The organism is Streptomonospora alba, assembly GCF_000826685.1.
Taxonomy (GTDB): Bacteria; Actinomycetota; Actinomycetes; order Streptosporangiales; family Streptosporangiaceae; genus Streptomonospora; species Streptomonospora alba.
This window is the reverse complement of record NZ_JROO01000018.1, coordinates 1-180,447: the sequence shown is the minus strand read 5'-3', so window position 1 is coordinate 180,447 and position 180,447 is coordinate 1. Positions and strand designations below refer to the sequence as shown.

Below are 180,447 nucleotides of genomic sequence, written 5' to 3'. Positions count from 1 at the left end.
GCCGTTGCCGCCGATGCCGGGATACCCCTGCTGCGCGTTGCCGCCGGCAACATCCGCGACGACGCCCTCGACCCCCGGCACCGGTTCGCCAGCATGCCGCTGTTCATCCACGGCACCCACGGCGAGCGCCGGATGGGGCGGCGCCAGTGCACCAGCGAGTACAAGATCCGCCCGCTCAAGCGCGAGACCCGGCGCCTACTCGGCTATCCGCATCCGGCCCGGGGCTCCGAAGGGCGTCTATGCCGAGCAGGCCATCGGTATCAGCGTCGACGAGGTCCACCGCGCCAAGGACGCCGACGTCGGCTATCTGCGCAACGTCTTCCCGCTGCTGGACATCGGCTGGAGTCGCCGCGACTGCGCCGCGTTCCTCACCCTCCACGGCCTCGGCGACACCCCCAAATCCGCCTGTGTGGGTTGCCCGTTCCGCTCCAACGAGTCCTGGGCCGAACTCAAGGCCACCGACCCGGCCTCCTTCGAGGACGCCGTCGCCTTCGATGCCGCCATCCGCCACGGCCCTCCGGGCGCCACCGCGCGCGGCATGCCGCTTCAGGGCACGGCCTACCTGCATCGCGACCGCATCCCCTTGGATCAGGTCGACTTCGGCATCGACACCGGTCCCGAGCCCGACGGGTGCTCGCCCTGGGCCTGCCGAAGCGAGGCCGACCACACGTGACCACAGCAGGAGGTCAGCAATCGCAGGGGCCGCCTGGGAGCCAGGCTCCTCGAGTCGCCGGCTCTCCATCGGCCGCTCTGATCCCGCGATACCTCGATTACGAGCGAGAACGGTCGCGGAGCTCCCGCGTGGCCGACCGCAGGGAGCACCGGCGATGCGTCCGGGACGACCGTGACTTGAAGCCGAGTAACCGCTACAGACACCACGAGGAGGCGCTATGCAGATAACGCTGGAGCAGGCACGCCGCCTGCCGCCGACGGTCGGTCTTATGACGGCCGCGCGCATGTTGGGGATCGGTCGTACGAAGGCCTACCAACTGGCCCGAGCGGGAGAGTTCCCGTGCAAGGTGATCCGGATCGGCGAGGGCTACCGGGTCGCGACCGCCGACCTGCTGCGCGTCCTGGGGGTGGATCCCGACGACGGCTGAGTGTCGCTGAGTAACTCGTTTGAACATTTTGAGGCGCCGGATGACGCTCGATCCCACGGTCAAATGACGGTCAAACGTGCAGGAGCCCGACCGCTATCTCTAGCGATCGGGCTCCTGACCTGCACTAACGTGTCGGGAAGGCGGGATTTGAACCCACGACCCCTTGACCCCCAGTCAAGTGCGCTACCAAACTGCGCCACTTCCCGATGTCCGGTGGGCTGCTGCCCTGTGGACGTGTAAAACTCTATCGCATCCGCAGGCCTGCTTGTGACGGGTTCTGGGCGGGAAAGGGCCTGGTGGGTGTGGCGCGGGCTACGCCGGGTCGCCGGGCGGGGTGCGCAGGTGGGCGTCGGCGGCCTCCAGGGCGGTTTCCGCGAAGACGGCGATCCCGTGGTCTTGCAGGAGGAGGGCGGTGACGCCCGGCCCCGTGGTGGTGGCTCCGGTGAACGTGCCGTCGTAGACCCGGTGCAGCCCGCAGGACGGGCTGGACTCCTTGAGCAGGGCGGCGCGCACGCCGTGCTCGGTGGCGGTGGCCAGCGCCGCGCGGGCGCCGGCGAGGAAGTGGCGGGTGACGTCCTCCCCGGCGGGGGTGCGGATGCCGGCGCGCCCCTCCAGGACGGCGCGGGCGTCGGCGCCCGGCTCGATCTCGGCGGGCGGGCGCGGGACGGGCAGACCGCCGGCCACCTCGGGGCAGTGGGCCACGATGCGCCCCTCGGCGCGCCAGCGGTCGACGATCGCATCGGCGACGGTCTTGGCGCGCCCGTCGTAGCGGACACGGCTGCCCAGCAGGCAGGCGCTGACCAGCACGCGGCCCGACGCCGCCTCCGCCGCGCCGTGGGTGCAGGCCGTCGTCTGCGTGATCGGCGCGGTGCGGGCACCCGCAGCGTCCCCGGACTGCTGTGCGTGTGCGCCGGCTGAGCTGCCTTCGCCGCCCGGTGCGGGCGGTGTGGGCGGTGTGGATTCCATGTGTCGCCGTCCGGCTCGTCGGTCCGGTCGCGCGGACGGCCGGAGACCCTCCAGCCGCGCCCGCGCCCCTTCTCCACCGAGGTTAGGGCCCCGGCACCGCCCCCGACGCCCGGTGCGGCTTTGTTTCGCGCGCCCGCGTGGAGGTTACTGGGAGGGCAGGTGGTCAGGCGCCGACCCTGGTCCGCGGTAAGGAGTTGGTAGGCCATGAGCGGAAACACCCGTGAGAAGCGGCTGGATGCGGGGATGGAGGAGATCGGCGGGCTCGCCGGACTCGTTCCCGCCCAGTCGCGCCCCGTCGACCTGGTTTATCGGCCCCTGGGCTCCGCCGGGACCGAGAGCGACGGGCAGCGCGACGTGGCCTCGGCCGCGGCCCGGACCGCTGTGGCCGCCGAGATCGAGAAGCTGCGCCCGGGCGAGCCCTACGTCCTTCACCAGGGCCGGGTGGCCGACTACCCGGGTATGGCACCCGAGCTTGAGGGCGACGAGCTGCTGGTCTTCGGCGTGGTCTACCGCTTCGGCGAGTGAGCACCCGCGGAACGCCCGCTCGGCGGCGCCGGGCTGTGCCCGTACCCCGCCGCGGCGCGGCGCCGCCCTCGCGGCGGCCACCGCCCCACCACCCCCTGAGGTGCGGCGATCCCGGCCACCGGGGACCCGGCCCCGCGGCGGACACGGCGACGTGGCACTGTGCACATCGCCCGCGGTGCCGGAATGCGCCCCAGGCGGGGGAGGTTACCGCTGAGGGTAGGAAGATCGTGCACTTGAGCAATGGGGGAGGATTCATGACCACGGTTCCCGACGTGACGCTGAACAACGGCGTGCGGATTCCGCAATTGGGCTTCGGTGTCTGGCAGGTGGACAACAGCGAAGTCAGCAACGCCGTGAGCACCGCGCTGGAGACCGGGTACCGCAGCATCGACACCGCCGCCGCCTACGGCAACGAGGAGGGAGTGGGCGAGGCGCTGCGCGGCTCGGGTCTGGCGCGCGGCGAGCTGTTCGTCACCTCCAAGCTGTGGAACAGCGACCAGGGCTACGACGCCACCCTGCGGGCCTTCGACGCCTCGATGGAGCGGCTGGGCCTGGAGTACCTCGACCTGTACCTGATCCACTGGCCGGTGCCCGCCAACGACGAGTTCGTGAGCAGCTGGAAGGCCATGGAGCGGCTCTACGCCGAGGGCAGGGTGCGCGCCATCGGCGTCTCCAACTTCCACCCCGAGCACCTGCGCCGCATCCTCGACGAAGGCGGCATCGTGCCCACGGTCAACCAGATCGAGCTGCACCCGCGGCTGATCCAGCAGGAGCTGCGGAGCTTCAACAAGGAGCACGACATCGCCACCGAGGCCTGGAGCCCGCTGGGCCAGGGCCAGCTGCTGCAGGACCCCACTGTGGCCAAGCTCGCCGAGGCCTACGGAAAGACCCCCGCTCAGGTGATCCTGCGCTGGCACCTGCAGCTCGGCAACATCGCCATTCCGAAGTCGGTGACCCCCGAGCGGATCCGCTCCAATTTCGACGTCTTCGACTTCGAGCTGTCCAGCGGCGACGTGGAGGCGGTCTCCGGACTGAACGAGAACCAGCGCTTCGGTCCGGACCCGGGCACGATGAACGTGGCCTGAGCCGGCCCTTCCGGCTTTCCGGTCCGGCCCTGCGGGGCCGACCGGGGGAGCGACCGGTCGACGCGCAGCGGCCGGCCCCGCAGCTCGGGGCCGGCCGCTGCGCGTCGTATGTCGTCGATGCGGACCGCCTCGGCCCGACCGCCCACGCGGCGGTCGGCGCGCGGTCGCGCGTCAGGCCAGTTCGCGGCGCTTGGCGGCGTCGGCGAGCGTGGCCTGGGTGCCGCGCCGCGCCAGCCGCACCACGTAGACGATCCCGCCCACGAGCATGGCGACGGGCACGCCCACGACGGCGATGAGTGCGATCAGCGCGACGATTCCGATTTCTCCCATGGCCCCATGCTAAGCCAGGCGGCCCCGCCTCTCGACAGGGTCCCGCCGCAGCGGATGCCGCGGCCGTGCAGACGACGGCGGTGGTCCTGCGGTGGACGCCGCGACGGTCGACCCCGCGGGCCGCCGACGAAACCCCGCCGGTCGCGCCCTGCGTGCCCTCCCGGGTTCGGCGAAGCGTGACCACCCTGTCGCTCGCGGCCACCGGGTGGTGGGAGACTCTCTCCAGGCGCGGCACGATCACACGGCACGTCGGACCGACCGCCGGAAGACCTGCTGGAGCAGGGGCCCAGACCCCGGCTGTGCGCGGGCCGCCGTGCGGCGAGTGGGGAGGCACGATGGCGAACAGGCACGTTTTCGCATACGGGGAGCACCCCAGCCAGATGGTCGGGATCCACCAACCCGACGCCGACGACAGCGCCCCGTTCCCCGTCGCGGTGCTGCTGCACGGCGGCTGGTGGCGCGACGCACACGATCTGCGCCTGATGGATCCGCTGGCCGCCGAGCTGGCCGACGCCGGCTGGCTCGTGTGGAACGTGGAGTACCGCCGCACCGGCCACGACGACGGCGGCTGGCCGCAGACCTTCGACGACGTGCACGCGGCTCTGAACGTGCTCGGCGCCCGCCTCCACGAGGGCGCCGAACCGGGCGACCCCGCCCGCGTGGTGGCAGTGGGCCACTCCGCGGGCGGCCACCTGGCCCTGCTGGCCGCCCGCGACTCGCCGCTGACGGCCGTCGTCGGGCTGGCCCCGGTCACCGACGTGCGCGCCGCCCACCGGCAGGGCTTGGGCGAGGGCGCCGTCGCCGACTTCCTCGGCCCCGATCCCGGCGAACACGCCTATGCCGACGCCGCGCCGCTGCACCAGGTGCCGGCAGGCGTCGCGCAACTGATCGTGCACGGCGACGCCGACCAGCGGGTTCCCGTCGAGCACAGCCGCGCCTACGCCGAGGCGGCGCGCGCCGCAGGCGACCCCGTCGAGTACGCGGAGATCGCCGGGGCCGACCACTTCGCCGTCGTCGATCCCCGGCACGCTGCCTGGCACGCGGCGGTGGAGTGGATGGGGCGCGCGCACGTGTAGCGCCGGGGCCGGTGCGGGGGACCGGCACACCGCACCGGGGCGGGCCGGGGCCGTCCACGCCCGGCCGGGCCTGCGGCGTCCGCGCCCTCAGCGTGTTTTGGCGTTGGCGTAGCCCAGGCGCTTGAGCTCCGCACCCGCGACCGTGCGGACGTCCTCGCGCTGCTCGGCGGTGAGCCGGCTGCGCCAGGAGCCGATTCCGGGGGAGTCGCTGCGCACCAGCTCCACCGCCGACACCCGCGCGCCGGTGAACTCGCGCAACTGCTCGGCGGTGGCCACCTCGCCGCCGAACAGGTCCTCGTACCGCAGCGTCATCAGCCGGTCGGACCCCAGCGAGCCGCGCAGCCGCGCCGACAGCCGCACCGCGCCCCGCCACCGCAGCGCGCACTTGGCCGCGGTGGACAGCCGCGGGTACTTGGCGCGGTCCTTCTCGTCCTCGATCCCGAAGAAGGGGTTGGGCATCTCGTCGTCGAGGTTGGACAGCGCGGGCCTGAACCACGACAGGGCCTGCTCGTCGCCGAGCATCGCCGCCGAGACGTCGCGCCCGTCCCGGATGATCTGCACGAACAAGGCGTCCTCGAACGCCCGCTGCAGTGCGGGGGCGCTGTAGATCAGATCGGGGCTGGCGTCGCCGAAGCGGTCGACGTCGCCGGCGTGCCGGCAGGGCGCCGACGCGTCGCGCGCGGGGACCGGTCCCTTGGGGCAGTAGGGGCAGGTGCGCGGGGTGAGCTGCCAGGACTCGGCGAAGGCCGCCCGCAGCAGATCCGAGGTGCCCGAGGCCCGCTCCTCGGCGATCGACGGGCGGCGCGCCAGCGCGTGGGCGGCGTCCTGCACCGCCCGGTGGCCGGCGCCGATGTGGAAACCGGGTGCCTTGCTCAGCGCGCGGGCGACGAGATGCACTCCCGAATGCGGCGCGCCCAAGACGAAGACGGGGCGGCGGACCTTCGTCCCGTTCACGATGAGGATGTAGGGCGGCTGTTTCATGAGTAAGCAGATTTTTGCACTCTTGGGCGGGTTCTGAGCCTTCCGCGGCACTCCGGAGCCGGTGCGCCCGGCGGCCGTCTGCTCCCAGAAAACCCCATCGGTGGCGAGTGACCTCCGCTTTCCCGGGGCTCGGCGCGTCGCCGGTCCTCCTCGGCCGAGCGCCCGCGGACCTGTCGTGGTGCCCCGTGATCCCCGCTGTGAGCCGAGATTACCGCGAAGTGCCCCATGCGGCGGTATGTCCGAAGGGTTTGTGGACGAGAAGTGGCGCATACGTGATCTTCCCGTATCTCACGAGTTCCCGGTGAAGCGCCTCGCGTCGTGAAACGCGCGCCCGCGGCGCTGCCACAATGGGGACCGACCCGTCAGGCCGCAGCGCCGCCCCGGAGCCGCTCTCGCGCCGGGCCGCCCGGCAACGACGGCCGCACCCGCCCGACACGGCCCCGCGGCCCACAGCGGCCGCCGCCCCGATGCCGAGGACCGCCCATGACCGCAGCCTCCCGCCCCGCAGACGTCGCGTCCCTGCTCTCCGGCGCCGACAGCATCACCGTGCTCACCGGGGCCGGGATCTCCACCGACTCCGGAATCCCCGACTTCCGCGGCCCGCAGGGCATGTGGACCAAGGATCCGGGCGCGGCCGCGCTGTTCGACTTCGACACCTACATGTCGGATGTGAACGTCCGCCGCAAGGTGTGGCAGATGCGCCGCGAGAACCCCGCCTGGCAGGCTCGGCCCAATGCCGCCCACCGCGCGCTGGCTGATCTGGACGCGGCGGGGCGGCTGCGCGCACTGGTCACCCAGAACATCGACGGCCTGCACCAGGCGGCCGGCGTCGCCGAGGGCCGCGTCCTGGAGGTGCACGGCACCATCCACCAGGTGGCCTGCATGGACTGCGGTGCCCGCACGCCCACGCCGCAGGTGCTGGAGCGGCTGGAGGAGGAGTCCGACCCGCGCTGCCCGGACTGCGGCGGCATCCAGAAGACCGACACCGTCTCCTTCGGGCAGCGCCTGGACCCGCAGGTCCTCGACGCCGCGGTCGAGGCGGCCGCCGAAGGCGGCGTGTTCGTGACGGTGGGCACGTCGCTGGGCGTGCACCCGGTGGCCGGGCTGTGCGACATCGCGCTGGACCACGGCGTGCCGCTTGTCGTCGTCAACGCCGAGCCCACGCCCTACGACGACCGCGCCCAGGCGGTCCTGCGCGACCCCATCAGCGAGGTCGTGCCGGAGCTGGCGAAGTACGCACTGGGTGCGCAGGCGTAGGCGCAAGAGGAGACAGGAACGTCTTCAGCGAGCGTTACCCCGAGCCCCAGTTCCCCCTGTCGCCGCTATCGACTGCATAGGGAAAAGGCTCTTCGACGGCCGGATCCCGGCGGCTCGGCCGTGGGGATCGGGGACGATCCGCGCTGCCTTCTGCAGCGCGTGCGAATTCGCCACCGTCCATTGCGGCGATGACGTCGCTACAGGACGCCGCGAAGGTGCCGTCGACGTCAGCGTCCTTCGCCTGCCCGCTCAACTGTTCGAGCGCCGGGTGCACCGCATCCGCCGGCACCTGCGTTGCGAAGTCCCGGTAGTGCATGATGCCGGCCAGGAAATCCTCCAGGATCGACAGCAGCGAGGTTCGATAGGTGTCGCCCGTCTCAGAGCCGACACGCTCGATGTAGGCCAGGTCCTCCGCCGCCTGGCGCAGCGCCAGTGCCTCGACGGTGCCGAGGGCCTCCGTGGACAGCAGCCGCACGTAACTCCGCAGCCGCCGCTGCTGCTCGTCGGGGTCGGCGGAGGGCAGAGCGAGCCGCAGCGACAGCACCTCGTGCGATCGGCTCCACACCGTTCGTTCCTCGGTGTCCTCCCGCCAGGACAGCAGGTCGGTGCCGACATGGGCCAGGTAGGGCAGTAGCATCAGCGTCATGCGGGCCGGCGTGCCGTTGATGCGCATCGCCGTCGAGCGCAGCAGCCCTCTGGTGATGCCCGAAGGCACGGTGATCGAATAGGGGTCGATCACCGATAGCCGGTCCCGCGTGTCGGAGGTGATCTCGAAGCCGACGCACTCGCCGACGTTGGCCTCCTCGTCGGCTTCGAGGGGGAGCAGGACCGTGCGCGGCGTGTGGCCGTCGTAGCCGACGTGGCGGAGCTGGACCGCGTCAAGCAGACCGTGCCACTGGGCGTTGGCCAGACCGCGCCACTGCCCCGCCAGCGCTCGCCAATCGCTCAGGTTCTCCCAGCCGTGCTCATTGTCGAACAGCTCCGCGATGTCGACGCCCTCCGGCGCCACGCGGGTGAGCAGCAGGACCAGGTTGGCGGTGTAGGCGGCCTGGCGCTCGGTGATCGGCAGTCGGCGGGGACGATATGCGGTATAGGAGCGGTTCTCGGGCGGGTAGTGGGCCTCGCGGAACAGTTCGAGCAGCAGCTCACGGTAGTCGGCGCGTTCGGCGGGGTCGCCGGTGAAGCGGCGGCGGAGCAGATCCTCGGTGAACTCCACCATCGCCGCGCTGCCTGCGAGCAGGGCGAACGAGGTCAGGGCATACAGCAGCCCGTCGTCCACGGGCGGCGCGGCGCGCGGCCGCCGCGCGGCGAAGCGGCGGGCCTCCAGCAGGTCGTCCAGCGCGTCGGTGACGGCGCGCGCCACCAGGTATTCGCCGAAGGTCGCGTGCAGGAACTCGAAGACACTGGCGGTTCCCGAAGCCGTCTCGGCCCGGGACTCGTGCACGAAGAAGAACCGCCCCAGGACCTGGTGGGCGTCGCTCACCGCCCCGTGCAGGTCGGCGTCCGCAGAGCGCTGTCCGGCATCGGGCATCAGCGCGGTGAGGTCGCCGTCCAGCTCAGCCGCAGTGACATGCTGGCGCCGCCGGACGAACATGGCGATCGCTACGACCTCCAGCCGGTGCAGCTCCTCCTCGACGGCGTCGGCCAGGCCCTGGTCGGTCAGGTTGGGCCGGTGCTTGCGCACCTCGCGTTCGGAGAACATCCGCAGCAGCTCCTCGTACAGCTCGCCGCGGGAGAGCGCCTCGCCGGAGCGCTGGAGGGAGTTGGCGCCGGAATCGTAGATCAGCAGCATGAGCAGCAGCAGCGGCTGCTCGGCGAGTTCCCGGTAGGCCAGCAGTGCTTCGGTGGTGGGAGGTTGCAATCCACGAGAGAGGTAAGCGGACTCGTTGGAGTGGCCCCAGATCCCCACCATCCGGGCGATCTGCCGCTCGTTGAAGGGCTCCAGGCGCAGCACCGGTGTCCGGACGGGAAAGCGGGTGCGCTCGGCCACGACGGTCCGGCTGGTCACGATGACGGCTACCGGTTGTCCCAGCGCATCCTGATGCCGCTGGAACTCCTGCACCTGTTCGAGGTAGTCCGAGCGGTCGATTCCGCTGGCCTGCACGAGCTCGTCCAAACCGTCGAGGATGACGACCGGAAGGGCGCCGCCGGCCGACGCGGCCAGCTCGCGCCAGTCCACCCGGGTCTTGAGCGCGGCCGCCAGTCCCTCCTCTATCTGCACGTGCAGGGGCGCGTTGGGTGGGACCGCGCGCAGCTCCACCCGCATCGCGAAGAAGTCGGAGACCGACAGCCGGGCGGCGAGCATCTCCGTCAGCACCGACTTGCCCGCTCCCGGATGGCCGAGGACGACGATCGGCGCCTCGGTGGCCTCCGAGACGGTCAGCAGCCCGGCCAGAAGCGACTCGACGTCCTCGTGTAGCGGCACATCCCGCCACCAGTTCTCGGTGGAGGGCCGATCGGCGGGAAACGCCAGGGTGAAGCGGCCGCGCGGTGTCAGGTAACCCGATTCCAGAGTCGGCAGCGTCAGCCCGGGCGGCGCGTCGGCGGAACGCAGCACGCGGCGGTCCAGAGCAGCCCGGTAAAGGGCGCACAGCTCGCTGCGGCGCCGGTCGAGGGTGCGCTTCGGCGAGTCCATCGCCTCGACCGTGCTGCGCAGGCCTTCCATACCGGTGTCGAGGTCGGCGACGCGCTGCTGCGTCGCCTCGTGCTCGGCCATGGCGGCCCATACGCCGAACTCGGGGATATCCGCGGCAAGCTGGCGGTAGGACTCGACGAAGCGCCTCCGGGCGAGCGCCGGAAGGCGCGCACCGATGGCACGCTCCGCTGCGTGCCGAGTCGTCGCGTCCATCCCCTCCCAGACCGCAAGGCCCCGCACGAACTTGGCGAGGGGGATCGCGATCATCTCGGCAGTGTCGGCTCCCGACGACAGGACGAAGCGCCCCCCGTCGACCCCGGCGGGGTCGGCGACGAGGTGTTCACCGAGCACGCGCTCGCACAGGAACAGTTGCTCCTCGCGCTGTGGATCGAGGTCCGACAGCCGCAACGGGGCGCGGGACTCCTCCAGCACCTCGTCGAGCGCCTCGAACACGGCGACCGCGACCAGGATGTTGTGCGCCGCCATGACGCGCTCGGTGCGATCCATCCGGCTGATGCCGGTGATCTTCTCGCGGATGCCCGTGAGCGCACGGCGCCCCGTCTGCGCGATCGCCCCGCCCGCGCTCGACAGTCCCGGCAGCCCCAACGCACCCAACCCGCCTCCGGCCAGCTTCTCCGCGAAGTCCAGCACCGCCGAGTCGTCCTGTCCCAGAACCTTCAGCGCGTCGGCGTAGCCGAGCCTCTTGGCCATTTGCGCGTGCGCCCTTTCCTGTTGTCGTTTCCGCTGCCGTGCTGCGCGTCGCGCACGCGCGCCAACACACCGACGACCCGATTCAAGTACGCCCGGGTATCGACCCGAAACCCCTCCGCAGCCCCGCATGCGGCCGCATCCGGCCGCGCGCCGGCCCAACGGCGGAGCGGCAGAAGAGCCGGGCGGCCCGCGCCGTGGCTCGCCCGCCGGGGCCCGCGGCACCGAAGCCCGCGGCCCTGCCGCACACCGCTCCCAGAGCCGCGGGACCGGACCGGCCCTACGGCAGCCGCCAGTCCAGCGGCTCGGCGCCCTGCTCCTCCAGGAGCTTGTTGGCGCGGCTGAACGGCCGGGAGCCGAAGAAGCCGTTCTTGGCCGACATCGGGCTGGGGTGGGTGGACTCCACGCACGGCACGCCCGGCATCAGCGGGCGCAGGTTGCGGGCGTCGCGGCCCCACAGGATGGCCACCAGCGGGGCGTCGCGCTCGGCCAGGGCGCGGATGGCCTGGTCGGTGACCTCCTCCCAGCCCTTGCCGCGGTGCGAGGCGGGCTTGCCGGGCGCCACGGTCAGCGCCCTGTTGAGCAGCAGGACGCCCTGCTTGGTCCACGGCGTCAGGTCGCCGGTGGAGGGCATCGGCAGACCGAGGTCGTCGCTGTACTCCTGGAAGATGTTGCGCAGGCTGCCCGGGAGTTTGCAGTCGGGCGCCACCGAGAAGCTCAGCCCCACAGCATGGCCGGGGGTGGGATAGGGGTCCTGCCCGACGATGAGCACCCGTACGTCCGAAAAGGGCTGCTGGAAGGCGCGCAGCACGTTGTCGCCGGAGGGCAGGTAGGTGCGGCCCTCGGCGATCTCCTGGCGCAGGAAGCCGCCCATCCGGCCGATCTGGTCGGAGACGGGGGCGAGCGCCTCGGCCCAGCCGTCGTCCATCATCTCGTTCAAGGATCGTCCTGACATGGCAGCACCCTAGCGGCCCCCGGCGACACGGCGTGCAGCCTCGGCCAAGCCCGCACACCCGGCGACGCGGGCGGTTCGCGCCGCCCGCGGACCACCGCGCCGTACTCCCGGCTACTCCTCGTTGTTCGGCTCGCCGATGCGCACCGACACCACTCCGGCCGTCTCCGCAAGCGCCGCCGCCAGCTCCTGCATGGGCGTGCCCCGGGTACCGCCGTGCACGTGCAGGGTCAGGTCGATGAATCCGCCTTCGGTGTCGCCCGCGTCGCGGCGCTGGGTGTCGACCTCCTGCACGGCGTAGCCGCGGCCGGTGACCTCGGTGAGGATGGCCCGCAGCGCGCCGCGGCCGTCCTGGTAGGCCACCCGGATGGGGGCGGTGAGCGGGCGGCGGCGGGTGATCAGCCGCAGCAGCGGGGGATAGCCCAGCGAGACCAGGTAGTGGGCGGCGGTCACCGCGGCGGCGACCAGCCACAGGCCGGCTCCGGCGGCGGTGCCCACCGCGGCCGCCACCCAGATCGTCGCCGCCGTGGTCAGGCCGCGCACGATGTCCTGGCGCACGAAGATGACGCCGGCGCCGACGAAGCCGATGCCCGAGGCGATCTGCGCGGCCACGCGCGAGGGGTCGAGCGTGATCTCGTCGTGCTCGATGACGTCGAAGAACGCGTACTTGCTGACCACCATGAACAGGGCCGCGCCCATCCCCACGAGGGTGTGGGTGCGCAGCCCCGCGTTCTTCTGCCGCAGCTCGCGCTCCAGGCCGATGAGCGTGCACAGCACCAGTGCGACGGCCAGCGCCGTCAGCTGCGGCCAGCCTTGGCCCTGCAGGAGGACCTGCGCGAAGTCGTTCATGACCGCCAGCTACCCCGTAGCAGGAGCGCTGTCCCGCCCGAATCGGCACGGGCCGCGGGCGGATCCGCCCGCGGCCGGGTGGTTCAGCCGCCCCGCCGGTGGCCGTTCTGATGGGACAGGTTCAGGGCGGTGGTGACCAGGGGCACGTGGCTGAAGGCCTGCGGGAAGTTGCCCACTTGGCGCCCCTCGGTGGCGTCCCACTCCTCCGACAGCAGTCCCACGTCGTTGCGCAGCGCCAGCAGCCGGTCGAACAGGTCGCGGGCCTCCTTCTCGCGGCCGATGGACAGCAGTGCGTTGGCCATCCAGAAGCTGCACGCCAGGAACGCGCCCTCGTCGCCGGGCAGGCAGTCGGCGACGTCCTCCCGGTCGGTGCGGTAGCGCATCACGAAGCCGTCGACCATCAGGTCGTCGCGGATGGCCTCGATCGTGCCGACGATGCGGGGGTCGTCGTAGGGCAGGAACCCGACCTCGGGCATCAGCAGCAGCGCGGCGTCGAGTTCCCTGCTGCCGTAGTACTGGGTGAAGGTGTTGCGCGTGGCGTCGTAGCCGTACTCGCAGACCTCGGTGTGGATGGTGTCGCGCAGAGCCCGCCAGCGCTCGATGGGCCCCTCCTTGCCGAAGTCCTCGATCGCGCGCACCGCGCGGTCGGCGGCCACCCAGGCCATCACCTTGGAGTGCACGAAGTGCTGGCGCGGCCCGCGGACCTCCCACAGGCCCTCGTCGGGCTCGTCCCAGCACCATTCGAGGTAGTTGACCAGGGAGCGCTGCAGCCCCCACACGTGCTCGCCGCCCTGCAGGCCGCTGCGCCGCGCCAGGTGCAGCACGTCCATGACCTCGCCGTAGACGTCGAGCTGGTACTGGCCCACGGCGGCGTTGCCGATGCGCACGGGGCGGGACTCCTCGTAGCCCGGCAGCCAGTCGGCCTCCCACTCGGCCAGCCGCCGCTCGCCCCGCACTCCGTACATGATCTGCATGTGCTGGGGTTCGCCGGCCACTGCGCGCACCAGCCACTCGCGCCAGGCCTGGGCTTCGTCGGTGTAGCCGCTGCGGATGAGCGCTTCGAGGGTGATGGTGGCGTCGCGCAGCCAGCAGTAGCGGTAGTCCCAGTTGCGCACGCCGCCGATGTCCTCAGGAAGGGAGGTGGTGGGCGATGCCACGATGCCGCCGCTGGGGCGGTAGGTCAGCGCCTTGAGGGTGATCAGCGAGCGCACGACGGCGTCGCGGTACTCGCCCTCGTAGGTGCACTGGTCCACCCAGCGGCGCCAGAACCGCTCGGTGCGCGACAGGGCCTTCTCGGCGTCGAGGTGGTCGGACTCCTCCACCTGGGAGGGGTGCCAGGTCATGACGAAGGGGACCCGCTGCCCGGCGCTGACGGTGAAGGTGGCGTCGTGCAGGAAGTTGTGGCCTTCCAGCGGCACGGGGGAGCTCATCCACACCGCGTCGGGCCCGGCGATGGCCACCAGTTCGGTGCCGCTGCGGTGGATCCAGGGGACGACGTTGCCGTAGTCGAAGCGCAGCCGCAGCGCGGTCTGCATGCGCACGGTGCCGGCCAGGCCCTCGACGATGCGGACGATGTGGGGGGCGCCGCCGCGCGGCGGCATGAAGTCGATGACCCGTACCGACCCTTCGGGGGTGTCCCACTCGGATTCGAGGATCATCGTCTCGGGGCGGTAGCGCCGCCGTGTGGCGCGCGGCTCGCCGTTGGCGGGACGCATCCACCAGTTGCCGTTCTGCTCGTCGCCCAGCAGTGCGGCGAAGCAGGCGGGGGAGTCGAAGTGGGGAAGGCAGAGCCAGTCCACGGAGCCGTCGCGCCCCACGAGAGCTGCGGTCTGCATGTCGCCGATCAGCGCGTAATCCTCAATCCAGCCGGACACGCGGCTCACCCCCTTCTCTACCAAGATCACGTCCGCGGACGTACCGTATCCAACTCCGGGCCGCCCCGCGGACCGTCGAGAGCGGTGCATGCGTGCCCCTCGGCGACGGTATCCGCGCCGGGCCGGTGTCGCGGTGGGCCGGTCGGCTGGCGGGCGGCATGTACCGCCCACTGTGGTCACGGTACCGGCTGAAGCGCTTTCCCTGGTGGAGGGCGGAGCAAATGTGCCTTAGCAGATACCCGCGGTGCGGTCCGGGGAAGAACCCGCGGTGCCGGGGGGCGCGCGGGGCTCCGAACAGGTCCGTCGGGACAACGGAACCAGGCCCCTACCAGGGGGTTCGTGCCTGGGAATCCGTTATTTCGACGTGATACGACCCCGGGGTGCGGCCCTGTGGCAGCCGGACCCGATCCCGGGTTTCGGGCCCATCCGTTTCCGTGGCGGCAGTGGCCGTGCGCCCCTGCGGGCGTCTCAGCGGCTCGTGCCCGCCTGGGCCGCCGCCGGGTCCGCCGGCCCCACGCGCAGCAGCGGCAGCGCGAGCTGGGCCAGGGGGCCGATGGCCACCGCGAACAGCAGAGTGCCGATTCCCACCGTGCCGCCGAGAAGGGCGCCGGCGACCACCACGGCGACCTCGATTCCGGTGCGGGCCGTGCGCACCGACAGGCGGGTGCGTTCGGCCAGCCCGACCATCAGCCCGTCGCGCGGGCCCGGGCCCAGCCGGGCGCCGATGTAGCAGCCCGTGGCCAGTCCGGTCAGCACGGTCCCCGCCGCCAGGGCGATCCAGCGTGCCGCCAGGCTCTCCACCTCGGGCAGCAGCCACAGCGAGGCGTCCACCGCCAGCCCCACCACCACGGCGTTGCTGACGGTCCCCAGCCCCACCCGCTGGCGCAGCGGCGCCCACAGCAGCATGACCGCGCCGGCCGTCAGGATGCTGCACGCGCCCACCGACAGGCCGGTGCGCTGGGCCAGGCCCTGGTGCAGCACGTCCCAGGGCATCGCCCCCAGCCGCGATGCGATCAGCAGTGCGCAGCCGAGCCCGAAGGCGCACAGGCCCGCATACAGCTGCACGAGCCGGCGCGCCCGAGGCGGGGGCAGCAGCGGGTGCAGGAACAGTCGCCGGACGAGCACGGCCGTGCGGGCGGGAGTGGACACGTCGACGCCTTTCCGAGTCGCAGCGCGCAGCCGGTGGGCCACTCGGGTAATGTTGGCCCCGCTCAGTCCGGGAAATAAAGCGCCAATTCAGGAAAGTGGCACCCCACGTGGTTGGTGAGCGCCGGATCAACGGACATCTCCTCGCCCGGCTCGTCGGCTCCGCGATCGAGGGCCGGCCCTACTACCTCGCGCTGGGCCGGGCGGTCAGCGGCCTCGTCCTGGACGGCCGGGTGCCCACCTTCACCCGCCTGCCGGCCGAGCGGGACCTCGCCGCCGCCTTGGGTGTCAGCCGCAACACCGTCACCGCCGCCTATTCGTGGCTGCGTGAGAACGGCTTCCTGGACAGCCGCCAGGGCGCCGGCAGCTGGACGGTGCTGCCCGACGGCGGCGCGGGATCGGGCGTGCTGATGCCCCGCACCGACAGCATCGACCTGGGCGTGGCCGCACCGGCCGCCGTCGACGGCATCCAGTCCGCCGCCCGCCTGGCGGTGGACCAGCTGGCCGCCCACGTCGGCGGGATCGGCTACAGCCCCCGCGGCCTGCCCGAACTGCGCCACGCCATCGCCCGGCGCTACGTCGAGCGGGGCCTGCCCACGGCCCCCGAGCAGATCTTCGTCACCGGCGGCGCCATGCACGCCGTCGCGCTGCTGATGGACCTGCTCACCGAGCCCGGCGACAGCCTGCTGGTGGAGTCGCCCACCTACCCCAACGCCCTGGACGCCGCGCGGCGGCTGGAGGCACGCGTACGCACCGTGGGGGTCACGCCCTCGGGGTGGGACATGGACCACGTGCTCGACGCCTTCCTGCGCATCAAACCCGCCCTCGCCTACCTCATCCCCGACTTCCAGAACCCCACCGGCGTGCTGATGGACGACGACGAGCGCGCGGCCGTGGTCGCCGGGGCCCGCCGCGCCGGCACCGCGCTCATCGTGGACGAGGGCGTGGCCGAGCTTGCGATCGACTCCGGCGACCTGCCCGCACCGCTGGCCGCGCACGACTCCGACGGCCGCGTGTTCACCGTCGGCTCGGCCGCCAAGACCTTCTGGGGCGGGTTGCGCATCGGCTGGGTGCGCACCACCCCGCCCATGGTCGAGCGGCTCAGCGCCGCCCGCCACCGCCTGGACCTGTCCAGCTCGCTGCTGGACCAGCTCACCGTCACCCACCTGCTCGCCGACACCTTGCGCATCCGCGCCGAACGCAGCCGCCAGCTGCGCCGCAACCGCGACGCCCTGGTCACCGCGCTGCGCGAGCAGCTGCCCGACTGGGAGTTCACCCGGCCCTCGGGCGGGCTGGTGCTGTGGGCGGGGCTGCCCCGCGCCGCCGCCAGCGCGCTGGGTGAGGCCGCGGCCCGGCACGGCGTCCACCTGGCGCCCGGGCCGCTGTTCGGTACCGACGGCACGCTGGAGAGGCGCGTGCGCCTGTCCTACGCCCAGCCGCCCGAGGTGCTGGCCGAAGGCGTCGACCGGCTGGCCCGCGCCTGGGCCGAGGCCCGCAGCCGCCCCGACCGCCCCCGCGCCGGCCTCTACGGCTGAGCCGGGCGCGAGGTTTCGGCGGTTGCAGCCTTGCGGCTCCCGCGCCGCCGTGGTCCGATAAGTCCCACGACGGGTGACCCAGGACACGATCGGGGGTCTCAATGCAGCAGAGCGCCAGCGGCACCGACAGCGACATCCTGCACAAGCGGCGGGAGGTCGACGCGGAGATCGACGGCCTCACCCTCGTGGACTGGCTGGGCCGAACGGCCGAGGAGCACGGCGAGAAGCCCGCCCTCTCCCAGCGCGCCCCCGGGGGATCGGACCCCGAGTGGATCACGCTGACGTGGGCGGAGTACCGCCGTGCCGCGCTGGAGACCGCGGCGGCCCTGGTCGAGTGCGGCCTGCTGCCCGGCGAGATCGTGGCCCTGATGCTGCCCAACCGCTCCGAGCACCTCGTCGCCGACATGGGCGCCGTGCACGCCGGCGGTGTACCCCTGACCGTCTACGCCACCTTCGCGCCCGAGCAGGTCGCCTTCGTCGCCGACGACTGCGGCGCCTCCGTGGCCGTACTGCAGGGCGCCGCCGAGCTGGAGCGCTGGCGCCCGGCCCTGGAGAACCTGCCGCACCTGCACACCGTGGTCCTGCTCGACGACGACGCGGTGCCGGCCGAACCCGTCGCCGGCGGCGCCGCGTTCGTCGGCTGGAGCGAGTTCCGCCGCCGCGGGCGCGACGCCTACGCCGCCGACCCCTCGCCCGTGCACGAGCGCATGACCGCCCTGCGCCCCGAGGACACCGCCACCCTGCTCTACACCTCCGGCACCACCGGCAGGCCCAAGGGCGTGCCCGAGACCCACCGCCAGGTGCTGTTCCAGGCCACCGCCACGCTGCGCGCAAACGATGTTCCCGTGGGCGGATCGTCGATCTCCTACCTGCCGCTGGCCCACATCGCCGAACGCGTCCTCAGCGTCTACCTGCCGCTGCGCGTCGCCGGGCACCTGCACTTCTGCCCCGACCCCACCCAACTGGGCGCCTACCTGGGCATGGTGCGCCCCCACACGCTGTTCGGCGTACCCCGCGTGTGGGAGAAGCTGCAATCGGGACTGTCGGCCGCACTGGCGGCCGCGCCCGAGGAGCAGCGCAAGGCCGTGGACGACGCGGCCGCGACGGCCCGCGCCTACCTGGAGGCGGGCCAGTACGGCGGCAGCCGCAGCGCCGAACTGGAGCAGCGCTTCGCCGAGGCCGACGAGAAGCTGCTCGCGCCGATCCGCGCCCTGGTCGGCCTGGACCGCTGCACCAGCTTCACCACCGCCGCCGCGCCCATGCCCGCGGAGACCCTGCGCTTCTTCAGCGGGCTCGGCGTGCTGGTGCGCGACGTCTACGGGATGACCGAGAACTGCGGCGCGGTCACACTCAACCGCGACGACGCCTACAAATTCGGCAGCGTCGGCCGGCCCTCCGACGGCATGGAGGTGGCGATCGCCGGCGACGGCGAGATCCTGGTGCGCGGCCCCGTCAACACCGCCGGCTACCTCAACCGGCCCGAGGACACCGAGGCGCTCTTCGACGCCCAGGGCTGGCTGCACACCGGCGACCTCGGCTCCATCGACGACGACGGGTTCCTGTACGTCGTCGACCGCAAGAAGGAGCTGATCATCACCGCCGGCGGCGAGAACATCGCCCCCGCCTCGGTCGAGAACCTCCTCAAGGAGAACGCGCTGATCGGACAGGCCATGCTCTGCGGCGACGGGCGCCCCTACCCGGTGGCGCTGCTGACGCTGGACGCCGAGACCGTACCGGGCTGGGCGTCGGCGCGCGGCATCGCCGAGACCGACACGGCCGCCCTGGCCGAGCACCCGCAGGTGCTGGCGGAGGTGCAGCGGGCCGTCGACGCCGCCAACGCCCGGCTGGCCCGCGTCCAGCAGGTCAAGCGCTGGCGGCTGCTTCCGGTGGAGTGGACCGTGGAGGGCGAGGAGCTGACCCCCTCGCTCAAGCTCAAGCGCCGGATCGTCCAGCACAAGTACGCCGACGCGATCGACGGCCTCTACGCCGACTGAACGCCGGCGCAGCGCTTGGCGAAGCGCACGACCTCCTCCAGCACCTCGTCGCGGTTGGTCTCGTTGAAGACCTCGTGCCGGGCGCCCGGAAAGATGCGCACCGCCACGTCCTCGCCGGCGAGCTCCTCGACGCCGACGCGGGTGTCGGAGATCGGTACCAGGCGGTCCTGGGACCCGTGCACCCACAGCAGCGGGGTCGTCTCCAGCGGGCCGTGCTCGCGGATGCGCCCCAGCGCCGCCTCGATCGCCTCCAGCATCCCCCTCTTGAACGGGCCGTGCCAGACGAGGTCGTCGGCGGTGTAGTCGGCCGCCACCTGCGGGTCGCGCGACAGCGTCGAGGGGTCGAGCGGCTCGTCGGGGATCTCGGAGGCGGCCAGCAGCCGCTCGGCCGCACTCCACCGGCCCAGCACCGGGCCCGACAGCGCCAGTCCCGCGAGCTCGCCGGGGTGCAGCTGGGCGTAGCGCGCGGCGATCATGCCGCCCAGGGAATGGCCGATGAGCACCAGCGGAAGCCGGCGGTAGGCGCTGCGGGCCTGGGTGACCAGCCGGTGCACGTCCTCGGCTACACCGTCGAAGTCGTCGACGAGCACCCGCTCGCCCGAGGACCGGCCGTGCCCGCGGTGGTCGAGCCCGTAGACCGCGGCCCCGCCGGTGGCCAGCGCGCCGGCGACGTGTTCGTAGCGGCCGATGTGCTCGCCGTAGCCGTGCGCCAGCACCGCCAGCCACGTCGGCTCGGCGCTCTGCGGCGCCCACGCCCGCGCGTGCAGGCGCTCGGAACCGTTGCTGCCGCCGGGAAGCTCCCATGCGCGCGATACGACCACTGCCACTCCTGAGCTGTTCGAGACGATCGTGTCGCGGGCAGCCTACGACCCCGCCCCGCACCTGTGCAGGCCCGCACCCCGGCACGGTCCGGCGCCCGTCGGGAGGGCTTCTACCGGCCGTCGGTCCCGGGCCCGCGGCGGCGCCCCGGCTGCGGGCCGCCCGCGCGGCGCGGGGCGGCGCCGGGCGCGGACTGCGGCGGCGCGACGCCGTCGTTCTGCAAATGCTCGTAGACGACCGACGTGCGCACGTCGGCGACCTCGCCGCGTTCGGTGAGCCTGTCGATGACGAAACTGTAGAGGGCCTCGTTGTCGGCGACCGCGACGTGGACGAGGAAGTCGTCGGTGCCGCTGGTGACGAAGACACCGAGGGTCTCGGGCAGCCGGCTGACCCAGTTGCGGAACGCCTCGATGTTGCGCCGGGCCGGCGGGCGGATCCGGATCGCGATCAGCGCCTGGACCGGGCGGCCGATCGAGGCCAGGTCGACGTCGAGCCGCGCGCCCCGGACGACGCCGCGCCGGTACAGCGAGCGGGTGCGGTCCAGCGCCGTGGTCGGGGAGACGCCGACGGCGGCGGCCACGTCGCGGTTGGTGCGCCGTGCATCGTGCTGCAGTTCCCGCAGGATCGCCGTATCAAGTGCGTCGAGAGGCTCCATCCTGCCACCGTAGCCGTATTGAATACGGGAGTGCTGGATCGCCCATGGGTATGCGTCTAGCTTGTTCCTTGTTGTCCGTATGTTCGACACCAAGGAGCTGTTCATGGCTGACACCTCGACAAGTACGGTCGGATTCGCCCCCGACGAGGTGGCCACCGGCGAGCCCACCCGCGCCGCGCGGCTGAAGTGGGTCGTGGTGGTGGAGGAGGGGACGCCGCCCGGCCGCGCGGTCAACGCCGCCGTGTGCGTGGCGGCCGCGACCTCGCAGGCCGTGGTCGGCCTCGTGGGCCCCGATGCCGAGGACGCCGACGGGTCGGTGCACCCCGGGCTGCCGTGGGCGGGCTGCACGATCCTGTCCGCCACCGCAGAGCAGCTGGCCGCGCTGCGCTCCCGGGCCGCGGCCTCCGACGGCGTCCACATCGCCGACATGCCCGCCGCGGCTCAGCAGACCCGCGTCTACGACGCGTACCTCGAACGTGTGGCGACCACGCCCGGCGCCGAGCTCGGCTACTCCGCGCTCAGCCTGGTCGGGCCCCGCAACCGGGTCTCCAAGATGGTGCGCGGCCTGAGCCTGCTGTCCTGATCCGGCTGCAGCCCCCCGTGGGGCCTCCGCCGGTGCGCCGGCGGATCACGCCTCGGCGCCGTTGCGTGTGCCGCCCGCCCAGACGGGGGTGCGCATCCCGCCCGCCAGGAAGGTGATGACCGGACCGGCCACGGCCAGGATGATCACGTAGGCCGCGGCGAAGGGCACCAGCTCCGGCGCGACGCCGGCGGCCAGGCCAGCGATGACCACGGAGAATTCGCCGCGCGGGATGAGCACGGTGCCCGCGCGCAGCCGCCCGCGGCGGCCGACGCCGTCGCGGCCGGCGGCGTAGTAGCCCACAGCCGTCTTGGTCACCGCCGTCACGGCGGCCAGCGCGGCCGCGGCAGGCAGCATCGGCAGCAGGTTGCGCGGGTCGATCGTCAACCCGATGGCCAGGAAGAACACCAGTGAGAACAGGTCGCGCAGCGGCTCGACGGCCACCCGCGTGCGCTGGGCGAGCTGCCCGCTCAACGCCAGCCCCACCAGGAAGGCGCCCACCGCCGCCGAGGCGTGTGCGGCCTCGGCGGCGCCCGCCACCAACAGGGTCAGGCCCAGGATGCGCAGCAGGAACTGCTCGGAGTCGCCGGTGTCGAGGACGCGGTTGATGGGCCCGTGCAGCCGCCGCGAGGCGAACAGCGCCACCGCCACCGCCAGCAGGGCAGTGGCCAGAGTGAACGTGGTGCGCCCCAGCGTGCTGCCGATCACCGCCGCGCCCAGCAGCGGGAGGTAAACCGCCATGGCGATGTCCTCCAGCACCAGCAGCGACAGCACCGAAGGCGTCTCGCGGTTGCCCAGCCGCCCCAGATCGTTGATCAGCCGCGCCACGATGCCCGAGGAGGAGATCCAGGTGATGCCCGCCAGCGCCACGGCGCCACGCCAGTCCAGCCCCAGAAGCAGGCCTGCCGCCGCCCCCGGAAGCGCGTTGAGCAGGGCGTCCAGCACCGAGGAGGGCAGGTGCAGCCGCAGGCTCTGCGAGAACTCCTCCGGGGAGAACTCCAGGCCCAGCAGCAACAGCAGCAGCACCATCCCGATGGCCGCCCCCGTGCCGATGAACTCGCCCGCCGCCGGCACCGGCGCCACACCGCCCTCGCCCAGCATCAGCCCCGCCAGCAGGTACAGCGGGACCGGGGACAGCCCCCAGCGCCGTGCGACGCTTGAGGCCAGGCTCAGGGCCACCAGTACGGCGCCGAGCTCCAGGAAGAGGGGGACGGAGATCTCCACGGCGGGGCCTAGGCGCCGCCGACGATGCGCTCGACCCCGGCGATGCCCTCGTCGGTGCCCACCACCACCAGCACGTCGCCGGCGTGCAGCGACTGCGCCGGGGTGGGGGAGGCGATGACGGACTCGCCGCGCACGATCGCCACGATCGACGCGCCGGTGCGGGTGCGGGCCCGGGTGTCGCCCAGCGTGTGGTCGCGGTAGGGCGAGTCGTCGCCGATCTCGATCTGGCCGGAGACCAGGCCGGGGACCTCGCGGGTGAGGTCGGCGAAGCGCTCGGCGACCCGCGGCGCGCCCAGCATCTCGGCCACGGCCTCGGACTCCTCGCGCCCCAGGTGCAGCAGGTGGCGCGGGGTGTCGGGGTCGCCTATGCCGTAGATGAGCAGCTCGGTGTCGCCGCTGCGGCGGGCGACCACTCCCACGCGTGCGCCGCGCGAGGTGGTGAACTCATAGCGGATGCCCACCCCGGGCAGCAGGATCTCGGTGACCTCCATGCAGCCCATGTTCCCGCGCCGCGGCCCGCCACGCCCAGGGGCGCGCGGTCGGCCGCCGCGGAGACGGCCGGAATCGGCCGGGCCCCTGCGGCGACACGATTCGTGGGATTGTATACAGGGCGGTGGCTGCGGCAGTACGATCTCAATACGGACGATGGTTCGCTGAACGGAACAATCGCCGATATCAGTCCAGTGGTCTACATATGCGACGAAGCAGGCATCTTTAGGTTGGAGCTGATCCGGGAACCCACCTAAGTGACGTCACCGCTGACGCATCGCATCGCTGAGGCTGGACGGCCGCCTGAAACTGAGAGGTGACGCCCCATGCTGGCCGATTCCTACGGAAGGGTCGCCACAGACCTGAGGGTATCGCTCACCGACCGCTGCAACCTGCGCTGTTCCTACTGCATGCCGCCCGAGGGCCTGGAGTGGCTGCCCAAGGACGAGGTCCTCACCGACGACGAGGTGAACCGCCTCATCCGCATCGGCGTCACCGCGCTCGGCATCGAGGAGATCCGCTTCACCGGCGGCGAGCCGCTGCTGCGCCGCGGACTGAGCGGCATCGTCGGCGCCGCCACCGCCCTGCGCCCCCGTCCGCAGACCGCCCTGACCACCAACGGGATCGGGCTGAACCGCACGGCCCCCGCCCTGGCCGAAGCCGGCCTGGACCGCGTCAACGTCTCCCTGGACACCGTGCGCCCCGACACCTTCGAGCAGCTCGCCCGCCGCCGCCGGCTGAACGACGTGCTGGAGGGCATGGCCGGAGCCGCCGCCGCCGGGCTCACGCCCGTCAAGGTCAACGCCGTTCTCATGCGCGACGTCAACGACGCCGAGGCACCCGAGCTGCTGCGCTACTGCCTCGAACACGGCTACCAGCTCCGCTTCATCGAGCAGATGCCGCTGGACGCCCAGCACGGCTGGCGCCGCGACACCATGATCACCGCCGACGAGATCCTCGACCGCCTCAGCGCCGTCTACGACCTCCGGCCCGCCGACGACCAGACCCGGGGCAGTGCGCCGGCCGAGCTGTTCTACGTCGACGGCGGTCCCGAGACCGTCGGCGTGATCGGGTCGGTCACGCGCCCCTTCTGCGGCGCCTGCGACCGGGTGCGGCTGACCGCCGAGGGCGAGATCCGCAACTGCCTGTTCGCCCGAGAGGAGTCCGACCTGCGCCCGCTGCTGCGCGGCGGCGGCACCGACGAGGAGATCGCCGAGCGCTGGCGGGCCGCGGTGGCCACCAAGCTGCCCGGCCACGGCATCAACGACCCCAGCTTCCTGCAGCCCTCCCGTCCCATGTCGGCCATCGGCGGCTGAGCGGGGTCCCTTCGCGGCGGTCGGCCGCGCTGGCCGCGGACCCGGCGTGACCGCCCGCGAGGGCCTCCGGCCACCCACCGGTCGCGCCCTCGTGCCTCGGCCGCTGCCGCTGGGCGATCACCCCGTCCGGGCGGTCAGACGCAGGGCGTGCCCGATCCTGCGGTCCGCGCTCGTCCCGATCCCGTCGGTCCCGAAGCCACGCTCGCCCCGGCCGTCGCCCCTCGTACGGGACCCGATTCGGCCGCCCGGAGCATGCGCGCGAACCCGGATCGCGGTACCGCGTGCGATTCCGGCTCGATCAACGGGCACGGGCGGGTAGTGGTGTCGGCGCGGGAAGGCGAGGAGGTGGACGCATGTCCTACACCGAAGTAGCGGGGACGCGCGTGCCCATCCGGATGTGGGCCGATCCCGACACGGTCGAGCCCCAGGCGATGGAGCAGCTGCTCAACGCCACACGGCTGCCGTGGATCCACGGCCTGGCCGTCATGCCCGACGTCCACTACGGCAAGGGCGCCACCGTGGGATCGGTCATCGCCACGCGCGACGCGGTCTCGCCCGCGGCCGTCGGGGTCGACATCGGCTGCGGCATGACCGCGGTGCGCTCGAACCTGGCGGCGGGCGATCTCCCCGACGACCTGGGGAAACTGCGCTCGGCACTGGAGAAGGCGGTGCCGGTGGGATTCGCCGCCCACAAGCGCCCCGTCGACCCCCGGCAGGTCCACGGGCTGCCCACAGCGGGCTGGGACCGGTTCTGGGCGGGGTTCGACCGCCTCGCCGGACCCGTGCAGAAGCGCCGCGAGCGCGCCGCGCACCAGATGGGCACCCTGGGCGGCGGCAACCACTTCCTCGAGGTCTGCGTGGACGGTGACGAAGCCGTGTGGCTGGTCCTGCACTCGGGCTCGCGCAACATCGGCAAGGAACTCGCCGAGTACCACATCGAGCGCGCCCGCGGCCTGCCGCACAACCGCGACCTGCCCGATCGCGACCTCGCGGCGTTCGTCACCGGGACCCGGGAGATGGAGGACTACCGGCGCGATCTGTACTGGGCCCAGGAGTACGCCCGCCGCAACCGCGACATCATGATGGGCCTGGCCTGCGACGTGCTGCGCCGGCGGATCCCCGGCGTCCGGTACGGCGACGCCGTCTCCTGCCACCACAACTACGTCGCGGAGGAGACCCATGACGGAGTGCCCCTGCTGGTCACCCGCAAGGGCGCCATCCGCGCGGGCGAGGGGGAGTACGGCATCATCCCCGGCTCCATGGCCACCGGCACCTACATCGTGCGCGGGCTGGGCAACCCCGACTCGTTCGAGTCCGCGGCGTACGGGGCCGGTCGGCGGATGAGCCGCAACCGGGCCAAGCGGCGGTTCACCCGCGAGGACCTCGTCGCCCAGACGGCGGGTGTGGAGGTCCGCACGGACACGGGCGTCCTCGATGAGATCCCCGCCGCCTACAAGGACCTGTCCGCGGTGATCGAGGCCCAGACCGACCTGGTCGAGGTCGTGGCGCACCTGCGCCAGGTCGTCTGCGTGAAGGGCTGAAGCCGGCAGGACCGGGGGCCCGCGGGCCGTCCGGATCCGTGTGCGGCGGCCCGCGCGCCTCGGATCGCGAGCGGGGGAGCGGGGCGGGGGGCCGCGCCGGGCGCGGTGGCATGCTGAAGGCGGGCGCCGCCTCCGCGGCGGACCTCCGGGTGCGAAGGGGACGCGATGACCGAGCCCGAACCGTTCGACGCGGTGATCCTGGCCGGAGGAGCGGCCCGGCGCATGGGCGGCGGCGACAAGCCCGGCCTGGAGGTGGGCGGGGTGAGCCTGATCGAGCGGGTGGCCGCCGCCGCGGCCGCGGCCGGCCGCATCGTCGTCGTCGGCCCGCCCCGCGAGCGCCCCGCCGCCCACTACGTCCGCGAGGATCCGCCGGGCGCCGGCCCGGTGCCCGCGCTGCGCGCCGGGCTCGACGGCGTGCAGCAGCCGAGCTTCGCGCTACTCGCCGGCGACCTGCCCTTTCTTGAGGCCGCGCATCTCGACGTCCTGCGCCGGGCGGCCCGGGGCCGCAGCGGGGCCGTGCTCGTCGATCCCCAGGAGCGCGTGCAGTGGCTGCTGGGCGTGTGGAGCGCCGCGGCGGTGCGCGGCGCCCTGGCCGACTACACCGGCCGCTCGCTGCGCGGCCTCCTGGGCCCGCTGGAGCCGCGGGAGGTCGCGGCCCGGGGCGCACTCGCGCGTGCGGCGCTCGACTGCGACACCCCGGAGGAGCTGGCGCGCGCGGCCGGCGAGGACCCGGCACGCGAGGAAGGCGGCGGGCACGGGGTGTCCGGGTTTCCCGATTGATCCGTCTGCGTGATCGGTGCCCGTCCGTCCGTGCCGCCCTCGCGCCCAGGCAGGGCACTGCCGGACGCGACAGCGGGTCAGCGGTCCTCGGCACGAACCTCGCCGTCCCGGCCCGGCTCGGCGGCGGCGCCCTCGTCGCCGTCCTCGGCCTGCTCGGCCCGGGGCTGCAGGAACAGCGAGGTGAGCACCGCGATCCCCAGGGCCGTGGCCGCGCTGGCCCAGCCGACCGCCGACAGGCCGGTCATGAACGCGTTCTGCGCCGCAGCGAGCAGGTCCCCGGCCAGGTCCGGGGGCAGGTCCTCGGCCGCCGCGGCGGCGCCGGGCAGACCCTCGCGAGCCTCCTCGGCGGCCTCGTCCGGGACGCCCCCCGGCAGCTCGATCACGGAGCGGTAGACGGCTGTGCCGACTGCGCCCAGCGTCGCCACGCCCATCGCCATGCCCAGCTCCGAGCACGTTTCCGACATCGCCGAGGCCGATCCGCTGCGCTCCCTGGGCGCCGCTGCGATCACCAGCACCATGAGCGGGCTGAGCCCGAATGTGATCAGCGCACTGGCCACGATGCCCAGTACCAGGCCCTCTTCGCCGCCTACCTGGGTGAACACCGCGAACCCGATCGCGGCCACCAACAGGCCCAGCGCGATCGTGCGGTCGGCGGACAGCTTGGCGGCCACCGCCGGCGCGATCATGGCGCCGACGATGTCGGCGACCGCGTAGGGTGCCATCCACAGCCCGGCCCAGATCGGCGGCAGCCCCTGCACGATCTGCAGGTACTGCGCGAACAGCAGTACGAACGCCCACGAGGGAGCTCATGCACTCGGACCGGCAGGGCGGAAGGGGAACCTAGCCCTCGAAGTCGGCGACGGGCACGGTCTCCAGCAGGAACCCGCGCTTGTCGAGGAACTCGGCCAGGTAGGCGCGGTGCTCGTCGCAGGCAACCCAGGTCTTGCGGCGCTCCGGGGTGTGGACCTTGGGGTTGTTCCACACCAGCACCCACGCGGCGTCGGCGCGGCAGTCCTTGCGCGAGCAGTGCGGCGCCTCGTCCTCGGGCGCTGCTCCGCTTTCAGTCACCTGGGTGCTCCCCTCCTGCTCGTCCTCCGGCGCGCCCGGCAACGGCTACGCAAAGTACCGGGCGGTGCACATGAAAAAGCGACGTCGGGTGGCTACGGGGGCAAACCACCCGACGTCGCAACCGGTGTTCCGACGGGGGCTCGAAACACCGCGGCAGCGCTCCGACGGGGGACCGAAGCGCTGAACCCCAATGTACACGGCACATCCCCTGTGTACGTCAAGACTTAGTTACGACGTGATCTCGGGAGAGTGCAGTAGCCCGTGAGTCCAAAGTCCCGAAACGTGAATAAGTGCCCATGCTTCACATGTGTCACGCACCGCAGCGGCCGCGGACCACGGGCGTGCAACATCGTGCTTAACGGAACGCCAAGCGGTCAGTGGCCTCGGCGCGCCCCCGTGCCGCGGCGCCGGGGCGGCGGCAAGTGTGGGGGCAACACGTCCGAGGAGGAGCAGAACCCATGTCGCACAACACCTACAGCGTCACCGAGATCGTCGGCAGCTCGCCCGACGGCCTGGAGCAGGCCATCCGCAACGGCATCGAACGCACGGCCTCGACCGTGCGCCACCTCGACTGGTTCGAGGTCACCGAGATCCGCGGCCACCTGGAGGACGGCGCGATCGGCCATTTCCAGGTGGGTATGAAGGTCGGCTTCCGCCTCGACGAGTAGCGCGGGCCCGACTGCCCGTACCGCCGCTCCCGTCCGTTCGGAGCGTCGGTGAAACACGTGCGGACGCGGGGGCGGCGGCCTGGGCCGGGGCCACGAGCCGTCCCCTGCCTGCGTCGCCGTGCTTCGTCCACGGCACCCTCCTGGCCCCGGTCCTGGGAGCACGCCGCCGGCCACCCGCCCCGAGCGGAGCGTGCCCGGGGACGCCGCGGCCCTCCTGCCTGCCCAGGGGCCCAGGGCCGGCAGGAGCGGCACCGCCTTTCGAAGGAACCCGCCGGGGACCGCCGCAGCCCGTCGCCGTGGAGGCTGCGGTGCCCCGCCCCCGGCGTTCTCGGAGGGTTCCTCGCGTTCCGGGGCGCACCGGGACGCAGCACGCGCCTTCGCGAACGGTGTCAGGACGCCTGGCTGACCGTGGACATGTTGAAGTCGGGGATCCGCAGCGGGGGCATGGCCGTGCGGGGGAAGCTGTCGCCGATCTCGCGGCCCAGGGTCGGCACGGTGGCCCCGGACTGGGTGGCGCGGTCGAGCAGGGACACCGGCGACTCGTTGAACCGGAAGTTGTTCACCGCGCCGGTGACCTCGCCGTCTTCGACCAGGTAGACGCCGTCGCGGGTCAGTCCGGTCAGCAGCAGGGTCTGCGGGTCGACCTCGCGGACGTACCACAGGCACGTCAGCAGCAGCCCCCGCTCGGTCTGGGCGACCATCTCGTCCAGCGTCGCGGTGGCGGCCCCGCCCTCCAGCACCAGGTTGTCGATGTGCGGGGTCAGCGGCAGCCCGGTCAGCTCCGCCGAGCGGCGGGTCTGGGTCAGCGACGTCAGCTTGCCGTCGGAGATCCACTCGGTGCGCCCCAGCGGCTGCCCGTTGTCGAACGCCGTCACCCGCCGCCCCGGCGCCGGTGCCGCGACGAAGGGCGCGCACTCCAGCCCCGCGTGGGCCGGATCGCTGAACAGGGTCAGCGGCATGCCCGCGAGCCGCTCGCCCACGCGGGTGGCACCGGCGCCCTCGGCGCCCGAGAACACGGTGCGCCCCTCGGCGGCGTCGCGCGCCGTGGCCGAGAAGTACAGCTCGGCCATCATGTCGGCGACCGCACTGGGCGGCATCAGGGTCTCGTAGCGCCCGGCCGGCAGGTCGACGCGGCGCCGGGCCCAGCGGACCCGCCGCGCCAGCTCGTCCTCCAGCGCCTCGACGTCGACATCGGCGAAGTCGCGTGTGCCCCGGCCGACCCACGCCGAGTGGCCGCCGTCGGCGGCGGAGAAGGACTCTCCGGTCTTGGCGTTGAGCTCGACGGTGCCCGAGGGCTGGTCGTGGCGCAGCCGCACCCCGGCGGAGCTGCCGAAGAAGAGCGAGGAGACGGTGTGCTCGGCGTAGCCGTAGAACCGCCGCCCGGCCGCCGAGCCGCGTTCGAAGGCACGGCCCAGTCCCGGCGCCAGGCCGGAGAACACCGAGATGTCGGTGGAGGGCACCGGCGCGTCCCATTCGGCGGCCTCGGGCACCCGCGCGTGATCGGGTTCCAGCAGGGGAGCGGCGTCCTCGGTCGGCAGGGCTTGATCGGCGGCGTTCTCGGCCGCGCGCACCAGGTCCTCCAGATCCTCGCCCGCCACGCCGGTGCGGGTGCGCGTCCCCACCGAAACGCCCCGGCCCGAGTTGCGCAGCGCGATCACCGTGACCGTGCGGGACCGCGTGGCGCCGTTGGTGGTCAGCGAGTTTCCGGCCCAGCGCAGGTTGGCGGTCGCGTCCTCCTCGACCAGGACCATGCAGCCGTCCGCGCGCGCCAGCTCCAGCGCCCGCTCCACCACCGCCTGCGGAGTCATGCCGCTCAATTGCCTGCCTCCTGCACTGTGTTGAGGATGCGGATGCCGGAGAAGGCCGCGCTGGGGCAGCCGTGGCTGACCGCGGCCACCTGCCCGGGCTGGCCCTTGCCGCACATGAACGAGCCGCCCAGCTCGTAGGTCTGCGGGCCGCCCAGCGCGTCCATCGAACCCCAGAAGTCGGTCGTGGTGGCCTGGTAGGCGACGTCGCGCAGCATCCCGGTGATGCGGCCGTTCTCGATGCGGTAGAACCTCTGGCCGGTGAACTGGAAGTTGTAGCGCTGCATGTCGATGGACCAGCTCTTGTCGCCGACGACGTAGATGCCGTTCTCGACGCCCTCGATCAGCCCGTCGGTGGAGGGGCCGTCCGGGTCGGCGGCCAGCGAGACGTTGGCCATGCGCTGGATGGGCATCGTGGCCGGAGAGTCGGCGTGGGCGCAGCCGTTGGAGGACGCATAGCCCTGCAGGTGCGAGATGCGGCGGTCGCGCTGGTAGCCCACCAGGACGCCGTCGCGGATGAGGTCGAAGGACGAGGTGGCCACGCCCTCGTCGTCGTAGCCGATGGTGGCCAGGCCGTGCTGCACGGTGCGGTCGCCGGTGACGTTCATGATCTTCGAGCCGTAGCGTAGGCTGCCCAGCTGGTCGGGGGTGGCGAAGGAGGTGCCGGCGTAGGCGGCCTCGTAGCCCAGCGCGCGGTCCAGCTCGGTGGCGTGGCCGATGGACTCGTGGATGGTCAGCCACAGGTTGGAGGGGTGCACCACCAGGTCGTAGGTGCCGGGCTCGACGCTGGGCGCGGCCAGCTTCTCGGCGAGCAGCTCCGGCAGCGCATCGATCTGGGGTTCGACCTGGGAGAGGTACTCCCAACCGCGCCCGGCGGGCGGCGCGATGGTGCGCATGCTGTCGAGCACGCCGTCGCGGGTGGCGAACACCTCGACCCCGGGGGCGATGCGCACCCGCTGCTGGGTGGTGGTCGTGCCGGCGGTGTCGGCGTAGAACTTCTGCTCCTTGACCGCCAGCACCGAGGCGTCGACGTGGTCGACCCGGCTGTCCTTGAGCAGGCGGCGGCTCCAGCCGGCCAGCAGCGCCGTCTGCTCGCGCGGGGCCACCTCGAAGGGGTCGACCTCGTAGGTGGAGACCCACCTGACGTCGGAGTGGGTCGGCTCGGCGGCGAGCTCGATGCGCTCGGTGGCGGCGGCGGCCGAGACCGTGGCCACCTGCACGGCGCGCTCGGCCACGGCCGCGGCGGTGTCGCTGCTCAGCTCGGTGGCGGCGGCGAAGCCCCACACGCCGCCGTGGACCACCCGCACGGCGAACCCGAGGGTGTCGCTGTCGGACTCGCTGTCCAGCTCGGCGTCGGTGAGAGCGAGATAGCGGCCCCGGATCCGTTCCAGGCGGAAGTCGGCGTGGTCGGCGCCCAGGTCGCGGGCCCGCTGCAGTGCGACGTCGGCGAGCCGCCGCATCGGCAGGGCGAGGAAGTCAGCATCGATATCAGGCACGGGTGCCAACCTAGCGACAGCACGCCCCCCGGTGCCAGGACGTAGCGCACGGCTGTGGACGTGGGGGCCTCGCGGCGGGCGGCTCGGCCCCTTCAGCTGGGGGCTCGGCCCGGCCTCCCGCGGCCCGGGGTCATCCGCCCTGCTGGACGTCGACGTGGACGTGGTCGAGGTGGCGCATGATCTCGTTGTCGGGGTCCTCGGCCACGTACGGCCACCAGCCGCCGCGCGAACCGCGCGCATTCCAGATCCGGTCGTCGAAGATCACGTTGGCCACGTGCAGCTCTTCGGCGTGGGCGACCAGCCAGTGCGCCAGCAGCCACCCCTCGCGCCGGTTCTCCTCGCTGATGGGCCGGTAGAAGAAGTCGACGGCGCGCCCGTCGTAGTGCGCGGAGTCCTCGCCGTGGCCGGTGGAGATGCCGCCGGGCTCGTACCCGCCGACGCTCATCGGGCCGAAGACCTCGCCCACGGAGTCCAGCAGCCCCTGGGCACGCGGGGTGAGCCCGCTGTCGGTGAGCTCCTGCTTTTCGAGTCCGTCGCCCGCGGCGGCCGCCCGGCAGGTCAGGACCGGGCCGGGCTCGTCGGGCGGACCCTGGCGCAGGCGCTTGAGCGCCCCTTCGTCGATGTCGGAGGTGTCGGGCGCCTCGGCGCCGCGGGCCTCCAGCGCCACCGCCGTGGTGGCCAGCCGGGCCTCTTCCAACGACAGCATGACCGTGCCCTCGGCGGTGCGCACGGAGCAGGGGTCGGCCCAGGGGAGGGCGGTCCCGTCGATTCCGGCCCGGGCCAGCAGCCACGGGCCGGCGGCGGCGAGCCCGCCCGCGAGCAGGACCAGGACGGCAAGGATCACCAGGGCACGACGTCCCCGGGACGAGGGTGTGCGCATATGCCGGACTTTAGTCGGCCCGGGGTGTGAAGTCGTGCTTGCGCCGGTTGCGGCGAGTCACCGCAGTACCGGGGAGCGGGCGCCACCCCCGCCGCTTGCGCGGATTCGGCGGCGATCGACGCCTGTTCGCTCTCAGCGAACCGGCTACCCGCCGTGGCCGGTGACGGGCAGCGGGGCCGCCGAGCGGCCCGCGAGCGGCGGGGCGGCGTGTGAGAACCTGCGCACAGGGGGCGGCGGGCGGGAATAGCGCGCCGGTGCGAAAGGCTGACCCGACCGAGGACACCGGTGTCGACGGGCGGATGCCCCACACACAGGACGGAGGCGCGCGTGCGCAGATCGGCGGAGGCAGCAGTCGGCTCGGACAGCGGGCATGCGGAGCGGCTCCCGCGGGAGGGCGATGTCGCCGCCGAGGGGTTCCGCCGCGTCATGGGCGAGCATGCGGCCGGAGTCGTCGTGGTGACGGCCGAGGCGCCCCACGGGCCCGTCGGCGTCACCGCCACCTCGTTCACCAGTGTGAGCCTGGACCCTCCGCTGGTGTCCTTCTACATCGACGACCGCTCCTCGACCTGGCAGGGCCTGCGCCAGGCCCCCTCCTTCGCGGTCAACATCCTCGGCGAGGACCAGCAGGAGACCGCCTCGCGCTTCGCCGCCCGCGGCATCGACCGCTTCGCGCCGCCGACGCGTTGGCAGCGCGGCCCCGACGACCTGCCGCTGCTCCACGGCGCTGCGGGCCACCTGCTCTGCCGCAAGTACGACGTCCTGGCCGTCGGCGACCACTGGTTGGTGGTCGGCCGCGTCGCCCACTCCCGGGTCTCCGCCGAAGCCGACCGCCCGCTCGTCTACCACCGCGGCCGCTACGGCGGGTTCTCCGCCTAGCGGGGCGCGCCGGAGCCCGCCTCCCGACTCAGGGGCACAGTGTTTCCAGCGAGGTGGCGTCGTCGCCGACCTGGCGGCCCGGTGAGTCGGGAGAAGGCTGGTCCAGGCCCGTGTACTCCTGCCACTCGGTTTCGCCCTCGCTGTCGGAGCCGCCCGAGCCGTCCCCGGCCTCCTCGGATGCGCTGGGCGAGGCGGAGGGGGGCACCTCGTCGTCGCCGTCGGCCTGGCCCTCTTCCTCGGCCGCCTGGGCGTCCTCCTGCTCGCTGATCGCGTCGGCGATCAGCGAGCGGATGTTCTTCCAGTCCGGGTGGGCGGTGTTGACCTGGGGCGGCGAGAGCTGCAGCGTCGACATCCGACCCTGGTCGGTGACCATGTCGGCGAGGTCGATGAAGGCAGGCACCTTGGACTGGGGGATGTCGGTGCGCAGCGTCTTCTTGGTGGCCCCCGCCAGCTCCCGGAAACTGGTCAGCACCGTGGTGGGCTCGGTCTGCTCGGCGACGTACATCAGCAGGCACCCCTGGCGGCCCATGCGCTCGTAGTCGTCGCTGTTGACACGGCTGCGGCCGTACCACAGCGCCTCGTAGCCGTCGAGGTGCTGGTCGCCCTCCTCCAGGACGTCGCCCTCCTGGCCGTAGGGGATGGGCTCGTCGATGTGCACGTCGATGCCGCCGACGGCGTCGATCAGCGAGGAGAAGCCCTTCATGTCCACCAGCGCGTAGTAGTCCAGGTCCAGGTCGACGAGGTGGGAGATGACGCTCTTGAGGGTGGCGGCGGCCGGGTCGTCGGCCGAGGGGTCCACGGCCAGCTTCTCCGGCTCCTCGGCGACCGTCTGGTAGACCTCGTTGAGCAGTTCGTCGAACCCGTAGGGAGGCGGGTAGCGCTCGGCCAGCGCGGTGCCCTCGGGGAACTGCGTGTTCTCCAGGTTGCGCGGCAGTCCGATCAGCACGACGTCGCCGTGCTCCACGTCGATGCTGGCCACCATCATGGAGTCGGTGCGCATCCCGTAGCGGTTGCTGCCGGCGTCGCCGCCCAGCAGCAGCACGTTGACCCGTTCGCGCCCGGCCCACGGGTCGGAGGCGTCGTGCGGCGGCTCGCCCTCGGGGTCGGCGCCGAAGACCGAGCTGAGGGTGTCGTAGGCGGTGTAGGCCGTGTGCAGCGCCGCCGCCGCCGGAGCGGCCACGGCCAGGCACAGCACGACCACTGCGGCACCGCTCGTGGCGCGAACGAGCAGGCGCGAGCCCGGCGGCCGCACGATGGTCCAGGAGTGCACGATCACGGTCATCCACAGCACCGCGATCGCGAAGACGACGATCGAGGCGGTGAGCAGCCAGCGTCCTTGCACGGCCAGTTGCGCGCTGCGCATGACGTCGCCGTTGAGGACCACGGCGCCCACGGTTCCGGCGACGATGAGCACGAGGTAGCAGCCCAGGATCGTCAATCCGGCCGAGCGGCGGCCCATGCGCAGGTGGGCGATCCCCGGCACAGGCAGCGATCCGGCGGTCCACAGCAGCGCTCGCGCGGTGCTTGCGGGGCGGGAGGCGGACGCAGGCTCCTCCGGAGGTTCCTCCGGCTCCTGGCGATCCCGTCCTTGTGCCATGGACTCCCCTTCTAGCCGCCCGTCCCCATGCCCACGCCGGTCGACGACAGCGGTCGTCGGACGGTGGGACGTCGTTGGTCTCTCCTACCGCACACGGCGGCGAACATGCCGCACAACAGTGTCTCGCTTTGCCGGAGTTGTTCGCACACGCGGGGGCGACTACGGCATGTTCGTTACGTGTCCGGGATGTCGGTATACCCACCTCGTTGTCCGTATCTCCGGCGATGGAGGGGCAAAGTCGTCCTTGTTTCTTTCGTGATCAGTAGTTAACCGTCGCAACAACTGCCATGATCTGGCCGCAGGAGGGGGCGGCGCCCGGGGGGAATGGGTGCCGTCGTGTAAGGGAAAGGCATGCAATCGTGCTCGATGCGGTCGATGCCGCGCTCATCAGGGCGCTGCAGGGGGACGGAAGAGCGACATATCAGGCACTCGCCGACGGCGTGGGACTCTCCCGGACAGCGGTCCGGGCGCGGGTCAAGCAGCTCGTCGGCGCAGGTGCCATCCGGATCGTGGGGGTGCTGCACGCCGGTGTACTGGGAATGGAGGTGTTCGCCCACATATCCTTCCGCGTCACCGGCCCCGTGGGCCCGGTGCTGGAAGAGCTGGCCGAGCGCGAAGCCGTGGTCTTCGCCGCCCAGACCGCCGGGCGCTTCCCGGTCGTGGCCCACGTCCGGGTACGCGACGACGAGGCGCTGGCCAAGGAGCTGGGTGTGCTGCGCTCGCTGAGCGGCGTCAACGGAGCCGAGGCGTTCCGCGGCGGAGCGATCGCCAAGGACGCCTACAGCAGCGTGCGCGAGTTGCGCGACGTCACCATCGATCCGCTGGACTGGCGGCTGGTCCGCCACCTCCAGCGCGACGGACGGGCGTCCTACGCCGAGCTCGCCCGCCAGGTCGGCCTGTCCCAGGCCGCCGCGCGCTCGCGCGTGGTGCGCCTGATCGAGGCCGGCGTCGTCCACGTCACCGCGATCGCCGAACCGGCAGCGGTGGGCGCCAGCGAGAAGGTCGGGTTCGGGCTGCGCTGCCGCGGCGATTCGGGCGCGGTCGCCTCGCGGCTCGGTAGCCTGGCGGGGGTCACTTTCCTCGCCACCGGCTTCGGGCGCTACGACGTCATCGGCTCGGCCAGTGCCGCCGACCGCCCGTCGCTGGTAGAGGCGCTGGAGGCCGTGCGCTCCTGCTCCGACGTCACCTACGTCGAGACCTGGGAGCACTTGGCGGTGACCAAGGAGCGCTACGGAGGCGACGCCGCACCGGCCGCCTGAGCGCCCCGCGCCGAGATTCCAGGCGCCCCGCCGCGAGCGGCTTCGCGGCGGGGCGGCCCTGGAGCGGGGAAGGGGCGGTGCGGCACGGGCACCGGCTGCACAGGCGGGAATCGGGGGGCGATGAGCGACGAGGCGGCGCCGGGAGGGGTGCTGCGCCTGCGCGGACGCGAGTTCGGCCCCGGGACCCACGCGGTGATGGCGGTGGTCAACCGCACGCCCGACTCCTTCTACGACCGCGGCGCGACCTTCGGGTTCGGCGCCGCACTGCGGGCGGCCGACGCCGCCGTCGAACACGGAGCCGACATCGTCGACGTCGGCGGGGTCAAGGCCGGCCACGGTCCCCCCGTCACCGTCGCCGAGGAGATCGAGCGCACCGCGCCGTTCGTCGCCGCGCTGCGCGCCCGCCATCCCGAGGTGATCGTCTCCGTCGACACCTGGCGCTCGGAGGTGGGGCGCGCCTGCGCCGAGGCCGGCGCCGATCTGATCAACGACACCTGGGCCGGCGCCGATCCCGCCCTGGCCGCGGTGGCCGCCGAGGCCGGCGCCGGACTGGTGTGCAGCCACACCGGCGGGCTGGCGCCGCGCACCGACCCGCACCGGGTGCACTACGCCGACGTGCTCGCCGACGTGGTCGCCACGGTCGCGGGCCTGGCACGCCGAGCGGTGGCGCTGGGCGTGCGTCCCGACCGGGTGCTGGTCGACCCCACCCACGACTTCGGCAAGAACACCTACCACTCGCTGGAGCTCACCCGCCGCCTGGACGAGCTGGCCGCCACCGGATGGCCGGTGCTGGTGGCGGTGTCCAACAAGGACTTCATCGGCGAGACGCTGGACGCGCCCGTCGACGAGCGCGGCCCGGGCACGCTGGCGGCGCTGGCGGTCTCGGCCTGGCAGGGGGCGCGGGTCTTCCGCGTGCACGACGTGGGCGCCTCTCGGGCCGCGCTGGACGCCGTCGCGGGTCTCGGAGCGGGCACCACCGGAGGTGGGGGCGTGTAACCGCCGGTAGCGCCTTTTTGTATTTTCCGCTTCACACGTCTTGCGTCCCGGTTAAGTTACCCGTGAGTATAAGAGCAGTCGGGTCGCAGGGGAGAAGCCCCGGCTCTCCCGCGGCGCCGCCCGCGGCAGGGGACGCCGCACGCGCCCCGCGGGAGCCGAGAAGGCGCACGCGGCCCGCACGGCACGCTTGCAATGGGAGGCTGACGTGGCGCTTGCGGACACCATGACTGCGATGGGCACGGCCGCGCTGACACGGTGCGGAGCCCGACCGCTGGGTTCCCACCTGTTCGCGGTGTGGCCCGGCTCGTCCTTCGCCGCCACGGCCCTTCCGGTACGCTGCGCGCCCGGCGACAACCTCGCCCTGCACGTCGCCGTCGCCCAGGCTCCGCCCGAGACCGCCCTGGTCGTCGACGTCTCCGGCGAACCCGAGTACGGCTACGTCGACGAGATCCTGGCGGTGGCCGCCCGCATGCGCGGCCTCAGCGGGATCGTCGTCGACGGCTGCGTCAGCGACGTCGCCGCCATCGCCCGCACCGGGCTGCCCGTGCTCAGCGCCGGGGTCTCGGTGCGCGCACCCGGCCGCGACGCCGGGGGCGAGGTCGGCCGCGAGGTGCCCTTCGGCGACGACCGCATGCCCATTCCCGTCCGCCGCGGCGACTGGATCGTGGCCGACGACGACGGCGTCGTCTGCCTGCCGCGCGGCAAGGCCACCGCCATCGTCGCCGACACCGTCGAGGCGGTCGCCGCCGACCAGCGGGTCATCGACGCGCTGGTCGCGGGCGGCAACACCCTGGAATTGCTCAACCTGGACCCCTCGCGCGTCGCCGGCTGGGAGGGCGCGGGCGCCGCCCCCGCCCGCTCCGCCGAGCGGGCGGGCTGAGCCGCCACCCACCCACCCGCCACGGCCCGACCCCCGTTGATCTTGTATCTACCGTCACGGCAAGCGTTTTCCCGCTACGGTAAGTACAAGATCAACGGGGGTCGGGAGGACGGTGAGAGCGCCGGGGCCTCAGGGCCGCTGCACCACCCCCGGGGTGCCGTCGGCGACCGTGAAGCTCGCCCGCGTCGACACCGGCGCGCCCTGCTGGGTCACGTACGGCACCACGCGGAAGTCGGTGCGCCACTCCTCGGGTGAGACCGTGCAGCGCACGTAGCCGCGCTGCTCGTTGACGAACGCGAAGTGCGGATTGGCCTCCAGGAAGCGCCGCCCCTGCTCGCCGAGGTCCTCGCCGTCGCCGTTGGTCGAGATCGACGTGCCCACGAACTCCGTGGCCACCGTCGGCGCCTTCTCGTCGCGGTAGTCGGCCTTCAGATCGACCGCGTAGTTCTGGTGGCGGTCCCCGGTGACCACCACCAGGTTGCGCACGTCCCGCTGCACCGCTGCGTCCAGCACCCGCTCGCGGTCGGCGGCGTAGCCGTCCCAGGGGTCCATCCACACGCTGGCGCCCTCGCCGGGCGTGTTGTCGGTCTGGGTCATGGGCGACTGGTTGCCCAGGATCTGCCAGCGCGCCGGCGAGCCGCTGAAGCCGTCGAGCAGCCACTTTCGCTGCCGCTCGCCCAGGATGGAGCGGTTTCGGTCGAACCTGGCGTCGCAGTCGTCCTCCAACCGCCCGCTGCAGGCCTGGTCGTCGCGGTACTGGCGGGTGTCGAGCATGGTGAAGTCGGCCAGGCGCCCGTAGGAGATCCGGCGGTGCAGGCCCATGTCGGGCCCGACCGGCATGGAGGAGCGGCGCAGCGGCATGTTCTCGTAGTAGGCCTGGAAGGCGTCGGCGCGCCGCTGCAGGAACTCCGCGGACGGGTCGTCGTCCTGGGAGATCTCGTCGGCCCAGTTGTTGTCGACCTCGTGGTCGTCGGGCACGACCAGCCACGGGAAGCGCGCGTGGGCGTTCTGCAGGTGGACGTCGGACTTGTAGAGGGCGTAGCGCACCCGGTAGTGCTTCAGCTGCGTCGTCTCCACGAGGAGGTGGTCGGGGACGCTGCCGCGAAGGTCGCCCTCGATGGGGTACTCGTAGATGTAGTCGCCCAGGTGCAGCACCAGGTCGAGGTCCTCCTGGGCCATATGCTCATAGGCGGTGTAGTGGCCCTGGTCCCACTTCTGGCAGGAGGCGAAGGCGAAGGACAGCGACCCGGCCATCGACGACGCCGGGGGAGCGGTGCGGGTGGTTCCGATCGGGCTGACGTCGCCCATCGCGCGGAAGCGGTAGTAGTACTCCCGCCCCGAGGCCAGTCCGGTGATCTCGGGGTGCACGGAGTGGCCGAGTTCGGGGGAGGCCTCCGCGCTGCCCCGGTGGACGATCCGGCGGAACCTGGAGTCCAGCGCCACCTGGTACTCCACGGTGATGGGGCGGTCCGGCATGCCGCCCTTGCCGTCGGCGGCCAGCGGGTCGGGTGCGAGGCGGGTCCACAGCACGAACCCGTCCTCGGTCGGATCTCCGGAGGCGACGCCCAGGGTGAACGGGTAGTCGCGCTTCTTGTCGGCCGGTTCGGCGGAGGCGGTGGCGGAGAACAGGCCGGTCCCCAGCGCGACGGCGGCGGCCGAAGCCGTGCCGATGCCGAGGAAGCGGCGCCGCTCGACGCGGGTGCGGACGGATGCGGCGGAACGGATGCGTCTGGCGGTGAGGGACAAGGAAGACCTCCAGCAGGGTCGTGCCGCGGACGGCGATGCGTCCGCGATCGATCGTCCGGTCCCGTCATGGCCGCAGAACGAGGCTATGGTCACCCTGAGGTGAAGTCTCGATGACACACCGTTGCGGTCACGTTCCGGCGTAGATCCGGAGAACCAACTCCTGGATGTGGGGTTTGCGCAGCGTGATGGCGGCGACCGGGTCTCGGGCGGCGACCTCGGCGACGACGGTCGCCGGATTCCCACTCAGCTCGAGCCGCTTGCGGCCTTCGACAGCGGCCGTTACCGCGCCGTCCACCTCGATGGGCGCGCCCCCGTTCAGGGCCACCACCAGGGTGCGCGGCAGTGGGGGCGGCCGCGTGCGGTCCGGCCAGGTCGTCGTCGAAGGCCGGTCGGCCCTCGTCGATCACCGTCGCCCGGCGGAACAGCCGCCCTGCGCGGGCAGGTTCGGAACGCCGGAGCCGGGGGGCGTCAGCGGAAACGGGCGGAGGCAGCGCGGCGGAATGAGAACGCCCCCGGCAGGGAGGTGTCGGGGGCCGGTGGCGGGCGGGGCGGGGTCAGAGGGAGCCGAGCTCGGCGACGAAGGCGGCCCATTCGTGGTGGGGGAAGGTGAGGTGGCCGTGGTCGGGGTGCTGGGTGTCTCTTACTTGAGCGGTGAGGTCGTCGGCGCGGCACTCGACGCAGTCGCCGGAGGCGTGGCTGTAGGTCGACTTAGCCCATTCGGTATTCATGTTCCATCTCCTTGATCAAAATCCGGCTACGGGACGGATCATAGGCAAAAGCGCTGAGGGTGCCCCATAGCGCCCCCAGGCGATGAACCTCGGCCGCGTCATCGATGAGCACACCGCCGCTGACATGTTCCGCATAGGCCATCGGCAACCTGTCGTGGAACGAGAACAACCGGAAGTGTCCGGCAAGCCCGGCGTGAGTCCCTGCCCCTGCTGGGAGGATTTGGACGCGGATGCGGCCGGACTCCGTCAATTGCAGTACGTGGGCGAGCTGCTCCGCCATCGTCTCCGCGCCGCCGACCGCAGTCCTGAGCACATGGTCCGGAACGACGTACTCCAGTGACGCCGACAGAGCACCGAGGCGGCTGCAGCGCGCGGCGACGACGCCTCTCGTGTCTTCGCCGGGGCGCCCGTCGTGGAAGAGCGCGCCGGCGTAAGCCGGGATCTGGAGTATGCCGGGCAGCACCATGGCGTTGAACTGCTTGATGTTCGCGGCTCTGGCCTCGCACTCGGTCGCCTGACGAGACCACGTCGGGTCGCTGCTGCGAGCCTGCGTCCTGGTCCATCGGTCGATCAAGGTGCCGTTCGCGTTGTAAAGATCGTCCAATGCTTGGGCCGTCGGCCTCTGGCAGACGCGTTCGCCCCGTTCGAGCTTTCCGAGGAGAGAAGCGCTCTGACCAATGGCGGGAGCAGCTTGGTCAAGAGTAAGTCCGGACCGGTTTCGCTGGTCCCGGAGATGCCTTCCGAATTCCTCCCACATGCTTCGATGATGCCACCCCTCCAGTACTTCTGCGCACTCTTCCGCACAACACTTCCCAAGATTGTGCGGACGTTCATGCAGGTATTAGGGGTTCGGAGACACTGGCGGTACAGAAACGAAGCCGTGCGCACCACCGGGAGTCTCCATGGCATCCGACGACTACTCCGACTTCCCCATAGAAATACAAATCCGACTCATCGACCTCAACCGGGTCAATTCCGTGTACCGGGTCTGGGCATCCAGGAATGACGACGGCAGTTTCGGCGCCTACTACGCGAGTCTTCGGCCCCGTCTCAACCGCTGTGGCAGCGGATTCGCCCCCACGCTCGGTGCCGGCTCCCACATCCGGATGGAGCGCCTGCTGAACCGCCCGCCCGGCCGCGTCCCGCCGCCGCGTATGCCCCACTCGGAGTGAGCCGCCATGGAACCCGATCCGCAGACGGGCCACTCCGGCGGACTCCGGTCGCGCACCTGGGACTGCCGCCTGTGCACCCTGACCAACGAGCAGCGGAACGACATCTGCGGCTACTGCGGCAACCCGCGGGCCGCCAACCACACGCTGCCCCCGCTCCCGTGGCGCCCGCGGCTACCGCAGCGGACGCAGGTCCCGCAGCCGCCGCCTCTCCCGCCGCACCGACGCCGCCGCCCGCGCCCGCCCCGCGTGCGTCCCTACGTCCTCGCGCTCACCCGCCTCGGTGCCACAGAGGAGAAGTGACGAGCGGACCGAAATCCCGGCCGCGCGGCCCGCTCCGTCGGCGACCGCGGTGCCGCGTGGCCGGATTCGGATACGCGGCGCCGCGGAGTGCTGACACCCGGCACACTGGGGCGAGGGGATCCGAGAAACGCGGGTACAGGCTTGGAACCGGTGACCACGATGAGCGACGAAGCGAATGCGCCCGGCGACACCGCCGTCGAATCCAATGGGGCGGGCGGCGCCGTATCGGCGCGCGGCCGGGCCACTCGGGCGCGATTACTGGCCGGGGCCCGCGCCGCGATCCTGGAGGGCGACGGAACGTTGGAGGTGGCCGCCGTCGCCCGGCGAGCCGGGGTCTCGGCGGGGCTGCTCTACCGCTACTTCGCCGGCAAGGACGGCCTCGTGGCCGCCGTGGTCGACGACTTCTACGACGGCTACGACTTCGAGGTCTTCACCACCCGCCTCGACGGCGCGCTGAGCTGGCCCGAGCGCGAGCACGCGCGCCTGCGCCGCGAGATCGACTTCCTGTGCGACGCCCCGCTGGGCCGGATGGTCATCGGCCGGCGGCTGTGCGAGCCCGCCGCCGCCCAGACCGACGCCCAGCGTCTGGCGCGCCAGATCGACCTCGCCGCGCGCAGCATCGCCAAGGCCCAGCGCGAGGGCGAGCTGGACGGCTCGTTCTCACCCCGCTTCGCCGCGGCCGCCACCTTGGGCGCCTTCCGCGAGCTGATGGCCGAGGCGCTCAGCGGCGACGCCGATCCGCCGCGCGCCGAGCTGCTGGAAGCCATGTGGCGGGTGGGCTCCAGTCTTCTGCTTCACTCACCCGCCAGCGAGAGCAGCTCGTCGAGGTAGCAGGCGGCCTCGTGCAGCGACCGGTCGGGGTCGCCCGCCCGGACGGCCTCGGCCAGCCCTTTGTGGTCGATGCCGCGGTGGTCGATCTGGCCGTTGTCGTCGGGGATGCCGTAGGCCGTGTGGGCGATGCTGTCGTAGACGGCCTGGGAGATGTCGTCGTAGAGGTCGGTCAGCAGCGGGTTGTGCGTGGCGTTGACGATCGTGCGGTGGAAGGAGAAGTCGGCCTCGACGAACGCGGCCATGTCGCCCTCCCGCCACGCGGCGTCGCGCAGCGCGATGGCGTGGTCGATGTCGGCCAGGTCCTTGTCGGTGTGGCGCAGCGCGGCCAGGCGCGCCGCCTCCATCTCCAGGGCCCGCCGCACCTCCAGGTTCTCCCTGAGCCGGGAGCGCTCCAGCCGGCGGCGCAGCGCTCCGCCCAGTTCGCTGGAGGCGCGTACGAACGTCCCGGCGCCCTGGCGGATCTCCAGCAGCCCTGCGTGGGCCAGCGCGCGGACCGCCTCTCTGACGGTGTTGCGCCCCACCTCCAGCTGATCGGAGAGCTCGGACTCGGTGGGGATGCGGTCGCCGATGCCCCACTCGCCGGAGTCGATCTGGGCGCGCAGTTGACTGATGACCTGATCGACAAGGCCAGTGCGGCGCGTCGAAGCGAGAGGCACGCGTTACCTCCTACAGGTGGCGGCCATGAGCGGAATGGCCGGTCGGGTGTGCGGGCGGTTAGGGCGGAGCTTAGATCAGATCGGGCTCAGAGGCGGTACCGGCGCCGAATGCGTTACGGTCATGATGTAGATCCTGTGATCCCATCTCTTCCTTCAGGGGGACAGCGTGAGGGGCGCCTCCACCGACACCGCAGTGCCGTCCGCGGGCGGCGGCGGGCCCGGGAACGCCGGACGGCGGCCCCGGCATGTCGTGTGGCTGCTGGTCCTGGGCGTCGCGCTGGCCGCGCTGAACCTGCGCACCGCCATCACCAGCGTCGGGCCGCTGCTCACCGAGGTGAGCGACGGGCTGCAGATGTCGGCGGTGCTGGCGGGAGTGCTGACCACGCTGCCGGTGCTGTGCTTCGCGCTGTTCGGGTCGCTGACACCCATGCTCATCCGCACGGTGGGCGAGCACCGGCTGCTGGCGGCCGCACTGCTGGCGCTGACGCTGGGGCTGAGCACGCGTCCGCTGGTCGAGCACCCGCTGCCCTTCCTCGCGCTGAGCGCCGTGGCGCTGTCGGGCGGCGCGGTCGGCAACGTGCTGCTGCCCACTCTGGTCAAGCAGCACTTCCCTGACCGCGTGGGCGCGATGACCACGGTCTACACCACCTTCCTGGCGCTGGGTACGACCATGGCGGCCGCCGCCACCGTACCCGTCGAGCAGGCCGGCGGGAGCTGGCGACTGGCGCTGGGCTTCTACGGGGCCTTCGGCCTGATGGCGCTGATTCCGTGGCTGGTGCTGCTGCGCCACGAGCCGCCGCGGGGTTCGGGCTCGGCGCCGGTGGCGCTGGGCCGGGTGCTGCGCACGTCCATGGGATGGCAGAGCGTGCTGTTCTTCGGCACCCAGTCGGCGGTCGCCTACATCATGTTCGGCTGGTACGCCGAAATGCTGCGCGACCAGGGCATGGGCGCCGCCGAGGCCGGCCTGATGCTGTCCTACCTGACGGCGCTGGCGGTGCCCATGTCGCTGGTGCTGCCGGGGCTGATGGCGCGCGTGCGCGACCACCGCGGCTTCGTCTCGGTCTTCTTCGCCTGCTACGCCGCCGGGGTGGCGGGGCTGTGGATCTCGCCGCTGCAGGGCACCTGGGTGTGGACCACGCTGATCGGTATCGGCATGGCCGCCTTCACGCTGGCGCTGACGTTCTTCGCGGTGCGTACCCGCACCTCCGGCGCCACGGCCGCGATGTCGGCCTCCACCCAGAGCATCGGCTATCTGATGGCCGGAGCCGGCCCCTTCCTGTTCGGCATGCTGCACGAACTCTCCGGCGGCTGGCACGCCCCGCTCGCCCTGGTGGTCGTCATGATCACCGCCAACTTCGCCTCCGGCCTCTTCCTCGGCCGCCCCCGGTACCTGGAGGACTCCCTGGAGCGGCACGGCTGAGCGCACTCGGCGCGAAGGCCTGCGCGGCGCCGCGTCCGGCGCGTGCAGGCGCCCCCGGGCGCCCGCACCGGGTCACCCGCCCGAGTCCGCGCCCGGCAGCCAGTCGACGTGGCCGACCAGGTACACCGAGCCGATGAAGGCGACGATGTCGATGAGGGAGTGGGCGGCGACCAGGGGCATCACGCGGCCGTAGCGGCGGTAGAACCAGCAGAACACCAGGCCCATGACGAGGTTGCCGAAGAACATGCCCACCCCTTGGTAGAGGTGGTAGACGGCGCGCAGCAGCGAGCCGACCAGGATCGCGCGCAGCGGCGACCACCCCAGCTGCTCCAGGCGCAGCAGCAGGTAGCCCACGACGATGACCTCTTCCAGCACGCCGTTCTTGACGGCCTGCAGGAGCAGCACCGGTATCGCCCACCAGTGGTCGTTGAGGGAGCTGGGCGCGACGGTCACCGACAGGCCCAACTGGTAGGAGACCAGGTAGACCACCAGCCCTCCGGCGCCGATGAGCGCGGCCAGCGCGGCGCCGCCGAGCAGGTCGCGGCCGGGGCGGGTGAGGTCGAAGCCGATCGTGCGCGCCGACTCCCGGCTGCGGTGCAGCAGGTAGACGACCAGGGCCACCGGAGCCATCGCGAACACCAGTGAGGCGATCTGGCGCGAGAGGTCCAGCCACGGCCGCTCGGCGGCCGCCTGCGACCCGATCAGGCTGGCGGTCTGCTCCGACAGCGACTCCGGCGCCGTCAGCGAGCCGACGAAGGAGATCACCGCCGCCGCGGCGGAGGCGAACAGCGACAGCGCCAGTACGACCAGGATCTCCCCGGCCAGCATCCGCGGTGTCAGCGGGGCGGCCGCGGGGAGCGAACCGGCGGCCCCGGTCCGCGGGGGCGGCGCCGCGCCATCGTCGTCGCCGGGCCGCCGGTCGTGCTCGTCGGAGGTGGGCTCGGGCATGGCCCCGATGATCGCACGGCGGGGTGCACACGCCCGCACCCAGGCCGCGGCGCAGGCCCGCGCATCCGAACGGAAGCACGCACACACGAGAACGGCCGGTCCCGGAGCGTGCGCGAGGCGCCGGGACCGGCCGGAGAGAAGCCGCCGGCCCCGCGGGTGACACGGTTCCGCGGGGCCGGCGGAGGCGACGGCGGCCCGCCGCGCCCCAGCCACGAAAGCGGGGCGGGCCGTCCGTCGGGGGACGAGGAGCCAGTATCAGTGAGCCGCTGAGAACTGGTCCTCTTCAGTGGAGCCGGAGAGAGCGGTCGTGGAGCCGTCGGGCGTGATCGCCGTGCTGACCAGGTCGAAGTAGCCGGTGCCGACCTCCCGCTGGTGGCGGGTGGCGGTGTAACCGCGCTCCTCGGCGGCGAACTCCGCCTCCTGCAGCTTGACGTAGGCGCTCATGCCGCTCTCGGCGTAGCCCTTGGCCAGGTCGAACATCGAGTTGTTCAGCGAGTGGAACCCGGCCAGGGTGATGAACTGGAACTTGTAGCCCATGTGAGCCAGTTCGCGCTGGAACTTGGCGATGGTGGCGTCGTCCAGGTGGCGGCGCCAGTTGAACGACGGCGAGCAGTTGTAGGCCAGCATCTGGTTGGGGTACTCGGCCCGGATGCGCTCGGCGAACTCGCGCGCCACCTCCAGGTCGGGCGTGGAGGTCTCCATCCACAGCAGGTCGGAGTAGGGCGCGTAGGCCAGCCCTCGGGCGACGCAGGCCTCCAGGCCGTTGCGGACCCGGTAGAAGCCCTCGGCGGTGCGCTCGCCGGTGATGAACGGAGCGTCCTGCTCGTCGACGTCGCTGGTGATCAGCGTCGCGGCCTGGGCGTCGGTGCGGGCGATGACCAGGGACGGGACGCCGGAGACGTCGGCGGCCAGGCGCGCGGCGTTGAGCGTGCGCACGTGCTGGCTGGTGGGGATGAGGACCTTGCCGCCCAGGTGGCCGCACTTCTTCTCGGAGGCGAGCTGGTCCTCCCAGTGCACGCCGGCCGCGCCCGCGGAGATCATGCCCTTCATCAGCTCGAAGGCGTTGAGGACGCCGCCGAAGCCGGCCTCGGCGTCGGCGACGATCGGCGCCATCCAGTGGGGCGCGTCCTCGTCGCCCTCGGACCAGGTGATCTCGTCGGCGCGCATGAGGGCGTTGTTGATGCGCCGCACGACCTGCGGCACCGAGTTGGCCGGGTAGAGGCTCTGGTCGGGGTAGGTCTCCCCGGCCTGGTTCGCGTCGGCGGCGACCTGCCAGCCGGAGAGGTAGATGGCCTTCAGGCCGGCGCGGACCTGCTGAACGGCCTGGTTGCCGGTGAGGGCGCCCAGCGTGTGGACGTACTCCTCGTTCTTCAGCAGCTCCCACAGCCGCTCCGCGCCGAGTCGGGCCAGCGTCTGCTCCTCGGTGACCGATCCGCGAAGCCGCACCACGTCCTCAGCGGAGTAGGTGCGCTGGACGTCGGCCCACCGCGGATTGGTCTCCCACTCGTGCCGGAGTGCCGCTGCAGCTTCCTGCTGACGACCGCTGATGCTCATGGTCTGTCACCGCCTTACGTGTTTCCCCTGGAAGTCGTGCCGGTCGGAGCGGGGCCTGACAGGCTCGGAAGCCTGTCGCGGCTATGTTCCCCGCCGGTAACTACGATTCTTCTGCAAAGTTCCAGGGTTTTTCGACCCCAATCGGGGTGAAGATCTGGAGATCTTTCCCTACCATGAACGCATGGCGTACTTCGGGACTGAAGAAATACCGTCTTTGCCAGGTGACCTGGATCTCGTCACCTTTGGTCAGAGACTGCGGCACCTGCGCCGCACACGCGGCTTTACCCTCTCCGACCTGGGCGAACGCGTCGGCCGCGCGCCCTCGCAGCTGTCGCTGCTGGAGAACGGCAAGCGCGAGCCCAAGCTCTCCCTGCTGACCGCGCTCTCCCAGACACTGGGCGTCTCGGTCGAGGAACTGCTCTCGCGCCAGCCCCCGAGCCGGCGCGCGCAGCTGGAGATCGCGGTGGAGGAGGCCCAGCGCGACCCCGTCTACCAGTCGCTGAACCTGCCCCACCTCAAGGTCGGCAAGCGCGTGCCCAACGACGTGCTCGAGCACATCGTCGGCCTCTACGACGAGCTCAAGCGGCGCAGCGTCAAGCCCACCGCCACCCCCGAGGAGGCGCGGCGGGCCAACGCCGACCTGCGCCGGCAGATGCGCGAGCGCGGCAACTACTTCGAGCACATCGAGAAGGTCGCCCAGGAGACCCTGGACGCGGTGGGCTACAGCAGCGGCGCGCTCTCCCAGGGCCAGATCCTGTCGATGGTGACCCACCACGGCTTCACCCTGCGCTACGTGCAGGACCTGCCGCGCTCGGTGCGCTCGATCACCGACACCCGCAACCGGCGCCTCTACCTCAAGCGGGAGTCGCTGGGCATGCACAGCCCGCGCACGATCCTGCTGCAGACCCTGGGCAACTTCGTTCTCGGCCACGGCCAGCCGCGCGACTTCGCCGACTTCCTGCGCCAGCGGGTGGAGGCCAACTACTTCGCGGCCGCCGTGCTCATCCCCGAGTCCAGCGCGGTGCCCTACCTCCAGGAGGCCAAGAAGGCGCACGACCTGTCGGTGGAGGACCTGCGCGACGTGTTCTCGGTCTCCTACGAGATGGCGGCGCACCGGTTCACCAACCTGGCCAACCGCCACCTGGGCCTCGTCTGCCACTTCATCCGCAACGACGAGACCGGGATCATCTACAAGGCCTACGAGAACGACGGGCTGATCTTCCCCACCGACGACACCGGCGCGATCGAGGGCCAGCGGATGTGCCGCTACTGGTCGGGCCGCCAGGTCTTCGCCTCGCCCGACCGGTACTCGATCTACTACCAGTACACCGACAAGCCCAACGGCACCCACTTCTGCGTGGCCCACGTCGACCCCAGCCGCGAGAAGAACTTCGCCATCACGCTGGGCGTGCCCTACAAGGAGTCGCGCTGGTTCCGCGGGCGCGAGACCACCAACCGCACCCAGTCCGACTGCCCCACCGGCGAATGCTGTGTGCGCCCGCCGGCGGACCTGGCGGCGCGCTGGGAGGGCCAGGTCTGGCCGTCGGCGCGCGCCCACTCCCACGTGCTCTCGGCGCTGCCGTCGGGCACCTTCCCCGGAGTGGACGAGACCGACGTCTACACCTTCCTGGAGCACCACGCCGAGGAGTAGCCCCCGGCCGCGCCGATGTACGCCGCCGCGCCCCGGACCCGCCCTGCGGGTCCGGGGCCGCGTCGTGTCCGGGCGCGGTCGTGCCGCGGTGACCGCCGCGGCCCGGCACCCCGGGGCGCGCAGCCGGTGAAGGGCGGTGCGGGGGAGCGTGCTTTCCCGCCTTCGAACCCTCGTGTTACCGTTGGTAACACCTGCGGGGACGACCGCCGGTGCCGGGCCCCGATCCGACCAGCCGCTTCCCTCCCGCTGCGGCCCCGCGCGGCCCAGGCCGCCCGCCGAAGGACGAGTTAGGACGAGTGCAGATGAGCGAGACCGCCGACACCCCCGCCTCCGGGTTCAGCCTCGAACTCGACGAGGACATCCGCGACGTTCGCGACTGGGCGCACGGGTTCGCCCGCGACTTCATCCGCCCGGCCGCGGCCGAGTGGGACGAGCGCGAGGAGACGCCCTGGCCGATCCTGCAGGAGGCCTCCAAGATCGGGCTGTACTCGCTGGACTTCTTCGCCAACCAGTGGCTTGAGCCCAGCGGCGTGGGCATCCCCGTCGCCTTCGAGGAGCTCTACTGGGGCGACCCCGGGATCGCGCTGTCCATCACGGGCACCGCCCTGGCCGCGGTGGCCGTGGCCGGCAACGGCACCCAGGAGCAGCTCTTCGAGTGGACGCCGCAGATGTTCGGCAGTCCCGACGACATCAAGCTCGGCGCCTTCTGCTCCTCCGAGCCCGACGCCGGCAGCGACGTCAGCGCCATCCGCACCCGCGCGGTCTACGACGAGGCCAAGGACGAGTGGGTGCTCAACGGCACCAAGACCTGGGCCACCAACGGCGGCATCGCCGACGTCCACGTGGTCGTGGCCTCCGTCGAGCCCGAACTGGGCTCGCGCGGCCAGGCCACCTTCGTCGTCCCGCCCGGCACCCCCGGGCTCTCCCAGGGCCAGAAGTTCTCCAAGCACGGCATCCGCGCCTCCCACACCGCCGAGGTCGTCCTCGACGACGTGCGCGTGCCCGGCAGGTGCCTGCTGGGCGGCAAGGAGCGCCTCGACGAGCGGCTGGCCCGCGCCCGCGAGGGCCGCAAGTCCAAGGGCCAGGCCGCGATGAAGACCTTCGAGGCCTCGCGCCCCAGCGTCGGCGCCATGGCCGTCGGCTGCGCCCGCGCCGCCTACGAGTACGCCCGCGACTACGCCGTCCAGCGCGAGCAGTTCGGCAAGCCCCTGGCCGAGAACCAGTCCGTGGCCTTCACGCTGGCCGACATGGCCACCCGCATCGACGCCGCCCGGCTGCTGGTGTGGCGCGCCGCCTGGATGGCGCGCAACGACAAGGAGTTCGCCCAGGCCGAGGGTTCGATGAGCAAGCTCTACGCCAGCGAGACCGCCACCTGGGTCACCCAGAACGCCATCCGCATCCTCGGCGGCAACGGCTACACCCGCGAGTACCCCGTCGAGCGCTGGCACCGCGACGCCACCATCTTCACCATCTTCGAGGGCGCCAGCGAGATCCAGCGCCTGATCATCGGCCGCGCGGTCACCGGCCTGCCGGTGCGGTGACGTTTCGGCGGTCCCGACTGTGCGAAGCGAGCACGCAGCACCCGGACTACGGCGCCGCGCCCGTCCCGTCCCGTCCCGCGCCGGGACGGGCGCGGCGCCGCTTCGCGTTTCGGGGCGGCCGAGCACGGCCGCCGACCGGTCCCGCTCCGGGAGGGCCCCGTCCGGGGCCGTCAGCGCGAGCCGTGTGCGGGCCGGGTGCTCCGGCCTGGGCTGCGGAACAGCGCCGGGCGCTTCGGTCCCGTGCTCGCGGGACGGGGCGGGGTTACGGGCGATCGTGATCGCGGTCGCTGAAGGCGCACCGACCGGGGACGGCCGGTGCCGGCATCGGCGCGGAATGGCGCACCCGGGCGGTACCGCCGACGGGTGCCGTTCCGGGGCCCCGGTTGCGGTCATCCGCTTTCCGGACCTCTTACAGTGTGAGCGTGATCCCGGATTTTCCGCTGGTCGCGAGGGGGTATATCCGCAGGGTGGTTTTCTCCTCACGTTAGGTGACACGGAAATGGATGGCGCGACCCCCGAACTGTCCAGCGAGACGATCCGCCCCGACGACCCCCGGTATCCGGCCCTGAGCCGCGGCTTCAACCAGCGGTGGATCGCCAGGCCCGACTACGTGCGGATGGTGTATTCCTCCGACGACGCGGTGAAGGCGCTCCAGCGGGCGCTGGACGAGCGCAAGGACGAGTCCGGCCGCATCACGGTCCGCTCCGGCGGGCACTGCTACGAGGACTTCGTGTGCGGCGACGACGTCCGGGTGATCTTCGATACCAGCCCGATGCACGAGGTGTACTGGGACGGCGACGTCGAGGCCTACTGCGTGGAGGCCGGGGCCACCAACTGGCACGTCTACAGCCACCTCTATCCCACCGCGGGGGTGACCCTGCCCGGCGGTTCCTGCTACTCGGTCGGGATCGGCGGGCACGTGCCCGGCGGCGGGTTCGGCCTGCTGTCTCGGCAGCACGGGCTCACCGTGGACTACCTCTACGGCGTCGAGGTCGTGGTGGCCGACCGCGACCGGATGGCCCGGCGCATCCGGGCGACCGCCGACGACAAGGACGAGGACCACCGCAAGCTGCTGTGGGCCCACACCGGGGGAGGCGGCGGAAACTTCGGGATCCTCACCAAGCTGTGGTTCCGCGATCTGCCCCACCCTCCCACGTTCGTGCGGCTGTGCGGCCGCGCCTGGAAGTGGGCGGACTTCAACCAGACCGAGTTCCGCAAGCTGCTCAAGGCCTACGGCGAGTACTTTCGGGACAACCAGGACCCCGCGACGCACAGCGGTCGGCTCTTCGCTCTGCTCAAGCTCAACCACCGCAGCAACGGCGAGATCCTGCTCACCGCCCAGGTCGACTGCGAGAGCCCCGACCACAACGACCCCGGAAAGCTCGCCATGGACGAGTTCCTGAGGGCGGTCGACGGTGCGATCACGCCCGAGTCGAAGGAGCAGAAGAGCGGCACCGGCGACCACCCGGCCGTCAAGGGGGCGAAAGCGCCGCGGGTCATGCCCTGGCTCACCGCGACTCAGGCGCTGAACTCGTCGGGTGAGAACAGCCGCGGAAAGTACAAGTCGGCCTGCATCCGCAAGCCCTTCAACGACGAGCAGATCGACGCGATGTGGGCCTGCCTGGGCAACGGCGGCGACTACGACGAGTACCACAACCCCCGTGCGGTGATCCAGATCGACAGCTACGGCGGCCGGATCAACCAGGTCGCGCCCGCGGCCACCGCCGTCGCGCAGCGCGACTCGATCCTGAAGATGCAGTACCAGGTGTACTGGACCACGGGTGATCCCGAAGAGTCCACCCACATCAGGTGGATCCGCGACACCTACGCCGCGACCTTCGCCGAGACGAACGGGGTGCCCGAGATCGGCGGCGACGACGCCGTAACCGACGGCTGTTACATCAACTATCCTGATGCCGATCTCGCCGACGACGACTGGAACTACTCCGAACAGACGTGGGCGCAGCTGTACTACAAGGACGCCTATCCCGGGTTGCGCAAGGTCAAGACGCGCTGGGACCCGCACAACGTGTTCCGGCACCGCCAGTCGATCGAGCCCCTGCCCGACGACGCGACCTGATCCCGCAGCAGCCGAACGCGCGCCGGGCCGGCCGCACCACCGCGGTCGGCCCGCTCGGGCGGTCCATCCGGTACGAAGCGCATACCCGGGTGCCCATGTCCTGCCGACGCGTGCAGGGCCGGTGGGCGGGGCGGTGTTCCCGTGTTTCACCGGTCGCTCCCGGATGGGCGCCGGAGGGCGTGCCGACGCTCGACGGGTGTGTATGCCGAGCGATGCGGGGTGAGCGAGGCGGGGCCGGGCTCCGGCCCTACGTGCCGCCGCTCAGCCCGAGCGCGTCGAGGTCGAGGCGTTCCGCTCGGCGGGCGAGCAGGTACAGGGGGACCCCCTCGCGCTGCCGCTTGCGTACCAGCGTGAATCCCTGCCGTTCGTAGTAGCGCGCGAGATCGGGGGAGAAGCAGCCGAGCCTGACCCAGGCTCGGCCGTGCCGTGCCGTATGGTCGACCGCCCACGCTGTGATGAGCGTTCCGGGCCTGTGCCGGCGGTAGGCGGGGTCGGTCACCGTCGTGAACAGGTACAGGGAGGGGGCGGCCGTCTCCTCCGGTGTCCAGTCCCCAGGCGGCGCCTGGGGCAGGACCGTGGTGCACCCGGCGATGCGCCCGCCGGCTTGGAGAACCCACATGGCGCCGCTCGCGGCCTGCCCGGCCAGATCCCCGACGTTCTCCCGCCACGACGGGAGGCCGCGTTCCTCCATCCAGTCGCAGCGCGCGTGGATCATCGCCGCGACGGCGTCGGGGTCGCCGCCGGTGGCGGGGCGCATGGTGAACACAGGGCCGTCCTCTCGGTGGCCGAGAGCCGCTGGGGCCCTCGTGTGCAGTGCCGGCGCGTTCGCGGAGTTCCGCTCCGCCCCGCCCGGCGCTACGGATCCTCGGCGGGGGCGGAGCGGCGGGGCAGGCGCATGGTCAGCAGCCGCGCCCGCGGGGCCAGCCGGCCGGCGAGCCCGAAGACCGCCTCGGTGCGGCTGCTGTCCTCATCCAGCACGGAGAAGAGGTTGACGCCGAGGTAGTAGGTGATGGCGCCGTGGGCGACCTCACGCGCGGGCAGCAGCCGCCCGAGTGGGGAGCCGCCGACGACGCGCTCCCAGTGCTCCTCGACGAACGCGATCCAGGGGTCGGCGCGTGTGTTGATCTCCGCGCGCAGTTCCGGCTTGGTGACCGCGGCGGCCGCCAGCTCGGAGAACTCGGCCATGTAGCCGTGCCGCAAGTCGGTGCGGTAGATCTCGATCGCCGCCTCGACCAGCTCCTCCAGGGTCGTGGCGCGGGCCGCCAGGGGCCTGTACATCGCCATCCGGTCCGCGGAGGAGCGGTCCAGGGCGGCGAAGAGGAGCTGGTCGACCCCGCCGAAGTGGTAGAAGACGAGCGCCGAGTTCACCCCGGCGGCCCCCGCGATGGTGCGCGCCGATGCGCCCGCGTAGCCCTCGTCCCTCAGCACCCGGCCGGCCGCGGCGACCAGCCGTTCGCGGGTCTCTTCGCTGGATCGGCGTGTGTGCGCCCCGCCTCGTGCCACGGTCCTCCTCGTTCGCGTCCGTCCGACGTCCGGTTCCGGTCGGCCCTTCCCCCACCGGGCTCCTTCAGCATACGGTTTAATCACTCGATTAAAACGAGCGATGAATAGACGAGCCGAAGGAGGCGGGATGACCGGAGACGCCGACCCCGACGGACCACCCCCGGAGCCGCCTGAGGAGCAGCGGCCCGGCCCGTGGACGACCGAGCGTGCCCGGTTGCTGCTCGGGGGCCCGCTGCTCGCGCAACCCCATGCAGCTCTCCGTCGTGGTCGGCTACCTCGGCTGCGCCGCGCTGTTCGCCGACGCGCGGCTGCTGCTGGGCTCGGTCGCCGCGGCCGCCTACGCGGCGGGGCTGGCCGCGTGGCACGAAGGCGAGCAGCTCCGCCGCGCGCACGGCACGCGCTGGCTCGCCTACCGCTCGGCCGTGCGCGCATGGCTTCCCCGGTCCCACCCCTGGCCGGGCCGCACGCCGGCCACGCTGTACCTCGCCCAGAGCTGCTCCATGTGCGCGGGACTGGGCGGGTGGCTCGCCGCCCGCGAGCCGGTGGCGCTGCGCCTGCTGCCCGCCGAGACGCACCCCGGTCGGCCGCGCCGGCCCACCTACGAGAGCGCCGCGGGGGTGCGCGCGAGCGGCGTGGCCGCTCTGGCCCGGGCCATGGAGCACATCCACCTGGGCTGGGCGCTGTGCGGCTGGGTGATCGGCCTTCCGGGGGTGGCCGGCTTCGCCCAGCTCGCGGCGGACGCCTTCGGCGCGGGTCCGAGGAGCCTGCCGGAGCCCGCCGGGCCTGTGATCCGCGATCGTGAGAATCGGTAGTGGAGCGCCCGGCCACGTCATACGATGTGGGCGTTTCACCCCCCGCGAACGCTAAGAAGGCGGCGTCGATGAGCGCGACAGACGGAACGACCGACCCCGGATCCGACGGCACATTCCCGCCCGACCTCGATATGAGCCAGCCCACCATCGCCCGGGTATACGACGCCATCCTCGGCGGCAAGGACAACTTCCAGGTCGACCGCGACGCCGCCGTCGTGTGGGCCGAGCAGGTGCCCAACGTGCGCGGCGCCGCACTGGACAACCGCGCCGGGCTGATCCGCGGCGTGCAGTACCTCGCCCGCCGGGGCATCGACCAGTTCCTCGACATCGGCAGCGGCCTGCCCACCGAGAAGAACACCCACGAGGTCGCCCAGGAGATCAACCCCGAGGCGCGGGTGGTCTACGTCGACAACGACCCCATCGTGCTCGCGCACGGCCGCGCGCTGCTGGCCGAGAACGACTCGACCACCGTGGTCACCGCGGACTTCTTCCGGCCCCAGGAGATCCTGAACCACCCCGACGTGGCGGAGATGCTCGACTTCGACCGCCCGATCGCCCTGATGATCGTCGGGCTGTTCATGCACTTCAGCGACGCCGACGACCCCCGAGGCAAGGTCGCCGAGCTGATGGATGCCATGCCGGGGGGCAGCTACCTGTTCATCACCGACTTCGCCGACACCGGCGAGGAAGTCCAGAGGGCCATCGAGCGCGCGGGGCTGGAGACACTGGGCAACGGCTGGGTCCGGACCCCCGCGGAGATCCGCCGGCACTTCGTCGGCTACCCGCTCGTCGAGCCGGGCCTGCGTTTCCACTCGCGCTGGTACCCCGAGGACCCCGACCGCCCGGTGCCCGAGGTCGAGGAGCTGGAACCCCACCAGCGCATCATGATGGGCGGCATCGCCCGCAAGGACTGACGGCGCGAGCACGCGGGGCGCGCCGTGGACCGTTGGGGAGGCGCGCCGCCCGACCCGGCGGGCCGCGGGGAGCCGCCGGTCGCCGCTCGTGCGGGCGGGCGGGGCCCCGCCCTGGGCCTGCGCAGCGGGCGGCCGGACGCTAACGTCTGACGGGTGGCTTCCCAACCCGCACCGCAGACCGCCGCTTCAGGCCGCGGCCGCAGCCCCGCGCGCCGCCGCGCCATCCTCGACGCCGCCGACAGCGTCATCCAGCGCGACGGACCCGACGCCTCGATGTCGGCCATCGCCGCCGAGGCGGGTATCAGCAAGCCGATCCTCTACCGCCATTTCGGCGACAAGAGCGGCCTGTACCGCGCTCTGGCCCAGCGCCACGTCGACCCCCTGATGGAACGCGTCCGCGGGGAGTTGCACGCCGGGTCCTCGCTGCGCGTGCGCACCCGCGCGACCGTGGGCGCCTACCTGGGCATGATCCGCGGCAACCTGAACCTGTACCGGTTCCTCATGGACCGCGCCACCTCCGAGGACCCGCGTACCCGCGGCGACCTGGGCATGATGGTGCGCCGCCTCGGCGAGGAGCTGGCCGGGGTGCTGCGCGACGACCTGCGCGTCGCCGACCCCGTGCGGGCCCAGATCACCGCCCACGCGGTGGTGGGCATGGTCCAGGCGGCGGGGGAGTGGTGGCTGGAGCATCCCGAGGTCGCTGCGGAGACGGTCATCGACGACCTGACCTCGGCCGTCGTCGGCGCGATCACCGGTCCCCGGCCGGCGCAGGAACCCGGGGCGGAGAAAAGCGTTTGACCCGAAGGACGTGCCGGGCGCCAGAATCGGGGCCGACCGGCCGCACCCGCGCCGGTCGGCCCCGGGCGCGCCGCGGACCCCCCGGGGCATCGACGACCCGTACCGCCCCACTCGGGCGTGGAACGAGGACCCCCATGCGCACACGCATCATCGGAACCGGAGCGGCCCGGCGCGAGGTCAGCTCGATCTGCCTGGGCGCCCTGCCGTTCGGAACCAGTGTCGGCGAGGACGACGCCTACGCCATCCTGGACCGCTTCGTCGAGGCCGGCGGCACCTTCATCGACACCGCCGACGCCTACTCCTTCTGGGTGGACGGCGGACGCGGCGGCGAGAGCGAGGAGGTGCTGGGCCGCTGGCTGGCTGCCCGGGACGCCGACGTGGTGGTCGCCAGCAAGCTCGGCGCCCGGCCCACCGAGGCCGGAGCGGGGCTGGAGGCCGCCGAAGGGCTGTCGGTGCGAGCCGTGCGCGAAGCCGCTTCCGGCATTCTGGAACGGCTGGGCCGCAGCCGCGTCGACCTGCTCTACACCCACCTGGAGGACCGGTCGGTGCCGCTGGAGGAGACGATGTCGGCCCTGGCCGACCTGGTCGAGGAGGGCGCGGTCGGCCTCCTGGGCGCCAGCAACCACGCCGCCTGGCGGCTGGAGCGCGCCCGCGCGGCGGCCGCCGCCGGCGGCCGCGCCGGATACGAGGTCCTGCAGTACCGCTACAGCTACCTGCAGCCCCGCTTCGACGTTCCCCTGCCGGAGAGCGGGCACGTGCACGCCGGCCCCGAGCTGCTGGACTTCGCCAAGTCCAACGGGCACACGATGCTGGCCTACTCGCCGCTGCTCTCGGGCGCCTACACCCGGCCCGACAAGGCGCTGCCGGCGGCCTACGACCATCCCGGCACCGCGCGCCGGCTGGCGGCGCTCGACGAGGTCGCAGAGGAGACCGGGGCCACCCGCAACCAGGTGGTGGTGGCCTGGCTGCAAGGGCTGGACCAGCCCGTCATCCCGCTGGTCGGGGCCAGCTCGGTGGCCCAGCTGGACGAGGTGCTGGAGGCCGACGACCTGAAGCTGACCGAGGACCAGCGCGCCCGCCTGGACGCGGCCCGCTGAGGTCGCGCGCCGGCGCAGTGCGCGGTCGGAAGAACGACGCCTTCTATGCCTTGACAGAAATATTCCTATAGGTGCATATTTGGTGCCATGGAAAGAGTGTTCGAGGTCCTGGCCGAGCCCAACCGGCGTCGGATCCTCGACGTGCTGCGCCGGGGCGAGCAGCCGGTCGGCGAGCTCGTCGACCGGCTGGGCGTCAGCCAGCCCGCGGTCTCCAAGCATCTGCGTACCCTGCGCGAGGCCGGCCTGGTCGAGTCGCGGTCCCAGGCCCAGCGCCGCCTCTACCGGCTGCGCACCGAGCCGCTGCGCGATTTGGACGCGTGGCTGGAGCCGTACCGGATGCTGTGGGAGTCCCGCCTCGACGACCTCGAACGCCATCTCTCCGCCATGGACGACGATCACCGGAACGAGGAGTCCGCTCGATCGCCCGACGGCGACTGAGGCGGGCGCACAGGGGGGTGCCGACGTGCACGCAAGCGACGACGCGCGAGACCCGCAAGCGGCGGGCGGAGCGAGCGGACAGCAGGAAGCGGACGAGGCCTACGGCAGGCTCGCGCCGACCGGGGACCGCTGGACGGTCCGCCTGGTGCGCCGCCTGCCGCATCCGCCGGAGAAGGTGTGGCGAGCCGTCACCGAGCCCGAGCACCTGGCCGCCTGGTTCCCCAGCAGCATCGAGGGTCCGCGCGAGGCGGGCGCCGAGCTGCGGTTCTACTTCGAGGGCGTGGACGAGCCGATGCACGGGCGGATGATCGCCTACGACCCGCCCCGGCTGCTGGAGTTCGACTGGGAGGGCGACGTCCTGCGCATCGAGCTGCGCCCCGACGGCGAAGGCACCGAACTCGTCTTCACCGACACCTTCGACGAGCTGGGCAAGGCCGCCCGCGACACCACCGGCTGGCACGTCTGCCTGGACGCCCTGGTCGCCCACCTGGAGGGCGAACCGCCGCAGATCGCCGGCCGGTTCCGGGAGCTGATGGACGCCTACATCGCCAGGTTCGGGCCCGAAGCCGGCACCATCGGCCCACCGGAGGGCGCCCTGCCGGAGTAGGGCCGGTGGGCGCGGGTGCGGCGCCGGGACGAGCTGCCGGGCGTCGGCGGCGGAGGCGGTGCCGAGGGTGGGCGCGCGGTGCCGCGTCGCCGCGCACCTGCACGGCACCGGTGACCGGCGCCGGGATCCCGTCCGCCGGCTCACCCGTCTAGGGTGTTGTGCGTGAGCAACGGCAAAGCGCCCACCAGCCACGACGTCGCCCGACTGGCCGGGGTTTCGCAGTCCACCGTCTCGCTGGTGTTCCGCGGGGCCGCCAGCGGGCGGGTCGGCGAGCGCACACAGCGGGCCGTGCTCGACGCCGCGCGCCGGCTCGGGTTCAGGCCCAACGCCGACGCCCGGCGACTGCGCGTGGGCGGACCGCGCATGGTGCTCATCGCCGTCCCCGACATCGTGAACCCCTTTTTCGCGCGGGTGTTCACCGGCGCGCGCGCCGCGGCCCGCGAGGCCGGGTACCAGGTGGTGCTCTCCGTCCAGCGCGACCTCGACTCGGTCGCCGCCGACGTGGCGGGCCAGCAGATCGACGCCGTGCTCGCGTGCTCCCTGCAGGACGGCGGCCGACCGCTGGAGGAGCCCGTCCCCGCCGTCGTGCTCGACGCCGAACCGCCGCAGGGGCAGGGCTCGGTCCGGTTCGACATCGCACCGGCCCTGACCGAGCTGGTCGACCTGCTGTACCGGCTCGGCCACCGCTCCATCGCCCATCTGAGATCCGAGGTGCGCACCGCCACCTTCCGCGAGCGGACCGAAGCGGTCGACGCGGCGTGCGCACAGCGCGGCATGCGCCGTGTGCACGCGGCCTCGGCCCTGGACCTCGACGGCGCGCGCGAGGCGGCGGGCGCGCTGCTGTCCTCGGCCGACTCCGGCGGCCGGCCCTCGTTCACCGCGGTGGTCTGCGACGACGACGTCCTGTCGGTCGGCGTCTACAAGGCCGCCCAGGCGCGCGGGCTGTCGGTTCCCCACGACCTGTCGGTCACCGGAATCGACAACGTCGACCTGGCCACCGCCGTCACGCCGGAGCTGACCACCGTCGACCTTCCCGGCGAGGAACTGGGCGCGACGGGCATGCGCCGGCTCATCGCCCGGCTGGAGCCGCGCGGCGGGGCGCCGGCGGAGGCGGCACCGGACCCGGGCCGACAGGACGGCGAATCCGCGGACGGCGCCGGCGGTGCCGACAGCGGGGTGGGCGTGCGGCTTCCCGCACGGCTGGTCATCCGCGGCTCTACGGCTCCGCCGGCCGATCCGGCGCCGCGCCGCTGACCTCGGCGGCCTCCGCCGCACCCCCGGTCGCCGCATCGCTGCTGACGCGCAGCGACAGCAGCGCCGCGGCCACCGTCACCGCGCCCGTCACGGCGAAGACGCCCAGCGCCCCCGCTGCGTCGGCGGCCACACCGGCGATCGCGGTACCCAGCGCGCTGCCGCACATGAACACCGAGATCAGCCAGGAGAACGCCTCGGTCGTCGTGCCCTGCGGCGCCAGTCGGCCCAGCAGCAGGAACGTGCAGGCCAGAGCGGGTGCCAGGAACAGGCCGGACAGTGCCGCCAGCGCAGTCATCAGCGCGAGACCGGGCAAGAGCAGCAGCGGCAGGTAGCACAGCGCCATCCCCGCCAGCAGCACGCGGAAGCGCCGCGCCGGGGGCAGCGGGACCCGGACGGTACCGTAGGTCAGGCCGCCGACGAGCGCGCCGAAGCCGTTGGCGCTGAGCAGGATCCCGGAGACGTCGCGCCCGGCGGTCTCCTCGGAATAGGCGACGGCGCCCACGGCGAGTGCGCCCAGCGCCGCCCCGACGAACACGAAGCACACCAGCACGCGGCGCACCTGCGGTTCCATCAGCGGCCCCAGCCAGTTCGCCTTGCGCGGGACCGGCTGCCACCGGCGCACCGGCCGCAGGGCGGCGAAGACCGCGGCGCCGACCACGGTGATCAGCGCGGTGGCGACCACGGCGTGCATCGGCAGGAACAGCGCCACCACCGCGCTCACCAGCAGGGGAGCGGCGACGAAGATGAGTTCCTGCAGTGCGGCGTCCAGCGAATAGGCGGTCTCGCGCTCCTTGTCTCCGGTCACGAGCGTGGGCCACACCGACCGCAGGCACGACTCCAGCGGCGGGGTCAGGGCCCCCGCGACCGCCGTCAGCGGCAGCGTCGCCGCCAGCGGCGCCCCCGGAGCGAGCGCCAGCGCCATGAAGGCGCCGGCCGAGGCCGCGCCGCTTGTGACGAGCACAAGCGGCTGGCCGTAGAAGTCGACGATCCTGCCCAGCACGGGCCCGCCCACCGCGGTACCGACGCCGTAGACCGCGATCAGCATGCCGACGACGCCGAAGTCCACGCCCTCGTGCCGGAACAGCAGCGTGAGCGCGAGGACCGCCATGCCGTTGGGCAGCCGGCCCGCGATGTTGGTCGCCAGAGCCGCGAAGACATGCGGCTTGCGGAGCAGGGCGAGATACGGCTGCAGCACGTGCGGTCCTTCGGTTGCAGGCGGGCGGCGGAGGGGCGCGGAAGTACTACGTAGTACTACCGTAGGCAGGTTGGCACACCCGTCGTGCGACCGGCAAGCGCGGGGGCGGGGTTCGATACCTCAGGAGCGGCGGGGATGCAGCGGGACCGGCCGGAGCGCCCCGTCACCACGGAAGCGGCCCCGCTCGGGCGGGGAGCGGCGGGGCGGCCGCGCGGGCGGCAGCTGCGGAGATGCGGCCGAGCCGGGTATTCCGAGGGGGCACCGGCTCCGGAGCGCCATGGTCGGGACGGGGGACGTGCGGTCGTGCGGCCGGTGAACGGACGGCCGGCCGGGGCAGGGGCGGGCAGACGGCGCGGGAGCGACCACGGTCGGCATGGGAGCGGCGGTACCGCCCCGACCGCTGCACGGTCACCGGCCCGCCGCCGTCCGCACCTGCTCAGGCGCTTCCAGCACCGCGGATCCGGGAGGCGATCCAGGCCCCGGTGCGCTCCAGCACCTTCCCGCCCGTCGGATCGTCTTCGTCGATGGTCAGGAGGTGGAAGACGTGCGGCATCGCGTCGTAGACGTCCACCTCCACGGTGCTTCCCGCAGCGTCGGCCGACTCGGCGAAGCGGAGGGTGTCGTCGCGCAGCGCCTCGGCACCTCCCACCGCCATGAGCAGGGGCGGCAGGCCTTCGAGCGACCCGTGGAGGGGCGACTGCGGCGCCTCGTCCGCCCGCGCGCCGCCCAGGTACCGGCCGATGAGGTCGGTGAGCATGGCGCGCTCGACGGCGTCGTGGGGCGGGTCCGCGTCGACGGAAGGGCTGGAGACGGTCATGTCGGTCATCGCGGAGAACGTCACCGCGCCCGCGGGCAGGGGCGTGTCCGAGTCCCGGATCGCGAGCAGGGCCGACAGTACGAGCGCGGCGCCGGACGACTCTCCGAGCAGGACGATTCGCTCGGCGGGCACGCCCTGGTCGAGTGCGGTGCGGTAGACGGTCAGCACGTCCTCCAGCGGCGCCGGGTACGGATGGTCGGGCGCCAGCCGGTAGTGCACGGACAGCACCGGACGTCCGACGGCCCGGCTGAAGCGGTGGGCGACGAGGTTGATCACCTTCGGCGTGCGATGCTCGAACCCGCCGCCGTGGACATAGATCACCACCCCTTCCGCAGCGGGTGCCGCCCCGGCTGCTGAGACCCGGACAGCGGGCAGGTCGGCCGCCTCGGGCAGCGCCGGCCCCAATTCGGCGTCGCCGGGCAGTGCGGGAGGAGCATCCAGCCTCGCCAACTGCGACGTGTACGCGGCGACGGCCGTGTCGGGGTCCGGTTCTGCGGTGATGTGGTTGACGTCCATGCTCCGGGTCTATCGGCCGCCGAAGGGTTCCGCAACGCGCTTCGCGGCCGTCCCGATTCCACCGCCTGATCGGCCTTCGCAGCCAACACGGCCGACCGGCTGCGGCTCGCGCAGCCCGGCACCGCGCTCACCGCAGCGGGACGGCGGCGGGGGCCGGGCTTCGCGAAGGTCGGCCCTGTCGGCGCGGGGTTGGACCAGACGAGGGCGGCGGAAGTCGAGGGTCGGGTGCCCGGCCCTCGTCGGCAGGGCGGGTATCCGTCGAGCCCGGCCCTCCGATGCGCCCGAACCGTCCGCGGCACCCGCCCCCGACCCCCGCCGCCCCGGGCCTCCGGCCCTACGCGTGTTCGCGCTCCTTTTCGGCTTCCGGTCTTGCGTCCTCTGCGCGCAGGCGCGCGAGCATGTCCGGCAGCGGGCCCTCGTGGACCACTGTCAGGCGGCGGGTGGCGCGGGTGATCGCTACGTAGAGGTCGCGGCCTCCCGAGGCCGAGGCGGCGAGGATGCAGGCGGGGTCGACGATGACGACCGCGTCGAACTCCAGGCCCTTGCTCTGGGTGGGGGTGAGCACGGCGACGGGGGAGTCCAGCGCCGACGGGTCCGCCCCCGCGGCGGCGTCCGGGAGGGTGGCGGCCACCTCGGCGTGGCGGGTCGCGGGGGTGATGACGGCCAGGCGGCCCTCGCCGATCGCCGCCAGATCGGCGGACACCAGCTCCGGCAGGCGCTCCGCCAGACCGCCGCCCGCCTTCTCCGGCTCCGGGGCGGCTTCGCCGACCGCGCCGCCACCGCCGACCCGCACCGCCCGCGGGGCGTCGCCGCCCTCGCGTACCGATTCGGGGACCTCCAGCTCGGGGGCGATCCGGGCGAGCACGTCGGCCGCCACGGCCATGATCTCGGCCGGGGTCCGGTAGTTCACCAGCAGGCGCTCCTCGTGCAGCCGACCGCCGACGTAGCGCCCCAGCGCCTCCTCCCAGGAGCGTGCTCCCGCCGCGCTGCCGGTCTGGGCGAGGTCGCCCACCACCGTCAGCGACTTCGCCGGCACCCGCCGCATGACGGTGCGCCAGGCCATCTCCGAGAGCTCTTGGGCCTCGTCCACGATGACGTGGCCGTAGGCCCAGGTGCGGTCGGCGGCGGCGCGATCGGCCGTGGTCAGCGCCGAGGTCTCCTCCTGCCGGTCGGTGAGCTCGGCGGCCGAGTCGACCATCATCCCGGTTTCGTAGGTCCCGATGTATTCGAGCACGTCCTGGGCCTTGCGCTCGGCCTCCTGCCGCTGCTGCCGGGCCTCGCGCTCGCGCGCCCGCTCCTCGCTGTCGGCTCCGAGCAGTTCGGCGGCCTCGTCCAGCAGGGGGACGTCTCCCATCGTCCAGGGCGCGTCGGCCGGGCGCAGCAGCAGCCGCCGTTCGTCTTCGGTCAGCCCCTGGCCCGCCGACAGCTGCTCGGCGCCCGCGGCCGCCGAGGCGAGCCGGTCCGGATCGCTCAGCAGATCGCCGACGACCTGTCGCGGCGTGAGCGGGGGCCACAGCCCGTCCACGGCCGCGCGCACAGCGGGGTCGGCCCACAGCTGCTCGCGCGCATACTCGGTGTCCTCCTCGCTACGCAGCCGCGTGTCGGGGTCCTCCAGTTCGGAGAGCCCGGCCTGGTCCGCCTGGCCGGCCTCCTCCAGCAGGGCCTCGGCGTCGCGAAGCGACTTCTCCAGCCATTCGTCCTGCGCGCGGGCCAGCTCCCACAGCATCTCGTTGACGAACAGCTTGCGGGCCTGGTTGTGCGCCAAGCCGAGTTCGCGGGCGCGGTCGCGCAGGTGCCGGCACATGTCGTGGGACACGCGCAGTTCGCTCCCCTCGACCTCGACCACCAGGTCCTCCTCGGGTACGCGCTGGCGGTCGGCCACCGCCGCCTCCAGGACTGCGGCCATGCGCAGCGATCCCTTGACCGCCGTCGTTGCGGGGGCGTCCTCGTCGGCGGTCGCGACCCCCGGGTAGAGCTGCCCGACGGTCTGGACGACGACGTCGGTCTCGCCGAGGGAGGGCAGCACCCGCCCGATGTAGCGCAGGAACGTCGGGTTGGGGCCCACCACGAGCACGCCGCGGCGCTCCAGGGTCCGCCTGTGGGTGTAGAGCAGGTAGGCGGCGCGGTGCAGCGCCGCGACGGTCTTGCCGGTGCCCGGGCCGCCCTGGACCACCAGAGCGCCGGGAAGGCCGGCGCGGATTACGCGGTCCTGCTCCGCCTGGATGGTGGCGACGATGTCGCCCATCCGCCCGGTGCGGCCCTGGTTCAGCGCGGCCAGCAGCGCCGCCTCGCCGACCAGGCCGCGGCGGTCGTCCTCGGTGAGTCCGTCGAGGTCGAACACCTCGTCGTCGATGTCGACGACGGTGCGGTCGCGCAGGTGCAGGTGGCGGCGGCGCACCAGGCCGTCGGGGAAGGTGGGGGAGGCCGTGTAGAAGGGGCGCGCGGCCGGCGCGCGCCAGTCGATCAGGATCGGCTCGTGGTCTTCGTCGCGCAGGCCGATGCGGCCGATGTAGAGGGTCTCGGACGCCGAGCCGTCGCCGTCGAGGTCGATGCGGCCGAAGCACAGGCCGTTCTCCACCGCGTTGAGCCGGGTCATGTGCCGGGCGGTCTCCTCAGCCTGGGCCTCCCGCTCCGTCCGGGCGGCGTAGCCTCCTCCCCCGCCGCGCCCCAACGCCGCCGACAGCGTCTCGGAGGTGCGTCCGCGCAGCACGTCGAGGCGCGCGTAGAGCCGGTCGACGTAGCCCTGCTCGGCGCGGATGGCCGCCGCGCGTCCGTCCTCCCGCTCGCCGCCCCGACCGCTGTGTTGAACTTCGTCCATGCTGGTGGTATCCTTGAGTAGCGATATGTGCGCTTTGGCAGACCTGGATAGCTCTCCAGCGTACCACGGCGGCGTTCACACGCGCCGGTTTCCGCGCGCCGACGACTCCGGCCGCCCCGCCTGTTCCCCTCCCGCGCCGCGGACGCCATGCGTTATGCTCGGCACCATGCGAATCGCGTCCGCTCGGCAACTGTGGTGGCGCCGCTCCTAGGCGGCGCCTGCAGGTACGCGATTCCCCAGCTCAGCCCAGCGGCCGCCCGTACCGGCGGCCGCTTTCGCCGTTTCCGGCCCCGGTTCGGCGCGGATCCCCGTGCAACCGCCCAGCCCAGCGCAAAGGACCGGCCGTGACCACACCGACAGGCACACCCGAATCCCCGGGCAGCGAGCCCTCGGACTCCCGCAGCTTCACCTACCGCACCGGCGGCGGCGTCACCGTCGAACGCACCGCCGCGCCCTGCGACCCGGAAACCCTCACCGCCCTGGTGGCCTCCGTCGAGCACCGCCGCGGCGGCGTGCTGTCGTCGGGCATGGAGTACCCCGGCCGCTACAGCCGCTGGCACATGGGCTACGTCGACCCCTGCCTGGAGATCGCCGCGCGCGGCCGCCGGGTGACCGCCACCGCGCTCAACGACCGCGGCCGGGTGCTGCTGCCGCTGCTGGCCGGAGCCTTCGCCGAACACGGCGACGCCGACCACCGCGCCGGGGAGTCCGTGGAGGTCGCCGTTGCCGAACCCGCGCCCGGGGAGTTCTTCACCGAGGAGCAGCGCAGCCGCCGCCCCAGCGTCTTCTCGGTCCTGCGGTCGGCGGTGGCGCTGTTCTCCGCCCCCGACGACCGGCACCTGGGGCTCTACGGCGCCTTCGGCTACGACCTCGCCTTCCAGTTCGAGCCCGTCGAACCCGTCCTGGAGCGCAACCCCGAGGACCGCGACCTGGTACTGCACCTGCCCGACGCCGTCATCGTCCACGACCGCAAGCGCGAGACCTGCCTGCGCTACACCTATGAGTTCACCGCGCCCGAGGTCCCCGGCGACCACGGCGCCGCCGGAGGCACGGCCGCCCGCACGACCCGCGGCCTTCAGCGCACCACCGAGCCCACCCCGGCCGTGCGCACCGCCGAGGTCCCGCCGCCGCCCGAGCCCGGCAGCTACGCCCGCATCGTCGCCGAGGCCAAGAAGCGCTTCGTGCGCGGCGACCTGTTCGAGGTCGTGCCCGGCCACCGCACCTACGGCGCCTGCGACTCCCCGGCCCGCTTCTACGAGCACCTGCGCACCCGCAACCCCGCGCCCTACGAGTTCTTCTTCAACCTCGGCGACGGCGAGTACCTCGTCGGCGCCTCCCCGGAGATGTTCGTTCGCGTCAGCGGCAGCCCGGGAGAGGGCCAGCGGATCGAGACCTGCCCCATCTCCGGCACCATCCGCCGCGGCGACGACGCCCTCGGCGACGCCGAGAACATCCGCTCCCTGCTCACCTCCGCCAAGGAGGAGTCGGAGCTGACCATGTGCACCGACGTGGACCGCAACGACAAGTCGCGGGTGTGCGAACCCGGCAGCGTCCGCGTCATCGGCCGCCGCCAGATCGAGATGTACAGCAGGCTGATCCACACCGTGGACCACATCGAAGGACGGCTGCGTCCCGAGTTCGACGCCTTGGACGCCTTCCTCACCCACATGTGGGCGGTCACCGTCACCGGCGCGCCCAAGACCTGGGCCATGCGCTTCATCGAGCAGCACGAGTCCACGCCGCGCCGCTGGTACGGCGGAGCCGTCGGCGCCATCGGCTTCGACGGGTCCATGAACACCGGCTTGACGCTGCGCACCGCCCACATCCGCGACGGCGTCGCCACCGTGCGGGTGGGCGCCACCCTGCTGCACGACTCCGACCCCGACGCCGAGGAGCGCGAGACCTTCCTCAAGGCCCGCGCCCTGCTGGAGACCCTCGCCCTCGACGAGGCCGCCGACGCCCGGCCCGCCGAACCGGCTGCGCGGCCGCGACCGGCCACCGAGCCCGCCGGCGCCGGGATGCGGGTGCTGCTGGTCGACTACGAGGACTCCTTCGTCCACACCCTCGCCGACTACGTGCGCCGCCACGGAGCCGACGTCACCACGCTCCGCCACGGCTTCGACCCCGCGCTGCTGGACACCCTCGCCCCCGACCTGGTCGTGCTCTCGCCCGGGCCCGGCCTGCCCGCCGACTTCGGCGCCTCGGCGCTGCTGGACGAACTCGACGCCCGGCGCCTGCCCGTCTTCGGCGTCTGCCTGGGGCTGCAGGCGATGGTCGAGCACGCCGGCGGCGAACTGCTCACCCTCGACGAGCCCGTACACGGCAAGCCCGGGCGGGTGCGCATCAGCGGCGGCGACCTGCTGGCGGACATCGGCCAGGACGGCGGGTTCACCGCCGCGCGCTACCACTCCACCTACACCACGCCCGAGCGGGTCAAGGGCTTCACCGTCACCGCCGCCGTGCAGGACGAGGGCGCCGCGCCCGTGGTCATGGCCGTCGAGGATCCCGCCGCCCGCAAGTGGGCGGTGCAGTTCCACCCGGAGTCGATCCTCACCGCCGGTGTGGGCGAGCGCATCGTCGAACGGGTCCTGCGCATGGCGCGGTGATCCGCGCGCACGAGCGGCGGGCGACGTCGGCGGTGCCGCGCCCGCCGTGGGCGCCGGGTCCGGGCGGACCCGGCGCCCACCGAGGCCCGGGCCGGTGAACCCGAGGCCCGGGCCGGTGCTCCTGTGCTCGGCTCGCCGCATCGGCGGGCGTGTGCCCGGCACGGCTGCTCGCGCATAGGCTCGGCAGCATGGACGTGAAACTTGGCAGGGTCGTGATCACCGGAGCGGCGGGCAAGATCGGCCCCACCGTGCGCGAGGGGCTGCGTGAGGACGCCGACCACCTGGTACTGGTCGACACGGCCGACATCGAACCCGACGGCGACGCCGAGACCGCCGTCAACGCCGACATCGCCGATCGCGCCGCGCTGCGGGAGGCCTTCAGCGGCGCCGACGCGGTCGTCCACCTCGCCGGGCTCGCCGACGAGGCGCCCCTCGACGAACTGCTCGACGCCAACGTGCGCGGCAGCCTCAACGTCCTGGAAGCGGCGCGCCAGGCCGGGGTGGACCGCGTCGTGCTGTTCTCCAGCAACCGCGTCACCGGCAACTACCCCATCCACCACCACGTCTTCCCCGACGAGCCGCCGCGCCCCGACGGCTTCTACGGCGTCAGCAAGGTGGCCGAAGAGGCTCTGGGCCAGCTGTACGCCGACACCTTCGGCCTGCAGGTGGTCGCCCTGCGCGTCGGCTCCTTCGAGCAGCGGCCCGCCGAGACCCGCCACCTGGCCACCTGGCTGAGCCCGCGCGACTGCGTCGGCTTCGTGCGCGCCGCGCTCACCGCGCCCAACGTGAACTTCGTCGCCGCCTACGCGGTCTCTGGCAACGCCCGCCGGTTCTGGGACCTCAGCGTCGCCGAGAGCGAACTGGGCTACCGGCCCGTCGACGACGCCTCGGCCTACGCGGCCGAATTCCCCGACGACGACCCCTTCTGGCACGGCGGGCCCCAGGGCGGCGACTTCGCCGGGCCCCAGGCGCTGCTGCCCCACCTGGGAGAGTAAGCCGCCCGCGGCGCCGCGCGGATCTGCGGTGTTATGCGACCACCGCCGGGGATAGTAGCGGGGGCATGGGTATTCTCATGCTGATACTAGGGATCGTTCTCATCGTCGCCGGCGTCTTCGCGCTGGTGCGCCGCCAGATGCTGTGGGGCATCGTGCTGATCGTCGTCGGCCTGGTCGTGGCTCCGGGTATCTCCTACTTGGGCTAGCCGGCGCAGCGGCCGCAAATGCCGCCGACGCGTGAGCGCAAACGCCGAACCGAACACCGACCGGGGCACCGGGGTTACCTCCGACCGGCTCCTCAGCGGCGCCGCCGGGTTGAATCCGGTATGCCCCCGCTACCCCTTCACCCTCTTCTTCGCAGGTCCCGTCGCCGCCCGGTGCGGCACGGGGCCTGCGTTTTGCTAGGTTCGGACGGACACCGCCGTCCGGACGACCGCCGGCGCCGCCCTGCAGCGGCCGCCGTGCTCCTCCGGCGCGGCGGCAGGTGCAGCAGAGTGTCGGGCCGCCGGCCCGCCGATGGGGGAGTAGAGCACGGTGAAGAGCGTCGAGCCCGAGGTCCATCTGATCGCCCGCCCGCAGTTGGACTACGACGAGATCGCCGGCTATCTCGCCGACGTCGGCGGGGACAGCTGGCTGGAGCGGCTGGACCGCGGCGACCTCGACTCCGCCCTCAACGACCCGCAGAACCTCGCGGAGTTCGCCGGCCGCCTGTGCTACCGCTCCTGGGAGCCCGGCCTCAACCCCAACGTCACCCGCGTGCGCACCGACCAGGACCAGTACCTGAGCAACCTCCTGGCCAGCATGCACGGCTCCGTCCTTGAGCACGTCAGCTTCAGCTTCGTGCTGCACAACGTGAGCCGCGTGATGACCCATGAACTGGTGCGGCACCGGCCCGGCACCGCGATCTCCCAGGAGTCGATGCGGTTCGTCCGGCTGGACGACCTGCCGTTCTGGTTCCCCGAGTGGGCGCGCGAGGACCCCGAGCTGATGAAGCGCGCCACCGAGATGCTCGACCAGATGGAGCGGTTCCAGCTGTGGATGGCCGAGCACTTCGGCCTCGACGAGGAAGGCGTCAAGTTCGCCGAGAAGAAGCACCGCACGTCCTTCATGCGCCGCTTCGCCCCCGAGGGCGTGGCCACGGGCCTGGTGTGGACCGCCAACGTCCGCACCCTGCGCCACACCCTGGAGGCCCGCACGGCCCCCGGGGCCGAGGAGGAGATCCGCCTGCTCTTCGGCAAGATCGGCGAAACCATGCGCGAGGAGGCCCCGGCGCTGTTCAGCGACTACGAGATCGAAGACGGCGCCTGGGTCCCCAAGTGGCGCAAGGTGTGAGGCATCGAGTCGGGCGTCCTGGCCAAGGGATCAGCCGTGAGCCCCGTTGATCTTGTACCTACCGCCATGGTAATCGCTTTCCCGCGACAGTAGGTACAAGATCAACGGCGGTGGCGGGCCGCGGCGTGAACGCTGGGCCTCGGCCGGTGCGCCGGTTCAGCCGGAGCCGGGGTGGCCGGCGCGGGCCTCCGCCTTGGCGACGCCTTCCTTGCAGGCGCGGACCACGTCGCGGTGGTTGCGGAAGCGCTCCAACAGGTTGTAAGGGCGCGGGGGCTCCTGGTCGGGGGAACCGGTCGCCTCGACGACGGTCAGGGCCTCGCCCTCGGCACGGCCCGAGCGGTACCAGCGCTCCCAGCGTTCGAAGTCGGGGCTGTTGCGGTGGGCGAAGGCGAAGGCCGGCTCGCCCGCACCCTGCAGGGCCGCGCCGTCGCGGCGCCACAGTTCGGCCTCGGCGCCGGGCTCCTCGGGCCAGGCGCGGGCGGTGACCGTGTCCACCCGCGGCGCCGCGCCCGTGCCGACCGCGCGCACCAGCAGCGCGTCCTCGCCGCGCCGGCGCGCCGGGATCTCACGCACCTCCTCCTCGGCGGTCAGCGTGATCAGTACCCGCGGCACCCACCACCAGTTCTCCCGCCGGGCCATCAGCCCGTCGGCGCGCAGCCGCGTGGGCGGATGCTTGACGATCTCCTGCTCCAGCAGGTGCTCCACGAAGCGCGCGCCTTCGAGGTCGAAGCGGATGTCGACCGGCCCCGAGGCCACGAGCCCGCCGGAGGCCTCCTCGGAGCCCGGATCGGTCACGGCGAAGGCGGCGCGCCCCGAGGTCATCGTGTCGACCGCGTCGAGGTGGGCCATGGGCAGCGCCACGCACGGCAGGTCGTCCCACACCAGCGGGACCACCGGGATCCCCGCGGGCCCGGCGGTTCCGGTCCAGCACATTTCCGCGGCCGTCGATCGCCGCCAAACCGTGACCATGTCCAGCAAGGTGGGGCCCTTTGTCTGCGAAGAAGTGCGTGTTAATTTCTGATGACTTTAAACGATCTTCGATGGTTTGTGTCCCGAACCGCGGCGCCTTCGGCGATCGGCCGCTCCAGTCGACGCCGGGCCGATGTGCGGATCGGGCGGGGTGCAGGCCGCGTGTGCACACGTGCGACGTAAGGACAGCCAATGCCAGCAGCCGTAGTCATGGTCGCGGTCCTCGCGATATTCGCCTTGGGCTACCGGTACTACTCGGCGTACCTGGCCAAGCGCGTCTACGCGCTCGACCCGGCGTACGTGACACCGGCCCACACATACCGCGACGGAATCGACTTCGTCCCCACGAACAAGCACATCGTCTTCAGTCACCATTTCATTTCGATCGCCGGAGCCGCACCGATCGTGGGTCCGGCCGTCGCCGTCTTCTGGGGCTGGGGCCCGGCCCTGCTGTGGGTGGTGCTGGGCACCGTCTTCGCCGCCGGCGTGCACGACTTCGGCGCCCTGGCGGTATCGGTGCGCCACAAGGCGAAGAGTATCGGCACACTGGCGGGCGAGGTGATCAGCGCGCGCTCGCGGGTGCTGTTCCTGCTGATCCTGTTCTTCCTGCTGACCATGGTCAACGCGGTCTTCGCGGTGGTCATCGGCATCCTGCTGGACGGCAATCCCGAAGCCGTGCTGCCGGTGCTGGTCACCATCCCGCTGGCCATCGGCCTGGGCCAGCTCGTCTACCGCCGCCGCACCGCCGCGCTGGTCCCCTCGATCATCTGCCTGATCGTCGTCTACGCGTTCATCCCGCTGGGCATCGCGGTGCCGGTATCGCTGGCCCCGGTGGCCGGGGCGCTGGGCATGTCGGCCCAGACGCTGTGGGTGGTCCTGATCTTCGTCTACGCGTTCTTCGCCTCGCGCCTGCCGGTGTGGCTGCTCCTGCAGCCGCGCGACTACGTCAACCAGCTGCAGATGGTGCTGGCGCTGGGGATCATCTTCCTCGGCGTGGTCGTCGGCTGGGACGCCATCGTCGCCCCGGTGGTCAACGACGTGCCCGCCGGCTCGCCGCCGTGGTTCCCGCTGCTGTTCGTGACCATCGCCTGCGGCGCGGTCTCCGGATTCCACAGCCTGGTCTCCTCGGGCACCACCTCCAAGCAGCTGGACAAGGAGACCGACGCCCGCTACGTGGGCTACCTGGCCTCCTCCGGCGAGGGCGCGCTGGCGCTGTGCTCGATCCTCGCCTGCACGGCGGGCGTGGTCGCCACCGCCGGCGAGTGGGACAACCTCTACACCGACTTCGCCACCGCCTCCGACGGCGCGGTGGGCAACTTCGTCAACGGTGTGGCCGGATTCGCCAACAACCTCGGCGTGCCCGTGGCGGTGGGCGCCGTCTTCGCCGCGATCGTCGTGATCAGCTTCGCCGCCACCTCCATGGACACCGGCGTGCGGCTGCAGCGCTACATCATCCAGGAGATCGCCGAGATCACCGGTTTCCGGCCGCTGGCCCGCAACCTGACGGCGGCCACCGCCGTGGCGGTGCTGATCCCGCTGGGCCTGGCGCTGATCCCGGGCAACTTCGCCTTCGGCACGCTGTGGCAGCTGTTCGGCACCACCAACCAGCTCACCGCCGGCCTGGCGCTGTCGGTGATCGCGGTATGGGTCACCAAGAACCGCCGCAACCCGATCGCGGTGCTGGTGCCGCTGGTGTTCCTGGTGGTCATGACCACCTGGGCGCTGATCGTGAACCTGCAGGGGTTCATCGCCTCCGGCGAGCCCATGCAGATGTACCTGCTCGCCCCGCTGGACGTGGCGATCTTCGTGCTGGCGATCTGGCTGATCATCGAGGCCGCGATCGCACTGCGCCGGGCCTTCGCCCAGCGCGGCACGGTGACCGGCGCCGAGGCTTCGGCCGAGGAGACCGCGGGAACCGACGAGGCCCAGTGACGTGACCGGGAGGTGGGAGCAGCTGCGCAGCGCGTGGCGCCGGATCGAGGAGTTCCACGAGGAGTGGTTCGCCTCCCGTTGGCGCCACGTGCTGCGCCGCGAGGCCCGCACTCAGCAGGACACGCTGCGGGCCATGGTCCTGCTGCAGACGCTGGGCGTGGAGGATCCCGCCGCTTATGAGACCCTGGATCTGATTCCGTATATGGTCGCCGACCTGCACGAATGGCATCAGCGCATGGGTCGGGAGACCTTCGGCGACGAGGGAGTGTGCTGCTGAGCGCCGAGCCGGGCCGACGAGACGGGGGGTGCGGGCGTGGCCGCTGACACGGGCCCGCCGCCCGGCGGCACCGCACGGCGCGGTGACCCCGGCCCCGGTGAGGAGATCGGCGCGGGCGGGCGCCCCCTCGTCTTCTTCGGCGGCAAGGGCGGCGTGGGCAAGACGACCCTGGCCGCGGCCACCGCGCTCGCCTTGGCCGACCGGGGCCTGCGCACCCTGGTGATCTCCACCGACCCCGCCCATTCGCTGGGCGATGCGCTGGAGACACGGCTGGGCGACGCCCCGCGCCGCGTCGCCGAGAACCTGTGGGCGGCCGAGCCCGACGCCGACGCCGCCGTGCGCCGACGTGTCAAGCAGGTCACCGACGACGCCTACGCCGCGCTGCCGCGCGAGATCATGCCCGCCGTTCAGCGCCACCTCGACCACGCCGCGGCCGGTCCGGGCATGGCCGAGTCCGCGCTGAACGATCTGCTCGTCGACACCATGGAGCGGGTGCCCGGCGAGTGGGACCGCCTGGTGGTCGACAGCGCCCCCACCGGCCACCTGCTGAAGATGCTGCACATGCCCGCGCTGCTGACCCCCTGGCTGCAGGGCCTGGCGCGCCAGCGCGAGAAGGCCGTGGACGCCGACCGCTTCGCCGCGGGCATGGTCGGCGGTTCCGCCGAACCCGAGCCCGACCCGCTGCTGGAGAAGCTGCGCGCCCGCCGGCAGCGGCTGGAGCGCGCCGCCCGCCGACTGCGCGAGGACGCCGCGGTGCACCTGGTGCTGCTGCCGCGGCGGATGGTGCTGGCCGAGACCGATCGGGCCGCCGAGGAGCTGGCCGAGGCCGGCTTCCACCTGGGCCCGGTGGTCCTCAATCAGGTGCCCGAGAGCCCCGACGCCGCGGTCGTGGAGGCGGTGCGCAGCCGTTTCGGCGACCGCGGGATCCGCTGCTGCCGACTGCGCGACGAGGAGCCCACCGGCGCCGAGCGGCTGCGCCGGATCGCGCCGGAGCCACTGTGACCTCACCGCTATAACGCGAGCCCCGGCCGGGTAAGCTCGCTACTCGTACACCTGGGAGGTGGGGTGGCGAGCCGAGTGAGTCCGAGCGCCGGGGGCCGCGTCGCGGACGACCGCGTCTGGACCGTGCCGAACCTGCTGAGCATGCTGCGCCTGGCGGGCGTTCCCGTGTTCCTGTGGTTGGTGCTGGTGCCCCAGGCCGACTGGTGGGCGCTGGGCGTGCTGGCCTTCGCCGGGGTCTCCGACTGGCTCGACGGCAAGATCGCCCGTGCCTGGAATCAAGCGAGCCGGCTGGGCGCGCTTTTGGATCCCACCGCCGACCGCCTCTACATCTTCGCCGCGCTGCTGGGCCTGGTCGTGCGCGACATCGTGCCGTGGTGGCTGATGGCGGTGCTGGTGCTGCGCGACGTGCTGATGCTGCTCGCGCTGCCGGTGCTGCGCTACTACGGCTACGGCACGCTTCCGGTGAATTTCGCCGGGAAGGCGGCCACGCTCTGCCTGCTCTATTCCTTCCCTTTGTTGTTCATCGCCGGATACGCCGGAATGGTCGGCGATGTGGCACGGATTATGGGTTGGGCGTTCGCCATCTGGGGAACTGCTATCTATTGGTGGGCCGGACTGCTGTACGCGGAGCAAGGGCGGCGATTGATCGCGCAGGCCCGGCGGGCCGACCGTCCATCCGGCACGGGTGAAAAGCCCCTGCCAGGGGTAGCGGCCACAACCGGCGGCGACAGCCGGGAAGAAGCGGAACCGGCGCAGTCGGACCAGACGGCTCCCGGCCGCGGTTCCCGCGGTTCCGGACCACCGTCCAGCGGCACGAGCGATAGGAAGGGAGCGACGTCCCCACCATGAGAATGCGCCCGAGGGCGTCCGGCCGTCCACGTCATGGGGTCGGGGGGTGGCCCCGATGAAGGCCGTAGTCATGGCCGGAGGCGAAGGCACCCGCCTCCGCCCGATGACCGCCAACCAGCCCAAGCCACTCCTGCCCGTCGTCAACCGGCCGATCATGGAGCACGTCCTGCGGCTGCTCAATCGGCACGGCTTCGACGACACCGTCGTGACCGTGCAATTCCTGGCCACGCTGATCCGAAACTACTTCGGCGACGGCGAGGAACTCGGCATGAACCTCGACTACGTCGCCGAAGAGGTACCCCTGGGTACGGCCGGAAGCGTGAAGAACGCCGAGGAGTACCTGCGCGGCGAACCGTTCATCGTCATCTCCGGTGACGCGCTGACCGACATCGACCTGACCGACATGGTGCGGTTCCACCGCGAGAACGGCGCCAAGGTCACCATCGGGCTCAAGCGGGTCGAGAATCCGCTGGAGTTCGGCATCATCATCGTCGACGAACAGGGGCGGGTGCAGCGGTTCCTGGAGAAGCCCACCTGGGGGCAGGTGTTCTCCGACACCGTCAACACCGGCATCTACATCATGGAGCCCGAGGTCCTCGACGAGGTCGCCGAGGGCGAGGTGGTCGACTGGTCGGGCGACGTGTTCCCCAAGCTGGTCAAGGACGGCGAGCCCGTCTACGGCTACATCGCCGACGGCTACTGGGAGGATGTCGGCACCCACGAGAGCTATCTGCGCGCCCAGGCCGACGTGCTCTCCGGCAAGGTCGACGTGGAGATCGACGGCTTCGAGGTCTCGCCCGGGGTCTGGATGGCCGAGGGCGCCGAGGTCGACTCCGAGGCCGTGCTCAAGGGCCCCCTCTACATCGGCGACTACGCCAAGGTCGAGGCCGGTGCGGAGCTGCGCGAGTTCACCGTGCTGGGCAGCAACGTCGTGGTGCGCTCGGAGGCGTTCCTGCACCGCGCCGTGGTGCACGACAACGTCTACATCGGCGCCAGCACCAACCTGCGCGGCTGTGTCATCGGCAAGAATACCGACGTGATGTCCAGCGCCCGCGTGGAGGAAGGGGCGATCGTCGGCGAAGAGTGCGTCATCGAGTCCGAGGCGTACCTCTCCAACGAGGTCAAGGTCTACCCCTTCAAGACCATCGAGGCCGGCGCCGTCGTCAACAGCAACGTCATCTGGGAGTCGCGCGGCCAGCGCTCGCTGTTCGGCCAGCGCGGGGTCTCCGGGCTGATCAACGTCGAGATCACGCCCGAACTGGCGGTGCGGCTGGCCAGCGCGTTCGCCACCACGCTGAAGAAGGGCTCGGTGGTGACCACCTCGCGCGACGTCTCCCGGGCGGCGCGCGCGCTCAAGCGGGCGGTCATCAGCGCACTCACCGCCAGCGCCATCGACGTGCGCGATCTGGAGGTGGTGCCGCTGCCGGTGGCGCGCTTCCACACCTCGCAGAGCGGGGTGGCCGGCGGCATCAGCCTGCGCACCTCGCCGGGCGACCCGCAGTCGGTGGACATCATGTTCTTCGACGAGCGCGGCGCCGACCTGTCGCCGGCGGCTCAGCGCAAGCTGGAGCGGGTGTTCTCCCGGGCCGAGTACCGCCGCGCGTTCCCCGGCGAGATCGCCGAGCTGTCCTTCCCCTCGCGCGGCGTGGAGAACTACGCCCACGACCTGCTGCGCACCGTGGACACCTCGGGCGTCAGCGAGGCCGGGCTGAAGGTGGTCGTCGACTGCGCCGGCGGCACCGGATCGCTCATCCTGCCCTCGCTGCTGGGCCGGCTCGGGGTCGAGGTCCTCACCGTCAACAACAAGCTCGACGAGGACTCGCCCACCGACACGCTCGCCAAGCAGATGCGCGACCTGCAGCACCTGGGGGAGCTGGTCTCCTCCTCGCGGGCCGACTTCGGCGTGCGCTTCGACCCGGTGGCCGAGCGCCTGTCGGTCGTCGACGAGAACGGCCAGGTGGTCGACAACGAGCGCGCCCTGCTGGTGATACTGGACCTGATCGCCGCCGAGCGCGGGGGCGGGCGCATCGCCCTTCCGGTGACCACCACACGCGTGGCGGGCCAGGTCGCCGGCTACCACGGGGTCGAGGTGCAGTGGACCCCCACGGCCGTCGACGAGCTCACCAAGGCCGCTCAGGCAGAGGACATCGTCTTCGCCTCCGACGGCCGCGGCGGCTACGTGGTGCCGGAGTTCTCCCGCACCAGCGACGGCATCGCCGCGTTCGTGCGGCTGCTGGGCCTGGTCGCACGCACCCGCATGTCCTTCAGCGAGATCGACCGGCGCATTCCGCAGTCCCATCTGCTGCGCCGCTCGGTGCCCACACCGTGGGCGGTCAAGGGCAGCGTGATGCGCGCGGTGGTCGAGGCCTCCGAGGGCCGCGAGGTCGACACCACCGACGGTGTGCGCGTGGTCGAGCCCAACGGAGCCTGGGCGCTGATCCTGCCCGACACCTCCGAGGCGGTCACCCACCTGTGGTCGGAGGGCCCCGACTCCGACACCGCCCAGCGGCTGCTGGAGGAATGGGCCCAGGTGGTCGAGCAGGCCGAAGGCTGAGCCTCCCGAGGCCGATGCGGCGCCCGGGCGCGGGCGCGCGGGCTGCGACCGAATTCGGCCGCAGCCCGCGCGCCCCGCCCGGCGGGCACCGCCGCCTGTGCGGCGCCGATATGGTTTAGAGTCGGGTGTTCCCCACCGGCAGGTCGCCGCACGCATGGGCGGATCCGGGCGGGGCGCAGCTGTATACGACCAGAGCACGGCAGGGGATGACACCATGTGAGAATCCGAGGCGAGCCGGGGAACACAGCACCGGCCCGCCCCGTTTTCCCCGTGGGTGCGGGGGACGCCCCCACCCGCGCTGAAGGACCACCAGCCGATCAAGCACCGCCCCCGTGCGGTAGGAGGCCGAGCCGACCCATGTCGAGCGTTTACTGCACGCAGTGCGGTCACGCCGTTGCGGATGATGCCCGTTTCTGCTCCAACTGCGGTTCCCCCATCCGTGCGGCCGGGCAGGAGGCCGCCCCGGGTTCGGGCGGCAGCCGCGACTCCGTCGGCGAGACCACCTCCACCATCTCCATCGCGGGCATCCAGGCGCTGGAGGCCGAGGCCGAGGGCGAGGACCTTCCCGGCGAGCCCACCAACGTCGACGCCCTGCCTCCGGGCACGGCGCTGCTGGTGGTCAAGCGCGGCCCCAACGCCGGCAGCCGCTTCCTCCTCGACAGCGACGTCACGACCGTGGGCCGCCACCCCAACAGCGACATCTTCCTCGACGACGTCACCGTCTCCCGGCGCCACGTGGAGTTCTTCCGGCGCGGAAACGGATTCGGCGTCCGCGACGTCGGCAGCCTCAACGGCACCTACGTCAACCGCGAGCGCATAGACGAGGCCGAACTCGGCGGCGGCGACGAAGTGCAGATCGGCAAGTTCCGGCTGGTTCTGCTCACCAAGCCGCGCCGCTGAGGCGCGCGGCCCTTTCGGCCGCGCCGACCAGGTTTGCCCGCCCCCCGCACCGGAGAGCCTTTAGGGAAGACCGCCACCGATGGCGCGATCGGGGCATCGCGGTCATGTCGCCGAGATGCGGTGTCGGGGAGGGTCGCAGGAGTCCGGTCCGGGCGTCGACGGCCCCGGACCTGCCTCGGACGTCTGTCGGCGTGGCGGTGTACCGTGAAGAAGACGGAGCAGAGCACACCCTGGCGGGTGCCCCCTCCGGCACGACGAGTCGTGGGACGGAGCCGCAGTGAAGCACATGGAGGTTGTCGGCGTCCGAGTCGAGATGCCCTCGAATCAGCCGATCGTCCTGCTCAAGGAAACCGACGGTGAGCGCTACCTGCCGATCTGGATCGGTGCGGTCGAGGCCACCGCGATCGCCCTCGCCCAGCAGGGTGTGATGCCCGCCCGTCCGCTGACCCATGATCTCTTCCGCGACGTGCTCGACGCGCTGGACGCCGACCTGACCACGGTCAACATCACCTCGCTCAGCGACGGCATCTTCTACGCCGAACTGGTCTTCTCCAACGGGGTCGAAGTCAGCGCGCGCCCCTCCGACTCCATCGCGCTGGCGCTGCGCACCGGTGCGCCCATCTACGCCCACGAGGACGTGGTGGAGGAAGCCGGCGTGCCCATCCCCGACGAGCAGGAGGACGAGGTCGAGAAGTTCCGCGAGTTCCTCGACCAGATCTCGCCCGAGGACTTCGGCCGCACCACCTGACCCCCGCCGCCGCTCGGCTCGGGCGCCGCCGCGGCGCCCGAGCGGGCCAACGCCGCGTCAACATCGGCCCAACATCGTCCCAGCGCACCACTGACGCGGCCGCTCAGTGGGCATTCCCGCTGCGTGGAACCGATGCTCGCGCGCACTGCGGAGGGCCTGCCCGAGGGCCCGCACTGGCGCTACGAACCCAAGTGGGACGGCTACCGCGCCCTAGGTGAGCGCGACGGCGGCGTGTACCTGACCTCGCGGTCGGGCCGGCGGCTCGACTCCGCGTTCCCCGACGTCGCCGCGGCCCTGGAGGCGGTACTGCCCCAAGGGGCCGCGGTCGACGGCGAGATCGTGCGCTGGTCGCCCGAAGGCCGGCTCGACTTCTCCGGGCTGCAGCGCCGCGGCCACGCGGGAGCCGCGGCCGCCCAGCGGCTGGCGCGCACCGATCCCTGCCACTACATCGTCTTCGACCTGCTGCGCCTCGGCGGAGCCGAGCTGGCCGCGAGCCCTTTGGACGAGCGGCGCCGGCGCCTGGAGGAGCTGATGCGCAGCGCGAGCGAACCTGCGGTCATGCTCGGCTGGCAGACCAGCGCCCCCGACGTCGCCCGGCAGTGGTTCGAGCAGATGTGGCGCGTCGGCGTGGAGGGCCTGGTCGCCAAGGACGGACGCGGCCGCTACCGGCCGGGTCGGCGCGACTGGCTGAAGTACAAGCACCGGATCACGACCGAGGCGATCGTGGGCGGTGTGCTCGGCGCGCCCGGCGATCCGCGTGAGCTCATCGTGGGCCGGCGCGACTCCCAGACCGGGGCGCTGCGGGTCGTCGGGCGCAGCGGCGAACTCGCCCCCGCGCAGCGCCGAGAGCTGGGCGGGCTCCTGCGCCCCTCCGGCGGCGACCACCCATGGCCCGAGCGGCTGCCCTCACGATGGGGCACGGCCCGAGGCGAGTACGTGCGGGTCGTTCCCGAGGTGGTCGTGGAGATCTCGCCGGACGCGGCCACCTCGGCGGGGCGCTGGCGCCACGCCGTGGGCTACCTGCGTGCCCGCACCGACCTCGCGCCGGCCGATGTGCCCACCGACCTGTCCATCGAGGAGTGAGATGGAGCCGGCACCCGAGGCGCGCAGGCGCCCAGGCGCGGCCGCACCGGCGGCGGCACCGCACCGCGGGTCAGGAGGCCGGGCGCGCCGCCCCCTCGGAGCGGGCCCGTTCGACGGCCTCCTCCAGCTCCCGGCGGTCCATCTTCGAGCGGCCCGGGACGTCCAGCTCCGAGGCCAGGCGGGACAGATCGCGCTTGGACAGCTCCGACACCGGTGCCTCGCGCGGCTCGGGAGGCGCGCCGCCCCGCCCCGGCGAGCGGCCGCCGCCCCCGCCCCCGGCGGCCGAGCCCTTGGCCTTGCCGCCCCCGGAGGCCGAGCCCGTGGCCTTCCCGCCACCGGAGGCCGAAGCCTTGGCCTTCCCGCCGCCGGCCGGGGCCGAGCGGCGGCCCCCGGCCCCGGCGCCCGAGCCCCGGTCGGCGCTCTCCTCGCCGCTGCGCAGGCTGGCGCGCAGCGCCTCGGTCAGCTCCACGACGTTGGTCTCGGGAGGCGGCCCCTCCTCGGCGTAGCGCACCCGCTCGCCCGCGCTCTTGGCGCGGATCAGCTCGTCGATGCGCTCCTGGTAGTCGTCGGTGTAGTCCTCGGGCCGCCACTCGTCGGCCATCGCGCCGATCAGCTGCTCGGCCAGCTCCAGGTCGCGCTCGCCCAGGTCGGCGCTGGGGATGTTGGGCAGCGTCTCCTCCGGATCGCGGACCTCGTCGGCCCACCACAGCGTGCTCAGCGTCAGCACGCCGTTTTGAGGCCCCACCACCGCCAGGTGCTGGCGCTCGCGCATCACCAGCGTGGTCAGGCCCAGGCGCCCCGATCGCTCCAGAGCCTGGCACAGCAGCCGGTAGGGCTTGGCCGAGCCCTTGGAGTCGGGCGCGACGTAGTAGGCGGAGTCGTACCACAGCGCCTCGACGTCGCCGGCCGGTACGAACGCGCTGATCTCCAGCGAGCTCGACCGCCCCGGCGCGATCTCCTCCAGCTCGGAGGGCTCCACGATGATGTACTCATCGGAGCTCGACGCCTCGGCCTGGGTGCCGCGCACGATCTCCGACGAGCCGACCTCGTCGCCCGTGCGCTCGTTGACCCGCCGGTAGCGGATCCGGTCGGAGGTTCCGCGCTGAAACTGATGGAAGCGCGTTCCGTGGCGCTGGCGGGCGCTGAACAGCCCGACGGGCAGGCTCACCAGCCCGAAACTCAAGGTTCCCTTCCACACCGGAGAGGCCATCGGTGTGCCTCCTTCCGCTCGGACCTACCTCCCATAGTGCCCGTTAGCAGGTAAAACGCCGCAGACAGCGAGTAAAGACACACACGAACGGGGGGAGCGCGGTGAACGGGGAAGCGCTGATATGGCGGGTGGGCCGGCGCCGGGTCCGCATCGGCAAACCCGACAAGGAGCTGTTCGAGCCCGGCGGGGTCACCAAGCGCGAACTCGCCGAGCACTACCGCGCGGTCGCCGAGCCGATGGTGCGCCATCTGCGCGGGCGTCCGCTGGCCATGCAGCGCTATCCGCACGGCATCGGCGACCCCGAGGGCGGGTTCTACGTCAAGAACCGCCCCTCCCACGCACCCTCCTGGGCGGGCTCGGTGCGCGTACCCAAGGACGGCGGCGGCGCCGAGACCGAGATGCTCGTCTGCGACGACGCCGCGACCCTGGTGTGGCTGGCGGACCAGGCCGCCATCACGCTGCACCCGTGGCTGAGCCGGGCGCCCGACGTCGACACCCCCGACCGGCTGATCATCGACCTGGACCCGCCCGGCGACGACTTCGCGGCGGTGCGCCGCGCGGCCCACGACGTCCGCGAGGTGCTGGAGGGCCTGGGGCTGGCCGCCTACCCGATGACGACGGGATCGCGCGGGCTGCACGTGGTGGTCCCCATCCGCCCCGAGATCGACGCCGCACAGGCCCGCGACTTCGCCCACGTGATCGCCGAGCTGGTCGCCCGCCGGCGTCCGGACGAGCTGACGACCCTGCTGCGCAAGCAGCGGCGCGGCGGGCGGCTGTTCCTGGACTACCTGCGCAACGGCTACGCCCAGCTGGCGGTGGCGCCGTACTCGGTGCGCGCGCTGCCCGGCGCGCCCGTGGCGACCCCGCTGTCGTGGGAGGAACTGGAGGGGGTGGACTCGGCACAGCGGTGGACCGTGCGCACCTTCGCCGAGCGCGCCGACAGCGACCCCTGGCGCGACATCGGCCGCCACGCCCGCTCGCCCCGCCGCGCCATCGAGCGGTTGTAGCGGGGGCCGGGGACGCCCGCCCTCGGCGGTGGAGAAGGAACCGCCGGGAGCCGTCCCCGACCGCCCTCATGCGGGCCCTGCGGTTCCCGACCTCAATCGCCGAAGACGTACTCGCGCAGGAAGGCGTTGGCGAACTTGCCGCCGGGGTCGAAGCGGCGGGCCAGCGCAGCGAAGTCCGGCAGGCGGCTGTAGCGCTCGCGCAGTGCTTCGGGCGGTAGCGTGAACAGCTTGCCCCAGTGCGGGACGGCGCCGAAGGGGGCCAGGCGCTCCTCCATCAGCCTCAGCACCGGAAGCACCGCGGCGGTGTCGGGCACCAGGGTGAAGTGGAAGGCCGCGGTGTCCTGGCGGTAGCTCGGGCTCAGCCACAGCTCGTCGGCGGCGATGGTGCGGATCTCGTTGATCTGCAGGACCGGGGCGATGCGCTCGCGCAGCGGTTCCAGCGCCCGCAGCGCCGCCACCGCCTGGGCGCGCGGAAGCAGGTACTCCGCCTGCAGCTCCTCGCCGGCGCTGCTGGGCGGCGAACCCGGGCGGAAGTGCGGCAGGCGCTCCGACCACGGGCCCGCCACCCCCATCTGCTCGGTGCAGTTCTCGGCGGCCATCTCCGGAACGGGGTGGCGCGGGCCGGCCGCCGGCCGCGCGCCGAAGAAGCCCGACTCCTCGCCCCCGCGCGGGGCGTCGCCGACGCGGTGCTTGACCCACACCTGGTCGATGACCGGGTCGCGCCAACGGGTGAACAGGCTGACGCTGTAGGCGGCGCCGGTGATCGCGTCGAAGTGGTCGTCCAGCGCCTCCAGCGGCAAGTCCTCATAGACCCGCTGGGTGACGTCGAACTCGGGCGCGGTGCGAAGCGTCATCGAGGTCACCACGCCCAGCGCGCCCAGGGAGGCCACCATGCCGTCGAAGTCGGCGCCGTGCTCCTCGCGGCTCAGAGCCACCAGGTCGCCCTCGGCCGTCACCAGCTCCAGCCCGTCCACGGCTGTGGCGAGGTTGCCGTTGGCGTCACCGGAGCCGTGGGTGGCGGTTGCGCAGGAGCCCGCCACCGAGATGTGGGGGAGCGATCCCAGGTTGTGCAGGGAGCGGCCGCGCTCCTGGAGCCACTGGGCCAGCTCGGCGTAGCGTACGCCCGCACCCACCTGCACCCTGCCGGTCGCGGTGTCCAGTTCCCTGGTGCGCGGCAGGTGCGCGAGTGAAACCAGCGCGCCGGCGGTGTCGGCGACCGCGTTGAAGGAGTGCCCGCTGCCGAGGGCGCGGGCCCGCTCGGTGCCGGCGACGATCGCCTGCAGTTCGGCGACGGTGGAGGGGTGGTGGAGGCGTTCGGCGGTGAAGCCGATGTTGCCCGCCCAGTTCGTGGTCCGCCGATTCACCTTCGGCCCCTTCCCGGGGTGGATGGATCGGGCGGGTCGAGGCCGCCCGGTGTAGGCAGCCACCACAGTTACCAGACGCGGCTGCGGGCTCCGTCGCGCGGGTCGGGGGCGGCGGCACCCAGGGCTGCCGTGCTCCGCACGGGCGGGGCCGAGGCGTCGCGCTCAGGCGGGCGGCGGCGTGTCGTCCGAGGCGGCTGTGCGGAAGGCCGGGCGGGCGGAGGGCAGGATCAGTTGGACGGCGTTGGCCACGGCGATCAGGTTGCCCGCCATCGCGGCCAGCAGGGCGGCGTCCATCAGGGGCAGGAAGAACCGCAGCAGCGCGGCGGGTGCGGAGGTGTAGGCGAACCAGCCGAATCCGCGCTCGGAGAGTCCGTCCGGGACGAATCCGGCCAGGGAGTCGCCCACGTCGAAGGCGGCCGGCAGGAGCAGCACCGCCACCAGCACCCCGCGCCGCGGCCGTCGGGCCAACGGCAGGTACAGCAGCAGCGCCACGGCCGCGGCGACGATGACCAGCGGGCCCGCGGCACTCCACCACGCGGTGACCCGGGTCGCCTGCCCGCCGATCCACAGCAGGCCGGCGCTTGCGGCGAAGGCCGCGATCCCCGCCGCCAGCTGGATCCACAGCAGCACGCGGGCGCGGCGCAGCACGGCCGGACCGCGCTGCTCGTCGTGTGCTCGCATTCGCGGGAGCCTACCGGCATGCGGGCGGGGGGCGGCAACGCGCGTGCGCGACCGGGGGGCGGCTCGCCGCGCAGGCGCGAACGCGCCGAGCGCCCGCCGCCGACCGGGTGGCCCGGTCGGTGCCGCGGCGCGCCGGGCGGGGTGGCGTGTCGCCGGCTCGGGCGCGTGACCGGAGCGTGATCAAAGCGCCGCGCGGGCGGCGTTCCGGTTCCGGTGCAGGTCACGGTCGCGTGACCGTCGCCCGCCGGCTCTGGGGGCCTTAGGCTTGCGGATGGACGGCATGAAGGCTCGGCGGCGATGAAAGAGGTTCCGCGACGCGCCGGAGGGTGTCGTTGACGCTGTCCGTGCGACCGGCTTACCTTCATTGTCGAAGGAACCCGCGGCGCACCCTTCATGCCCCCTGTCAAACCGCCGTGGGCCGAGGAGCCGGAGGTTCGGCGTGGCGGTTACTAGCGGTGAGCAGCAAACCTCCGCTCTCAGGCATACAGCGATACGGCGAGCTGGGGAGCAGGGCCTGCTGTGCGAAGAGGACGTGGTGGCGCTGCCTATGGACGTCGGTTATCGCGGCCCCACGGCGTGTGCGGCCGCCGGAATCACCTATCGGCAACTCGACTACTGGGCCCGCACCGGCCTGGTGGGCCCCAGCGTGCAGTCTGAGGAGGGTCGGCCCGCGCTGTACGACTCCCGCGACGTCCTGCTGCTCAAGGTCGTCAAGCGCCTGCTGGACACCGGCATCTCCCTGCAGCAGATCCGTCCCGCCGTGGACCACCTGCGCTACCGCGGGACCGCCGATCTCGCCCAGATCACCCTGATGAGCGACGGAGTCAGCGTCTACGAGTGCACCTCGCCCGACGAGGTGGTCGACCTGATGCAGGGCGGACAGGGGGTCTTCGGCATCGCGCTGGGACGCGTCTGGCGCGAGCTCGAAGGCGCTCTCGGCGAAGTCCCCGGCGAGGAGCTGAGCGGGCCGCTGAGCCCCCAGGCCCGGCCGGCCGACGAGCTGGCGCGGCGTCGGCGCGAACGCAAGACCGGCTGAGCCGCCCCGCCTCCGGCGCCTGCCGTCCGCGTCGGCGCCGAGGTCCGCCCGCCTGCGAACGCGATGCGCCCGCGGATCCGCGCCGCGTGTCGCGGGTGTGACGCGTGTCCGGTCGCGGCCACTCCACGGAGACGTCGGGATCCAGTAACGTCGATACGTGTGGTGGAGGCGATGCGGCAGGCCGCGTCCGGGTAGAGCCCGCAGGAGCGCCCCCGCCGCCTACGGCGCGCCGGCGCCGTAGATAATGGACCACCCACAACTGAACACAGCAGTCGACACCACATCCGGCCGTCGATACCACGCGGGAGAGACCCCCATCAGCGGGGCGCCGACGGGGCAACACTCCCCAGTAACCTCTCAGGCACCAAGGACCGCGTGGAGGAGGCCACTCTGGAGCGGTAGGCGAGACATGCCGCCTCGGCCCCCGGGCCGTGAGCGACAGAGGGGGAGACCAGACAGGAGCAGCCGCACTGCGGCACAGCGACCAGGAGGTCTCCATGACGGAGCAGCCAACCCGTGAACGAGGGCCGGACGCCGGCACCGCGGCCGCCCGCGGCTTCGCCGATCGGCACATCGGCCCGGATCCGGCCGAGCTCACCCAGATGCTCAAGACGGTCGGCTACGCCGGCACCGGCGAGCTGATGACCGCGGCGCTGCCCGAGGGGATCCTCGCCGGCCCCGGCCGTCCGATGCCGCTGGAGCTGCCCGAGGCGGCCGGCGAGACGGAGGCGCTTGCCGAACTGCGGGAGCTGGCCGACCGCAACCGGGTGCTGACCTCGATGATCGGCCAAGGCTACTACGACACCATCACCCCGCCGGTCATCCGGCGCAACATCCTGGAGAATCCGGCCTGGTACACGGCCTACACCCCCTACCAGCCGGAGATCTCGCAGGGGCGCCTGGAGGCGCTGCTGAACTTCCAGACGATGGTCTCGGACCTGACGGGACTGGCCGTCACGGGTGCCTCCCTGCTGGACGAGGCCACGGCCGCCGCGGAGTCCATGACGCTGGCGCGCCGCGCCACGCGCGGCAAGGGCGACGTGTTCATCGTCGACTCCGACGTCTTCCCGCAGACCCTGTCGGTGCTGCGCACCCGAGCCGAGCCGCTGGGCATCGACGTGGTGGTGGCCGACCTCTCCGAAGGGCTGCCCGACGCCGACGCCTTCGGCGTGCTCGTGCAGTATCCGGCGGGCAGCGGCGCGGTGCGCGACCCGCGCCCGATCATCGCCGAGGCGCACGAACGCGGCGCGCAGGCGGTGGTCGCCGCCGACATACTCGCCCTGACCCTGCTGCGCAGCCCCGGTGAGATGGGGGCCGACATCGCGGTGGGCTCCACCCAGCGCTTCGGCGTCCCCATGGGCTTCGGCGGCCCGCACGCCGGCTACATGGCGCTGCGCGAAGGGCTTCAGCGCCAGCTGCCCGGGCGCCTGGTCGGCGTCTCGGTCGACAACGCGGGCAAGCCCGCCTACCGGCTCGCGCTGCAGACCCGCGAGCAGCACATCCGCCGGGAGAAGGCCACCAGCAACATCTGCACCGCCCAGGTACTGCTGGCGGTGATGGCCTCGATGTATGCCGTCTACCACGGTCCCCAGGGGCTGCGGGCCATCGCCGAGCGGGTGCACGGCCACACCGCCGACCTCGCCGATCGGCTGCGCGCCGCCGGCTTCGGCGTCGCCGACGAACGGTTCTTCGACACGCTGCGGGTGCGGGTGCCCGGCGCCGCGGCCGCGGTCGTCGAGGCGGCGGCCGAGCGCGGCATCAACCTGCTGGCCGCCGACGCCGACACGGTGGGTATCAGCTGCGACGAGGCCACCACCACCGCCCACCTGGAGCACATCGTGGCGGCCTTCACCGGCGGCCCGGTCTCGGGCGCCGCGACGGGAGCCGCCGCGGGCGGCGAGCGGGCGCACAGCTCGGCGGCGCTGCCGGAGGACCTGCGCCGCGGCGTGGACTACCTGACCCACCCCGTCTTCTCCTCCCACCGCAGCGAGACCTCCCTGCTGCGTTACATGCGGCGGCTCTCCGACAAGGACCTGGCGCTGGACCGCAGCATGATCCCGCTGGGCTCGTGCACCATGAAGCTCAACGCCACCGCCGAGATGGAGTCGGTGACCTGGCCGGAGTTCGCTGCGCTGCACCCCTTCGCGCCGCTGGACCAGGCCGCCGGAAGCGTGCGCATCGTGCGCGACCTGGAGCGCTGGCTGGCCGAGATCACCGGGTACGACGCGGTGTCGCTGCAGCCCAACGCCGGGTCCCAGGGTGAGCTGGCCGGGCTGCTGGCCATCCGCGGCTACCACCGCGGGCGCGGCGAGACCGGCCGCGACGTGTGCCTGATCCCCAGCTCCGCCCACGGCACCAACGCCGCCAGCGCGACGATGGCCGGTATGCGGGTCAAGGTTGTGGCCTGCGACGACGGCGGCAACATCGACATGCAGGACCTGCGTGCCAAGACGGCCCAGCACGCCGACGACCTCGCGGCGATCATGGTGACCTACCCGTCCACGCACGGGGTCTACGAGGACACCATCACCGAGGTCTGCCGCCTGGTGCACGAGGCCGGCGGGCAGGTCTACGTCGACGGCGCCAATCTGAACGCGCTGCTGGGCTGGGCCAAGCTCGGCGCGTTCGGCGCCGACGTCAGCCACCTCAACCTGCACAAGACCTTCTGCATCCCCCACGGCGGCGGCGGTCCGGGCGTGGGGCCGGTGGCGGCGCGCTCCCACCTGGCCGGCTACCTGCCCAACCACCCCAGCCAGCCCGAGGCCGGTCCCTACACCGGCGTGGGCCCCGTCTCGGCGGCGCCCTTCGGCTCGGCCGGGATCCTGCAGATCTCCTGGGCCTACATCCGGATGATGGGGGAGGAGGGGCTGCGCTCGGCCACCGAGGCGGCCGTGCTCACCGCCAACTACGTCGCCAAGCGGCTGGAGCCCTACTACCCGGTGCTCTACACCGGGCAGGGCGGCCTGGTGGCACATGAGTGCATCATCGACATCCGCGGTCTGCAGAAGCGGACCGGCGTCAGCAACGAGGACGTGTCCAAGCGGCTGATCGACTACGGGTTCCATGCGCCCACGATGTCCTTCCCCGTCGCCGGGACGCTGATGGTCGAGCCGACCGAGAGCGAGGACCTGGCCGAACTGGACCGCTTCATCGACGCGATGATCGCCATCCGCGGCGAGATCGACCGGGTGGCCGACGGCTCGCTCCCGTCCGACGACAACCCGCTGAAGAACGCGCCGCACACCGCCGAGGCGCTCACCGCGCAGGTGTGGGAGCATCCCTACTCGCGCCACGAGGGCGCCTTCCCGGTGTCGGAACTGCGGTTCGACAAGTACTGGTCGCCGGTGGGGCGGATCGACCAGGCCTACGGCGACCGCAACCTGGTCTGCGCCTGCCCGCCGCCGGAGGCGTTCGAGGTGTAGCCCGTCCGGATCCGCGTCCGCGCCGCACCAGGGGCGGGCGCGGACCCGGCACGACGGCGAGGCGGCCGCCGGCCCCGCAGCATGCTGCTGCGGGGCCGGCGGCCGCCGCTTGTGTGTCGGGGCGTCGGTGCCACCCCAGCAGCACAGAAAATCTACATCGTAAAGGTGGCGGTGGGAGTCGGTCCCCTCGACCGTCGGCAGCGGCCTCCGCCGCCCGGGGAAGCGCGCACCGAACCTCCGGTAGCCGATTCCGGCCGCTCCGGCCACGCCTTGCTGCCGGGTGACCGCCGAAGGGCTACGCTCCGAAGTGAATCGCCGGGGCGGCGGCGCCGTCCCGCACCGTCCCCCGTGTGGAAAGTACGCCGAGATGACAGCGTCCGCCGGATCCTCCACCCACGACGCCGCCGGAGACGAGCCGGAGTTCGCGAACCTGTTGGATCAGGCGCGCGACCTCGCCGAGAACGGACACCTCAACCGCGCCGCCCAGGTCTACGAGCGCGTGGTCGAGGGCGGGTCGCGGCGCTACCTGCCCCAGGCCGCCCTCGGGCTGGCCGTCGTCCGCCACGACATGGGCGAGGTCGCGGCGGCGCAGTCGGCCGCACGCACCGCGATCCACACCGGCCACCCCGAGTTCGCTCCCCGCGCCGCCTACCACCTGGCCCTGTCCCTGGAAGCCGAAGGCGACGACGGCCAAGCCCGCGCGGCGTGGGACGAGGTGCTCGAATCGGGCAACAACCGCTACCGGCCCGCCGCCCACTACGGGCTCGCCCGCCTGGCCGAGGAGCGCGGCGACACCGAAGCCGCCGAAGGGCACTGGGAGCAGGTGCTGCAGAGCGGATCGGCCGAGGTCGTGCCCGAGGCCGCGCACGACTACGCCGCCCGGCTCCTGGCCCAGGGCCGCGCCGACGACGCCGCCGAGGTCATCCACCGCGGCCTGGAGCCCGGTGAGCACGCAGGACTGCGGCTGCTGCTGGGCGCTGTGCACGTCGAGCACGCGATCGGCGCGTTCGGGGCCGTCGTGGGCGAGGCCCAGGCGGAGGCCGATGCGGACACCGCCGAGTCCACGCGTGCGGTGGCGCCCGAGGTCGCCGGCGGCGCGGTCGAGCTGCTGGCGCGCCTGCTGGCTGTGCGCGGCGATAGCGAGACCGCCGAGCGCGTGTGGGCGGACGGGCTCGCCCACCGCGACCCCGCCACCGCCGACGAGGTCCGCGCCCGGCTGCGCCGCGGCTTCCTGGCGCCCGACCCCGAACTCGCCGAGCAGGGGGAAGAGCAGCCTGATGGGGAGGAGGGCTGGTGGGAGCCCTATGTCGAGGCGGCCGCCGCCCAGAACAGCGCCCCCATGCTGACGGGCGAGCTGTTCGTCGCACTCAACCAGATGTACACCCACCTCGCCTTGCCCTTGGCCCAGGGCGAGGGCGACCCGGCCGAGCTGCGCCGCGCGCTGGAGGAGGCGGTGCGCACACCCGGACAGTACGTGTGGGGCAGAGCGCTGCACGACGACTTCCGCGAACGGCTGCGCCTGGCGGCGGGCTCGCAGGCCCCGGTCCTTCCCGAGGGATGGCCGGACTCCGCCGACTGACAGCAGAGGGCCGCGGCGGCGGCGGGTGGAGCTGCAGGGGCCGGGCCGTGTTTGCGCCCCGCCGCGCCGCATCGCCCCTTCCGCTGCCGCGGGGCGCGGAGCGCGCACGGCTGCGGTGGTCGTAGCTTGGTGGCATGGAGCTCGACACGCCTCGCGGGCCTGCGCTCGCCGACATCGACCTGCTGGCCGGCGAACCGCGCTATCTGCTGGCCGTCACCCACGGCGCGGGCGGCGGCGTCGACGCGCCCGATATCACCGCCGTGTGCGACGCGGTACTCAAGGCGGGCGGCGCCGCCGCGCGCATCACCCAGACCTACAGGGTGGCCGGGCGGAAGATGCCCGGGTCGGCGACCCGCCCCCAGGACGAGGCGTGGACGGCCGCGGTCCGGGGTGTGTGCGCGGACCCGCGGCTGGCGAAGCTGCCGCTCGTGCTCGCCGGGCGCAGCAACGGCGCCCGCGTCGCCTGCCGCACCGCTGCGGAGCTGGGCGCGGCGGCGGTGGTCGCGCTCGCGTTCCCGCTGCACCCGCCGGGCAAGCCGGAACGCTCGCGGGCGGAGGAACTGCGCGGGGCCGGAGTGCCGACCCTGGTGATCAACGGGGACCGCGACCCCTTCGGTGTTCCCGACGCGGCCGACGCCACGTCGCTCGTGGTGCGTCAGGGTGAGCGCCACGACTTGGCCAAGGACGTCGAGTCCGTGGGTGGGTCGGTGGCGGACTGGCTCGCCGAGCGGCTGAGCTGAGCCGCCGAGCGTCGCGGCGGGCGTGCTCGGCTCCGTGGCCGGCCAGGCGGCGCTGTGCTGTCCGACGGTGCGGAGCTATCCGGGTGGGGCGAGCTGCTCAGGCGGCGTGGTCGGCCGGGCCGGAAGTGCCGGCCTCCGCGGTCGGAGTGCCGGTCGGCCTCGGCCCGGTTCGGATCTCGGCCTCGCTGCGCGCGGCTCAGGCGACGGCGCGGATGTCGGTAGGACGGTGCGGGGCGACGACGTGGCCGTTGGGCAGCAGCTCGCCGGTGTCCTCGAAGATCACTACGCCGTTGCAGAGCAGGCTCCAGCCCTGCTCGGGATGGCTGGCGACGACGCGGGCCGCTTCGCGGTCGACGTCGTCACAGGACGGGCATGCGGGTCGGTGCGGGCACATCTTGCGCCTCCGGTCGTTTCGATCACTGCTCCCTCGAGCTTAGTGGCGCGAGTCACAGTGCACCTGTGTTTCGTTCGTATTCGACGCCGAAAGTCGGCAGGTCGGCCCGGTGGGACGGCGAATTGACCGGATCCGGCCACGCATGGCGAGTGGTATGTCCGGACATCGCAGAGGAAACCGGGCGGAATGTGGTCGGCGTTCTTCGAGGTCGCGGCCGGCGTCGGCGTGTCGCGCGTGCCGGCCGCACGGCGCCCGGGACCGGCGCGGTGGGCGGCAGGGCGCGGGCGGAGGGCGGAGGTCGAGAGCGGCGAGCGGAGAGCGGGGGCGGCGGGTCAGGCCGCGGCCAAGCGCTCCCGGCACAGCCGGTCCGCGTGCCGTACGGGTTCGGGTATCCGGTACTGCGGCGCGACGCGCAGCGTCAGCTCGGTGGCCGAAACCAGGTCGACGCGGTGGCCCACCGAGACGTAGACGGGTTTGACCCCGGCACGGGTGCGCAGGCACCGGCCGACCACCTCGCCGTCATCCACCAGCGGAGTCCAGGCCCCGCGCTCGGGGGCCGGCTCTGCGGAGCGGCCGACGAACGGGGTCTTGCCGACGCCCAGCACGGGCCGGTCCAGTTCGAGACCGACGTGGCAGGCAAGTCCGAAACGGCGCGGATGGGCCAACCCGAAACCGTCGCAGATAAGGACGTCGGGCTCGGTGCGCAGGCGCGCGACGGCCTCCAGCAGCGCGGGCGCCTCCCGGAAGGCGAACAGCCCGGGAACGTAGGGAAACCGGGGACGCGACACGACGGTCGCGGAGTCCACCGCCCCCCACTCCGGCGCGGCCAGTACGACGGCCGCGGCGGCGAGGCGGTCGTCGTCGGCCGAGTAGGCCACATCCAAGCCGGCGACCAGCGAAACGGCGCCGGCGTCGACGGCCTCCTGCCGCACGAGCGGCGCCAAGCGCTCCTGCAGCGACCGCGCCTCCCCGGCGTCGGTCGGCCACTCCCGCTGTGCGACGGGCCCCGGCGCCCGGTGGGGCCGGGTGCCGGGGGGCCCGTCCATACCGTCGATCCCGTCCATACCGAAACTCTAGACGCGGCCGGGCTCAGGAGAGTCGCCGAGGGGCAGCGGCGCACGGCCGGTGCGGGCGTCGGCCGGTTCGGCGGATGGATGGCTGGGCGTCCGATGAGGGCGGCGGCGGTCGGTGCGCGGTGCGGGCTTCACGCCGGTGATCCGGCGGCGGTCAGGAACCCGCGAATGTACCCGGCCACGGTGTCCAGGTGGCTTTCGAGCAGGAAGTGTCCACCGCCGGGGATCAGGTGGATCTCCGCATCCGGTAGGTCTCGCGCGAAGGCACGTGCCCCGTCCGGGCCGAAAATCTCGTCGCCCGCGCCCCAGACCGCGAGGAGGGGGACCTGGCGGTCCCGAAAGTAGGCGTGCACCTGAGGGTAGAGGGGCGGATTGCCGGCGTAGTCGCGAAACAGGGCGAGCTGCACGAGGTCGTTGCCCGGCCGGTTGACCTCGCGGTGGTCGGCGGTCCAGGTGTCGGGATCGACCAGCTCGGGCCGCTCCACTCCGTGCAGGTACTGCCAGCGGATGGCGTCGAGGGAGAGGGCGCCGCGGACGGCGGGTTCGGTCTGCGGGCCCGGATTCTCCCAGTACGCCCATACGGGCTTCCAGAAATCCGGTACGAAACCGTCCTCGTAGGCGTTGCCGCTCTGCGTGATCACCGCCGTGATCGCGTCCGGGGTGCGTAGAGCGAGCCGCCAGCCGATGGGTGCGCCGTAGTCCTGGACGTACAGGGCGTAGCGGGTGACGTCGAGCTGGGCCAGGAGGTCTTCGGTGATGTCGGTCAGGGCGTCGAAGGTGTAGGTGAACGCGTCCACGGTCGGGGCGTCGGAGCGGCCGAAGCCGAGGTGGTCGGGGGCGACGACGTGGAACCGGTCGGCCAGCGCCGGAATGAGGTGGCGGAACATGCGTGAGCTGGAGGGGTATCCGTGCAGGAGCACGAGCGCGGGCGCCTCGCGGGCTCCTGCCTCGCGGTAGAAGACGCGGTGTCCCCGCACTGTCGCGTATCGGTGGCGGACCTCGACCATTGCTAACCCCTAAGATGCATTTTGGTGGTTAATCCTCGACGCTCAGTAGACATTCTTGGGTGTAACCTGTCAAGGCAGTTGATGGAGTTAGACGGGGAGTTGAGGTCCGTGCTGGACGACCAGGCCCTGCTGCAGGCGCTGAACAGCACCCCTGTTGCGCACGGCCGACGCCAGGACCTGTGGTGGGACGACCACGAGGTGGAGAGGTGGGCGCGGGAGCACGGGGGGCTCGGCGGCGACGAGGAGCGCCGGTGGCTGCGCGCCGCCCGGGACGCGCTTCAGGCGGTGGAGGCGGGGACGTCGGGGCAGCCCGGTCTGCGCCGAGTCCTCGAAGGTGTCCGCAGAGTTCCGCGGCCCAGCGCGTCGGGCATCGAGTGGCACCTGGAGGTGCCGGAGGAACGCAGACTCGCCGTGGAACTCGTGCTCGCCTGGGCCGACGTCAAGGAACGCATGCCCGGCCGTCTGCGGCCGTGCGAGAACCCGGAATGCCGCCTCTTCCTTCTGGACCGCAGCCGTGCCAACACCGCACGATGGTGCTCGATGAAAACCTGCGGGAACCGGCTCAAAGCCCGCCGGCACCAGGCTCGAACCCGGGAGACCCCGCAATCCGAGTAGAGCGCCGGCGAGGCGCGCCGCCGTCCGCCCGCAGTACGTCTGGCTCCTCAGGCCGCTCCGCGGCTGCGGCGGGCTGCGGGGCGGCTGCGGCGGCCGGCGCCGGCGAGGCCGCCGCGCTGGAACGCGCGCACCAGTTCGCCGCCGAAACTGACCCCCGCACCCAGGCCCAGGCCGATCGCCACCGCCTCCGACAGGCTCAGCAGCCCTTGCACCGGCTGGTTCAGGGTGATCTCCAGCAGTCCCCGGTACAGGATGCTGCCGGGCAGCAGCGGCGCGATCGCCGGAATGACATAGGGCAGCACAGGCCTTCGCGTGCGGCGCGCGAGCGCGTGGCCCACCACGCCGATGACCACGGCGCCGGCCGCGGTGCCCAGGATCGGGGGCGCGTCCAGCAGGCTGCGCACCGTCGCGTAGATCACCCAGATCATCACGCCCATGATGCCGATCCACGGCAGCATGCGCGGCGGGACGGTCAGCGAAACGGCGAAGGTCATGGCGATTCCCGCCGCGCCGAGCAGTACCGGGAACTCCACGCCGGTTCCGACGGTGGGCAGGTTGTCCAGGGTGACCTCCACGCCCAGACGCACCGCGGTGTAGGCGACGGCGCCCACCCCCGCGATGATCGCACCCAGGGTCAGGAAGACCTCCAGCAGCCGCGCCGTGCCCGAGACGTAGCTGCCGCTGATGCCCTCCTGCAGGCTGGCCACCAGCGGCCGCCCCGGCAGCAGGGCCATGATGTTGCCGGTGATGATCGCGCCGGCCTGCAGACCCAGGTTCAACTGGTCGCTGCCCCAGAGCAGCCCCACCCCGATGGTGGAGGCCACCATCGTCGCCGCGGTCACCTGGTAGAACTCCGCCACCCCGCGTCTCGCCAGGAAGGCTGAGGTGCGGTCGCCCAGCACCGTGGCCAAAAACGCGGCGGCGGCGACGATCCACTGGCCGCCGACCATGAGACTGGCGCTGGAGGCGATCAGCCCGAACCCCGTCACGATGAGCCAGTTGGGGTAGGGCGGGCTCGCGCGCTTGATCGCCCGCAAACGCGCGATGGCGCCCTCCAGCTCCACCGCCCCCAGCGCCGCGTCCTGCACCAGGGCGTGCAGCTCGTTGACGCGGAAGTAGTCCAGAGTACGGCGGCGCACCACCCGCTCGCCCGTGATCGGCGGGTGATCGCCCCCGGGGTGGGCCGACAGCGTGATCGCGGTGAAGGTGACCGAGGCCTCCGAACGCGGCAGCTCGAAGGCCACCGAGAGGCTCAGCATCGACTCGCTGACCACCTCGGTGCTCTCGCCGCTGGCAAGGAGCAGCTCGCCGACGCGCAGCACGAGGTCCAGCGCCCGCGGGTCGGGCGTCTCCACGGCTTCATCGAAGAGGTCGGAGTGCATCTCCGACTCCCGAGACGCACGCCAATCCCGCAGTCGGCTCAGCAGAAAGTCCTCGTTCGACGACGCGGGATACTGGGAGTCCTCGGCCATGAGCGGTTCTCGATACCTCCTCGATGCGCGGAAACGGCGGCCGCCTGCACCGGCGGCCACGGGATGAGACGCCAGATTCGGGGCACCGGTTGGCGCTACGCGGCCCGGTGGCGCGGTGAGGTCGATCACCGCCCATGGTCGCAGGTGGCGGCCGCGATCGCCGAGCACGGCCGCTGTGTGTGGCGCAGGACCGGGTGGCGGCGCCGGCGGGCGGCGAGCCCGTGCGCGCCGCGGTCGGCCCCGTGCGTCCGGCCTACTCCTCTCCCGGCCGCACGATGCCGGTCTCGTAGGCGTGGACCACGGCCTGGACCCTGTCGCGCAGCCCCAGTTTGGTCAGCACGTTGCCCACGTGGGTCTTGACCGTGGTGTCGCTTACCACCAGGCGGCGCGCGATCTCGGCGTTGGACAGGCCGCGCGCCAGCAGCCGCAGGACCTCCCGCTCGCGCTCGGTCAGATGGTCGAGCCGGGGCGGCTGCCGATCCCGTGTCGAGGGCAGCTTGTCGGCGAAGCGGTCGAGCAGCCGGCGCGTGATCGTGGGCGCCACGATCGCCGCCCCGTCGGCCACCACGCGGATCGCCCCGGCCAACTCGTCCGGCGGCACGTCCTTCAGGAGGAACCCGCTGGCACCCGCCCGCAGCGCTTCGACCACGTACTCGTCCAGATCGAAGGTCGTCAGTACCAGCACCCGCACCTGCTGCCCGCTGGTGTGCGCCCACTCCAGGATCTCCCGCGTGGCGTCGATTCCGTCCTTGCCCGGCATCCGGATGTCCATCAGCACCACGTCCGGCAGCAGCCGACGGGTGTCGGCGAGCGCGGCGTGGCCGTCGGCGGCCTCGCCCACCACCGCGATCTCCGGTTCCGACTCGAGGATCAGGCGGAACCCGGTACGCAACAGGGGCTGGTCGTCGACGAGGAGGACGCGGATGGCCATGTGCCGATTCTCGGTGATCGGCGGCGCCGCTTCGTCCGCAGCGACCGGAAGCGGCCGCCGCGGCGGCCCGGCGTCCACCCCGAAGCCGCGGCTCGGCGCCGCTTCCCGGCTCATCCGCGGCGCGCCAGCGGGATCCGGGTACGTACCTCGAACCCGCCGCCGCTGCGCGGGCCCGCGTCGATCTCGCCGCCGTAGAGGGCCACGCGCTCGCGCATGCCCACAAGACCGTGCCCGGGCTCGTCCGAGTGCGGCGGCGCGCCCTCGCCGCCGGCGCCGCCCTCGTCGGTGACGGCGACCTCCACCGCCCGCGGGCCGTAGCGCACCGACACCGTGGTGGGGGCGTCGCGGCCGGCGTGCTTGAGGACGTTGGTCAGCGACTCCTGCACCACGCGGTACAGGGTCAGCTCCAGGCCCGGCGGCAGTTTCACCGGCACGCCCTCGGCGACCAGCTCCACCGGCGTCCCGGTCTCGCGGATCTGGCGTATCAGCTCGTCCAATCCGGACAGGCTCGGCTGCGGGTCGCGGCCTGCGACTTCGCCGTTGTCGTTCTCGCCCCCGGCCTCGGGTTCGCGCAGCACGTCCACGATCCGGCGCATCTCCGCCATCGCCTGGCGCCCGGTCTCCTCGATCTCCACCAGGGTCTGGCGGGCCCGGTCGGGTGAGCGCTCGATCACCCGGCGCCCGGCGGTGGCCTGCACCGTCATCACACTGACGTGGTGGGCCACGACGTCGTGCAGCTCGCGGGCGATGCGGGTGCGCTCCTCGGCCAGGACCGCGCGCGTGTGGGCGTCGCGGGCGCGCTCCAGGCGTTCGGCGCGGGCGGCCAGCTCCATCATGTGGAAGGCGCGCATGCGCACCAGGCGCCCCACCCACCAGGAGCCGAGGATCCAGCCGAGGTAGAACGCCTGGTTGATCCACCACGGCTCGCCGCCGGCCTCCCCGCCGCCGGGCGCGGCCGTGGCGGGGCTCAGCGCGGTGGTGGCGATGTTGACCGCCACCGCGGCGCTCAGCCCCGCCAGCGAGCGCACCAGCGGCAGGTACCGGCCCACCGAATAGGCCGCCGCTGCGATCCCCAGGCTCGCGGCGCCCCACACCATGATCCCGGCGAAGTCGCCGGCGAGCCCGCCGAGCGTGAGCACCATGAGCACGGTGAAGGGCAGGAAGCGCCGCGCGAACAGCACCAGGGACAGCATGACCCCGGCGGCGTAGCCCGCCGTGTGGTCGTGCCACACCGCCGCCATGGCAGGGTCCTCGCGGGTGACGGTGACCAGCGCGGTGTTGGCCGCCGCCAGAGCGACCACGATGATCGCGTCGCTCATCCACGGCCACCGGCCGCCGCGCAGCGCCGAATGCGCGGCGCCCCGGCTCTCGGGGGCGGGCTCGGTCTCGGGCGCGGCTCGTGCGGCGGTCACCTGTTCCACGCTAGAAGCGCCTCCCGCATCCGCCGACCTTCGCCCGGCCGATCTCGTCTCCTCCGCCGGTAGGAAGAGCGGCGGCGGGGGAGTTCGTCACAGCGCCGGGGCGGGCTGGGGCAGCGGGGGAGGGGTGCCGCCGAACTCCGGACACAGCGCCTGGTGGTCGCACCAGCCGCAGAGCTTGCTGGGGCGCGGGTGCCAGCTGCCCGAGCGGGCGGTGTCCTCGATGTCGCGCCAGATGCCCAGGATCTCCGACTCGGCGGCCCGCAGCTCCTGCTCGGTGGGGTCGTACCAGCGCACGCCGCCGTCGCCGAGGTACATCAGCTGCAGCCGGGCCGGCACCTCGCCCAGCTCGCGCCAGAGCATCACGGCGTAGAAGAAGATCTGGAAGCGCGCCTTGTCCTCGAAGCGCGGGCGGGGCGACTTGCCGGTCTTGTAGTCGACGATGCGGATCTGGCCGGTGGCGGCGACGTCGATCCGGTCGAGGTAGCCGCGCAGCCGCAGCCCGGACTGCAGCGTGACGTCCAGGCGCAGCTCGCGCTCGCGCGGTTCCAGCCGCTGCGGCTGCTCCATCTCGAAGTAGCGCTCCAGCAGGGTGCGGGCCTGCGCCAGCCAGTCGGCGACCTCCTGCTCGGTCGAGAACAACGCGGCGGCCGCCTCGGCGTGCGAGGAGCGCAGCTGCTCCCACTGCGGCTCGACCAGCGAAAGCGCCGTGCGGGGGGTGCGGGTCTCGGCAGGCAGCTCGAACAGCCGCTCCAGCACCGAGTGCACCAGGGTGCCGCGCAGCGCGGCGGCGCTGGGGCGCTCGGGGAGCCGGTCGATGGCCCGGAAGCGGAACAGCAGCGGGCACTGCAGGAAGTCGGCGGCCCGCGACGGCGACAGGGCACGGATCACGGGAGCGTCGTCGGGGGAGTCCATGCCCCAACAGTACGGCTCCGCGCCGGGGCGGGCACGCTGTCGTGCACAGCCCGCCGAGGACCGGCGCGCAGGTCGGCCCGTCCCGGTGCGCGGCGGGCGATTGCATAGGCTGGGCGGGTGACCGATCCCGCCGGCAGCACCCCTCCCGAGAGCCCGAGTACCGCCCGCCCCGCCCGTCGCGGATCCGGGTGGCTGATGGCACGCCCCTTCGGCATTCCCGTCTACGTGACGCCTTCGTGGCTGATCATCGCGGCCGTCATCACGCTGATCTACGAGCCCGTGGTCGAGCGCACCCTCCAGCTGGGGCCGCTCTCCTACCTCGTGGCCTTCGTCTTCGCGGTGCTGCTGTACGTGTCGGTGCTCATCCACGAACTCGCCCACTCGGTCACCGCGCGCATGTTCGGACTGCCCGTCGCCCGCATCACGCTGTACATGCTCGGCGGCGTCTCCGAGATCGAGCGCGAGGCGCCCACACCGGGGCGCGAGTTCCTGGTGGCGGTCTCGGGGCCCGTCCTCTCGCTGGTGCTGGCCGCTGTGGGGTTCGCGGGCTACTGGTTCGTCGAGCCGCAGACCGTCGTCGGCGTGCTGGTGTGGCAGCTGTGGGTGGCCAATCTCCTGGTGGGCGTGTTCAACCTGCTGCCCGGCCTGCCGCTGGACGGCGGCCGCCTGGTCCGGGCCGCGGTGTGGGCGATCACCCGGCGGCCCCGCGCCGGCACCGTGGTCGCCGCTTGGGGCGGACGGCTGCTGGCGGTGTCCATCGTCGCCGTGCCGGTGCTCTACGGTCTGCGCACCGGCAGCGCGCCCAACCTGTTCGGCCTGGTGTGGGCGCTGCTGCTCGCCTCGTTCATCTGGATGGGCGCGGCCTCGGCGCTGCGGACCGCGCGCATGCGCGAGCGGGTGCCCACGCTGCGCGCCCGCGGGCTGGGTCGGAACGTGACCACCGTCAGCGCCGACACCTCGGTGGCCGAGGCACAGCGGCGCATGCGCGAGGCGGGCACGCGGGCGGTGGTGGTCGCCGACGCCGCCGGCACCCCCACCTCGATCGTCAGCGAGACCGCCGCGGCGGCCGTGCCCGACGCCCGACTGCCCTGGGTCCCGGCCTCAAGCGTCGCCCGCGCGATCACCCGCGGCGCGGTCATCAGCGCCGACCTGGAGGGCGAGGAACTGCTGGAGGCGCTGCGGGCCCATCCCGTCCAGGAGTACCTGCTGGTGGAGTCCGACGGCGGCGTCTACGGCGTGCTGTACACCGCCGACGTCCAACAGGCCTTCACCGGGCGCTGAGACCGCACCGGCGGCGGCGTCGGGGGTCGCCGCATCAGCGGGTGGCGCCCTCGGGCCATACGACGGTCACGTGGCGCTCGCGGCCGCGGGCGTAGTCGACGATGTCGGCCGTGCCGCCCGGACCGCGCGGCGGGCAGCCGTCCCACACCGCCAGGAGTTCGTCGCAGTGCTCCACCAGGTGGCGGCCCGCCTCCAGGTGCGCGTGGGAGGTCGATTCCACATACGGCAGCCGGTGCACCAGCGCGGCCGCCGCCAGCAGCGCGTCGTAGGTCTCGCGGTGCCATTCGGGCAGTCCGTCGCGGTAGCGCTCGGCCGGCACCACCGCCTCCAGGGTGCCGCCCGTGTCCAGCACGGCGCGCGCGAACAGCGCGTCGGCGCCGTCGGCGAGGCAGGACAGCCCGGTCACGTGCGGCCCCAGGTCCCGCAGGCGGGCGCGCAGGGCGGAGTCGACCGCGCGCGCGACCTCGGGGGGCAGTGCGCGGTGACCGGTGATCGCAAGACGCCGCATGGCCCTTCCTCTCTCACCATGTGTTCCCCGCGGGCCGCAGGCGTCCACACGGCGGCCGCGGGTCGCGCGCGTCGGCGGCGTTAGGCGGTCAAGGCCGCCGACGCGAGCTGCTCGTCGAGTTCGGTGACGCAGCGGGCGCCGGGTCCCCGGTAGGCGCGGCGGAAGCGTCGCACCCGCGATATCAGCCGGTCGGAGCGGAAGCGCACGCCGATCCGCAGCGACTGGGCGGCCAGGGAGAACGCCTCGTCGACGTCGCCGGCGTCGGCGTGGGCGCCCGCGAGCTCCACCATCAGGGCCGCGCCGTTCTTGGCCGTGGGGCGGGCGCGGCCGAAGGCCTCGGCGAAGGCGGCGCGCGCCTCGTGGGGCCGGTGCAGCCGCACGCCCGTGAGCGCACGATATCCGGCGACCTTCGCCTCGGTGAAGGGGAAGACCCAGGGCCAGGGCGGCTCGGTGTTGTCGCTGCGGGCGACCGCGCGCTCGGCGGCGGCGATCTCGGCATCGGCAGCGGGGGCGTCGCCGAGCGTGGCGTAGGCCATGGCGCGGGTGCAGGCGAGCCACGCGGCGGCGGTGGGGTGGGTGTCGCTGCCCAGCAGCCGCGCCGCCTCGCCGACCAGGGCCAGGCCTGCGGCCGCGTCCTCGGTCTCGGTCTCGAAGGCGGCCAGGCTGCCCACCATGTAGGCGCCCAGCAGCGGATTCCGGGCCAAGCGCGCATTGCGCACCGCGGTGCGGTAGTAGCCGCGCGCCGACCCGGCGTCGTCCATGTCGGCGTGCAGCCATCCGGCGAAGCCGGCGGCCTCGCTGGCCGCCGCGGCGACGTCGGAGGCGAACGGTGTGGGCCGCGCCCGCGCCAGCGTGCGCCCGGTGAGCTCCACGTGGGCGACCGCGCCCCCGGCGAGGTCGCGCGAAGGCGAGGCGCCGTCCAGCCGCCGCTGGCCGCCGGTGATCGCGCGCAGGGTCGGTGCCGTGCCCTCGTCGACCCCGGTGCGTTGCGGCGCCGCGCCGGGCGTCAGCGTCGCCGCGGCGACGGCCTTGCCGAATTCCCGTCGTCTCGTCGGATCGGCCCCCCTCTCCGGCTCGGCGGAGTCCGCGAACCGGAGGAGGTGGATCGGGATCCCCAGCCGCCCGGCGATCTCGCGGACCTGGTCGACGGTGAGCGACTGCTGCCGGTTGACCACCCGCGACACCCAGCTTTGCGAGTAGCCGACGGCGCGGGCGAGCTCGCCCTGGGACCAGGCCCGGGCCAGGCGAACGTGCTCCAGGACACGGGCGAGATCGCAGGTGGCCAGCGCCTCGGTGATGCCGTCGCGTTCCCAGAAGTCCGGCGGCAGCGCACTGTCTCGTCGGGGCATGAGCCTAGATTAAAGGTTCCACCAGGGATGGGTGGCTATGAGTGAAAAAGGTACTGCTATGCGTAACGTGCATGCGAGGTTACGCGGAGTCGATGCCGAAGGCGGAGTCAAGGGTCTAAAGTCCCTGCACTGTAAGGGATACGCGGCAGTAATCCGGAGTGCCGACGACCGTGCAGACCCCGCCCTGTGAACGTCCGGCCTGGCCGCACATGGCCACGCCCTTGACGGCGGTGCCGACGATCCGCCCGGGGGCCGCGCCTTCAGTGGCCTCAGCGCCGGGCTGCGGTCGATGGGCGTTCGGGCCCGCACGGACCGCGAGGCCGGTGCGCTCAGGCCCGCTCGCCGTCGGCGGGCAGGGCCGGGCCGAAGCGCTCCACCGCCAGGCAGGCCGCGCCCACGATCCCCGCCGTGTTGCGCAGCTCGGCCGGCACGATGGGGGCGTTGAGCCGCAGATAGGGCAGGAACTGGTCGGCGATGCGGCTCACCCCGCCGCCCACGACGATCAGGTCGGGCCACAGCAGCCGCTCCACCTCGTCGTAGTAGCGCTGCAGCCGCTCGCGGGCCCACTGCTCATACGACAGCCCTTCGCGGTCCTGCACGCTGGAGGCGGCGCGGGTCTCGGCGTCGTGGCCGTCGATCTCCAGGTGCCCGAACTCGGTGTTGGGTACCAGGTGGCCGTCCACCAGCAGCGCAGTGCCGATCCCGGTGCCCAGCGTGGTCAGCAGCGTCACGCCGCGCACATCGCGCGCGGCGCCGTAGCGGTGCTCGGCCACCGCGGCGGCGTCGGCGTCGTTGACGACGTAGACCTCGCGCCCTGTCGCCTCCGACAGCAGCTTCTCGGTGTCGGTGCCCACCCACGAGGAGTCGACGTTGGCGGCGCTGCGGGCGATCCCGTGCTGGATGACCGCCGGGAAGGTCACGCCCAGCGGCGCCGATCCCGCCACGTGCTCGGGGAAGGAGGAGGCGAGGTCGGCGACCACCTCGGCCACCGCATCGGGCGTCGCGGGCCGGGGCGTGGCCGTCTTCAGCCGGTCCACCAGGAAGACCCCCCGCTCCAGGTCGACCGGCGCGGCCTTGATCCCGCTTCCGCCGATGTCGATGCCGATACCCACCTTGGGTGTGCTGGGCGCCATGGTGATCCCGTCCTTCCCGACGTGTCGGCGGGCACCGGCCGGCCGCGTGTGCCCGTAGTCCAATTGTGTCTCCTCCCGGCACCCGCCGGGCGCAGCGAGCGGGAGGCGGAGCGGGCGGGCGCGCGATTACGACGTGCGGCGCCCGGGCCGCTAACGTGGGCGACTGCCCGCCCCCCTGTACACCCAGTACACCGACCGATTACCGCGAAGAGACGAGTACCTGTTGACCGGCATCCACGGCCGCCGCGGCCCCTTCCGCGAGGGCGACATCGTGCAGCTGACCGACCCCAAGGGCAAGATGCACACCATCACCCTCAAGGCCGGCGCCGCCTTCCACACCCACCGGGGGCGCCTGGACCACGACGAGCTGATCGGCAGCCCCGAGGGCTGCGTGGTGCGCGCGACCTCCAACACCGCCTACGTGGCACTGCGTCCGCTGCTGGCCGACTTCACCCTGTCCATGAAGCGCGGCGCCACGATCGTCTATCCCAAGGACGCCGCCCAGATCGTCGCCCAGGCCGACATCTTCCCCGGCGCGCGGGTGGCCGAGGCCGGCGGCGGGTCCGGCGCGCTCACCAGCTGGCTGCTGCGCGCCGTGGGCGAGCAGGGGCTGGTCTCCTCCTACGAGCGCCGCGCCGACTTCGCCGAGATCGCCCGCACCAACGTGGAGCGCTTCTTCGGCGGCGAGCACCCGGCCTGGCGGCTTACCGTGGGCGATCTGGCCGAGGAGCTCACCGAGACCGGACTCGACAGGGTCGTGCTGGACATGCTCGCGCCGTGGGAGTGCCTGGACGCCGTGTCCAAGGCGCTGGCGCCGGGCGGGCTGGTGTGCGTCTACGTCGCCACCACCACCCAGATCTCGCGCGTCGTCGAGGAGCTGCGCGACAACGGCTCCTTCTACGAGCCGCGGGCCTTCGAGACGCTGGTGCGCGAGTGGCACGTGGAAGGCCTGGCCGTTCGCCCCGATCATCGGATGATCGGTCATACGGGGTTCCTGGTGACGGCTCGGCGCCTGGCCGAGGGGGCCGTCCCGCCCGAGCGCCGCCGGCGCCCCTCCAAGGGCGCCTACGGCCAGGACTGGCAGCGCGAGCAGGAGTCCCGCGGCGGGGCGGGCGCCCGGCGCTCCTCCGAGGCGGGGGCGAGCCAAGCCGAGGGCGGCGCCGGCGAGGAGTCGGCCGACCGGGCCGCGGAGGGCGGCGAGGGCGGTGCGCAGGCCCGGGGGAACGGCGCAGAGTGACATTACGTTCGCATTACGCCGCACCCGCCTTTATCAGGGTGACCTAGGCCTTCACAACATCGAAAAGTGAGCGCTTCGACACTCGCGGCTGGCCGGAGGTTAGGAATAGTCCATGGGTAGGTAGGGTTTCGAGTAGTCGTCCTTCTTACAGGGAGGTGGCGGACGTGGCCGATCGCGACGACGAGCGTCAGACCGAACGCGACCGTGAAGTCGCGGAACTCACCGCTCAGGTCTCCTATCTGGAAAAGGAGCTCAGCGTAGTCCGGCGCAAGCTCGCCGATTCCCCCCGCCATGTGCGGCTGCTCGAAGACCGGTTGCGTGAGGCGCAGGCCAACCTGGCCGCCGCGAACGGCAAAAACGAGCGCCTGGTGGCGACACTCAAGGAGGCCCGCGATCAGATAACGGCCTTGAAGGAAGAGGTCGACAGGCTGTCGCAGCCTCCGTCGGGATTCGGCGTGTTCCTGGAGGCACGCGAGGACGAGACCGTCGAGATCTTCACCAACGGCCGCAAGATGCGGGTCAACGTGAGTCCTTCGGTGGAGGTCGACGAGCTCCGTCCCGGCCAGGAGGTGATGCTCAACGAGGCGTTCAACGTCGTCGAGGTCCAGTCCTACGAGACCATCGGCGAGGTCGTGCTTCTCAAGGAGTTCCTGGAGGGCAACGACCGGGCGCTGGTGATCAGCAACCACGACGAGGAGAAGATCGTCCGGCTCGCCGAGCCGCTGCGCGACCAGCCGGTGCGCCCGGGCGACTCGCTGCTGCTGGAGCCGCGCTCGGGCTACATCTACGAGCGCATCCCCAAGTCGGAGGTCGAGGAGCTCATCCTCGAAGAGGTCCCCGACATCGCCTACACCGACATCGGCGGCCTCGGCGGGCAGATCGAGATGATCCGCGACGCCGTCGAACTGCCCTACCTGCACAAGAACCTCTTCTACGAGCACCAGCTGCGCCCGCCCAAGGGTGTGCTGCTCTACGGTCCGCCCGGGTGCGGAAAGACGCTCATCGCCAAGGCGGTGGCCAACTCCCTTGCCAAGCAGGTCTCGGAGAAGACCGGCCGCGACGTCGGCAAGAGCTTCTTCCTCAACATCAAGGGCCCCGAGCTGCTGAACAAGTACGTGGGCGAGACCGAGCGCCACATCCGCCTGGTCTTCCAGCGCGCCCGCGAGAAGGCCAGCGAGGGTTCGCCCGTCATCGTGTTCTTCGACGAGATGGACTCCATCTTCCGCACACGCGGGTCCGGGGTCTCCAGCGACGTCGAGAACACCATCGTGCCCCAGCTCCTCAGCGAGATCGACGGCGTGGAGGGTCTGGAGAACGTCATCGTCATCGGCGCCTCCAACCGCGAGGACATGATCGACCCGGCGATCCTGCGGCCCGGACGCCTCGACGTGAAGATCAAGATCGAGCGCCCCGACGCCGAGGCCGCCCGCGACATCTTCTCCAAGTACATCACCGACGACCTGCCCCTTCACGACGAGGACCTCGCCGAGCACGGCGGCTCCAGCCGCGCCACGGTCGACGCCATGATCCAGCGCGTGGTCGAGCGGATGTACGCCGAGAGCGAGGAGAACCGCTTCCTGGAGGTCACCTACGCCAACGGCGACAAGGACGTCCTGTACTTCAAGGACTTCAACTCCGGCGCGATGATCCAGAACATCGTCGACAGGGCCAAGAAGATGGCCATCAAGGACTTCATCGACAACGAGGCGCGCGGCATCCGCGTCTCGCACCTGATGCAGGCCTGCGTCGACGAGTTCAGCGAGAACGAGGACCTGCCCAACACCACCAACCCCGACGACTGGGCCCGGATCTCCGGCAAGAAGGGCGAGCGGATCGTCTACATCCGCACCCTGGTCTCGGGCAAGAAGGGCGCCGATTCCGGGCGCTCCATCGACACCGTGGCCAACACCGGCCAGTACCTGTAGGACACGCCGCAGCAGGCCGGGCCGCCCCGCGCGGCCCGGCCTGCCGTGCTGTGCGGGGCTCCGAAACGGCGCGCCGGGGCCCGCCCGCCCCGACGAATCGAATCCGAAGATCGGTTCCGGCCCCCTATCCCGGTCACACCAGGGCTTCTCGGGCGTGGCGAAGCGGGCGGAAAGGGCGGAAATCGGTGGCTGTCGGGCCACAATTCGCTGAGGAGCGTTCAAGACCCCGCGACGATGGATAACCTTCCAGCATGAGTGTGCAGCGGATTATGGGCATCGAGACCGAGTACGGCATCTCCGTGCCCGGAAACCCCGGTGCCAATGCGATGGTGACCTCCACACAGGTGGTCAACGCCTACCTGGCGGCCTCCGCCGCGCGAGCGCGAAAGGCCCGCTGGGACTTCGAGGAGGAGAACCCGCTCCGCGACGCGCGCGGATTCGACCTCGCACGCGAGGTCGCCGACCCCACCCAGCTCACCGACGAGGACCTCGGGCTGGCCAACGTCATCCTGACCAACGGAGCCCGCCTCTACGTCGACCACGCCCACCCCGAGTACTCCGCGCCGGAGGTCACCAACCCCCGCGACGCGGTGCTGTGGGACAAGGCCGGAGAACGCGTCATGGCCGACGCCTGCGGGCGCGCGAGCACCATCCCCGGCGTCGAGCCCATCCAGCTCTACAAGAACAACACGGACAACAAGGGCGCCTCCTACGGCTGCCACGAGAACTACCTGATGCGCCGGTCCACGCCGTTCGGCGACATCGTCCGCCACCTCATCCCCTTCTTCGTCTCGCGCCAGGTGATCTGCGGGGCGGGCCGCGTGGGGATCGGCGCCGACGGTCGCGACAGCGGGTTCCAGATCAGCCAGCGCGCCGACTTCTTCGAGGTCGAGGTGGGCCTGGAGACCACCTTGAAGCGGCCCATCATCAACACCCGCGACGAGCCGCACGCCGATCCCGACAAGTACCGGCGGCTGCACGTCATCATCGGCGACGCCAACATGAGCGAGGTCTCGACCTACCTCAAGCTCGGCACCACGGCGCTGGTGCTGTCCATGATCGAGGACGGCTTCCTCAACGTGGACCTGTCGCTGGAGACCCCCGTGGCCGATCTGCGGGCGTTCTCCCACGACCCCGGCCTGACCCACGCGGCCCGGCTGCGCGACGGGCGCCGGATGACCGCCGTGGAGCTGCAGCGCCAGTACCTGGAGCTGGCGCGCAAGTACGTCCAGGACCGGTTCGGCACCGACGTCGACGCCGACACCGCCGACATCCTCGACCGCTGGGAGTCGACCCTGGACCGCCTGGCCGCCGACCCCATGCAGCTGTCGGAGGAGCTGGACTGGGTGGCCAAGCTCAAGCTGCTGGAGAGCTACCGCAGCCGCGACGACATCGACTGGGGCCACCACCGCCTCCAGCTCGTCGACCTGCAGTACTCCGACGTGCGCTCCGACAAGGGGCTGTACAACCGCCTCGCGGCCCGCGGCCGCATGCAGCGGCTGCTGTCGGAGGACGAGGTGGAGCGCGCGATCACCGAGCCTCCCGAGGACACCCGCGCCTACTTCCGCGGGCGCTGCCTGGCCAAATACGCCGACTCGGTGGCCGCGGCCTCGTGGGACTCGGTCATCTTCGACCTGCCCGGCCGCGACTCGCTGCAGCGCGTGCCCACGCTGGAGCCGCTGCGCGGCACCCGCGAGCACGTGGGCGAGCTGCTGGAGCAGTCGGCCACCGCCGCCGACCTGGTCTCGGTCCTGACCGGGGACCGCCGCTGACCCCCGCAGCGCGCCCCTCGCAGGGCCGTCCCGCCGGCGGCGGGGGAATCCCCGTACGGCGGGCCGCGTTCGCTCCGGTACGGAGGCAGTGCCCGGGCCGGGCGGTAACGCGCTGACAACGGGCGCCGCAATCGAGGTTGAGGCGCCCGCGCTTGGGCCAAGATAAGGGCGAAAGCTCCATCGAGGAGGTTGCATCCATGGCGACGAAGGACACCGGCGGCCAGAAGCACGGCAGCCGCCGCGACGAGGACGTCGAGGAGACCGAGTCCGGCACCGACGCGCAGGAGCGCAACGAGAAGCTGGACGAGGAAACCGACGACATCCTCGACGAGATCGACGAGGTCCTCGAGACCAACAGCGAGGACTTCGTGCGTCAGTTCGTGCAGAAGGGCGGTCAGTGATCCGGTGCCCGGGCCGCGGGGTCCGGGCGCGGCGGTCCCCGGACCGGGAACGGCCCCGGCCGGGGGCCGGATCAGCCGACCGCCGCGCAGTCCGCGCTCCGGTCGGAGCCTCCGGCCGGTTCGCTCTCAGCGGAGTCCCGGCACGCTGGGGCACCGTTCTCCACGACGGTCACTAGGGTCGTCGGTACCTGCCAACAGAACAACCTCACGCGTCCCGCCCGCCCCCACCGGGCGGGACGCCATCTGAAGGGAGCCGAGTGTCCGAAGCGTTCGACGGCGGCGGACAGCTGCCAGCCGCGTTCATGAATCCGGGAACCTCCTCGTTCACCGAGCTGCTCGGCGCGGTCGCTCCCGACTTGCTGCCGACCGCCCGGGAGCTCCCGCAGGGCACCACCGGATCGCACCTGACCCCTGAGGCCACCACGATCGTCGCCCTGACCTTCCCAAACGGCGTGGTTCTGGCAGGCGACCGCCGGGCGACCGCCGGCAACGTCATCGCCAACCGCGACATGGACAAGCTCTACCGCACCGACGAGTTCTCGGCGATCGCGATCGCCGGGGCCGCCGGCGTCGGCATCGAGCTGGCCAAGCTGTTCCAGGTGGAGCTGGAGCACTACGAGAAGATGGAGGGGCGCTCGCTGTCCCTCGAAGGCAAGGCCAACCGGCTGGCCACGATGATCCGCGGCAACCTCCCCATGGCGCTGCAGGGCTTCGTGGTGCTGCCCCTGCTGGTCGGCTACGACACCGATCGCGGCCAGGGCCGGATCTACAGCTACGACCCCGTCGGCGGGCGCTACGAGGAGCACGACTTCCACTCGATCGGCTCGGGGGCCGTCTACGCCCGCGGCGCCCTCAAGAAGCTCTTCGCCGGCGACCTGTCCGAGGAGGACGCCGCCGTCGCGGCGATCCAGTCGCTCTACGACGCCGCCGACGACGACTCCGCCACCGGCGGCCCGGACCTGCACCGCGGGATCTACCCGCTGGTCGACGTGATCACCGAGGACGGCCACCGCCGCCTGCCGGAGGAGGACGTCGCGCGCTTGGCCACCGCGGTGGTCGAGGAGCGCGCCGAGCGGCCCGACGGCCCTCGGGCACCGCTGCGCTGAGCCCCCGCCCCGACGATCTGTAGCAAAGGAACGATTCGCGGTGTCGATGCCGTTCTACGTTTCGCCCGAACAGAGCATGAAGGACAAGGCGGACTATGCCCGCAAGGGCATCGCCCGCGGCCGAAGCGCCGTCGTGCTGCAATACGACGGCGGCATCCTGTTCGTGGCCGACAACATCTCCCGCACCCTGCACAAGATCAGCGAGCTCTACGACCGCATCGCCTTCGCCGCGGTGGGCCGCTACAACGAGTTCGAGAACCTGCGCCAGATGGGCGTGCGCCTGGCCGACGTGCGCGGCTACGCCTACGATCGCAGCGACGTCAGCGGCCGGGTGCTGGCCAACATCTACGCCCAGACCCTGGGCACCGTCTTCAGCGAGAGCGCCAAGCCCTGGGAGGTGGAGATCGTCGTCGCCGAGGTGGGTGAGGACGCCGCCTCCGACCAGATCTACCGCATCACCTTCGACGGTTCGGTGGTCGACGAGCAGGGCTTCTTGGCGATGGGCGGCTCGGCCGAGCAGGTCACCACCGCCCTCAAGGAGCGGTTCGACAAGGACGCCTCGCTGGGCGCGGCCCTCAGCGCCGCCGTGCACGCACTGCGCCACGAGAACGGCGAGGAGCGCGACCTGGACTCCTCCGGACTGGAGGTGGCCGTGCTGGAGCGCGGGCGCCACGAGCACCGCAAGTTCCGGCGTGTCACCGGCGACCGGCTCACCTCGCTCATGCAGGAGGGCTCGGCCTCGGTCGGTTCGCAGCCGTCGCAGGATTCGGCGCAGGAGGAATCGGGCAGCGGCTCCGACGAACAGCAGAACGGTTCCTGAGACGGCGATCGGCGGGCGCGGTCCGGCTGCCGCGGCGCCCTCACAGCGGGGGCGCCGGGCCGCGGGGCCGCGCCCGCCGGGGTTTCTGTGCACCCCCGGCTGGGCGATAAATACTCTGGGAGTTGTTGCACCGCTCCGGAACCGACCGGGGGCGGTGACAGGACGGGATTGGTGAGACCACATGGAACGTCGGATCTTCGGTCTTGAGAACGAATACGGCGTCACCTGCACGTTCCGGGGCCAGCGGCGGCTCTCCCCCGACGAGGTGGCGCGCTACCTGTTCCGCCGTGTCGTCTCCTGGGGCCGCAGCAGCAACGTCTTCCTGCGCAACGGCGCCCGGCTCTACCTGGACGTGGGCAGCCACCCCGAGTACGCCACCCCCGAGTGCGACAGCCTCGCCGACCTGGTCGCCCACGACAAGGCCGGCGAGCGCATCCTGGAGGGCCTGCAGGTCGACGCCGAGCAGCGGCTGCACGAAGAGGGCATCGCGGGCGAGATCTACCTGTTCAAGAACAACACCGACTCCGCCGGCAACTCCTACGGCTGCCATGAGAACTACCTGGTGGGACGGCACGGCGAGTTCGGCCGACTGGCCGACATCCTCATCCCCTTCCTGGTCACCCGCCAGATCATCTGCGGCGCCGGCAAGGTGCTGCAGACGCCCAGGGGCGCGCTGTACTGCGTGAGCCAGCGCGCCGAGCACATCTGGGAGGGCGTCTCCTCGGCGACCACGCGCTCGCGGCCCATCATCAACACCCGCGACGAGCCGCACGCCGATGCCGAGCGCTTCCGCCGCTTGCACGTCATCGTGGGCGACTCCAACATGAGCGAGGTAACCACGCTGCTCAAGCTGGCCTCGACCGACCTGGTGCTGCGCATGGTCGAGAACGGCGTGGTCATGCGCGACTTCACGCTGGAGAACCCCATCCGCGCCATCCGCGAGGTCAGCCACGACATGACCGGGCGGCGCAAGGTCCGCCTGGCCAACGGGCGCGAGGCCAGCGCCCTGGAGATCCAGCGCGAGTACCTGGAGAAGGTCCAGAACTTCGTCGACCGCAACGGTACCGACGCCACCGGCAAGCGGGTGCTGGAGCTGTGGGCGCGCACCCTGGAGGCCGTGGAGACCCAGAACCTGGAGCTGGTTGCGCGCGAGATCGACTGGGTGGCCAAGTACCTGCTGCTGGAGCGCTACCGCGAAAAGCACGGGCTTTCGCTGTCCTCGCCGCGGGTGGCCCAGCTCGACCTGACATACCACGACATCTACCGCGACCGCGGGCTGTTCTACCTGATGCAGCGCAAGGGCCAGATGGACCGCGTCATCGGCGACCTGCAGACCTTCGAGGCCAAGTCGGTGCCGCCGCAGACCACCCGCGCCCGGCTGCGCGGCGAGTTCATCCGCAAGGCCCAGGAGAAGCGGCGCGACTTCACCGTCGACTGGGTCCACCTCAAGCTCAACGACCAGGCGCAGCGGACCGTGCTGTGCAAGGACCCCTTCAAGGCGGTCGACGAGCGCGTCGACAAGCTGATCGCCGGCATGTAGGGGCGGCTGCGGTACCGGCGCGTCCGCCGGACCCGGGCGCGCCGACCGGTATGCGATCGGTATGTCACTGCGCGCGCCCGGCTCTTACGCTGTTCTCACCGAACCACTGCATTATGGGCACTCCGATAGTGTGTCGGGGACCCGAGCCGGATATCTGAGGTAGTGACCTATGCAACTGCGTGCCGCCGCGATCGCGGTGCCGTGTTTTGCCGTGCTGCTCGCGGTGTCGAGCTGCAGTGCCATCCCCGAGGACTGGCGCACGCCCGCCTTCTTGGAAACGGATCGACAGGAGATCGACGACCGGCTGCCCGAGGTGAGCGGCGAGTTCGGCTCGGAGCCGAAGGTCGACTTCAGCGGCAAGGCCCCGCCCCAGGAGCAGGTCTCCGGCGTGGTCGAGAAGGGCGACGGCGAGAACGACCTGATCCGCGACAGCGACATCGTCAAGGCCGACGTCGTGGAATACCAGTGGACCGCCGAGGGCAAAGCGAAGCAGACCCAGTCGACCTACGAGGCCGACGCCCCCATTCTGCTCAACCTCGGCCAGCTTCAGGAAGACCTCTCCTCGAGCCTGGTCAACCAGCCCGTCGGCACGCGGGTCGTCTACGCTTTCCCGCCCCAGGACCCCCAGCAGGCCCAGCAGATGGGCCAGCCCTCGCCCGAGCCGGGCAGTTCGGTCTCGGTGCTCGACATCCGCAAGCGCTACGGCGAGTCCGAGGTCGTGCCCGGTGAGCAGACCAGCAACGGCGGCGGGGACCTGCCCACCGTCAAGCAGCCCGGCCACGACCAGCCGGACATCACCATTCCCGAGGACACCGACCCGCCCGGGAAGATGCGGACCGAGGCGCTGATCGAGGGCGAGGGCCCCGAGGTCGAGGCGGGCCAGCAGCTGGTCGTCCAGTACACCGGCGTGCAGTGGAAGAACGGCGAGGTCTTCGACGCGACCTGGACCCGCCAGGGCTCCGAAGGCGTGCCCGCCACCTTCCTCATCGGCGACGGCCAGGTCATCGAGGGCTGGGACGAGGGCCTGGTCGGCCAGAACGTCGGCAGCCGCATGCTGCTGGTCGTTCCGCCGGAGAAGGCCTACGGCGACAGCGCCGCGCAGCAGGGAGCGCCCGAGGGCACGCTCGTGTTCGTCGTGGACATCCTCGACGCCGTCAACAGCGCACCCCCTGAGGAACAGGAGGGCGGCGGTTCCGGCGGCGGCTCGGGTGACGGCGGCGGTTCCGGCGGCGGCTCGGGTGACGGCGGCGGCTCCGGCGGCGGCTCCTAGGACGACCACCCGCACGCGATCGCACCGCGCTCGGGGCGCCCGGCCCGCACCGGCCGGGCGCCCCGAGCTTTTACGCCGGCCCCGCACCGTGTCCGGGCGCCGGTTGTGCAGGGCGTCACCCCGGCTCCCGGGGCGCGGTACCGTCAGGGCTGGAAAGCCCGCGGCCGCGGCCACGGAAGGGTAGGGGAGGCCCATGTCGCGCAAGAAGACCGAACGGCAGCTCAACCTGGTGATCTGTCTGTTGGCCACCCGCCGCTTCCTCACCGCGCGGGAGATCCGCTCGACGGTCGCCGGCTACGAGGACGCCGAGACCGATGCCGCCTTCAAGCGGATGTTCGAACGGGACAAGCGCGAGCTGCGCGACTCCGGCATCCCCATCGAGACCGGCGGCGGCGACGTGTGGAGCGGCGAGGAGGGCTACCGCATCCTGCGGGCCCACTACCGGCTGCCCGAGATCGAACTGCTGGCCGACGAGGCCGCCGTGCTCGGCCTGGCCGCGCGCGCCTGGCGGCACGCCGCACTGGGCGAGGCCGCGGCCAACGCCATACTCAAGCTGCGCGCCGCCGGGGTTCCCGTCGACACCGACGCCGCGCCCGCCCTCACGCCCGTGCTGGGCACCGAGGAGCCGGCGTTCCTGCCGATCTGGCAGGCGGTGCGCGACCGCCGCCCGATCTCCTTCGACTACCGCAAGCCCGGCGACGAGGCCGCTCGGCGGCGCCGACTGGAGCCCTGGGGCGTGGTCAACGTCCACGGCCACTGGTACGTCGCCGGCTACGACCGCGACCGCCGGGACCGGCGGGTCTTTCGGATGGGCCGCATCGCCGGCGAGGTCGAGGTCTCCTCCTCCGGCCCGCCGGTGCAGGTCCCCGAGGGTGTCGACGTGCGCACGGTGGTGCGGCTCGGCCGCGGCAGCGAGCCGCAGGGCCTGGCCCGGGTGCGGGTGCGCGCCGACGCCGGGCACGAGCTGCGCCGTGCCGCCCAGCGCATCGTGCCCGGCGAGCACACCGCCCAAAGCCGGCGCTGGGACCTGCTCGACCTGCCCTACACCGACGTCGCCGACCTCGTGGGGGCGGTGGCCCGCTTCGGTGACCGCGCGGTGATCGAGGCGCCCGCCGAGGCCCGCGAGGCCATCGCCGCCCACCTGACCGAGCTGGCCGCCCGCGATCCCGATCCGCGCGATGCGGCCGAGTCCGACGACGTCCCCGGGCCCTGGACCGCCACCCGCCGCCAGTCGGCGTCCTCCGAGCAGCTGCGCCGGCTGCTGATGCTGGTGCCCTATGCCCTCAGCCACGACGTGCGCGTGCCGGAGGTCGCCGCCCACTTCGGGCTCAACCAGAGCCAAGTGCTCAAGGACCTGAGCCTGCTGTGGATGTGCGGGCTGCCCGGCTATACCCCCGGCGACCTGATCGACGTCGATCTGGAGGCCGCCGAGGCCACCGGCGAGATCATCATCGGCAACGCCGACACCCTCGCTCAGCCTCTGCGGCTGACCGCCGACGAGGCCGCCAGCCTGGTCATCGGCGTCGAACTGCTGAGCGAGCTGCCCGGCGTGGCCGACAGCGAGGCGCTCAAGCGGGTCGGCGAGAAGCTGCGGTCCGCGGCGGCCGCCCCCTCCGGGACCGGCGACACCGGGGGAACCCGGGAGCCCGGGGGCGCCGCCGCCGAGGGCGCCCCCGAGACGCTGGAGCGCCTGGCGGGTTCGGTCGGGGTGCGCATCGAGCTCAGTGAGGAGGTCCGCGAGGTCCAGCGGCGCTGCGACGAAGCGCTGCGTGCCGGGCAGCTGGTGCACCTGCGCTACCTGGCCGGCTACGCCGACGAGGTCACCGAGCGCGACGTCGACCCCATGGGCCTGGTCGTGCACGACGGCCACGCGTTCCTGGAGGGCTGGTGCCGGCTGCGCGGCGACGTCCGGCTGTTCCGCCTGGACCGCGTCCTGGACCTGACGGTGCTGCCCGAAACCGCGCAGGTCCCCGCCCGCGCACGGCGCCGCGACCTCAGCGAGGGCGTTTTGCAGCTGTCGGCCGACGACGCCCGCGTGACGCTGGATCTCGACGCCTCCGCGCGCTGGGTCACCGAGGAGTACCTGTGCTCGTCGGTGCGCGAGCTCGACGGCGGCCGGGTGCGCGCGGTGCTGCGGACTCCGGCGCCGGAGTGGGTGTGCCGGCTGGCGCTGCGGCTGGGACCCCGGGCGCGCGTGGTGGCCCCGCTCGAATTGGCCGAGCGGGTGCGCGAGGAGGCGCGGGGAGCCCTTTCCGCCTACGGTGAAGGCGGCTTAGGATGACGGTCCGGGACCGATCGAGCGGTTCGCACGCCCGATCGGTCGGATTCATTCCGAATCAATCCCCACTGCGCGGGACTGGAAGTAAGCTGGAGGGGTGTCCGTGTTCGCTGCGCTGGCCGCGCTGACCGTCGCCGGGCTCGTCTGCGTGGGCGTGTGCGCCCTGCGGGTGCTGGCCGCGCTGCGGGGGCTCCAGGAGCAGCTGGTGCGGACCCGTGACCAGGTCGAACCGGCATACGACAGACTGCGCGCCCTCAGCGGGCGCGACAAGGTGGACGCCCCGTGAACTCGACACCGGTGGGGCGTACCATCAATGGCGCAGGTGGCGCCGGGAAAAGAGGTTGAGACATGGGTTTCGATGCCCGTACTTTGCTCATTCTGCTGCTCATCGCGCTGGTGCTGTTCGGCGCGCGGCGGCTTCCCGACCTGGCACGGTCGCTGGGCCGCAGTGCCCGGATCCTCAAGACCGAGACCAAGGGCCTCACTGACGAGGACGCCGAGGACAAGCCCGACCAGCAGGCGCAGGCCCAGGGCGACGGCTCCGGTACCCAGGCGGGCACGCAGGGCGGTGCCGACTCCGCTCGGCAGCAGCACCAGCACCAGCAGGACGCCCGCAGCGGCTACCCTGAGCTTCCGTCCGGTCAGCAGGTCGTCGACGAGAACGGTGAGCCCGTCCGCCGCACCTACGGCGGCTAGGAACAGGGCGGCGCACGGCGCCCCGCTGAGGGGCGCACGGGCCGCTGCGGTCGGCGGCGGCCGGTGCGCACAGGCGTGCCGGTAATTCAAAGCGGTCAGGTACGAGGAGCGTAGCGGGCGATGCAGGCGGGGCGAGCACGGCAGCGGCGGTCGAGGGACCCCGAGGGCCGCATGCCGCTGATGGACCACCTGCGCGAGCTGCGCAACCGCCTGGTCAAGGCGCTGCTGTTCCTCGCGGCGGGCGTCGTGGTGGGCTACCTCGTCGAAGAGCCCGTGTGGGCCTGGCTCAGCGAGCCCTACTGCTCCCTGCCGGCGGACGTGCGCGGCGGCGGCGAGGACTGCGACCTCATTTTCACCGGCGTCTTCGATCCCTTCTTCGTCGCCTTCCGCGTGTGGCTGCTGGTGGGCCTGGGGGTCTCCAGTCCGTTCTGGCTCTACCAGCTGTGGGCCTTCGTCGCCCCGGCGCTCAACGGCCGGGAGAAGCGCTACACCTACGCCTTCGTCCCGCTGGCCGCGATGCTGTTCGTCGGCGGCGCGACGCTGGCCTACTACATCACCGGCCTTGCGATGACGGTGCTGTTCGGCTTCGCGTTCGACGGTGCGACGGCCATGATCACGATCACGAACTACCTCGGCTACATGATGCTGATGATGTTCGTGTTCGGGCTGGGCTTCGTGACCCCGCTGCTGGTGGCGCTGCTCAACCTGATGGGCGTCCTCAGCCACGAGGCGCTGGCGGGCTCGCGCCGCATCATCCTCTTCGGCATCTTCGTGCTGGCGGCGGTGGCCACCCCCGCCGAACCGCTGTCGATGCTGGCGCTGGCGCTTCCGCTCATCGTGCTCTTCGAGGCCGCCGAGCTGTTCTGCTTCGTCAACGACCGGCGCCGCCGCGGGAAGGACGACACGGCCGGGCTCGACGACGACGAGATCTCCCCGCTCGATGAGGCGGAGTCCGTGTCCGACCCCGAACCGAAGCGCTAGTCTCGGACACGCCGACCCCCCGACCAGCGGGGCGATCCGACGTTCGCCGAGGAGCAGCCAGATGGACAACGCCGCCGGTACCCCACGGGACCTGCCGCCCGAGGCCCAGGGCAACTCCAAGTGGCACGACACCACCGACGCGGTGTGGAAGCGCTCCTCGCTCTCCCGCGAGGACTCCTCGGCCGTGGTGGAGGTCGCCGAGTTCGACGACGGATACCGGGCGGTGCGCGACGGCAAGCACCCCGAGAAGGGCACTCTGTTCTTCACTCCCGCCGAGTGGGAGGCGTTCGTCCTGGGCGCCAAGGACGGCGAGTTCGACATCCCCGAGGAGTATCTGACCGCCGAGGAGGCCGCCATCCAGCGCGGCGACGTCCCGGTCACCGCGGTCGTCTCGCCCGCCTCCCGCGCGGGTGGCGGCGCCGGCGGCGAGGTGGACGCGCAGGAGGAGCGCGGCCGGGACTGACCGCCTCCAACTCGGCCGCGACGCGGCGGCGACGGCGCGCTGTGCCACGTGCGCTCCACCCGCCGCAAAGCCATAGGCTTGGTGGATATGAGTACCCACGCCGCCCGGTACGCCGCCTTCCGTCGGCGCCAAGCCGAGTCCAGCGCCGCCATCGAGGAGTTCCAGGGGCTCTACGGCTTCGAGTTCGACCGCTTCCAGATCCGCGCCTGCAAGGCGCTGGAGTCGGGCGAGGGAGTACTGGTGGCAGCCCCCACCGGCTCGGGCAAGACCATCGTGGGTGAGTACGCCGTGCACCTGGCGCTGCGCGACGGCGCCAAGTGCTTCTACACCACGCCGATCAAGGCGTTGTCCAACCAGAAGTACACCGACCTGGTACGCCGCTACGGCGCCGAGCAGGTCGGGCTGCTCACCGGGGACAACACCGTCAACGGCGAGGCGCCGATCGTGGTCATGACCACCGAGGTGCTGCGCAACATGCTGTACGCGGGCTCGCACACCCTGGCCGGGCTGGCCTATGTGGTCATGGACGAGGTCCACTACCTCGCCGACCGCTTCCGCGGCGCGGTGTGGGAGGAGGTCATCATCCACCTGCCCGAGTCGGTGCGGGTGGTGGCGCTGTCGGCCACCGTCAGCAACGCCGAGGAGTTCGGCGAGTGGCTGCAGCAGGTCCGCGGCGAGACCACGGTCATCGTCGACGAGACCCGCCCGGTGCCGCTGTGGCAGCACGTCATGGCGGGAAAGCGCATCCACGACCTGTTCGTGCCCCTCGAAGCGGAGAACGACGGGCAGGCCGAGCAGGAGCAGGGCTCGGGCCGGGGCGGGGGGCGCGGCAAGCGCTCCCGCAAGCGGGACCGCACCTCCGACACCCGTTCCGCCGAGATCGTGGTCAACGGCGAGCGTATGGCGGTCAACCCGCGGCTGATCCGGCTGGCCACCGAGGAGGACCGCCTCACCCAGCTGGCCCACCGCCGGCGCCATCCCCAGAACCGGGCGCGCTCATCGCCGCGGCCCCAGGCCAAGTACGCGCCGCCCAACCGGGTGCAGGTCGTCGACGAGCTGAACCGCGAGGGCCTGCTGCCGGCGATCGTGTTCATCTTCAGCCGCGCCGGCTGCGACGACGCCGTGCGCCAGTGCATGTACTCCGGGATGGCCCTGACCACCGAGGAGGAGGCCGCGGAGATCCGCGCCTTCGCCGAGCGCCATTGCTCCGACATCCCCGCCCGCGACTTGGCGGTCCTGGGCTACGAGGAGTGGCTGCGCGCCCTGCAGCACGGCGTCGCCGCCCACCACGCGGGCCTGCTGCCCACGTTCAAGGAGGTCGTGGAGACGCTGTTCTCCCGCGGCCTCATCCGCGCGGTCTTCGCCACCGAGACCCTGGCGCTGGGCATCAACATGCCGGCGCGCACCGTGGTCATCGAGAAGCTCGACAAGTGGAACGGCGAGACCCACGCCGCGCTGACGGCGGGGGAGTACACCCAGCTGACCGGGCGCGCCGGGCGGCGCGGCATCGACGTCGAGGGCCACGCCGTCGTCGTGTGGCAGCCCGGAACCGACCCCGAGGCCGTCGCGGGGCTGGCCAGCACCCGCACCTACCCGCTGAACTCCAGCTTCCAGCCCTCTTACAACATGGCGGTCAACCTCGTGGGCCAGGTGGGCCGCGAGCGCAGCCGCACCATGCTGGAGGCGTCCTTCGCCCAGTTCCAGGCCGACCGCGCGGTGGTGGGCCTGACCAAGCAGCTGCGCAAGCAGGAGGAGGCGCTGCAGGGCTACGCCGATGCGGCGCAGTGCCACCTGGGCGACTTCATGGAGTACGCCGGGATGCGGCGCGAGCTCAGCGACCGCGAGAACCAGGCGGCCAAGGGCCGCAGTGCCCGCCGCCGCGACGAGGCGGTGCGCAGCCTGGAGCGGCTGCGCTCCGGCGACATCATCCGGGTGCCTTCAGGGCGCCACACCGGGTTCGCGGTGGTGTTGGACCCGGGCCTGAAGGGCGATACCCCCGCGCCTCTGGTGCTGACCTCCAAGCGCCAGGTCAAGCGGGTCAACGCCGCGGACTTCCCGGTTCCGGTGGAGCCGGCCGGGCGGCTGCGCATCCCCAAGAACTTCTCCGCCCGCTCGGCGCAGTCGCGTGCCGAGTTGGCCTCCGCGCTGCGCAACAAGCTGGAGGAGACCGGTGGAGTCGACCCGGCAATGCAGCGCGGGGGCGGTGACGAGGCCGAAGACGCCGAGATCACCCGCCTGCGCCGGGAGCTGCGCCACCACCCCTGCCACGCCTGCGAGGACCGCGAGGACCACGCCCGCTGGGCCGAGCGCTACTTCCGGCTGCGCAAGGACACCGAGTCGCTGCGCGGCCGTGTCGAGGGGCGCTCCCACGTCATCGCCCGCACCTTCGACCGCGTCTGCAGCGTGCTGGAGACCCTCGACTACCTCGACGGCGACACCGTCACCGAGGAGGGCACCCGCCTGGCGAAGGTCTACTCCGAGGTGGACCTGCTGGTCTCGGAGTGCCTGCGCCGCGGCCTGTGGGAGGACCTGGACCCCCAGGACCTGGCCACGTGCGCGTCCTCGCTGGTTTACGAGTCGCGGCGCAACGACGACCCCTTCCCGCGGGTGCCCGACGGGCCTCCGGCGGAGGTGCTGGAGGAGATGGAGCGGCTGTGGGGTGAGCTGCACGAGGTCGAGCGCGACAACGGCGTGGCGTTTCTGCGCCGGCCCGACCTGGGGTTCGTGTGGACCACCCACCGCTGGGCGCGCGGCGACCGGTTGGACCGCATCCTCGGCGAGGCCGACATGCCCGCCGGCGACTTCGTACGCACCACCAAGCAGCTGGTCGACATGCTGGGCCAGATCGCCCAGGCGGCGCCCGAGGACAGCGGCGTCCGCCGCAACGCCCGCCGCGCCGTGGACCTCGTCCGCCGCGGCGTGGTCGCCTACTCGTCGGTGGGCTGATCCGGGAGGGCTGTCCGGCGCTCACCGGGGGCCGGCCTCCGGGGGCGCCGTCACCGATCTCCACGGCCGGTATGGCCGGGAACCCTCGGGAACAACCGGGGGCGGGCCGCCCTCAAGGTTGCGGCAAGGGGCGGGCGCGCGGCGAGCGAGCCGGCGTGCCGCCGGCCGCACGGCGCACTCTCCTGCGGGAGCCGCCACGTCCCGGCGCCGGCCTTTGTGGGGCCGCGCACACCGGTGCGCCGCGCGGGGTGCGTTGGCGGGATTGCCCGCCTTCTGTGCGGATACTGCTATAGCCGAAGACGTTCACGGCCACCGGGTGAGTGCCGTGATGAGGAATGCGGGGGGTCCACCATGGCAGCGCGTACTCTGCTGGTCACCAACGACTTCCCGGGGCGCGGGGGCGGCACCGAGACGTTCGGCAGCCGACTGGCCCGGCGGCTCGCCGGGAGCCAGGGGACCGGCGTCGTCGTCTACACCGTCTCCGCGGGGACCGGAGGATACGACGACCACCAGGAGTATCCGATCGAGCGGGACCGGGGTCCGCGCCTGCTGCCCACCCGGCGCACGGCGCGCCGCGTGACCGAGCTGATGCGCGGATACGCCTGCGACCGGGTCCTGCTGGCCGAGGCCGGCCTGGGCCTGATGGCGGCGCGGGTGCGCGCCGGGGCCGACGGCGAGGTTGTGGTCGCCACACGCGGCATCGGCGCCTACGGAGCGGCCGCGCGTCCGATGCTGCGCGGTATCGCCGCCGGTGCCGACGTACTGGCCTGCCCGAGCGAGGACGCGCGGCTGCAAGCGGTGCGGACCCTGCCGCCCGAAACGCGGGTGCGGCTGGTGCGGCTGGCCGAAGGAGTGGATACCGACGCCTTCCGCCCCGGCCTGGACAGCGCGCCGGCTCTGAGCCGTCACGGACTGAGCGGGGACGGTCCGGTGATCCTGTGCGCCGCCCGCCTGGTGCGCCACTGCGGCGCCGACAGCCTGGTGCGTGCCATGACCTGGCTGCGGGTGCGCTTTCCGGGGGTGCGGCTGCTGATAGCGGGGGAGGGGCCGGACCTGCGGCGGCTGCGAGGGCTGGCGGAGTGGGCCGGCGTCGCCGACAGCGTGGTCTTCACCGGCCCCTTCACCGACGCCGAGCTGCCGGAGCTCTGCGCCGCCGCGGACGTCTTCGCCCTGCCCTGCCGCGCCGATTCGGACCACCGCAACGGGGAGTCGGCCACGCGGCTGCTGGAGGCCGCCTCGTGCGGGCTGCCGGTCGTCGCCGGGAGCTCCGGCACGGCGCTGGACCGCGTCCGCCATGCCGACACCGGATACGTGGTCGACGGCGAGGACGCCCGCGGCGTGGCGCGGCGGCTGTCGCTGCTGCTGGCCGACCCCGACACCGCCCGCGCGATGGGCGAGCGCGGCCGCGAATGGGTGCTGGCCGAGTGGACCTGGCAGGCGATGCTGGCCCGGCTCGATCCGGTGCCGATCCCGGACTGACCCTTCTCGGCGGCCGTGGCCGCCTCCAGCTCCCGCCTCGGGTCCGGCCGCGGCGGGCGGTGCGCCGGGCCCGCCCGCCGCGGCCGCGCGGGACCCCGCCCCCGGGGTGCGGTCGTGCCGATCGGGAAGCAGGCGTATATATTTGGACGTCCTAGTAGTAAGTCGGACGTCCAAGTAGTTTGCCGGGCGGTGATCCCGCCCCTCAACTTCCGGGAGTCGAGCAATGGCCCACGAGCGCATCCTGCCCACGCCCGAGGCCGAGGACCTGCTGGATCTGGTTCGCGGTATCGCCGACAAGGAGCTGGCCCCCCGCGCAGCGCGCGACGAGGAGCAGGGCGCCTTTCCGCGCGACGTCTTCCGGCTGCTGGGCCGCTCCGGGCTGCTGGGTCTGCCCTACCCTGCCGACTACGGCGGCGGCGAGCAGCCCTACGAGGTCTACCTGCAGGTGGTGGAGGACCTGGCCGCCCGGTGGCTGGCCGTGGGACTGGGCCTGAGCGTGCACACCCTGTCCTGCTTCCCCGTCGCCGCCTACGGCACCGAGCAGCAGCGCGCGGCGCTGCTGCCGGACATGCTGGGCGGCGAGCAGCTGGGCGCCTACTGCCTGTCCGAGGCCCAGTCCGGATCCGACGCCGCGGCCATGAACACCCGCGCCCGCCCCGCGGACGCGGGCTACGCCGTCGAGGGCGCCAAAGCCTGGATCACCCACGGCGGCGTCGCCGACTACTACACCCTCTTCGCCCGTACCGGCGAGCCCGGTTCCGGCGGCCGCGGGATCAGCTGCTTGCACGTGCCCGCCGACACGCCCGGCGTTCAGGCCGACGCTCCCGAACGCAAGATGGGCATGGCCGCCTCGCCCACCGCGGCGGTGCGCTTCGAGCAGGCCCGGGTACCCGCCGACCAGCGCATCGGCGAGGAGGGGCAGGGCTTCGCCATCGCGCTGGCGGCACTGGACTCCGGCCGGCTGGGCATCGCCGCCTGCGCCGTGGGCGTGGCCCAGGCCGCGCTGGACGAAGCGGTGGCGTACTCGCGCACCCGCCGCCAGTTCGGCAGCGCCATCGGCGACTTCCAGGGGATCTCCTTCATGCTCGCCGACATGGCCACCGGTGTGGAAGCTGCGCGCCAGCTGTACCTGGCGGCCGCCCGCCGCCGCGATGCCGGGCTCGCGTTCGGCACTCAGGCGGCCATGGCCAAGCTGCTGGCGACCGACACCGCCATGCGTGTGACCACCGACGCCGTCCAGGTGCTGGGCGGTTCGGGCTACACCCGCGACCTGCCCGCCGAGCGGCTCATGCGCGAGGCCAAGGTACTGCAGATCGTCGAGGGTACCAACCAGGTGCAGAGAATGGTCATCGGCCGCGACCTGGCCCGCTCCGCCGACGCGGGCGTGCTCGGCGACTGACGGTCGACTGACGGGCGAGCGCACCGGTGGCCGCGGCCGGGATCCCCCGCGGACGCGGAAGAGCAGCAGTCAAGAATAGGTAACAGGGCTGCTGCAGGGCCTGTGCATGTCGCGACATCGGCTGGTACAAGAGTGCGAGTGCTGTAGTGGCGCGGGACACGAACCCGCGTGACGCAGCCGACCCACCGCGGCCGGAGTCGGTCGCGGTGTGTCCGAACGGCGCACTGCATCGGAGGCGGATATGGCGCGGGTCCACCTGTCCGGGATCGGCAAGACCTACCCTGACGGGACGAGCGCGGTGACGGGGCTCGACCTCGACATCGCCGAGGGCGAGTTCCTGGTTCTCGTCGGCCCCTCGGGGTGCGGCAAGACGACGGCGCTGCGCATGGTCGCCGGGCTGGAGGAGATCAGCTCGGGCACGCTGACCATCGGCGACCGCGTCGTCAACCGCACCCCCGCACGCGACCGCGACGTCGCCATGGTCTTCCAGAGCTACGCGCTCTACCCCCACCTTTCGGTGCGCGACAACATCGCCTTCGGGCTGCAGCTGCGCAAGCTTCCCAAGCGCGAGATCAAGCAGCGGGTGGAGGACGCGGCCGAGACCCTGGGTCTGACCGAGCACCTGGACCGCCGCCCCCGCAACCTCTCCGGCGGCCAGCGCCAGCGCGTGGCGATGGGCCGCGCGATCGTGCGCCAGCCCCAGGCCTTCCTGATGGACGAGCCGCTGAGCAACCTCGACGCCAAACTTCGCGTGCAGATGCGCGCCGAGATCTCCCGGCTCCAGCGCGACCTGGCCGTGACGACCGTCTACGTCACCCACGACCAAGTCGAGGCCATGACGCTGGGCGACCGCGTGGCCGTGCTGAAGAAGGGCGTGCTGCAGCAGGTCGCCCCGCCCCAGGAGCTTTACGACCACCCGGCCAACCTGTTCGTCGCCGGGTTCATCGGGTCACCGGCGATGAACCTGCTCCAGGGCCGCCTGGAGGCCGACGGCTCCGCCGCCCGCGTCGAACTGGGCGGGCAGTCGCTGGCGGTGCCCGCGGCGCTGATGGCCGAGCGCCCCCGGCTGCGCGAGTACCTGGGCCGCGAGGTCGCCCTGGGAATCCGGCCCGAGGACATGGAAGACGCCGAGCTCGGCACCGGAGACCAGGACACGCTGCTGACCTCCACCACCGACCTCGTCGAGGCGCTGGGCCCCGAGCTGCTCGTGCACTTCCAACTGCCGGCGCCGCCGGTGGTCACCGAGGACACCAAGGAGCTGGCACGCGACGCCGGCGCCGAGGGGATCGACGCCGCGGCGCCCTACAGCGACGTCATCGCCCGGTTCAGCCCCCGCTCCCGGACCGGCACCGGGCAACCGCTGCGGGTCCGGGTGGACACCGGGCACCTGTATTTCTTCGACCCCGCCACGGGAGACGGCATCTGGGGCGAGCCGGCTTCCGCCACTCAGCAGAAGGAGGGAACACATGCGTGAGCACGTGTGGACAGGCCGCGGCGCACTCGCGGTAGCCGCGGCCGGGGCGCTGGTCGCGGCCACCGCCTGCAGCCCGGGATCGGCACCGTCCGGCGGATCAGGCGACCTGGCCGGCGTGGAGCTGCTGGTGGCGGCCAAGTGGACCGGTGTCGAGGAGGACAACTTCACCGAGGTACTGGCCGGCTTCGAGGAGGAGACCGGCGCCACCGTCACCTACGAGTCCACCGGCGAGGACACCGGCGCCTACCTCGGCCCCAAGATCGAGGCGGGCGAACCCCCGGACGTGGCCGTGCTGCCCCAGCCCGGTCTGCTCGAGGAGTACGCCTCGCAGGACGCGCTGGTGCCGCTCTCCGGCGACGCGGCCGCGGGGCTGAAGGAGAACTACACCGACTACTGGCAGGACCTGGGCTCGGTCGGGGGCGACTCCTACGGCGTGCTGCTCAAGGCCGCGCACAAGTCCATCATCTGGTACCGCCCCGACGCCTTCGACCAGGCGGGCGTGAACCCGCCCGACACCTGGGACGACCTGACCGGCACCACCGCGAGCACGCTCTCCGACGCGGGCGTCACCCCCTTCGCCATGTGCGGCGCGTCCGGGTGGACTCTGACCGACTGGTTCGAGAACGTCTACCTCTCCCACGCCGGGCCGCAGAAGTACGACCAGCTGGTCAACCACGAGATCCCCTGGACCGACGACAGCGTCGTGCAGACCTTGGAGACCCTCGCCGAAGTGTGGGGCGAGGGCGACTGGATGGCCGGCGGCACCCAGGGCGCGGTGCAGACCGACTTCCCCACCTGCGTTTCGCAGGTCTACGGCCAGGAACAGGCCGCCATGGTCTATGAGGCCGACTTCGTCGCCGCCAGCGCCCAGGAGGCCGGCGCCACGGTCGGCGAGACGGCCCAGGCGTTCCCCTTCCCGGCCGTGGGCGAAAAGGCCCCGGTGGTGGTCGGCGGCGACATCGCCGTGGCCATGAGCGAGGCCGAGGGCGTCCAGCAGCTGATGGCCTACCTCACATCGCCTGAGGCCCAGACCACCTGGGCGGGGTTGGGCGGCTATCTCTCGGCCAACTCCCAGGTCGAGGCCGACGCCTATCCCGACGAATTCACCCAGGAGCTGGCCCAGACCATCCTGGAAGCCGGCGACGATGTCCGCTACGACCTCTCCGACCAGGTACCCAGCCAGTTCGGCGCGACCGAGGGCAAGGGCATGTGGACCGTGCTCCAGGACTTCCTGCGCGACCCCTCCGACCCCGATGCCGCGGCCGAGAAGCTGGAGCAGGCCGCAGCGAAGGCGGAGTAGCGCTGAGATGACGACCGCGACGGCAACTACGGCGGCGCCGCGGCGCCGCGCGGGCGGGGAAGGCGGGCGGATGCGATGACCGCCGCCGACACCGGCACGCCCGCCCCCGAGGCCGAGCAGCCGGACGGCCCCGCCACCGGGCGGGGCCGTCTGGGCCCGCCTCCGTGGCTGGCGCTGTTCTTCCTGCTGCCCGCCCTGCTGTTCCTTGGAATCTACGTCGTCTACCCGATCCTGTTCTCGGTCTACCGCAGCCTGTGGGACGCGGCGGGCACCGAGTTCGTCGGGCTGGACAACTACGTCCGGATGTTCACCCGGGCCGACACCTTCACCGCGCTGCGCAACAACGTCATCTGGATCGCGGTGGCGCCCGCCGTGGTGACCGTGGCCGGCCTGATATTCGCGGTGCTGACCGAGCGCATCCGGTGGGCCACGGCCTTCAAGATCGTCGTATTCATGCCGATGGCGATCTCCTTCCTCGCCTCCGGCGTGATCTTCCGGCTCGTCTACGAGCAGGACCCCGACCGCGGCCTGGCCAACGCGGCCATCACCACGGTCCAGGACACGATCGCGCCCACCGGCGCCTACCCCGGCGCCAACCCCCGCGAGGGCGCCGCCCTGGAGGAGACCGCGGGCGGCGGCTACCGGCTCGCCGAGCCCGCCGCCCCCGGGGACGCGGTGACGATCCCGCTGGTCGGGGTCTCCGACGAGGACCTGCCCGCAGACACCGAGCAGGCGGTCGAGCCCCGCTCGGCCCCGGGCGAGGTCGCCGGGACGGTGTGGGTGGACTTCACCCGCGGAGGCGGCGGCCAGGAAGAGGCCATCGACCCCAGCGAGACCGGGCTTCCCGCTCTGCGCGTCGAGGCGGTACGCGACGGGCAGGTGGTGGCCACCGCCACCACCGGGGCCGACGGCACCTTCGCGCTGACCGGCCTGGAGGGCGGCGAGTACACTCTGCGGCTGCCCGCGTCGAACTTCTCCGAGCCCTACAACGGGCTGACGTGGCTGGGGCCCACCCTGATCACGCCCTCCATCATCGCCGCCTACCTGTGGGTGTGGGCCGGGTTCGCCATGGTGCTGATCGCCGCCGGGCTCTCGGCCATCCCGCGCGAGGCGCTGGAAGCCGCCCGGGTCGACGGCGGGACCGAGTGGCAGGTGTTCCGACGGGTCACCGTCCCCCTGCTGTCCCCGGTGCTCATGGTCGTCTTCGTGACCCTGATGATCTACGTGCTGAAGATCTTCGACCTGGTCTTCGTGATCGCACCGGGATCGGTGCGCGCCGACGCCAACGTCCTTGCCCTGGAGATGTGGCAGGTCTCCTTCGGCGTCAACGACCAGGGGCTGGGCAGCGCACTCGCGGTGTTCCTGCTGCTCCTGGTCGTGCCCGCGATGATCTTCCAGATCCGACGGTTCCGCCGGGAGGAGCGATGAGCGCACAGGTCGAACCGGCCGAATCGGCCGAGCACACCCGGTCGGCAGCGGCGGGCAACGAGGGGGCTCCGCACCGCTCGCTCGCCGCGCGTCTGGTGGCGCGTGTCGGGTCGGGAGCGGTGCAGGTGCTGCTGATCCTCATCGCGCTGTTCTGGATGGTGCCGACGCTGGGGCTGCTGTTCTCCAGCCTGCGGTCGCCGCAGGACAACGCCTCGTCGGGGTGGTGGACCGTGTTCACCGAGCCCGCCCAGCTGACCCTGCGCAACTACGCCGTCCTGCTGGACAACCCCGACTTCGTCTCCTCCTTCGGCAACACGGTGCTGATCACGGTGCCCTCCACGGCGATCATCGTGGTCGTGGCCTCGCTGGCCGCCTACGCCTTCGCCTGGCTGGAGTTCCCCGGCCGCGACTGGCTGTTCCTGGGCGTGGTGGGGCTGCTGGTGGTGCCGATCCAGGTGGCGCTGGTGCCCATCTCCAGCCTGTACGGGGGCACGCCGCTGTACGGGTCGATCCCGGCGGTGGTGCTCTTCCACGTCGGGTTCGGGCTGCCCTTCGGCATCTTCCTGCTGCGCAACTTCTTCGCCGCCATTCCCCGGGACCTGCTGGAGGCGGCGCGCATGGACGGCGGCAGGGAGCTGACCATCTTCCGCAGGGTGATCCTGCCGCTGGGCGGGCCGGCGATCGCCTCGCTGGGCATCTTCCAGTTCCTGTGGGTGTGGAACGACCTGCTGGTCGCCCTGGTCTTCGCCGCAGAAGCCAGCCAGCCCATGACCGTGGCGCTGCAGTCGGAGATGCGCCAGTTCGGGGCCAACATCGACGTGATCTCCGCGGGCGCGTTCCTGTCGATGGTGGTGCCGCTGCTGGTGTTCTTCGCCTTCCAGCGCTACTTCGTGCAGGGAGTGATGGCCGGTGCGGTGAAATAGCCGCCCGACCACAGGGCGCGGCGGCCTGCGGCGCCGACCCGAAGCCGGTCCCGAAACCGAGGAAAAGGCCGACGGGCCCCGGGCGCATCGCCTCGGGGCCCGCCGACTGCCGCGGACCGGTCCTGGCCACCGCGGGCGAGCGCGGCGGCCGGCGAGAGGGGAGGGTCCGCCGCAGCAGGGAAGACGCCGCGGTCAGCCGCTGTGGCCGATGGCCAGGCCGGAGTCCTTGTCGAAGTAGTGGAGCTGGCTGATGTCCACGGCCAGCGAGATCGTGCCGCCGGGGCGCACCGCGCTGCGCGGGCTGACGCGTGCGGTGAACAGCGACTTGTCCTCGCCGCCCAGAGTCAGACCGGAGTCCTCGCCTTCGTCGTCGCCGGTCGCGTCGGCGGCCAGGGCGGCGGCCTCCTCGTGGCGCACCGGAGGGGCGTTGACCGAGAAGATCACGTTGATCTCGGTGCCCAGTTCCTCGGTGACGTCGGCGATCGCGTCCATGGTGACGCCGGAGCCGTTGCCCGAGATGGCGGCGTCCTCATAGTCGGAGGGGCGGATGCCCAGGATGATCTCCTTGCCCATGTAGTCGCGCAGGCCCGGCCGGGCGTCGACCATCGATTGGGGCACCGCCAGGCTGTGCTCGGCGAACTTCAGCACCGCGCCCGAGCCGTCCTTCTGCAGTTCGGCGTTGACGAAGTTCATGGCGGGGGAGCCGATGAAGCCGGCGACGAACAGGTTGGCCGGGTGGTCGAACAGGTTCTTGGGGGTGTCGACCTGCTGCAGGCGGCCGTCGCGCAGCACCGCGACGCGGTCGCCCAGCGTCATGGCCTCGGTCTGGTCGTGGGTGACGTAGACCGTGGTCACGCTCAGGCGCTCGTGCAGCTGGTTCAGCGAGGCGCGCATCTGCACGCGCAGCTTGGCGTCCAGGTTGGACAGCGGCTCGTCCATCAGGAAGGCCTGCGGCTCCCGGACGATGGCCCGGCCCATGGCCACACGCTGGCGCTGGCCGCCGGAGAGGGCGGCGGGGCGGCGCTTGAGGTAGGACTCCAGGCCGAGCATCGAGGCGGCGTCCTGCACGCGCTTCTGGATCTCCTGCTTGGGGATCTTGCGCAGCTTGAGGCCGAAGGCGAGGTTCTGCTCGACGGTCATGTGCGGGTACAGCGCGTAGTTCTGGAAGACCATCGCGATGTCGCGGTCCTTGGGCGGGCGGTCGTTGACCACGTCGTCGCCGATGTAGAGGTCGCCGCCGGTGATCTCCTCCAGGCCGGCGATCATCCGCAGGGCGGTGGACTTGCCGCAGCCCGAGGGGCCCACGAGCACCATGAACTCGCTGTCGTTGATTTCCAGGTTCAGGTTGTCGACGGCCTTGACCCCGCCGGAGTACACCTTGTCGACGCCGTCCAGGACGATCTTCGCCATGGGGTAACAGCTCCCGTGTCCGTGGCCCGTCCCGGCTCGCGGGAGCGGGCTTGTCCGCTGTGGTGATCGTTCTTAATCGATGTGTTGGCCAATATCGAACACCAGTGATGCCGTTCTGTCGATAGTTCGCACGATTTCGATCCGATTGCGTTCACGATGTGAGACATCGGTGGGGAACGTGGCTTGGGACACGATGCGGCGCCGATGTGCGGCCGGCGGTTCCCGCCGCCGTGCCCCGCGTCCCGAGCGCCCGCTCTGCGCCGCGCGCGCACGCTGCGGCGCGCGCAGGGCCCCGCGCGCGCCGCAGCACGCGGCGATTCGCGCATCGTCGCAGCGCACAGCGTCAAACCAGAAGGTTGGGGTGTGTCCGGCGCCGAGTGGGCAGACTGGCGTGCGGCCACCGGGTGCGTTAACCTGGCGGCGGTTATCCGGATCCGGTCGTCTCGCAGGCTCCGCGTGCGTGGGCGGGCGGGATACCTTCTCCCCGACACGTCGGCGAAGCGTTGCGGCGCACGGCCCCGAGTCTGGGTAATCTACGGACCAGTCCAGCACTGGACGGACCGGTCGAGCGGTCCGGTCGTTGTCTTGTCGGCCGTCGCACCACGCACCAGGTGCGGTCGGCGGCTTGATAAGGATCGGGGTTCCGCGGCCGGGCGGGGGGTTGGACCCGGAGAAGGCCCGAACATCCAGTAGACAACGGTCTCCGAGCTCGCCGCCGACGAGACGGATCCGGTCCGAAGGGTGCTTCGGGCCTTTTCCGCGTCCCCCCAAATTTGGTGAAAGCGAGCCTGGCGTGGTTACCGAAGACGCCCGATCCACGGGCGACAACGCGCAGGCCGCCGCTCCGGCGGTCCGGCAACCCCCTCGAAGCTCGCTCCTCGGTCCCGCCCCGCGCGCCCTCGCGGCCGCGGCGGCGGGGCTGTGCCAACTGCTGTCCCTGCCCCCCTTCGGCCTGTGGTGGCTCGGGCCGATCGGCGCGGCACTGCTCACCCTGGCCGTCATGGGCGCCCGCGCGCGCCGCGCCGGGTGGTTGGGGCTGGTCTGCGGCGCGACACTGATGGTGCCCCTGATCCGCTGGCAGGACGTCTTCGGTGCGGACGTGTGGCTGGTCATCGCCGCCGCCGAGGCCGCCTACTTCGCCCCGATGGCAGCGGGCCTCGCCTGGGTCGCGCGGCTGCCGGGATGGCCGGTGTGGACCGCGGCGCTGTGGGTTGCGCAAGAGGCCGTGCGCGCCCGGTTCCCGCTGGGCGGCTTCCCCTGGGGCAAGCTCGCCTTCGCCCAGCCCGACCCCCCCTTCGCCGGTTACGCGGCCCTGGGCTCCTCTCCCCTGGCCACCTTCGCCGTGGCGCTGGTGGGCGGTCTGCTGCTGGCCGCGGCGCTGCGCCTGGTGCGCCGGCCGCGCCCCGCCCCGGCCGCCACCGCCGGCCTGCTCGCGGGCGCGGTGGCGCTTACCGGGGCCGGAGCGTTCCTGCCCGCGGCCACCGCACCCGCCGTCGACCACACCGCCACCGTCGCCCTCGTGCAGGGCAACGTGCCCGGGGTGGGCCGAATGAGCGTCCTGGGCGAGCGCATGGAGGTGCTGGAGAACCACGTCCAGGGCGTGCACCGGCTGGCCGACCGGGTCGAGGCCGGCGAGGTGCCCCGGCCCGACCTGGTGGTGCTGCCGGAGAACGCCAGCGACATCGACGCCTACGCCGACCCGGCCGCCGCCGAGATGATCAGCGAGGCCGCCCGCGACATCGACGCCCCGCTGCTGTTCGGCATCACCCGCTACAGCCGGGACGGCACTGAGCGCGAGGTCCGCAGCGTGGTGTGGGACCCCCGGGAGGGTCCGGGCGAGTACTACACCAAGCGCTACCTGGTGCCCTTCGGCGAATACGTCCCCTACCGCGCCTTCTTCACCCGCTTCGTCGAGCGGTTGGGCCAGATCGGCAGCGACGCGGTGCCGGGCACCGAGCCGGGGGCTCTGGAACTGGGCGGGACCACGCTGGCCACCGCCATCTGCTTCGACGTGGCCTTCGACCGGCCGGTGCGCGAGTCGGTGGCCGCAGGCGGCCAGATCATCGCCGTGCCCACGAACAACGCCAACTACAACTTCACCGGTCAATCCGATCAGCAGCTGGCCATCACCCGGCTGCGCGCGGTCGAGCACGGGCGCCCTGCCGTCGTGGCTTCCACCAGCGGCATCAGCGCCGTGATCAGCGCCGAGGGCGAGGTCGACTACCGCTCGCCCGAGGCCGAACCGGCGGCGCACGTGGCAGAGATCCCCGCCATGACCGGGCAGACCCCGGCCACCCGCCTGGGGGCGCTGCCCGAGGCCGCCCTGTGCGCTCTGGCGGTGGGCGCACTCGCCGCAGCCGCGGTCGGCCGCCGCAGGGCCCGCGTCCGAGGCACCGAGCAGGCGGGCCCCGGCAACGGCGCCGGAGCGGCGGAAGCGCCGGAGTGAGCCTGCGCGGCCGCGAGGGCCCTGCGGGGACGCACCGGCCGGGGTCGGCACCGCCGCGGCCCGCGCGGGAACGCTCAGCGCCGGTCAGGCGTTGACGTCAGAGGGAGACCTGCCGAGTCGAGGATGGTGCCCATGCCCCTGCTGATCGTCATCGCGTTGATGGCGCTGCCGTTCCTGGAAGTCTGGCTGATGATCATGGTCGGCCAGCAGATCGGCGTCGCCTGGACCATCGCGCTGCTGTTCGCGCTGAGCGCCGCGGGCGTGGCCGTGCTGCGCAGCGCCGGAACCAAGACCTTCCGTGAGGCGAACGAGGCCATGCGCACCGGCACGCCTCCGCAGGGAGGGCTGCTGGACACGCTGATGCTGATGGTCGGCGGCGTTCTGCTGCTCACGCCCGGGTTCGTCACCGCCGCCTTCGGCGCCGTGATGGCGCTGCCCTTCACCCGCCCGGCGCTGCGCTGGGCCTTCACCGCCTGGGCCGAGCGCCGCGTCAAGCGCATGCGCGACGCCGCCGAGGCCGAGTTCGTCGCCCGGGGCGGCCGCATCCCGCCCCAGCCCGGCGAGGAGAACGGCCGCGCGCCCAGCGGCGGCCGGGTCGTCCGCGGCCGCATCGTCGAGGACGAATGATCTCCGGCGGCCCGGACCGGTGGCGGCTGTCCGGCCGGGCCGGGAGTGCGGCGGTAGTGTTGCGGACGTGAACGACGACAAGCCGTGGAACTACCTCATGGACATGGACGGGGTCCTGGTGCACGAGGAGCACCTCATCCCCGGGGCCGATGTGTTCGTCTCGGAGCTGCGGGAGAACGGCATCGGCTACATGGTCCTGACGAACAACTCGATCTACACGCCCCGCGACCTGCGCGCCCGCCTTCGGCGCACCGGCCTGGACATTCCGGAGGAATCCATCTGGACCTCCGCCCTGGCCACCGCGCGGTTCCTCCGCGAGCAGCGGCCCGGCGGGTCGGCCTATGTGGTGGGGGAGTCGGGCCTGACCACCGCACTGCACAGCATCGGCTACGTGCTCACCGACCGCGACCCCGACTACGTGGTACTGGGCGAGACCCGCACCTACAGTTTCGAGGCGATCACCCGCGCGATCCGGCTGGTGGAAAGCGGTGCGCGGTTCATCGCGACCAACCCCGACGAGAAGGGGCCCAGCCGCGAGGGGTCGCTGCCGGCCACCGGCGCGGTGGCGGCGCTGATCGAGCGCGCGACAGGGCGCGCCCCGTACTACGTGGGCAAGCCCAACCCGCTGATGATGCGTTCGGCACTGCGGGCACTGGGCGCCCACTCCGAGAGCACGGTCATGATCGGCGACCGCATGGACACCGACGTGCGCTCAGGCCTGGAGGCGGGACTGCAGTCGCTGCTGGTGCTGTCGGGGATCTCCGGCCGCCAGACGGCCGAACTCTTCCCTTACCGCCCGACGAAGGTGCTCAACTCGGTCGCCGACCTCGTGGGCCACACCCGCAATCCCTTCGGCGAGCATACGATCGAGGACCAGGCTCAGCACGCCTGAGTCCTTCGCGGGTAGGAAGGCTCCGCGCATGCGAAGGGGCGGTCAGGCCCTCCCGCCTCCGCCCCTCGCGCGTGCTCGGCTTGTGCCGGTCCTCAGGCGCTGCGCCGTTCCTCGGCGATCGCCTCCATGTGCTCCTGCTCTTCCCTGCGACGCGACCGGAGCAGCTCCAAGCGCTCGTTGAGTACCTCCTCGAGGTCCTCCATGCTGCGGCGCTCCAGGAGCATGTCCCAGTGGGTTCGCGCGGGCTTGGCCTTCTTCTCCTGCGACTCCTTGCCGTCCACCATCAGCGCGGTCTCGCCGCAGAAGCGGCATTCCCAGTTCGTGGGGACCTCGGCCTCGGTCGCGAAGGTGATGGAGAAGCGATGACCCCGAGGGCAGTCGTAGGTGACCTCTTGGCGCGGTGCCAGGTCGGTGTTGCGGTCGTTCTCGTAGCTCGTCGCCCCGAGTCGTGTGCCGCGAAGTGCTCGCTCGGCCATCGGTTGCGTGCCTCCAGGCGCTCTTGCGGGATACATGGGTTTAACACGTCGATCCGTGTCAAGATTCCCCGCACATCGGTGATCCAACCGTGCGACAATGTCCGGTCGCCGGTGACCGGGACGCGCCGAACAGTAGTAGCCACAGGACACAGGCGTACAACGTCCCGCACACGGCGCGGTCGCGCCCTTGGTCCCCCGTGCGGTCTTGACACAATCTTTACCGTGCTCGATCGCGGCACCGGCACTCGCCGATGCCCGACCATGCGCGGATCAGCGGTCGCCGATCCGCCTGCTGCTCGCTTCGCCGACCGGTTTCCCGATCGGCTCTTGGACCAACACGCCGCCCCCGGCGGCGGATTCCATGCCGGGGGCGGCCACCGGTCCCCACGGCCGCCGACAGGGACGCTACCGCTCCCCGGCCGCGGCCGCACGACCGGCGTCGACGGCGGCGCCCTCAGGGCACGGGCTCCAGCAGCACGACCGGGATGTCGCGGTCGGTGCTCTTCTGGTACTCGTCGTACTGCGGCCACACCTCGGCCATGTAGGGCCACAGCCGGCTCTTCTCCCCGGGCGTGGCGGTGCGCGCCCGGGCGCGGAACTCCTCGGCCTTGACCTGCACCCGCACCTGCGGGTCGGCCTGCAGGTTCTTGTACCACTGCGGGTGGTCGGGGGCGCCGCCGTAGGAGGCGACGACCACGTAGGCGTCGCCGTCGGTGCGGTAGATCAGCGGCGTGCTGCGCGGCTCACCCGAGGTGCGCCCGGTCGTGGTGAGGATCAGCGTCGTGGTGCCGTTCCACTCGTGGCCCTCCTCGCCGCCGGTCGCGCGGTAGCGCTCGACGTGCTCCTTGCCGAAAAGCATGTGCTCCCCTTTCGCGCCGGGACCGCCCGGGGCGGACGGCGCCGGCGTCGTCTCGACCGGTCGGCCAGCATAGCCACCTGCGGCGACGGATTCGCCGGGCCGCACCGGCCGCCGCCGACGCGCTGTGGCCGCTTGACTCCGCGTGCGGCACACCCAATGATCGGTCAGTCGGCATCCGACCCGCCCCACGGTCACCCCCGCCGGGGCGGAGAACCCACCGAGGAGGTTGAACGGGTGATCCCCCGAACACCGCGAACGGCACCGTCCTGGCGCAGCGCCGCCGCAGCCCTGCTGACCGCGACCGCACTCCTGCTCACCGCGGCACCGGCGAGCGCGGACCCCGAACCCGCCGGCGGCGACCTCACCGACCGGCTGGAGGCCGTCCCGGGCCTGCGCATCATCGAGGAGATCGACACCGAACCGGGGTTCCGCTACTTCGTCCTGGGCTTCCAGCAGCCCGCCGACCACGACGACCCCGACGGCCAGAGCTTCGAGCAGCGGCTGACCCTGCTGCATCGCGGGTTCGACCGGCCCACCGTGCTGCACACCAGCGGATACAACGTCAGCGTCGGCGCCTTCCGCAGCGAGCCCACCCGCATCCTCGACGGCAACCAGATCTCCACCGAGCAGCGGTTCTTCGAGCCCTCCCGGCCCGACCCCGCCGACTGGGACGACTTGGACATCCGCCAGGCCGCCGCCGACCACCACCGCCTCGTCGAGGCGCTCGACGGCCTCTACGCCCAGGAGTGGATCTCCACCGGCGCCTCGAAGGGCGGCATGACCTCGGTCTACCACCGCCGCTTCTACCCCGGCGACGTCGACGGCACCGTCGCCTACGTCGCCCCCAACGACGTCCTCGACCATGAGGACCACGCCTACCGGAAGTTCTTCCGCACCGTGGGCGACGACCCCCAGTGCCAACAGGACCTGGAGGCCCTCCAGCGCGCCGCCCTCGAACGGCGCGGGGAGCTCGTGGACCACTACACCGATCTGGCCGAGCAGAACGACTGGACGTTCGACCGCACCATCGGCAGCGCCGACAAGGCCTTGGAGATGCTGGTACTCGACACCCCCTGGGCCTTCTGGCAGTACCAGCCCCACGCCGAGGCCTGCGGGGAGGTTCCCTCACCCGAGGCCTCCACCGAGGACCTGGCGGCGTACCTGGACGAGGTCGCGGGATTCGGCTTCTACACCGACCAGGGCACCCTGCCCTACACCCCCTACTACTTCCAGGCGGCCACCCAGCTGGGCACCCCCAGCGTGCCTACGGGCCACCTCGACGGCCTGCTGCGCTATCCCGGCCTTTTCCAGGCCCGCAGCTACCTGCCCGACGACATGGACGTGCCGCGCTTCGACCGGTGGGCCATGCCCGACATCGACCACTGGGTGACCCACCGCTCGGAGCGGATGCTCTTCGTCGACGGCGAGTACGACCCGTGGGGTGCCGAGCACTTCAGGGTCCGCGGTGGCAAGCGCGACACCATGCGCTTCGTCGCCCCGGCCGCCAACCACGGCGCCGACATCACCGCGCTGACCGACGAGGACCGCTCGAAGGCCACCGCGGCGCTGCGCCGCTGGGGCGGCGTCGGCGACGAACTCGCCACCATGGCCGACCGGATCCCCGAACTCGACGACGCCGGTGAGCGCCGGGAGAGGATCGAGCGCGGCTTCCGCTAGAGAAGGAGAGCGACCGCCCCCGGGGCGGGCGGGCTACGCGTCCCCGCCCGCCCCGATTCGGCGGGCGCCCCGTCAGACGGTCTCGGGCACCGTGTTGCCGGCGTCGCGGATGCCGCGGGAGACGCCGAGGAAGGCCAGCACCACGAAGCCCAGGACGAAGAACACCACCAGCGACAGGATCGCCAGCCGGTAGTCGCCGCCCGTGGCGTCCAGCGCCACGCCCAGCGCCAGCGACCCCAGCAGCGCCGATCCCTTGTCGCTGATCTCGTAGAGCCCGAAGTACTCGGCCTCTTTGCCGCGCGGGACCAGGTGGGAGAACATCGACCGCGACAGCGCCTGGGTGCCGCCCAGCACGATGGCGATGAAGAAGGCCAGGATGAAGAACTGCACCGCCGAGCCCTCGCTCAGCAGCGGCGCCACGGCCACTACCGCGATCCACACCACCAGGCTGCCGAGGATGGTGCGCTTGGTGCCCAGCCGGCGCCCGATCGCCCCCACCACCAGCGCGCCGCCGAAGGCCACGAACTGCACCATCAGAATGGCGCCGATCTGCACCTCCTGGCCCAGCCCCAGCGCCTGATCGGCGAAGGTCGCCGAGAACGCGATCACGGTCTGGATGCCGTCGTTGAACAGGATGTAGGCCACCAAGAACACCAGCGTGCGGGGGTAGGCGCCCAGGCTGCGCAGGGTGAACCAGAGCTGCACGAAACTGCCCGCCACCACGCGGGTGCTGCTCGCCCGGCCCGGCTCGGTGGGGCGGGTTCCCGTCAGCACTGTGCCGCGGTAGCGGTTGCGCAGCCGCGTCAGCGGGATCAGGGTGAACACCGCCCACCACACGCCCGCCGAGGCCATGGCGATGCGCACGGCGTGCCCCTGCTCCAGGCCGAAACTGTCGTGGAGCAGGTAGAGGACCAGGTGCAGGCTCAGCAGCAGCGCGCCGCCGAGGTATCCCAGCGCCCAGCCGCGCGAGGAGACGGTGTCGCGCTCATCGGGCGCGGCCAGGTCGGGCAGGAAGGAGTTGTAGACCACCACCGAGGCGCCGAGGACGAGGTTGGCGAGCACGAACAGGCCCGCGCCCAGCAGGTACTCGGTGCCGTCGACGAAGTACAGGCCCATGGTGGCGAAGGCCCCGATGTAGGCCAGCACGCCCATCAGCTCGCGCTTGCGTCCGGTGTAGTCGGCGATCGCCCCCACGGCCGGCAGCGCCACAAGCTGCAGCAGCACCGACAGGGAGGTGGCGTAGGGGTAGAGCGCGGTGGGGTCGATCATCCAGCCCAGCACGCTGATCCGGCCGCCGGGACCCGCCGCGTTCTGGGCCAGCGACGTCAGGTAGGGACCGAAGAAGACCGAGATGACCGAGGTGAAGAAAACCGAGTTCGCCCAGTCGTAGAAGTACCAGGCGCGGCGCTCGCGCCCCAGGTCGGCGGACGGGGCGGCGCCGGGCGGCGGGGAGGCCGGGGGAGTGGTGGTCATGGTCGGGTCCTTGTCCGGGGGCGGCGTGGTCGGGGCGGCTACCGGTCGCCGACCGGCCCGCCGCTGGAATCGTGCCAGGCGCCGCGCCGCCGCAGCACGCCGCGCAGGCCCTCGGTGTTGTCGGTGACGATCCCGTCGACGCCGGCGTCCAGTAGCCGTTCCATCACTGCGGTGTCGTTGATCGTCCACACGTGCACCTGGAGGCCGAGCCGGTGGGCGGTGGCGATCATGTCGCGGCTGACCAGCGGGATGGAGCTGTGGCTGAGCGGGATCTGCGCGCAGACCGGGACCGTCGGGGCCAGCGGGCGCAGCGGCCGAGCGAGTGAGGCCGCCCGCAGCCGGACGACCTCCAGCGGGCCGCACGACGTGGCCACCGGGCGGTCGAACAGTCGGCGGGCGTGGTCGATGCGCTTCTGATCGAAGGAGCCCACGCACACGCGGTCCCAGGCGGCGGTGCGGCGCAGGGCCTGCACCAGCGGGATCACGGCCTCCTCACCCTTGATGTCGATGTTCAGCCGCACCTCGGGCCAGGAACCCAGCAGGTCCTCCAGCAGCGGGATGGGCTCGCGTCCGGCGACGCGCGCCCGTGCCGCCTCGGCGTAGGGCAGGGCGGCGATGCGCCCGGTGCGGTCGGTGGCCCGGTCGAGAGTGGTGTCGTGGAAGGCCAGCAGGACGCCGTCGGCGGTGGAGTGCACGTCGGTCTCCAGATACCGGTACCCCAGGTCCACGGCGTGCTGAAAGGCGACGGCGGTGTTCTCCAGTGATGTGTCGACGGCTCCGGACGCGTCTTTGAGCCAGCCGCCGCGGTGGGCCAGCGCGATGGGTGCGGTCGCGTCGAGGTACCGGTGGGTCACCGAGTCTCCTCCGGGGACACCCCGCCTTCAGGCGGGGGACGAAACGGACTCCTGCGAAGCAGGGTAGTAGTCGGCGATACTCCTCACGGGGATCGTCGACCGGTCGCCGGAAGCATGCGAATGCATGTTCGAATTTCCGGGAGTATATCTTTCGCCGGTTCGGATGATAGCCAAGCCCGTTCCGGCTACCGCCGGGGTGGCGGGAAACGGCCTCTGGGCCCCTAAGCGCGGACAAGCGGAGCGTGCGGAGCTCGCGCAGGAGGGAGGGGGCCGGGTAAGACCGATGGGCGGTACTCCGTCCCTCGCCGTTGATTCGGGTCGGCAGTCGGCGACGAAGCAGAAAGCCCGGCCGTGAGGGGAGAATCTTCCTTCAGCAGGAGGAGGAGCCAACGCCGGCAGTAGGCCCGCCGCGGAGGCCTCGGGCCGTGCCCGGGCCTGCGCGCGGGAAGGCCGGCGCCGGGATCCGCTGCAGAAACCCGGCATTCCAGGTGGCATCGCGCCGGCGCCGCCGGCTCTGAGTCGGCGGCGGAACGGCCCGCGCCGTCCGCCCCCTCCGCGGGCGGCGCCCGCGGAGGAGACCGCACTCGTCGCGGAAGGGACGCAGCCTTGGCAGGTCACCAGATCGACACCGCCTCCTCCCACTCCTCCACCCCCGGCCGCCCCGCCGATCCGCCCGACCACCGCCCCCGCGGCTCCCGCGCTCCGGTGCGCCGGGCCCCGCACGTTCCGTCCCACCGGCCGCGTATCGGGCGCGGCCCCTCCCGCCCGCGCCCGGTGGCCTATCCGCACCGTCGCAGCCCCCAGCAGCTCTCGCGGTTCGCCCAGATCCTGGCCGAGGTGCTGGCGGGGGAGCGCCCGGTCCAGCAGGTGCGGCCGCTGCTGGGACGGCGCGCCTACGAGCTGCTGCTGCGCCGCGCCGGCTGCTACGCGGGCGCGCACCGTCCCCGGCTGCGCCGAACCGTGGTGCGCACGCCGGCGCCCGATGTCGCCGAGCTCAGCGCGGTGGTGGACTGCGGCGTGCGCTGCCGCGCGCTCGCGCTGCGGGTGGCCTACGCCCAGCACGCCTGGCTGTGCACGCACATCGAGACCGACCTGTGCCGGACGCCGGGGAGCTGAACCAGGGGACCGGGGCCCGCGCGGCGCGACCGCCGCGCGGGCCCCGGCGGTAGCTCTGGTAAGCGCCTTCCTTTAGTGTCGGGCAGGTCACGGGCCGGTGTTTCGGGGCGGAAACGGCGCACGCCCGGCCGGCGCGGCGCCGTCGGGGTGTCGGGGTGACCGGCGAAGGGGGCGAATGCGCCTCTGGCGTCGGAAAGCAGGTTAAAGTACCTTGGAAAGCGCTTTCTCAACCGAGTGATAGGACGACGCATGCAAGATCGGGTGCTGGCCGTCGCCATGAACGGCGTCACCGGCCGCATGGGCTATCGACAGCATTTGACGCGGTCGGTGCTGGCGATCAGGAAGGCCGGCGGAGTCGAGCTCCCCGACGGATCACGGGTGGTGCCCGAGCCCGTCCTCGTGGGCAGGTCCGCGGACAAGCTCCGGCGCATCGCCGAAGAGCACGGCATCGAGCGGTGGAGCACCGACCTCGACACCGTGCTCTCCGACCCCGGGATCGAGGCCTACTTCGACGCCCAGATCACCAGCGCACGCGAGGAGGCGCTGCGCTCGGCGATCGCGGCCGGCAAGCACATCTACACCGAGAAGCCCACCGCTTCCACCCTCGGCGCCGCTCTGGAGCTGGCCAAGCTCGCCCGCGACGCCGGGGTGTGCAACGGCGTCGTGCAGGACAAGCTGTTCCTGCCCGGCCTGATCAAACTGCGCAGGCTGCTGGAAAGCGGCTTCTTCGGCCGGGTGCTGTCCATCCGCGGCGAGTTCGGCTACTGGGTCTTCGAGGGCGGCTGGCAGGAGCCCCAGCGGCCCAGCTGGAACTACCGCGCCGAGGACGGCGGCGGCATCGTGCTGGACATGTTCCCGCACTGGCACTACATCATGGAGCAGCTCTTCGCCCCGGTGCGCGCGGTCACCGCCACCACCGCCACCCACATCGCCCGGCGCTGGGACGAGGACGGCAGCCCCTACGCCGCCACCGCCGAGGACGCCGCCTACGCCGTCTTCGAGCTCGAGGGCGGCATCACCGCCCAGATCAACTCCTCCTGGTGCGTGCGGGTCGACCGCGACGAACTCGTGGAGTTCCAGGTCGACGGCACCGAGGGCAGCGCCGTCGCCGGCCTGCGCAACTGCCGCATCCAGCACCGCGTGGCCACCCCGCGCGCGTTCTGGGACCCCGACGCCCCCGCCGACCGGGGCGGATACCGCGACCAGTGGGAGCACGTCCCCGACAACGCCGACTTCGACAACGGCTTCCGCGCCCAGTGGGAGCAGTTCATATCCCACGTCTGCGCGGGTACCCGCTTCCCCTACGACCTGCTCTCGGGCGCGCGGGGGCTGCAACTGGCCGAGGCCGGGCTGCGCTCGGCCTCCTCGGGTCACAGGGTCGAGCTGGAGGAGGTGGATCTGCCGTGAGCGGCCCGCCGCTGATGCTGCCGGCCGCCGACGGCCGGCTCCGCGAGTTCACGCCCCGCGGCGCACCCCCCGCCCCCGCGGCCGCCGACGCCCCGCCGCCGCGATCGCGCACCGCTTACGCCGCGGCCCACGTCGTCGCCGACCCGCTGGCCGGCAACGCCATCGGCGCCCCCGCCCGCCTGGACTGGGACGCCACCCTGGCCTTCCGGCACCACATCTGGGACCTGGGCCTGGGCGTGGCCGACGCCATGGACACCGCCCAGCGCGGCATGGGCCTGGACTGGCCCGCCACGGCCGAGCTGATCCGCCGCAGCGCGGCCGAGGCCGCCTCGCGCGGGGCCGCCGTGTGCTGCGGAGCCGGCACCGACCACCTCGAACCCGGCGCGGGCACGACGCCGAAGGAGGTCGAGGCCGCCTACACCGAGCAGCTGGAGACCGTCGAGGGCGCCGGCGCCACCCCCGTACTGATGGCCAGCCGCCACCTGGCCGCATGCGCCCGCGGACCCGCCGACTACGCCGCGGTCTACGGCAGGCTGCTGGAACAGGTGCGCGCCCCCGTCATCCTGCACTGGCTGGGGACCGCCTTCGATCCGGCGCTGGCCGGCTACTGGGGCCACGACGATCCGGCCGAGGCGATCGACACCGTCGCCGCCATCATCGCCGACCACGCCTCCCGCGTCGACGGCATCAAGGTGTCGCTGCTGGACGCCGAGCTGGAGGTGCGGCTGCGCGAGCGCCTGCCCGCGGGCGTGCGGCTCTACACCGGCGACGACTTCAACTACCCCGAACTCATCGAAGGCGACGCCGGGGGCCACTCCCACGCCCTGCTGGGCATCTTCGCCGCCATCGCCCCGGCCGCCGCGGCGGCACTGCGCGCGCTGGACGCCGGAGACACCGCGGGCTACAGAACGGTGCTGGAGCCCACCGTCCCCCTGGCCCGCCACATCTTCGCGGCGCCCACGTACTACTACAAGACCGGGATCGCGTTCTTGAGCTGGCTCAACGGCCATCAGCCCGGCTTCACGATGGTCGGGGGCCTGCACAGCGCCCGCGACCTGGTGCACCTGTCGGAGGCGCTGCGCCTGGCCGACGCCGCAGGGGTCCTCACCGACCCCGACCTGGCCGTCACGCGGATGCGCGCTCTGCTGGAGATCTCGGGGGTGCGGTGATGGAGGCGGCAGGAGCGAACAGCGGCCCGGCCGCGCCCACCGCCGTCGACGTCCCCTCCGGCGCGCCCGCGGGGGCCGCCCCGGAGCCCGGGGACCCGCGGCTGGCCCGGCTGTCGATCAATCAGAAGACCGTCAACCAGTGGAGCCTGCCCAAGGCCGTCGACGGCTGCCTGCGGGCCGGCATCGGCGCCATCGGGCTGTGGCGCGAACCCGCCGCCGAGACCGGTATCGCCCGTTCGGCCCGGCTGGTGCGCGAGGCAGGGCTGCGGGTGTCCTCCTACTGCCGCGGCGGCTTCCTCACCGGCTACGACCGCACGGCGGCGCTGGAGGACAACCGCCGGGCCGTGGACGAGGCCGCCGAACTCGGCGCGCCCTGCCTGGTGATGGTGGTCGGCGGGCTGCCCGAAGGCGACCGCGACCTCGTCGGCGCCCGCGAGCGCATGGCCGAGGCGATCGCCGAGCTGGCGCCCTATGCCGCCGAGCGCGGCGTCTGCCTCGCGCTTGAAGCCCTGCACCCGATGTTCTGCGCCGACCGGGCCGTGCTGTCGACCCTGGGCCAGGCGCTCGACATCGCCGAGCGCTTCCCCGTCGGCCAGGTCGGCGTGGTCGTCGACACCTACCACGTGTGGTGGGACCCCCGCGTCCACAGGGAGATCGCCCGGGCCGGCGAGCGCATCGCCGTCTTCCAGGTCTGCGACTGGGTGCTGCCGCTGCCGGCCGACCCGCTGCTGGGCCGGGGCATGGTCGGCGACGGACACGCCGACATCCCCGCCCTGCACCGGGCCGTGGACGCCGCGGGCTATACCGGCGACATCGAGGTGGAGATCTTCAACGCCGACGTGTGGGCCGCCGACCCCGACGCGGTGCTGGCCACCGCGGCCCGCCGCCACGTCCGCCACCTGGCCTGAGGGCCGGGCCCACAGACCCTGCGCGGGCGGGCGAACCGGCCCTGAGCCCGCCCGCGCAGGCCGTGCACCCCAACCCGCCACGTATCGGACACACCCGGCCCGCCTCGGGCCGCCGACCCCCACGGAGGGCCCATGGAGTTCGACGGAATCCTGTTCTTTCCCCTGACCCCCTTCGACGCGGACGGCAGGCTGGACGCCGGCGCCCTGGAGCGCCACGTCGCCTCCGGGCTCGACCACGGCGCCGGCGGGGTTTTCGCCGCCTGCGGCACCGGCGAGATCCACGCCCTCTCGGCCGCCGAGCACGCCCGGGCGGTGGGCACCGCCGTGAGCGCGGTCCGCGGCGCCGTACCCGTGATCGCCGGTGCGGGCGGAAGCGTCGCAACGGCAGTCGAGCAAGCGGCCGCCGCCCGCGAGCAGGGCGCCGACGGCATCCTGCTGCTACCGCCCTACCTGGTCTCCGGCCCACAGAGCGGACTGGTGGACTACATCCGCACCGTCACCGAGGCGGTGGACCTCCCCGCCATCGTCTACCAGCGCTCGACCATGGTGCTCACGCCCGCCACCGCCGCCGAGACCGCCGCACTGCCCGGCGTCGTCGGCATCAAGGACGGCGTGGGCGACGTCGACAGGATGGCCCGCATCGTCGCCGAAGTCCGGCGGGTGCACGGGGAGGGCTTCACCTTCTTCAACGGGCTGCCCACCGCCGAGGTCACCGTGCCCGCCTACGCCGCCGTCGGGGTGCCGCTGTACTCCTCGGCCGCCTTCGCGTTCGCCCCCGAGGTCGCCACCGCCTTCTACCGCGCCTTCCACGCCGGCGACCCGCTCGCCGAGCGGCTGCTGGAGGTCTTCTACCGGCCGCTGGTGGCCCTGCGCGACCGGGCACCGGGCTACGCGGTCTCGCTGATCAAGGCAGGCGCGCGGCTGCGCGGTGCCGAGGTCGGCGGGGTGCGTCCGCCCTTCACCGACCCCACCGAGGCCGAGACCGCCGAGCTGGCCGCGATCCTGGAGGCCGGCCTGACCGCGGTGAAGGAGGCCGGCAGCGCGTGAGTACCCCCCGTTCCGCCGGCGCCGACACCATCGCCGGGCTCAGCGCCGAGATCCGCTCGCTGCCGCTGAACCGCGCTTGGGACGGCGGCGTCACCCACAACCACCTCGTGCTGGTGCGCGTGTCCACCGAGCAGGGCGCGGTGGGAACCGGGTTCGCCTGGACCCCGCGCGTGGGCGCCGGGGCCGTGCGCTCCCTGGTGGCCGACGACTGCCCGGCGGCGCTGGTGGGCCGTGCGCCCGACCCCGGGCCGCGCTGGGAGGACCTGTCCCGCCACCTCGCCGAGGTCGGAAGCGGGGGCCTTGCGGCGATGGCCGCGGGCGCCGTCGACATCGCCCTGTGGGACCTCCGGGCCCGCGCGGCCGGGGCGAGCCTGGTGGAGTCGATCGGGCGGCGCCGCGACCGGGTGCGCGCCTACGGCAGCGGCGTCAACCTCGACTACGGCCTTGAGGAGCTGGTGGAGCAGGTGCGCGGCTTCGTCGCCGCCGGCCACACCGCGGTCAAGATGAAGGTGGGCTCCGCCGATCTCGAGCGCGACGTCGAGCGCGTCGCGCGGGTGCGCGAGCTGCTGGGGCCGGGCGGTCGGCTGATGATCGACGCCAACCAGCGCTGGGATCTGCCCGCGGCGGTGCGGGCGATGCGCGAGCTGGAGCGGTTCGACCCCTACTGGATCGAGGAGCCGCTGCCGGCCGACGACCTGGCGGCCCACGCCGAACTGGGCCGCAGGAGCGCCGTTCCCATCGCGATCGGCGAGAACCTGCGCACGGTCCGCGAGTTCGCCGCCGCGCTGGATGCGGGGGTGTGCCATATCGCCCAGCCCAACGCGGTGCGCATCGGCGGCATCACCCCCTTCCTCCGGGTGGCCGCCCTGGCGGACGCGCGCAGCGTCCCGGTGGCCCCGCACCTGCTGCCCGAGCTGTCCACCCAGCTGGGGCTGTGCGTGCCGCGGGCGGAGATGGTCGAGGACATCGACCGCGGGTCGCTGGCCGCGTTGGGAGCCCTGGCCGAGCCGAGCGGGGTGGGGATCGAGGACGGATGGGCGCACGCCCGGACGGGACCCGGCCACGGCTTGGAGTTCGCCCCCGCGCCGGACTGAGACACGAGCCCGCGCCCTCAGCGCTGGAGAAGGCACCCCGGCGACGCCGGTCACCTGCACACGCCCGCCTCCACCGTCCACCGCGTCCAGCTCGGTCCGTGTGCTCGCCTGCCCCCGTTGACCCTTCTATGTCAAGCGGCGAGGTGGTGCTCGACCGCGGCATGGGCCCACCTCGCCCGGTCCCGGACCATGGCCCGATAGATCACGTCGACCAGATGGCGTTTCAGGACCCGGTAGGCGCCCCGCTTTCCCTTGGTCGGCTCCAACCGCTCCACCAGGGCTCCGGCCCCGGGATGGCGCTGCTTCTGCACCACCGCGGCGATGTGGATCACACAGTTGAGGCGCCGGTTGCCGCCCCGGCACAGCCGATGGCGGTCCCGCCCCGAGGAGGACACCGGGATCGGAGCGCACCCGGTGTGGGCCGCGAGCTTGGCCGCGGTGGGAAACCGGGTGATATCGCCGATCTCGCCCAACAGCACCGCGGCCGAGACCGGCCCGATGCCCGGGATAGCCAGCAGGTGCGGGGCCAACGGCTCCACCGCGCGGGCGATGTCGCGCTCCAGTGCGGCGATGAGCGCGCTCAGCTCGGCCACCTCGGCCAACAGCCCGGTGAAGACCGCGTGGACACGGGCCGGCAGGGCGGCCTCCTCCAGCGCCGCCTGCAGCGCGGCGCGCCCCTTGGCCCGCGTCAGGTCGGCGGGGGTGTGATCGAACCAGGTGTGGATCCAGGCCCTGAGCCGGTTGCATGCCTGGGTGCGGCGCTGGACCGCGTCGGCGCGACGGTCGGCCATCAGCCGCAGTTCGCGGATCGGCTCGTCGATGCGGTGGGGCGCCAGGTCGCATTCGGCCACGGCGGCCCGGGCCACGGCCGCGGCATCGATGGCGTCGGACTTGGCGCCGGTGCGGTTGTGCAGGCGGCGGTGGGCGGCCATGGCCCGGGCGGGCACCCATACCACCCTCTGGCCGGCCAGCAGCAGCGCGTCGGCCAGGGGGCGGGCCAGGCCGCGCCCGTCCTCCAGCGCCCAGAGCACCTCCGCGGCCTCGCCCGCGTTGCGGCGGGCCCAGTCCAGCAGGGCGGGCAGGTCTGCGGCGCCGGCGGTCTTGTGCACGGGGTCGATGCGCCGACCGGCCGCATCGACGGCCGCGGCGTAGCAGACGCGCTTGTGGGGGTCGATGCCGACTGTCACCATAGGCGTGTCCTGTCTCCTCGTCTGTGCAGGTGACGGGGCCAGGTGCCCGGGTCCGGCGGGCGGGGGACATATCTATTGCGGGCGGTGCAGCCTTCTATCAGGTCACCCCGGTCGCCGGGCCTGGGCCCGGGGCGCCGGTGGACAGGTCAACGCGATGTCACGTGGACAGATCTTGTAAGAGTCACTCCGGCGCCCCGCCCGCGGTGGTTCCCGTCGAAACCGCCTCGGACATCACCATGGTGAACCAATAGATCTTGTACCTACGGTCACTGTGAGCGATCACATGTGCCCGTAGGTACAAGATCAACGCTGATGCGGGCGATAGAGCGGGGCGAACCGGGCGAATCACCCCGCCGGAGCCCGTATCGCGGAAGAAGCGCGGCGGGTTCACCCCCGGCGCGCCCCGGGGGCGGCATCAGGCGTGCACGGCCCGGCACCAGTACCGCTCCCAGCACCGGCCCGAACCACCCGCAGCCCTCGCCGCCCCGTCAGGCGCCCGGCCATCCGCCCACCGCAACCGGCGGACGCCGGCCCGAACCATCCACCGGCCGCGTTACCGACCTCCCGGAACATCACACCTAGGCGTCGGCCGGCGGGGCCGTGCTCGCGCGTACGACGACCTCGCCCGAGACCGGGACCGTGCGCGGCTCGGTGTGCTCGTCGTCGTCCAGGGCGAGGCGGGCGGCCTCCTCGCCCATCCACTCCAGCGGCAGGCGCACCGTCGTCAGGCCGGGGGTGAGGTCGCGCAGCGTGGGGATGTCGTCGAAGCCGGCCACCGACATGTCCCGGGGCACCTGAAGGCCGCCGTCGCGCAGGGCCGCGACGGCTCCGGTGGCCATGACGTCGTTGACGGCGAACAGGCAGGTGGCGTCGGTCTCGGCGGACAGCAGGCGGCGTGTGGACTCGTAGCCGCCGTCGCGGGTGAACGCGCCGTGCACCACGTTGCGCGGGTCCAGCTCGATGCCCGCAGCCGACAGCGCCGAGTGGAAGCCGTCGAGGCGGTCGCGGGCGGTGCGCAGGTTGTTGGGCCCGGCCAGCAGCGCGAAGCGGCGGTGGCCCAAACCGATCAGGTGCCGGGCGAGCTCGGCCGCGCCGTCGCGGTTGCTGGGCACCACGGTGTCGGCGGGCAGGCCCTCCTGGGACACGCAGGCGATGCGCCCGCCGCGCGCGCCGAGGGCGGTGATCTCGTCGGCCAGCCGCCGGGTGGTCTCCTCCTCGATGGTGCGGCTGCCCGCCAGGACGACCGCGCGGGCGCGGTGCGAGCGCAGCGTTGCCAAAAGCTCCAGCTCGCGCTGGGGAGTGCGGCCGGTGGTGCCCAGAACCACGACCAGCCCCTCGTCCTCGGCGGTGCGGGTGACGCCCGAGGCGATGCTGGAGAAGTAGGGGTCGGCGATGTCGTGCACGATCAGCCCGACCAGCGAACTGGTGTTGCGGGCGAGGGTCTGGGCCGAGGCGTTGGCGAGGTAGCCCAGTTCGTGGGCGCTGGCGGTGACGCGCTCGTGCAGGGAGCGTCCGACGTGGCGGGTACTGCCGTTGAGGACCCGTGAGGCGGTGGCCAGGGAGACGCCGGCGTGCCGGGCGACCTGTTCCAATGTCACATATCCGCTGCCCACGGCTTCACCTTTCGCCCCGAGGTCGGGAAAACATTTTCCGCAGTTCGATCATAAGCGTGCGCGCAAACCCGTCACCAGCCGCATCCGCGGCGGGGCACGGTGAAACCCGACACGCCGAGGAGGGTCCGGCGGGCGTGCCGGGCCGCCGTGCCGGCGCGCGCGCTAGCCGTCGTCGGAAACCGCTTCCACCAGCTCGTCGCGCCAGGTCCGCTGCGGGCGCCAGCCTAGCCGCTCGGCCGCGAGTGCGGAGCTGAACGCCGCGCGTCGGCCGGTGAGGCCTGCCGCGGCCTCGGCGGTGCCCGGGTGGAATCGGGGCAGCAGCTCGGCCAGCGGCTCCAGGGCGAGGGCGTCCTCGGCGATGGCGTGGTAGACGTCGCCGCTGCGGGCGAGTTCGGGGCGCTCGACGAGCAGGGCGAACAGCTCGGCGGCGTCGCGGGCGTCGATGTAGTTGAACAGCGCGACAGCCGACAGCTCCGGGTCGCGCAGCCGCTCGGCCACCGTGTGCCCCTGCTGAGTGGTCGCACCGGCCCACTCCTCGGGCGCGATGACATAGCCGGGGCGCACGCAGGCCAGGGTGCATCCGGAGGCCTCGGCGCGGGCGAGTGTACGCGCGGTCTCCTCGATGATCACCTTGCTCAGGCCGTAGGAGTGGCGGGGCGCAGGGGGATGGCTCTCGTCCAGCGGCAGGTAGCGGGGGCGCCAGGCGGGTGTGCCGTAGCCGAAGACGGTCGGGCTGGAGGCGGCCACGGCCGCGCGGGCGCCGTGGCGGGCGGCCGCGGAAAGCACGCCCCAGGCCAGGCGGGTGTTGATGTCGAGGATCTCGGTGTCGGGGCGGGCGAAGGGCACCGCGACGCCGGCGAGGTGGACGACGCCCTCGGGGCGCACCTGGGCGAACAGGTCGTCGCGCGCGGTCTCGTCGAGCAGGTCCACCGTATGGGAGCGGACACCGTCCTCCGAGGCCGCGTGCGCCAGGTCTGCGGAGGAGACGTCGTGGCTGCGGGCCGCCAGCGCCGCGACCACGCTGCGGCCGAGTCGGCCCGAGCCACCGGTGACGAGGATGCGCATGGCCGTCCTGTTCTAGCCGTCGGGCGGGTGTGGGGGCGAGTGCGGTGTGGGGACGCCGCGGACGGGGGCGCGCCCGTGTGCGCATCCGGTGGCACGTCGCGCATCGGAAAGCGCTTACCGTTCAGCTTTGCATGTCAGGCCTCCGCAGTCAATGGCGGGCGCCGCCGCGGGAGGTGCGCCCGCCGTGTCCCTCCGCCCGGAGAACGTCGCAGGCCGCGGTTACGCCGAGCCCTCCCGCCGGTACGGACCCGGCCGCCCCGGCGGCGCGCGCCGGCACGGCGGGCGCCGAGGAGATCGGCCCGGGATGGGAGTACTGCCTCGACATGCGCGGCGGCCGTGGCCGGCACCCACCGTCCCGCGTTCAAGGACCACCACCCCGCCCGGCGCACGTACTTCGCCGGCCTCGCACGGCGGCGCTGAGCAGGGAGTCGGCCGCGGGGTTCAGACCGCCGAGTGCTGTTCCGGCTCCGGTGCGCCCAGGCGGGCCCGGGCGGTCTCCACCAGGTCGGCCAGGCCGTCGGGGGAGGGGTGGCCGTCGGAGACCAGGGTGACGATGCGGCGCTCCAGCACTGAGCGGGCCGCGAGGTGCATCGGGTGCCTCCAGGCCAGGGAGCCGCCTACCCCCGGGTACTCCTCGGCGCGCACGAACCACGGGTCGCCGACGGCGCCCGCGGCGGCGAACACCAGGCTCCACCGCTCACCCGAGTCGGCGGTGCCCTGCAGCGCCAGCCAGGGGGCGAGCGAGCCGTGCAGCGCGTCCTCGCCTTCGGCGCCGGGCCCCAGCACCCGCGGCGGCTCGGCGTGCCGGGGGGCGCGCCAGAAGAACCCGCCGTAGCCGGCCCCCGGGCGGCCCTTGGTCGCCGGGCTGTTGATCTCCAGGTCGTGCTCGCCGGCCAGCAGACGGGTGTGCAGATCCAGCGCCCACGTGTGCCCGTCCACCTCCCAGGCGGCGCTCTCGCGGACCTCGCCGAGCAGTTCGGCGCCGTCGCGGCCCACCCACGCGATCCGCTCCACCAGCCGGGTGTCCCCGGCCGCGTCCCAGCCGCGGTGCTCCTGGCGTCCGTGGTTGTCCAGCAGGACCGGGCCGCGGTCGCGGACGAAGGTCGTGCCGCCCCAGAAGCTGCTTCCGTTGACGTCGGGCACGGTCACGCCCACGCCCAGGTGGTGCAGATGGTCCTCGGGACCGACCTCGGTGACGGCGGTGCCCGCCAGGGTGCGCACCGGGTGCAGATAGGGCCGCGGGGACAGCCGGGGCTCGACGTCGGTGCCGCTGTTCCACTCGGCGGCGACCACGCCCCGACAGCGCAGCACCACGGCGTGCTCGCCATGCGCGTCTCCGGGGCCGCCGCTGTTCGAATGGTCCGCCTCTGCCATGGGTCCCTGCACGCTTTCCCTCCACTGCGTTGCGCCGCTGTTCCTCCGGGGCCGCCGCCCCTCGGCCGCCCGTAGTAAGGGCCTACCCGGCCGACGGACCTCTTCTCCTGCCGGGCGCCGAATCGGACCGCGTCAGCCGGTATCGCCGCCGCGGTCGGGGACCGCCGCGGGGTGGGACCCCGGCCCGGCCCCGCCGGGCACCGCCCAGGGCGCCGCCAGCTCGGAGAACAGCGCGACCCGTTCGGCGCTCAGTGCGACCAGGTCGTCGACGCCGTCCACGACCCGGTGCACGCCGTCGTCCGCACTGGTCACACGCTGCATCCCGGCGGGGATCGGCACGGGGTCGGGGGCCCGGCGCACCGCGTCGAGCACCGCCATGAAGCCGGCGGTCTCCTCGGGCGGTACCAGCAGCGGGGCGTCGCCGCGCACGTGGTCGACCAGGTTGCGCAGCAGGTCGGTGCGCGGGTGGACGCTGGTCCGGGGCTCGGCTCCGGGGCGCTCCAGGCGGACCTCGTCGAGCGTGTAGAACAGCGTGATGCGCCCGGCGTCGCCGTGGACGACCAGCCGCGGCGGACGGGAGGTGGCCGCGCAGAGGGTCACCGCGATACTGATCGGGACACCGCCGGGGGTGTGCAGGCGCAGGCAGGAGGTGTCGTCGCTCTCGATGTCGTGGGCGTGGAAGAGTTCCAGCTCGATGTCGTCGGCGACCTCGCGCTGCGCGCCGGCCACGGCCAGGGCGGTGGCCACCGCGTGCGCGAACGGGTTGGTCAGGGCGCCGTCCACGACGTCCACACCGCCGAGGCTGCGCCGGCCCGCCCATTCGGCGCGGGCGTAGTAGTGCGAGGTGCGTACCCAGGTGCCCGCGCCCCCGATGCCGCGGACCTCGCCGACGGCCCCGTCGGCGATCAGGGACCGCACCGCTTCGATGGCGCCCGAACCCAGACTCTGGAACCCGATCTGGCACGCGGGTCCCGAGGCGGCCACCGCCTCGCGCAGCGCGTGGAACTCCGCGGCCGTGGCCGTGGGCGGTTTCTCCAGCAGCAGATGGGAGCCCGCGTCCAGCGCCGTGCGGGCGAGGGCGAGGTGGGTGTGGATCGGCGTGCACAAAATCGTGACCGCGGCCCCCGTGCGCCGCAGCAGCGCGTCGAGGTCGGTGTCCTGCTCGGCTCCGGGGTGGGCGGCGAGGTCGGACTCGGGCAGGGGGGTCCGGTCGCAGACACCGGCCAGCCGGACCAGTCCCTCCTCGGCGAGCCCCCCTATGTTGCGCAGGTGCGAACGCCCGTGCCCGTGGGCGCCGGCGAGCACGACCGGAACGGGGGATTCACTCATGGAGCCTGCCTTCTTCGCGTACGTCGTTCCGGTCCGGACCGGGGGCGGACGGGGGCCGAAGGATGGGGGAGAGCGGCGGAGAATGCGGCGAGCGGTACCGAGTCCACGACCCCCTTCGCTTGTCGGCGGTGCCCGCGGCACCTTGGAAAGCGCTTGCCAAGTCAATTTAGGCAGCCCACCGGCCGATGTCAACGCCGCTCGGTGCCGGTCGCGCGGACTCGGGCGCCGTCGTCGCCGCCCGCGAGCGCTCCCCGCGGGCGGTCGGCATCCGGCCACGGCCCGGTGACCGGTGGCCATCACCGGTCAGACGGCGATCGGCCTGCCGCCGCGCAGCCTGTCGTCCTGGCGGTCCCCGCACTGCCGCCCGCCTTCCGGTCGGTCGGGAACCTCCTGGTTTCGGTCCATGTTCGGCACGCCCGGCGGCGCGCTTGCGCGGGTGGCCTCGGATATCGCCGGATCGCCCGCGAACCGGCGGATCTCGGGACTCTCGGGGGAGGGCGGAGGCCGTCTGTACCCGATACGATCATGCCCCCGGGGGCAAGGATTTTCGGATAGGCGAGTGAGAGGCGGCACGGTGTGCCCGGACAGACCGGAGCGAGCGGCCCGCAGTTCGATCACGGAGATACGGCGGTCGTCGCGGTGGAGGGCGAGATCGACATCGCGACGGCCGACGACATGCGCGACAGGATGCTCGCGGCGGCGGGCGAGCCGGGGATCGCGGTGCTGATCGCGGACCTCTCGGGGATCGACTTCTTCGACGCGAGCGGCGTTCGCGCACTGATGGGGGTGCGCCGCCGCCTCGATGCGCGCGGTGTGCGGATGGTACTGGGAGGGCCCTCCGCCGCCGTCGTCCGCACGCTCGACGTGCTGGGCCTGGTCGGCTCATTCGCCGTCCTCCCGTCGGCGGAACTGCCGTTCAGCGCCCGCTCGGCGGTTCGGCACTGACGCCACCGCGACCGGAACCGTCCACGGCGTCCGAGTCGCCCCGGTCCGCGGCCGCCGACCCGCCGCGCTTCGACCCTTCCCGCGTGCCGCCGCCGGCCGACCGCTCGGCAGCGGGCTCCGCCAGGAACTGGGCCAGCAGTCCGGGCACCGCTTCGTCCGCGAGCCGCACGCCCGCGCCGAGCGCGACGTCCGGGGCGGAATACCGTCCGGGCCCCGCCGCGGTCGTGGCGGTCAGAGTCGCCAGCCCCGCTGGGCGCTGCAACGGCGAGCGGGAGATGCGCCAGCCGATGATCCCGTCGCGCCGCAGCGCCACCGTGGTCCGGACGAGCGCGCCGGTTCGGGTGACGAGATAGCCGGGCAGTACCGCGTGTCCGAGCCCCCGGTAGGCCGACACCGCCCAGGGAACCAGCAGCAGCGCGCCCGCCAGGGCACCTGCCAGGGCACCCGCCGCCGACACCGCGGCCGTTTCGGCGGCGGCGAAGCCGCGCGTCCCGGTGGGCAGCCACGGCAGCGCCGCGAGGGCCCACTGCGTCGGCGGTGCAAGACCAGCACCGGTCGCGGCCGCGGCGGCCGTGCCCGCCAGGGCACGGGTGATGCGCCGGCGCAGGGCCGCGCGCGGGTGGGGCCGCAGCGGCGCGGCCGCGGGCGACTCGGTTTCGCGCACGACCTCGGCGCTGAGCGCGAGCGCGCGCCGCCGCGGCAGGTCCGGCGAGAGCGCGTTGCGCGGCACCGGGTCTCCGCGTCCGCCCTCGGAGTCCAGGCCGGTGGCCACCGCCCGGACACGCGCCGCGCCGAACCAGCGCTGCGGCAGCGGCCGGCGTACCTCCACGCCGCGCAGTCTCCGTTCCTCCAGCGACAGCGAGGTGTTGGTGATCAGTCCGCGCCGCAGCCGCAGCGTGCCGTCGGGCTCGCGGTCCAGGCGGTAGCCCCACCACGCCTCCACCTGAACGGCGGCGGCCGCGGCCGCCCCGACGAGCAGGACCGCCAGCACGCCGGGCAGCAGGAGCAGCGGCCGGGCCGCGATCTGGCCGGCGACGCCGGCGACGACCGCGTCGGCCCGGTCCCGGCCGAACCAGCTCAGCACATTGAGCGCGGCTCCGACGGCGGCGACGCCCAGCGCGGGTGTGGCGCCCGACACCAGGGCGAAGCCGAACCAGACCGGGCGCAGCCGCGCCAGCTCGCGTGCCGTTCCCGCGCCGACCGCGTCTTCCTGCCCGTACCCGCCGCCGGCCGCGTACGCCGGGGCGCGCAGCAGCAGTTGCGCGCGCAGCCGCTCTCCCTCGGCCCGCCCGGTGTAGCGCAGCCGGATCTCCGTGCTTCCGGCACCCGCCTGTTCGGCGGTGCCGACGCTGAGGCCGCACAGCCCCAGCGGCCGCATCCAGATCGGTACGACCACGTCCACGCTGCGGATGCGGTCGCGCGGGACCGAGCGGTGCGAGGTCGCCACGACGCCCGTGCGGATCTCCAGGCGTTCGCCGGCGACTCGGTAGCGGGTCCGGCTCCAACGCAGCGCCTCGACGGCGGTGGGCACCGCCACGCACACGGCGCCGCCGAGCAGGATCAGCGCCGCCCAGGGCCAGGGCGCACCGACGAGGCGCACCACGACGGCTCCCACGGCCGCCCCGGGGACGAAGACCGCGCCCAGTGCCAGCGCGCACGCCCAGACGGTGAGGGGGCTCAGCCGCCGCCAGCCGGCATCGCGGCCGGGAGCCGCATCGTCCGCGCTCATGTCGCGTCTCCCTCCGTGTTGTGGGCGGCTTCGGTCAGCTCCGCGGCCACGCTCCGGGCCCGATCGCCGTCGATGCCCTTGATGGAGATCGGTCCGGCGGCCGAGGCGGTGGTGACCACGACGTCGGCCAGCCGGAAGAGCCGCTGCAGCGGGCCGCGCTGGGTGTCGACGGTCTGGACGCGCGACATGGGCGCCACCCGCCATTCCTGCCACAGCCAGCCCGAGGCGGTGTAGACGGCGGTGTCGGTGACCTCCCAGCGGTGCACCCGGAAGCGCCATTGGGGCACGACGGCCGCAGTGGCCAGCCCGGCGCCGCCCAGTGCGGCCGCCGCCCACCACAGGGCGGTGGTCAGTACCTCCGGCGGTGTGCCGAGTGCGGGCACGGCCAGGGCCGCGAGTGCCGGCGCGCCCGCGGCGAGGGCGGTGCCGGACAGAATGCGGGTACTCCACCAGACGACGGCGCGGCGGGCGACGCGGTGGCGGGGCGGACGCAGGACGGTTGCGGACGGGGCGGATCGGGTGGTTGTCATGGCCCGGATCCCCTCTCGTGTGGTGGTCCGATGCGATGGCTCAAAAAAGTGATATCACAATGATAGTATGAGACAGGCATCGAACGAAGGAAAGGGGGCGTCGCCGATGACGCCGTCCGAATCCCCCGCAGCAGGCGCCGGCGTCCGGATGCCCGCGCCCAAGTACCGGGAGCGCCTTGCGCCGCAGCTGCCCGGCCTGCCCGTGGCGGGCGCCTGCCTGCTCGCGCTGGTCGCGGCCGTGGCCGCGGTCGTCGCCGGCGTCGGCTCGGGTTCGCCGCCGCTGCTGGCGGCCGGGGCGGTCCTGGCGGCCGTCGCGATCGTGGCCGCGGCCGGGCTCACCGTGGTCGCCCCCAACCAGGCCCGCGTCCTGCAGTTCCTGGGCCGCTACGTCGGCACGGTGCGCGTCGACGGCCTTCGCTGGGTCAACCCCCTGACGACGCGCCGGCAGATCTCCACGCGCATCCGCAACCACGAGACCTCGGTGCTGAAGGTCAACGACGCCGGCGGCAGTCCCATCGAGATCGCCGCGGTGGTGGTCTGGCAGGTCCAGGACACCGCCCAGGCGGTCTTCGAGGTCGACGACTTCGTGGAGTTCGTCTCCATCCAGACCGATACGGCCGTGCGGCGGATCGCCAACGACTACCCCTACGACGCGGCGGGCGACGAGCGGATGTCGCTGCGCGACAACGCCGAGGAGATCACCGAGCGCCTGTCGGCGGAGATCGCCGAGCGTGTGGAGTCGGCGGGCGTGCGTATCGTCGAGTCGCGCATCACCCACCTGGCCTACGCTCAGGAGATCGCCCAGGCCATGCTGCAGCGCCAGCAGGCAGGCGCCGTCGTGGCCGCCCGCCGGCAGATCGTCGAGGGAGCGGTGGGCATGGTCGACGCGGCGCTGGCCCGCCTGGCCGAACGCGACGTCGTCGAACTCGACGAGGAGCGCAAGGCGACGATGGTCAGCAACCTGCTCGTGGTGCTGTGCTCGGACCGTCCCGCGACCCCGGTGGTCAACACCGGATCCCTGTACCAGTAGCCGACGCCTGGAGCACCGTGGCTGAGCGCAAGAAGATCCTGCTCCGGCTGGATCCGGCCGTGCACGACGCGCTGGCCCGGTGGGCCGGCGACGAGCTGCGCAGCACCAACGCCCAGATCGAGTTCCTGCTGCGCCGCGCGCTCGCCGACGCGGGCCGACTGCCCCGCGATGCCAAGGGCCTGCCCCGCCGCGGGCGCCCGCCCCGGCCCCGGCACGACGAGGAGGCGGGCGGCTCGGACGGGGCCGAGGGCGGCCGCGACGGGGGCGTCGCAGAGGAGTGACCGGTCGTGTCCTCCCGCGGCGGCGGGAGGACACGACCGAGCGCGGAAGCGGCCCTCACCCCCGCTCGGCGGCGCTCCAGCCGTACTCCTGCTTCAGACGCTTCTTCAGCAGCTTGCCGGCGGCGTTGCGCGGCAGGTCCTCGGTCACGATGCGGATGCGCGAGGGGATCTTGAAGGCCGCCACGCGCGGCGCGAGGAAGTCCGCCAGCTCCTGCTCGGTCAGCTCGCCGCCGGGCAGCAGGCGCACCACCGCGGCCACCTCCTCGCCCATGTCCTCGTCGGGGACCCCGACCACCGCGACCTCGCCCACCGCCGGGTGCTCGTGGACGGCGGCCTCCACCTCGGCGCAGTAGACGTTCTCGCCGCCGCGGATGATCATGTCGGTGGCCCGGTCGACGATGTAGAGGAAGCCCTCCTCGTCCAGCCGCCCCAGGTCGCCGGTGCGCAGCCACCCGCCGGTGAAGGCGGCCGCCGTGGCCTGGGGGCGCTGCCAGTAGCCGTGCACCACCCCCGGGCCCCGGATCCAGACCTCGCCGATCTCGCCCGGCGGCAGCTCCTGCTCGGCGGCGTCGACGATCATGATGTCGACCGTGGCCACCGGCAGCCCTGCGCTGTCGGGCTTGAGCAGGTAGTCGCTGCCGCCGTTGGTGGTCGCCGTCGCCGAGCACTCGGTGAGCCCGTAGCCCTGCCCCAGCAGCATCTCGTGCATACTCCGGCGGGTGCGCGAGACCAGCGCGGGCGCGGCGGGCGCACCGCCGGAGGCCAGCACCATCAGGCTGCCGAGGTCGTAGTCGCCGAGCCGGGGCGAGGCGGTCATCTGCGAGATCATCGACGGCACCGCGGTGATCGCGCTGACCCGCTCGCGCTCGATCAGGCGCATCGCCTCCTCGGGATCCCACTTGTACATCAGCACCAGCGTCCCGCCGTTGGCCAGCGTGGGCAGCATGACCGTCTGGGCACCGGTGGCGTGGAACAGCGGCAGTACGCACAGCACGACCGAGGGCCCCAGCGCGTCGACGTAGGCCTGGACCTCCTCCATCTCCAGGCCGAGCCGCATCAGCGAGCGGAACCGCGAGAAGGAGCCGGAGACGATGTTGGTGGACAGGTTGCGGTGCGACCCCACCGCGGCCTTGGGCCGCCCCGTGGTGCCCGAGGTGTAGAACAGGGTGCACGGCTCGTCGGGGGCCGGTTGCGCCTCGGGCAGGCGCGCGTCGGGCCCGGGCTCGCCCAGCACCGCGTCCCAGGAGCGCGCTCCCTCGGGCAGCTCCCCGGCGCGTACCCCGATCAGCGACAGCTCCAGCCGCTCCAGCGCCTCGCCCAACCGCTCGATGCGCTCGCGGTCGGCCACCAGCACCGTGGCTCCGCTGTCGGTGAGCCCGAACTCGAGCTCCGGCCCGCTCCACCAGGAGTTCAAGGGTACGGCGATCGCGCCGATGCTGGTGGCGGCGAAGTAGGCGATCACCCATTCGGGGTAGTTGCGCATCGCGATCGCCACCCGGTCGCCCTTGGCCACCCCGTAGTCGTCGAGCAGGCGGCGGGCCATGGCGGCGGTGTGCCGGTAGAACTCGGTGTGGGTGAGCCGTTCGTCGCCGTAGACCAGCGCCGCGGTGTCTCCGTGTTCCGCGCTCGACTCGACGATGGAGCGCATGTGCGGAGGCGCGTTCTTCCACACCCGGGTGGCGACGCCGTTGATCTCGGCCGTCTCCATCTCGAAGGGGCCTCCGCTCACCAGCAGCCGCGCGGTGACCGCCGCGAGCGGGCGCATCGGGCGGGCGATCTCGGGTTCGGTCGACTGCTCTTCCACGGTCACGTGCACTCCCCACGGTCGGTGTGGCGGGTCCTGGGCAAGCGGGAGGAGGCGGGCGGGCGCCCGCCCGTGCGGCCGCCGGCCGGCGGTCAGCCGAACCGGATGAGCGAGCGCCCGCCCTTGCCGTCCCGCATCCGCTGGAACGCGTCCGGCAGCCCGTCGAGGCCGACCTCGTCGGTGACCATCGTCGCCAGATCCAGGCCGCCGCTGCGGACATGCTGGGCGACCACGGGCATGTCGCGGTCGGGGTCGCAGGAGCCGTAGAAGCACCCCCGCAGCGTGCGGGCCTGGTGGAAGATCTCCAGGGCGCTGAAGGCGACGGTGTCCTCCAGCGCGCCGGCGCCCACCACCGTCACCTCGCCGCCGCGCCGGCTGATGTCCCAGGCCGCGCGGATGGTCGTACTGGAGCCCACGACCTCGAAGGCGTGGTCGACGCCGCGCCCGCCGGTCAGCGCCTGGACCTCGCCGACGAGGCCCTCGCCCGCCTGGACGAAGTGGGTGGCGCCCAGCGCGAGGGCCAGATCGCGCTTGGCGGGGGAGGCGTCCACGGCGATGACGGGGCCGGCTCCGGCCAGCACGGCCGCCTGCAGCGCCGCCAGGCCCACGCCCCCCAGCCCGATCACCGCCGCCGAGCGGCCCGCGCGCACGTCGGCGGTGTTGGTGACCGCGCCCCAGCCGGTCAGCACGGCGCAGCCGAGCAGGGCCGCGGTCCCGGGGTCGATGCCCTCGGGCATGCGTACCACGCCGTTGGCGGGTACCACCGTCGCCTCGGCGAAGGCCGCCGTGCCCAGACCGGGGTAGACCTCGGTGCCGTCGCCCAGCTTGCCGTAGGCCTGCTGCGCGGCGTCCAGGCCGTGCTCGCACAGGTAGGGCTCGCCGTTCTCGCAGTACCAGCACGCGCGGCACGGCGGCGTCCAGTTGAGCACCACGGGCGCGCCCGGCTCCAGCCCTGTCACGCCGGGCCCCACGGCCTCGACGGTGCCGGCGCCCTCGTGGCCCAGCACGGCGGGCAGCTTCTGCGGCAGCACGCCCTGGGCCAGCGAGAGGTCGGAGTGGCACACACCCGCAGCGGCCAGCCGCACCCGCACCTGCCCCGGCCCCGGTTCGTTGAGGGTGATGCGCTCGATACGCGGCGGCTCCTCGACCCCGGCGAAGACGGCGGCGTTGACGGTGGTGCTCATGTGGCGCCCTTCATGTGATCCCGCTTACCTCGAAGTACCGCGACCTTATAAGACCGACCAGTCGGTTTACCAGTGGGGTAAAGGCCGTCCCCGCAGGCGCCGCTCGCTCCGAACCGCCCGCCGATCCGGCGGTTTCGATCGCCCGGTCCGGCCGCGGCGGCGCGGGTGTGTCGATAGGGTCGGGTCGTGGTCACCAAACAGCAGCGCCTGCCGCGCGAGGTCCGCGAGCGACAGATGATCGACGCCGCGGTACGGGTCTTCTCCCACTCCGGCTACCACACGGCCAGCGTGGAGGAGATCGCCGAGGCGGCCGGCATCTCCAAGCCGATGGTCTACATCTACCTGGGCTCCAAGGAGCGGCTGTTCACCGCCTGCATCCACCGCGAGGCCGACCGGGTGGTCGAGGCGGTGCGCGCGGCCGTGCACCCCGACGAGCCGCCGGAGCTGGGGCTGTGGTCGGGGCTGCGGGTGTTCTTCCGCTTCGTCGCCGACAACCGGGACAGCTGGGCGGTCCTCTACCAGCACGCCCGCACCCAGGGCGAGCCCTTCGCCCAGGAGGTCAACGCCGCCCGCTGCCGTGTCATCGAGGAGATCACCCGCCTGGTCGTGGCCGGCACCCGGCTGCCCGGCGGCGAGCGCATCATCACCGAGCGCGACGCCGAGATCCTGGCCCGCATCGCCATCGGAGCCGCCGACTCGCTCAGCGACTGGTTGCTCGAGCACCCCGAGGAAAGCCCCGACAGCCTCGTCGACCGGGTGACCAACCTGGCCCTGGTCGGCGTGGAGCGCTACACCACCGGCGACATCCAGCCGTCCTGACCCCCTCGCCGCGGCGCCCGTGCGCACGTTTGCCTCCGGGGTGCCGGGGCAGCGGCACGGCCGAGGCAATGGCACGGGCCGCGTACGTAAGGGGAGAACCGACGTGAGTCAGACTGTCGCCGACCATGTGCTGCAGCGCCTGCGGGGCTGGGGGATCGACTACATCTTCGGCTATCCGGGCGACGGCATCAACGGGATCGTCTCCGAGCTCGGCCAGGCCGAGGGGCCGCACTTCGTCCAGAGCCGCCACGAGGAGATGTCGGCCTTCGAAGCCGTCGGCTACGCCAAGTTCAGCGGCAATCTCGGGGTCTGCATGGCCACGAGCGGCCCCGGCGGCGTGCACCTGCTCAACGGCCTCTACGACGCCAAGCTGGACCACGTGCCCGTGCTCGCCATCGTGGGCCAGGTCCACCGCACGGGGATGGGCGGAAGCATCCAGCAGGAAATCGACATGCATTCGCTCTACAAGGACGTGGCCGGCGCCTATGTGCAGACCGCGACGGTGCCCCAGCAGTTCCCCAACCTGATCGACCGCGCGATCCGCACTGCGCTGTCCGAGCGCTGCCCTACCGCGGTCATCATCCCGGCCGACCTGCAGGAGACGGAGTACAGCCCGCCCGAGCACGAGTTCAAGCACGTGCCCTCCAGCAAGCCCGGGCTGAGCCGGGCGCTGACGGTGCCGCCCGAGGACGAGGTGCAGCGGGCGGCCGACCTCATCAACGAGGGCGAGAAGACCGCGATCCTCATCGGCCAGGGCGCCCGCGGGGCGGCCGACGAGGTCGTCGAACTCGCCGAGGCCACCCGCGGGGGCGTGGCCAAGGCGCTGCTGGGCAAGGACGTCCTCGACGACGAACTCCCCTTCGTCACCGGCTCGATCGGGCTGCTGGGCACCCGGCCGACGTGGGAGATGCTGCGCGACTGCGACACCTTCGTCATCGTCGGCTCCAACGTGCCCTACGCCCAGCACTATCCGCCCTTCGGCAAGCGGGCGGTGCAGATCGACATCGATCCGCACATGATCGGGATGCGCTATCCCACCGAGGTCAACCTCGTCGGCGACGCCGCCGAGACGCTGCGCCGGCTGACGACCAAGGTGCGCACCCGCAAGGGGGACCGGGGCCCCGAGCGGTGGCGCGAAGGCATCGAGAAGAGCGTGCGCGACTGGTGGGACTCCATGGACCAGCAGGCCCACGTGCCCGCCGACCCGATCAACCCGATGCTCATCTTCAACCAGCTGTCGCCGCGGCTGCCCGACAATGTGATGGTCACCTCCGACTCGGGTTCGGCCGCCAACTGGTACGCGCGCCACCTGCGCTTCAAGAGCGGCATGCGCGGCTCGCTGTCGGGGACCCTGGCCACCATGGGTCCCGGCGTGCCCTACGCCATCGGAGCGAAGTACGCCCACCCCGACCGGCCGGCGATCGCCCTGGTCGGCGACGGCGCCATGCAGATGAACGGGATGGCCGAGCTGATCACCATCCGCCGCTACGCCCGGGAGTGGAGTGATCCGCGGCTGATCGTCTGCGTGCTGCACAACAACGATCTGAACCAGGTCACCTGGGAGCTGCGGGCGATGGGCGGCTCGCCCAAGCTGCCCTACAGCCAGGACCTGCCCTCGATCTCCTATGCGGACTTCGCGAAATCCATCGGCCTGGAGGGCGAGACCGTGGATCGGCCCGACGCCGTGGCGCCGGCCTGGGACCGCGCACTGTCGGCCACGGGCCCGGTGGTGCTCGACATCCACTGCGACCCCGACATCCCGCCGATTCCGCCCTATGTCGAGACCGAACAGCTCACCGACATGGCCAAGGCGCTGGCCTCGGGCGATCCCGACCGCTTCGACCTGATGACCAAGGGGCTGCGCACCAAGCTCCAGGAGTTCACCACACCGCGCCGCTGAGCCGGGCGAGCCTCGGCTGCGGCCCCGTGACGCAGGGAGCCACATGTCCGAACACGACACCGACGGCGCCTCCGCCGCAGACGACGAGGCAGCGGAGGCCCGCGGCTCCGAGGAACCGCAGGAGGAGCGCCCCCTGGCCGACCGCCGCCCCGGCGGCCAGGGCGCTCGCCCCTCGCCGGACGAGGAGATCGCCGGCGAGCGCGAGCCCTCTCCCACGGATCCCGCCTCCTACGACCCCGACCAGCAGGGCGGGAACGAGCCCCCGGAGTACCCCACGCGCGCCTGAGCCCGCAGCCGATCGCCGGGGCTCGGGCGCGGCCCGGCCGCGGGGCTGGGGCATGCTGGTAGCCGGCCGCCGGGCGGGATCGGCGGCCGAGCACGCCAGCTGAGGGGACGCTTCATGACCACTCCGACCGGCCCCGTGGACTCCAGCCGCGTACCGCGCTTCGCGGGCCCGGCCACCTTCGCCCGGCTTCCCCGCACCGACGAGGTCGACCACACCGACATCGCCGTCGTGGGCGTCCCCTTCGACACGGGGGTGTCCTACCGGCCCGGCGCCCGCTTCGGGCCCGCCGCCGTCCGCGAGGCGAGCCGGCTGCTGCGGCCCTACAACCCCGGCGTCGACATCGCGCCCTTCGCCGCCGCTCAGGTGGCCGACGGCGGCGACATCGCGGTCAACCCCTACTCGATCCAGGAGGCCGTCGCGGCTGTCGAGGACGGCGCGAGGGCACTGCTGGAGCACGGCACACGCATGGTGACGATCGGCGGCGACCATACGATCGCGCTGCCGCTGCTGCGTGCCCTGCACAGCCGGCACGGCCCGATCGCGCTGCTGCACTTCGACGCCCATCTGGACACCTGGGACACCTACTTCGGTGAGCCCTACACCCACGGCACCCCCTTCCGCCGTGCCGCCGAAGAGGGCCTGCTGGACGCCGACGCGCTCAGCCACGTGGGCATCCGCGGACCGCTCTACGGGCGCGGGGACCTGGAGGAGGACCGCCGGTTCGGATTCGGCGTCGTGACCGCCGCCGACGTCATGCGCCGCGGCGTCGACGAGGTCGCCGGAGCGCTGCGCGAGCGCATCGGCGACCGGCCGCTGTACGTCTCGGTGGACATCGACGTGCTCGACCCCGCCCATGCGCCCGGCACGGGAACGCCCGAGGCCGGCGGGCTGACCAGCAGGGAGCTGCTGGAGATCCTGCGCGGCCTGGCCGGCCGCCGCATCGTGGGCGCCGACGTCGTCGAGGTCGCCCCCGCCTACGATCACGCGCAGATCACCGCGACCGCGGCCGCGCATGTGGCCTATGACCTGGTGAGCCTACTCGCGCTGGAGTCCGGCTGAGCGCCTGCGTGGCGCCTGCGCCGCCTGCTCACACGTCCGCTTCGCCGCCCCGCGCCAGCGTGTCCGCGGCTGGCGCGAAGCGAAGGGCCCTACGACCGGACGATCGTCGCCGCCGGGCAGCGTGGGTCGCCGAATCGGCGGGGTGCTCGGGGGCGCATGAACCGTTTCGGATGCTCATCGGTTCACCGGTGCACAAAGTGCTGTGCTGCCCCCGTTTCGGTTGCCGCCCCGGCACAGCCGGGCAAGGATGGGAGGGATCGTGGAGCGGGCGGCTCAACGGGGGGGTGCGATGGCGCAGCCGTACTTGGACACCGCAGTACCTGCGGGCGTCGACCCGGCGGAGTACGCCCGACTGCTGCGCCGTGTGCACGAGGCGGTCTTCTCCGGGGACCGCCCGCCCGCCCGGCTGCGCCCGGTCATCGCCGACTCCTGGGAACGGATGCGCCGGTGCCGCATCGACCCCGACGTCATCCGCCCCGCGCAGGTGCTGCCCCGCGATGAGCTGCAGCGCCATCGCGCCGCCTCGCCGCTGGCCGACCTGCTGCCCCTGCTGCGCGAGGCGCTGATGCCCGTCGCCGAGGACGCCTCCTACGTCATGATCGTCGCCGACGACAAGAGTCGCGTCCTCTGGCGCGACGGCCCGGTACGGATGCGGCATATGGCCGACACCATGGGCATGGTGGAGGGTTCGCAGTGGAGCGAGGAGACCGTGGGCACCAACGCCGTGGGAACCTCGCTGGCCGTCGACCGGCCCCTGCAGGTCCACTCCGCCGAGCACTACGCCCGCGGACTGCACCAGGTCACCTGCTCCAGTGCGCCCGTGCACGACCCGCGCAACGGGCGCCCGCTGGGCGCCGTCAACGTGACCGGCCCCGCCCGCACCGTGCACCCGGCCACGCTGGCGCTGGTCAGCGCGGTGGCCCAGCACGCCGAATCGCAGCTGCGCGGCCGCCACCACGCCCACCTTGAGCGGCTGCGCGCGGTGGCCGCGCCGATGCTGTCGGGGATCGGCGAGAACGCCCTGGTGGTCGACGCCGAGGGGTGGACGGCGACGGCGGTGCACATGGACCCGCCGCGCCGCGTCCTGCTGCCCCGCGGCCTGCAGGGCGGCGGGACCTGGCTGTCGGGACTGGGGGAGTGCCGCGTCGAGCCGCTGCCGGGCGGGTGGCTGCTGCGGCCCGGCCCCGGCGAGAAGCCGCGGCCCAGCGAGGTGGTGCTGGACCTCGCCGACGCCGCGGCGCCGCAGGTGACCGTCGCCGGGCCCAGCGGCACGTGGACGCACCGGCTCACCTTGCGCCACTGCGAGCTGCTGTTCCTGCTCTCGCGCCGCCGCGAGGGCTGCAGCGCCGCCGAGCTCGCCGGCGACCTGTTCGGCGACACCGAGCGGCTGGTGACCGTGCGGGCGGAGATGTCGCGCCTGCGCCGCCGCCTCGGCGGCGTCGTGGAGAGCCGCCCCTACCGGTTCAACGAGGGGCTGCGAGTGGAGGTGCGCGCCCCCGACCGCGCGGCCGAGCTGCTGCCGGCCTCCAGCGCACCCGGGATCCGCCGCGCTCGCAGCGAGGCCGCCCGCGGACTCGCTCCGACGGGTGGGACGCTGCCGGGCTGAGCCGCCGGCGGGTCGGCAGGGCCGACGTGGGCACCGCCCCGGGCACGCCGGCTCGGGCGCGGTCGCCTGGACGCAGGCGTACACGGCGGGCAGCCGGTTGTTACATACAGTAGTTGAACTGCAACCTCGTGCAACCTTTGCCCGCGATGCGGGTGATGCAGTTGAGTCGGGAGTGCAGCGGCGAGAAGCCGGAAGAACCACGTCCGCCCGTGCCCGATGCCTTGAGGGGGGTAGCGGGTTCGATCACGCGAGGCGGACTTTCCACGGCGGCGGCCTGCGGCGGGTGGGGGAGCTCGCCCGGGCCGCCGCCGCATGCTTCGGGGCCGCCGCCGCATGCTTCGGGGCCGCCGCCGGGCAAGAAACCGGTCAGGATCGGGCAAAAGGCGATCGCATCGGCCCGCGCGGATGGGAAGGCTCCTGTGTGCCCTACGCCGACTGCGGATCGGCCGGGCACCGCGGCGGCCGCGGGGGAGGGTGCGGGCCCGGCCGGCGGCGGGCCAGCATACACTGGGCCGGGACCGGCCGGCCCGGGCGTCGCCGCAGCCGTTGCGGGGCCCGGTACGCGGATCAGGCGAACCGGCGGCGCCGCCGAGGCGTCTCACCGGCCACAGCACCATCGTCCCAGTCAGCGGAGGTGGATCGTGCAGGATCCCCGAGAACCCCACCGGCAGCCCTCGGTCCAGGGCTCGCGCATCGACCCCTATGTCGGCAGCTACGCGGCTCGGACCCGGGGCATGGTGGCATCGGAGGTCCGCGCGCTGTTCGCCGTGGCCTCGCGCCCCGAGGTCGTCTCGCTTGCGGGCGGCATGCCCAACGTCAGCGCGCTGCCCCTGGACGACATCGCCCGCATCGTGCAGCAGGTCGTCTCCGATCAGGGCGCCACAGCGCTGCAGTACGGCTCCGCCCAGGGCGACCCCGTGCTGCGCGAGCACATCTGCGAGGTCATGGCCGAGGAGGAGATCGACGCCGCGTCCGACGACGTCATCGTGACCGTCGGCTCCCAGCAGGCGCTCGACCTGGTCACCCGCGTCTTCGTCGACCCCGGCGACGTGGTGCTGTGCGAGGCGCCCACCTACGTGACCGCCATCAACACCTTCGCCGCGTTCCAGGCCGACATCCGCCACGTCGAGATGGACGGCGACGGCGTCGTGCCCGAGGCGCTGGAGGAGGCGCTGGAGCGCCTGGCCGCCGAGGGCCGCCGGGTCAAGTTCTTCTACACGATCCCCAACTTCCAGAACCCCGCCGGGGTCACGCTCTCGGCCGAGCGCCGCACCCGCGTGCTGGAGATCTGCCAGCGCCACGGCCTGCTGGTGCTGGAGGACAACCCCTACGGGCTGCTGCGCTACGACGGCGAGCCGGTGGCGCCGCTGCGCGCCCAGGCGCCCGACAGCGTCATCTACCTCGGGTCCTTCTCCAAGACCCTCTCGCCGGGCTTTCGCATCGGCTGGGCGCTGGCGCCCTCGGCGGTGCGCGCCAAGCTCGTGCTGGCCGCGGAGTCGGCCATGCTCAGCCACTCCACCTTCAACCAGATGGTGGTGCGGCGCTACCTCACCGACCACGCCTGGCGCGAGCAGATCAAGGACTTCAACGAGATGTACCGGGAGCGCCGCGACGCCATGCTCGGCGCCCTCGACGCGCTCATGCCCGCAGGGACCGAGTGGACCCGCCCCGACGGCGGGTTCTTCGTATGGCTGACCCTTCCCGAAGGGCTCGACTCCAAGGCGATGATGCCGCGCGCGGTCAACGAGCGTGTGGCCTACGTCCCGGGGACCGGCTTCTACGCCTCCGACGAAGGCCGCCGCAGCATGCGCCTCTCGTTCTGCTACCCCACCAGCGAGCAGATCCGCGAGGGCGTGCGCCGGCTCGTCGGCGTGATCGAGGGCGAGACCGAGCTGCGTGATACCTTCGGCGGCATGTCGCCCCCGGCCGCTGCGGGCGACGACTCCCCCTTCCCCGACCTGCCCTGACGGATCAGCGGAGCGGGCCGGTGACACCCACAGCAGTACAGCAGGAAGGCAGGACCGTGGCCGATCTGGAGCGGGTGCTCGTACTGTCGGGCGGCATGTCGCCCGAGCACGAGGTCAGCGTGCGCTCGGGGCGGCGCGTGGCCGAGTCGCTGCGCCGCCTGGGCGTCGAGGCGCAGAACGCCGACATCGACGCCGCCCTGCTGGAGCGGCTGCGGACGGACCCGCCCCAGGCCGTCTTCCCGGTGCTGCACGGCGCCTCCGGAGAGGACGGCGCCACCGCCGAGATCCTGCAGCTGAGCGGCGTGGCCCATGTCGGCGCGCCGCCCGCCGCCTGCCGGATCGCCTTCGCCAAGCCCACCGCCAAGGCGCTGGTGGCCCAGCACGGCGTGCCGGTGCCGCGCGGGGTGACGCTGCCCAAGTCGGCCTTCCACGACCTGGGCGCCCCGGCGCTGTTGGAGCGCGTGGTCGACCGGCTCGGGCTGCCCCTGTTCGTCAAGCCCGACCAGGGTGGATCGGCCTTCGGTGCCACCTCCGTCGACTCCGCCGAGGAGCTGTCGGCGGCGATGGTCAGCTGCTTCGCCTATGGCGACAAGGCGGTCATCGAGGAGCGGATCGAGGGTACCGAGATCGCGGTTGGCGTGCTCGACCTGGGCGAGGGCCCGTTCGACCTGCCGCCGGTGGAGATCGTGCCCGACGGCGGCGTCTACGACTACGCTGCCCGCTACACCCCCGGCCGCACCGAGTTCTTCAGCCCTGCCCGGCTGTCGCAGGAGGCCGCTCGCGCCGCGGCCGACGCGGCGCTGACCGCCCACCGCGTGCTGGGTCTGCGCGACTACTCGCGCACCGACCTCATCGTCGACGCCGCGGGCCGCGTGCGGTTTTTGGAGGTCAACGTCGCCCCCGGGCTGACCGAGACCTCCACCTTCCCGCTGGCGGTCGAGGCCGCCGAACTCGACTTCGCGCGGGTCTGCCGCGACCTGGCGTTCAACGCGTGGAACCGCGGCCGCACCGACTAGCGCAGCCCCGAGCACAGCGAGAAAGGCCCCGTGCGGCGGACGCGCCGCACGGGGCCTTTCTCGCGTTTCGCACGATGGGGGTCGGCCGGCGAGCCGCCGGAGCTCGGCCGGCGGTCGTCAGAGGGAGACCCGCTCGTCGAGATCGTCGTCATCGTCGCCGGAGGCGGTATCCTCCGGCGCGACGGAGGCCTGCTGTACACGGGCGTCGTGGCGGGACTTGAGCAGGCTGAGCACCGTTGTGGCGGCCAGCGTCGTCACGATCACCACAAGCGAGGCCACTGTGGGAATCTCGGGAACGTGCAGTTCGGTGGTCTCGTGCACGGCGTGCAGGATCAGCTTGACCCCGATGAAGCCGAGGATCACCGCCAGGCCGTGGCTGAGGTAGACCAGCTTGTCCATCAGACCCCCGATGAGGAAGTAGAGCTGGCGCAGGCCCATCAGCGCGAAGGCGTTGGCGGTGAAGACGAGGTAGGGCTCCTGGGTGATGCCGAAGATGGCGGGGATCGAGTCCAGGGCGAAGAGGATGTCGGTCATGCCGATGGCGATCATCACCATCAGCATGGGGGTCACCAGGCGCTTGCCGTTCACGCGCGTGATCAGCTTGTGGCCGTCGTAGGTGTCGGAGGTGGGCAGTATCCGCCGCACCGTCCGCAGGGCCGCGTTCTCCTCGTACTCCTCGTTCTCCCCGGCGCTGGAGATCAGCTTCCAGGCGGTGTAGAGCAGGAAGGCGCCGAAGAGGTAGAAGACGCCGGCGAACGCGTTGACCGCCGCGGCGCCGGCGGCGATGAACAGTCCGCGGAACAGCAGCGCGAGGGCGATGCCCACGAGCAGGACGCGCTGGCGGTGCTCCCGCGGCACGGCGAAGGAGCCGAGGATGAGGATGAACACGAACAGGTTGTCCATGCTCATCGAGTACTCGACGATCCAACCGGTGAAGAAGTCCATGGCCTGGCCCTCGGTGAAGAAGGCGAGACCGATCCCGAAGAGGATCGCCAGTGAGACGTAGATCGAGACCCAGATGGCGGCCTCGCGCATCGACGGTTCATGGGGCCTGCGGGTGATGACGACGAAGTCGAGCGCGATCACGCCGAGCAGGACGGCGATCGTCACGCCCCAAACCCAGGGTGCGATATCCAAGCGAGTTCTCCAGCGGTTTCGGTGGCACGGGCGGGCCGGCCCCGGGCGCCACACGCGCCCGGGACCGGTCTACTACATCTCAGGAGGAGCCGCGGCGGCGGCCCCGCTTGGCGGCGCGCTCTTCCTTGGCGTTGACGCGCCGCTCCTCCAGGGCCGTCGCCTGGGAGATATAGCGCTCGACGAGATGGGCGGCGACGGGGTTGTGGTCCTTGATGCGGATCAGCAGGTGGGGGGCGATCCGCTCGTGCAGCCACAGGAACCCGATGGCGAAGCCCATGCTGAGCATCGCCTGGAAGGCCAGGAACGACAGCAGCGGCTCACGCAGGATCTCGTCGTGGCCGAGCACGGTGGCGACCAGGTACTGGTCGGTCAGCCGGGCCAGGGGAAAGCCGACCAGCCAGTAGAAGGCCACCGGACCGACCGCGCCGACCCCGAACTTGCCCAGGGCGAGCAGGACGCAGTATCCCGCTCCCAGCAGGGCCAGCGGGATGCCCAGTCCGGTGGCGATCGTCGCGATCTGCACGGCGGGAAGCCCGGCCATGGCCGCCACTCCGGCGGCGAAGGCGCCGGCGATCAGCCCGACGCCGATCCCCGGGATGGCCACCTCGGCGTACTGGAGGGCTAAGGGCATCTGCGGTGCTGCGGTGGTGTGGGTGCTCATCAGCTCACCACCACTCCGAAGGCGAACAGCGAGTAGAACAGCATTCCGAGGTAGAACACCGCGGCGAAGGCGATGATCGCGTTGGTGAGGATTCCGGGGCGGATGGGTTTGGGCAGCATCAGGTTGTTGACCAGAAGCAGTGTCACGCAGTAGGCGCCCATGGCGAAGGTGGACAGGAACGCGAGCGTATCCAGGATCCCCGACGGGCCGTCGGCCGGTCCCCACAGCAGGACGCCGATGCCGAAGAGGATGACGCCCCACAGGAAGAACGCATACAGCTTGGACATGCTGAACCGGCGGGCACCGGGGACGAAGAAGTAGGTCATGTCGGCCTGGCCCCGAGAGAAGGAGTCGAACAGGCCGAACGTGGCGTTGAGGCCGATGAGTGAGATGAACAGGAAGAAGACGGTGCCGAAGATGGGGCTTCCCGCCGCGGTGAAGGAGGCCGCCATCGCGTCCAGCGCCGCGTCGCGTTCGCCGTCGCGGATGACGTCTACGACACCGGGGTCGAAGCGCGCCGAGGCCTGGGCGAGCACGGTGAAGGAGATGGTCACCAGCATCGTGATGCCCCAGAAGAGCACGAACGCGTCGAAGGTGACCCAACGGCGCCAGCCCTTCCACTTGGCCATCTCCTCCGGCTTGGAGGTGTCGAACATGAAGCCGCGGGTGGGCATGGTCTCCTGCTCACCGGCGTGGGCCAGGCCGCGGATGCGGGGGATGTGGGTGCCCATGCCGGCGCCCTTGTCGCGCAGGTGCAGCGTGTACCACATCTGCTGCATGCCCGACGGGCCCGCGAAGGCGATGGATCCGACGATGACGGGGAACCACGCCGCGCTCAGCGCCTCCTGGGGGAAGTAGCCGAAGGCGAACATGCCGGTGATGGTGCTGGAGAGGTCCGCCAGGTTGCCGACCATGCCCGCTACCACCGACGTGCCCACGACCAGCAGGCCGATGCAGATGGAGAGGACGTTCTCCAGCAGGTTGTAGATGACCTTGGCCATCGTGAAGATGACGCCCACCAGCAGCATGCCGGTGACCGCCGTGGCCTGCCAGGGGATCCCGCTCACCCGTTCGAACGCCGATGCACCCGCTGACAGGTGGCCCGGCCATATGTAGACGAGCATCGCGGTGACGAAGAAAAACCACATCAGCGGTTTGAACACCCGCGCGGCACCGAAGAAGATGCTTTCGCCGGTGGCCATCGCATAGCGCGACATCTCCAGCATGACCACGGCTTGCAGGCTGACGCCGACGAGGAACAGCCAGCGGATCTCGGGTCCGAACAGCAGGACCAGCCGCGGCCACATGTAGGACTCGCCCATGCCCACGCCCAGGGCGACGAGGAACACCGTCGGTCCCAGCAGGTGGACGGAGGGTGGAGCGTCCGGCAGTGCGCGGATCGGCATCTGCTCCAGCCGGCCCGCTTTCCAGTAGCGCTCTTCTTCGGGGGCCTCGGAGGCGCCGGTGTCAGTGGCGCCGGAGTCGGAGGCGCCGGCTTCTGCCGGTGAGGGGCCTCGCTGTGCGGGCACCGGTGCATCGGGCGCATCGGTGCCGGAGAGATCATCACGGCCCAGCGGCCGGTCGGAGTTGATGTCTGAGGAGTCCATGCGTGGAGCTCTCCCTCGCTGGATCGCGGATGCGGGCTTGCTGCCCCCTCATTCGCCCCCTTCGTGCGATGCCTCCTTCCTGCGGCCGGCGGGGTGGCTGGGGTCTGCGCTGCGGTGGCTCTGGCGGAGGCCGCCGCAGCGGAGGTACCCGGTGACCGCTTCGTGGCGGCTCAGCGGCCACCGGGTGTGACGTGCGTTACCAGAAGATGATCAAGGGATCAGAGTAGCCCGGCCGAGCGCGCCCAGCGATACTTGGCGCCGAGCACTTGTACCGGCTTCTCCGTGGTGTAGGGGTAGGCCACCACACCGTGCTTGAACAGGTGGGCGCTGGCGGCCTCGACCTCCGTGTCGCCCGACAGGGAGGCGACCACCGGCTTGTCGATGCCGGCGGCGCGGGCCTGGCCGACCACGTCGGCCACCAGTTCGGCGAAGACCATCGGCGGGGTGACGATCGTGTGCCAGTAGCCCAGGATCAGCGCGTGCACCCGCGGATCCTCCAGGCCCAGCCGGATGGTCTTCTCGTAGGTCGAGGGCGGCTCCCCGCCGGTGATGTCGACGGGGTTGCCCGCCGCACCGAAGGGCGGGATGAAGGCCCGGAACGACTCGTCGAGGTCGGGCGGGATCTCCATCAGCGACAGGCCGTTGTCGACCACCGCGTCGGAGAGCAGCACGCCCGACCCCCCGGCGCCGGTGATGATGACGACGTTCTCGCCGGCGGGCGTCGGCAGCACCGGCAGGGCGCGGCCGTACTCCAGCAGCTCGTTGAGCCCCGGCGCCCGCACGACGCCGGCCTGGCGCAGGATGTCGTCGTAGACCTTGTCGTCGCCGGCCAGCGCGCCGGTGTGCGAGCCCGCGGCCCGCGCGCCCGCCGAGGTCCGGCCGGCCTTGAGCACCACCACCGGTTTCCTGGGGACCACTTCACGGGCCGCCTGGACGAAGGCGCGGCCGTCCTTGAGGTCCTCAAGGTGCATCGCGATGGCGTTGGTGTTGTCGTCCTGGCCGAAGAACGTCAGCAGGTCGTCCTCGTCGATGTCGGCCTTGTTGCCCACGCCCACGATCGCCGAGACGCCCGTGCTGGTGCTGCGGCTGTAGCCCAGGATGGCCATGCCGATGCCGCCCGACTGGGAGGTCAGCGCGGTGCCGCCGGCCACGTCGTAGGGGGTGCAGAAGGTCGCCGAGAGGTGCTCGGGGGTGTAGTAGTAGCCGTAGATGTTGGGCCCCAGCAGGCGCACGCCGTGGCGGCGGGCGATGGCCAGCACCTCGTCCTGCAGGTCCTGCTCGCCGGTCTCGGCGAAGCCGGAGGGGATCAGGATCGCGCCGGCGACCCCCCGGCGGCCGGCCTCCTCCAGGGCCGCGGGGACGAACTTCGCCGGGATCGTGAAGATCGCGACGTCGATGCCGTCGGGCGCGTCGGCGATGGTGGAGTAGGAGGTGCGGCCGTAGACCTCGTCGGCCTTGGGGTTGATCGGGTAGACCTGTCCCGCGTATCCGCCGTCCACGATGTTGCGCATGACCGAGTTGCCGATCTTGCCCTGCTCGTTGGAGGCGCCGATGACCGCGATGGAGCGCGGTTTGAAGATGCGGTTCATCGAGGCGAGGATCTCCTCGGTGGTGAACCGCTTCGGCGGCTGCGCCGGGTCGAAGTCGAGCACGAAGCGCAGGTCGGCGGCCACGCTGCCCGAGCCCGAGGCGAAGACCGGGTTGAGGTCGGCCTCGGAGATCTCGGGGAAGTCGGTGACCAGGTCCGACAGCCGGGTGATGACGTCGGCCAAGCGGTCGGTGTCCACCGGCTCGCTTCCGCGTACGCCCGTGAGCACCTCGGCGGCCTTGATGTCGCCGATCTGTGCGCGGGCCTCCTCGGCCGAGACGGGGGCCAGGCGGAAGGAGACGTCCTTGAGCACCTCCACCAGGACCCCGCCGAGGCCGAAGACGACGACCTTGCCGAAGGTGGGATCGGTGGTGGCGCCGATGAGGACCTCTTGGCCCCCGCCCACCATCTGCTGCACCTGCACGCCCTCGATCGTGGCCTTGGGGTCGTAGGCCCGGGCGTTGTCGACGATGCGCTGGTAGGCGGCCTTGACCTCCTCGGCCGAGGAGAGCCCGACCTCGACGCCTCCGGCGTCGGTCTTGTGCAGGATCTCGGGAGAGACGATCTTGGCGACCACGGGCAGGCCCAGCTCCACGGCCAGCGACACGGCCTCGTCGGCACTGGTGGCCAGCGCCTCGCCGGGGATGGGAATGCCGTAGGCCTCGGCCAGCGCCTTGCCCTCGGGGGCGGTCAGCGCGCTGCGGCCCTCGGAGCGGGCCCGGTCGAGCACGGCGCGGACGGCTTCGCGATCGTAGCCGGATTCCGTTGCCATCTTCTCAGATCACTCCGTTCGTCTTGAGGGCGTCGAGGTCCTCGGCGGTCAGCCCCAGCTCGTCCTGGTAGACCTGGGAGTTGTGCTCGCCGAGCAGGGGGGAGCGGCCGATGTCGGCGGGGGAGTCCGACATCCGCATGGGCAGGCCCACGGTCTTGTAGGCGCCGCGCTGGGGGTGTTCGACCGTTGCGACGATCCCGTTCTCGTTGAGAGTGGGGTCCTCGATGATCTCCTTGGTCGACAGGATCGGCCCGCAGGGGATGTTGTGCTCGTTGAGCGCTGCGAGCACGTCCCACTTGGGCAGCTTGGAGGACCACTCCTCGATGAGGCTGAAGCACTTGTCGAGCTTGTCCAGCCGCGCCTCGGGGGTGGCCCACTCGGGGTCGCTCGCCAGCTCGGGCCGGCCGATGATGCGGGTGATGTGCTCCCAGCCGGTCGGCTGGATGATGACGTAGACGTAGTCGTTGGCTCCGCCGGGGGCCGTGCGCACAGCCCAGCCGGGCTGGCCGCCGCCCGAGGCGTTGCCCGAGCGCGGAACCTCGTCGCCGAAGTCGGAGTTGGGGTACTCGTTGAGCGGGCCGTGCGTGAGGCGCTGCTGGTCACGCAGCTTGACCCGGCACAGGTTGAGAACCGAGTCCTGCATGGCGACCTCGACCCGCTGGCCCGTGCCGGTGCTTGTGCGCTGGTACAGCGCCGCGAGGATACCGGCTACTGTATGCATTCCTGTGCCCGAATCGCCGATCTGGGCGCCCGTGGCCGTGGGGGGACCCTCCTCGAAGCCCGTGGTGCTCATCGAGCCGCCCATGGCCTGGGCGATGACCTCGTAGGCCTTGAAATCGGCGTAGGCACCGGGACCGAACCCCTTGATCGAGGCGTAGATCAGGCGGGGATTGGCCTCGTGCAGCGTCTCCCAGGTGAAGCCCATCCGGTCCAGTGCCCCCGGCGCGAAGTTCTCCACCAGCACGTCGCTGCGCTTGACCAGGTCCAGGAAGAGGCGCCGGCCCTCGTCGCTCTTGGTGTTGAGCGTGATGCTGCGCTTGTTGCCGTTGAGCATCGTGAAGTAGAGGCTGTCGACGTCGGGGAGGTCGCGCAGTTGGCGCCGCGTGACGTCGCCCGCGGGGGCCTCCAGCTTGACCACGTCGGCGCCGAGCCAGCCCAGGATCTGGGTGGCCGAGGGTCCTGACTGCACGTGGGTCATGTCCAGGACCCGGACCCCGTCTAGTGCCTTGCTCATGTGGATCCTCACCGCCTACTTGTACATGGTCTGGTTCATCGTCCCCGGCGCGTAGACCTCCGGGTCGATCCAGACGTTGATCAGCGAGGGTTTGCCGGACTCCCGGGCGCGCCGCAGCGCCGGCGCGATCTCGCCGGGCTCGTAGACCTCCTCGCCGTAGCCGCCCAGCATCTTGGCGAACTCCGAGTAGCGCACGTCGCCCAGCGTGTTGCCGATCTCGCCGCGGTCGGCGCCGTACTTGGCGATCTGGCCGTAGCGGATCTGGTTCATCGAGGAGTTGTTGCCGATGATCCCGATGAAGGGCATGTCGAAGCGCACCAGCGTCTCGAAGTCCCAGCCGGTGAGGCTGAAGGCGCCGTCGCCGAAGAGCGCGACGACCTCCTTGTCCGGGCGGGCGTACTTGGTGGCCATCACGAAGGGGACGCCGACGCCCAGCGTGCCCAGGGGGCCCGGGTCCAGCCAGTGTCCGGGCGACTTGGGCTGGACCACCTGGCCGGAGAAGGTGACGACGTCGCCGCCGTCGCCGATGTAGATGGAGTCCTCGGTCAGGAAGTCGTTGATCTCGCTGACCAGGCGGTAGGGGTGGATGGGGGTGGAGTCGGAGGCCAGCAGGGGCGCCCGCTTCTCCATCGCCTTGTTCTCCTCCTGGCGCAGCTCCTCCATCCAGGTCTTGCGGCCCTGCGCGCCGTTGTCGCCGTAGGCGGAGGTGGCCTGCAGCACCGAGGAGAGGATGACGTCGGCGTCGCCGACGATGCCCAGGTCGATGTCGCGGTTCTTGCCGACGGTGGCGTAGGAGAGGTCGATCTGCACCACCGTGGCGTCGGTCGAGAGCCGCTTGCCGTAGCCCATGCGGAAGTCGAAGGGGGTCCCGACGATGATGATCAGGTCGGAGTTGGAGAAGGCGTGGCGCCGCGAGAGCTGGAAGTGGTGCGGGTCGCCGGGGGGCAGGGTGCCGCGGCCGCCGCCGTTCATGTAGGCCGGGACGTTGAGCGTGCGCACCAGGTCGACGGCCGACTCGGTGGCGTGCGTGGTCTGGACCTGGTTGCCCAGCAGGATGCTGGGGCGCTCGGAGCGCACCAGCAGCTCGGCCAGGCGCTCGATCGAGTCGGGGTCGCCGGCCTGGCGGGTGGAGGCGCGGTAGTGGCCGGCCTCGGGTACCCGGGCCGAATCCACCGGCACGGAGGCGTCCAGAATGTCGCGCGGGATCTCCAGGAAGGAGGGTCCGGGTGCGCCGCTCATCGACTCCCGGAAGGCCATCGAGACCAGGTCGGCCACCCGCTCGGTGTGCGGAACCGTGGCGGCGAACTTGGAGATGGGCCCGATCATGTCGACGTGCGGAAGGTCCTGCAGCGATCCCATCTTGTGCTGGCTGAGTGCCCCCTGTCCGCCGATGACCAGCAGCGGGCTCTCGGCGCGGTAGGCGTTGGCGATGCCGGTGACGGAGTCGGTCGTGCCGGGCCCGGCGGTGACCACAGCGCAGCCGGGTTTGCCGGTCACCCGCGCGTAGCCGTCGGCGGCGTGGGCCGCCACCTGCTCGTGGCGGACGTCGATGACGTCGATGCCCTCATCGGCACACCCGTCGTAGATGTCGATGATGTGGCCGCCGCAGAGTGTGAAGATCACATCGACCCCCTCGGCCTTGAGGGCCTTGGCGACCAGGTGGCCGCCGGAGATCGTGGTGTCCCCACCCTTGTCGTCAGTCATCTGAGCACACATCTCCTTTATTGGATACTGCATACCGTATGGTTTCCATTGCTACACGACCCCCCGATCGGTGTCTAGAGCGGAAGGGTGCGAATAGGTACCGGGCGCCGCAGCCGGGCCGCGACCGCGGCCGCGCCCAAGCCCGCCAGACCTGCGCAGATCAGGCACAGTACGGGCCCCGCATGCGGTGCCAGGGCGATCAGGGCCGCCGCCCCGCCCACGCCCGCGAGCCCGCCCAGCGCCTTGGCGCTGTAGACGAGGCCGGGGATGTCGGCGCTGTCGCGGCTGCCGAAGAAGTCGTGGGCCAGTGTCCTGGTGAGCGGATAGCAGCAGCCTCCGCCGATGCCCGCCGGTATCGCCAGGAGCACCAGGGCGGCGGCTGATCCCGTCAGCGCGGCACAGGCCAAACCGAACTGGGCGGCTCCGCCCGCGGCCAGCGCGGCGACGAGGATGCGCCGCCGGCCCACGCGCTCGCCCCAGCGCCCGGCGGCGGCGCGTCCCAGGCCGCTGGAGGCGACGAGCACCGCCAGCGCCGCGGCGACGGCACCGGGGGCCAGGCCGCGGTCGGCCAGCAGCATCGGCAGTACCGCCAGGTTCACCAGGGCGGCGGCGCCGGCCAGCGCCACCACCGCGTGCAGACCGGGCAGGGCGCCGCTGCGCCAGGCCTGGGCGGCGGAGTGGTCGTAGCAGGCGACGGGCTCGCGACGGCGCAGTGCCCAGTCGCGCGGATCGGTCTCGGGAGGCCACCAGCGCGGCGGGGGTGTGCGCAGTCCGGCACCGGCGGCGGCCACCACGCACGCCACCGCCACGCCCAGCCACGGCGCGGCGGCCAGGTGGGCGGGCTGGGCCAGGGAGAGGCCGACGACCAGGGGGACCGCGCCCAGGGCGAATCCGGCCCCGGCCCACACCGCGGGGGTGGTCGGGCGCTCGGGGTACCAGGCCGCGACCACGTGCACGCCGGAGTGGTAGACGAGTCCGGCTCCCAGCCCGCCGACCAGAGCGTAGGCCAGCAGCATCCAGCCGAGTCCGCCGCCGAGGCCGACCGCCGCGAGCGCGGCGGCGCACAGTGGCGCGCCGGCCACGATGGCCCGCGCCGGGGGCAGCAGACCGCGTTCGCGCAGCCGCGCGATCGGCCAGGCGCTGCCGCCCTGGACCAGTGCCCACAGCGCGAAGGGCAGCAGCGCCGCTGCCGGACTCCAGCCGTGGGCGGCCACCAGCAGCGGCACGGCGGCGCCGTAGCCGAACTGCAGAACACCGATCGCGGACACCGCCGCGACCGCCCGGGCCGCCGGAACCGCGCGGTCGGTGCCGGCCAGCTCGCGGGCCGGGCGCCCCACGGCGTAGCGGCGCCCGCTCCAGTCGTGCAGCTCGCCGTCGCGCGGGGCGGGGACGTAAGGGGAGACCAGGTGGCCCGCCGGCGCGGCAGCGGGGGGTGGCTGGTTCATATGGCGCACCTCACAACGTCAGTTGACGGTATACAGTATGCGTCGATGAACCGAAGATGAGAAGAGGGGTGGCGTCTCTTTCGCAGATTCACAGCGATTCGTCGCCAGTGCTGACTTCCGCGATGCGGAGTCTCGTATAGCGGTATTGCATACTGCATACGATCTCGCGTATGACAGTGGAGGGAGGGTCCCGGAAGACACAGCGATGCCGAGGAGGCTCGGTGGACCTCTACGAGTACGAAGCCAAGCAACTGTTCGGAGACCACGAGGTGCCGCTGGCCGAACGCCAGCTGGCCACCTCGCCTGAGCAGGCCGAACTCAGTGCCGCCCGCCTGGGCGGCAAAGTCGTCGTCAAGGCCCAGGTCAAAGCCGGCGGGCGCGGCAAGGCCGGCGGCGTGAAGGTCGCCGACGACCCCGCCGACGCCCGCGCCAAGGCCGAACAGATCCTCGGCATGGACATCAAGGGGCACACGGTGCACCGGGTCCTGATCGAGGAGGCCAGCGACATCGCGGAGGAGTACTACGTCTCCTTCCTGCTGGACCGCGCCAATCGGAGCTTCCTGTCGATCTGCTCCGCCGAGGGCGGTGTCGAGATCGAGGAGGTCGCCGAGAAGCGACCCGAAGCCGTGGTGCGCACCCCCGTCGACGCGCTCGGCGGCCTGGACCGCGACACCGCCCTGGCCATCTGCGAAAAGGCGGGCCTGCCCCAGGAGGTCCACCCGCCCACCGCGGTCGTGCTGCAGCGGCTGTGGGAGGTGGCCCGGGAGGAGGACGCCACTCTGGTCGAGGTCAACCCCCTGGTTCGCACCTCCGACGGCCGCATCCTCGCCCTGGACGGCAAGGTCACCCTCGACGACAACGCCTTGGAGCGCCACCCCGAGCGCTCCGCCTTCCAGGACGACGGCGTCGCCGAATCGCTGGAGGCCCGGGCAAAACAGAAGGGGTTGAACTACGTCAAG

General features: G+C 72.4%; 155 protein-coding genes, 1 tRNA gene, 1 pseudogene and 1 riboswitch. Of the genes and pseudogenes, 91 read left to right on the top strand and 66 right to left on the bottom strand.

The window, feature by feature from the left end; translation table 11 throughout:
* Positions 1-673: pseudogene (locus LP52_RS10995) on the top strand (hypothetical protein); the annotation flags it as partial.
* A gap of 217 nt (positions 674-890) precedes the next feature.
* Complete coding sequence (locus LP52_RS10990; RefSeq protein WP_084723111.1) at positions 891-1,100, top strand: helix-turn-helix domain-containing protein; 210 nt, start codon at positions 891-893, stop codon at positions 1,098-1,100.
* A 132-nt stretch (positions 1,101-1,232) separates the two neighbouring features.
* Here LP52_RS10990 and LP52_RS10985 read toward each other — a convergent pair.
* A tRNA-Pro gene (locus LP52_RS10985) sits at positions 1,233-1,306 on the bottom strand.
* A gap of 106 nt (positions 1,307-1,412) precedes the next feature.
* Positions 1,413-1,961, bottom strand: a complete 549-nt coding sequence (locus LP52_RS10980; RefSeq protein WP_052809719.1) for a DUF523 domain-containing protein — start codon at positions 1,959-1,961, stop codon at positions 1,413-1,415.
* Between the two features lie 309 nt (positions 1,962-2,270).
* Between LP52_RS10980 and LP52_RS10975 the strand changes: the two genes are divergently transcribed.
* Both LP52_RS10975 and LP52_RS10970 read left to right on the top strand, forming a co-directional pair.
* Positions 2,271-2,591 carry a hypothetical protein gene (locus tag LP52_RS10975; RefSeq protein ID WP_157036300.1) on the top strand — a complete coding sequence of 107 codons (321 nt, stop codon included), beginning with the start codon at positions 2,271-2,273 and terminating at the stop codon, positions 2,589-2,591.
* 254 nt (positions 2,592-2,845) lie between these two features.
* Positions 2,846-3,676, top strand: coding sequence for an aldo/keto reductase (locus LP52_RS10970; protein ID WP_040272939.1), 831 nt, complete (start codon positions 2,846-2,848; stop codon positions 3,674-3,676).
* Positions 3,677-3,847: 171 nt separating this feature from the next.
* Here LP52_RS10970 and LP52_RS27690 read toward each other — a convergent pair whose 3' ends face one another.
* Complete coding sequence (locus tag LP52_RS27690; RefSeq protein WP_169775362.1) at positions 3,848-4,006, bottom strand: hypothetical protein; 159 nt, start codon at positions 4,004-4,006, stop codon at positions 3,848-3,850.
* A gap of 335 nt (positions 4,007-4,341) precedes the next feature.
* Between LP52_RS27690 and LP52_RS10965 the strand changes: the two genes are divergently transcribed.
* Complete coding sequence (locus LP52_RS10965) at positions 4,342-5,082, top strand: alpha/beta hydrolase family protein (protein ID WP_040272937.1); 741 nt, start codon at positions 4,342-4,344, stop codon at positions 5,080-5,082.
* Between the two features lie 87 nt (positions 5,083-5,169).
* Here LP52_RS10965 and LP52_RS10960 read toward each other — a convergent pair whose 3' ends face one another.
* Positions 5,170-6,063 carry a sulfotransferase family protein gene (locus LP52_RS10960; protein ID WP_040272935.1) on the bottom strand — a complete coding sequence of 298 codons (894 nt, stop codon included), beginning with the start codon at positions 6,061-6,063 and terminating at the stop codon, positions 5,170-5,172.
* 483 nt (positions 6,064-6,546) lie between these two features.
* Between LP52_RS10960 and LP52_RS10955 the strand changes: the two genes are divergently transcribed.
* On the top strand, positions 6,547-7,320 hold the full coding sequence (locus tag LP52_RS10955) for an SIR2 family NAD-dependent protein deacylase (RefSeq protein ID WP_040272933.1): 774 nt from the start codon (positions 6,547-6,549) through the stop codon (positions 7,318-7,320).
* Between the two features lie 34 nt (positions 7,321-7,354).
* Here LP52_RS10955 and LP52_RS10950 read toward each other — a convergent pair whose 3' ends face one another.
* The 5 genes from LP52_RS10950 to yczE all read right to left on the bottom strand — a co-directional run bounded on the left by LP52_RS10950 (position 7,355) and on the right by yczE (position 15,487).
* Complete coding sequence (locus LP52_RS10950) at positions 7,355-10,666, bottom strand: NACHT domain-containing protein (protein ID WP_052809712.1); 3,312 nt, start codon at positions 10,664-10,666, stop codon at positions 7,355-7,357.
* 277 nt (positions 10,667-10,943) lie between these two features.
* Positions 10,944-11,618, bottom strand: a complete 675-nt coding sequence (locus tag LP52_RS10945; RefSeq protein ID WP_040272931.1) for a uracil-DNA glycosylase — start codon at positions 11,616-11,618, stop codon at positions 10,944-10,946.
* Positions 11,619-11,729: 111 nt separating this feature from the next.
* Positions 11,730-12,464, bottom strand: a complete 735-nt coding sequence (locus LP52_RS10940) for an MgtC/SapB family protein (protein WP_040272930.1) — start codon at positions 12,462-12,464, stop codon at positions 11,730-11,732.
* Between the two features lie 83 nt (positions 12,465-12,547).
* Entirely contained in the window at positions 12,548-14,338 is a 1,791-nt protein-coding gene (locus LP52_RS10935) for a glycoside hydrolase family 15 protein (RefSeq protein ID WP_274518802.1), read from the bottom strand.
* 468 nt (positions 14,339-14,806) lie between these two features.
* On the bottom strand, positions 14,807-15,487 hold the full coding sequence (gene yczE / locus LP52_RS10930; RefSeq protein ID WP_052809711.1) for a membrane protein YczE: 681 nt from the start codon (positions 15,485-15,487) through the stop codon (positions 14,807-14,809).
* Between the two features lie 107 nt (positions 15,488-15,594).
* Here yczE and yczR point away from each other — a divergent pair, with 107 nt between their 5' ends.
* Together yczR and LP52_RS10920 are read left to right on the top strand one after the other, a co-directional pair.
* A complete protein-coding gene (yczR, locus tag LP52_RS10925) occupies positions 15,595-17,019 on the top strand; it encodes a MocR-like transcription factor YczR (protein WP_040272928.1) in 1,425 nt (474 codons plus the stop codon).
* A gap of 101 nt (positions 17,020-17,120) precedes the next feature.
* Entirely contained in the window at positions 17,121-19,013 is a 1,893-nt protein-coding gene (locus tag LP52_RS10920) for an AMP-dependent synthetase/ligase (RefSeq protein ID WP_040272927.1), read from the top strand.
* Here LP52_RS10920 and LP52_RS10915 read toward each other — a convergent pair.
* Both LP52_RS10915 and LP52_RS10910 read right to left on the bottom strand, forming a co-directional pair.
* Positions 19,001-19,834 (bottom strand): alpha/beta hydrolase, encoded by an 834-nt coding sequence (locus LP52_RS10915; protein WP_040272925.1) that lies wholly within the window; start codon positions 19,832-19,834, stop codon positions 19,001-19,003. The genes LP52_RS10920 and LP52_RS10915 overlap by 13 nt on opposite strands.
* 110 nt (positions 19,835-19,944) lie before the next feature.
* A complete protein-coding gene (locus LP52_RS10910; RefSeq protein ID WP_084723109.1) occupies positions 19,945-20,487 on the bottom strand; it encodes an Lrp/AsnC family transcriptional regulator in 543 nt (180 codons plus the stop codon).
* Between the two features lie 103 nt (positions 20,488-20,590).
* Between LP52_RS10910 and LP52_RS10905 the strand changes: the two genes are divergently transcribed.
* Entirely contained in the window at positions 20,591-21,070 is a 480-nt protein-coding gene (locus LP52_RS10905; RefSeq protein WP_040273008.1) for a DUF2000 domain-containing protein, read from the top strand.
* Positions 21,071-21,115: 45 nt separating this feature from the next.
* Here LP52_RS10905 and LP52_RS10900 read toward each other — a convergent pair whose 3' ends face one another.
* Both LP52_RS10900 and LP52_RS10895 read right to left on the bottom strand, forming a co-directional pair.
* Positions 21,116-22,291 carry a cation:proton antiporter gene (locus tag LP52_RS10900; protein ID WP_052809709.1) on the bottom strand — a complete coding sequence of 392 codons (1,176 nt, stop codon included), beginning with the start codon at positions 22,289-22,291 and terminating at the stop codon, positions 21,116-21,118.
* Positions 22,292-22,299: 8 nt separating this feature from the next.
* Positions 22,300-22,782, bottom strand: a complete 483-nt coding sequence (locus tag LP52_RS10895; protein ID WP_040272924.1) for a cation:proton antiporter regulatory subunit — start codon at positions 22,780-22,782, stop codon at positions 22,300-22,302.
* A gap of 324 nt (positions 22,783-23,106) precedes the next feature.
* Here LP52_RS10895 and moaA point away from each other — a divergent pair, with 324 nt between their 5' ends.
* The 3 genes from moaA to mobA all read left to right on the top strand — a co-directional run bounded on the left by moaA (position 23,107) and on the right by mobA (position 26,417).
* The gene (gene moaA / locus LP52_RS10890; RefSeq protein WP_040272921.1) at positions 23,107-24,096 is read left to right on the top strand and encodes a GTP 3',8-cyclase MoaA; all 990 of its coding nucleotides are present in this window, start codon (positions 23,107-23,109) and stop codon (positions 24,094-24,096) included.
* A 353-nt stretch (positions 24,097-24,449) separates the two neighbouring features.
* The gene (locus LP52_RS10885) at positions 24,450-25,637 is read left to right on the top strand and encodes an RtcB family protein (protein WP_040272920.1); all 1,188 of its coding nucleotides are present in this window, start codon (positions 24,450-24,452) and stop codon (positions 25,635-25,637) included.
* Positions 25,638-25,802: 165 nt separating this feature from the next.
* Complete coding sequence (gene mobA, locus LP52_RS10880; RefSeq protein ID WP_040272917.1) at positions 25,803-26,417, top strand: molybdenum cofactor guanylyltransferase; 615 nt, start codon at positions 25,803-25,805, stop codon at positions 26,415-26,417.
* A 77-nt stretch (positions 26,418-26,494) separates the two neighbouring features.
* Here the strand turns inward: mobA and LP52_RS10875 are convergent, their stop codons facing one another.
* Both LP52_RS10875 and LP52_RS10870 read right to left on the bottom strand, forming a co-directional pair.
* Positions 26,495-27,175: an MFS transporter gene (locus LP52_RS10875; RefSeq protein ID WP_052809708.1), complete on the bottom strand. Its 681-nt coding sequence runs from the start codon at positions 27,173-27,175 to the stop codon at positions 26,495-26,497.
* A gap of 82 nt (positions 27,176-27,257) precedes the next feature.
* Positions 27,258-27,485 carry a hypothetical protein gene (locus tag LP52_RS10870; protein ID WP_040272916.1) on the bottom strand — a complete coding sequence of 76 codons (228 nt, stop codon included), beginning with the start codon at positions 27,483-27,485 and terminating at the stop codon, positions 27,258-27,260.
* A 458-nt stretch (positions 27,486-27,943) separates the two neighbouring features.
* Here LP52_RS10870 and LP52_RS10865 point away from each other — a divergent pair, with 458 nt between their 5' ends.
* The gene (locus tag LP52_RS10865) at positions 27,944-28,153 is read left to right on the top strand and encodes a dodecin (protein WP_040272914.1); all 210 of its coding nucleotides are present in this window, start codon (positions 27,944-27,946) and stop codon (positions 28,151-28,153) included.
* A 389-nt stretch (positions 28,154-28,542) separates the two neighbouring features.
* Here LP52_RS10865 and LP52_RS10860 read toward each other — a convergent pair whose 3' ends face one another.
* The 3 genes from LP52_RS10860 to LP52_RS10850 all read right to left on the bottom strand — a co-directional run bounded on the left by LP52_RS10860 (position 28,543) and on the right by LP52_RS10850 (position 32,334).
* The gene (locus LP52_RS10860; RefSeq protein ID WP_052809707.1) at positions 28,543-29,961 is read right to left on the bottom strand and encodes a metallopeptidase TldD-related protein; all 1,419 of its coding nucleotides are present in this window, start codon (positions 29,959-29,961) and stop codon (positions 28,543-28,545) included.
* Positions 29,962-29,966: 5 nt separating this feature from the next.
* Positions 29,967-31,454, bottom strand: coding sequence for a TldD/PmbA family protein (locus LP52_RS10855; RefSeq protein ID WP_202966094.1), 1,488 nt, complete (start codon positions 31,452-31,454; stop codon positions 29,967-29,969).
* A gap of 130 nt (positions 31,455-31,584) precedes the next feature.
* Positions 31,585-32,334, bottom strand: a complete 750-nt coding sequence (locus tag LP52_RS10850; RefSeq protein WP_040272909.1) for a hypothetical protein — start codon at positions 32,332-32,334, stop codon at positions 31,585-31,587.
* Between the two features lie 327 nt (positions 32,335-32,661).
* Between LP52_RS10850 and LP52_RS10845 the strand changes: the two genes are divergently transcribed.
* Positions 32,662-33,210 (top strand): flavin reductase family protein, encoded by a 549-nt coding sequence (locus LP52_RS10845; protein ID WP_052809705.1) that lies wholly within the window; start codon positions 32,662-32,664, stop codon positions 33,208-33,210.
* A 28-nt stretch (positions 33,211-33,238) separates the two neighbouring features.
* Here the strand turns inward: LP52_RS10845 and LP52_RS10840 are convergent, their stop codons facing one another.
* Positions 33,239-34,807 (bottom strand): LCP family protein, encoded by a 1,569-nt coding sequence (locus tag LP52_RS10840; RefSeq protein WP_040272908.1) that lies wholly within the window; start codon positions 34,805-34,807, stop codon positions 33,239-33,241.
* Positions 34,808-35,166: 359 nt separating this feature from the next.
* Between LP52_RS10840 and LP52_RS10835 the strand changes: the two genes are divergently transcribed.
* From LP52_RS10835 to LP52_RS10825, 3 genes are all read left to right on the top strand, one after another.
* On the top strand, positions 35,167-36,066 hold the full coding sequence (locus LP52_RS10835) for an Lrp/AsnC family transcriptional regulator (RefSeq protein ID WP_040272906.1): 900 nt from the start codon (positions 35,167-35,169) through the stop codon (positions 36,064-36,066).
* Between the two features lie 120 nt (positions 36,067-36,186).
* Entirely contained in the window at positions 36,187-37,062 is an 876-nt protein-coding gene (gene folP, locus LP52_RS10830; protein WP_040272905.1) for a dihydropteroate synthase, read from the top strand.
* A gap of 232 nt (positions 37,063-37,294) precedes the next feature.
* Entirely contained in the window at positions 37,295-37,942 is a 648-nt protein-coding gene (locus LP52_RS10825; RefSeq protein ID WP_084723107.1) for an RraA family protein, read from the top strand.
* A gap of 129 nt (positions 37,943-38,071) precedes the next feature.
* Here the strand turns inward: LP52_RS10825 and LP52_RS10820 are convergent, their stop codons facing one another.
* From LP52_RS10820 to LP52_RS10810, 4 genes are all read right to left on the bottom strand, one after another.
* Positions 38,072-39,688 (bottom strand): alkaline phosphatase D family protein, encoded by a 1,617-nt coding sequence (locus LP52_RS10820; protein WP_238580843.1) that lies wholly within the window; start codon positions 39,686-39,688, stop codon positions 38,072-38,074.
* A 127-nt stretch (positions 39,689-39,815) separates the two neighbouring features.
* Positions 39,816-40,013, bottom strand: coding sequence for a hypothetical protein (locus LP52_RS10815; protein WP_157036299.1), 198 nt, complete (start codon positions 40,011-40,013; stop codon positions 39,816-39,818).
* 229 nt (positions 40,014-40,242) lie between these two features.
* Positions 40,243-40,416: a DUF397 domain-containing protein gene (locus LP52_RS26450; RefSeq protein ID WP_084723106.1), complete on the bottom strand. Its 174-nt coding sequence runs from the start codon at positions 40,414-40,416 to the stop codon at positions 40,243-40,245.
* The gene (locus LP52_RS10810; RefSeq protein ID WP_084723105.1) at positions 40,397-41,173 is read right to left on the bottom strand and encodes a helix-turn-helix domain-containing protein; all 777 of its coding nucleotides are present in this window, start codon (positions 41,171-41,173) and stop codon (positions 40,397-40,399) included. Before LP52_RS10810 ends, LP52_RS26450 begins: the two co-directional genes overlap by 20 nt.
* A 145-nt stretch (positions 41,174-41,318) precedes the next feature.
* Here LP52_RS10810 and LP52_RS10805 point away from each other — a divergent pair, with 145 nt between their 5' ends.
* From LP52_RS10805 to LP52_RS10795, 3 genes are all read left to right on the top strand, one after another.
* Entirely contained in the window at positions 41,319-41,588 is a 270-nt protein-coding gene (locus tag LP52_RS10805; RefSeq protein ID WP_040272902.1) for a hypothetical protein, read from the top strand.
* A 6-nt stretch (positions 41,589-41,594) separates the two neighbouring features.
* Entirely contained in the window at positions 41,595-41,888 is a 294-nt protein-coding gene (locus tag LP52_RS10800) for a hypothetical protein (RefSeq protein ID WP_040272900.1), read from the top strand.
* 159 nt (positions 41,889-42,047) lie between these two features.
* Positions 42,048-42,719 (top strand): TetR/AcrR family transcriptional regulator, encoded by a 672-nt coding sequence (locus LP52_RS10795; protein ID WP_052809704.1) that lies wholly within the window; start codon positions 42,048-42,050, stop codon positions 42,717-42,719.
* On the opposite strand, the gene LP52_RS10790 is transcribed toward LP52_RS10795, so the two are convergent.
* The gene (locus tag LP52_RS10790; RefSeq protein ID WP_040272898.1) at positions 42,683-43,375 is read right to left on the bottom strand and encodes a FadR/GntR family transcriptional regulator; all 693 of its coding nucleotides are present in this window, start codon (positions 43,373-43,375) and stop codon (positions 42,683-42,685) included. The genes LP52_RS10795 and LP52_RS10790 overlap by 37 nt on opposite strands.
* Before the next feature lie 166 nt (positions 43,376-43,541).
* Here LP52_RS10790 and LP52_RS10785 point away from each other — a divergent pair, with 166 nt between their 5' ends.
* Positions 43,542-44,795, top strand: coding sequence for a CynX/NimT family MFS transporter (locus LP52_RS10785; protein ID WP_040272897.1), 1,254 nt, complete (start codon positions 43,542-43,544; stop codon positions 44,793-44,795).
* Between the two features lie 72 nt (positions 44,796-44,867).
* Here the strand turns inward: LP52_RS10785 and LP52_RS10780 are convergent, their stop codons facing one another.
* Together LP52_RS10780 and aceA are read right to left on the bottom strand one after the other, a co-directional pair.
* Positions 44,868-45,743, bottom strand: coding sequence for a CPBP family intramembrane glutamic endopeptidase (locus LP52_RS10780; protein ID WP_040272896.1), 876 nt, complete (start codon positions 45,741-45,743; stop codon positions 44,868-44,870).
* A 255-nt stretch (positions 45,744-45,998) separates the two neighbouring features.
* Positions 45,999-47,297, bottom strand: coding sequence for an isocitrate lyase (gene aceA, locus LP52_RS10775; RefSeq protein ID WP_040272895.1), 1,299 nt, complete (start codon positions 47,295-47,297; stop codon positions 45,999-46,001).
* Between the two features lie 214 nt (positions 47,298-47,511).
* Between aceA and LP52_RS10770 the strand changes: the two genes are divergently transcribed.
* From LP52_RS10770 to LP52_RS10760, 3 genes are all read left to right on the top strand, one after another.
* A complete protein-coding gene (locus LP52_RS10770) occupies positions 47,512-48,948 on the top strand; it encodes a helix-turn-helix transcriptional regulator (RefSeq protein ID WP_040272893.1) in 1,437 nt (478 codons plus the stop codon).
* Positions 48,949-49,250: 302 nt separating this feature from the next.
* Positions 49,251-50,489, top strand: a complete 1,239-nt coding sequence (locus tag LP52_RS10765; RefSeq protein WP_040272891.1) for an acyl-CoA dehydrogenase family protein — start codon at positions 49,251-49,253, stop codon at positions 50,487-50,489.
* A 499-nt stretch (positions 50,490-50,988) separates the two neighbouring features.
* Positions 50,989-52,569: an FAD-dependent oxidoreductase gene (locus LP52_RS10760; RefSeq protein WP_040272889.1), complete on the top strand. Its 1,581-nt coding sequence runs from the start codon at positions 50,989-50,991 to the stop codon at positions 52,567-52,569.
* 247 nt (positions 52,570-52,816) lie between these two features.
* On the opposite strand, the gene LP52_RS10755 is transcribed toward LP52_RS10760, so the two are convergent.
* Together LP52_RS10755 and LP52_RS10750 are read right to left on the bottom strand one after the other, a co-directional pair.
* Positions 52,817-53,335: a GNAT family N-acetyltransferase gene (locus LP52_RS10755; protein ID WP_040272888.1), complete on the bottom strand. Its 519-nt coding sequence runs from the start codon at positions 53,333-53,335 to the stop codon at positions 52,817-52,819.
* A gap of 89 nt (positions 53,336-53,424) precedes the next feature.
* The gene (locus LP52_RS10750) at positions 53,425-54,072 is read right to left on the bottom strand and encodes a TetR/AcrR family transcriptional regulator (RefSeq protein WP_040272886.1); all 648 of its coding nucleotides are present in this window, start codon (positions 54,070-54,072) and stop codon (positions 53,425-53,427) included.
* A gap of 248 nt (positions 54,073-54,320) precedes the next feature.
* On the opposite strand from LP52_RS10750, the gene LP52_RS10745 reads away from it, so the two are divergent.
* The 7 genes from LP52_RS10745 to LP52_RS10715 all read left to right on the top strand — a co-directional run bounded on the left by LP52_RS10745 (position 54,321) and on the right by LP52_RS10715 (position 59,992).
* A complete protein-coding gene (locus tag LP52_RS10745; RefSeq protein WP_052809703.1) occupies positions 54,321-54,884 on the top strand; it encodes a hypothetical protein in 564 nt (187 codons plus the stop codon).
* A 68-nt stretch (positions 54,885-54,952) separates the two neighbouring features.
* Positions 54,953-55,798, top strand: a complete 846-nt coding sequence (locus LP52_RS10740; RefSeq protein WP_040272884.1) for an SAM-dependent methyltransferase — start codon at positions 54,953-54,955, stop codon at positions 55,796-55,798.
* A 153-nt stretch (positions 55,799-55,951) separates the two neighbouring features.
* Complete coding sequence (locus LP52_RS10735) at positions 55,952-56,596, top strand: TetR/AcrR family transcriptional regulator (RefSeq protein ID WP_052809702.1); 645 nt, start codon at positions 55,952-55,954, stop codon at positions 56,594-56,596.
* Positions 56,597-56,730: 134 nt separating this feature from the next.
* Positions 56,731-57,693 carry an aldo/keto reductase gene (locus LP52_RS10730; RefSeq protein WP_040272883.1) on the top strand — a complete coding sequence of 321 codons (963 nt, stop codon included), beginning with the start codon at positions 56,731-56,733 and terminating at the stop codon, positions 57,691-57,693.
* Positions 57,694-57,780: 87 nt separating this feature from the next.
* Positions 57,781-58,131: an ArsR/SmtB family transcription factor gene (locus LP52_RS10725; RefSeq protein WP_040272881.1), complete on the top strand. Its 351-nt coding sequence runs from the start codon at positions 57,781-57,783 to the stop codon at positions 58,129-58,131.
* A 25-nt stretch (positions 58,132-58,156) separates the two neighbouring features.
* Positions 58,157-58,738, top strand: a complete 582-nt coding sequence (locus LP52_RS10720; protein WP_052809701.1) for an SRPBCC family protein — start codon at positions 58,157-58,159, stop codon at positions 58,736-58,738.
* A 162-nt stretch (positions 58,739-58,900) separates the two neighbouring features.
* On the top strand, positions 58,901-59,992 hold the full coding sequence (locus tag LP52_RS10715; RefSeq protein ID WP_052809700.1) for a LacI family DNA-binding transcriptional regulator: 1,092 nt from the start codon (positions 58,901-58,903) through the stop codon (positions 59,990-59,992).
* Here LP52_RS10715 and LP52_RS10710 read toward each other — a convergent pair.
* The 3 genes from LP52_RS10710 to LP52_RS10700 all read right to left on the bottom strand — a co-directional run bounded on the left by LP52_RS10710 (position 59,955) and on the right by LP52_RS10700 (position 65,338).
* Complete coding sequence (locus LP52_RS10710; protein ID WP_040272878.1) at positions 59,955-61,187, bottom strand: MFS transporter; 1,233 nt, start codon at positions 61,185-61,187, stop codon at positions 59,955-59,957. The two genes, LP52_RS10715 and LP52_RS10710, sit on opposite strands and share 38 nt — an antisense overlap.
* Before the next feature lie 436 nt (positions 61,188-61,623).
* The gene (locus tag LP52_RS10705; protein ID WP_157036298.1) at positions 61,624-62,520 is read right to left on the bottom strand and encodes an alpha/beta hydrolase fold domain-containing protein; all 897 of its coding nucleotides are present in this window, start codon (positions 62,518-62,520) and stop codon (positions 61,624-61,626) included.
* A 334-nt stretch (positions 62,521-62,854) separates the two neighbouring features.
* A complete protein-coding gene (locus tag LP52_RS10700; RefSeq protein ID WP_052809699.1) occupies positions 62,855-65,338 on the bottom strand; it encodes a HelD family protein in 2,484 nt (827 codons plus the stop codon).
* Positions 65,339-65,682: 344 nt separating this feature from the next.
* Here LP52_RS10700 and LP52_RS10695 point away from each other — a divergent pair, with 344 nt between their 5' ends.
* The 4 genes from LP52_RS10695 to thyX all read left to right on the top strand — a co-directional run bounded on the left by LP52_RS10695 (position 65,683) and on the right by thyX (position 70,271).
* Positions 65,683-67,944: an anthranilate synthase component I gene (locus LP52_RS10695; protein WP_052809698.1), complete on the top strand. Its 2,262-nt coding sequence runs from the start codon at positions 65,683-65,685 to the stop codon at positions 67,942-67,944.
* A gap of 188 nt (positions 67,945-68,132) precedes the next feature.
* On the top strand, positions 68,133-68,939 hold the full coding sequence (locus tag LP52_RS10690; protein ID WP_040272876.1) for an NAD-dependent epimerase/dehydratase family protein: 807 nt from the start codon (positions 68,133-68,135) through the stop codon (positions 68,937-68,939).
* 65 nt (positions 68,940-69,004) lie between these two features.
* The gene (locus LP52_RS28345) at positions 69,005-69,145 is read left to right on the top strand and encodes a GPGG-motif small membrane protein (RefSeq protein WP_040272875.1); all 141 of its coding nucleotides are present in this window, start codon (positions 69,005-69,007) and stop codon (positions 69,143-69,145) included.
* Between the two features lie 328 nt (positions 69,146-69,473).
* Positions 69,474-70,271, top strand: a complete 798-nt coding sequence (gene thyX, locus LP52_RS10680; RefSeq protein WP_040272873.1) for an FAD-dependent thymidylate synthase — start codon at positions 69,474-69,476, stop codon at positions 70,269-70,271.
* A gap of 156 nt (positions 70,272-70,427) precedes the next feature.
* Here the strand turns inward: thyX and LP52_RS10675 are convergent, their stop codons facing one another.
* The gene (locus LP52_RS10675) at positions 70,428-71,240 is read right to left on the bottom strand and encodes a hypothetical protein (protein WP_084723104.1); all 813 of its coding nucleotides are present in this window, start codon (positions 71,238-71,240) and stop codon (positions 70,428-70,430) included.
* 192 nt (positions 71,241-71,432) lie between these two features.
* Here LP52_RS10675 and LP52_RS10670 point away from each other — a divergent pair, with 192 nt between their 5' ends.
* The 8 genes from LP52_RS10670 (at position 71,433) to LP52_RS10635 (ending at position 80,585) form a co-directional block, all read left to right on the top strand.
* Positions 71,433-73,172 (top strand): carbon starvation CstA family protein, encoded by a 1,740-nt coding sequence (locus LP52_RS10670; RefSeq protein ID WP_040272870.1) that lies wholly within the window; start codon positions 71,433-71,435, stop codon positions 73,170-73,172.
* A 1-nt stretch (position 73,173) separates the two neighbouring features.
* Complete coding sequence (locus LP52_RS10665; protein WP_040272867.1) at positions 73,174-73,449, top strand: cory-CC-star protein; 276 nt, start codon at positions 73,174-73,176, stop codon at positions 73,447-73,449.
* A 36-nt stretch (positions 73,450-73,485) separates the two neighbouring features.
* Entirely contained in the window at positions 73,486-74,451 is a 966-nt protein-coding gene (locus tag LP52_RS10660; RefSeq protein ID WP_084723103.1) for an ArsA family ATPase, read from the top strand.
* 141 nt (positions 74,452-74,592) lie between these two features.
* A complete protein-coding gene (locus LP52_RS10655) occupies positions 74,593-75,300 on the top strand; it encodes a CDP-alcohol phosphatidyltransferase family protein (RefSeq protein WP_052809717.1) in 708 nt (235 codons plus the stop codon).
* Between the two features lie 55 nt (positions 75,301-75,355).
* Positions 75,356-77,854 carry a mannose-1-phosphate guanyltransferase gene (locus LP52_RS10650; RefSeq protein ID WP_040272865.1) on the top strand — a complete coding sequence of 833 codons (2,499 nt, stop codon included), beginning with the start codon at positions 75,356-75,358 and terminating at the stop codon, positions 77,852-77,854.
* Positions 77,855-78,211: 357 nt separating this feature from the next.
* Positions 78,212-78,754 (top strand): FHA domain-containing protein, encoded by a 543-nt coding sequence (locus LP52_RS10645; RefSeq protein WP_040272863.1) that lies wholly within the window; start codon positions 78,212-78,214, stop codon positions 78,752-78,754.
* A gap of 277 nt (positions 78,755-79,031) precedes the next feature.
* The gene (locus LP52_RS10640) at positions 79,032-79,502 is read left to right on the top strand and encodes a bifunctional nuclease family protein (protein ID WP_040272862.1); all 471 of its coding nucleotides are present in this window, start codon (positions 79,032-79,034) and stop codon (positions 79,500-79,502) included.
* Between the two features lie 132 nt (positions 79,503-79,634).
* Positions 79,635-80,585, top strand: coding sequence for an ATP-dependent DNA ligase (locus LP52_RS10635; protein ID WP_040272860.1), 951 nt, complete (start codon positions 79,635-79,637; stop codon positions 80,583-80,585).
* Between the two features lie 70 nt (positions 80,586-80,655).
* Here LP52_RS10635 and ku read toward each other — a convergent pair whose 3' ends face one another.
* Positions 80,656-81,795: a non-homologous end joining protein Ku gene (ku, locus tag LP52_RS10630; protein ID WP_040272858.1), complete on the bottom strand. Its 1,140-nt coding sequence runs from the start codon at positions 81,793-81,795 to the stop codon at positions 80,656-80,658.
* Between the two features lie 101 nt (positions 81,796-81,896).
* Here ku and ligD point away from each other — a divergent pair, with 101 nt between their 5' ends.
* Positions 81,897-82,802 (top strand): non-homologous end-joining DNA ligase, encoded by a 906-nt coding sequence (gene ligD, locus LP52_RS10625; RefSeq protein ID WP_238580841.1) that lies wholly within the window; start codon positions 81,897-81,899, stop codon positions 82,800-82,802.
* Between the two features lie 92 nt (positions 82,803-82,894).
* Here ligD and LP52_RS10620 read toward each other — a convergent pair whose 3' ends face one another.
* Positions 82,895-84,166, bottom strand: coding sequence for an FAD-binding protein (locus LP52_RS10620; RefSeq protein WP_040272856.1), 1,272 nt, complete (start codon positions 84,164-84,166; stop codon positions 82,895-82,897).
* Positions 84,167-84,328: 162 nt separating this feature from the next.
* On the bottom strand, positions 84,329-84,847 hold the full coding sequence (locus LP52_RS10615; protein ID WP_040272854.1) for a hypothetical protein: 519 nt from the start codon (positions 84,845-84,847) through the stop codon (positions 84,329-84,331).
* 439 nt (positions 84,848-85,286) lie between these two features.
* Here LP52_RS10615 and LP52_RS10610 point away from each other — a divergent pair, with 439 nt between their 5' ends.
* From LP52_RS10610 to LP52_RS10595, 4 genes are all read left to right on the top strand, one after another.
* Positions 85,287-85,883, top strand: a complete 597-nt coding sequence (locus LP52_RS10610; RefSeq protein WP_040272852.1) for a MerR family transcriptional regulator — start codon at positions 85,287-85,289, stop codon at positions 85,881-85,883.
* A 292-nt stretch (positions 85,884-86,175) separates the two neighbouring features.
* A riboswitch (glycine riboswitch) is annotated at positions 86,176-86,267 on the top strand.
* Positions 86,268-86,380: 113 nt separating this feature from the next.
* Complete coding sequence (gene gcvP, locus LP52_RS10605) at positions 86,381-89,305, top strand: aminomethyl-transferring glycine dehydrogenase (protein ID WP_040272851.1); 2,925 nt, start codon at positions 86,381-86,383, stop codon at positions 89,303-89,305.
* Positions 89,306-89,672: 367 nt separating this feature from the next.
* A complete protein-coding gene (locus LP52_RS10600; protein WP_040272849.1) occupies positions 89,673-90,884 on the top strand; it encodes a tetratricopeptide repeat protein in 1,212 nt (403 codons plus the stop codon).
* 134 nt (positions 90,885-91,018) lie between these two features.
* The gene (locus LP52_RS10595; RefSeq protein ID WP_040272848.1) at positions 91,019-91,624 is read left to right on the top strand and encodes an alpha/beta hydrolase family protein; all 606 of its coding nucleotides are present in this window, start codon (positions 91,019-91,021) and stop codon (positions 91,622-91,624) included.
* A 196-nt stretch (positions 91,625-91,820) separates the two neighbouring features.
* Here LP52_RS10595 and LP52_RS10590 read toward each other — a convergent pair whose 3' ends face one another.
* The 3 genes from LP52_RS10590 to LP52_RS10580 form a co-directional block, all read right to left on the bottom strand.
* The gene (locus LP52_RS10590; RefSeq protein WP_040272847.1) at positions 91,821-92,018 is read right to left on the bottom strand and encodes a DUF5999 family protein; all 198 of its coding nucleotides are present in this window, start codon (positions 92,016-92,018) and stop codon (positions 91,821-91,823) included.
* A 332-nt stretch (positions 92,019-92,350) separates the two neighbouring features.
* Entirely contained in the window at positions 92,351-93,064 is a 714-nt protein-coding gene (locus LP52_RS10585) for an endonuclease V (RefSeq protein ID WP_052809716.1), read from the bottom strand.
* 158 nt (positions 93,065-93,222) lie between these two features.
* Positions 93,223-94,098 (bottom strand): alpha/beta fold hydrolase, encoded by an 876-nt coding sequence (locus tag LP52_RS10580; RefSeq protein WP_040272846.1) that lies wholly within the window; start codon positions 94,096-94,098, stop codon positions 93,223-93,225.
* Between the two features lie 81 nt (positions 94,099-94,179).
* Between LP52_RS10580 and LP52_RS10575 the strand changes: the two genes are divergently transcribed.
* Entirely contained in the window at positions 94,180-94,713 is a 534-nt protein-coding gene (locus LP52_RS10575) for a CGNR zinc finger domain-containing protein (protein WP_202966093.1), read from the top strand.
* A gap of 47 nt (positions 94,714-94,760) precedes the next feature.
* Here the strand turns inward: LP52_RS10575 and LP52_RS10570 are convergent, their stop codons facing one another.
* The 4 genes from LP52_RS10570 to LP52_RS10555 form a co-directional block, all read right to left on the bottom strand.
* Entirely contained in the window at positions 94,761-96,185 is a 1,425-nt protein-coding gene (locus tag LP52_RS10570) for a threonine/serine exporter family protein (protein WP_052809697.1), read from the bottom strand.
* Between the two features lie 253 nt (positions 96,186-96,438).
* Positions 96,439-97,116, bottom strand: coding sequence for a response regulator (locus LP52_RS10565; protein ID WP_040272981.1), 678 nt, complete (start codon positions 97,114-97,116; stop codon positions 96,439-96,441).
* 110 nt (positions 97,117-97,226) lie between these two features.
* Complete coding sequence (locus LP52_RS10560) at positions 97,227-98,528, bottom strand: sensor histidine kinase (protein ID WP_238580840.1); 1,302 nt, start codon at positions 98,526-98,528, stop codon at positions 97,227-97,229.
* Positions 98,529-98,624: 96 nt separating this feature from the next.
* Positions 98,625-99,449: a RecB family exonuclease gene (locus LP52_RS10555; RefSeq protein WP_040272844.1), complete on the bottom strand. Its 825-nt coding sequence runs from the start codon at positions 99,447-99,449 to the stop codon at positions 98,625-98,627.
* A gap of 117 nt (positions 99,450-99,566) precedes the next feature.
* Between LP52_RS10555 and LP52_RS10550 the strand changes: the two genes are divergently transcribed.
* On the top strand, positions 99,567-100,730 hold the full coding sequence (locus LP52_RS10550) for a site-2 protease family protein (protein ID WP_040272843.1): 1,164 nt from the start codon (positions 99,567-99,569) through the stop codon (positions 100,728-100,730).
* 34 nt (positions 100,731-100,764) lie between these two features.
* Here LP52_RS10550 and LP52_RS10545 read toward each other — a convergent pair whose 3' ends face one another.
* The 3 genes from LP52_RS10545 to ppgK form a co-directional block, all read right to left on the bottom strand.
* On the bottom strand, positions 100,765-101,238 hold the full coding sequence (locus LP52_RS10545) for a hypothetical protein (protein WP_040272841.1): 474 nt from the start codon (positions 101,236-101,238) through the stop codon (positions 100,765-100,767).
* Between the two features lie 80 nt (positions 101,239-101,318).
* Positions 101,319-102,587, bottom strand: coding sequence for a helix-turn-helix domain-containing protein (locus LP52_RS10540; protein WP_052809696.1), 1,269 nt, complete (start codon positions 102,585-102,587; stop codon positions 101,319-101,321).
* Between the two features lie 329 nt (positions 102,588-102,916).
* Positions 102,917-103,720 (bottom strand): polyphosphate--glucose phosphotransferase, encoded by an 804-nt coding sequence (gene ppgK, locus LP52_RS10535; RefSeq protein WP_040272976.1) that lies wholly within the window; start codon positions 103,718-103,720, stop codon positions 102,917-102,919.
* A gap of 223 nt (positions 103,721-103,943) precedes the next feature.
* Between ppgK and LP52_RS10530 the strand changes: the two genes are divergently transcribed.
* The 20 genes from LP52_RS10530 to LP52_RS10435 all read left to right on the top strand — a co-directional run bounded on the left by LP52_RS10530 (position 103,944) and on the right by LP52_RS10435 (position 129,158).
* Entirely contained in the window at positions 103,944-104,957 is a 1,014-nt protein-coding gene (locus tag LP52_RS10530; protein WP_084723101.1) for a tRNA (adenine-N1)-methyltransferase, read from the top strand.
* Positions 104,958-105,112: 155 nt separating this feature from the next.
* Complete coding sequence (arc, locus tag LP52_RS10525; protein ID WP_084723100.1) at positions 105,113-106,882, top strand: proteasome ATPase; 1,770 nt, start codon at positions 105,113-105,115, stop codon at positions 106,880-106,882.
* 251 nt (positions 106,883-107,133) lie between these two features.
* Positions 107,134-108,654, top strand: a complete 1,521-nt coding sequence (dop, locus tag LP52_RS10520) for a depupylase/deamidase Dop (protein WP_338011635.1) — start codon at positions 107,134-107,136, stop codon at positions 108,652-108,654.
* 197 nt (positions 108,655-108,851) lie between these two features.
* Positions 108,852-109,055 carry a ubiquitin-like protein Pup gene (locus LP52_RS10515; protein ID WP_040272835.1) on the top strand — a complete coding sequence of 68 codons (204 nt, stop codon included), beginning with the start codon at positions 108,852-108,854 and terminating at the stop codon, positions 109,053-109,055.
* 257 nt (positions 109,056-109,312) lie between these two features.
* On the top strand, positions 109,313-110,161 hold the full coding sequence (gene prcB / locus LP52_RS10510) for a proteasome subunit beta (RefSeq protein WP_040272833.1): 849 nt from the start codon (positions 109,313-109,315) through the stop codon (positions 110,159-110,161).
* Positions 110,162-110,207: 46 nt separating this feature from the next.
* Positions 110,208-110,981: a proteasome subunit alpha gene (gene prcA / locus LP52_RS10505; RefSeq protein ID WP_040272972.1), complete on the top strand. Its 774-nt coding sequence runs from the start codon at positions 110,208-110,210 to the stop codon at positions 110,979-110,981.
* A gap of 181 nt (positions 110,982-111,162) precedes the next feature.
* A complete protein-coding gene (gene pafA, locus LP52_RS10500) occupies positions 111,163-112,521 on the top strand; it encodes a Pup--protein ligase (protein ID WP_040272831.1) in 1,359 nt (452 codons plus the stop codon).
* Between the two features lie 169 nt (positions 112,522-112,690).
* Positions 112,691-113,791 (top strand): FKBP-type peptidyl-prolyl cis-trans isomerase, encoded by a 1,101-nt coding sequence (locus tag LP52_RS10495; protein WP_084723099.1) that lies wholly within the window; start codon positions 112,691-112,693, stop codon positions 113,789-113,791.
* A gap of 193 nt (positions 113,792-113,984) precedes the next feature.
* Complete coding sequence (locus LP52_RS10490) at positions 113,985-116,072, top strand: helix-turn-helix transcriptional regulator (protein WP_040272829.1); 2,088 nt, start codon at positions 113,985-113,987, stop codon at positions 116,070-116,072.
* Positions 116,073-116,166: 94 nt separating this feature from the next.
* The gene (locus tag LP52_RS10485) at positions 116,167-116,355 is read left to right on the top strand and encodes a hypothetical protein (protein WP_040272828.1); all 189 of its coding nucleotides are present in this window, start codon (positions 116,167-116,169) and stop codon (positions 116,353-116,355) included.
* A gap of 62 nt (positions 116,356-116,417) precedes the next feature.
* Positions 116,418-116,765, top strand: coding sequence for a Sec-independent protein translocase subunit TatA (tatA, locus tag LP52_RS10480; RefSeq protein WP_040272826.1), 348 nt, complete (start codon positions 116,418-116,420; stop codon positions 116,763-116,765).
* Positions 116,766-116,936: 171 nt separating this feature from the next.
* Complete coding sequence (gene tatC / locus LP52_RS10475) at positions 116,937-117,746, top strand: twin-arginine translocase subunit TatC (protein ID WP_040272824.1); 810 nt, start codon at positions 116,937-116,939, stop codon at positions 117,744-117,746.
* Positions 117,747-117,807: 61 nt separating this feature from the next.
* Positions 117,808-118,209: a DUF397 domain-containing protein gene (locus LP52_RS10470; RefSeq protein WP_052809695.1), complete on the top strand. Its 402-nt coding sequence runs from the start codon at positions 117,808-117,810 to the stop codon at positions 118,207-118,209.
* A gap of 87 nt (positions 118,210-118,296) precedes the next feature.
* A complete protein-coding gene (locus tag LP52_RS10465; protein ID WP_040272822.1) occupies positions 118,297-121,155 on the top strand; it encodes a DEAD/DEAH box helicase in 2,859 nt (952 codons plus the stop codon).
* A 351-nt stretch (positions 121,156-121,506) separates the two neighbouring features.
* Entirely contained in the window at positions 121,507-122,634 is a 1,128-nt protein-coding gene (locus LP52_RS10460) for a glycosyltransferase family 4 protein (protein ID WP_040272820.1), read from the top strand.
* A gap of 223 nt (positions 122,635-122,857) precedes the next feature.
* Positions 122,858-124,033, top strand: coding sequence for an acyl-CoA dehydrogenase family protein (locus LP52_RS10455; RefSeq protein ID WP_040272818.1), 1,176 nt, complete (start codon positions 122,858-122,860; stop codon positions 124,031-124,033).
* 241 nt (positions 124,034-124,274) lie between these two features.
* Positions 124,275-125,507, top strand: a complete 1,233-nt coding sequence (locus tag LP52_RS10450) for an ABC transporter ATP-binding protein (protein ID WP_040272817.1) — start codon at positions 124,275-124,277, stop codon at positions 125,505-125,507.
* Positions 125,500-126,807: an ABC transporter substrate-binding protein gene (locus LP52_RS10445; RefSeq protein ID WP_040272815.1), complete on the top strand. Its 1,308-nt coding sequence runs from the start codon at positions 125,500-125,502 to the stop codon at positions 126,805-126,807. The genes LP52_RS10450 and LP52_RS10445 overlap by 8 nt, the downstream gene beginning before the upstream one ends.
* Before the next feature lie 75 nt (positions 126,808-126,882).
* On the top strand, positions 126,883-128,235 hold the full coding sequence (locus tag LP52_RS10440) for a carbohydrate ABC transporter permease (protein WP_040272813.1): 1,353 nt from the start codon (positions 126,883-126,885) through the stop codon (positions 128,233-128,235).
* Positions 128,232-129,158: a carbohydrate ABC transporter permease gene (locus LP52_RS10435; protein WP_040272812.1), complete on the top strand. Its 927-nt coding sequence runs from the start codon at positions 128,232-128,234 to the stop codon at positions 129,156-129,158. The genes LP52_RS10440 and LP52_RS10435 overlap by 4 nt, the downstream gene beginning before the upstream one ends.
* A 192-nt stretch (positions 129,159-129,350) precedes the next feature.
* Here LP52_RS10435 and LP52_RS10430 read toward each other — a convergent pair whose 3' ends face one another.
* Positions 129,351-130,568 (bottom strand): ABC transporter ATP-binding protein, encoded by a 1,218-nt coding sequence (locus LP52_RS10430; protein ID WP_040272810.1) that lies wholly within the window; start codon positions 130,566-130,568, stop codon positions 129,351-129,353.
* A 793-nt stretch (positions 130,569-131,361) separates the two neighbouring features.
* On the opposite strand from LP52_RS10430, the gene lnt reads away from it, so the two are divergent.
* From lnt to LP52_RS10415, 3 genes are all read left to right on the top strand, one after another.
* Positions 131,362-133,014 carry an apolipoprotein N-acyltransferase gene (lnt, locus tag LP52_RS10425; protein WP_084723098.1) on the top strand — a complete coding sequence of 551 codons (1,653 nt, stop codon included), beginning with the start codon at positions 131,362-131,364 and terminating at the stop codon, positions 133,012-133,014.
* Between the two features lie 132 nt (positions 133,015-133,146).
* Positions 133,147-133,641: an FxsA family protein gene (locus LP52_RS10420; RefSeq protein ID WP_040272809.1), complete on the top strand. Its 495-nt coding sequence runs from the start codon at positions 133,147-133,149 to the stop codon at positions 133,639-133,641.
* A 97-nt stretch (positions 133,642-133,738) separates the two neighbouring features.
* Positions 133,739-134,533, top strand: coding sequence for an HAD-IIA family hydrolase (locus LP52_RS10415; protein WP_193789977.1), 795 nt, complete (start codon positions 133,739-133,741; stop codon positions 134,531-134,533).
* A gap of 92 nt (positions 134,534-134,625) precedes the next feature.
* Here the strand turns inward: LP52_RS10415 and LP52_RS10410 are convergent, their stop codons facing one another.
* A complete protein-coding gene (locus LP52_RS10410; protein ID WP_040272807.1) occupies positions 134,626-135,009 on the bottom strand; it encodes an RNA polymerase-binding protein RbpA in 384 nt (127 codons plus the stop codon).
* A gap of 454 nt (positions 135,010-135,463) precedes the next feature.
* On the bottom strand, positions 135,464-135,868 hold the full coding sequence (locus tag LP52_RS10405; protein ID WP_040272805.1) for a nitroreductase family deazaflavin-dependent oxidoreductase: 405 nt from the start codon (positions 135,866-135,868) through the stop codon (positions 135,464-135,466).
* A 234-nt stretch (positions 135,869-136,102) separates the two neighbouring features.
* On the opposite strand from LP52_RS10405, the gene LP52_RS10400 reads away from it, so the two are divergent.
* Entirely contained in the window at positions 136,103-137,545 is a 1,443-nt protein-coding gene (locus LP52_RS10400; protein ID WP_202966092.1) for a S28 family serine protease, read from the top strand.
* 72 nt (positions 137,546-137,617) lie between these two features.
* Here LP52_RS10400 and LP52_RS10395 read toward each other — a convergent pair whose 3' ends face one another.
* Both LP52_RS10395 and LP52_RS10390 read right to left on the bottom strand, forming a co-directional pair.
* Positions 137,618-139,018 (bottom strand): MFS transporter, encoded by a 1,401-nt coding sequence (locus LP52_RS10395; RefSeq protein ID WP_040272804.1) that lies wholly within the window; start codon positions 139,016-139,018, stop codon positions 137,618-137,620.
* A gap of 38 nt (positions 139,019-139,056) precedes the next feature.
* The gene (locus LP52_RS10390; RefSeq protein ID WP_193789976.1) at positions 139,057-139,872 is read right to left on the bottom strand and encodes a glycerophosphodiester phosphodiesterase; all 816 of its coding nucleotides are present in this window, start codon (positions 139,870-139,872) and stop codon (positions 139,057-139,059) included.
* Between the two features lie 606 nt (positions 139,873-140,478).
* Here LP52_RS10390 and LP52_RS10385 point away from each other — a divergent pair.
* The 6 genes from LP52_RS10385 (at position 140,479) to LP52_RS10360 (ending at position 146,613) form a co-directional block, all read left to right on the top strand.
* A complete protein-coding gene (locus LP52_RS10385; RefSeq protein WP_238580839.1) occupies positions 140,479-140,988 on the top strand; it encodes an Rv3235 family protein in 510 nt (169 codons plus the stop codon).
* A gap of 249 nt (positions 140,989-141,237) precedes the next feature.
* On the top strand, positions 141,238-142,395 hold the full coding sequence (locus LP52_RS10380; protein WP_040272802.1) for a Gfo/Idh/MocA family protein: 1,158 nt from the start codon (positions 141,238-141,240) through the stop codon (positions 142,393-142,395).
* A 14-nt stretch (positions 142,396-142,409) separates the two neighbouring features.
* Positions 142,410-143,564, top strand: a complete 1,155-nt coding sequence (locus LP52_RS10375) for a dihydrodipicolinate synthase family protein (RefSeq protein WP_040272958.1) — start codon at positions 142,410-142,412, stop codon at positions 143,562-143,564.
* Positions 143,564-144,472: a sugar phosphate isomerase/epimerase family protein gene (locus LP52_RS10370; RefSeq protein ID WP_040272800.1), complete on the top strand. Its 909-nt coding sequence runs from the start codon at positions 143,564-143,566 to the stop codon at positions 144,470-144,472. The genes LP52_RS10375 and LP52_RS10370 overlap by 1 nt, the downstream gene beginning before the upstream one ends.
* Positions 144,473-144,604: 132 nt before the next feature.
* Positions 144,605-145,519 (top strand): 5-dehydro-4-deoxyglucarate dehydratase, encoded by a 915-nt coding sequence (locus tag LP52_RS10365; protein ID WP_040272799.1) that lies wholly within the window; start codon positions 144,605-144,607, stop codon positions 145,517-145,519.
* A complete protein-coding gene (locus LP52_RS10360) occupies positions 145,516-146,613 on the top strand; it encodes a mandelate racemase/muconate lactonizing enzyme family protein (protein ID WP_394298197.1) in 1,098 nt (365 codons plus the stop codon). Before LP52_RS10365 ends, LP52_RS10360 begins: the two co-directional genes overlap by 4 nt.
* Before the next feature lie 131 nt (positions 146,614-146,744).
* Here LP52_RS10360 and LP52_RS10355 read toward each other — a convergent pair whose 3' ends face one another.
* The 5 genes from LP52_RS10355 to LP52_RS10335 all read right to left on the bottom strand — a co-directional run bounded on the left by LP52_RS10355 (position 146,745) and on the right by LP52_RS10335 (position 153,184).
* Positions 146,745-147,803 (bottom strand): IS110 family RNA-guided transposase, encoded by a 1,059-nt coding sequence (locus LP52_RS10355; RefSeq protein WP_040272797.1) that lies wholly within the window; start codon positions 147,801-147,803, stop codon positions 146,745-146,747.
* Positions 147,804-148,381: 578 nt separating this feature from the next.
* Positions 148,382-149,416, bottom strand: coding sequence for a LacI family DNA-binding transcriptional regulator (locus tag LP52_RS10350; RefSeq protein WP_040272796.1), 1,035 nt, complete (start codon positions 149,414-149,416; stop codon positions 148,382-148,384).
* A gap of 162 nt (positions 149,417-149,578) precedes the next feature.
* Positions 149,579-150,481 (bottom strand): NAD-dependent epimerase/dehydratase family protein, encoded by a 903-nt coding sequence (locus LP52_RS10345; RefSeq protein WP_040272795.1) that lies wholly within the window; start codon positions 150,479-150,481, stop codon positions 149,579-149,581.
* A 441-nt stretch (positions 150,482-150,922) separates the two neighbouring features.
* Positions 150,923-151,855 carry a DUF6807 domain-containing protein gene (locus LP52_RS10340; RefSeq protein ID WP_084723096.1) on the bottom strand — a complete coding sequence of 311 codons (933 nt, stop codon included), beginning with the start codon at positions 151,853-151,855 and terminating at the stop codon, positions 150,923-150,925.
* A gap of 132 nt (positions 151,856-151,987) precedes the next feature.
* The gene (locus LP52_RS10335; protein ID WP_040272794.1) at positions 151,988-153,184 is read right to left on the bottom strand and encodes a Gfo/Idh/MocA family protein; all 1,197 of its coding nucleotides are present in this window, start codon (positions 153,182-153,184) and stop codon (positions 151,988-151,990) included.
* Positions 153,185-153,760: 576 nt separating this feature from the next.
* Here LP52_RS10335 and LP52_RS10330 point away from each other — a divergent pair.
* Positions 153,761-154,129, top strand: coding sequence for an STAS domain-containing protein (locus tag LP52_RS10330; protein ID WP_052809693.1), 369 nt, complete (start codon positions 153,761-153,763; stop codon positions 154,127-154,129).
* Here LP52_RS10330 and LP52_RS10325 read toward each other — a convergent pair.
* Positions 154,101-155,858 (bottom strand): PH domain-containing protein, encoded by a 1,758-nt coding sequence (locus LP52_RS10325; RefSeq protein ID WP_052809692.1) that lies wholly within the window; start codon positions 155,856-155,858, stop codon positions 154,101-154,103. The two genes, LP52_RS10330 and LP52_RS10325, sit on opposite strands and share 29 nt — an antisense overlap.
* Entirely contained in the window at positions 155,855-156,388 is a 534-nt protein-coding gene (locus tag LP52_RS10320; protein WP_052809691.1) for a PH domain-containing protein, read from the bottom strand. Before LP52_RS10320 ends, LP52_RS10325 begins: the two co-directional genes overlap by 4 nt.
* 106 nt (positions 156,389-156,494) lie before the next feature.
* Between LP52_RS10320 and LP52_RS10315 the strand changes: the two genes are divergently transcribed.
* Complete coding sequence (locus LP52_RS10315) at positions 156,495-157,418, top strand: SPFH domain-containing protein (protein ID WP_040272792.1); 924 nt, start codon at positions 156,495-156,497, stop codon at positions 157,416-157,418.
* Positions 157,419-157,435: 17 nt separating this feature from the next.
* A complete protein-coding gene (locus LP52_RS10310) occupies positions 157,436-157,699 on the top strand; it encodes a hypothetical protein (RefSeq protein ID WP_040272791.1) in 264 nt (87 codons plus the stop codon).
* Between the two features lie 55 nt (positions 157,700-157,754).
* On the opposite strand, the gene LP52_RS10305 is transcribed toward LP52_RS10310, so the two are convergent.
* Both LP52_RS10305 and LP52_RS10300 read right to left on the bottom strand, forming a co-directional pair.
* Positions 157,755-159,464 (bottom strand): class I adenylate-forming enzyme family protein, encoded by a 1,710-nt coding sequence (locus LP52_RS10305; RefSeq protein ID WP_040272949.1) that lies wholly within the window; start codon positions 159,462-159,464, stop codon positions 157,755-157,757.
* 131 nt (positions 159,465-159,595) lie between these two features.
* On the bottom strand, positions 159,596-160,687 hold the full coding sequence (locus LP52_RS10300; protein WP_040272790.1) for a zinc-binding dehydrogenase: 1,092 nt from the start codon (positions 160,685-160,687) through the stop codon (positions 159,596-159,598).
* A gap of 186 nt (positions 160,688-160,873) precedes the next feature.
* Here LP52_RS10300 and LP52_RS10295 point away from each other — a divergent pair, with 186 nt between their 5' ends.
* The 7 genes from LP52_RS10295 to LP52_RS10265 all read left to right on the top strand — a co-directional run bounded on the left by LP52_RS10295 (position 160,874) and on the right by LP52_RS10265 (position 169,340).
* On the top strand, positions 160,874-161,506 hold the full coding sequence (locus LP52_RS10295; protein ID WP_040272789.1) for a TetR/AcrR family transcriptional regulator: 633 nt from the start codon (positions 160,874-160,876) through the stop codon (positions 161,504-161,506).
* Between the two features lie 103 nt (positions 161,507-161,609).
* Positions 161,610-163,406 carry a thiamine pyrophosphate-requiring protein gene (locus LP52_RS10290; protein ID WP_040272788.1) on the top strand — a complete coding sequence of 599 codons (1,797 nt, stop codon included), beginning with the start codon at positions 161,610-161,612 and terminating at the stop codon, positions 163,404-163,406.
* A 43-nt stretch (positions 163,407-163,449) separates the two neighbouring features.
* A complete protein-coding gene (locus LP52_RS10285) occupies positions 163,450-163,692 on the top strand; it encodes a hypothetical protein (protein WP_040272787.1) in 243 nt (80 codons plus the stop codon).
* A 114-nt stretch (positions 163,693-163,806) separates the two neighbouring features.
* Positions 163,807-164,751 (top strand): agmatinase, encoded by a 945-nt coding sequence (gene speB / locus LP52_RS10280; RefSeq protein ID WP_040272786.1) that lies wholly within the window; start codon positions 163,807-163,809, stop codon positions 164,749-164,751.
* 289 nt (positions 164,752-165,040) lie between these two features.
* Positions 165,041-166,357: a GAF domain-containing protein gene (locus LP52_RS10275; protein ID WP_040272784.1), complete on the top strand. Its 1,317-nt coding sequence runs from the start codon at positions 165,041-165,043 to the stop codon at positions 166,355-166,357.
* 638 nt (positions 166,358-166,995) lie between these two features.
* Positions 166,996-168,324, top strand: coding sequence for an aminotransferase-like domain-containing protein (locus LP52_RS10270; protein WP_394298198.1), 1,329 nt, complete (start codon positions 166,996-166,998; stop codon positions 168,322-168,324).
* A gap of 56 nt (positions 168,325-168,380) precedes the next feature.
* Complete coding sequence (locus LP52_RS10265) at positions 168,381-169,340, top strand: D-alanine--D-alanine ligase family protein (protein WP_040272782.1); 960 nt, start codon at positions 168,381-168,383, stop codon at positions 169,338-169,340.
* A 117-nt stretch (positions 169,341-169,457) separates the two neighbouring features.
* On the opposite strand, the gene LP52_RS10260 is transcribed toward LP52_RS10265, so the two are convergent.
* From LP52_RS10260 to LP52_RS10230, 7 genes are all read right to left on the bottom strand, one after another.
* Positions 169,458-170,477, bottom strand: coding sequence for a TerC family protein (locus LP52_RS10260; protein ID WP_052809690.1), 1,020 nt, complete (start codon positions 170,475-170,477; stop codon positions 169,458-169,460).
* A gap of 79 nt (positions 170,478-170,556) precedes the next feature.
* Positions 170,557-171,138 (bottom strand): hypothetical protein, encoded by a 582-nt coding sequence (locus LP52_RS10255; protein WP_052809689.1) that lies wholly within the window; start codon positions 171,136-171,138, stop codon positions 170,557-170,559.
* Entirely contained in the window at positions 171,138-172,745 is a 1,608-nt protein-coding gene (locus LP52_RS10250) for an Nramp family divalent metal transporter (protein ID WP_052809688.1), read from the bottom strand. Before LP52_RS10250 ends, LP52_RS10255 begins: the two co-directional genes overlap by 1 nt.
* A 218-nt stretch (positions 172,746-172,963) precedes the next feature.
* Positions 172,964-175,105, bottom strand: coding sequence for an acetate--CoA ligase family protein (locus LP52_RS10245; RefSeq protein WP_040272781.1), 2,142 nt, complete (start codon positions 175,103-175,105; stop codon positions 172,964-172,966).
* 4 nt (positions 175,106-175,109) lie between these two features.
* Positions 175,110-176,339 (bottom strand): formyl-CoA transferase, encoded by a 1,230-nt coding sequence (gene frc, locus LP52_RS10240; protein ID WP_040272780.1) that lies wholly within the window; start codon positions 176,337-176,339, stop codon positions 175,110-175,112.
* Between the two features lie 15 nt (positions 176,340-176,354).
* Entirely contained in the window at positions 176,355-178,043 is a 1,689-nt protein-coding gene (locus LP52_RS10235; protein WP_040272779.1) for a thiamine pyrophosphate-binding protein, read from the bottom strand.
* A 74-nt stretch (positions 178,044-178,117) separates the two neighbouring features.
* Positions 178,118-179,488, bottom strand: coding sequence for an MFS transporter (locus LP52_RS10230; RefSeq protein ID WP_052809687.1), 1,371 nt, complete (start codon positions 179,486-179,488; stop codon positions 178,118-178,120).
* Positions 179,489-179,709: 221 nt separating this feature from the next.
* Here LP52_RS10230 and LP52_RS10225 point away from each other — a divergent pair.
* Positions 179,710-180,447 (top strand): ATP-grasp domain-containing protein (locus tag LP52_RS10225; RefSeq protein ID WP_040272778.1); only part of this gene is annotated, 738 nt, incomplete at its 3' end.

Bases quoted from the DNA above. Each gene is read 5' to 3' on its own strand.
- LP52_RS10990 (WP_084723111.1), top strand. From the start codon at position 891: ATGCAGATAACGCTGGAGCAGGCACGCCGCCTGCCGCCGACGGTCGGT.
- LP52_RS10975 (WP_157036300.1), top strand. From the start codon at position 2,271: ATGAGCGGAAACACCCGTGAGAAGCGGCTGGATGCGGGGATGGAGGAG.
- LP52_RS10970 (WP_040272939.1), top strand. From the start codon at position 2,846: ATGACCACGGTTCCCGACGTGACGCTGAACAACGGCGTGCGGATTCCG.
- LP52_RS27690 (WP_169775362.1), bottom strand. From the start codon at position 4,006: ATGGGAGAAATCGGAATCGTCGCGCTGATCGCACTCATCGCCGTCGTG.
- LP52_RS10965 (WP_040272937.1), top strand. From the start codon at position 4,342: ATGGCGAACAGGCACGTTTTCGCATACGGGGAGCACCCCAGCCAGATG.
- LP52_RS10960 (WP_040272935.1), bottom strand. From the start codon at position 6,063: ATGAAACAGCCGCCCTACATCCTCATCGTGAACGGGACGAAGGTCCGC.
- LP52_RS10955 (WP_040272933.1), top strand. From the start codon at position 6,547: ATGACCGCAGCCTCCCGCCCCGCAGACGTCGCGTCCCTGCTCTCCGGC.
- LP52_RS10950 (WP_052809712.1), bottom strand. From the start codon at position 10,666: ATGGCCAAGAGGCTCGGCTACGCCGACGCGCTGAAGGTTCTGGGACAG.
- LP52_RS10945 (WP_040272931.1), bottom strand. From the start codon at position 11,618: ATGTCAGGACGATCCTTGAACGAGATGATGGACGACGGCTGGGCCGAG.
- LP52_RS10940 (WP_040272930.1), bottom strand. From the start codon at position 12,464: ATGAACGACTTCGCGCAGGTCCTCCTGCAGGGCCAAGGCTGGCCGCAG.
- LP52_RS10920 (WP_040272927.1), top strand. From the start codon at position 17,121: ATGCAGCAGAGCGCCAGCGGCACCGACAGCGACATCCTGCACAAGCGG.
- LP52_RS10910 (WP_084723109.1), bottom strand. From the start codon at position 20,487: ATGGAGCCTCTCGACGCACTTGATACGGCGATCCTGCGGGAACTGCAG.
- LP52_RS10905 (WP_040273008.1), top strand. From the start codon at position 20,591: ATGGCTGACACCTCGACAAGTACGGTCGGATTCGCCCCCGACGAGGTG.
- LP52_RS10895 (WP_040272924.1), bottom strand. From the start codon at position 22,782: ATGGAGGTCACCGAGATCCTGCTGCCCGGGGTGGGCATCCGCTATGAG.
- moaA (WP_040272921.1), top strand. From the start codon at position 23,107: ATGCTGGCCGATTCCTACGGAAGGGTCGCCACAGACCTGAGGGTATCG.
- LP52_RS10885 (WP_040272920.1), top strand. From the start codon at position 24,450: ATGTCCTACACCGAAGTAGCGGGGACGCGCGTGCCCATCCGGATGTGG.
- mobA (WP_040272917.1), top strand. From the start codon at position 25,803: ATGACCGAGCCCGAACCGTTCGACGCGGTGATCCTGGCCGGAGGAGCG.
- LP52_RS10865 (WP_040272914.1), top strand. From the start codon at position 27,944: ATGTCGCACAACACCTACAGCGTCACCGAGATCGTCGGCAGCTCGCCC.
- LP52_RS10860 (WP_052809707.1), bottom strand. From the start codon at position 29,961: ATGACTCCGCAGGCGGTGGTGGAGCGGGCGCTGGAGCTGGCGCGCGCG.
- LP52_RS10850 (WP_040272909.1), bottom strand. From the start codon at position 32,334: ATGCGCACACCCTCGTCCCGGGGACGTCGTGCCCTGGTGATCCTTGCC.
- LP52_RS10840 (WP_040272908.1), bottom strand. From the start codon at position 34,807: ATGGCACAAGGACGGGATCGCCAGGAGCCGGAGGAACCTCCGGAGGAG.
- folP (WP_040272905.1), top strand. From the start codon at position 36,187: ATGAGCGACGAGGCGGCGCCGGGAGGGGTGCTGCGCCTGCGCGGACGC.
- LP52_RS10825 (WP_084723107.1), top strand. From the start codon at position 37,295: ATGGGCACGGCCGCGCTGACACGGTGCGGAGCCCGACCGCTGGGTTCC.
- LP52_RS26450 (WP_084723106.1), bottom strand. From the start codon at position 40,416: ATGAATACCGAATGGGCTAAGTCGACCTACAGCCACGCCTCCGGCGAC.
- LP52_RS10810 (WP_084723105.1), bottom strand. From the start codon at position 41,173: ATGTGGGAGGAATTCGGAAGGCATCTCCGGGACCAGCGAAACCGGTCC.
- LP52_RS10805 (WP_040272902.1), top strand. From the start codon at position 41,319: ATGGCATCCGACGACTACTCCGACTTCCCCATAGAAATACAAATCCGA.
- LP52_RS10800 (WP_040272900.1), top strand. From the start codon at position 41,595: ATGGAACCCGATCCGCAGACGGGCCACTCCGGCGGACTCCGGTCGCGC.
- LP52_RS10795 (WP_052809704.1), top strand. From the start codon at position 42,048: ATGAGCGACGAAGCGAATGCGCCCGGCGACACCGCCGTCGAATCCAAT.
- LP52_RS10780 (WP_040272896.1), bottom strand. From the start codon at position 45,743: ATGCCCGAGCCCACCTCCGACGAGCACGACCGGCGGCCCGGCGACGAC.
- aceA (WP_040272895.1), bottom strand. From the start codon at position 47,297: ATGAGCATCAGCGGTCGTCAGCAGGAAGCTGCAGCGGCACTCCGGCAC.
- LP52_RS10765 (WP_040272891.1), top strand. From the start codon at position 49,251: ATGAGCGAGACCGCCGACACCCCCGCCTCCGGGTTCAGCCTCGAACTC.
- LP52_RS10760 (WP_040272889.1), top strand. From the start codon at position 50,989: ATGGATGGCGCGACCCCCGAACTGTCCAGCGAGACGATCCGCCCCGAC.
- LP52_RS10745 (WP_052809703.1), top strand. From the start codon at position 54,321: ATGCAGCTCTCCGTCGTGGTCGGCTACCTCGGCTGCGCCGCGCTGTTC.
- LP52_RS10740 (WP_040272884.1), top strand. From the start codon at position 54,953: ATGAGCGCGACAGACGGAACGACCGACCCCGGATCCGACGGCACATTC.
- LP52_RS10730 (WP_040272883.1), top strand. From the start codon at position 56,731: ATGCGCACACGCATCATCGGAACCGGAGCGGCCCGGCGCGAGGTCAGC.
- LP52_RS10725 (WP_040272881.1), top strand. From the start codon at position 57,781: ATGGAAAGAGTGTTCGAGGTCCTGGCCGAGCCCAACCGGCGTCGGATC.
- LP52_RS10705 (WP_157036298.1), bottom strand. From the start codon at position 62,520: ATGGACGTCAACCACATCACCGCAGAACCGGACCCCGACACGGCCGTC.
- LP52_RS10700 (WP_052809699.1), bottom strand. From the start codon at position 65,338: ATGGACGAAGTTCAACACAGCGGTCGGGGCGGCGAGCGGGAGGACGGA.
- LP52_RS10690 (WP_040272876.1), top strand. From the start codon at position 68,133: ATGGACGTGAAACTTGGCAGGGTCGTGATCACCGGAGCGGCGGGCAAG.
- LP52_RS28345 (WP_040272875.1), top strand. From the start codon at position 69,005: ATGGGTATTCTCATGCTGATACTAGGGATCGTTCTCATCGTCGCCGGC.
- LP52_RS10675 (WP_084723104.1), bottom strand. From the start codon at position 71,240: ATGGTCACGGTTTGGCGGCGATCGACGGCCGCGGAAATGTGCTGGACC.
- LP52_RS10670 (WP_040272870.1), top strand. From the start codon at position 71,433: ATGCCAGCAGCCGTAGTCATGGTCGCGGTCCTCGCGATATTCGCCTTG.
- LP52_RS10655 (WP_052809717.1), top strand. From the start codon at position 74,593: ATGCTGCGCCTGGCGGGCGTTCCCGTGTTCCTGTGGTTGGTGCTGGTG.
- LP52_RS10650 (WP_040272865.1), top strand. From the start codon at position 75,356: ATGAAGGCCGTAGTCATGGCCGGAGGCGAAGGCACCCGCCTCCGCCCG.
- LP52_RS10645 (WP_040272863.1), top strand. From the start codon at position 78,212: ATGTCGAGCGTTTACTGCACGCAGTGCGGTCACGCCGTTGCGGATGAT.
- LP52_RS10635 (WP_040272860.1), top strand. From the start codon at position 79,635: ATGCTCGCGCGCACTGCGGAGGGCCTGCCCGAGGGCCCGCACTGGCGC.
- ku (WP_040272858.1), bottom strand. From the start codon at position 81,795: ATGGCCTCTCCGGTGTGGAAGGGAACCTTGAGTTTCGGGCTGGTGAGC.
- LP52_RS10615 (WP_040272854.1), bottom strand. From the start codon at position 84,847: ATGCGAGCACACGACGAGCAGCGCGGTCCGGCCGTGCTGCGCCGCGCC.
- gcvP (WP_040272851.1), top strand. From the start codon at position 86,381: ATGACGGAGCAGCCAACCCGTGAACGAGGGCCGGACGCCGGCACCGCG.
- LP52_RS10600 (WP_040272849.1), top strand. From the start codon at position 89,673: ATGACAGCGTCCGCCGGATCCTCCACCCACGACGCCGCCGGAGACGAG.
- LP52_RS10595 (WP_040272848.1), top strand. From the start codon at position 91,019: ATGGAGCTCGACACGCCTCGCGGGCCTGCGCTCGCCGACATCGACCTG.
- LP52_RS10590 (WP_040272847.1), bottom strand. From the start codon at position 92,018: ATGTGCCCGCACCGACCCGCATGCCCGTCCTGTGACGACGTCGACCGC.
- LP52_RS10585 (WP_052809716.1), bottom strand. From the start codon at position 93,064: ATGGACGGGCCCCCCGGCACCCGGCCCCACCGGGCGCCGGGGCCCGTC.
- LP52_RS10580 (WP_040272846.1), bottom strand. From the start codon at position 94,098: ATGGTCGAGGTCCGCCACCGATACGCGACAGTGCGGGGACACCGCGTC.
- LP52_RS10575 (WP_202966093.1), top strand. From the start codon at position 94,180: ATGGAGTTAGACGGGGAGTTGAGGTCCGTGCTGGACGACCAGGCCCTG.
- LP52_RS10570 (WP_052809697.1), bottom strand. From the start codon at position 96,185: ATGGCCGAGGACTCCCAGTATCCCGCGTCGTCGAACGAGGACTTTCTG.
- LP52_RS10565 (WP_040272981.1), bottom strand. From the start codon at position 97,116: ATGGCCATCCGCGTCCTCCTCGTCGACGACCAGCCCCTGTTGCGTACC.
- LP52_RS10555 (WP_040272844.1), bottom strand. From the start codon at position 99,449: ATGGACTCCCCCGACGACGCTCCCGTGATCCGTGCCCTGTCGCCGTCG.
- LP52_RS10545 (WP_040272841.1), bottom strand. From the start codon at position 101,238: ATGCGGCGTCTTGCGATCACCGGTCACCGCGCACTGCCCCCCGAGGTC.
- LP52_RS10540 (WP_052809696.1), bottom strand. From the start codon at position 102,587: ATGCCCCGACGAGACAGTGCGCTGCCGCCGGACTTCTGGGAACGCGAC.
- ppgK (WP_040272976.1), bottom strand. From the start codon at position 103,720: ATGGCGCCCAGCACACCCAAGGTGGGTATCGGCATCGACATCGGCGGA.
- dop (WP_338011635.1), top strand. From the start codon at position 107,134: ATGAGTGTGCAGCGGATTATGGGCATCGAGACCGAGTACGGCATCTCC.
- LP52_RS10515 (WP_040272835.1), top strand. From the start codon at position 108,852: ATGGCGACGAAGGACACCGGCGGCCAGAAGCACGGCAGCCGCCGCGAC.
- prcA (WP_040272972.1), top strand. From the start codon at position 110,208: ATGCCGTTCTACGTTTCGCCCGAACAGAGCATGAAGGACAAGGCGGAC.
- pafA (WP_040272831.1), top strand. From the start codon at position 111,163: ATGGAACGTCGGATCTTCGGTCTTGAGAACGAATACGGCGTCACCTGC.
- LP52_RS10495 (WP_084723099.1), top strand. From the start codon at position 112,691: ATGCAACTGCGTGCCGCCGCGATCGCGGTGCCGTGTTTTGCCGTGCTG.
- LP52_RS10490 (WP_040272829.1), top strand. From the start codon at position 113,985: ATGTCGCGCAAGAAGACCGAACGGCAGCTCAACCTGGTGATCTGTCTG.
- tatA (WP_040272826.1), top strand. From the start codon at position 116,418: ATGGGTTTCGATGCCCGTACTTTGCTCATTCTGCTGCTCATCGCGCTG.
- tatC (WP_040272824.1), top strand. From the start codon at position 116,937: ATGCCGCTGATGGACCACCTGCGCGAGCTGCGCAACCGCCTGGTCAAG.
- LP52_RS10470 (WP_052809695.1), top strand. From the start codon at position 117,808: ATGGACAACGCCGCCGGTACCCCACGGGACCTGCCGCCCGAGGCCCAG.
- LP52_RS10465 (WP_040272822.1), top strand. From the start codon at position 118,297: ATGAGTACCCACGCCGCCCGGTACGCCGCCTTCCGTCGGCGCCAAGCC.
- LP52_RS10460 (WP_040272820.1), top strand. From the start codon at position 121,507: ATGGCAGCGCGTACTCTGCTGGTCACCAACGACTTCCCGGGGCGCGGG.
- LP52_RS10455 (WP_040272818.1), top strand. From the start codon at position 122,858: ATGGCCCACGAGCGCATCCTGCCCACGCCCGAGGCCGAGGACCTGCTG.
- LP52_RS10450 (WP_040272817.1), top strand. From the start codon at position 124,275: ATGGCGCGGGTCCACCTGTCCGGGATCGGCAAGACCTACCCTGACGGG.
- LP52_RS10445 (WP_040272815.1), top strand. From the start codon at position 125,500: ATGCGTGAGCACGTGTGGACAGGCCGCGGCGCACTCGCGGTAGCCGCG.
- LP52_RS10440 (WP_040272813.1), top strand. From the start codon at position 126,883: ATGACCGCCGCCGACACCGGCACGCCCGCCCCCGAGGCCGAGCAGCCG.
- LP52_RS10435 (WP_040272812.1), top strand. From the start codon at position 128,232: ATGAGCGCACAGGTCGAACCGGCCGAATCGGCCGAGCACACCCGGTCG.
- LP52_RS10430 (WP_040272810.1), bottom strand. From the start codon at position 130,568: ATGGCGAAGATCGTCCTGGACGGCGTCGACAAGGTGTACTCCGGCGGG.
- LP52_RS10420 (WP_040272809.1), top strand. From the start codon at position 133,147: ATGCCCCTGCTGATCGTCATCGCGTTGATGGCGCTGCCGTTCCTGGAA.
- LP52_RS10415 (WP_193789977.1), top strand. From the start codon at position 133,739: ATGGACATGGACGGGGTCCTGGTGCACGAGGAGCACCTCATCCCCGGG.
- LP52_RS10410 (WP_040272807.1), bottom strand. From the start codon at position 135,009: ATGGCCGAGCGAGCACTTCGCGGCACACGACTCGGGGCGACGAGCTAC.
- LP52_RS10405 (WP_040272805.1), bottom strand. From the start codon at position 135,868: ATGCTTTTCGGCAAGGAGCACGTCGAGCGCTACCGCGCGACCGGCGGC.
- LP52_RS10395 (WP_040272804.1), bottom strand. From the start codon at position 139,018: ATGACCACCACTCCCCCGGCCTCCCCGCCGCCCGGCGCCGCCCCGTCC.
- LP52_RS10380 (WP_040272802.1), top strand. From the start codon at position 141,238: ATGCAAGATCGGGTGCTGGCCGTCGCCATGAACGGCGTCACCGGCCGC.
- LP52_RS10375 (WP_040272958.1), top strand. From the start codon at position 142,410: ATGCTGCCGGCCGCCGACGGCCGGCTCCGCGAGTTCACGCCCCGCGGC.
- LP52_RS10370 (WP_040272800.1), top strand. From the start codon at position 143,564: ATGGAGGCGGCAGGAGCGAACAGCGGCCCGGCCGCGCCCACCGCCGTC.
- LP52_RS10365 (WP_040272799.1), top strand. From the start codon at position 144,605: ATGGAGTTCGACGGAATCCTGTTCTTTCCCCTGACCCCCTTCGACGCG.
- LP52_RS10355 (WP_040272797.1), bottom strand. From the start codon at position 147,803: ATGGTGACAGTCGGCATCGACCCCCACAAGCGCGTCTGCTACGCCGCG.
- LP52_RS10345 (WP_040272795.1), bottom strand. From the start codon at position 150,481: ATGCGCATCCTCGTCACCGGTGGCTCGGGCCGACTCGGCCGCAGCGTG.
- LP52_RS10340 (WP_084723096.1), bottom strand. From the start codon at position 151,855: ATGGCAGAGGCGGACCATTCGAACAGCGGCGGCCCCGGAGACGCGCAT.
- LP52_RS10335 (WP_040272794.1), bottom strand. From the start codon at position 153,184: ATGAGTGAATCCCCCGTTCCGGTCGTGCTCGCCGGCGCCCACGGGCAC.
- LP52_RS10325 (WP_052809692.1), bottom strand. From the start codon at position 155,858: ATGAGCGCGGACGATGCGGCTCCCGGCCGCGATGCCGGCTGGCGGCGG.
- LP52_RS10320 (WP_052809691.1), bottom strand. From the start codon at position 156,388: ATGACAACCACCCGATCCGCCCCGTCCGCAACCGTCCTGCGTCCGCCC.
- LP52_RS10315 (WP_040272792.1), top strand. From the start codon at position 156,495: ATGACGCCGTCCGAATCCCCCGCAGCAGGCGCCGGCGTCCGGATGCCC.
- LP52_RS10305 (WP_040272949.1), bottom strand. From the start codon at position 159,464: ATGCGCCCGCTCGCGGCGGTCACCGCGCGGCTGCTGGTGAGCGGAGGC.
- LP52_RS10300 (WP_040272790.1), bottom strand. From the start codon at position 160,687: ATGAGCACCACCGTCAACGCCGCCGTCTTCGCCGGGGTCGAGGAGCCG.
- LP52_RS10285 (WP_040272787.1), top strand. From the start codon at position 163,450: ATGTCCGAACACGACACCGACGGCGCCTCCGCCGCAGACGACGAGGCA.
- speB (WP_040272786.1), top strand. From the start codon at position 163,807: ATGACCACTCCGACCGGCCCCGTGGACTCCAGCCGCGTACCGCGCTTC.
- LP52_RS10275 (WP_040272784.1), top strand. From the start codon at position 165,041: ATGGCGCAGCCGTACTTGGACACCGCAGTACCTGCGGGCGTCGACCCG.
- LP52_RS10255 (WP_052809689.1), bottom strand. From the start codon at position 171,138: ATGAGCACCCACACCACCGCAGCACCGCAGATGCCCTTAGCCCTCCAG.
- LP52_RS10250 (WP_052809688.1), bottom strand. From the start codon at position 172,745: ATGGACTCCTCAGACATCAACTCCGACCGGCCGCTGGGCCGTGATGAT.
- LP52_RS10245 (WP_040272781.1), bottom strand. From the start codon at position 175,105: ATGGCAACGGAATCCGGCTACGATCGCGAAGCCGTCCGCGCCGTGCTC.
- frc (WP_040272780.1), bottom strand. From the start codon at position 176,339: ATGAGCAAGGCACTAGACGGGGTCCGGGTCCTGGACATGACCCACGTG.
- LP52_RS10235 (WP_040272779.1), bottom strand. From the start codon at position 178,043: ATGACTGACGACAAGGGTGGGGACACCACGATCTCCGGCGGCCACCTG.
- LP52_RS10230 (WP_052809687.1), bottom strand. From the start codon at position 179,488: ATGAACCAGCCACCCCCCGCTGCCGCGCCGGCGGGCCACCTGGTCTCC.